Annotated in this window: 211 protein-coding genes, 6 tRNA genes, 1 rRNA gene, 1 other RNA gene and 1 riboswitch (2 of these 220 cut by a window edge); of the genes, 84 read left to right on the plus strand and 135 right to left on the minus strand. The window is 63.4% G+C overall.

The window, feature by feature from the left end; genetic code table 11:
* The 3 genes from JST30_02915 to JST30_02925 all read right to left on the minus strand — a co-directional run.
* Positions 1 to 762 (minus strand): 16S ribosomal RNA (locus tag JST30_02915) (it extends 733 nt beyond the left edge of the window).
* 357 nt (positions 763 to 1,119) lie between these two features.
* A complete protein-coding gene (locus tag JST30_02920; GenBank protein MBS1713271.1) occupies positions 1,120 to 2,142 on the minus strand; it encodes a quinone-dependent dihydroorotate dehydrogenase in 1,023 nt (340 codons plus the stop codon).
* Entirely contained in the window at positions 2,143 to 3,003 is an 861-nt protein-coding gene (locus JST30_02925; protein ID MBS1713272.1) for a ChaN family lipoprotein, read from the minus strand.
* Between the two features lie 53 nt (positions 3,004 to 3,056).
* Between JST30_02925 and JST30_02930 the strand changes: the two genes are divergently transcribed.
* Positions 3,057 to 3,650 carry a hypothetical protein gene (locus JST30_02930; GenBank protein ID MBS1713273.1) on the plus strand — a complete coding sequence of 198 codons (594 nt, stop codon included), beginning with the start codon at positions 3,057 to 3,059 and terminating at the stop codon, positions 3,648 to 3,650.
* Between the two features lie 12 nt (positions 3,651 to 3,662).
* Here the strand turns inward: JST30_02930 and JST30_02935 are convergent, their stop codons facing one another.
* Positions 3,663 to 4,598, minus strand: a complete 936-nt coding sequence (locus tag JST30_02935) for a LytR C-terminal domain-containing protein (protein ID MBS1713274.1) — start codon at positions 4,596 to 4,598, stop codon at positions 3,663 to 3,665.
* 209 nt (positions 4,599 to 4,807) lie between these two features.
* Between JST30_02935 and rpsF the strand changes: the two genes are divergently transcribed.
* Genes rpsF through JST30_02950 form a run of 3 tightly spaced genes read left to right on the plus strand, consistent with a single transcriptional unit; the run spans position 4,808 to position 6,572 of the window.
* Complete coding sequence (gene rpsF / locus JST30_02940) at positions 4,808 to 5,101, plus strand: 30S ribosomal protein S6 (GenBank protein ID MBS1713275.1); 294 nt, start codon at positions 4,808 to 4,810, stop codon at positions 5,099 to 5,101.
* Positions 5,098 to 5,511, plus strand: coding sequence for a single-stranded DNA-binding protein (locus JST30_02945; protein ID MBS1713276.1), 414 nt, complete (start codon positions 5,098 to 5,100; stop codon positions 5,509 to 5,511). The genes rpsF and JST30_02945 overlap by 4 nt, the downstream gene beginning before the upstream one ends.
* The gene (locus JST30_02950; protein ID MBS1713277.1) at positions 5,508 to 6,572 is read left to right on the plus strand and encodes a bifunctional phosphoglucose/phosphomannose isomerase; all 1,065 of its coding nucleotides are present in this window, start codon (positions 5,508 to 5,510) and stop codon (positions 6,570 to 6,572) included. The genes JST30_02945 and JST30_02950 overlap by 4 nt, the downstream gene beginning before the upstream one ends.
* A gap of 47 nt (positions 6,573 to 6,619) precedes the next feature.
* Here the strand turns inward: JST30_02950 and JST30_02955 are convergent, their stop codons facing one another.
* Positions 6,620 to 8,311 (minus strand): GAF domain-containing protein, encoded by a 1,692-nt coding sequence (locus tag JST30_02955; GenBank protein MBS1713278.1) that lies wholly within the window; start codon positions 8,309 to 8,311, stop codon positions 6,620 to 6,622.
* Positions 8,312 to 8,407: 96 nt separating this feature from the next.
* Between JST30_02955 and JST30_02960 the strand changes: the two genes are divergently transcribed.
* Positions 8,408 to 9,079: an LON peptidase substrate-binding domain-containing protein gene (locus JST30_02960; GenBank protein MBS1713279.1), complete on the plus strand. Its 672-nt coding sequence runs from the start codon at positions 8,408 to 8,410 to the stop codon at positions 9,077 to 9,079.
* Positions 9,080 to 9,091: 12 nt separating this feature from the next.
* On the opposite strand, the gene JST30_02965 is transcribed toward JST30_02960, so the two are convergent.
* Both JST30_02965 and JST30_02970 read right to left on the minus strand, forming a co-directional pair.
* A complete protein-coding gene (locus tag JST30_02965; GenBank protein MBS1713280.1) occupies positions 9,092 to 10,573 on the minus strand; it encodes a DUF1800 domain-containing protein in 1,482 nt (493 codons plus the stop codon).
* Between the two features lie 74 nt (positions 10,574 to 10,647).
* The gene (locus JST30_02970; GenBank protein MBS1713281.1) at positions 10,648 to 10,842 is read right to left on the minus strand and encodes a hypothetical protein; all 195 of its coding nucleotides are present in this window, start codon (positions 10,840 to 10,842) and stop codon (positions 10,648 to 10,650) included.
* 155 nt (positions 10,843 to 10,997) lie between these two features.
* On the opposite strand from JST30_02970, the gene JST30_02975 reads away from it, so the two are divergent.
* Complete coding sequence (locus JST30_02975; GenBank protein ID MBS1713282.1) at positions 10,998 to 11,474, plus strand: transcriptional repressor; 477 nt, start codon at positions 10,998 to 11,000, stop codon at positions 11,472 to 11,474.
* Positions 11,475 to 11,531: 57 nt separating this feature from the next.
* Here JST30_02975 and JST30_02980 read toward each other — a convergent pair whose 3' ends face one another.
* The 8 genes from JST30_02980 to JST30_03015 all read right to left on the minus strand — a co-directional run bounded on the left by JST30_02980 (position 11,532) and on the right by JST30_03015 (position 17,600).
* Entirely contained in the window at positions 11,532 to 13,064 is a 1,533-nt protein-coding gene (locus tag JST30_02980; GenBank protein MBS1713283.1) for a PDZ domain-containing protein, read from the minus strand.
* Between the two features lie 101 nt (positions 13,065 to 13,165).
* Entirely contained in the window at positions 13,166 to 14,200 is a 1,035-nt protein-coding gene (locus JST30_02985; protein MBS1713284.1) for a hypothetical protein, read from the minus strand.
* The gene (locus tag JST30_02990; protein MBS1713285.1) at positions 14,184 to 14,630 is read right to left on the minus strand and encodes a zf-HC2 domain-containing protein; all 447 of its coding nucleotides are present in this window, start codon (positions 14,628 to 14,630) and stop codon (positions 14,184 to 14,186) included. Before JST30_02990 ends, JST30_02985 begins: the two co-directional genes overlap by 17 nt.
* Complete coding sequence (locus JST30_02995; protein MBS1713286.1) at positions 14,627 to 15,199, minus strand: sigma-70 family RNA polymerase sigma factor; 573 nt, start codon at positions 15,197 to 15,199, stop codon at positions 14,627 to 14,629. The genes JST30_02990 and JST30_02995 overlap by 4 nt, the downstream gene beginning before the upstream one ends.
* 83 nt (positions 15,200 to 15,282) lie before the next feature.
* Positions 15,283 to 15,624: a tRNA-binding protein gene (locus JST30_03000; GenBank protein ID MBS1713287.1), complete on the minus strand. Its 342-nt coding sequence runs from the start codon at positions 15,622 to 15,624 to the stop codon at positions 15,283 to 15,285.
* The gene (locus tag JST30_03005) at positions 15,621 to 16,664 is read right to left on the minus strand and encodes a lytic transglycosylase domain-containing protein (protein ID MBS1713288.1); all 1,044 of its coding nucleotides are present in this window, start codon (positions 16,662 to 16,664) and stop codon (positions 15,621 to 15,623) included. The genes JST30_03000 and JST30_03005 overlap by 4 nt, the downstream gene beginning before the upstream one ends.
* Positions 16,665 to 16,677: 13 nt before the next feature.
* Positions 16,678 to 16,767 (minus strand) — tRNA-Ser (locus tag JST30_03010).
* Between the two features lie 464 nt (positions 16,768 to 17,231).
* Entirely contained in the window at positions 17,232 to 17,600 is a 369-nt protein-coding gene (locus JST30_03015) for a hypothetical protein (GenBank protein ID MBS1713289.1), read from the minus strand.
* 102 nt (positions 17,601 to 17,702) lie between these two features.
* Here JST30_03015 and rnpB point away from each other — a divergent pair.
* Positions 17,703 to 18,017, plus strand: an RNA gene (gene rnpB, locus JST30_03020) — RNase P RNA component class A.
* Positions 18,018 to 18,019: 2 nt separating this feature from the next.
* Here the strand turns inward: rnpB and JST30_03025 are convergent.
* From JST30_03025 to JST30_03060, 8 genes are all read right to left on the minus strand, one after another.
* Positions 18,020 to 19,672, minus strand: coding sequence for an aromatic amino acid lyase (locus JST30_03025; GenBank protein ID MBS1713290.1), 1,653 nt, complete (start codon positions 19,670 to 19,672; stop codon positions 18,020 to 18,022).
* Positions 19,673 to 19,676: 4 nt separating this feature from the next.
* Positions 19,677 to 21,056, minus strand: coding sequence for a histidine--tRNA ligase family protein (locus JST30_03030; GenBank protein MBS1713291.1), 1,380 nt, complete (start codon positions 21,054 to 21,056; stop codon positions 19,677 to 19,679).
* A 16-nt stretch (positions 21,057 to 21,072) separates the two neighbouring features.
* Positions 21,073 to 21,147: transfer RNA gene (locus JST30_03035), tRNA-His, on the minus strand.
* 65 nt (positions 21,148 to 21,212) lie between these two features.
* A complete protein-coding gene (tadA, locus tag JST30_03040) occupies positions 21,213 to 22,967 on the minus strand; it encodes a Flp pilus assembly complex ATPase component TadA (protein MBS1713292.1) in 1,755 nt (584 codons plus the stop codon).
* 137 nt (positions 22,968 to 23,104) lie between these two features.
* A complete protein-coding gene (locus JST30_03045; GenBank protein ID MBS1713293.1) occupies positions 23,105 to 24,025 on the minus strand; it encodes a tetratricopeptide repeat protein in 921 nt (306 codons plus the stop codon).
* 54 nt (positions 24,026 to 24,079) lie between these two features.
* On the minus strand, positions 24,080 to 24,619 hold the full coding sequence (locus tag JST30_03050) for a tRNA methyltransferase (GenBank protein ID MBS1713294.1): 540 nt from the start codon (positions 24,617 to 24,619) through the stop codon (positions 24,080 to 24,082).
* Between the two features lie 122 nt (positions 24,620 to 24,741).
* Complete coding sequence (locus JST30_03055; protein ID MBS1713295.1) at positions 24,742 to 25,551, minus strand: hypothetical protein; 810 nt, start codon at positions 25,549 to 25,551, stop codon at positions 24,742 to 24,744.
* Between the two features lie 9 nt (positions 25,552 to 25,560).
* Positions 25,561 to 26,841: a DUF1015 domain-containing protein gene (locus tag JST30_03060; GenBank protein MBS1713296.1), complete on the minus strand. Its 1,281-nt coding sequence runs from the start codon at positions 26,839 to 26,841 to the stop codon at positions 25,561 to 25,563.
* Positions 26,842 to 26,882: 41 nt separating this feature from the next.
* On the opposite strand from JST30_03060, the gene JST30_03065 reads away from it, so the two are divergent.
* Genes JST30_03065 through JST30_03075 form a run of 3 tightly spaced genes read left to right on the plus strand, consistent with a single transcriptional unit; the run spans position 26,883 to position 30,758 of the window.
* Positions 26,883 to 27,761 carry a polyprenyl synthetase family protein gene (locus tag JST30_03065; protein MBS1713297.1) on the plus strand — a complete coding sequence of 293 codons (879 nt, stop codon included), beginning with the start codon at positions 26,883 to 26,885 and terminating at the stop codon, positions 27,759 to 27,761.
* Positions 27,746 to 28,498, plus strand: coding sequence for a methyltransferase domain-containing protein (locus tag JST30_03070; protein ID MBS1713298.1), 753 nt, complete (start codon positions 27,746 to 27,748; stop codon positions 28,496 to 28,498). Before JST30_03065 ends, JST30_03070 begins: the two co-directional genes overlap by 16 nt.
* Before the next feature lie 34 nt (positions 28,499 to 28,532).
* The gene (locus tag JST30_03075; GenBank protein ID MBS1713299.1) at positions 28,533 to 30,758 is read left to right on the plus strand and encodes a hypothetical protein; all 2,226 of its coding nucleotides are present in this window, start codon (positions 28,533 to 28,535) and stop codon (positions 30,756 to 30,758) included.
* Here JST30_03075 and JST30_03080 read toward each other — a convergent pair.
* Both JST30_03080 and queF read right to left on the minus strand, forming a co-directional pair.
* The gene (locus JST30_03080) at positions 30,755 to 31,879 is read right to left on the minus strand and encodes an ATP-grasp domain-containing protein (protein ID MBS1713300.1); all 1,125 of its coding nucleotides are present in this window, start codon (positions 31,877 to 31,879) and stop codon (positions 30,755 to 30,757) included. The genes JST30_03075 and JST30_03080 overlap by 4 nt on opposite strands.
* Positions 31,880 to 31,937: 58 nt before the next feature.
* Complete coding sequence (gene queF, locus JST30_03085) at positions 31,938 to 32,282, minus strand: NADPH-dependent 7-cyano-7-deazaguanine reductase QueF (GenBank protein ID MBS1713301.1); 345 nt, start codon at positions 32,280 to 32,282, stop codon at positions 31,938 to 31,940.
* A gap of 71 nt (positions 32,283 to 32,353) precedes the next feature.
* On the opposite strand from queF, the gene fabD reads away from it, so the two are divergent.
* Both fabD and fabG read left to right on the plus strand, forming a co-directional pair.
* Positions 32,354 to 33,301, plus strand: a complete 948-nt coding sequence (gene fabD / locus JST30_03090; protein MBS1713302.1) for an ACP S-malonyltransferase — start codon at positions 32,354 to 32,356, stop codon at positions 33,299 to 33,301.
* Positions 33,298 to 34,047: a 3-oxoacyl-[acyl-carrier-protein] reductase gene (gene fabG, locus JST30_03095; GenBank protein ID MBS1713303.1), complete on the plus strand. Its 750-nt coding sequence runs from the start codon at positions 33,298 to 33,300 to the stop codon at positions 34,045 to 34,047. Before fabD ends, fabG begins: the two co-directional genes overlap by 4 nt.
* A gap of 3 nt (positions 34,048 to 34,050) precedes the next feature.
* Here fabG and JST30_03100 read toward each other — a convergent pair whose 3' ends face one another.
* Entirely contained in the window at positions 34,051 to 34,488 is a 438-nt protein-coding gene (locus JST30_03100) for a hypothetical protein (protein MBS1713304.1), read from the minus strand.
* A gap of 20 nt (positions 34,489 to 34,508) precedes the next feature.
* Positions 34,509 to 34,922: a hypothetical protein gene (locus JST30_03105; GenBank protein ID MBS1713305.1), complete on the minus strand. Its 414-nt coding sequence runs from the start codon at positions 34,920 to 34,922 to the stop codon at positions 34,509 to 34,511.
* An 81-nt stretch (positions 34,923 to 35,003) separates the two neighbouring features.
* Here JST30_03105 and JST30_03110 point away from each other — a divergent pair, with 81 nt between their 5' ends.
* The 3 genes from JST30_03110 to JST30_03120 all read left to right on the plus strand — a co-directional run bounded on the left by JST30_03110 (position 35,004) and on the right by JST30_03120 (position 38,047).
* Positions 35,004 to 36,227: a DUF1501 domain-containing protein gene (locus JST30_03110; GenBank protein ID MBS1713306.1), complete on the plus strand. Its 1,224-nt coding sequence runs from the start codon at positions 35,004 to 35,006 to the stop codon at positions 36,225 to 36,227.
* Between the two features lie 109 nt (positions 36,228 to 36,336).
* Positions 36,337 to 37,872, plus strand: coding sequence for a choice-of-anchor B family protein (locus JST30_03115; GenBank protein MBS1713307.1), 1,536 nt, complete (start codon positions 36,337 to 36,339; stop codon positions 37,870 to 37,872).
* A gap of 98 nt (positions 37,873 to 37,970) precedes the next feature.
* Positions 37,971 to 38,047, plus strand: a tRNA-Pro gene (locus tag JST30_03120).
* 9 nt (positions 38,048 to 38,056) lie between these two features.
* Here the strand turns inward: JST30_03120 and JST30_03125 are convergent.
* The 16 genes from JST30_03125 to JST30_03200 form a co-directional block, all read right to left on the minus strand.
* A complete protein-coding gene (locus JST30_03125; GenBank protein MBS1713308.1) occupies positions 38,057 to 38,764 on the minus strand; it encodes an AAA family ATPase in 708 nt (235 codons plus the stop codon).
* A complete protein-coding gene (locus JST30_03130) occupies positions 38,761 to 40,131 on the minus strand; it encodes a hypothetical protein (GenBank protein ID MBS1713309.1) in 1,371 nt (456 codons plus the stop codon). The genes JST30_03125 and JST30_03130 overlap by 4 nt, the downstream gene beginning before the upstream one ends.
* A gap of 38 nt (positions 40,132 to 40,169) precedes the next feature.
* On the minus strand, positions 40,170 to 40,640 hold the full coding sequence (locus JST30_03135) for a lactate utilization protein (GenBank protein MBS1713310.1): 471 nt from the start codon (positions 40,638 to 40,640) through the stop codon (positions 40,170 to 40,172).
* Positions 40,641 to 40,680: 40 nt separating this feature from the next.
* The gene (locus JST30_03140; protein MBS1713311.1) at positions 40,681 to 42,024 is read right to left on the minus strand and encodes an iron-sulfur cluster-binding protein; all 1,344 of its coding nucleotides are present in this window, start codon (positions 42,022 to 42,024) and stop codon (positions 40,681 to 40,683) included.
* Positions 42,015 to 42,704 (minus strand): (Fe-S)-binding protein, encoded by a 690-nt coding sequence (locus tag JST30_03145; GenBank protein ID MBS1713312.1) that lies wholly within the window; start codon positions 42,702 to 42,704, stop codon positions 42,015 to 42,017. The genes JST30_03140 and JST30_03145 overlap by 10 nt, the downstream gene beginning before the upstream one ends.
* Entirely contained in the window at positions 42,689 to 44,071 is a 1,383-nt protein-coding gene (locus tag JST30_03150) for a hypothetical protein (GenBank protein ID MBS1713313.1), read from the minus strand. The genes JST30_03145 and JST30_03150 overlap by 16 nt, the downstream gene beginning before the upstream one ends.
* Complete coding sequence (locus tag JST30_03155; protein ID MBS1713314.1) at positions 44,023 to 46,095, minus strand: bifunctional rhamnulose-1-phosphate aldolase/short-chain dehydrogenase; 2,073 nt, start codon at positions 46,093 to 46,095, stop codon at positions 44,023 to 44,025. The genes JST30_03150 and JST30_03155 overlap by 49 nt, the downstream gene beginning before the upstream one ends.
* A 7-nt stretch (positions 46,096 to 46,102) precedes the next feature.
* The gene (locus tag JST30_03160; protein ID MBS1713315.1) at positions 46,103 to 48,919 is read right to left on the minus strand and encodes a VWA domain-containing protein; all 2,817 of its coding nucleotides are present in this window, start codon (positions 48,917 to 48,919) and stop codon (positions 46,103 to 46,105) included.
* A complete protein-coding gene (locus JST30_03165) occupies positions 48,920 to 50,710 on the minus strand; it encodes a BatA and WFA domain-containing protein (GenBank protein ID MBS1713316.1) in 1,791 nt (596 codons plus the stop codon).
* A gap of 20 nt (positions 50,711 to 50,730) precedes the next feature.
* Positions 50,731 to 51,603, minus strand: coding sequence for a DUF58 domain-containing protein (locus tag JST30_03170; protein MBS1713317.1), 873 nt, complete (start codon positions 51,601 to 51,603; stop codon positions 50,731 to 50,733).
* 19 nt (positions 51,604 to 51,622) lie between these two features.
* Positions 51,623 to 52,813, minus strand: a complete 1,191-nt coding sequence (locus tag JST30_03175; GenBank protein ID MBS1713318.1) for a MoxR family ATPase — start codon at positions 52,811 to 52,813, stop codon at positions 51,623 to 51,625.
* 1,581 nt (positions 52,814 to 54,394) lie between these two features.
* Positions 54,395 to 55,951, minus strand: coding sequence for a hypothetical protein (locus JST30_03180; protein MBS1713319.1), 1,557 nt, complete (start codon positions 55,949 to 55,951; stop codon positions 54,395 to 54,397).
* A 13-nt stretch (positions 55,952 to 55,964) separates the two neighbouring features.
* Positions 55,965 to 56,894, minus strand: coding sequence for an ABC transporter ATP-binding protein (locus tag JST30_03185; GenBank protein ID MBS1713320.1), 930 nt, complete (start codon positions 56,892 to 56,894; stop codon positions 55,965 to 55,967).
* Entirely contained in the window at positions 56,887 to 57,732 is an 846-nt protein-coding gene (locus JST30_03190; protein MBS1713321.1) for an ABC transporter permease subunit, read from the minus strand. Before JST30_03190 ends, JST30_03185 begins: the two co-directional genes overlap by 8 nt.
* A complete protein-coding gene (locus JST30_03195; GenBank protein ID MBS1713322.1) occupies positions 57,729 to 59,558 on the minus strand; it encodes a hypothetical protein in 1,830 nt (609 codons plus the stop codon). The genes JST30_03190 and JST30_03195 overlap by 4 nt, the downstream gene beginning before the upstream one ends.
* An 85-nt stretch (positions 59,559 to 59,643) precedes the next feature.
* Positions 59,644 to 60,462 (minus strand): metallophosphoesterase, encoded by an 819-nt coding sequence (locus JST30_03200; GenBank protein ID MBS1713323.1) that lies wholly within the window; start codon positions 60,460 to 60,462, stop codon positions 59,644 to 59,646.
* Positions 60,463 to 60,705: 243 nt separating this feature from the next.
* Between JST30_03200 and JST30_03205 the strand changes: the two genes are divergently transcribed.
* From JST30_03205 to JST30_03220, 4 genes are all read left to right on the plus strand, one after another.
* Positions 60,706 to 60,843, plus strand: coding sequence for a hypothetical protein (locus tag JST30_03205; protein MBS1713324.1), 138 nt, complete (start codon positions 60,706 to 60,708; stop codon positions 60,841 to 60,843).
* Between the two features lie 87 nt (positions 60,844 to 60,930).
* Entirely contained in the window at positions 60,931 to 62,013 is a 1,083-nt protein-coding gene (locus JST30_03210; protein MBS1713325.1) for a Gfo/Idh/MocA family oxidoreductase, read from the plus strand.
* Positions 62,010 to 62,546 (plus strand): hypothetical protein, encoded by a 537-nt coding sequence (locus tag JST30_03215; protein ID MBS1713326.1) that lies wholly within the window; start codon positions 62,010 to 62,012, stop codon positions 62,544 to 62,546. The genes JST30_03210 and JST30_03215 overlap by 4 nt, the downstream gene beginning before the upstream one ends.
* Before the next feature lie 25 nt (positions 62,547 to 62,571).
* Complete coding sequence (locus JST30_03220) at positions 62,572 to 63,012, plus strand: hypothetical protein (protein ID MBS1713327.1); 441 nt, start codon at positions 62,572 to 62,574, stop codon at positions 63,010 to 63,012.
* Positions 63,013 to 63,015: 3 nt separating this feature from the next.
* Here JST30_03220 and JST30_03225 read toward each other — a convergent pair whose 3' ends face one another.
* From JST30_03225 to JST30_03235, 3 genes are all read right to left on the minus strand, one after another.
* A complete protein-coding gene (locus JST30_03225; GenBank protein ID MBS1713328.1) occupies positions 63,016 to 64,506 on the minus strand; it encodes a family 20 glycosylhydrolase in 1,491 nt (496 codons plus the stop codon).
* Positions 64,507 to 64,890: 384 nt separating this feature from the next.
* Positions 64,891 to 66,015: a radical SAM family heme chaperone HemW gene (gene hemW, locus JST30_03230; protein ID MBS1713329.1), complete on the minus strand. Its 1,125-nt coding sequence runs from the start codon at positions 66,013 to 66,015 to the stop codon at positions 64,891 to 64,893.
* 192 nt (positions 66,016 to 66,207) lie between these two features.
* Positions 66,208 to 68,196 carry an arginine--tRNA ligase gene (locus JST30_03235; GenBank protein ID MBS1713330.1) on the minus strand — a complete coding sequence of 663 codons (1,989 nt, stop codon included), beginning with the start codon at positions 68,194 to 68,196 and terminating at the stop codon, positions 66,208 to 66,210.
* 97 nt (positions 68,197 to 68,293) lie between these two features.
* Here JST30_03235 and JST30_03240 point away from each other — a divergent pair, with 97 nt between their 5' ends.
* Positions 68,294 to 68,980, plus strand: a complete 687-nt coding sequence (locus tag JST30_03240; protein MBS1713331.1) for a hypothetical protein — start codon at positions 68,294 to 68,296, stop codon at positions 68,978 to 68,980.
* Here the strand turns inward: JST30_03240 and JST30_03245 are convergent.
* The 3 genes from JST30_03245 to JST30_03255 are packed head-to-tail and all read right to left on the minus strand — an operon-like array spanning position 68,966 to position 74,644.
* On the minus strand, positions 68,966 to 70,774 hold the full coding sequence (locus JST30_03245) for a tetratricopeptide repeat protein (GenBank protein MBS1713332.1): 1,809 nt from the start codon (positions 70,772 to 70,774) through the stop codon (positions 68,966 to 68,968). The genes JST30_03240 and JST30_03245 overlap by 15 nt on opposite strands.
* Entirely contained in the window at positions 70,771 to 72,879 is a 2,109-nt protein-coding gene (locus JST30_03250) for a tetratricopeptide repeat protein (GenBank protein MBS1713333.1), read from the minus strand. The genes JST30_03245 and JST30_03250 overlap by 4 nt, the downstream gene beginning before the upstream one ends.
* A gap of 10 nt (positions 72,880 to 72,889) precedes the next feature.
* A complete protein-coding gene (locus tag JST30_03255) occupies positions 72,890 to 74,644 on the minus strand; it encodes a tetratricopeptide repeat protein (GenBank protein MBS1713334.1) in 1,755 nt (584 codons plus the stop codon).
* Positions 74,645 to 74,728: 84 nt separating this feature from the next.
* Here JST30_03255 and JST30_03260 point away from each other — a divergent pair, with 84 nt between their 5' ends.
* Entirely contained in the window at positions 74,729 to 75,472 is a 744-nt protein-coding gene (locus JST30_03260) for a DUF1698 domain-containing protein (protein MBS1713335.1), read from the plus strand.
* A gap of 1 nt (position 75,473) precedes the next feature.
* On the opposite strand, the gene JST30_03265 is transcribed toward JST30_03260, so the two are convergent.
* Positions 75,474 to 76,070: a hypothetical protein gene (locus tag JST30_03265; protein ID MBS1713336.1), complete on the minus strand. Its 597-nt coding sequence runs from the start codon at positions 76,068 to 76,070 to the stop codon at positions 75,474 to 75,476.
* A gap of 15 nt (positions 76,071 to 76,085) precedes the next feature.
* On the opposite strand from JST30_03265, the gene JST30_03270 reads away from it, so the two are divergent.
* From JST30_03270 to JST30_03280, 3 genes are read left to right on the plus strand one after another with little or no spacing between them, the layout of a single operon-like run.
* Complete coding sequence (locus tag JST30_03270) at positions 76,086 to 78,968, plus strand: hypothetical protein (GenBank protein MBS1713337.1); 2,883 nt, start codon at positions 76,086 to 76,088, stop codon at positions 78,966 to 78,968.
* Positions 78,965 to 81,256, plus strand: coding sequence for a UvrD-helicase domain-containing protein (locus JST30_03275; protein ID MBS1713338.1), 2,292 nt, complete (start codon positions 78,965 to 78,967; stop codon positions 81,254 to 81,256). The genes JST30_03270 and JST30_03275 overlap by 4 nt, the downstream gene beginning before the upstream one ends.
* A 9-nt stretch (positions 81,257 to 81,265) precedes the next feature.
* Entirely contained in the window at positions 81,266 to 82,123 is an 858-nt protein-coding gene (locus tag JST30_03280) for a beta-ureidopropionase (protein ID MBS1713339.1), read from the plus strand.
* A gap of 28 nt (positions 82,124 to 82,151) precedes the next feature.
* On the opposite strand, the gene JST30_03285 is transcribed toward JST30_03280, so the two are convergent.
* Genes JST30_03285 through JST30_03295 form a run of 3 tightly spaced genes read right to left on the minus strand, consistent with a single transcriptional unit; the run spans position 82,152 to position 85,803 of the window.
* On the minus strand, positions 82,152 to 83,456 hold the full coding sequence (locus JST30_03285; protein MBS1713340.1) for an oligosaccharide flippase family protein: 1,305 nt from the start codon (positions 83,454 to 83,456) through the stop codon (positions 82,152 to 82,154).
* A 2-nt stretch (positions 83,457 to 83,458) separates the two neighbouring features.
* Positions 83,459 to 84,739 (minus strand): hypothetical protein, encoded by a 1,281-nt coding sequence (locus JST30_03290; GenBank protein ID MBS1713341.1) that lies wholly within the window; start codon positions 84,737 to 84,739, stop codon positions 83,459 to 83,461.
* Positions 84,688 to 85,803, minus strand: coding sequence for a DegT/DnrJ/EryC1/StrS family aminotransferase (locus JST30_03295; GenBank protein ID MBS1713342.1), 1,116 nt, complete (start codon positions 85,801 to 85,803; stop codon positions 84,688 to 84,690). Before JST30_03295 ends, JST30_03290 begins: the two co-directional genes overlap by 52 nt.
* A gap of 91 nt (positions 85,804 to 85,894) precedes the next feature.
* Between JST30_03295 and JST30_03300 the strand changes: the two genes are divergently transcribed.
* Positions 85,895 to 87,016: a hypothetical protein gene (locus JST30_03300; GenBank protein MBS1713343.1), complete on the plus strand. Its 1,122-nt coding sequence runs from the start codon at positions 85,895 to 85,897 to the stop codon at positions 87,014 to 87,016.
* Between the two features lie 79 nt (positions 87,017 to 87,095).
* On the opposite strand, the gene JST30_03305 is transcribed toward JST30_03300, so the two are convergent.
* Both JST30_03305 and JST30_03310 read right to left on the minus strand, forming a co-directional pair.
* The gene (locus JST30_03305; protein ID MBS1713344.1) at positions 87,096 to 88,514 is read right to left on the minus strand and encodes a hypothetical protein; all 1,419 of its coding nucleotides are present in this window, start codon (positions 88,512 to 88,514) and stop codon (positions 87,096 to 87,098) included.
* Between the two features lie 45 nt (positions 88,515 to 88,559).
* Positions 88,560 to 89,021, minus strand: a complete 462-nt coding sequence (locus JST30_03310; GenBank protein MBS1713345.1) for a DinB family protein — start codon at positions 89,019 to 89,021, stop codon at positions 88,560 to 88,562.
* 40 nt (positions 89,022 to 89,061) lie between these two features.
* On the opposite strand from JST30_03310, the gene JST30_03315 reads away from it, so the two are divergent.
* Positions 89,062 to 90,954 carry a 9-O-acetylesterase gene (locus JST30_03315; protein MBS1713346.1) on the plus strand — a complete coding sequence of 631 codons (1,893 nt, stop codon included), beginning with the start codon at positions 89,062 to 89,064 and terminating at the stop codon, positions 90,952 to 90,954.
* Between the two features lie 112 nt (positions 90,955 to 91,066).
* Here the strand turns inward: JST30_03315 and JST30_03320 are convergent.
* Positions 91,067 to 91,141 (minus strand) — tRNA-Thr (locus tag JST30_03320).
* A gap of 11 nt (positions 91,142 to 91,152) precedes the next feature.
* Positions 91,153 to 91,238: transfer RNA gene (locus JST30_03325), tRNA-Tyr, on the minus strand.
* 118 nt (positions 91,239 to 91,356) lie between these two features.
* On the opposite strand from JST30_03325, the gene JST30_03330 reads away from it, so the two are divergent.
* Entirely contained in the window at positions 91,357 to 92,178 is an 822-nt protein-coding gene (locus JST30_03330) for a hypothetical protein (GenBank protein MBS1713347.1), read from the plus strand.
* Positions 92,179 to 92,184: 6 nt separating this feature from the next.
* Positions 92,185 to 93,570 (plus strand): 3-isopropylmalate dehydratase large subunit, encoded by a 1,386-nt coding sequence (leuC, locus tag JST30_03335; protein MBS1713348.1) that lies wholly within the window; start codon positions 92,185 to 92,187, stop codon positions 93,568 to 93,570.
* A 76-nt stretch (positions 93,571 to 93,646) separates the two neighbouring features.
* On the opposite strand, the gene JST30_03340 is transcribed toward leuC, so the two are convergent.
* A complete protein-coding gene (locus tag JST30_03340; GenBank protein MBS1713349.1) occupies positions 93,647 to 94,351 on the minus strand; it encodes a DUF3298 and DUF4163 domain-containing protein in 705 nt (234 codons plus the stop codon).
* Between the two features lie 79 nt (positions 94,352 to 94,430).
* Between JST30_03340 and JST30_03345 the strand changes: the two genes are divergently transcribed.
* The 3 genes from JST30_03345 to JST30_03355 all read left to right on the plus strand — a co-directional run bounded on the left by JST30_03345 (position 94,431) and on the right by JST30_03355 (position 95,747).
* Entirely contained in the window at positions 94,431 to 94,919 is a 489-nt protein-coding gene (locus tag JST30_03345; GenBank protein ID MBS1713350.1) for a hypothetical protein, read from the plus strand.
* A gap of 68 nt (positions 94,920 to 94,987) precedes the next feature.
* Positions 94,988 to 95,062, plus strand: a tRNA-Gly gene (locus tag JST30_03350).
* A gap of 46 nt (positions 95,063 to 95,108) precedes the next feature.
* Positions 95,109 to 95,747, plus strand: a complete 639-nt coding sequence (locus tag JST30_03355; GenBank protein ID MBS1713351.1) for a caspase family protein — start codon at positions 95,109 to 95,111, stop codon at positions 95,745 to 95,747.
* Positions 95,748 to 95,750: 3 nt separating this feature from the next.
* Here the strand turns inward: JST30_03355 and JST30_03360 are convergent, their stop codons facing one another.
* Positions 95,751 to 96,593 carry a M55 family metallopeptidase gene (locus tag JST30_03360; GenBank protein MBS1713352.1) on the minus strand — a complete coding sequence of 281 codons (843 nt, stop codon included), beginning with the start codon at positions 96,591 to 96,593 and terminating at the stop codon, positions 95,751 to 95,753.
* A gap of 66 nt (positions 96,594 to 96,659) precedes the next feature.
* On the opposite strand from JST30_03360, the gene JST30_03365 reads away from it, so the two are divergent.
* Both JST30_03365 and JST30_03370 read left to right on the plus strand, forming a co-directional pair.
* Positions 96,660 to 98,981: an MFS transporter gene (locus tag JST30_03365; GenBank protein ID MBS1713353.1), complete on the plus strand. Its 2,322-nt coding sequence runs from the start codon at positions 96,660 to 96,662 to the stop codon at positions 98,979 to 98,981.
* A 28-nt stretch (positions 98,982 to 99,009) separates the two neighbouring features.
* The gene (locus JST30_03370; GenBank protein ID MBS1713354.1) at positions 99,010 to 101,142 is read left to right on the plus strand and encodes an adenylate/guanylate cyclase domain-containing protein; all 2,133 of its coding nucleotides are present in this window, start codon (positions 99,010 to 99,012) and stop codon (positions 101,140 to 101,142) included.
* Positions 101,143 to 101,145: 3 nt separating this feature from the next.
* Here the strand turns inward: JST30_03370 and JST30_03375 are convergent, their stop codons facing one another.
* From JST30_03375 to JST30_03385, 3 genes are all read right to left on the minus strand, one after another.
* Positions 101,146 to 102,207, minus strand: coding sequence for a hypothetical protein (locus JST30_03375; protein MBS1713355.1), 1,062 nt, complete (start codon positions 102,205 to 102,207; stop codon positions 101,146 to 101,148).
* A 31-nt stretch (positions 102,208 to 102,238) separates the two neighbouring features.
* Positions 102,239 to 103,327: a hypothetical protein gene (locus JST30_03380; protein ID MBS1713356.1), complete on the minus strand. Its 1,089-nt coding sequence runs from the start codon at positions 103,325 to 103,327 to the stop codon at positions 102,239 to 102,241.
* A gap of 131 nt (positions 103,328 to 103,458) precedes the next feature.
* Positions 103,459 to 104,154, minus strand: a complete 696-nt coding sequence (locus tag JST30_03385; GenBank protein MBS1713357.1) for a hypothetical protein — start codon at positions 104,152 to 104,154, stop codon at positions 103,459 to 103,461.
* A gap of 132 nt (positions 104,155 to 104,286) precedes the next feature.
* On the opposite strand from JST30_03385, the gene JST30_03390 reads away from it, so the two are divergent.
* The 6 genes from JST30_03390 to JST30_03415 all read left to right on the plus strand — a co-directional run bounded on the left by JST30_03390 (position 104,287) and on the right by JST30_03415 (position 108,973).
* Positions 104,287 to 104,517 (plus strand): DUF2905 domain-containing protein, encoded by a 231-nt coding sequence (locus JST30_03390; protein ID MBS1713358.1) that lies wholly within the window; start codon positions 104,287 to 104,289, stop codon positions 104,515 to 104,517.
* Positions 104,514 to 105,215, plus strand: a complete 702-nt coding sequence (locus tag JST30_03395; protein ID MBS1713359.1) for an HAD-IA family hydrolase — start codon at positions 104,514 to 104,516, stop codon at positions 105,213 to 105,215. The genes JST30_03390 and JST30_03395 overlap by 4 nt, the downstream gene beginning before the upstream one ends.
* Positions 105,212 to 106,213, plus strand: coding sequence for a tRNA preQ1(34) S-adenosylmethionine ribosyltransferase-isomerase QueA (gene queA / locus JST30_03400; protein MBS1713360.1), 1,002 nt, complete (start codon positions 105,212 to 105,214; stop codon positions 106,211 to 106,213). The genes JST30_03395 and queA overlap by 4 nt, the downstream gene beginning before the upstream one ends.
* A gap of 382 nt (positions 106,214 to 106,595) precedes the next feature.
* The gene (locus JST30_03405) at positions 106,596 to 106,793 is read left to right on the plus strand and encodes a helix-turn-helix domain-containing protein (GenBank protein MBS1713361.1); all 198 of its coding nucleotides are present in this window, start codon (positions 106,596 to 106,598) and stop codon (positions 106,791 to 106,793) included.
* 9 nt (positions 106,794 to 106,802) lie between these two features.
* Positions 106,803 to 107,975 (plus strand): glycosyltransferase, encoded by a 1,173-nt coding sequence (locus tag JST30_03410; protein MBS1713362.1) that lies wholly within the window; start codon positions 106,803 to 106,805, stop codon positions 107,973 to 107,975.
* Positions 107,972 to 108,973, plus strand: coding sequence for a hypothetical protein (locus JST30_03415; GenBank protein MBS1713363.1), 1,002 nt, complete (start codon positions 107,972 to 107,974; stop codon positions 108,971 to 108,973). Before JST30_03410 ends, JST30_03415 begins: the two co-directional genes overlap by 4 nt.
* On the opposite strand, the gene JST30_03420 is transcribed toward JST30_03415, so the two are convergent.
* From JST30_03420 to JST30_03445, 6 genes are all read right to left on the minus strand, one after another.
* Entirely contained in the window at positions 108,876 to 109,760 is an 885-nt protein-coding gene (locus JST30_03420) for a hydroxymethylglutaryl-CoA lyase (GenBank protein ID MBS1713364.1), read from the minus strand. The genes JST30_03415 and JST30_03420 overlap by 98 nt on opposite strands.
* 301 nt (positions 109,761 to 110,061) lie before the next feature.
* A complete protein-coding gene (locus JST30_03425) occupies positions 110,062 to 110,451 on the minus strand; it encodes a hypothetical protein (protein MBS1713365.1) in 390 nt (129 codons plus the stop codon).
* Complete coding sequence (locus JST30_03430) at positions 110,441 to 110,980, minus strand: biotin/lipoyl-binding protein (protein MBS1713366.1); 540 nt, start codon at positions 110,978 to 110,980, stop codon at positions 110,441 to 110,443. Before JST30_03430 ends, JST30_03425 begins: the two co-directional genes overlap by 11 nt.
* Entirely contained in the window at positions 110,869 to 111,591 is a 723-nt protein-coding gene (locus JST30_03435) for a gamma-glutamyl-gamma-aminobutyrate hydrolase family protein (protein ID MBS1713367.1), read from the minus strand. Before JST30_03435 ends, JST30_03430 begins: the two co-directional genes overlap by 112 nt.
* Positions 111,588 to 113,096, minus strand: a complete 1,509-nt coding sequence (locus tag JST30_03440) for a 2-oxo acid dehydrogenase subunit E2 (GenBank protein ID MBS1713368.1) — start codon at positions 113,094 to 113,096, stop codon at positions 111,588 to 111,590. The genes JST30_03435 and JST30_03440 overlap by 4 nt, the downstream gene beginning before the upstream one ends.
* Before the next feature lie 42 nt (positions 113,097 to 113,138).
* Complete coding sequence (locus JST30_03445) at positions 113,139 to 113,597, minus strand: hypothetical protein (GenBank protein MBS1713369.1); 459 nt, start codon at positions 113,595 to 113,597, stop codon at positions 113,139 to 113,141.
* Between the two features lie 286 nt (positions 113,598 to 113,883).
* Here JST30_03445 and rplK point away from each other — a divergent pair, with 286 nt between their 5' ends.
* On the plus strand, positions 113,884 to 114,309 hold the full coding sequence (gene rplK, locus JST30_03450) for a 50S ribosomal protein L11 (protein ID MBS1713370.1): 426 nt from the start codon (positions 113,884 to 113,886) through the stop codon (positions 114,307 to 114,309).
* A gap of 75 nt (positions 114,310 to 114,384) precedes the next feature.
* Here rplK and JST30_03455 read toward each other — a convergent pair whose 3' ends face one another.
* From JST30_03455 to JST30_03500, 10 genes are all read right to left on the minus strand, one after another.
* Positions 114,385 to 115,257, minus strand: a complete 873-nt coding sequence (locus tag JST30_03455) for a KH domain-containing protein (protein ID MBS1713371.1) — start codon at positions 115,255 to 115,257, stop codon at positions 114,385 to 114,387.
* A gap of 17 nt (positions 115,258 to 115,274) precedes the next feature.
* Positions 115,275 to 116,729 (minus strand): membrane protein insertase YidC, encoded by a 1,455-nt coding sequence (locus JST30_03460; GenBank protein MBS1713372.1) that lies wholly within the window; start codon positions 116,727 to 116,729, stop codon positions 115,275 to 115,277.
* Between the two features lie 2 nt (positions 116,730 to 116,731).
* Positions 116,732 to 116,941, minus strand: coding sequence for a membrane protein insertion efficiency factor YidD (gene yidD / locus JST30_03465; GenBank protein ID MBS1713373.1), 210 nt, complete (start codon positions 116,939 to 116,941; stop codon positions 116,732 to 116,734).
* A complete protein-coding gene (locus tag JST30_03470; protein MBS1713374.1) occupies positions 116,917 to 117,246 on the minus strand; it encodes a ribonuclease P protein component in 330 nt (109 codons plus the stop codon). The genes yidD and JST30_03470 overlap by 25 nt, the downstream gene beginning before the upstream one ends.
* A complete protein-coding gene (gene rpmH / locus JST30_03475; protein MBS1713375.1) occupies positions 117,243 to 117,377 on the minus strand; it encodes a 50S ribosomal protein L34 in 135 nt (44 codons plus the stop codon). Before rpmH ends, JST30_03470 begins: the two co-directional genes overlap by 4 nt.
* A gap of 140 nt (positions 117,378 to 117,517) precedes the next feature.
* Positions 117,518 to 118,090, minus strand: coding sequence for a PEP-CTERM sorting domain-containing protein (locus JST30_03480; protein MBS1713376.1), 573 nt, complete (start codon positions 118,088 to 118,090; stop codon positions 117,518 to 117,520).
* Positions 118,091 to 118,227: 137 nt separating this feature from the next.
* Complete coding sequence (locus tag JST30_03485; protein ID MBS1713377.1) at positions 118,228 to 119,400, minus strand: saccharopine dehydrogenase NADP-binding domain-containing protein; 1,173 nt, start codon at positions 119,398 to 119,400, stop codon at positions 118,228 to 118,230.
* A 113-nt stretch (positions 119,401 to 119,513) separates the two neighbouring features.
* On the minus strand, positions 119,514 to 123,575 hold the full coding sequence (locus JST30_03490) for a hypothetical protein (GenBank protein ID MBS1713378.1): 4,062 nt from the start codon (positions 123,573 to 123,575) through the stop codon (positions 119,514 to 119,516).
* A 79-nt stretch (positions 123,576 to 123,654) separates the two neighbouring features.
* Positions 123,655 to 126,525, minus strand: a complete 2,871-nt coding sequence (locus JST30_03495) for a hypothetical protein (GenBank protein MBS1713379.1) — start codon at positions 126,523 to 126,525, stop codon at positions 123,655 to 123,657.
* 42 nt (positions 126,526 to 126,567) lie between these two features.
* A complete protein-coding gene (locus tag JST30_03500) occupies positions 126,568 to 127,728 on the minus strand; it encodes a PDZ domain-containing protein (GenBank protein MBS1713380.1) in 1,161 nt (386 codons plus the stop codon).
* A 127-nt stretch (positions 127,729 to 127,855) separates the two neighbouring features.
* On the opposite strand from JST30_03500, the gene JST30_03505 reads away from it, so the two are divergent.
* Complete coding sequence (locus tag JST30_03505; protein ID MBS1713381.1) at positions 127,856 to 128,578, plus strand: 50S ribosomal protein L1; 723 nt, start codon at positions 127,856 to 127,858, stop codon at positions 128,576 to 128,578.
* Here the strand turns inward: JST30_03505 and lipB are convergent.
* The 4 genes from lipB to acnA form a co-directional block, all read right to left on the minus strand.
* Entirely contained in the window at positions 128,575 to 129,213 is a 639-nt protein-coding gene (lipB, locus tag JST30_03510; protein MBS1713382.1) for a lipoyl(octanoyl) transferase LipB, read from the minus strand. The two genes, JST30_03505 and lipB, sit on opposite strands and share 4 nt — an antisense overlap.
* Entirely contained in the window at positions 129,210 to 130,934 is a 1,725-nt protein-coding gene (locus JST30_03515) for an adenylate/guanylate cyclase domain-containing protein (GenBank protein ID MBS1713383.1), read from the minus strand. Before JST30_03515 ends, lipB begins: the two co-directional genes overlap by 4 nt.
* A gap of 143 nt (positions 130,935 to 131,077) precedes the next feature.
* Positions 131,078 to 132,199 (minus strand): polysaccharide deacetylase family protein, encoded by a 1,122-nt coding sequence (locus JST30_03520; protein MBS1713384.1) that lies wholly within the window; start codon positions 132,197 to 132,199, stop codon positions 131,078 to 131,080.
* Positions 132,200 to 132,218: 19 nt separating this feature from the next.
* Positions 132,219 to 134,897 carry an aconitate hydratase AcnA gene (acnA, locus tag JST30_03525; protein MBS1713385.1) on the minus strand — a complete coding sequence of 893 codons (2,679 nt, stop codon included), beginning with the start codon at positions 134,895 to 134,897 and terminating at the stop codon, positions 132,219 to 132,221.
* 214 nt (positions 134,898 to 135,111) lie between these two features.
* On the opposite strand from acnA, the gene JST30_03530 reads away from it, so the two are divergent.
* The 7 genes from JST30_03530 (at position 135,112) to JST30_03560 (ending at position 143,367) form a co-directional block, all read left to right on the plus strand.
* On the plus strand, positions 135,112 to 135,882 hold the full coding sequence (locus tag JST30_03530; GenBank protein ID MBS1713386.1) for a PspA/IM30 family protein: 771 nt from the start codon (positions 135,112 to 135,114) through the stop codon (positions 135,880 to 135,882).
* 121 nt (positions 135,883 to 136,003) lie between these two features.
* Positions 136,004 to 137,296, plus strand: coding sequence for a TolC family protein (locus JST30_03535; protein MBS1713387.1), 1,293 nt, complete (start codon positions 136,004 to 136,006; stop codon positions 137,294 to 137,296).
* The gene (locus JST30_03540; GenBank protein MBS1713388.1) at positions 137,289 to 139,091 is read left to right on the plus strand and encodes an HlyD family efflux transporter periplasmic adaptor subunit; all 1,803 of its coding nucleotides are present in this window, start codon (positions 137,289 to 137,291) and stop codon (positions 139,089 to 139,091) included. The genes JST30_03535 and JST30_03540 overlap by 8 nt, the downstream gene beginning before the upstream one ends.
* A gap of 75 nt (positions 139,092 to 139,166) precedes the next feature.
* Entirely contained in the window at positions 139,167 to 140,390 is a 1,224-nt protein-coding gene (locus JST30_03545) for an ABC transporter permease (protein ID MBS1713389.1), read from the plus strand.
* A gap of 79 nt (positions 140,391 to 140,469) precedes the next feature.
* Positions 140,470 to 141,198 carry an ABC transporter ATP-binding protein gene (locus JST30_03550; GenBank protein ID MBS1713390.1) on the plus strand — a complete coding sequence of 243 codons (729 nt, stop codon included), beginning with the start codon at positions 140,470 to 140,472 and terminating at the stop codon, positions 141,196 to 141,198.
* 489 nt (positions 141,199 to 141,687) lie between these two features.
* Positions 141,688 to 142,905, plus strand: a complete 1,218-nt coding sequence (locus JST30_03555; protein ID MBS1713391.1) for a hypothetical protein — start codon at positions 141,688 to 141,690, stop codon at positions 142,903 to 142,905.
* Positions 142,906 to 142,944: 39 nt separating this feature from the next.
* Positions 142,945 to 143,367, plus strand: a complete 423-nt coding sequence (locus JST30_03560; protein ID MBS1713392.1) for a YbaN family protein — start codon at positions 142,945 to 142,947, stop codon at positions 143,365 to 143,367.
* 8 nt (positions 143,368 to 143,375) lie between these two features.
* Here JST30_03560 and JST30_03565 read toward each other — a convergent pair whose 3' ends face one another.
* The 15 genes from JST30_03565 to JST30_03635 form a co-directional block, all read right to left on the minus strand.
* The gene (locus JST30_03565; GenBank protein ID MBS1713393.1) at positions 143,376 to 144,290 is read right to left on the minus strand and encodes a bifunctional riboflavin kinase/FAD synthetase; all 915 of its coding nucleotides are present in this window, start codon (positions 144,288 to 144,290) and stop codon (positions 143,376 to 143,378) included.
* Positions 144,287 to 144,730: a hypothetical protein gene (locus tag JST30_03570; GenBank protein ID MBS1713394.1), complete on the minus strand. Its 444-nt coding sequence runs from the start codon at positions 144,728 to 144,730 to the stop codon at positions 144,287 to 144,289. The genes JST30_03565 and JST30_03570 overlap by 4 nt, the downstream gene beginning before the upstream one ends.
* Positions 144,731 to 144,774: 44 nt before the next feature.
* Complete coding sequence (gene csrA / locus JST30_03575; GenBank protein MBS1713395.1) at positions 144,775 to 144,981, minus strand: carbon storage regulator CsrA; 207 nt, start codon at positions 144,979 to 144,981, stop codon at positions 144,775 to 144,777.
* A 34-nt stretch (positions 144,982 to 145,015) separates the two neighbouring features.
* Positions 145,016 to 145,474, minus strand: a complete 459-nt coding sequence (locus JST30_03580) for a flagellar assembly protein FliW (protein MBS1713396.1) — start codon at positions 145,472 to 145,474, stop codon at positions 145,016 to 145,018.
* A complete protein-coding gene (locus JST30_03585; protein MBS1713397.1) occupies positions 145,471 to 146,355 on the minus strand; it encodes a hypothetical protein in 885 nt (294 codons plus the stop codon). The genes JST30_03580 and JST30_03585 overlap by 4 nt, the downstream gene beginning before the upstream one ends.
* Before the next feature lie 10 nt (positions 146,356 to 146,365).
* Positions 146,366 to 147,751: a flagellar hook-associated protein FlgK gene (flgK, locus tag JST30_03590; GenBank protein MBS1713398.1), complete on the minus strand. Its 1,386-nt coding sequence runs from the start codon at positions 147,749 to 147,751 to the stop codon at positions 146,366 to 146,368.
* Positions 147,752 to 147,767: 16 nt separating this feature from the next.
* Positions 147,768 to 148,247 (minus strand): flagellar export chaperone FlgN, encoded by a 480-nt coding sequence (gene flgN / locus JST30_03595; GenBank protein ID MBS1713399.1) that lies wholly within the window; start codon positions 148,245 to 148,247, stop codon positions 147,768 to 147,770.
* Positions 148,248 to 148,802 (minus strand): hypothetical protein, encoded by a 555-nt coding sequence (locus JST30_03600; protein ID MBS1713400.1) that lies wholly within the window; start codon positions 148,800 to 148,802, stop codon positions 148,248 to 148,250.
* An 8-nt stretch (positions 148,803 to 148,810) separates the two neighbouring features.
* The gene (gene flgI / locus JST30_03605; GenBank protein MBS1713401.1) at positions 148,811 to 150,052 is read right to left on the minus strand and encodes a flagellar basal body P-ring protein FlgI; all 1,242 of its coding nucleotides are present in this window, start codon (positions 150,050 to 150,052) and stop codon (positions 148,811 to 148,813) included.
* Positions 150,053 to 150,065: 13 nt separating this feature from the next.
* Entirely contained in the window at positions 150,066 to 150,665 is a 600-nt protein-coding gene (locus JST30_03610) for a flagellar basal body L-ring protein FlgH (GenBank protein ID MBS1713402.1), read from the minus strand.
* Positions 150,662 to 151,858: a hypothetical protein gene (locus JST30_03615; protein MBS1713403.1), complete on the minus strand. Its 1,197-nt coding sequence runs from the start codon at positions 151,856 to 151,858 to the stop codon at positions 150,662 to 150,664. The genes JST30_03610 and JST30_03615 overlap by 4 nt, the downstream gene beginning before the upstream one ends.
* The gene (flgG, locus tag JST30_03620) at positions 151,858 to 152,646 is read right to left on the minus strand and encodes a flagellar basal-body rod protein FlgG (GenBank protein ID MBS1713404.1); all 789 of its coding nucleotides are present in this window, start codon (positions 152,644 to 152,646) and stop codon (positions 151,858 to 151,860) included. Before flgG ends, JST30_03615 begins: the two co-directional genes overlap by 1 nt.
* A 110-nt stretch (positions 152,647 to 152,756) precedes the next feature.
* Positions 152,757 to 153,482 (minus strand): flagellar hook-basal body protein, encoded by a 726-nt coding sequence (locus JST30_03625; protein MBS1713405.1) that lies wholly within the window; start codon positions 153,480 to 153,482, stop codon positions 152,757 to 152,759.
* A gap of 93 nt (positions 153,483 to 153,575) precedes the next feature.
* The gene (locus JST30_03630) at positions 153,576 to 154,709 is read right to left on the minus strand and encodes a DnaJ domain-containing protein (protein ID MBS1713406.1); all 1,134 of its coding nucleotides are present in this window, start codon (positions 154,707 to 154,709) and stop codon (positions 153,576 to 153,578) included.
* 118 nt (positions 154,710 to 154,827) lie between these two features.
* Positions 154,828 to 155,820 (minus strand): NAD(P)/FAD-dependent oxidoreductase, encoded by a 993-nt coding sequence (locus JST30_03635; protein ID MBS1713407.1) that lies wholly within the window; start codon positions 155,818 to 155,820, stop codon positions 154,828 to 154,830.
* 62 nt (positions 155,821 to 155,882) lie between these two features.
* Between JST30_03635 and mnmG the strand changes: the two genes are divergently transcribed.
* Positions 155,883 to 157,835 (plus strand): tRNA uridine-5-carboxymethylaminomethyl(34) synthesis enzyme MnmG, encoded by a 1,953-nt coding sequence (gene mnmG / locus JST30_03640; GenBank protein MBS1713408.1) that lies wholly within the window; start codon positions 155,883 to 155,885, stop codon positions 157,833 to 157,835.
* Here the strand turns inward: mnmG and JST30_03645 are convergent.
* Entirely contained in the window at positions 157,797 to 158,477 is a 681-nt protein-coding gene (locus tag JST30_03645) for a hypothetical protein (protein ID MBS1713409.1), read from the minus strand. The genes mnmG and JST30_03645 overlap by 39 nt on opposite strands.
* A 22-nt stretch (positions 158,478 to 158,499) precedes the next feature.
* The gene (locus JST30_03650) at positions 158,500 to 159,069 is read right to left on the minus strand and encodes a 5'-nucleotidase C-terminal domain-containing protein (GenBank protein MBS1713410.1); all 570 of its coding nucleotides are present in this window, start codon (positions 159,067 to 159,069) and stop codon (positions 158,500 to 158,502) included.
* 164 nt (positions 159,070 to 159,233) lie between these two features.
* On the opposite strand from JST30_03650, the gene JST30_03655 reads away from it, so the two are divergent.
* The 3 genes from JST30_03655 (at position 159,234) to JST30_03665 (ending at position 164,880) form a co-directional block, all read left to right on the plus strand.
* Positions 159,234 to 160,418 carry a hypothetical protein gene (locus tag JST30_03655; GenBank protein ID MBS1713411.1) on the plus strand — a complete coding sequence of 395 codons (1,185 nt, stop codon included), beginning with the start codon at positions 159,234 to 159,236 and terminating at the stop codon, positions 160,416 to 160,418.
* Entirely contained in the window at positions 160,399 to 163,929 is a 3,531-nt protein-coding gene (locus tag JST30_03660; protein MBS1713412.1) for a DNA polymerase III subunit alpha, read from the plus strand. Before JST30_03655 ends, JST30_03660 begins: the two co-directional genes overlap by 20 nt.
* 66 nt (positions 163,930 to 163,995) lie before the next feature.
* Positions 163,996 to 164,880 (plus strand): CAP domain-containing protein, encoded by an 885-nt coding sequence (locus tag JST30_03665; GenBank protein MBS1713413.1) that lies wholly within the window; start codon positions 163,996 to 163,998, stop codon positions 164,878 to 164,880.
* Here the strand turns inward: JST30_03665 and JST30_03670 are convergent.
* Positions 164,877 to 166,034 carry a M48 family metalloprotease gene (locus JST30_03670; protein ID MBS1713414.1) on the minus strand — a complete coding sequence of 386 codons (1,158 nt, stop codon included), beginning with the start codon at positions 166,032 to 166,034 and terminating at the stop codon, positions 164,877 to 164,879. The two genes, JST30_03665 and JST30_03670, sit on opposite strands and share 4 nt — an antisense overlap.
* Positions 166,035 to 166,178: 144 nt before the next feature.
* Here JST30_03670 and JST30_03675 point away from each other — a divergent pair, with 144 nt between their 5' ends.
* The gene (locus tag JST30_03675) at positions 166,179 to 166,625 is read left to right on the plus strand and encodes an SRPBCC family protein (GenBank protein ID MBS1713415.1); all 447 of its coding nucleotides are present in this window, start codon (positions 166,179 to 166,181) and stop codon (positions 166,623 to 166,625) included.
* 60 nt (positions 166,626 to 166,685) lie between these two features.
* Here JST30_03675 and JST30_03680 read toward each other — a convergent pair whose 3' ends face one another.
* From JST30_03680 to JST30_03690, 3 genes are all read right to left on the minus strand, one after another.
* Positions 166,686 to 167,066, minus strand: a complete 381-nt coding sequence (locus JST30_03680; GenBank protein ID MBS1713416.1) for a hypothetical protein — start codon at positions 167,064 to 167,066, stop codon at positions 166,686 to 166,688.
* 87 nt (positions 167,067 to 167,153) lie between these two features.
* Entirely contained in the window at positions 167,154 to 167,636 is a 483-nt protein-coding gene (locus JST30_03685) for a hypothetical protein (protein MBS1713417.1), read from the minus strand.
* Between the two features lie 57 nt (positions 167,637 to 167,693).
* Positions 167,694 to 168,536, minus strand: a complete 843-nt coding sequence (locus JST30_03690; protein MBS1713418.1) for a dienelactone hydrolase family protein — start codon at positions 168,534 to 168,536, stop codon at positions 167,694 to 167,696.
* 24 nt (positions 168,537 to 168,560) lie between these two features.
* Here JST30_03690 and aroF point away from each other — a divergent pair, with 24 nt between their 5' ends.
* The 3 genes from aroF to JST30_03705 all read left to right on the plus strand — a co-directional run bounded on the left by aroF (position 168,561) and on the right by JST30_03705 (position 171,930).
* A complete protein-coding gene (aroF, locus tag JST30_03695; GenBank protein ID MBS1713419.1) occupies positions 168,561 to 169,592 on the plus strand; it encodes a 3-deoxy-7-phosphoheptulonate synthase in 1,032 nt (343 codons plus the stop codon).
* 1,502 nt (positions 169,593 to 171,094) lie between these two features.
* Complete coding sequence (locus tag JST30_03700) at positions 171,095 to 171,682, plus strand: sigma-70 family RNA polymerase sigma factor (GenBank protein ID MBS1713420.1); 588 nt, start codon at positions 171,095 to 171,097, stop codon at positions 171,680 to 171,682.
* Entirely contained in the window at positions 171,679 to 171,930 is a 252-nt protein-coding gene (locus JST30_03705; GenBank protein MBS1713421.1) for a zf-HC2 domain-containing protein, read from the plus strand. The genes JST30_03700 and JST30_03705 overlap by 4 nt, the downstream gene beginning before the upstream one ends.
* On the opposite strand, the gene JST30_03710 is transcribed toward JST30_03705, so the two are convergent.
* The 3 genes from JST30_03710 to hutU are packed head-to-tail and all read right to left on the minus strand — an operon-like array spanning position 171,882 to position 175,359.
* Positions 171,882 to 172,943, minus strand: coding sequence for a M20/M25/M40 family metallo-hydrolase (locus JST30_03710; protein MBS1713422.1), 1,062 nt, complete (start codon positions 172,941 to 172,943; stop codon positions 171,882 to 171,884). The two genes, JST30_03705 and JST30_03710, sit on opposite strands and share 49 nt — an antisense overlap.
* Before the next feature lie 41 nt (positions 172,944 to 172,984).
* Complete coding sequence (locus JST30_03715; protein MBS1713423.1) at positions 172,985 to 173,566, minus strand: hypothetical protein; 582 nt, start codon at positions 173,564 to 173,566, stop codon at positions 172,985 to 172,987.
* A gap of 44 nt (positions 173,567 to 173,610) precedes the next feature.
* Positions 173,611 to 175,359: a urocanate hydratase gene (hutU, locus tag JST30_03720; protein MBS1713424.1), complete on the minus strand. Its 1,749-nt coding sequence runs from the start codon at positions 175,357 to 175,359 to the stop codon at positions 173,611 to 173,613.
* Positions 175,360 to 175,368: 9 nt separating this feature from the next.
* Here hutU and JST30_03725 point away from each other — a divergent pair, with 9 nt between their 5' ends.
* Both JST30_03725 and JST30_03730 read left to right on the plus strand, forming a co-directional pair.
* Entirely contained in the window at positions 175,369 to 176,133 is a 765-nt protein-coding gene (locus tag JST30_03725) for an enoyl-ACP reductase (protein MBS1713425.1), read from the plus strand.
* 37 nt (positions 176,134 to 176,170) lie between these two features.
* Entirely contained in the window at positions 176,171 to 177,070 is a 900-nt protein-coding gene (locus JST30_03730) for a WD40 repeat domain-containing protein (GenBank protein ID MBS1713426.1), read from the plus strand.
* A 7-nt stretch (positions 177,071 to 177,077) separates the two neighbouring features.
* Here JST30_03730 and JST30_03735 read toward each other — a convergent pair whose 3' ends face one another.
* Entirely contained in the window at positions 177,078 to 178,925 is a 1,848-nt protein-coding gene (locus JST30_03735; GenBank protein MBS1713427.1) for an ABC transporter ATP-binding protein, read from the minus strand.
* A 75-nt stretch (positions 178,926 to 179,000) separates the two neighbouring features.
* Here JST30_03735 and tsaE point away from each other — a divergent pair, with 75 nt between their 5' ends.
* Both tsaE and JST30_03745 read left to right on the plus strand, forming a co-directional pair.
* On the plus strand, positions 179,001 to 179,450 hold the full coding sequence (tsaE, locus tag JST30_03740; protein ID MBS1713428.1) for a tRNA (adenosine(37)-N6)-threonylcarbamoyltransferase complex ATPase subunit type 1 TsaE: 450 nt from the start codon (positions 179,001 to 179,003) through the stop codon (positions 179,448 to 179,450).
* Positions 179,451 to 179,598: 148 nt separating this feature from the next.
* The gene (locus tag JST30_03745) at positions 179,599 to 180,369 is read left to right on the plus strand and encodes a helix-turn-helix transcriptional regulator (protein ID MBS1713429.1); all 771 of its coding nucleotides are present in this window, start codon (positions 179,599 to 179,601) and stop codon (positions 180,367 to 180,369) included.
* Here JST30_03745 and JST30_03750 read toward each other — a convergent pair.
* Entirely contained in the window at positions 180,344 to 181,867 is a 1,524-nt protein-coding gene (locus JST30_03750) for a cysteine--tRNA ligase (GenBank protein MBS1713430.1), read from the minus strand. The genes JST30_03745 and JST30_03750 overlap by 26 nt on opposite strands.
* A gap of 77 nt (positions 181,868 to 181,944) precedes the next feature.
* On the opposite strand from JST30_03750, the gene JST30_03755 reads away from it, so the two are divergent.
* Complete coding sequence (locus JST30_03755; GenBank protein ID MBS1713431.1) at positions 181,945 to 182,361, plus strand: GNAT family N-acetyltransferase; 417 nt, start codon at positions 181,945 to 181,947, stop codon at positions 182,359 to 182,361.
* A 72-nt stretch (positions 182,362 to 182,433) separates the two neighbouring features.
* Complete coding sequence (locus JST30_03760) at positions 182,434 to 182,985, plus strand: hypothetical protein (protein MBS1713432.1); 552 nt, start codon at positions 182,434 to 182,436, stop codon at positions 182,983 to 182,985.
* Here JST30_03760 and JST30_03765 read toward each other — a convergent pair.
* Complete coding sequence (locus JST30_03765) at positions 182,952 to 183,233, minus strand: hypothetical protein (GenBank protein MBS1713433.1); 282 nt, start codon at positions 183,231 to 183,233, stop codon at positions 182,952 to 182,954. The genes JST30_03760 and JST30_03765 overlap by 34 nt on opposite strands.
* Here JST30_03765 and JST30_03770 point away from each other — a divergent pair.
* Positions 183,232 to 184,860 carry an Rne/Rng family ribonuclease gene (locus tag JST30_03770; GenBank protein MBS1713434.1) on the plus strand — a complete coding sequence of 543 codons (1,629 nt, stop codon included), beginning with the start codon at positions 183,232 to 183,234 and terminating at the stop codon, positions 184,858 to 184,860. The two genes, JST30_03765 and JST30_03770, sit on opposite strands and share 2 nt — an antisense overlap.
* A 1-nt stretch (position 184,861) precedes the next feature.
* Here JST30_03770 and JST30_03775 read toward each other — a convergent pair whose 3' ends face one another.
* Positions 184,862 to 185,638: a hypothetical protein gene (locus JST30_03775; protein ID MBS1713435.1), complete on the minus strand. Its 777-nt coding sequence runs from the start codon at positions 185,636 to 185,638 to the stop codon at positions 184,862 to 184,864.
* A gap of 128 nt (positions 185,639 to 185,766) precedes the next feature.
* Positions 185,767 to 185,842, plus strand: a riboswitch (cyclic di-GMP riboswitch).
* A 25-nt stretch (positions 185,843 to 185,867) separates the two neighbouring features.
* On the opposite strand from JST30_03775, the gene JST30_03780 reads away from it, so the two are divergent.
* Entirely contained in the window at positions 185,868 to 186,134 is a 267-nt protein-coding gene (locus tag JST30_03780) for a flagellar biosynthesis anti-sigma factor FlgM (protein ID MBS1713436.1), read from the plus strand.
* Between the two features lie 69 nt (positions 186,135 to 186,203).
* Here the strand turns inward: JST30_03780 and JST30_03785 are convergent, their stop codons facing one another.
* The 3 genes from JST30_03785 to JST30_03795 form a co-directional block, all read right to left on the minus strand.
* On the minus strand, positions 186,204 to 186,617 hold the full coding sequence (locus JST30_03785; GenBank protein ID MBS1713437.1) for a DUF2314 domain-containing protein: 414 nt from the start codon (positions 186,615 to 186,617) through the stop codon (positions 186,204 to 186,206).
* Positions 186,618 to 186,682: 65 nt separating this feature from the next.
* The gene (locus JST30_03790) at positions 186,683 to 187,423 is read right to left on the minus strand and encodes an SDR family oxidoreductase (GenBank protein ID MBS1713438.1); all 741 of its coding nucleotides are present in this window, start codon (positions 187,421 to 187,423) and stop codon (positions 186,683 to 186,685) included.
* Complete coding sequence (locus JST30_03795) at positions 187,423 to 188,778, minus strand: FAD-binding oxidoreductase (GenBank protein ID MBS1713439.1); 1,356 nt, start codon at positions 188,776 to 188,778, stop codon at positions 187,423 to 187,425. The genes JST30_03790 and JST30_03795 overlap by 1 nt, the downstream gene beginning before the upstream one ends.
* Before the next feature lie 129 nt (positions 188,779 to 188,907).
* Here JST30_03795 and JST30_03800 point away from each other — a divergent pair, with 129 nt between their 5' ends.
* The gene (locus JST30_03800; GenBank protein MBS1713440.1) at positions 188,908 to 189,936 is read left to right on the plus strand and encodes a hypothetical protein; all 1,029 of its coding nucleotides are present in this window, start codon (positions 188,908 to 188,910) and stop codon (positions 189,934 to 189,936) included.
* A gap of 58 nt (positions 189,937 to 189,994) precedes the next feature.
* Here JST30_03800 and serS read toward each other — a convergent pair whose 3' ends face one another.
* Positions 189,995 to 191,275 carry a serine--tRNA ligase gene (serS, locus tag JST30_03805; protein MBS1713441.1) on the minus strand — a complete coding sequence of 427 codons (1,281 nt, stop codon included), beginning with the start codon at positions 191,273 to 191,275 and terminating at the stop codon, positions 189,995 to 189,997.
* Positions 191,276 to 191,387: 112 nt separating this feature from the next.
* Here serS and JST30_03810 point away from each other — a divergent pair, with 112 nt between their 5' ends.
* The 5 genes from JST30_03810 (at position 191,388) to JST30_03830 (ending at position 196,013) form a co-directional block, all read left to right on the plus strand.
* Positions 191,388 to 192,284, plus strand: a complete 897-nt coding sequence (locus tag JST30_03810) for a polysaccharide deacetylase family protein (GenBank protein ID MBS1713442.1) — start codon at positions 191,388 to 191,390, stop codon at positions 192,282 to 192,284.
* Between the two features lie 28 nt (positions 192,285 to 192,312).
* Positions 192,313 to 193,002: an HD domain-containing protein gene (locus tag JST30_03815; GenBank protein MBS1713443.1), complete on the plus strand. Its 690-nt coding sequence runs from the start codon at positions 192,313 to 192,315 to the stop codon at positions 193,000 to 193,002.
* A gap of 33 nt (positions 193,003 to 193,035) precedes the next feature.
* Positions 193,036 to 193,953 (plus strand): phytanoyl-CoA dioxygenase family protein, encoded by a 918-nt coding sequence (locus JST30_03820; GenBank protein ID MBS1713444.1) that lies wholly within the window; start codon positions 193,036 to 193,038, stop codon positions 193,951 to 193,953.
* Positions 193,954 to 194,013: 60 nt separating this feature from the next.
* The gene (gene icd, locus JST30_03825; GenBank protein MBS1713445.1) at positions 194,014 to 195,237 is read left to right on the plus strand and encodes an NADP-dependent isocitrate dehydrogenase; all 1,224 of its coding nucleotides are present in this window, start codon (positions 194,014 to 194,016) and stop codon (positions 195,235 to 195,237) included.
* A 170-nt stretch (positions 195,238 to 195,407) separates the two neighbouring features.
* Complete coding sequence (locus tag JST30_03830; protein ID MBS1713446.1) at positions 195,408 to 196,013, plus strand: PEP-CTERM sorting domain-containing protein; 606 nt, start codon at positions 195,408 to 195,410, stop codon at positions 196,011 to 196,013.
* A gap of 70 nt (positions 196,014 to 196,083) precedes the next feature.
* Here the strand turns inward: JST30_03830 and JST30_03835 are convergent, their stop codons facing one another.
* The 5 genes from JST30_03835 to JST30_03855 all read right to left on the minus strand — a co-directional run bounded on the left by JST30_03835 (position 196,084) and on the right by JST30_03855 (position 199,190).
* Complete coding sequence (locus tag JST30_03835; protein MBS1713447.1) at positions 196,084 to 196,449, minus strand: DUF423 domain-containing protein; 366 nt, start codon at positions 196,447 to 196,449, stop codon at positions 196,084 to 196,086.
* Positions 196,446 to 197,531 carry an aromatic ring-hydroxylating dioxygenase subunit alpha gene (locus tag JST30_03840; GenBank protein ID MBS1713448.1) on the minus strand — a complete coding sequence of 362 codons (1,086 nt, stop codon included), beginning with the start codon at positions 197,529 to 197,531 and terminating at the stop codon, positions 196,446 to 196,448. Before JST30_03840 ends, JST30_03835 begins: the two co-directional genes overlap by 4 nt.
* Before the next feature lie 82 nt (positions 197,532 to 197,613).
* Positions 197,614 to 197,856, minus strand: coding sequence for a hypothetical protein (locus JST30_03845; GenBank protein MBS1713449.1), 243 nt, complete (start codon positions 197,854 to 197,856; stop codon positions 197,614 to 197,616).
* Entirely contained in the window at positions 197,856 to 198,260 is a 405-nt protein-coding gene (locus tag JST30_03850; protein ID MBS1713450.1) for a DUF4332 domain-containing protein, read from the minus strand. Before JST30_03850 ends, JST30_03845 begins: the two co-directional genes overlap by 1 nt.
* A gap of 102 nt (positions 198,261 to 198,362) precedes the next feature.
* Entirely contained in the window at positions 198,363 to 199,190 is an 828-nt protein-coding gene (locus JST30_03855; GenBank protein ID MBS1713451.1) for a prepilin-type N-terminal cleavage/methylation domain-containing protein, read from the minus strand.
* A gap of 53 nt (positions 199,191 to 199,243) precedes the next feature.
* On the opposite strand from JST30_03855, the gene JST30_03860 reads away from it, so the two are divergent.
* Entirely contained in the window at positions 199,244 to 199,576 is a 333-nt protein-coding gene (locus tag JST30_03860) for a hypothetical protein (protein ID MBS1713452.1), read from the plus strand.
* On the opposite strand, the gene JST30_03865 is transcribed toward JST30_03860, so the two are convergent.
* Positions 199,549 to 200,484: a DUF4434 domain-containing protein gene (locus JST30_03865; protein ID MBS1713453.1), complete on the minus strand. Its 936-nt coding sequence runs from the start codon at positions 200,482 to 200,484 to the stop codon at positions 199,549 to 199,551. The genes JST30_03860 and JST30_03865 overlap by 28 nt on opposite strands.
* A gap of 13 nt (positions 200,485 to 200,497) precedes the next feature.
* Positions 200,498 to 202,009, minus strand: a complete 1,512-nt coding sequence (locus tag JST30_03870; GenBank protein ID MBS1713454.1) for a trypsin-like peptidase domain-containing protein — start codon at positions 202,007 to 202,009, stop codon at positions 200,498 to 200,500.
* A gap of 230 nt (positions 202,010 to 202,239) precedes the next feature.
* On the opposite strand from JST30_03870, the gene JST30_03875 reads away from it, so the two are divergent.
* Both JST30_03875 and JST30_03880 read left to right on the plus strand, forming a co-directional pair.
* Positions 202,240 to 202,920, plus strand: coding sequence for a response regulator transcription factor (locus tag JST30_03875; protein MBS1713455.1), 681 nt, complete (start codon positions 202,240 to 202,242; stop codon positions 202,918 to 202,920).
* On the plus strand, positions 202,907 to 204,226 hold the full coding sequence (locus tag JST30_03880; GenBank protein MBS1713456.1) for a HAMP domain-containing protein: 1,320 nt from the start codon (positions 202,907 to 202,909) through the stop codon (positions 204,224 to 204,226). The genes JST30_03875 and JST30_03880 overlap by 14 nt, the downstream gene beginning before the upstream one ends.
* On the opposite strand, the gene ruvB is transcribed toward JST30_03880, so the two are convergent.
* The 6 genes from ruvB to JST30_03910 are packed head-to-tail and all read right to left on the minus strand — an operon-like array spanning position 204,202 to position 209,930.
* Positions 204,202 to 205,227 (minus strand): Holliday junction branch migration DNA helicase RuvB, encoded by a 1,026-nt coding sequence (gene ruvB / locus JST30_03885; GenBank protein ID MBS1713457.1) that lies wholly within the window; start codon positions 205,225 to 205,227, stop codon positions 204,202 to 204,204. The two genes, JST30_03880 and ruvB, sit on opposite strands and share 25 nt — an antisense overlap.
* Positions 205,224 to 205,814: a Holliday junction branch migration protein RuvA gene (gene ruvA, locus JST30_03890; protein MBS1713458.1), complete on the minus strand. Its 591-nt coding sequence runs from the start codon at positions 205,812 to 205,814 to the stop codon at positions 205,224 to 205,226. The genes ruvB and ruvA overlap by 4 nt, the downstream gene beginning before the upstream one ends.
* Positions 205,815 to 205,835: 21 nt before the next feature.
* Positions 205,836 to 207,512 carry a DUF4127 family protein gene (locus tag JST30_03895; protein ID MBS1713459.1) on the minus strand — a complete coding sequence of 559 codons (1,677 nt, stop codon included), beginning with the start codon at positions 207,510 to 207,512 and terminating at the stop codon, positions 205,836 to 205,838.
* 22 nt (positions 207,513 to 207,534) lie between these two features.
* On the minus strand, positions 207,535 to 208,407 hold the full coding sequence (gene rfbA / locus JST30_03900) for a glucose-1-phosphate thymidylyltransferase RfbA (GenBank protein MBS1713460.1): 873 nt from the start codon (positions 208,405 to 208,407) through the stop codon (positions 207,535 to 207,537).
* Positions 208,404 to 209,426: a dTDP-glucose 4,6-dehydratase gene (locus JST30_03905; protein MBS1713461.1), complete on the minus strand. Its 1,023-nt coding sequence runs from the start codon at positions 209,424 to 209,426 to the stop codon at positions 208,404 to 208,406. The genes rfbA and JST30_03905 overlap by 4 nt, the downstream gene beginning before the upstream one ends.
* Before the next feature lie 45 nt (positions 209,427 to 209,471).
* Entirely contained in the window at positions 209,472 to 209,930 is a 459-nt protein-coding gene (locus JST30_03910; protein ID MBS1713462.1) for a dTDP-4-dehydrorhamnose 3,5-epimerase family protein, read from the minus strand.
* Between the two features lie 111 nt (positions 209,931 to 210,041).
* Here JST30_03910 and JST30_03915 point away from each other — a divergent pair, with 111 nt between their 5' ends.
* Complete coding sequence (locus JST30_03915; protein ID MBS1713463.1) at positions 210,042 to 210,584, plus strand: RNA polymerase sigma factor; 543 nt, start codon at positions 210,042 to 210,044, stop codon at positions 210,582 to 210,584.
* Positions 210,571 to 211,623, plus strand: coding sequence for a hypothetical protein (locus JST30_03920; protein MBS1713464.1), 1,053 nt, complete (start codon positions 210,571 to 210,573; stop codon positions 211,621 to 211,623). Before JST30_03915 ends, JST30_03920 begins: the two co-directional genes overlap by 14 nt.
* 100 nt (positions 211,624 to 211,723) lie before the next feature.
* Here JST30_03920 and JST30_03925 read toward each other — a convergent pair whose 3' ends face one another.
* The 5 genes from JST30_03925 to JST30_03945 form a co-directional block, all read right to left on the minus strand.
* Positions 211,724 to 211,960 (minus strand): hypothetical protein, encoded by a 237-nt coding sequence (locus JST30_03925; GenBank protein ID MBS1713465.1) that lies wholly within the window; start codon positions 211,958 to 211,960, stop codon positions 211,724 to 211,726.
* A gap of 138 nt (positions 211,961 to 212,098) precedes the next feature.
* Positions 212,099 to 212,335 (minus strand): hypothetical protein, encoded by a 237-nt coding sequence (locus tag JST30_03930; GenBank protein ID MBS1713466.1) that lies wholly within the window; start codon positions 212,333 to 212,335, stop codon positions 212,099 to 212,101.
* Positions 212,336 to 212,466: 131 nt separating this feature from the next.
* Positions 212,467 to 213,573 carry a hypothetical protein gene (locus JST30_03935; protein ID MBS1713467.1) on the minus strand — a complete coding sequence of 369 codons (1,107 nt, stop codon included), beginning with the start codon at positions 213,571 to 213,573 and terminating at the stop codon, positions 212,467 to 212,469.
* An 86-nt stretch (positions 213,574 to 213,659) separates the two neighbouring features.
* Entirely contained in the window at positions 213,660 to 214,844 is a 1,185-nt protein-coding gene (locus JST30_03940) for a hypothetical protein (GenBank protein MBS1713468.1), read from the minus strand.
* A gap of 56 nt (positions 214,845 to 214,900) precedes the next feature.
* Positions 214,901 to 215,170 carry a hypothetical protein gene (locus JST30_03945; protein MBS1713469.1) on the minus strand — a complete coding sequence of 90 codons (270 nt, stop codon included), beginning with the start codon at positions 215,168 to 215,170 and terminating at the stop codon, positions 214,901 to 214,903.
* A gap of 186 nt (positions 215,171 to 215,356) precedes the next feature.
* On the opposite strand from JST30_03945, the gene JST30_03950 reads away from it, so the two are divergent.
* A complete protein-coding gene (locus tag JST30_03950) occupies positions 215,357 to 217,453 on the plus strand; it encodes a hypothetical protein (protein MBS1713470.1) in 2,097 nt (698 codons plus the stop codon).
* A 94-nt stretch (positions 217,454 to 217,547) separates the two neighbouring features.
* Here the strand turns inward: JST30_03950 and JST30_03955 are convergent, their stop codons facing one another.
* On the minus strand, positions 217,548 to 218,528 hold the full coding sequence (locus JST30_03955) for a hypothetical protein (protein MBS1713471.1): 981 nt from the start codon (positions 218,526 to 218,528) through the stop codon (positions 217,548 to 217,550).
* 152 nt (positions 218,529 to 218,680) lie between these two features.
* Here JST30_03955 and JST30_03960 point away from each other — a divergent pair, with 152 nt between their 5' ends.
* Positions 218,681 to 219,424 carry a type I restriction enzyme HsdR N-terminal domain-containing protein gene (locus JST30_03960; GenBank protein ID MBS1713472.1) on the plus strand — a complete coding sequence of 248 codons (744 nt, stop codon included), beginning with the start codon at positions 218,681 to 218,683 and terminating at the stop codon, positions 219,422 to 219,424.
* Positions 219,425 to 219,523: 99 nt separating this feature from the next.
* On the opposite strand, the gene JST30_03965 is transcribed toward JST30_03960, so the two are convergent.
* Positions 219,524 to 219,874, minus strand: coding sequence for a hypothetical protein (locus tag JST30_03965; protein MBS1713473.1), 351 nt, complete (start codon positions 219,872 to 219,874; stop codon positions 219,524 to 219,526).
* A 315-nt stretch (positions 219,875 to 220,189) separates the two neighbouring features.
* Here JST30_03965 and JST30_03970 point away from each other — a divergent pair, with 315 nt between their 5' ends.
* Together JST30_03970 and JST30_03975 are read left to right on the plus strand one after the other, a co-directional pair.
* Positions 220,190 to 220,567 carry a hypothetical protein gene (locus tag JST30_03970; protein MBS1713474.1) on the plus strand — a complete coding sequence of 126 codons (378 nt, stop codon included), beginning with the start codon at positions 220,190 to 220,192 and terminating at the stop codon, positions 220,565 to 220,567.
* Between the two features lie 1,511 nt (positions 220,568 to 222,078).
* Positions 222,079 to 222,759, plus strand: a complete 681-nt coding sequence (locus JST30_03975) for a hypothetical protein (GenBank protein MBS1713475.1) — start codon at positions 222,079 to 222,081, stop codon at positions 222,757 to 222,759.
* A 99-nt stretch (positions 222,760 to 222,858) separates the two neighbouring features.
* Here JST30_03975 and JST30_03980 read toward each other — a convergent pair whose 3' ends face one another.
* The gene (locus JST30_03980; GenBank protein MBS1713476.1) at positions 222,859 to 224,820 is read right to left on the minus strand and encodes a 2-oxoisovalerate dehydrogenase; all 1,962 of its coding nucleotides are present in this window, start codon (positions 224,818 to 224,820) and stop codon (positions 222,859 to 222,861) included.
* Positions 224,821 to 224,929: 109 nt separating this feature from the next.
* Here JST30_03980 and JST30_03985 point away from each other — a divergent pair, with 109 nt between their 5' ends.
* The 5 genes in view from JST30_03985 to JST30_04005 are tightly spaced (at most 58 nt apart) and all read left to right on the plus strand, a layout consistent with a single transcriptional unit that may run on beyond the window.
* Entirely contained in the window at positions 224,930 to 227,584 is a 2,655-nt protein-coding gene (locus JST30_03985) for a DUF5110 domain-containing protein (GenBank protein MBS1713477.1), read from the plus strand.
* A gap of 12 nt (positions 227,585 to 227,596) precedes the next feature.
* Positions 227,597 to 229,009, plus strand: coding sequence for a CPBP family intramembrane metalloprotease (locus tag JST30_03990; GenBank protein MBS1713478.1), 1,413 nt, complete (start codon positions 227,597 to 227,599; stop codon positions 229,007 to 229,009).
* Positions 229,006 to 230,145: a cysteine desulfurase gene (locus JST30_03995; GenBank protein ID MBS1713479.1), complete on the plus strand. Its 1,140-nt coding sequence runs from the start codon at positions 229,006 to 229,008 to the stop codon at positions 230,143 to 230,145. Before JST30_03990 ends, JST30_03995 begins: the two co-directional genes overlap by 4 nt.
* Entirely contained in the window at positions 230,142 to 230,528 is a 387-nt protein-coding gene (locus JST30_04000) for a VOC family protein (GenBank protein MBS1713480.1), read from the plus strand. The genes JST30_03995 and JST30_04000 overlap by 4 nt, the downstream gene beginning before the upstream one ends.
* 58 nt (positions 230,529 to 230,586) lie before the next feature.
* Positions 230,587 to 230,686, plus strand: the 5' portion of a protein-coding gene (locus tag JST30_04005) for a hypothetical protein (protein ID MBS1713481.1). The gene runs 305 nt beyond the window's last position; 100 of the gene's 405 nt are visible here — the first part of the coding sequence; it begins with the start codon at positions 230,587 to 230,589; the stop codon falls past the right edge of the window.

The following is a 230,686-nucleotide window of genomic DNA, read 5'->3' on the forward strand; positions in this document are numbered from 1 at the left end:
CAGGGTATCTAATCCTGTTTGCTACCCACGCTTTCGCGCCTCAGCGTCAGGAAAGGCCCAGTGAGCTGCCTTCGCCATGGGTGTTCCTCCCGATATCAATGCATGTCACCGCTACACCGGGAATTCCACTCACCTCTGCCTTCCTCCAGTCCGCCAGTTCGCAAAGCAATTTCCGGGTTGAGCCCTGGAGATTTCACTTCACGCTTAACGGACCGCCTACGCGCCCTTTACGCCCAGTAAATCCGGACAACGCTCGCCCCCTACGTATTACCGCGGCTGCTGGCACGTAGTTAGCCGGGGCTTATTCACCAGGTACCGTCCTAAGTCTTTCCTGGTAAAAGGAGTTTACAGACCTAAATCCTTCGTCCTCCACGCGGCGTCGCTGCATCAGGGTTTCCCCCATTGTGCAAGATTCCCAACTGCTGCCACCCGTAGGTGTGTGGGCCGTGTCTCAGTCCCACTCGGGGGGATCATCCTCTCAGACCCCCTACCCGTCGTAGCCTTGGTAGGCCGTTACCCCACCAACTAGCTGATAGGCCGTAAGCCGCTCCCGAAGCGAAAAACCGTTTAATCACCAAGAGATGCCTCTCGGTGGCCGTATCCGGTATTGCCCGGTCTTTCGACCGTATATCCCAGACTCCGGGGCACGTTGCTTACGTCTTACTCCGCCGTTCGCCACTAGACATTGCTGCCTCGTTCGACTTGCATGTTTTAGGCACGCCGCCAGCGTTCGTCCTGAGCCATGATCAAACTCTCCGAAAAAAACGTTCTTGATTCCGCCGAAGCGGGTCAGGCCGTTCTTAGAGAGCTCTTCCGCAAATCCGTCCGGGCTGTGAGGGCCCTTCTACCGGTTCTGCGGGGCTGGTTGAAACCTCTTCGCGATCTCTCGCGACGAGGCTGTTGCGCTGTGTGTCACCACTCTATGGAGCTTTCAATCTGCGGCACCCTTCTTCAGGGGCAAGGGCTATTATAGGCACGCCTTTCCGGAGGAATCAAGGGTCCCGGGAGATATCCCTGGAAAGTCGGGACTTCGGGTCCCTTTTTGTGCCTCACGGCGGTTGCAGACCGACTTCGACCGATGGGCCGCGGCCCGTCCCGGGCCTGCTAGACCACCACAGGTCAAGCCGTCCCCGTCTGCTCCGGGTCCCGTTCCCGGACGCTCATCGGCGGTCGAGTCAGCCCTTCGACCAGGTCTGCGACGAACGACGGCCCGCCATAGATCCAACCCGTATAGATTTGGACGAGGTCCGCGCCCAAGTCCAGTTTGTCCTGGGCGTCCGCGGCCGACATCACGCCTCCCACGCCGATGAAGACCGTACCTTCGGGACAAGACGACTTCAATCGGGACAGCGCCCGGTCGGCCATCGGCTTCAGGGGCGCGCCGGACAGACCGCCGTCTTGACCGGGATCACGGGCCAGTCCGTCCCGTGACACGGTCGTGTTGGTGGCGACGACGCCCGTGAGCCGGGTCGTAGACACGACCTCCGCGATATCGTCCAGCGAGTCGCCGTCTAGGTCCGGAGCGACTTTGACGAACAGCGGTTTGTCTGGATCGATGGCCCGGAGCCTCAGTAAGATCTCGTGAAGCGGCCCCTTCTCTTGAAGCCCGCGCAGCCCCGGAGTGTTGGGAGAGGAGACGTTGACGACCACATAGTCGGCCAGCGGAGCCAACAAACGGAACGAGAACTCGTAGTCCCTTGGCGCCTCGTCCATTGGCGTGACCTTCGACTTTCCGATGTTGACGCCGACCGGAATCCCCGGACGAGCCGTTTCGAGACGTCTGGCCAGGGCCTCGGAACCCTCGTTGTTGAACCCCATGCGATTGATCACGGCGCGGTCTTCGGGCAACCGGAACAGCCTCGGTCTCGCGTTTCCGGGCTGCGGATGCCGCGTGACCGTTCCCAGTTCTACGAACGCGAAACCGAGGTCTTCCCAGCGGTCGATCGCGGTGCCGTCCTTATCGAAACCGGCTGCAAGCCCGACCGGATGTCTGAAATCCACGCCGAACCGTGATAAGGGAAGGTCGCTAGGTCGCGGGGCTTGGACCAGTCCGTGGGACACGGCCCAAAGACCGAGTCGGTGGGCCCTTTCAGCGTCGAGCGAGAAGAGGGCCGGGCGGATCAGGGACTCGTAGAGCCCCATCTACTCCTTGACGGGGGCGGCGACGTACACGAAGTCGCCCAGACCCTTGCTCACCTGGCGCGGGCCCTCGGAGTCGATGCACGTCACGTTCAGCGTCCGCTCGCCCGTCCGTTTGGAGATCCGCCAGTTGATGCCTTGTCCGTACATCATGTGCCCGGATCCGACGACGATCACCATCACCCGGTCCGGCGCGCCCTTCTCGCCCAAGAACTCGAGAGCCGTGTTCGCCATCGCGGTGTCCCAAGTCACTTGGCCGGCGTACATGCCGTCGGCGCCGCTGCCGGCATGTCCGCCGACCAACGCGTCGAAGACGGACCGGTGCTCCTGGTTCCCGAGGTCAAGGTCGGGCACCCACTTCTTCTGAACGTCGGTCAACGACGATGGCCCTTGGCGCGACACTTGGCGCACCCAGTCGCGAGGCACGTTCAGCGCGACAAGCGGCAAGCGGTGCTTCTTGACCGCGTCGAAAACCGGCTTATAGATACGGTAGGGGAAACCCCATTGCTTCTTCCAATCGGACCGGGCCTGGAACTCCTCGTCCGACCACCATCCCAGCGGAAAGGCGCCGAGGTTGCCTTGGTTGTCCCTCGTGAACATCTCCATCCCGACGCAGACCTTGCGGCCGTCTTTGACAAGGGCCTCGATCACTTGTGCCTGCACAGTGTGATGTTCCGGATTGTTGTGGGACTCGCCGACGAAGACGAACCGGACGCCTTTCGCGGCATTGACGACGTCCTTGACGGACGCGCGCTTGCCCGTCGCCGTGTCCGTGAAGCCCGGTTTGACTTCGACCTGGCCCTTGGTACCGATGTCGAGCAGGTACGGATCGCTTTGGACGATCGCTACGGGAAAGAGAGGCATGGCCCATTGTCGTGCAACGGCGTCGGCGAAGTCAACTGGTACCATTGAAGCCCGTGAGGAACGTCCTGCCTGTCGTCGTTTTCGCGGGACTGGCCCTGGTCGCCGGGTGCGGCCCCAAAGACAAAGGCGTCGTTTACCGTGCGCCCGACGACGCGAGTTACAGCGCCGCGCCCGACGATCCTGACACTGAACTCGCAGACCAGTTGCGGCGCGGCGCCGTCCAGATGACGGGAGCCAGCGAGTCCATCGAGGCCGCTCTCGTCGCAGCGCGGGAATACTTGAAGCAGGCCGACGGTGACCTGGCGTCCGCCGCACAGGACCTGGTCGATTTCCTCGACAGCGCCGGCGAATCCGTGTCCGAAGCGGCCGGAGACCCTCCGACCGTCGACGACGTCAAGAAGGACTTCGTCAAGACGGACGATGAACGCAAGAAGCGGATCGAGACCGGGAACGACGCGTTCCGCGACCTGGAACAGGCGCTCGGCGTCGTGACCGCGTTGCAGGACCAAGTCGCCGGCCTGGAAAAGCTCCACGACCTTGTGACTCTGGCCATGGACGATACGGGAGACGCGGTCGAGGCTTTCGGCGGGACGGTTGAGTCCGAGGCCGATCAGGAAAAAGACGGCGGCCCATCGTCGGAACGATAGGGCCGCCCAGCCTTACTTTCGTTTGATGGTCACGGACTTGCCGTCCTTGTCGAACCGTACGGTGAAGTCGCCGTCACCGTCGAAACTTCCCAGGAGCTTCCGTTGCTCGGACGTCAGGTCGTCGACCGTCAAATAGCCCTTCGACTTGTTCTTCTTCAACTGCTCGGGCGTGAGGCTCTCGATCAGTTTGCCGATGTCGCCGAACTTCATGGCATTGGCCGGAAAGTCCTTGAATCCCTTCCAGTCCTTGAATTCCCGGAGCCCCTTCAGGTCGTTCCACTCTTTGCCGTCGAAACCCTTGAAGTCCCAAGTCATCGGTGGAAGGTCCTTGGGCTCCTTGAAGTCGAACGAACCTCCGTCCGGAAGGCCTTTCCACTTCGGAACGTCCTTCAAGGAGTCCTTGAGACCCTTGGAGAACGTCTCCCAGTCCTTCTCGTTCCACTCGGTCTTGGGAAGGTCCTTGAAGGAGTCCTTCAACTCGTCCGACCACTTCTCCCAGTCCTTGGACATGTCCGGCGCGTAGAGGCGCCAGGCCTTCATCGCATCTTTGTCGAACTGTGGCGCCATAAAGGCCTTGCCGTCGGAGCGCGAAAGTCCCCATGGGGCCTCCGGGCGGAGGACGAACGTCCGGCCCTTCTTCGTCACACCCATACCAAGGGCTTCGGCGACGGCCTCGACGGCCTCGTCCGCCGATCGCCCCTTGATGCTGACCGTCAGCCTTTTGTCCTTCGGGATCGAACCGGTCTCGACGACGAAGTCGACTCCGGACTTCTTCAGCCACTCGAACACGTCCTGGGCGGCGGCGTTCCTGAAGTCCATCGTCAAGGTCTTGTCTTGACCGGTCTCGAGCGGATCGAACACGCGCGGTGGGACGAGGTTCGCGGTCGCGATGGTCGCGGCCAAGGCGGCGGCGGCGAATCCGGTGATGGTCAGGACTTTTCCTTTCATGGCAGCTTCCTCAGGAACGGCTCCATCCGCACCTACGGAAGCCGAAGTCCGCAAGGTTCCCGGCTTGGCGACAAAGTCCCATCGTGGGAAGTCCTGTCAGGCGAATCCCTGACTGGGCCGAAGGTCAAGGCCGGGTGGTATCATTGACCTTCGACTCTCTGCGCCTTGGACCGTGTCCAAGACGCCAGAACCCAGACCAGAGGGAGCCCATGAAGAAATACGAAGCGTTTTATATCGTTCCGGCCGCGATGACCGACGACGAAGTCCAAAAGGTCGCCGACAACTTCAAGTCCGTCGTCGAGAAGAACGGAGGCACCGTTGAAACGGCCGGCAAGTGGGAGAAGCGCAAGCTTGCCTACGAGATCAAAGGCCACCGTGACGGCAACTACGTGATCATGCACTTCGACGCTCCGCCGCAGGTCCCTGCCGAGTTGAGCCGTCTCATGAGGATCAACGACAGCGTCATCCGCCACACTATCCTTCTGAGAGAGGAAGCCTCGTGAGCATCAACCGCGTCGTGCTCGTCGGGCGCCTGACCCGAGATCCGGAACTTCGGACGACGACGACGGGCAAGCAGGTGACCGACTTTTCGATCGCCGTGTCCAAGCGCATCAAGCCTTCCGACGGCTCTCCGGACGCCGATTTCTTCCGCGTCTCCGCATGGGGACAGACGGCCGAGTTCGTCGCCAACTATCTCAACAAGGGCCGGCTCGTCGCCGTCGACGGTCGGCTCCAGAGCCGGAAATACACGGACCGGGACGGGAACAACCGCGAGGTCGTGGAAATCGTCGCCGACAACGTCCAAGGCCTCGACAAGCCGAGAGAGGACGCGATGGCGGGCAGCGCCGTCGTCAGCGGGTCCTCTGGGTCCGTCCCGTCGGAAGACGAATTCGATCCGTTTGCAGACGAATGAAGCACTTGCTCGACGACGAAGCGTACGTCCTTCGGAACGATCCGAAAGGGATGTACGCCCTGACGTGCGCGTTTCCTGACCAAGTCTCCGAAGCCGTCGACATCGGCTACAAGGCAGACCTGTCCACAGTTCAAGGACGGCCCGGCCAGGTGCTCCTGACCGGACTGGGCGGTTCCGCCGCCGGCGGAGACTTGACCCGCGCCCTGTTCGAGACGGAAGGGAGCGTCCCTTTCCAGGTGAACCGGGACTACTTTCTACCCTCGTGGGCCGGACCCGAGACGCTCGTGTTCGCGACGAGCTACTCGGGCAATACCGAGGAGACGCTCAGCGCCTATGCCGACGCCAAAGCGAAGGGATGCCGGATCGTCTGCGTCACGAGCGGCGGCCGACTGGCCGAGCTCGCAAGGCTTGAAGGACGGCCCTTGATCGTCATTCCGGCAGGCCAGCCGCCTCGGACGGCCCTGGGCTACCTGTTCGCTCCGGTCGTCACAAGCTGTGAGACCCTAGGACTGCTGCCCAAGCAAGATTGGGGCTCGGCCGTCGCCTTGCTGCGGCGTTGCGTGACGGAGTGGGGCGTAGGATCGCCGTCCGCCACGAACCCCACGAAAGGCCTTGCCGAAGACCTTCACGGCAAGATCAGCGTCATTTATGGTCTCGGCTCTTGGCAAGGACTGGTCGCGGGCAGGTGGAAGGGCCAGATCTGTGAAAACGCGAAAAACCTGACCTTTGCCCATACCTATCCCGAGTTGTGCCACAACGAAGTCTTGGGCTGGGTCAAGGCCGATGGTCAAGGCGTGGCCGCGTGGCTCTCCATCGTGCTCGAGGACGGCACCGAGAGCGCGAAGATGAAGAAGAGGGCCGAAGTGACCGCGAGGCTGATCGGCAACGTCGCCAAAACGGTCCACGTACGGGCACCTGGCGCGTCGTTGATGGAAAAGATGCTCGCCCTGACACTGTACGGCGACTTCGTCTCGCTCTATCTGGCAGCCCTGAACGATGTCGATCCTGAAAACATCGACTCGATCAACATCCTGAAGTCGGAACTCGCCAACGTCCCATAGCCCATCGGGCGGAGGAAGCGCGTTACGAGCCCGGAACCTCTCCGGGCTTACTGGTTGTGCTCTTTCGCCTGTTCGATGTCGAGCGAGATCGGCACCGTCATCATGAAGGTCGATCCCTTCCCGACCTCTGATTCGACCCAGACTTTGCCCAAGTGGACGTCTTCGACGAGGTGCCTCACCAGGTAGAGGCCCAAGCCCGTTCCATAAATCTTCCGGTTGTCTTCGTTGTTCACCCGGTGAAACCGCTCGAACACTTTGTTCAGATGGTCGGCCGGAATGCCGATGCCTTGGTCTTGGACTCCGAGGGTGATCTCGTTGCCACCGTCGTACCAGGCATGAACGAGGACGTCTCCACCCTCCGGCGAGTACTTGATCGCATTGTTCAGGAGGTTCGTCAAAATCTGATCGAACTTGTCCTCGTCTCCGATGATGGTCTCGGGCAGGTCGTTGTGGACCCGCTTGTAAACCGTGTGCTTGGTCGACGCTTGGTTCTGGACGACCACGACCTTGTCCAAGAGGTTTTCGATGTTGAACCTGGTGTAGTTCGGTTTGAGGCTCTCGCCCGCCTCGATCCTGGCCGTGTTGAGGAGGTCGTCGATGAGGCGCCGGAGCCGGTCGCACTCGTGTTCGATGATCTGCAAGAACTCCTTCTGCTCGTCCCTCGTGAACGTATCGTCCATCAAGAGGGTACTGGTGAATCCCTTGATCGCCGTCAGCGGGGTGCGGAGCTCGTGCGACGCCATCGCGACGAAGCTCGACTTCATCTTGTCCAGGTTCTTCTGCTCGGTGACGTCGTTGAGGATGCTGACGAATCCCAGGTTCTTCCCTTCTTCGTTCCTCACCGCAGCACCCTGGACCGTGAACACGCGTTCGGCGTGTCCGACGTCCGTCGTGATCTCGATCGCGGGCATGTCGGTGCCTTGGATGCCCTTGTCGAAGAAGTCCGAGATGGCCTCGTTCTTCAACACCTCCCGGTAGAGCTTCCCGACGACGTCGATCGGGACTTCGAAGATCGCCCGGGCCGTCGCGTTCATCTGGCTCAGTCGGCCCTCAGGAGAAACGAGCACAAGTCCGCTCGTGAGCGACTCGAACGTCTGCAAGAGCTCTTCGCGTTCCTCGACGACTTCACGATAGAGCTGGAGGTTGGCGATGATCGACCCGACGTTCCGGGCCATTCGCTCGAGTAGGCGGACGTCTTCGTCGTTAAAATCTTCGCCGTGGCGCTTGTTGAAGGCGTGCAGGACGCCGATCGTCGTCCGCTCCACGATCCGGTTCTCCTCGTCCCGCTTCTCGATGATGAGCGGGACGGAAATGCCGTTCTGGACGTGCATGATCGCGACCATGTCCTTCTTCGTCCGAGCGTCAGTGGTCGCGTCGTGAAAGATCTGGGGCTCGCCCGAGCGGAAGACCTCGCCGCTCACGCCTTGCGTGGCCCGAACTTTGAACAACTCGAGCTTGCTGTCCTCGACGCCGTAAGCGGGCGGGATCGCGATGAGTTCGCCGGACTCCCGGTCGTAGAACATGATCACGATCTTTTCGGCCTGAAGGATCATGGCGACCCGCTGGACGAGGCGCCGGAGCGTGATGTCTCCTTCCTGGATCGGGGCGACCTCGACTCCAGACTCGACCGACCCGGTCCTGACCGAATCCGTCCGAGAGACGTCTGAAGTCCTGAGATGTTGGAGTTCCGCCTCTAGGTCGGCTATCCGTTTGAGGAGTTCGTCGTTTGTAGAGGTCATCTCAAAAGTACTCGCAACAGGCTAGGTCAGAAGGATGATGATACCAGCCGGAAGCCTCCAAGGCCGGGGCCCCGGGCGGGGGATATAATGCCCTCAATGGGTCACCGGCTTGAGGAAATGCCCCTCTTCCCCTTGGACACGGTGCTCTTCCCCTACGCCCAACTTCAGCTTCATGTCTTTGAAGACCGGTACCGCGAGATGGTCCGCCATTGCACGCAACACGATCAGCCGTTCGGCGTCGTCCTGATACGGTCCGGGGAAGAAGTGGGGGGCCAAGCCGAGCCTTATCTCGTCGGCACCGCCGTCCGTATCGTTTCGGTCCACACGTTCGATGACGGCAAAATGGACGTCCGAGTTCATGGAGAACGGCGATTTCGGGTCCGAAAGCTGGACGAGACGAAGCCGTACCTCGTCGGCTACGTCGAGCCCCTGATCGAACTGGAGGTCGAGGACACACCCCGCGCCGAAGAGCTCGTACTCCGATCACGGGAGTACGTCCAAGCCTATATTGAGAACTACTTCTCTCGCTTCGACGTCAAAGTCGCCAAAATCAAGCTTCCCACCGACCCGACCGCCCTCTCGTTCGTCGTCGCGAACTTCCTTCAGATCGAGAACCTCGACAAACAGCGGCTCCTCGAGACGACGGACACCCTTGATCGGCTGTCCGAGATGATCCCGATCCTGGAACGGCACATGGTCGAGGCCAAAGTCGCGGACGACCATAAGGTCTCGCCCTCCCACTTCCGGGAGTGGATTTTCCCCAACTGACCGGACGCGGTCTCAGCAGAACTGGAACTCAGGCGAACTGAAGACCAGACGACAGACGGCGGACGCCACGTTGTTCGCGTTCGAAGGCGACACGGCCCCTTCAGAGGCGTCGTCCGCCGCCTTCCTCAACTGGGCCCGCTTCTGCTCGGGCAACGTCACGTCGAAAACGGACAGGAGGCGGTCGACCGTCCCCGCAGGGGTCGGATCGTCTGCGAACAGCCCCATCGCCGGATAACGGAGGCTCTGCCCTCCCAACTTGGCCGGACCCTTTGCCGCTCCTCGGGCGACGGTCGCTTCCCCGAACAGGCGTTCGGACCACTTGAGCCGCTCGACCATCGTCGCCGAGGAGATCCAAGCCTCCCCGCTTTTCCAACCGGAAACGTCCGGTGGGTACAGGAGCTCCATGCCCATGGACTTGGTCGCCAGCATCGCGATCGCCGCCGGGCCTGCAGCCCGAAGCCCTTTGAGGGCTTCGTCTTCGGCCAGACGCTTGGCGTGGACGGCACCGACCCCCAACTGGCGGAGAGACGAGAGGCAGTAGACCACGGGGTTCTTGACGAGGTGCCGGACGCACTTCTCGGAAAGGAACTCGGGGGATTCGGCGATCGCCCTGACGAGGGCCTTGACGTCCATTCCCGAGTCACGGAACGCCTTCGCGACGCGCTCGACGACCGCTCTTTCCGGATTGGGATACGCGAACCACGACCACGCCTTCTCGGCGAGGAACACGGCGGTTCGCGGATTGCCCGTCAGGATGCCGAGCACGTCGTCCCCATCGAAGGCCCCTCGATTCCCGAGGATCGACTTTTCACCCGAATCGTGCTGCTCCGACCGGAACAGGAACTGGATCCGGGGGCCCGGCTGTTCGACCTTCAGTTTGGGGCGTTGGGCCGGCTTGGGTGTTTCGACCGTCCTTTGCCCGCGCTTGACGCCATAAGTCCAGCCTGTCAGGGCTCGCGCCGCTTCCTGGACGTCGGTCTCCGTGTAATGGCCGATGCCCAGGGTAAAGAGCTCCATGACCTCTCGGGCGAAGTTTTCGTTCGGCTTGCCTTTCTTGTTCTCGTGGTTGTCCAGCCAATAAAGCATCGCCGGGTCTTTGGAGACGCCCGTCAAAAGGTCTTGGAACTTGCCCGCACAGTGGGTGTAGAGGCATTCCACGTGATCGTGGAGGGCGCCGACGGCGTCGACCTTATCGGCGCTCGTCGCGAAATGGTTGTGCCAGAACACGACGAGTGCGGCCTCGAGCGGGCGGTTCGTCACGAGCAACCGGGTGTAGAACCAGGCTTGGACGCCTTTGACGTTGACGAGGCCCTTGTCGTTGGCAAAGCGGTCCAGTTCGACGACGGGATCCGCCACGGACGCGTACGACAAGAGCCTGTCCAAGGCACCCTTGTAACCGTCTTGGCCGTAAAAGTCCAACTCGGCCTCACTGGCGCCAAGCCCGAACCGTCGCAATAGGTGGGCGACCTTCTCCCGCTCCCCGAATCCGGTCATGGACGTAAAGACGAAGGGCGCACGCTGGAGTTCAGCGCACGCCCTTGGGGCAGTCCGGGCCGAAGCCCGGCGGTTCAGACTTCCTTAACGTCGGTGGACTTGTAGGTCGCCTCGTTGACGAACTTGAAGAGCTTGCTGCCACCGAACTCGGCCGTGAGGGCGTAGCGGACCTGCTCGCCGTTTTTGGTCTTCCGGACCATCTTGGTCTTTCGGACATCGCTATCGGGCACATCGACGTGCGACCGTGTTTTGAGGTTATAAAACTTCATGGTTCTTTCTTACGCCTCTCGTGTTAGTTGGCAACTCTCTGGCATCCAGGCCCGAGCGTTGTCCAAGCTGCCGTGAGTTTGTCCGGTTCAACCACGCTCGCGCAAGCCTAGCGGGCAGTTTTTCCCTGGATTAGCCCCAGGTACGATCCGACTTGGTGAAAGTCCGGCGCAAGAAGGGGGCGATCGTCCTGCCCCAAACGGGCTTCGCGGGCCAGGCCGTCGCCTTGCTGCAGCGGCACAGACTCCGTATCACGGCGCCGAGGCTCCAGGTCGTGCGCGTGTTGGCCAAAGCCGAAACCCCCTTGACGCCCTACGGCGTGCACCAGGAGATCGTAGCGTCGGGCGGGAAGACGGACGTCGTTTCGGTCTATCGGGCCCTCGACACGTTGACCGGGCTGGGGCTCGTCCACCACGTCGGCGTCGTCAACGGCTACGTCGCTTGCCGCCTTGAGGAGACCCACGGCGACCAGGCAGAGCACGTGGTCTGCTCCAAATGCGGCAAAGTCAGGGAGCTCACGATTCCGGACGAGGTGCTTGAAGCCACCCGACGTCAATTGGCCGAGCTAGGGCTCGAAGCGATCGAGACCCGGCTGGAAATCCTCGCGGACTGCGGAGACTGCGGTCAGGCCTGAACGAAAGCGGCCCCGTCCTGAGGGACTGGGCCGCTTCGGCGTGCAACGGACGTGTCGTTAGCGGAACGGGACGGTGACGGTGAACTCCTGCCTCGATCCACCTTTGTAGCGGACGAACTTGACCGCGACCTGGTCGCCCCAGTCGACACCGCCCATCGCGTCGGTCAGGTCCGACACGAGGTTCACGGCGCGGCCGTTGATCGAGACGATGACGTCTCCGGGCTGCAGGTCGACTTTCGAAGCGAACGAACCCGGAGCCACGGTCTCGACGACCACGCCTTTGGCGTCGCCCGGCAACGTGAACTGAGAACGGACGTTCGCGTCGATCTGCTTCACACCGACACCGAGCCTGGGCTTGGCCGTGCGGGCCTGCGGCTCTTCTTGGCCCCTCGGATCCGGCGAACCCTGGCCGAACGGCTGGATCCCGTCGGGGAACGTACCGGAACCGTTGTTCTGCACCGGAGGCGTGTTCGCCTTGACGTCTTCCAATTTGACCTGGACCGACTTCGACTGCTGGCCCCTCAAGTAGGTGACCCCGACGGTCTCGTTCGGAGAGTGGCGATAGAGCGCGATACGCAGATCGATCTCCCGGGCGACGGATTGACCGTCGATCGCTGTGATGACGTCGCCTTCCCGGATGCCTTGCTTGTAGGCGGGAGACTCCGGCTCGAGCTTCGAGACCACCGCTCCGCCCTGAAGGTTCTTCTCCTTCATCTCATAGGGCTTCAGGTCGCGAGGGACGACGCCAAGCATCCCGCGGTCGAACTTGCCCTTGGAGATCAGTTCGTCGGCGACGACCTTGACCACGTTGCTCGGAATGGCGAAGCCGATGCCGGCGCTCGATCCGGTGGTCGTGTTGATCGCCGAATTCACGCCGATGACGTCGCCGTCGACGTTGACGAGCGGACCGCCGCTGTTCCCGGGGTTGATCGAAGCGTCGGTCTGGATCAGCCCCGAATAGACGCGCCAACCGATGCCGTCTGCGACTTGACCGGGGCGGCCGATCGCGCTGACGTGGCCGACCGTGACCGAATCGGCAAGCCCGAACGGGGCGCCGATCGCCAACGTGAGTTGGCCGACCTTGACCTGACCGCTATCGGCCAGGCTCAGGAACGGCAGGTCCTTGGCGTCGAGCTTGACGACGGCCAAGTCGAGTTGCGGATCGTTGGCATGGATGACCTTGCCGACCATCTCTCGTCCGTCGGCCAAGACGATCTTGACCTTGTCCAGGCCAGAGACCACGTGGTCGTTGGTCACGATCCATCCGTCCGAGCGGTAGACGAAGCCGCTTCCGGACCGCACACCCTGGAGTTGCGACATGACGTCGTTCTCCGAATCAGAGCGCGTGTCCGACGTGACGAGGACGACACCCTGGGAGGCGGCTTCGCTCAGCGCTGAAAAGGACGCGTCAAGGGCCTTCAGGTTGGAGATGTCGACCCCGGTGTTCAGAGCGGCCATCTTGAGGTTGACGGGAGACTGGCTGGCGAACAGCGTCGATCCCGGTTTGAAGTTCTGAGCCGCGACGACGCCGAGCACGACGACGGCTCCGGCACCAAAGACAGCCCAAGGACGGTTCAGAAAGTTGCTCATGGTCGGTTCAAATTGAGTCTCTTAAGGAGGATTGTGGCACCGGATCCGGTGCGGCTCACACAGTTCTGAAACGGACCGGGGCCGGAATGGAGTTCCCAGTCCTATCCGGACACCTTGAGAAAGGCCTGGAGAACGCTCTCCAAGACCTCGTCCGGTAAATGGTCGGTCGTACCCTCGGTCACCGCGAAGTACACGCCGTAACGGTCCTGGTCTTGGGGCGCGCTCCGGGGCGCCATCGGCCGCCGGCCCCCGTCCGTCGGCTTCCATTGCCGGACGGTCAGGCTCGCCATACCGTCGGAGAGCTTGATATCGACGAACGCCGATCGGTCGGCCCCGAACAGGTAGGAACCCGTCGCCTTGAACCCGTATGGGAGCTGCTTGGGGACCCGGGGCGTAAACCCGACGTCGTCACGGGCGTCCGCCGCTTTGACCAACTTCTTCGGCGTAGGCTCCTTGACGATCCGGGCCTCCTCCGAAGATGCGGGAAGGGAAAAGCCGCGCTCGGCCGCCTCGCGCCCGAAGGTGACCGATTTCGTCTCGAAAACGACGAACTCGTCGTCGTCCGGCTGGCTCACGACGTACCGCAGGACGGTGTCGTGTTCGGGTTCAAAGTAGAATGTCCGGGCCGGAACCGGCGCGTGCACCGGCACCATTTCGATCGCTTGCACGGCCCGTCCCCCGATATTGTCGCCGTCGCCGAAGCGGACTTTGTAGTTCTGGTCGATCAGCTTCATGCGCCACTCGACCGAGGGCTGCATCTGGACGGGAGAGGCCTGGACGCGCAAGAGGTCTTCGTCACGGGAATAGATCTGGAAGAGTTTTCCGTCATCGATCGACACGACGCCAGAACGTGAGATCGGGTTGATGACGGTCACCATGACGCCCTTTCTCTTGGCGACTTGGACTTTAAGCAACCATTCGGCCCCCGACGGGTCGACGCGGTGCTCAAAGCGCACCGCGTCGACCGCCCTTTGGTTCGACAGGAGCCGCTTCAACCGGGCCTTAGCGCTGACCTGGCCGTTCTGACCCAGGGCCTGCCCGGCGGGCCAGGACGCGGCAAGCGCCGCCAGGGCGACCGGCCACCAGGACCGTCGAGATCGGGACCGAGGGACCACCGGTTCAGCGGTCGCCCGCAAATCCGACGCTCACCACCGGAGCGCCAAGGTCGATCGGGTCAGTGCTCGTCACGTAAGCTTGATCCGAAGCACGGTTGACAGCAGGTTTCACAGGGTTAGGGCGGGACGGCTGCTCCCAAGGGCCGACGACCCGGACGGCGAGCCAGGCGGCGGCGACCGACGATGCGGCGAGCAAGCCCACCACGGCCCAACGTCCGACGTCGGCTTTAGGCTTGCCGAAGACCGCCTCGTTCAACCGGGATTCGAGCCCGGCCGGTGGCGTCGCCGGATCGAAACCGTGGAATTGGCCCTTCAGGCCCTCGAGGACTTGGATCTCGTAGGCGCAGACCGTGCAAGTCTCCGCATGGGCCCTGACGCTCGAAGTCTCGGTCGCGTCGAGTTCACCGTCGACGAGCGCCGAAAGGAGACGCGACGCTTGTTCGCAGGTCATACGAGGCTCACCTCCCCGTGGCGCTCCAGGTAATGGCGCAGCTGCTTGCGGCCGCGATGGATCCTGGACCGGACGGTGCCGATCGACGTGGACATGACGTCGGCGATCTCTTCGTAGGACATTCCTTCGACATCGGCCAAAAGGACGGCCGTACGGAACTCCGGCGTCATCGACTTCAAGCCGAGCTGAATGGGCTCTTCCAGTTCCTCTTGGAGAAGGCCCTGGTCGGCCCCTGACGTCTCGTCCGCGAACTCCCATGTCCGGTTGTCATGCCCGGATTCGAGGCTGACCGTCTTCAACCGTGCCCGCTTCCGGGCCGTGTCGATGTGGACGTTCGTCATGATCCGGAACAGCCACGAAGCGAACGGAAGGGACTCGTCGTACCTGTGGAAGAAGCGGTAGGCCCTGACAAAAGTCTCTTGCAAGAGGTCTTCGGCGTCACTGCCGTTCCCCGTCAAGCGGTAGGCCATGTTATAGGCTTGGCGATAGGTCTGCCCCATCAGGCGCTCGAACAGCGGTCTTCGCTCGTCGCGGACCCCCGTCCATTTTTTGACCCAAGTCGCCAACATCGTACAGCCTCTACCGGAGCATTCTAGCGCAGTGTTCCCGTCCGGCCGCGGTCCTGGGCCAGTACCGGTGCAAATGCCGGCGGTCAGAACAAGCGGGACCCGTTCGGGACGTCGTCGTCGGGGACGCAGAGCACGACCGCCCCGCTTTCGTCGCAAAACCCCGTCACCAGACACTCGCTGACGAACGGCCCGATCTGCTTCGCAGGAAAGTTCAAGACCCCTACGACACGGCGCCCGATCAAAGATTCGGGCGAGTAGCGGGCCGTCAACTGCGCGCTGGAGCGGCGGATCCCGGCCGGGCCGAAGTCGACCCACAGCTTGATCGCGGGCTTTTTCGCCTCAGGAAAGGGCTCGGCCTGGGTGACCGTACCGACGCGGATCTCGACTTTCTCGAAATCCTCCCAAGTGATCGTCTCGGAACTCAGTTCCCGCACAACTGGCGATAATAGCCGATGACTTTGCGGACGTAGTTCTGCGTCTCACGGTAAGGAGGGACGCCGTTGTACTTCTTGACGGCACCGTCTCCGGCGTTGTAACCCGCGAGGGCCAGAACCAGCGCCTCGAACGAGTCCTCGGTCTGTTTCGAATACTTGTCGATGTGCCCACGGACGAGTTTCACCGTCCCCCAAAGGTTCTGCTCGATGTCGTAGGCGTCGGTCAGGCCGAGTTCCTTCTTGTTGACCGGCATCAACTGGCCGAGCCCCATGGCTCCGGCATGGCTGCGTTCCTGAGGATCGAAGTCGCTTTCGGTGATGACGATGGCCACGATGAGCCGGGCGTCGACCCCGAAGTGGGCACTGTACGCCAGGATGCTCTCGGCGATCTTCTCGGCCTGGGCGTCGCTCAGCTTAGGATTGCGCTTCTTGGCGAACGCGGCATACGTCGGGACGACTTTGGCCAACTCGGCGGAAACGCCGGGCGCCGGGCTCGAGACCGGATTGGTCACCACGTTGGGAATGTCCCCGGCCAGCGGCGCAGGACGGCCCTTGGTCCGCGACGACTTGCTCCCGCCTGTCCGAACGGTCCGCGGCGCGACCGTAGCCGTGATCTTGGCGGGCTTGTTCTTCGCTTCGTAATCGGCGACTTCCGACTCACCGGCCGCGGCCAAGAGGGTGGCCCGCAACAGACCGTTCTCGGAAGCCCGTTCGGCTTCGACGATCAAGCGCGCCGCGACATTGCCCGATTTCAACCAGGCGGGCGCGCCGTTCGAGCGTACGAAATGTTGTTCTCCGCCTGGCCCTTCGACCATGAGGAGTTCGCTTTCGCCCGATCCCACGACACCTTTGACCGTCCCCTTGATCTCGACGACTCTCTTACCCACGATCGAGTCGATCGAAGCGACGTCCGCCGTAGAGACGATGCCGTACTGCCGACGGGCTTTGACGTACTCGTCAAGGCTCTGCGCCCAGACCGTCGGGAACAGGCAGACAAGCGACAGGATCAGGATGGCTTTCAGGGGTTTCACGGCGTCTAAGGACTGGCGGACAGGTCGGGATTCGAACCCGAGAGAGGATTTCTCCCCTACCCACTTAGCAGGCGGGCGCTTTCGACCACTCAGCCACCTGTCCGTTGCGGGCTATTCTACATCTTCGGTCGAAAGACGTGCTGGGTGCAGTATGAAGTTCGGGCCGCGACCGACCGACAATCATACTGGGCCGACACAGAGCGGCCGTAAAGACTTGCCGAGGGCAAGACGCAAGCGAGATAGGGTAATCGGCGCCGCCAAATGGGACTGCGGCGCCTTTTTTTGTGCCCGGAAGGCCCCGTGACATTCCCTGAACGCGTCCGTACCTCGTGATCCCGCCGGTCGATCAAGTCCGCTCGCTGCCGAACATAGAAAAGCATGGTTCCGCCCGTTCACCGTCCGAGCCTCGAAGGACGCTCTCCACAGGCCTCCCCGTCAGGAGCGGCCGAGGCGCCCCGTGCGACCCTGGAGGACGATCCTAGGAAACACGTTAAGGCGGAGCCGCCCGAGGGCCCTGACCCGTTCGTCTCCGTAGACGTCTTTGTCTGACCCATACCTACCCGATACCTAACCGGGGGCCTGTCCGGCCCCCCTTAAGCTTCCCAGAGTCATCGGCAGGTCGAGGACGTGGAGCACGCGGTCCGCGGTCCGTGAGTCCACACCGGCCCCGGCCCGAACAATGTTGCGGCGCTCTCGAAGGGTCGCAGCGTCCAACGAAGCCCGAACGTCGTCGCTCACGAAGACCTTGACCCCTCGCCATCGGGCTTTGATCCAGGCCCGGTGCCCCCAGTCGGACAAGACGCCGGATCCTGCCAGAAAGAGGACCGTCCTCCAATAGGTCGCCGCATCGGTCCCGAACGCAGGAGCGAACGTCATCAAGACCTTGGTCCAGAACATCGGACCGAGAAGACCTGTCAAGAGCCGGTCGGCCAACATCGAAGGTGACTCGCTTTCGACTCGATCCAGTTCGATCCACACGCGTCCGGCTCCGTGAGGAGTGTAACACCGTTCGGCCCGTTCCGGGATACACTGTCAAGCGGAGTCGGCCGGGCGACGGCCTCTGGTCATCCAGGGGAGGAAAGTCCGGACTTCACAGGGCACGGTGCCCGGCGCAAGCCGGGGCGGGGCGACCCGACGGAAAGTGCAACAGAAAGCAGACAGCCCGCAAGGGTGATGGTGAAACGGTGCGGTAAGAGCGCACCAGCGTCCCGGGTGACCGGGGCGGCTCGGCAAACCCCACCGGAAGCAAGGCCAAATAGGAAGGCGGCGACCCTGCCCGGCGAGCCTTCGGGTTGGCCGCAGAGACAAATCGTCGCACAAAGACAGAATCCGGCTTACAGGCCGACTCCACCCTTTCAGCCGATCTTCGAACGCAAGACCCGGTCTCCGAGCATGGATGCCACTTGCCCGATGATCGGTTCGACCGGACGGTCGTCCGCATGGCCGATCGGGATCCCCAGACCCCGGAATTCTGACGCCACCCGCTCCGCCACGGGCGACACGCCGGTGCCTGACAAGTCGGTCGTGGCCGCGCGCCCGTGTCGGACCAGCAGGGCCCGGACCGCGACGGCGAGTTCGATCGCGATCACGCCCCGCGCCACGGCCACCCCTTCATAAGCGGCCCGGCACGCGTTCGCACCCATGCTCACGAAGTCCTCGGCCTCGTTGCCTGTCGTCACGTTGCCCACGCAATACGGCATCGAACGGGTCTTGAGTTCGCTGACCATGGAAGCGGCGGTGTATTGCGCGATCATCCAACCGGACTTAACGCCCGATGGATCGTCGACGACCAGGTGACGGGGAAGGCCATAGTTCCGGCGGTCGTTAAGGAGTTTCGTCACGCGACGCTCCGAAATGCCGGCCACCAGTGCCATCGCGGTCCGAAGCTGGTCGGCGGCGAAGCTGAGGGGCATCCCGTGAAAGTGGGCCCCGGACAGGACACGCCCGTCGACGACGACAGGATTGTCGGTCACGGAGTTGATCTCGGTCTCCACCACGCGCCGGGCTGCCTCGAGGGCGTCCCAAGCCGTTCCGTGGACGACGGGGCCGCACCTCAGGCAGTAGTCGTCTTGGACACCGTCGAAGACGCCACCGGCGACCGTACGGGCGCCGATGACGGCGTCCGAGGCCCGGCCGGCGGAGACCGTCGACTTCGAACCCGAAAGGAACCCGCGGACCCGGTCTGCGCTGGCCACGACGCCCTGGTGGGGCCGCAACGATTGGAGACCGGGGTCGAAAGCGTCCACGACGCCGCACATCGCTTCGACCGACAAGGCCAAGGCAAGGTCGGCGTGCCACAAAAGGTCGTCGAACGCGGCGACCGTCAACGCGCTCCAGGCCGACATGAAGGACGTACCGTTGTTCAGGGCCAGACCCTCTTTCGGGCCGAACGTCGACTCGGGCCCCTCGACGCCCGGAAACTCTTCGGACGGGCGATAACTCAGAGGCTCGACGCCGTGTCGGTCCAACAGTCCTTGGTCGACAGCCCGCACCTTTCCTTCGACCCACACCGCCCCTCGGCCCATCAACACGAGCGCAAGGTGCGAAAGAGGAGCCAGATCGCCGCTCGCTCCGACGCTTCCGAAGGTGGGGACGACCGGGACAAGGCCGCTGTTGTACAAGGAGCAGAGGGCGGAGACGACGCTCGATCGGACGGCCGACGGCCCAAGGGACAGCGTCCTTGCCCGGACGGCCATCGCCGCTCTCACGATGTCCTCTCCGAGAGGCGTGCCGTGGCCAGAACTGTGGCTGAGGATCAAGTTGTCCTGGACCGTTCCCCGCTGGTCCGATGGGACGGTCGGCCGGTTTCGGTTATCTCCGAACCCCGTGTTGAAACCGTACAGTCGGCTGTCGTCGCTCCGAAGCCTTTCAACGACCTGGCGCCGGACGGCGTCGATCCGGGCCCGGTCTTGGGGTTTGACGTCCAACCGGACTTCAAAGCGCGACGCACGGACGACGTCGTCGACCGTCAGTTTTCGCGAGACGTCGAGATGGGCAGGCTCCGCCATGGGCTCAACTCAACGATCGGACGGTCTCGACGAGGTCGGAAAGAGGCACGGTCGTGTTCTTCGACTGCCGGGCGGCTTCGGGGTCGGCGACATCGGTCTCCGGCGTCACGGACCGCAAGGTGACGTTGCCTTGTTCTTGCTCGTCCGGACCGAAGAAGACCGCGACCGGAATCGCGTTCCGGGCTGCGAACCGGGTCTGGAGCTTCAAAGTCTCCGCGGGATCGGGATAGACCAGCGTCCGGAACCCAGCCTCGCGGAGTTGGCGCGCGACCCTCATCGCACCCGGAAGCCAGTCCGGTTTCGTGATGACCAAGGCGTCGGCGATCCGCTCCGAGCACTCGGCGGGGACCCGTCCGAGATCCTTCAGGGCCTGCTCGATCCGGTCGAGTCCGAACGACGCTCCGACACAAGGCTGAGCTTCCCCTTCGATGAACACCATGTTGTCGTACCGACCGCCACCCGCAAGGCTCCCGTACGTCCACAAAGGACAGTGCGCTTCGAACACAGGCCCAGTGTAGTAGTCCATCCCACGGGCGAGGCAAGGGTCGAACCGGACGCGGTCGAGGGGCGCACCGGCCTCGACGGCGCATTCCAAGACCGACCGCAGCGCGGCGCAGTCGGCTTCGACGGTCGGAAACGCTTTGGCGAACGCCTCCAGGGCCTCGAAAGCGTCCTTCTGACGGTACGGCGTCAGATCGGACAGGAGGGACAAGATCTTGTCCGAAGCTTTGGCGCCCGCACCTGAAGGATCGACTTTGTCCCCGCCCTCCCGCTCTTTCACGAGCCCCTCCAGGTAGGCCTTGACCGGCGTCGGATCCTGGCTGGACGGCATCTTGTCGATCGTCCGCACGAACGTGAGTTCGTCGAAATAGGCGTCCGCCAAGAGCGCGTAGACGCCCTTCAGGACACCCCGTGTGTTCACGTAGACCACGGTTTCGGGCAACCCGACCGACTCGAAGCCCTTCAGCAACCAGTACACGGTCTCGGCGTCGGCGGTGCCGAGAGGCGCCCCGACAAAGTCAGCGTCGCACTGGAGGAACTCCCTCCAACGGCCGCGCTCGGGCTTGTCCTGACGGTAAGCGTAGCCGACCTGGTGCCGCGGGAACGGGAGACGGAGCCTGTGCTGCTCGACGACGCGTCTCAGAGAGACCGTCTGGTCAGGTTTGAGGCAGACGTCGTCGCCGTGCTTGTCCGTGAAGCGGAAGGTCGGCTGGTCGCCGACTCCTCCCTGTTTGGCGAGGACGTCGACCGGCTCAAGGCCGGGGGTCTCGGACAGGTTGAAGCCGAGTTGGCGGTAGACGGCTTGGAACCGTGCGAGGATCCACTGTCGAAGAAGGATGTCGTCGGTGAACCTGTCTTGGGTTCCGGGATAGTTCGTCAGCAAGGGATCCTCTTGAAATTGGTCCCCAGGATGAGAGTCGAACTCATGACGTCCGGTTCCACAGACCGGTGTTCTACCACTGAACTACCTGGGGCCGAGCCTCCGCCACGTGCGGGCGGTGAGAGAATTTACCCGCTTCGTTGACCTTGAGCGGGGTCCCTAAGCCGCAGCCCTGAGCAACCTCTCGGCCTCGTCCCGCCGCACGATCGTGTCGAACGACAGGAGCCGTCGCGCCTCTGCGAAACTCGTTTCGCCCTGGACGATGAGCTTGACCGCGGACGATTGCATCGCAGAATAGCCGTACTGGGGCGCCACTTCCCGGATCGACTCGATCGGCCGGTGGTCCGAGATCATTTTGGCGACTTCGCCCGTGACGGGCATGAGTTCGTGGACGGCCATCCGACCGCGGAACCCAGATCCCGCGCATTGGTCGCAACCGATGGAACGCCACACCGGGGTCGAGGCGTCCCCGGCGCCGAACGAGTCCAGAATGTTCGCCTCCTCCAAGGTCGGCAGGGACTCCTCCTTGCAATGGTTGCAGAGGACGCGCAGCAACCGCTGCGACATGATCCCGACGAGCGACGAGCCCAACAACAGCGGGTCGACTCCCATGTCGATGAGCCTCGGGATCGCCGATGGTGCGTCGTTCGTGTGCAACGTGCTGAGCACCATATGGCCCGTGATCGAGGCCCGGACCGCCGTTTCCGCCGTCTCTTGGTCCCGGATCTCGCCGACCAGCACGATGTCCGGATCCTGTCTGAGGATCGCCCTGAGCTGCGAAGCGAACGTGAGCCCCACCTTGTCGTTGACCTGCGACTGGCTGACGCCGTCGATCAGGTACTCGATCGGGTCTTCGCAGGTCATGACGTTGTTCCGGCCCGTCTTGATCTCGTTCAGGGCCGCGTACAGCGTCGTGGTCTTACCGCTGCCCGTCGGGCCTGTGACCAGGAAGAGGCCGTAAGGCCGTTCGATCAGTTGCTTGAAATTGACGAAGTTGACGTGGTCGAACCCGAGTTCGTCCAATCGCTTCAGGCCCACGGCTTTGTCCAAGATCCTGAGGACGATGCGCGAACCGAAGTATCCCGGAAGGACGGAAACGCGAAGATCGACGACCCTGTTGCCGAGTTCGGCCGTGATGCGGCCGTCCTGCGGGACGCGGCTTTCGACGATATCGAGGCCCGCCAGGATCTTGATACGGGTCGTCAGCATCGGCCCGAGCTTGGAAGGGATTTCACGGAGCTGGATGAGTTGTCCGTCGATCCTCAAGCGTATCTCGATGCGCTCGTCTTGCGGCTCGATGTGGATGTCGCTGGCCCGCCGGTTGATCGCATCGGTGATCAACTGGTTCACGAGGCTGACGACGGGCCGGGTGTCCTCTTCCCCGAGGACGGCCTTTTCGGCCCGGCTGACGTCTTCGACCTCCCGCACGTTGAGCATCGCCTGTCGAACGATGTTGTCGACGGCCACGGAGCCGACCGCTTGCTCCTTCGTGTTGAGGCCCATGTCCTCGATGCAGCGCTTCAGCTTGGTCTCGTCGGCCAAGAACGGTTCGATCCGCATGCCCGTGACGTTCCGGACGAGGTCGATCGTCTCGATGTCGTCGGGGTTCCTCATCGCAAGGAGCAACAAGTCGCCTGTGATCCGGACCGGAATGACGGCGTTGTCCCGGCAGACGTCTTGGCTGAGGCGCGCCATCGCTTCGGGATGCGGCGGGTCTTGGTCCAGGTGCCAGCACGACACCCCTTTCTGGGCCGAAAGCGCCTGCAAGAGCAGTTTTTCCGAGACGAAGCCCATTTGGACGAGGATCCGTCCCAGCGGACGCGGAGCGCGGCGTTGATCTTCCAACGCTTCGTCCAGTTGGACCTGCGTCACGACTTTCCGCGAAACGAGAATCTCACCCAGTTGCTTGCGCATCAAGCTCATTGCGACACACGGCCTCTCCGCCCTGATTACATTTTCGGGAGAGCCTGGCCCGATGGCGGACGGCAAGAATGCGGGGATTGGCCGCCGGCCGCCCGACGTCGGGGAACCCCTGCCAGGCGCTTGTGGCGTCAGTGCGGCCTGCGGTGGAACAACTCGGTCGAAGCGATCATCTGGTTCGGGTCGAGTTCGAGGGCCTTGCGGAACGCCTCCAAGGCCGCCTCTTCTTGTCCCAGCCTGCGGTAACAGACGCCGAGGAGCGCAAAGGCCTCCGCGTACGACGGGTTCAAAGAAGTCGCCTCGCGGAACTCCTCCATGGCTCGTTGGATCTGGTCCGTCTCGAACAGGGCCTGTCCGTACCGGACATGGAGGTCAGCGTAGCCAGGACTTAGTTCAAGAGCGTTCCTGAAGCACTCGGCCGCGTCTTCGTAACGGTGCTGCCCCATCATCCGGTCGCCCCGGATCGAAAGGAAGTCAGGGTCGTCCTGGCCGGTCGGGCGGACCTCCCTCAGCTTTTTCGCGGCTTCTTCCCAGCGGCCCGAGTCTGCCAGTTCGATCGCACACTTGAAGACGGGCGTCTCCAGTCGGCGGTCCAATGACACGCCTTGGACGGCGCGGGCCAGACCGTTCGTGTGGTCCCCGCTCATGATCATCATCGAAGCCTGAAAGAGGACGGCCATACCGTAGTTCGGATTGATCCGGAGGGCGGCCTCGACCTCTTCGTTCCGTTTGGAGAACTCCCCGAGCGCCTCGTGGGCGAGGGCCAAGGACATGTGAAGGTCGGCATAGCGCGGCCTAAGGACGACCGCTTCGCCCAAGAGGTCGATCGCAGACGTATAGTCGCCGTCGGCGATCGCCGCCTTTCCGAGACGTCCGAGCGCCCCCGCAAGGTACGACTTCGCCCGCTGGCGCAAGGTCAAGTCGGGTTCGACCGAAGCCACCTGTCGGAGCCCGTCGACAGCGACGGCGTACTCGCCCGCTTCGTACGACCGGAGCGCCGCATCGAACGACTCGTTGCGTCCAAAACCGAACCACTTGCCAACAAACGCCATAAAGGTCTTCCTACGTTTCTCGGGCCCGTTCCGCCTCCTGAGCCGCCGGAGGACTCAGTAAGCGGCCCGATACGCCACGATCGCTGCCGCGACATGGACGTTGAGGGAACGGCCCTTTCCTAACATCGGGACATAGACCGCTCCTGCGCAGTGCCGAAGGACGCTTCCGTAAACCCCGTTGACCTCGTTTCCCAAGACGAAGCACACCCGGTCCGGATACTCGAAGTCCGTATAGCACTGCGCACCATCTGCGATTTCGACGGCCACCGGCGTCCATCCTTCTGCGATCAAAGACAAAACCGCCTCTTCGTGACCTCGGTAGGAGCGGGTTGCGATCCGACGATGATGACCGAGGCTCGTGACGCCGATCATCGGGTCCGGAGGGACGGGGGTATGACCCGACGTCACGACCAGTTTCGCTCCGACGGCGTCCGCGACGCGGTAGAGGCCCCCGACGTTGTACGCGTCGTCCCAGTCCTGTAGAAAAAAGGCGATCTCGACCTTGGGCGGCCGATCCTGTCGGAACGATCGGTGAAGGCGCCGGACTTCGGTCTTGCCCTTGAGGGTCTTGCCTTTCGTTCGAACGGGCTCCACGGGCCGTGTACCTTAGAAAACTGACCTCAGCGTCCCTGAGCTTAGTTGGCCGTCCCTAGCCGTCGCCCGCCACTCCATTGGCCACAGTTCCAGACGGGCGTTTAGAAGAAAAAGGAGCGGTCCTAGACGGTGATCTTCAGGCCGTCGAAACCGACGACCACGCCGAGCGGCCCGAGTTCCCGTTCCAGTTCCTCGTGCGTAGCGTCGCCCATGTGGCTGTGGTGGGTCGTCACGATCTGCGTCGAACCCGTGGCCGTGCCTTGTTTCCTCAGCCTTTCGACGACGTGACGGAACTCCTCGATGTCCAAGTGTCCGTTGTAGGGGGTCAACACGAAGCCCTCGCTACACTCCAAGACGAGGGCGTCCAATCGGAACTCGGTCAAGAACGCCCAAGTGGGTTCGTCCCAAACGCCGGTGTCGGTGGCGTAGAGGACGGTCTTCCCTTCGGATTGGACGATCAGGTTGTGGGTGTCTTCGTCGGGCGAGCCGTGCCTCGCCTTGATCGGGACGACCGTATAACCGCCCGTTTCGACCGGGCAAAAGCTCTTCGTCGTGACCACTTCGATCGGCCACTCGGGATAACGCTCGCGGATTTTGGCCGAGACGACGTTGTTACCGTAGACGGTGAAGCCCGCCATCTCGAAGTCGTTGAACGGGTACAGCGCGTACTGGAGCTCTTCGACCGCGAAATGGTCCGCGTCGGCGTGCGTGAAGAACACCGACCACCAGTCCCGTGCGTCCAGGCCCTCACGCGCGACCTGGGCCCAGGTGTCCGGCCCAAAGTCGATTTTCAGTCCGTCGTCGATGAGCGCGGCCGCCCGGCTGCGGACGTCCTTGCCCCGGTTGGCGCGGGCATGACGGCTCACCCGGGAGTCCGAGTACAACGCCGGGACTCCGTCCGCGCCGCCCGTGCCCAACAGATGGATGACCATGCCAGACCCTTAGAAGTCTTTCAACGACCAAACGACGAGGCCACTGAGCAACTTGGGGTAGTAATAGGTCGATTTTTGCGGCATCTTCTCTCCCCCTAGGGCAATTAGCCTCATGTCATCGACCGTCGGGGGGTTCATCAGGAAGCTTGCAGGCGATCCGTTTTCGACCGCTTCGACGGCTTCCGACTCGATCCGCGTGTATCCGAAAAAGTCCAAGCCCTTGAGCCCCAATACCTTTTCGAAAATGTATCCGTGGAGCACAGAAACGTCCAGACCGTTCAGGAACGGGGTCCCCCCGCCCTCGATCTTCGACGCCGTCCTGTCGAGGTCTTTCACCTTGGCGACGAACCCTTGACCACCTGGCAAGGCCACTCCGAACGCCCGGCCACCTTGGGCTGAAACCGCTTCGATCTCGGACATCAGCGACGCGTTCGCGCATTCCGTGAGTTCAAAGTCCGCCGACATGAGGCTCTTCAAATCGTCCGCGGACATCGGCATCGACTTGAGGATCCGGTGGGTCGGAAGCAGCACCAGTCCAGGATCCGTCATGCTGTCGACCGCCATCATCATATAGTCCTCCGCGACCAGGCCGTCGACGTCGCCCTTCGCTTCCCGGAACGCGAGCGCGGTCTCGTAGCGGTGATGGCCGTCGGCGATCCAAAGCCGCTTGTCCTCCAAGGCCCGCACGAGGCCTTCGACGGCGGTCGGTTCGTCGATGACGTCGAGCGTGTGGCGGATACCGTCTTCGCGGGTGAGCAGGTCTCCGACCTGCCGGCCCGGTGACGACGCGACCAGGGAGTGGACGGCGTTATCGTCGTCCTCGTAGAGTCCAAAAATGCATTCGAGATGGCTGTGGGTCGCCTCGAGAATCCGCAACCGGTCCTCTTTGTGCTTGGGAAACGTCTGCTCGTGGGGCAAGACGACGCCCTTGGCGTAAGGCTCGACTTTGAGCAAGACGATCAACGACGTCCGGGTGAAAGACCTGTCCGACCCGGGAACCTGGAACGTCTGGGAGTAACGGTAGAACGACGGGCGCTCTTCGAGGGCGAGCGTACCGTCCCGGCGCCACTCCTCCAATTGAGCGGCGCTCCGGGCGTACTTGACGAACTTGGACCGGTCGTCCTCCCGTTGCTCGGGAAGGGTCAGTCGGACGACGTTGTGCGGGCTCTTTTCGGCCAAGGTCTCCCGCTCGGCCGGCGAGATCACGTCATAGGGCGGAGCGACAAGGTCTTCGAGCCTGCCGGCGTTCGGCCGGAATCGAAGCCCTTGGAAAGGCCTGACGGTCGCCATGGTTCGGGCAAGATACCCAAGCCCCTGGTAGACTCAACCGAGTGCCCGGCGAAGCCCAACTAAGGGCCTATCGAACTCTCATCGACGCCAGACTCCCGTCCCTCCTGCCGCCCGAGGACGAACCGCCGACCGTCTTGCACCGTGCGATGAGGTACGCCGTCCTCGGTGACGGCAAGAGGATCCGGCCCGCATTCGCCATGGCGTCGGCTTTGGCCGCCGGTGGCACCGCCGACGACGGGATCGAGGCCGGATGCGCCGTGGAACTCGTCCACTGCTTTTCGCTGATCCATGACGACTTGCCCGCGATCGACGACGACGACCTCCGGCGCGGACGGCCGACCGTGCACCGGGCATTCAAAGAGTCCGTCGCGATCCTGGCGGGCGACGCGCTGTTCGCGCTCGCGTTCGACGTCCTCGCCCGGCTCGACCTGTCTCCGGAACGCGTCGTGCGGGCGATCCGGATCCTTGCGGGTTCCGTAGGAAGCCAAGGCCTGGTCGGAGGCGAAATGATGGACGTCGAAGCGGAAGGGAGCCGTCCCGACCTGCCGACGGTGACGACGATCCATACCTTGAAGACCGCGAGCCTGGTCGCGGCGTCGTGCCGACTCGGGGCGATCGCAGCGGGTGCGTCGGACGAGGCGATCGAAGCCCTAGGACGGTTCGGCGGCCATATCGGCGTCGCGTTCCAGATCGTGGACGACCTGCTCAACGAAACGTCGACCGCCGAGACCCTTGGCAAATCCGCGGGATCGGACCGGGAAAGGGATAAAGCGACCTATCCCGCGGTCGTCGGGATCAATGCGAGCGAAGCCGCCGCACAAGCGGAGTCGGCGCGGGCCTACGCCTGTGTGGAGGGACTGCCAGGAGACCGACGCCCTCTCGTCTCGCTTGCGGAGTACTGCCTATGCAGGGACCGCTAGACCCGGCCCAGAGCTTCGGCCCCGTCGCCGAGCATTACGACGTCTTGATGACCCATGTTCCGTACGACACGTGGGTGTCTTACTATCAGCTTCTGCTCGCCCAGATCGGCGTCGATCCGGTCACGGTGCTTGACGTCTGCTGCGGGACAGGCAACGTGACCGAACTGTTGGCGAAGGAGGGCTATCGCATGTCGGGGTTCGACCTCTCGGCACCCATGATCGACGTCGCCCGGCGGAAAGCGAAGGAACGAAAGCTCGACATCCGCTACTACGTCGCCGATGCCGCCGACTTCCAGATCCGAGAGACGTTCGACGGTGCCGTGTCCTTCTTCGACAGCCTCAACTACATCACCGATCCGGACCATGCGGCCAGGGCCATACGTCAGGTGGCCCGGCACTTGAACCGGGAAGGGACCTTCGTTTTCGACGTCAACACGGCCTATGCCTTCGAGCAGAAAATGTTCGACCAAAAGGAAAGCCGGGCCAAAGCCCCGATCCGGTACGACTGGGTCGGCGATTACGACCCTTCGACCAGGATCATCGTCGTCAACATGAAGTTCGAACGGGACGGCCGAACGTTCGAGGAGCGCCACGTCCAGCGCGCGCACAGCCTGGACGAGATCGCCGATTGGCTGGACGACGCCGGGTTCGAGGAGATCGCGGCGTTCGACAGTTACACGCTCAACCCTCCTCGGAAGAAGAGCGACCGGCTCCACTTCACGGCGAAACTGGGCTGACGCCCGTCTTTCTGACAGCGCTAAACTCCGGCGTATGACGCCGGCCCTCGCCGCCCTCGGCCTCGCCGTCCCCCTGTTCGCGAACGGGCCGGTCGAAGACACGACCATCGACTCTGAGAAGCCGGACACGAACTACGGCCGCGACACGTTCCTGGTGTCCGGCCCTGGCAAAGCGGTCTTGATCCGGTTCCCGTCGCTGGCCTGGTCCGATCCTCGGCTGGTTCCGGAGACGGCGACGGTCAGCCTCACCGTCCTCGACCAGGCCCAACCGAAGCTGAAGTCCGTCAAGAGGATCCTCCTTCCGTGGGGCGAAGGCGGTTCGCTCGGCGCGTCGATGCTCCAGCCCAAACTGACGGCCATGCAAGGCGGCGGGGCGACGTGGAACTCGAGCCGTGCAGGCGAGACCAAGTGGGGTTCGGCCGGTGCACAAAGTCCGAACGACGTCCGTGAGGTGACGGGGGTCACGGCGACGACGGAAAACGGGATCGTCAAGATTTCGGGCCTAGGTCCCGTCCTTGCCGAGTTGGCCCGCGACCCGTCCCACAACTTCGGGTTCCGGCTCGAATTCGAGACCAAGACCGCCTTCTTCAGTTCCGAGTCGCCTGAAAAGGGCCCCAAGCTCGAGGTCACGTCCAAGCCTGTGGCGCTGCCCTCCGGCCCTAGATTGACGCTACTGGCGCTTGAACCAGGTTCGGAAGGGAACTGGGAGGCCGTGGTCACGAACGCGGGTGACGCGGTTTCGGCCGGTTGGAGCCTGTCCCTTGACGCCCCGAACGGAGCCAAGGTCGAAGCCACGTCCCAAGTCGCATTAGCGCCGGGAGACACGGGCCGTGTCACGGCCAAGTTTCCGGAACGCACGGCCGGTGCCGTTTCAGCCGTCGTCCGGAACGGAGGCACCGCCGCGACCGAGTTGATCCCTGACGCCACCCTGATGGTCGCTGCCGACGCCTGGCCCGTTCGGTTCGAACTCGGCCCCGAGGCCACGTCGGTCATCGAGAAGTCCCTTGGAAACGAACCCGTCGGACGGTTCCTTCAACGGGTCGTCGCCTGCGTCAACGAAGGCGTGTTCCCACAAAGCCGGACGGCGTCCCACCCCGATGGCTGCCCCTTGCGGCTCAGGCTCGCGGTCACGGACGGTCCCGCGGTGACGGTGAAGGTCGACTCCATCGGGCCCGACCCGTTAGCGGACCTCGTCCGGGCCACGGTCCACGAACTGTCCCCCTTCTCCGGCCTGTGGACGAGTCCACCGGACAGCCCACGATGGCCCGAGACGGGCCTCGGCCGCCTGTCCGACACGAGGGACGACACGGCTTGGCCCTCGGCGTTCCGGATGCCCGCGTTCCCCTATGGCGAACCGACGTCCGACCAAGCCCCGGCCAAGCCCACCGGACTCCTCGATCGGGCCGAAGTCGAGGCGTTCGCCGACATGAAACCGTTAGGGCCGGACGCGCGCAAATCGTTCGTCCCGACCATGCCGAATTCGATGATCCTGGTGATCCAGAACCTCGTCGGAAGCCCGGTCCCGAACGCCCAGGTCGACGTTTACCGGACGAAAGACGGAAAACTGACGACCGATCCCCTCGTTTCGGGACGGACGTCGAAGAGCGGTTACCTGTACGTCGCCCCTCAGGGAGGCAAAGGCCCGTTCGCAGACCTCTCTCCGGACGGGTCGAACGCCTGGCTGCTGGTCCGTGTCACGTCCGAATTCAACACCGAGACCGCGTGGCTCTCGGCCGCGACGGTCTATGCCGAAACGAAGCGGTGTGGCGGAGAAGCCCCCCTCGTCGAGTTGCGCTTGATGCTGCCGTCGGGCAAGGTGAACACGGACACGGACTTCGTCCAAGGTAAGTCCGTCACCGACGACAAAGGCCGCTTCCCCGCCGTCCTGAACGCCCTTGTCGACGGAGACCCTAAGTCCGGGGTCACGTTCGACGGCTCCGCGGGCCCGGCGTGGATCGAGTTCGACCTTGGGCGCGACCGCTTCGTGTCCAGCATCGAGATCGAAACCGACGGGCCGCTGTGGGACAGGTTCACGGTCCAGACCGCGATCACAGGGCAACCCGCGACGAGCCGTACGGACTGGTTCACGGAACCCAACGGCCGCTTCCGGACGGTAGAAAAGGGACAAAAAGTCGGAGAACGGACCGTCGTCGCGTATTCGGCCGCCCCCGTTTTGTGCCGCTACCTTCGGATCGTCGTCAAGTCCGGGCCGGCCGTGAACCTCACCGGCGTCCGCGCCAGGCCCCCGGTGATGAACTAAAGGGCCGTCCAACCACGATAGAACCGCTCACGGGCGGCTATCGCCCGGGCCACAGCGTCGGCTCCGACGACGTTGAGATGGCCCATTTTGCGCCCCGGGCGGCTTTCGGCCTTGCCATACCAGTGGACACGGACGTCCGGGTCGCCCTCAAGAGCGGCCGCAAGACCCTTCCGATAGTCGCCGGCGCCGGGTTGCCCGAGCAGGTTCGCCATGCACGTCGGCGCTCCCTCCGGTTTCGCACAAGGCCAACCCATGACGAGCCGGACGTGTTGCTCGAACTGGCTGACCCCGCCCCAGTCCAGCGTGTAGTGCCCTGTGTTGTGCGGCCGCGGGGCGATCTCGTTCACTTGAAAGCTTCCGTCCTCGAGTTCGAACAGCTCGACCCCGAACAGGCCGTACCCTTCCACAGCCTCGACCGCCTTGATCGCGATGTCGCTGGCATCGACCCCTGCCGGGAAGACGAGGTCGCAGACATGGTCGGTCTGCACGGTCTCCATCGTCGGGAAGGTTCCGACCTCCGCCTCTGAGCGGTAGACCATGACGGCCAGCTCGCGTTTGAAAGGGACGAACTGCTCGGCGAGCCATCCGCCTTCCGACCACAACGGACGGAACGTCTCCAGGACTTCACGACTCCTGACCGTTCTCGTTCCCTTGCCGTCATATCCGCCGAACCGCGACTTGATCACCATGGGAAAGCCGATATCGTCGACGTTGGAGCCATGGTCGTCCGTACCGATCGGGCGCGCCCGTGGCGAAGGAACTCCCGCCTCAGCCATCCGGCCGCGTTGGACGAGCTTGTCGTTGATCTGAGACAAAGTCCACCAAGAGGGTACGACGTCGTCCCGGCGCCCGAGCGAGTCCTGCGCCGACCGGATTTCGGCACCTGGGATGAATTCGTTCTCCAACGTGGCCCGGAAGCACCGCTCCAACACTTTGCGGATCGCTTGTCCGTCCGAAACCGCACCTGGGACGAGGGCAGCGATCTGCGAGGCCGGACAGCCGGTGTCGGGGTCCAAGACAAGACACCTTAGCCCCATCCGCTGCGCTGCCTGGATCGACATCCGCGCCAACTGGCCGCCGCCGAGAAAGCCGATGTCGTATTCGAACTCACTCCCGTTCAAGCGTCAGAGTTTATCAGCACGCCCACGACCGGCCCTTAGTACCTTGGCACGTCGTCGCTTACCCTGCCTTTCGTGTTCCGGTCTCGACCGTGACGACGCTCGAGATGCCGCCCCTGACATTGAACCGTCCGATGACCCTCATCCATCGCGGTGAACAGGCTGCGGAGAGCTCGTCGAGGATCCGGTTCATGACGGCTTCGAAATAGATCCCCTCGTTGCGGAAGCCGTAGTAATAGAGCTTGAGAGACTTGAGCTCGATGCAGAGCGCGTCCGGGACATATTCCAGTTCGATCGTGGCGAAGTCAGGCTGACCTGTCTTCGGGCAGACGCTCGTGAACTCGGGGCAGACGTGGAGGATCGTGTAGTCCCGCTCCGGCGCGGGGTTCGGAAAGGTCTCGATCATGGGCGGGATCGTACCGGGATTGTCGCCCGCACAGCGGCCCAAAGGGGCGGCCCCTACGGTAACCTCCCGGCATGATCGCCGTGGTGTTCCCTGGACAAGGCTCGCAGCGGCCCGGAATGGGCAAGGACCTTTACGGCACCTATGGCCCGGCCAAGGACGTGTTCCACCAAGTTTCCGAGGCGACCGGAGTCGATGCCGCGGCCCTGTGCTTCGAATCGGACGAAGAGACACTGCGCAAGACGGAGAACGCCCAACTGGCGCTGTACACCTGCGGCTTGGCAGCTTGGTTTTCGTTGAAGGAAGGTCTGAGCGCCGAAGTCGACGTGTTCGCGGGTCACAGTGTCGGCGAATACGCCGCCGTCGTCGCGGCGGGCGCGCTTGGAGTCGGTACGGGCGCCATGCTGGTGCGGCGTCGAGGCGAGATCATGGCCGCTGCAGGCCAAAGCAGGCCGGGAACGATGGCGGCCGTGCTGGGGATGGACAGGGCCGACCTCGCGAAAGTCTGCGAGGAGGTCTCTGACAAGGGCGTGTGCGTCATCGCCAACGATAACGCGCCGGGCCAACTCGTCATCAGCGGTGACGTCGACGCCGTCCAGGCAGCGTGCGCCTTGGCCGGCGAGCGGGGGGCGAAACGGACGCTTCCGCTCAATGTCAGCGGGGCGTTCCACAGTCCCTTGATGGACGTGCCCGCACAGGAAATGGGCCAGGCCCTTGCCGAGGCCGGGTTCGGCAGTGTCGCCCAGCGGCACGTGGTCTTCGCGAACGTGACCGCAGCCCGGGTCGAACACGCTTATGAGTGGCCCGACCTTCTGGAACGTCAGCTAAAGTCCCCGGTCAGGTGGACGGAAAGCGTCCACGCCATGGCGAAATCCGGGGTGAGAGTGTTCGTCGAGTGCGGCGTGGGAGAGGTGCTCTGCGGGCTGCTCCGCCGGATCGAACCGGAGGCCAAGGGCCTGAAGGTGGTCGATCCGGCGACTTTGGAACAGGCGAGGTCGGAACTCTCGGCGGTGAACGTATGAGCCGATTCGGAGGCAAGGTCGTGGCGGTGACGGGCGCCAGCCGAGGGATCGGGCGCGAGATCGCGGCCCGGTTCGCGGCCGAAGGCGCGTCGGTCGCGGTGATCGCGACGACCGCGGCGAACGCCGACCGGGCCGTCCAGGAGATCCTGGCTTCGTACCCCGGCGCGACCGTGAAAGGCTTCGGCTGCGACGTTTCCGACTCAGCGCAGGTCGATGCCACCTTTTCGGAGATCGAATCTGCGCTAGGGGCACCTTCCGTCCTGGTCAACAACGCCGGAGTCACGCGCGACACCCTTCTCATGCGAATGTCCGAAGATGACTGGGACACGGTGCTCGCGGTGAACCTGAAGGGCGCCTGGCTGTGCACGAAAGCCGTACTCCGAAGCATGATGAAGGCCCGCTGGGGCCGGATCGTCAACGTCACGTCCATCGTCGGTCTCGGCGGGGCGGCGGGTCAGGCGAACTATGCGGCGAGCAAGGCCGGACTGGTCGGACTGACGAAGTCGACGGCCAAGGAACTGGGCTCCCGCAACATCACCTGCAACGCCGTCGCTCCGGGCTTCATCGAAACCGATATGACGGCCGAACTGAGCCAAGAGATGAAAGACGGGGTCGTGAAAACGGCGCCGCTAGGACGGTTGGGAACATCGTCTGACATTGCCGGGGCCGTCCTGTTCTTGGCTTCGGAAGACGCTTCTTACGTGACCGGACAGACCATGGTCGTCGACGGCGGATTGACGCTCTGACGGTCACCTTGGGAGCGCGGGATACATGTCCCGGCTCATCGCCCGGACGTCCACCAGCCATTTTCCGCCGACCTTGAACATCGACAGAGAGAAATTCTCCTCATAGGAGGACTCTGCCGAAACGTCTTTCGTGACCGCGATCCGGACCAGGGACCGGTCGGGAGCCGGGCGGGTGTCACCGACGATCCGCCAAGCGAAGACGTAGTGCTTTCCGAGCTTGACCGTCTTGCTCCACTCGGCTTCGGTCTGCGACCGGTCTTGTTCCGGCGAATAGTAACTCAGGTCGGCCAGCGTCTTGACGTCGCCTTGGCCGAGCGCTTTCATGAACTTGCCTGCCACCGAGTTCGGCGAGTCCCCTGAGAACGCGAGCAGCCCCAGGATCGCAACGGCGATCGCCGAAAGGACGACGATCATCCAGTTCACCCGACCCGAGGCCCGCATCGCGGTGATTTTAGCCCGAACTAGATGCCTGCCGTGCGGGATCGGATCTTGGTCGCCCCAGGGTCGATCAACCAGACCCCGGAGTCCTTGTGGAGCGAGAAGCTCACCGTGGTATAGCCTCGGCGCCTCGATGCGTACTTGACCCAGACTTCGGCTTCGATCGCCCTCTTGCCGACCCGGCTGATCGAAACGCTTGAACCGGCATCGATGAGACCGGAGACGAAAGCCGACATCTGGCGGGCCTCTTCTGTCGCGTAGTGGGAGCCGAGCGTCGACCGGAGCAGCCGGTCGTCCTTCGTGACCAGGGCCTCGTGGAACCTTGTGACCGTGCTGACCGGCCCCTTGTTGCGGGACAGATAGAACACGCTGAGCGTCAGGACCGACAAAACGAACGCGGCCAGGACGGACGATGCTTGGCGCGACGTCAAGTTCACAGGTAGATTCTACCAACGCGCTGTGAACCCCTGGTTCCACGGCACGTCTGAACCGACAGTAAGTGCAAGGGTAGGCGCAACATGAGTGATTCGTTCAGCCGAAGAGACCTGTTAGGACGGAGCGGCGTGATCGCCGTCGGGCTTATGGCCCCGCCATGGCTCTCGGCGATCGCGAAGGCCGACGTCGTCCGAACGTCCCGTGGAGGCAAGGTCGACCCGGACAACGTCCTCGTCGTCTGCCAACTCTCGGGCGGGAACGACGGGCTCAACACGATCGTGCCCTATGCCGATGCGAGATACCGGGAACTCCGTCCGACCTTGGCGTTGCCGGAAGACCAGATCGTCAAGCTGAACGACGAGTTCGGCCTTCACCCGTCCCTCGCCGCGCTCGGACAGTTGTTCAAGCAAGGCAAGGTCGCCGTCGTCAATAGCGTGGGCTACCCGAACCCGAACCGCTCGCATTTCAAGAGCATGGATATCTGGCAGTCGGCGGATCCGGGCGGAAAGCTCAAGTACGGGTGGATCGGCCGTGCGTTCGACGTCCGCACGGCCTCGGGGGCCCAGTCGCCTGTCGCCGGCATCGGGCTCTCTGTCGAAAAACCGCTGGCCCTTCAGGCGGACCACGCCAGCATCCCATGCTTCGCCAGTCTCGGCGACATCCAAGCGATGGTCGGAGACCCGGACACCGAGCGCATGCTCCGTGCGATCCAAGGAAACGACGCTCAAGGGACGACCAAGGTCATCCAGCAAGCCAACCGGAGCGCACTTGACGCGATGTCCGAACTGAAGAGCAAGCTCGCGAACTTCACGCCGAAACAGAGCTACGGGAACGACGCCTTCGGCCAAGGGTTCAAACAGATCGCCCAGATCGTCGCAGCGTCCCCAGCGACGAGGGTCGTGTACTTCAGTGCCGGAGGGTTCGACACCCACAGCCGCCAAGCGGAGACGCACGCCCGTCTCCTCAAAGGTTTCAGCGACGCCGTCGGTGCCTTCCAACAAGAGATCGAAGCGATCGGAAAGGCGGACAAGGTCATGGTGCTCGTCTTCAGCGAGTTCGGGCGTCGGTCGTACGAGAACGGCTCTTCGGGGACCGACCACGGCAAGGCCGCACCGATGCTGTTGATCGGTAAGAACGTGAAGGGCGGGTTCCACGGCCACAAGCCGGATCTGCAGAACCTCGACGATGGCGACGTCCGGTTCCAGACGGACTTCCGCGAAGTCTATGCGACGGCGCTCGACAATTGGATGGGCGTCGACAGCGGGTCCGTCCTCGGCGAGAAGTTTTCCCACATCGCCGCGATTTGACCGGTCTTCTCAGTCCGGCCCGACGCACGCTCGGGTAACGTTCGCAGACTCGAGCGTGCCTATTCTTAGAAACTCTAAGGCTTGCACGCCAGGTACACCTGGTACGACCATGCGAACGCCCGCCCTCGTCGCCGCCCTCTTCGCCCTACCCTTCGCTTTTGCCGACGGTGAGTTCACGTCGAGCAAGGTCAAACTGCTGGCCCACTTCGACCTGACCCAACTGCAGGCCCGGTCCGGCAACACGTGCTGGGGCTACGTCAGTCCGAGCGGACGCGAATATGCCCTCATGGGTTGCAGCAACAAGACGGCGGTCATCGAGGTCACCGACCCGACCAAGGCCAAGCTGATCGGCAGCGTCCCCCACAAAGACGGCCTTTGGTCCGACATCAAGGTCTACAGGTCGGCCATGTACGTGTCGACGGAGGAAAGCGGCAGCGGGCTCCAAGTCATCGACCTGAGCAAGGTGGACGAGGGCAAGGTGACCTTGGTCAAGACGATCACCTCACCGGGCCGTTCCCACACGATCGCGGTCGACGCCGACGGCGGCTACCTGTACACGTGCGGCTCGCGTGAATCGAGCGGGACGACGACGTGCTTCGACCTCAAGGATCCGCTTGATCCGAAGCAGGTCGGCGCCCAGACCATCACGCCTGTGTACCAGCACGAGGCCCAGGTCGTGACCTACAAGACGGGCAAGTACAAAGGACGGACGATCTTCTTCGGCGGTGGCGAAGGCCGGGGCCTCGAGATTTGGGACGTTACCGACAAGGACAAACCGTCCCTCGTGCGCCGCGTCGCCTATCCGTTCGTAGGATATTGCCACCAAGGTTGGCTCAGTGCCGACAAGAAGTACTTCTACGTCAACGACGAGTTCGACGAGAGCACGAACGGGATCGCGACGAGGACCCTCGTGTTCGACGTGAGCGACATCGACAAAGCCGACCTCGTCTCCACGTACTCGACCGGAAAGCCGTCGATCGACCACAACCTTTACACGCGGAACGACTTCATCTTCCACGCCAACTACACGACCGGGCTCTGGATCTTTGACGGTAGCGAAAGCCCCCTCACGCCGAAGCTCTGCGGCTTTTTCGACACCCACCCCGAAAACGACAATGCACAGTTCGAAGGGGCTTGGAGCAACTACCCTCTGTTGCCGAGCGGCACGGTCCTGATCAGCGACATCAACCGAGGCTTGTTCATCGTCGACGCCTCGGAAGCGACCAAGGTCGCAGTCAAGGTCCTGGACGTCAAGGCCCAGGGGGCGACCGGAGCGGTCGCGGGCGACGCCCTCTCCGAAGCCGACGGATCGGGGCAAGAGGTCTCGGGTAAGGGCGAGGCCACGCTGACGTTCGAAGGCAAGTGTCGCTGGCAGGTTCCGAGCAAACTGTCCTTCGCCGTCCACTCGGCCTCCAAAGGACGGCTCGACCAAACGATCGAACTGTACGACTGGTCGTCCGGCAAGTGGGAACAGGCCGCGACCGGTTCGACCGCCGAAGGAGCCGCGGACTTGACGGCGACGGGCAAGTCCGCCGGGCGGTTCGTCGAGGCGGGGACAAAGGCCGTCCGAGCCCGCTTGAAGGTCAAAGGTGCCGGCGCATGGACGATGAAGCTGGACCAAGCCGGTTGGACGGCCAATCCCTGACCACACCTTCAGGGCTCCGGTCGAGTCAGGACGGACGGGCCGTTCGCGTCCGTCCGCCCCGACGCTGGCGAAGCAAAGGGGTATTCTGATCCTCGCGTCGGGGCATGGCGCAGTTTGGTAGCGCGCTTCTCTGGGGGGGAAGAGGCCGTGGGTTCGAATCCCGCTGCCCCGACCATTTTCGTTTTTAGGCGGCCTTTTGTGGGGCTTGCCCTGATCGGATCAACGTCAGTTCCGCCCGCTCGACGGGTTTAGGCTCCCAAACGGCGAGCTTTTCGGCTAGGGCTTTCAAGGACTTCGGCACCGCTTCCGTAGAAGCCAAGGAACGTGCGAGCGACCGGCGGTGGAGCCGCGGGTGTTCGCCGACCGTCAGACTCCACTCCAAACCCGTGCTCAAGAAGCGTCCCAACGCCGCGTCGAACCGAGACGCTACGTGGGCGCCCAACCGGTCTCCGTCGCAACGGTTCACGACAAGGGCGAGCGGGATTCCCGACCGGACGTTGACGGCTTCGCGCGCCGCCCGAAGGGCCCCCAAGAGAGCGACCGGCTCCGGCACCGTGACCAAGACCACCTTGTCGGCCATCGACAAGGCACGCCGGGTCTCCGAGCAGAGGCCCGGTGCGCAATCGATCAGTCGAAACCCTTCGGTAAGAGCGGGCCATTCGGATCCGTGGTCCGCAGGTGGAACCGTCCACAAGTCCAGGCCTTCCGCCACCGACACCATCGATCCGGACGGCCCTTCGACGCCGAAGGCCAGAGCCAAGGCCGGAGCAAAGGGATCGGCGTCGACGACGGTCACCTTTTGCCCCGAGGAGGCCAAAGATTTTCCCGCTAGAGCGCACAACAAGCTCTTCCCTGTGCCGCCTTTGCAGTTCGCGAAGACGACGGTCTTCATGCCGACCTCCTCAGGACCCGGTCAAGAAGCGATTTGGCACGAGGCGCTTCACCGTCGCGACCGGACGCCGCCCTCGCGACGTCCGAGTCCAGTTCTCCGTACCGTGCCCTGAGTTCGTGGACGACTTGGGACACAGGCGCGGTCCTGACCTCGATCTCCAGCCCTGTATGCAGGGCGATCGCATCGATGCCTGATTGGTCGACAGGCTCCGCACAAAGGCAGTACAGCTTCCCGCCAGAGCAGCATACGGGGAGGGCCAGCGCCGCGACGGCGAGTCCGGCCGGCACTTTTCGGACAGTCTCGGGATCGATCGCGTCCCAATCGGGTTCGGTCAAGGGTCCGGACGGCCCCGTGTCCGACTCAATGCCGACGTCGCCCATCGTATCTTCGAGCACCACGTCATCGAATTCGGCCGACGGCTCCGGAGCATCCGGAACGGTTTGTCCGACCGATTCAAGCGAAAGGTCGGGGCCACCGTCTTCAGAGAGGCCGAGCATAGCTTGGATCTCGGCGGCGGAAAGGACTTCGTCCGACGATTCGACAGCGCCGATCGATGCCTTCGGTGGGTCCGGTACGACAGGTTCCGGCTCTGGCACCGGATTCCCGAGTCCGGCCGTCGCCGCGAACAAAGCCTCGATCTCGTCTTCTGAGAGGGCGACGTCCTCGTCGGCGCTTGAACGAGGAGCGTCCGCTTTTGCTTCGGCTGCCGGACCGCCTGCCACCGAACTTCCGGCGAGCGGCTCTTCGGGTCGGGGCTCATCGGCGTTCAACAGCGACTCGAACCCGTCCTCGGGTCGGGACTCATTGTCCGAGGATTCAAGGAAAGCGGTTTGGTCGTCGTGTTGCTCGAAAGCCCGGATCAGGTCGTCAAGCTCGCCAGACTCGAAGTTTCCGAATTCCTCGAGTTCAGCTTCGTCCGTCTGTCCGACATCGCCGTCATCGCCGGACTCGTCGGATTCGACTTCGGTCAAATCGGGGTTTGCGATCGCGAACTCCATTTCGGCTAAGAAGGCCGACTCGTCCTCGTTGCTTTGACCGCCGATCTGTTCGACCATGTCGGCCAAGACCGCTTCCGCCGCTTCCTCCACGTGCTCGGTCGGCACCTCGTCCAAAGCATCAAGAGGGCCGGTGTCCGTTTCGATCGCGGGTCCCTCGTTCGAAGGGTCGATGGCGGTCGAACGTGTGACCGGTCCGCACCTATCAGAGGATTCCCGGATCAGGGCGACTTCGGCCCGAAGCGAAGCCAATTCGCCGACGAGCCTCTCGACGAGCGATTCGAGTTCGCCGCCGGACTTCCCCTTCGATGCCGCCGCACGGCGCGGCCCATCAGGTCTTTCCGCCTTTTTCGCCTTCGCCGCTCCCGGCATGATCCTAGGAAGATTGTCGGTCTCTCAAGCCGTGTTTTTCAGTCCGTGACCAGGACGAAGACTTCTCGTGGACCATGGACCCCTCGGACGAGGACACCCTCGATATCGGCCGTCCGAGAGGGGCCCGTCACCAGGACCGACGTTTGGTGGCCCGTCCTTTCAATGGCTTCGTCGAGGGTTCCGACGATCGCGGCCCTCGGTACGGTGGCGACGTGCACAGGCGGAGCGAGGCTGCCTAGACGCCGTCCTCCGGTCACCAAGAGGCTCCCGGACTCGGCGACGGCGACCAAGGCCGCCGTGATTCCTAAGTCGGCTTCCCATGGTCCGGCGGGCTCGAACGGGCCCGCTTCAGCGGGCACGTCCACACCAGGATCGACGCTCCACCTCCGGCCTGGGAACGCTGCGAGACCGGCCCGATCGATAGACCGTCCGCCAAGTTCCTCAAATCGCTCCCAGAACAAACCCCAAAGTTCGCCCGCGATCGACGGTGCCCGCCACGATTCGGGCAAAGGCGTATTAAGAGGACCGGGCAGCCTTCCGAGAATGGCGTCACGATCGCCCACGCCACCACCCCCTGAACGTCCGTCCGACCCGCTTCAACCGCTCTCGGTGCACGTTCCAGCCGTTCGGGAAACGCGTGGCCAGCGGCAACAAGGTCAGCGAGCCTCTCCAGGCCGCGTCACGTTCCGCGGTCCAAGCGAAGGCCCGCCAAGGGACGGGGTCGCCTTGGCCGGCCCGGCGCGCTTCCTCCCGAAGCTGGAGCAACATCCGAGGAATCGGGATCGCCACGGGGCAGACCTCCTCACAGGCCCCGCACAGTGTCGAAGCCTTAGCCAAGGCCCCGAGGGCCTCGACACCCTCCAAAGCAGGCGCCAAGACCGCTCCGACAGGGCCGGAATACACATGGCCATAGGCGTGCCCCGATCCTTGGCGGTAGACGGGACAGGTATTCAGGCAGGCTCCGCACCGGATGCACTTCAAGATGTCGCGGTACGGGCCGGACGCGATCCGGCTCCGGCCGTTGTCGAGCAGGACGAGGTGCACGGACTCCGGCCCGTCCAAATCCTCCGATGCCCGTGGGCCTGAGATCAAGTGCGTGTAGACGGTCAACCGTTGACCCGTGGCAGAACCGGCCAGGAGCCGCAAGAACAGGGGCAGATCGGCGTCTCTTGGAAGGAGCTTCTCGATGCCCATTACGGCGATGTGCCTCTTCGGGGCGGTCGTACTGAGCCGGTTGTTCCCTTCGTTTTCGACCAGCACGATCCTTCCGGATTCGGCGATCGCGAAGTTCACGCCGCTGATGCCGACGTCAGCGCGTCGAAACTTGCCACGGAGGTGGTCTCGGGCCTGCATCGCGAGCCCTTCGGGCGACTCCGTGTAGTCCCCCAGCCCGTGTTCGACGAACGACCGGGCGACTTGACGACGGTCCTTGTGGATGATGGGAGTCACGATGTGGCTCGGAGTGTCCCCATCGATCTGGACAACGAACTCTCCGAGGTCGGTTTCGACCACCTCGAATCCCGCGCCCTCGAGCGCGGCGTTCAAGTGAATCTCCTCGGTCGCCATCGATTTGGCCTTGACGACGAGCCGCCCAGGAGCCTTCCGACAAAGGTCGAGAACGGTCTGGCGCGCTGACTCCGCGTCGGCGGCCCAATGAACTGTGATTCCGTTCGCGGTGCACGTTTCCTCCAGTTGGAGCAGCAGCTCCTTCCAATGGTCGAGAACGTACGCCTTGACTTCGGAAGCGTGCTTTCGGGCCGCTTCGGGATCGTCAAAGGCCGCCGAAAGCGCTTTGACCCGGGCGTCGGTCTTGGACACGGACGCCGAGCGGACGCTCTGCACTGTGCCTTCGTCCAAACGCTGGACGAACTCGTCGAAGCCCTTCAGAGACACGAAGCCAAGACCTCCGCAAAATGGGCGACCTCCAACTTTGGTCCCTCCCGGTCGGCGAGACCCTTCAGGTGCGCGAGGCACCCCATGTCGCCCCCGATCAGATCCGTCACGCCGGTCGCTCGGAGGCGTTCGAGTTTTTCAAGTCCGATACCACGGCTCGTCGCGCCGTGGGTGACGCAGAACGCCCCACCGAAGCCGCAACACTGGTCCGCCTGTTCAGGCTGGACGAGTTCGAGTCCAGGGACCAGACCGAGCAGCCGCTCTTGCGACGGCCCAAGTCCCAGCATCCGCCCATGACAGGAGCGATGGAAAACGGCCTTCCGTGGCGATGGCAGGGCCGGCCACGAGGTGACCGAGAGCGGCCCCAGCAGGAACTGAGACAGTTCGTAGCACGGGGCAGGGCCGAGACCGAGCATGTCGTAGCCTTCGTGCATCATCGCCGCGCAGGACGCACTGGGCGTGACGATCGGGACATCGTATCGGAACACGGCTTTCGCCCGCAACGCGATCCGGCGGGCGCTGTCCCAGTCTCCGGCATTGAACGGTGGTTGTCCGCAACAGGTCTGCCCTTCGGCAAACTCTACTTGGGCCCCAGCCTGTTCTAAGACCTTGACCGTCGCGATTCCGACCTCGCCATAGAACGCGTCGCACAGGCACGTCAGCATCAGCTGGACGCGCATGTCCCACCTTGTGGTTGAAAATCGCGCGTTTCGACGCTCTGGGTGATAAGCGGGCCGATCCCGTCGAACGGGACATGACCCATGGCGGCGAACTGCAGCGCCAGGTTCCCCAACACGGTCGCCTCGTCCGGTCCGGAGACCACGCCCAGCCCGGTCGCGTCGGCCAGAGCCTGACAGAACGCTTCGCTCCGTGACCCCCCTCCGACGACACGGAGCCTACGAACGGTCCTTCCGGAAGCCCGCGCAAGCCTGGGCACGTCAGAAGCGATGCAGTCGACCAAGCTTCCCAATGCGGCTTGAGCCCATTCGGCCTCCGTCTGCGGAACCTTGTCGAGCAGAGCCGCACACGCCTCAGGCATCGATTCCGGACTGTAAAGCGTGGGATGTTGAGGATCGAACCTTCCGGTGAACGAGCGGTCCCTGGAATCCAGCCAGTCGCCGATGCTCTCCCGGACTCCCAGTTCGTCGTGGACGCGGTTCAGGACATAAAAGCCGGGGATGTTCTTCAAGAACCGGATGCGGCCGTCGTGCGCCCATTCATTGGTCCAACCTCCAGATTCGGCGCCGTGCCCGGTCTCAGGACGGTCGAGGACGACGCCGAGGAGCGCCCATGTCCCGACGTTAAGGTAGGCGTCTCCTTCGGCCAGTTCACCGACGCCCAATACGGCGGAGGCCGTGTCGTGGCTCGCGACCGAGACCAGCGGCGCGCCCTCGGCCTGCCCGACGATGTCCCCGCACGCGACAGGTTGAAGCGAGGGCGGAGCCGCTCCCAGCAGCTCGAACGCCTCGGTGCTCCACTGACCGTCGAGCCCCATAAGTTGAGTGGTCGATGCTTGCGTCCGTTCGTAGCGACGGACCCCCGTCAGTAAGAATCCGATCAGGTCAGGCATGACGAACCAGTCGCAGCGTCGCAGCAATCCGGGATCTTCTTCGAGCCGTGCCGCCAATTGGTAGAACGTGTTGAACGGTTGGTGGGCGATCCCGGTCAGTTCGAACAACCGGTGGCGGACCGGAACGAGTTCGTCTGCCTTTCGGCTGTGGGTCGGATCTCGGTAAAGGACCGGCCCGAACTCGACGCGGCCGTCCTTGGTCACGAACGCGTGGTCCACCCCCCACGAGTCGATGCCGACTGAAGCACCGTGCGTCGCGGCATAGGCGGCCGCACGCCGGCAGAAACCCAGGATCAGGTCCAGGTCCCAGAACCGGCCCTTCGGAACGTTCGGGACTTGATCGATCGTCGAGAAGACGATTTTGCCGCCGTCGATCTGGCCGTGCGCGTACCGCACGGACGTCGCACCCAGATCGATGGCGACGGCGTTCAGCGCAGGAACCCCTCTCGGTTTCCACCGTCCACAGTGATCACGCAACCGGTCGTCCGTGACGAGGCCTTGTCGTTGGCCAACCAAGCCACCGCGCCTGCGACGTCGTCCGGCGTCACGTCCACTTTCAGCATCGTCCTGTTCCGATAATAGGCTTCGATCTCGTCCGGACGGATGCCGAGGTTGGCAGCGGTCTGCGCCCGCCATTCGTCGTTCCAGATCCCGCTCCCGATCACGACCGCGTCCGGATTGACCGCGTTGCACCTGATCCCGTCCTTAGCGTGGTCGACGGCGACCGAACGCATGAGATGGAGTTCGAACGCCTTGGCCGCTGAATACAGCGCGGCGTTCGAGCCGACGGCGACGCCGTTCTTGGACCCCACTACGACGATCGAACCGCCCGTCCCTTGGTGTTTCATCATTCGGACGGCCCGGGACATCGTCTCGAAATAGGCGGTCATGAGCAGGTCGGACAGCAGCTTGTAATCGCCGGGATCGGTGTCGGCGACCGTACCTCGTCGGGCGTTGCCCGCGTTCACGATGACGATGTCGACACCACCGAAGGCAAGGACGCTTTCGGTGAAAGCCCTGTCGAGCGCGGCTTCGTCGGTCACGTCGCAAACGACCCCTTTCACCGATCCTTTCGCCTTCGTCCCAAGGTCGTTGACGGCTTGTTCAAGCTTCGCTTCGTCCCGGTCGACCAGCACCACGCACGCTCCCAGCGCCGTCAGCGACCGCGCCACGGACTTTCCGATCCCTTGTGCGGCGCCCGTCACGACCGCGACCTGGCGCGAGAGGTCGCTCTCCGGAGGCTGCCGTTTCAACTTCGCCTCTTCAAGAAGCCAATATTCGATGTCGAAGGCTTCCTGTTCTGGCAGCGAGACGTATTCCGAGACCGTCTCCGCACCCTTCATGACCCGGATGGCGTTCCGATAGAACTCGCCCGTGACCTGGGCCTCCTGGGGGTTCTTACCGAGCGCGACCATCCCGACGCCTGGCACCAAGACGATACTCGGGTTCGGGTTCCGCATCGCGGGCGAGCCGGGGCGCCGGCACCGCTCGTAATACGCGGCATAGTCCTTCCGGAACTCGGCGAGAGCTGCTTCCAGGTCGTCTCCCTGACGGTAAACGAGCGGGCGGATCTTGGTCCTGAGGAAGTGGTCCGGACAACTCGTACCCAACTTTGAAAGCGCCCCAGACTTTTCTGAGGAGAGGAAATCCAGGACTTCTTCGCTCTGGTCGACGTTCGTGACGAGTCGCTTGCCCTCGAACATGACCAACCCGCGCAGGCGTGGCAGGAAGCCCGCGAGGAAGCTCCGGGGGTCCGTGGCGGTTTCGACCTCGACCCGCGCACCGAACGGTTCGGCTCCGACCGATTTCGAATCGATGTACTCCTGGGCCCGGTTGATCAACCTAATGGTGAGTTCGTAACACTCTTGCCAGTCGTCGGCCCAGCAGATGAACCCGTGGCTCTGCATCAAGGCACCCTTGATCCCTGGGTTGTCGCGGATCAGGTCCCGGAGCATCAGGCCCAAGTCGAAGCCCGGGCGCTTCCAGGAAAGGAACCCCATTTCTCCTTGCCAGATCTCTTGGTTCAGCCGCTCCGCGTCTTGACTCGCCGCGATCGCGATCACGGCGTCGGAGTGCATGTGCGAGACCGCCCGGAACGGGACATAAGCGTGAAGCGGCGTGTCGATCGAGCAGGCGGTAGGGTTGAGGCCGAAGACGCAGTGGCGGTACAGGTCGATGACGTCGTCCTCGTGAAGACCCCTTTCCTGGGTGACCCGCTCAAGGTCCAGCACTTTGTCCAGATAGAGCGAGGCGAAATTCGCCCGGCTCGCGGAACCGAGGTCGCCCCCCGAACCTTTGACCCAAAGGACTTCGGTGTCCTCGCCCGTCAACGGGTCCGGCATCGTGATCTTGGACGACGTGTTGCCGCCGCCGAAGTTCGTGACGCGCTTATCGGACCCGAGGAGGTTCGAAGCGTAGACGAGCTCCTCGACCGGATCCGTCCTTTGCGATGTTCCAGAGTCCCAAAGGGACGTCAACAAGCTCTCGGACTGTCCGGTCATACAACGATTATGGCCCTTGGCCCTTACGCTTCTTTCTGGACTCTAGGAGCTTTGTCGCCGCGGAAACATGCGTGGTTTCGACAGGATTCTCGGGTACCGGGACTTCGGCCCTTTCCGGAGCCGGTGCCGGCCGGGCCGGCTCTGAGGCTTCGCGGACCGTCCGGATCGTCTCCTTGGCGCGCTTCAGACGCGTCATGGGGACCGTGGCGGCTTGACGCTCCGTCTTCCGGCCCGTGACCCGGCTCCAGCCTGCCGCCAGGATCTGGGCCAGTGGCAAGGCCAACCGGCGGACGGCGATATCGAAGGGTAGCAGGACCGCTGCCGCCAAGAGGAACCAGCCCCAGAGGTCGGTGGCGGTCCGCCCCGTATAGGGCAACGGCCGTAACGCTTCGGACGGATCCTTGAGCCCTTGACCGTTTCCGAGTTGGGCGACCGTGCCAAGGAGCGACGTGTTCGTCCGATAGCTGCGATATTCCGGCGGATAGGCGACCGAAAACCCGCTGGAGGTCACGCGGCGCTGGTCGCCCGTTTCGCCTTCGGCGACGGAGACGATGTAGCTACCCAGTTCGTCGGCTTTGAATTCGGCCGAGAACTCGCCGGGGGCCTCCTGGGTCAAGGTGAGGTCTTGCGAACGCCCCGACGGCGAACTGACGCGGACCGTCGTCTCCGCGCCGCTGACGGGGTTTCCGAGACGGTCGGTCCCTTTGAGCGTGACCTTTCCGACCCCGCCCGCTTGCACGACGTCCACGTCGTAGTCGTTCTGCGTCGCCTTCCGGCTGACGGAGCGGGCGATCTGCCCCCAAAACCGTCCGAACCCGTCCCATCCCATCCAGCGCGACGCCCACCTGGATTGAGCGTCGGACAAGAACGCGTACGACGTCCCCAAGCCGTACTGCCATGACGCGAGGATCGGATCGCGCTTGGGCGAGACGAGTCCGACCCTCGAGAGCGGACGCGGATCGGCCAGGCAGTAGGCGAACAGGGCCGGAAACTCGTTCGAAGCAAAACCTCTCAGAGCCTCCTCGCCCGCCTTAAGCTCTGGCACGAACACCATCTCTTCGATCGCGGAGCGCGACATGACGGCGACGTCTTGCGTGAAGATCGCGGGCAATTTGGCCGCCTTGTTCGCCAAATAAAACCGACCGCCGCCGGCGGTGGCAAGAGCACGGAGGAACGGGACGTCCTTACCGTCACCGATCGCGACGACGGACGTCGTGATCTTGTCCTGCTTCATCTTCGAAACGACGTCGATCGAGTCTTCGTACGAGTCGACGTCGTTCCCATCGGCCAAGAGGAGGAAGTGCCGGACTTTCGAGTCGGAGGCCCTGAGGCGACTGTCGGCGAACCGTACGGACGGACCGGAGTAGATGCCTCCGCCTCCGACCCGGAGCTTCTTGATCTGGGCCACCACCGAGTCCTTGTCCTTCAGTTCTTGGATCGGGGCGACCAGTTCGATGCCGTCCGTGCTACCCGCGACGCCGACACGGTCGAGGGGTGACAACAGCTTCACGGTCTCCTCCGCCGCCTTTCCCGCAAGTTGGAGCTTTTCGACGCCGTCTTCGATCATGCCCATCGACCCCGACGCGTCGATCACGATGAGGACGGTCGTGGACGGATAAGTCTTCCGTTGTCGGATGTTCAGGTCGACGGGCAGCGCCTCAGCGACAGGAGTGCCGTACCAACCTCCGGGAAGGAACGAGTTTTCACCGCCGACCATGACGAGTCCGACGCCCGTGTCCCTCACGGCCGACTGCAAAGTCCGCATCTGCCCCGGCGTCACCAGCGCCGCGTTCAAGTCGTTCAGGACGACCGCGTCGTACGGCTGCACGTCTTCAGGCCGGACCGGGATGCCCTCGGCTCCGAACAACGCGACGTCGATCCCCTGGGCGCGGAACGCGTCGGCCAGTTCGTGCTTCGACGCATCGCCCTGGAGGAGAAGGACGCGTGGCTTCCCACGGACGGTCGTGAAGCTTGCGCCGACGTTGTTCCGGCTGTCCCCGTCCTCCCGGGCCAACACCGTCGCCCGGTACCGATAAAAGCCTGGCTTCAGGAGCTTCTGGTCCAGGACGAACGTCGTTCGTCCCACGTCCAATTGGACCGGTTGCCGGGCGATGACCGTGCCGTCACGGTCGATGACCACGGTCGCGACCTGGCGCACCGTCGAGTCGATCACGACCCTGGACTCGAACGGCTCTTCCGCCCTTCGTTCGCTCGGAGTCCGCATCTCGACGACGGCGACTTCGCTGGGCCTTGGCTTCGTCCCTAGGCCCACAAAGTCGACTTGGACCCCTTCGGTCCCGGCCACTTCGGCCGCTTGTGTGGCGTCTCCGCGGTTCTCGTTCCCGTCGGAAAGAACGACGATCCTCCGCCCCTTCCCTTGCGGCATCGTCGCCATGGCCAGACGCATGGCCGCAGCCATGTCGGAAACCGATCCGTCGACCTTCGACTGGATGCCGCCGAAGGAGCGACGTCCGGCCGGAGCCGAATCCAAGACCGGAAGCGCCCCGAACGCGACCACGCCTGCCAGGTCGTCGTCTCCTAGCCTTTGGAGCGCACCGTTCACGAACGCGTTCGCCGCCTTCTTGTCCTGGTCGGAGACGCTGTCCGAACAGTCGACGACGAACATCGTGGCGGTTCCCCGGTTCGGTTGGCGGGATTGAGGGCCGCACAAGGCGGCGACGCACAAGGCCGCCAGAACGGCCCGGACGACGAAGGCGAAGCGCTTCCGACCCTTCGCCATACCGTGGACGTGGCGCCAACTGAACACGAGCCCCGCGACGACCGGGATCAGGAGCAGGGCGTAAACGGGCGATGTGAAGACCACCTACGACCTCCTCGCGAAGTACCACCACTCGAAGCCGAGTACGGCCATGGCTGCGAGCACGATCCAGCGCCAGAAGTCTTCGAACCGGACTGCGCTCGACGTTCCCTTGACCGAAACCGTCCCCACTTCAAGATCGGTCTTGGGCGCGATGTTCGATTCGACCGGACTCCTGAGCGACGCATAGACGGCCTTCGCCTTTCCGCCGAGGTCGAGCGAGTACTTTCCGACCCTGTCCAGCCCGCGCACGGCGAGCCGGTCGTCCCGAGCCTCGATCGTGTCCCTTCGACCGTCGGGACGGGTCAACCCTGCGTCTTTCCGTCCCATGGCCGGAGCGACGAAAGAGGTGCCTGTCTTGACGGAAAGGGTGTCGGCCGCCTGTCGACCGATCAAGAAATCCAGGGCGTTACCGATCAGGATCGGAAATCCGACGTTCAGCGGGAAGTCCGACTGCATCGGCTCGAACGCCACATAGACTTGGCGAGACTTGCCTTCGGACACGACGACCACGGGGCCGTCCTTTGAATCCACCACGACCCGACCCATCGCTTTGGGCTCGACGCGTTGCATCCGCTCGACGAACACGCCGTCCCAGGACACGCCTTTACCGAGCGGATCGTTCGTACCCTGGATATCGCGCGGCGTCTGGACCGAGCCGGTCGTTTTGACGGCCGAAGTGGGGCCGGCCGCACCGAACGTCAGGACGCCCCTGGCCCGGACCGGTTGCTCGGGCACCCCGTCGAACACGACGATGTCGTAGGCCGCGTTCGAACGGACGGACTCCGGCAAGCGGTCCGCCTTGTCCAAAGTGACCCTCGGGTCGAGCGACAGCGCCTTCTCCAGGAACAGGTCGCCCTTCGTGACGAGCAGCACGTTGACCGAGGCTGCCGGATCGCACAACGTCACCGCCCAATCGTCCGCGGTCAAGGCGCCGCCACGGTCCAGCTTGGCTTCGAGCACCCTGGCCCCGGCGGGCACGGCGACCGTCCGGCCCCAGGTCTGGCCTGGTCCGATCGTCGCCTCGACGCTATCGATCGCCCTTCCGTCGGCGTAGACCGTCACGCCCGTCGCGGCCGGTTCCGAGCCGTAGTTCCGCACGCCGCAATAGACGGACCGTCCCTTCGGGCCTTCGTTGCTCCCGAACGCCTGGACGGCCAGGTTGGCCGAGGACTTCCCATACGGCGTGTAAACGACGTTCGCCTTTCCGGCCGCAAAGTCGTCGACGCGGTTGAACACGCCGTCGCTGAGGACGACGATCTTGGCCGCCTCGTTAGCGGAGGCGATCGCCGAAGCCAACCGGAGGGCTTCTCCCATGTCGGACTCGGCGTCGTACCGTCGGACGTCGGCGAGAAGGGAACGCTGCTTGTCGCCGTCGGATCCGAGCGGGAAGACGACCCGCGGTACCGGGCCGGCCTCGATCAGGGCGATGCGGTCGCCGACCGCGGCCGAACCGATCATTCGGTGCACTTCGGCCTTCGCCTGTTCGAAGCGACTGGGTTTGACGTCCGTCGCACCCATGCTGGCGCTCGAGTCCAGCACGACGACCGTGAGTTTGCCGACAAGACCGCGTTGCTTGATCTGCGGCCGGGAAAGCGCGAAGACGGCCAGGGACAGCGCCGCGAGTTGGAGGACGAGGAGCCAACTGAAGCGGAGCCTCTGAACGAGGGCGTTGGCCCGCACTTCTTCGGTCCGCTCCGGCCAAAGAAAAGTCGCGGGGACTTGGACGTCCCGACGCCGCATCCGGAGCAGGTAGAGGGCTACGATGGCCGCGCCCAACGGGAGGAGCCACAGCAAAGCCGAAGGACTTTGGACGTTCATTCCATCCAGCCCTCCCGCTTTAACACGTCCTTCACCAGACGGTCGATCCGCTCTCCCGCCACGACCTGTGCGTAACGTCCGCCGCTTCGACGGCACTCCTCGGCGAGAGCGTCGGTATGGGCCTTCAACCGCTCGCGGTATTCGCGGAGCGTGAACGAATTGACCGTCAGTTCGGCTTTCGCCCCCGTCTCGACGTCGATCAGCCGGAGGTCTCCTTCGAGGTCCGGTTCGAGCTCGACGTCGCTGAGGACCTGGAGGAGCCAAACTTCGTGCCCCCGACCCGCTAGGCTCCGCAGAGCCCCGACCGCCTGGGGGTGCAAGGCGTCAGAGACGACGACGGCGACGCCTGGACGCGACCGACCCGCGGCGAACTGTTTGAGCTCCGCGTCGAACGCGCGTTGCCCTTCGGGGCCCGTCGACGTCGCCCAGTTCGCTAGTCGGGGATAGGCGACCCGGCCCCTCATCGACCCCGACGGTCGCGATCGGGTCGAGAACATCCAGGGAAGCACGCTGTCCCCTCCGCTCAAGGCCACGTATCCGACGGCGCACGCAAGGGCCTTGGCCGTTTCGAACTTGGACGGTTCGCCGAACCCCATGGACGCGCTCCCATCGAGCAGGACGTAGACCGCAAGATCTTCCTCGTCGCGGTACGTCTTCGTCACAGCATGGCCGAGGCGCGCCAGGACGTTCCAGTCCAAGTGCCGAAGGTCGTCGCCTTCCGCATACTCGCGATAGTCGGCGAACTCGATGCTGATTCCCCGGCTCTGGGTCGTCCGCTCGCCACGGACCGAACCCGCGAACTTCCTCCGAGGCGCCAGGCGCAGACCCTCGAGGATCCGAAGCTCTCTCGGCTGAAGGACGAGGTCCATATCGATGAAGGGGCGCGGGTCAGACCCCGACCGGGTCCTTCTTGGCGCCATCGGCGGCGCGGACCGCTTCGTCGACCACTTGGTCGGTCGTCACCCCGTCGGCCTCGGCTTCAAAGTTCAACAGCACGCGATGGCGCAACGACGCCCTGGCCGCCTGCTTCACGTCCTCTTTCGAAACGTTGAACCGACCGTCCAGCAACGCGGCCACCTTGCCAGCCGTGACGATCGATTGCGCTCCCCGTGGCGACGCTCCGTACCGGGAGTACTTCTTGACGAACGGGCACGATTCCGGGCTCTCCGGATGTGTCCCGACGACGACCGAAAGCGCGAAATCGAGGACGTCTTGGGAGACGGGCACGTCCCGCACCGTCTTGCGCATACGCAGGACGTCGTCACCGTGAGCGACGCTCGAGACGGCGACGTCGTCTCCGCCCGTCGTCCGGTTCACCACTTCCGCGAGCTCGTGCTTGGTCGGATAGGGGACCAGGAGCTTGAAGAAGAACCGGTCGAGCTGGGCTTCGGGCAACGGGTACGTGCCCTCTTGTTCGATCGGGTTCTGGGTCGCCATCACGAGGAAGGGCTCGTCAAGGACGTGCCGGACACCGCCGACCGTGACCGACCGCTCTTGCATGGCTTCGAGCAGGGCAGACTGCGTCTTCGGCGTCGCGCGGTTGATCTCGTCGGCCAGGACGAGGTTAGCGAACACGGGCCCCTTGCGGAACTCGAACCCCCTGTCACCGGACTCTGACGTCGCCAAGACGTTCGTCCCCGTCACGTCGGCCGGCATCATGTCCGGGGTGAACTGGATCCGGCTGAACGACAAATCGACGGCCTGGGCCAGCGTCCGGACCAGGAGGGTCTTGCCTAAGCCAGGCATGCCCTCCAGCAAGACGTGGCCGTTCGCGGCCATACAGGTCAAGACGCCTTCGACCGTCTTGTCCTGGCCCACGAACACTTTTCCGATTTCGTTGCGCAACGACTCGAAGGTCGTCCGGAACCACTTTGCCGCGTCCTGGCCGTCAAAAATGTTCACCGGCCCCCTCCGCTGAGCGATTCGAAGTACTCCTTCACCCGTTTCTCCTGGTCTTTCGGGATCTTCCCGGACGCGACGGCCTTTTCCGCGGCGCTCTTGAACTTGGGCAGCACCTTCTGATACGGCACCGAAGACCGGTTGCCGACCTGGGTCGGAGCTTTGATCGTGACCGACCATTGGTCTCCTTTGTCGCGCCAGTCCCCCTTGACCGACGTCGTCGTGGTCTTCCCTTTGTTCTCCCGCTCGTGCTCGCTCTTCACGACCTTGCCTGTGTCGCTGAACATGTCGTCTTTGCCTGTCCCAGGGTTACCGTTCGGGTCTTGCATGCCGAATGCCTCCATCAGGCCCTGCATCTGTTGAGCGCTCATCCCAGCCTGCTCGAGCTGTTTCATGGCCTCTTCCATCTGGCGTTTGATCTCCTCCCGCTTAGCCGGGTCTTTCCAGTCCTTAGCGAACTGTTCCATCTGTTGCTTGAACTGCTCCATTTGCTTCTTGAGCTGTTCGAGCTGTTCCTTCGACATCGGCTGCCCCTGCTGCATCTGCTGGGCGTTCTGCTGCATCTTCTCCATCATTTCCCGGAGTTTCTGGCCTTCCTCGCTCTCCATCAGTTCTTTCATCGCTTGCAAGGCGTCTTCCGACAGTTTCAGCTTCTCGCTCAGTTGTTGAAGCTCCTGCATCTGGCGCTGCATCTCCTGGCGCTGGGCTTCCAACTTCTTGCGCTCGGACTCAGGGAGACGATCGATCCGGTCCATTTCCTTCTGAAGGGCTTCTTGTTGCTTTGAGAGGGCGTTCCGCAGTTGCTCGCGCTGCTCCTTCGAAAGGCCCGCGAGTTTCTCGGCCGTCCGGTCGACGCCCAGGTCTTTCAACTCCTTGTCGCTGAACTTCGACTTAGGGTTTTCAAAACCCTGGTCCTTCATGGCTTTGTCCAAAGCCGATTGCTGCTCCGGACTGAGTTTGAGCCTCTCAAGGTCTTCGGCCTTCACGCCGGCCTCGTCGAGTTTCATGCGCTCGTACTTGCCGAGCGCCGTCTGGGCTTGCTCGACGCTCTGTTCAGCGGACTTTGCCGACTCCTTTGCGTCCTCTTCGGCTTTTTTAGCCAAGTCGTTGGCCTTTCGAAGGGCTTGCTCCTTATTGATCTTGCCGTCCTGGAGCTCCTTCGCGAAGCGGTCGATCTGTTGCGCGGTTTTCTGAGCGTTGGGCGGGACTTCCACCCCCTTCACGGGTTTCTCGACGGGTTTGGCGACCCGTTCGACCTTCTGACCGATCTCCTTCAGTTCCTGCCTCTCGGCTGCGGTCTTCGGGCCGCGGACGATCGGTGAGTTCCCGAGTAGGAAGGTACTGGCGGCGAGCACGGCGCACGCCAAGGCTGCCGCATGCCAGCGACCGAAACGGACGGGATAAAGGCGCTTCGGCTCGACCGACGCGACGGCACGGTTCGCGTCCTCGGCCTGGAGTTCGTCGAACGGGGTCGCGGCGCGCGGTTCAAGGGCCGTGCCTAAGCGGTCCTTCAGGCTCCCACGACGGTCGATGCTGCGGGCCAGGTCCAGTTCTGAAGTCCGTGCCAGGAGTCCGGCGACCAAGCCGGCAAGGGTCCCGGCTCCGGCCACGGCCGCAAGGCCCCGCCAGTCCGCATAGGCGACGCCCGCCCAATCCAGGGCGCTCCAAACAAGGGCCGCTAGACTCCCAGCGGCCAGGCCCATCGCGGCACCGTGCCACCCTTTGAGCAGGCGCACGCGGCGGGCGAACGGTCGGATCTCTTCATGCAGTCCGGGCATACGGTTCCATCTCCGACAGGATCTTTCGACGTTTCCATTCTCCGAAGCCGCCGGCGGCAAGGGCGATCAGACCCATCACCGCGGCTTTGGCCGCAGCCGCCGGAGGGGCGTCGAAGGCGAACGTCGTCATGTTGTACGTCTCTGTCCAACCTTGGGGTAGTCCCCAAGTCCCGATCGCGGACGCCGACTCCAAGATCCCAAGGACGACGATCGGCGCCACCGTGACCATGAACAGGAACAACAAGGTGAGGCGGCGGGCAGCCTCAGGCCCTTGTCGCCACATCAGGGCCGACGACAACCATCCGAACGACCATGCCATCGTGCTCGCCGCGAAGAGGCCGACGATGCCGGCCGCGTTCTCCGGCCCCACCTGCTGGCCCGTTGCAAGGGTTCCGAGCACTTGTCCCACGACCATCGACAGCGTGAGGAGCAACAGGTAAGGGAGGCCCGACGACGGCGTGCCCCTTAAGATCCACTTGACGCTGAACAAGCCGTTCGGCCAAGTCTTCGCGCCGCCGGCAGACGACCACACCGACACGAACGGCAGAAAGACGACGAAACACCACATCAAGGGCCAGACCGCCGTTGGGACTGCTCCCCCCGAACCCGGCAAAGCGATCGTTCGGGAGCCGCCGGTCCCATAAGCCATCAAGAAGGGCACCGTTAAGCAAAGAACGAGGCCGTGGATCCGAAGGCTGAAGGTCTCCTTCGATCCCGCTCCGGTCAGAACAGATCCGGCGCTCAGCAACATGATCTTGGCGACGAGGAGCGTGAACACGCCTGCAGGGATCCACACCGGAACCTTGGTACCGAGCAGTTCGGTCGTTCCCGAAGCCACGAAAGAAGTCGCGAACGGCGTCATTCCGGCGAGCAACGGGAGCGAACCGCCGGGCCGCGCCGCGCCGACAAGGGTGAACGCGGACAGGGCGACAGAGAACAAAAAGGCTGCCAGGTACGACCAGACGACGGTGCTCACGGCCTTCCCCGTCATCACGGCGATCGGGACGGAGATCGCCATATAGAGAAGCCCGTGGAACGAGACCAGGGCATAGGCCGCGACGACGTCGGCCCAAGTCGCGCCCCCAAGGACGACCGAAACGGCCGCGATCGGCAACGAGACGACGAGCAGGATCAGGACGTAGCGATAAGACGCGACGAGTTTGCCGACCAGGAAGTACTTCGGCGACATCGGCGACGAAAAGACAAGGTCGATCATCCGCGTCGTGTACTCCGACACGATCCCGCTCGCGGCGATGACGGGAGCGGACAAAGCGACCATGAACTCCATCATCCCGACCACGACGCCGAAGAACGTCCTCAGCGAGTCTTGGATCTCGGCCACCGAACGGACCCCCGACGTCTGAATCCCGATGTAGAACAGAGACGCGGTAACGATCAGCAGCATCAGGTACCCGGACAAAAACCACGGTGCCTTGTTGCTCCTCAGCTGCGTCCGGTACTCCTTCGTCATGGCCGCGTTGTCGAGGTAGACCCTCCACTGTTCGCGGACCCATCCGGGCAGTCCGGCTACGACGGTCACGGAAGCGCCTCCGTCAATTGAGGGCCCCCGTCGTCACGCGCAAGAAGACGTCCTCCAGGTTTGCCGCTTCCTCCGTGAAGCCGACGACCTTGTATCCGGCCTGGACGACTTTGGCCAGGAGTTCGGCCTGGTCCGTCAATTCGCCGTCGAACTCGATCCGGACCGACGTCGACCCCATGAGTTGTGTCGACGTGACGTGTTCGAGACCGTGCAAGAACATGCTGGCTTCAGGCGCGTTCTCGAGCACACGGATCTGGATCGTCCGAGCTTGCTGGATGCTGCGAACGACGTCTTCGACCGAACCGTGCGTCACCATCCTGCCCTTTTCGATGATGCCGACGGTGTTGCAGAAATCGGCCAGCTCGGGAAGGATGTGGGACGACACGATCACCATCTTGCCCATGCGGCCCATTTCAGCGATCAGTTCCTTGAGTTCCGCCCGGGCCCTCGGGTCTAGACCGCTCGCGGGCTCGTCGAGCAACAGGAGTGAAGGGTCGTGGACGAGGCAACGTGCCAGCGACAACCGCTGTTGCATGCCCCTTGAGAGAGAAGAGGCGTGAGCGTCCTTCTTGATCGTCAGGTCGACCAGTTCGAGCACGTTGTCGATGACCCCGGCCCGCTCTTCCTTCGGCACCCGGTAGACAGTGGCGAAGAAGTCAAGATACTCCCAGACACGGACGTCCTCATAGATGCCGAACGTGTCGGGCATGAACCCGATCTGCCGCCGGACCTGCATCGGGTCCCGGCGGACGTCGACCCCGTTAAGGACGGCCGTTCCCGCATCGGGCTCGAGCAGCGTCGCGATCATGCGGATCGTGGTCGTTTTTCCGGCTCCGTTGGAGCCGATGAAACCGAAGATGTCTCCTGGTTGAAGGTTGAACGACACGTTCTGCACGGCCGTCAACGGACCGAACGCCTTGTAAAGGCCCTGGACTTCAAGCATGAGGTTTGCTCCCCTTCTTCCTTTCCCGCTCGACGTTCCCGACGGTCAAGGCCAACAGGACGGCGCCTCCGACAGCATGGACGACGAGGCACGTGATGACGCCCGCGCCTGCCGGAAGCGTCGCGTCGCCGGCTCGGGGCCAGAGCATCCGGGTCGCAGCGTCGAGAGGATGGTATGCGATGATGAACTCCGATAAGTTTCGGCTCAGGGGGCTAAGGGCCGCTGCGAAGACCGGGAGAACGCCGTAGACGACGAACAGTCCGCCGATCACGGCCGTCAACGCTCCCGATGTCGTCCGGTTGACCGACGAGAGGAACAACGCCATGGCGGCGACGAACCACGCGACGACCAAGCTCAGGACGAAAATGACGGCCATTCCTCCGAAGAAGTTCGCGTCCGGGTTGCCGGGTGCAAGGCCTCGACTTATCCGGACGAGACCGAAGACCAACGCTGGGACGAGCAACGTGATCTCGAGTCCGACCAAGGGCCAGAGGGCGCGCGCCAGCTTCGCCGTCACGATCTGAGGAGCCGTGACGGGGGCGACCAAGAGCAGGTCCATCGTCTTCTTCTCCCGTTCAGCCGCCAACGACGGATAAAGGACGGTCGCGACGAACAGAGGGGTCAAGACGACCAACAGGATCAAAAAGACGCCGGCTTCCAGATAGTCGACGATCTGCATCCCTCCCGCCAAGAGGGCGCCGTAAACGGCCGCGACCAAGAGGCCCGTCACGATCGAATTCGCCTTCCAGTTCTTACCCCTCCGTGCCCGGGCAAAGGGGCGCCACGTCTCGGCCAAGACCGGATTGTCCGCGAAGACCTCTCGGAACGTGGCCCTCACCGGCGCTTCCCCCAGACATAGAGCAGTCTTGTGAAATCGTGCTGCGGATCCACCTTGCCGAGCGTCGATCCAACAGGCAAAGTCGGCACCCGGGCTTCGAGGGCGACCTGACCGGCAAGGGGGGGCGCCGTTCCCGAGTTCCAGTTCGGACGCGCGCTTCGCGACACCGTGCCTTTGACAGGCTTCGAGGCCCCGGCCGCGACGTCTCCGACCTCCAGGCTCGCGTCCCCGAGCCAGATCATGGCCGCTTTGAGCTCGTGACCCGTGTTGTTGTGGAGGACGCCGTCGACCGTGACGGACTTATCGCTGACCGTGGTCTTGTGCGGGAAGCCGATCCCTCCGCCGAGAGTGACCGTTTGGACGATGTCGTACTCTCGGAACGCGAGGTTCGGCACTTCGACCATCGGCGCGACGACCTGGCCGATGTCCAGGAGCCCGGCGTCCTTGGTCGGATCGACGGGCGAATCTCCGAACATGCCCCTGGATTGCGGGGACGTCGCCGTTTCGACCCCTTGAAAGCCCATGTCGTACCGCCCGCCCTTGGGGACGAAGAGCTTTTGGCGGCCGACGAACACGCTTTCGGACGATCCGTCCTGAACGATCAGCACGCCTTGCGTCGAGCGGGCCATGTTCGACGAATACAGTCCCGATGCGGTACCGAAGATCATGCCTGAGAACACCAGGCTCGTGACCGGGAGGGTGATCCAGGCCAGTTCTTTCTTCTTCATGCGCGACAGGACTAGGAAATTGACGGGCACCGCCATCGCCAGGAACGTGAACAAAAGGCCGACGATCTTCCACCAAGCGGGCAACTCCGCCTGGAACGGGTCGCTCGATCCGCCTCGGGGTGCGGGCCCGAAGCGACCGATGTCGCGTTCGTCGGGTCGCCCCAGATAGGCGTCGACCGAAGGAGTCGTCAAGGCGAGGGTCTCGACGAGCCGCCGTTTGCCTTTCCAGGTCGAGAACGGAGCCGAATAGGGGTCGAAGGCCAAGAACACGGACCGGCCAAGACCGTAACTGCATTGGTCGACGAGTTCGACGCCGTCCTCAGAGACCCAAGAAGAAGCGTTCGGCTTCGGCCTGGCCTCGGTGACGGAGAAACCTGAAGCCATCGGGATTCCTGCCAAGGCCGTGATCGATCGCGACGGCCCGACGTTCTTGACGGCGCCCGGAACGATCGGTAGGACGTCGGCCCACCGCGCGTCCCGGAGCCATGGCGCAGAGGCGCCTCCTGGAAACACCACCGTCCCTCCGGACAAGACCCACCGCTTGATCGCGGCGACGGCGTCGTCGCTGAGCCTCTCTGCACCGTCGCCAAGGAACAAGACGTCGAGCCTTTCATAGCCGATCGACCGGGTCGGAGCGCTTTCGGGCTTCGTCGTAGAGTCGATCAGTTCGGTCTTCCCTCCCGATTTGGCCCTGACGACTGACAGGAGACCCTCGGTCGACGACACGACGCCGATGACCCTCCGGTTCTGCTGCATCCCCGACGGCGGGTTCAGATTGATGCTGACGTTCCCGGCACCGGTCTCCAGGACGATCGAGTCTTGACCGTATCCGCGCTGGCCGCTCGAATAAAGGTCGACGACTTTGTTCGCGCCTTTCGGCAGTTCGATCGGATAGAGGGCGCTCCTAGAAGCTCCCTCGATCTTCAGAGTGCCGACCGTGTCCTTTCCTTCATTGGTGACGAAGACCCGGATGACCGAATAGCGGCTGCCGAACGAATCCGTGTCAGGCCAGACCGGCGCGTAGGACAACGAAAGGTCGGCCGCTGACGCCATGCCCGACGCGATGCCGGTAATGCACAGTATCAGCCTCGTTCTCATCGGTTCCCGGCCCTTCGCGCATTCTAGCGCTTGTGAGCGGTCTTTCGTTCCAAACGAAAGGGCCGTTGCAGACGTACCAGGACTTCTAAGCTCCCATAAGCGTCAAGATCGTGACTTCGGGCGGACAGAACACCCGGATTCCAGGACCGACCGTACCGACTCCGCGCGCCACGTAAAGCGGAACCGGGGCCTGACGATAGTAGCCGCGGATGAAGGTCTTGGCGCCGCGAGGCGTGTGCACGGGGACCCCGAACGGGAGGCAGACTTGCCCGCCGTGGCTGTGACCCGCCAGCATGAGCGAGGCCCGACGGTCGATCCGCTCGACGAAATCAGGTTCGTGGAACAGGCAAAGGACGTTCTTGTCCATTCCGGTCTTCAGGAACGTGTGGTCGTCCCGGTTGGCGATGCCGTCGTCGACCCCCGCGACCGTCACGCCACCGATCTCGACCGTCTCGTTCCGCAAGAGCCTGGACCGGGGCCCCTGGAGCCTGGCCTGAAGCCCGCTGATGAGACCTTTCGCATCGCGGACGTCGTATTCGTGGTTGCCAAGGACCGCAAAGGTCGGGATTCCCAGGTCTAGGATCTCCTGAAGTCCTCGGTGGCACTCCCTTACGGAGTCCGGTCGGGACGTCGACGCCAGGTCGCCTCCCAACAGCAAAACGTCAGGACGCTCGTCCGACGCCATACGGGCCGCACGGACCGCACGGTCGGCTTTGGACTTGGAGTCCATGTGAAGGTCGGTGAGAAGCGCGACTTTGAAGCCGTCGGCCGTCCATCGGGGCAGCCCGAGACGGTGCCGTTCGACCGTAAGTTCGTTGCGGTTGTCGACCTGTGACAGGCCCGCGAAAGCCGCGCCTGCTCCGAGCCACTTCAACGCCGCACGGCGGGTGAGCTTTCTCGACACCGTGACTTCAACAGGCCCGTGAGGGTCCCCGTTCCCAAGTCCGGAGGACGGTCCAAGTCCCGATGGCACGTCAGCGACGTTGGTCCCGGACAATTCGAAGAAGTTCGGCGCAACCCTTGCGCTTTCCCATTCGTCGCTTTATAATGATCCGAACGTGAGGCGGCCGGCACAAGAACCGGTTGTCGAACGGGACGAAGCGGAAAAGGCTTCGGCCGGATCCGCTCCGATGAACGGAGGAGGTTCATGATGAAGAAACTGACATTGATCGTGATGGCGCTCAGCGTGCTGGGCATTCTGATGGCTGGCTGCTCCGGCGGCGAAGCGGGCGGCGACGCTGCCAAGCCGGATGTCGCCAAGCCGGCTGAAGGCGAAAAGAAGTAAGCCGAAACGGCTGACGACCACGGGCCCGAAGGCGTTCGCCTCGGGCCCGTTCTGCGTCCGGGCGACCCTCTCCGCCACAATACGGACGTGACCAGAGTCGGCATCGTGGGCTGCGGCAACATCTGCCCGATCTACATTCAAAACCTCACGTCGTTTTCCGGTACCGAAGTCACCGCCGTCTCCGATTTGGACACGTCAAGGGCCGATCGGCGGGCCCGCGAGTTCGGTGTGCCCTGGTCGGGAAACCCCCAGGAACTCATGTCCCGCGACGACGTCGACGTCGTCCTCGACCTTACCGTGCCGAAAGCCCATTTCCAGGTCGCGTCTGCGGCCCTCGAAGCCGGCAAACACGTCTACAACGAGAAACCGCTGGCGGTCGCTTGGGACGAGGGCCGCAAGCTGGTCGGTCAAGCGAAAGCCGCCGGCCTCCGGATCGGTTGCGCGCCCGACACCGTCCTCGGAGCGGGCGTTCAAACGTGCCGGGCCCTGATCGATGCGGGCGAGATCGGGACCCCCGTCGCCGTCCAGGCCTTCATGATGTGTCCAGGACATGAATCCTGGCATCCCGATCCCGCCTTCTATTACGAAGTCGGCGGAGGGCCCCTCTTCGACATGGGGCCGTACTATCTCTCGGCCTTAGTGACCCTCCTTGGGCCGGTCCGCAGGGTGACGGGTTCGACAAGGACATCGTTTCCCACACGGACGGTCACCAGTGAGCCTAAGCGCGGCCTAAAGGTCCGAGTCGAGACGCCGACCCACCTGACCACTGTCCTGGACTTCGTCCAAGGAGCCGTCGGACACCTGACGACGAGCTTCGACGTCGTCGCCCATTCGATGCCCCACATCGAGGTCTACGGTTCCGAGGGAACGCTACAAGTCCCCGATCCGAACGGCTTCGGCGGGCCCGTCCGGATCCGGAAACGAGGGGACGCCGATTGGACCGAAGTCCCTCTGGATCGCGCGTACTCCGAGAATTCTCGCGGGCTCGGAGTCCTCGACATGGGACTTGCCGTCGTCGAAGGTCGTCCCCATAGGTGCGACGGGGAGACCGCGCTCCATGTGCTCGAGATCATGCACGCGGCCCATTGGGCCAGCGAACAGGGGTCACACGTCACGTTGGAAACGCGGCCCGACCGACCAGAACCCATGCCGGCAGGCGTGTTCGGATGACCCCGGCACTGCCTAAACTGGGCTTAGGTTGGAGGGAGGTCGCCCTCTCGCTGGCGTCGTCGTTCCTCCTGGCAACGGGGGCCCTGATCGGGCGCACTTCGGACCTGGCCCAAACGGCGGAGGCGTACTATTCGCTCGTTCCCGCCGTCCGATGGTTCCGGACGGGCGCGGCTGCCCTCGACGTCGCCGTCCTGGTCACGACCTTGACCGGCATCCTCCTCCCTCGTGTCGCACGAGGGACCGTGAGCATCCTCCTCTTCCTATGCCTCACCGGGATCGTCGCGTGTTGGAGCGAACTCCTGTGGGCGCGGCAGTTCGCGCACAGCCATGTCTTCCTGCTTCGAGAGCTTCCGTTCAAGCCCCTTGCGAACTTCGGCTTGGGCGGTGCGGTCGTGTTCGCCACATACGTCGCGTTAAAGATCCCAAGCGGAAAGCTGCCTCCGTGGCAGACCTTCCTCGTCCAGACGTGCATCGCCGTGTCCAGCGCCGCGTTCCAGTTCCTCGTCTGGGCCGCGGTCGGACCCCGTCCGTAGTAGGACCCCATAATCCGGACAGGCGATGAGCAAGCGGATCTTGGTGCCTCTGGCGTTCCTCTTTTTCCTTGGATTTCCCGCCGTAGGGTTGGTCTGGGTCTGGAACGACGCCCACGCCCGCTTGCGCCGTTCGGCCGAACCCGAGGCCCGGATCCTTGTGGAGAAGGCCCTGCAGGCCACGAAGGTCGAAGACTTCGACGTCCTCTCGACGAACGTCTACATCAAGTCCGGGGGCCCGGCGGCCGTCCTCAAGGCCCGGGCCGAGCACGGCGGCCTGAAGTCGGTGGGGACCTTGAGCTACGTTCGGAGCTATGCCGGATCGCGGAGCGACATGGTCTGGCAGTTCGTGGAGTTCAAAGGCCCGGTCACGTTCGATAAGGGCGGCGAAGTCCAAGTCCGCGCGACATTGGGCAGGCACTCGATCAACGTCGTCTGGCTGCTCGACAAACTCGAGATCGACCGCTGACGCCTAGTCCCTGCCCCATTTGTTGACCGCCCACCAGCACGCCTGGTCGTGGGGGACGAACATCGGGTCGGTCAGGACGTCGAACGCAGGGAGGTAACCCAGTTCGCCCCGCCCGTACGACTGGATGCGGCGGATGACCCGCTCGACGTGTTCCCGGGCGACCTTCGTCCGCTCGACGTCGGCAAGGCTCCCTCCGATCCGGTCGAAGGACCGTCGGGCGACCCGCTCCAAGTTGTCGAACACGTGCCTTGCCGGAGCGAGCGCTTTCACCGCCCTCTCGGGTTCGCCTTTGGCATACCACTCGTGGGCCTCCTCGGCGATCTGAACGAACTCGACGGCCGAACGGACGAACGTGGAAACACCCTTGCACCCTTCGTCCCGCACCGACCGGGCCGCCCTCTCGCAGACCTCGATGGCTTGAGGGCCCGCCTCGCCGGCGAACTCTTCGCGGTGGTGGCGCCATGCCAGGAACGGGTTCCCATAAAGGAGGAGCCGGCACTTCAGTCGGTTGCGGTGCCCGTCATGGCCAAAGACGCCCCCGAGTCCGGCTAGACCGTAAGACATCTCTCGGGCCCACTCCTCAGCCTCACCGTAGCCTTCGACGAGTCCCGGCGCCCCGTCGGGGTCGTCCATGATCCTCCTCGCGGCCCGGACTGCAGGCAAGACGGTGTCATAGGCGCCGAAAAGCCCGCATTCCCAAGTCGTCAGGCACGTGCCTTCGAGGTGCATCTCCTTGGCGTCACGGCTGACCTGGCGGACGTTGGCGTCGCTCGGGCCGAGGTGCATCCACGCTGCGTCGTAGACGTGGACGGTCGGGCATCCGACGACCCCGTGACCCGCTTGCGCGAGTTTCGGCGAGCTCTCTTCAAGGCCCCCGAAATATTGCCAGTCGAAGATCAGGCACTCGCGCGGCAGAGCGTCCAAGACGTCAGTGTGCTGGAGGAGCATGTCGCCCCAAAGGCCCGGCCGCCGTCCCTTCGCGACGCACGATTCGGCCATAGCGGAAAAATGCTCGGCATAGATCTCGGATTTCGTCGATCTCGAACACCGCGCGCATTGGGCCAACTCCCATGTCTCGTCACCGCCGATATGGACCAACTCGGAGTCAAAAACGGAAACGACGTCGTCCAAGAGCCGGGTGCAGAACGCCACGAACTCATCGTTCTTGGCACAGCCCTGCATGCCTCCGAAGGGCGTTTCACGGAACTGCGACCCGTACTCCGTGTTCAAGAAGCCCTCCATATGGCCCAGGAGGTTGACGAACGGGACGAGGGTCAGGCTAGGAAACTCGTCTCTCAGTCTCGACACGGTTTCCGGAGTCAGGGACCAGACGCCGTGCGCCCACGGGGCGGACGGGAAGGCGAACCGGTGTTCCAGGTAGAGGCCGAGCGTGTCGTACCCGGCGTCGAGGCTGAAAGCGGCGAACTGGAACATCGCGTCGACGGTCGCGCACTGCTCCCGTGCGAGGTCGAGCGTCCACATTCTCAGGGCCATGGCCCCAGTATCTCCACAGCGACGACGCAAAAAGGGGCCCGTCCTTCGAAGATTCTGCCCCGAACAGGCCCTATTGCTGGGGTGTTGCTTGCTTTTTCTTATCCGCTAATGGCTGTCATCGACTCATCTTGTGCTATGATTTAAGAAATGGGGCCTTTGCAGGCCCCTGAGAAGGACAGACTCATGCTGGGTTCTCTTTACTCTTGCGAGTGCGATCGGCCCGATAACTTTGACGAACGGCCCTAACCATTGTTCCAAGACTCATGGGACTAAACCACGAAGGTCTTCAAAATGAGACGTTGGCCCCGATTCGCTGCGGCCATCGGGAACAAGACACGATCGGGCCCAGTCAGAAGCTAGTTTCGCCTCGACGTCCTGTCGGCGCTATGCCAGTTCGACGGAGACGTCCGTGCAGAACAACCGCCCTTGAGGCGTCAAACGGACCGTGCTTCCCGACGTCTCGAGCCACCCCTTCTGCACCAGCCTTTGGCAGGCCGCCTCGTCGAGGTCTGCCATCCGGGCGTCGATCCCCTCGTTCAACCGGATCCCGAGCATGATGCGTTCAAGGCGCTGGGCGTCGGAGTCCAACGTCTCCACGTCCGTGTAGCCGGGCGACCCCGATTCCACGGCGGCGGAATACCGCTCGGGATGCTTCACGTTCGTCCTCCTGCGCTTGGCCCCGTCCTCCTCGATCGCGCAGCCGACGGCTCCGGGCCCGTATCCCAGGTACTCCTCTCCTCGCCAGTAGCACAGGTTGTGTCGGCATTCTTCACCAGGTTTGGCGAAGTTCGAGACCTCGTATTGTGCGAGACCCGCCTCGGCACAGGCGTCGATCGCGTCCTGGTACATCCGGACCTGGGCGTCGTCGTCCGGAAGGTCGAGCATGCCCTTCAGGTGCAGCCGGTAAAACCGCGTGTTCGGCTCGATCGTCAGGCCGTAGAGACTGAGGTGTCCGGGGACAAGACGGATCGCGGTCTGCAGGTTGTGCCGCCACGCCGACAGCCGCTGTCCTGGGAGTCCGAACATCAGGTCCAGGTTGATCCGGTCGAACCCCGCGCAACGGGCCATGTCGACCGCCGCACCCGTCTCGGTCGGGCCGTGGACACGGCCGAGGCGGATCAGGTCGCCCGTATCGAAGCTTTGGGCTCCAAGGCTCAACCGGTTGAAGCCGGCAGCTTTCATCGATCGGAGCTTGGCCCGATCGACCGTCCCCGGGTTCGCTTCACTCGTTACTTCGCACCCATCGGAAGGCGGATGGGTCTCAAGGACGGCATCTAAGAGCGCGGTCAACGTTCCGCTGTCCAAGAAAGTGGGCGTTCCACCTCCGAAGAACACGGTTTTGGCCGGACGGCCCTTCCAGGGCGACGTCCGGATCTGGTTCAACATCGCCTGGACCGTTCTCGGCACGATGTCGCCGTGCATCGCGTACGAATTGAAGTCGCAATAGCCACACTTGGACGGGCAGAACGGGACGTGGACATAAACGGCGACCGGCCCGGAGCCGGTCACGGTTTCCGGCCCGTCAGAGCGAACCCCAGGCCCGCCAGCATGCCTCCGATCACCGGCACCGCCGGTTGTCGGCACGACAGTCACCCGGACCTCATGGCACGCATCGCTCCGGCATAAGCGCCACCAAGGGCGCCTCCGAGAACGATCGCGAGCACCGCTTTCCCGATCATGGCCCTAGAGTGTATCGGAGCCTCAAGCTTCGACGCGGGCCATCCGTTCCGGTGCCGAAATCCCGAGAAGGTCGAAGGTCGCCTTCAGCGCACTCCGGGTCGCCGCGCAAAGGGCGAGCCTCCATTCCGAGGTTTCCCGGTCTTCCAGATCGACGACCAGACAGGCCTCATAAAAGTGGTGGTACGTCCGGGCGAGCTCGACGGCGTAAGTCGTCAGCCGGCTCACGGCATAGTCTTCGGCGCAACGGCCTGTCTCGTACGGCAGGTCCGCGATCTTCAGGATCAAGGCGCGTTCCTTCCCGTGCAGCCCTTTGTCTGCGGGCAAGACCGGGTCGTCCGGTACTTCGATCCCCGCTTCGCGTCCCCTGTCCATCACGCTACAGATCCGGGCATGGGCGTACTGGACGTAGAAGACCGGGTTCTCGTCGCTTTGTCGTTCGGCCAGGTCCAGGTCGAAGTCGAACGTGGTGTCGTGGTGACGCATCAGGTAGAAGAAACGGGCGACGTCGCACCCCGCGCGCAACTGCTCCGTAGGCACGGCGCCGGGTTTCACTTTCTGCCCGATTTCGGTCATCAGGTCGATCAGGGCGTAAACGTTCCCGTCGCGCTTCCGCATGGGTGCGGGGCGACCGTCTTTCATGAACCGGACGAGTTGGAAGATCAGGACCTCCAACCGTCTCCGGCTCTCCGAGAGCGCCGACCGACAGGCGTCCCGCTCGCCCTCGGACGCGTAGACGACCTGCTCCCAGTCCGAAAGCGGGGTCCCGACGGAGACGTCCCCTCGGGGCCGCTCTTCGGACAAGACGGCCGCGACGACGGCGTGGAGCCGGCCGATGTAGCCATGGTGGTCGGGCCCAAGGACCGTGATCAAGCGGTCGGCGTCCACCGGACGGTTGAACTTGTCGGCGTGATATGCGACGTCACTGGCAATGTAAGTGAGCCTTCCGTCCCGGCGGCGAAGGACGCGGTCCATATCGTCGCCGAACTTCGTGCTCCTTAACCAAAGGGTCGAACACTGGGCGTCTTCGGGACTTCCCGGCTGTCCTTCCCCCTCGTCTTCGTCTTCGACGCCCGTGCCCTGGGGTTCCCGGACGGCCTCCTCGACCACTCCGCCTTTGGCCGTCTTAAGCTTGGTCCGAAAGGCGCCTTCATCGGCCACGCCGACCTCGGTCAAAGCCGCCAAGTGCTCTTGGACCTTTCCGGAGTCGTGGAGCGACTGCTCCGAGAACCACGTGTCGAACGTGACCCCGAACGCCTCCAGGTCGCTCCTCTGTTTCTGGAGCATGAAGTCCTGGCTCCTGTCTTGGAACCATACGACCGATCCGTCGCCTTGAGCGAGCAAGTCCGCGACCTGCTTCGCGACGTCCGCTACGTAGTCGCCTTTGTAGCCCTTCTCGGGAACGGGACGACCTTCGCAGATCGCCTTGACCGATTCGGCGAACTGGCGCATCTGCTCACTGTTGACGCCGTCGTTGATGTAGTACTCGCGGTGGACCGTGTGGCCGGCCGCGGCGAGGACGTTGGCCAGGGTCGATCCGAAGGCCGCGCCGCGGCCCGAGCCGATCGTGATCGGACCGTTCGGATTGACCGAAACGAACTCGACGTTGATCCGTTCGGGACGCGTCCCATTCGGGCGGCCGAAGTGACCGGGGTCGTCCAGGACGCTCCCAGTCGACCGTTCTAACACGTCGGTCAGGACGCGGGCGCAAGCGTCGGGAGCAAGCCTCAAGTTCACAAACCCGGGCCCGGCCACGTCGACGCTCTCAAAACGCGGGTCGGAGCGGAGGCTTGCGGCCAGGAGCTCTCCTAGGGCCCGCGGGTTTTGAGGACCGCCCGCCGCGGCGATCGGTTTCGCCGCCGCCATGGCCCAGTTCGTCGCAAAGTCGCCGTGATCCGGATTCTTGGGATCGTCGACGGCGACGGGCGGCCCATCGACGGACGGAAGGGCGCCCGAAGCCACTAAAGCCTCGATCGCGGTCTGGATCCAACTCGTTACGTCCGCCCGGAGCACGCGCCTAGCGTACCGGCAGGCTCCCGCCACGATCCTCCCAGCGGCGGGACCGGAACGGCCGCCCGATCCGCTCCGCCCTTCGTCAACGTCCTATTGGATGATGCGGTCCCTCCTCGTCGCCCTTCTCGTCATGGCCGTGCCGTTCGCGACGGCTCAGGAGTTTTCCGACAGCGACCGCTACGGGAAGACGTGCCCAGACGTCCTCGCTATGGGGCACGAAGCCTGGGTGGAGTGGTTCACCGATGCGTCCCGGGGGACGCAGAGCACGGCGGGCATGGCAGCAGCGGAGCGGATCTACTCGGAGTGCATGAAGGAGCGCACCAAGGTGCGACTGGCAGGAATGCCCGAGGCCGAAACGGAGGCGTTCCGGAGCCTGGAAGCCAGCCTGGAGACGATGCTCAAGGAATGCGTGACCGCCGGATACGGCTTGACGGGAGGAGGAACGATGTGGATTCCGATGACCGACGCCGCAGGGGTCGGCGTCCAAGAAGCGCTGTGGGACGTGCTCAACCCGGATCTGATCGTGAAAAAGGTCGCGGAACAAGACGCCGTCTGGAACGAATGGAAGCGTGCCGCGAAATCGGTCAAAAAGAACGCGTCCGACATCGACGGCATGGCCGACATCAGCGGTACCGATTCCAAGAAAGCGCTGGCCAGCCTGGACACGGTCTCCAAGGAGTTCGCTAAGGTCGTCCAGAGCGTCCTTTCTAAACCCGCGAAGGTCAAGAAGCGCGTGTTCTACCAGTGCCGGCGGATGTTGGAGATGGTCTCACTGAGCGGCTAAGACCGACTTGCCTCTGACGAACTCATTGACGGCGTTCATCCAGCCTGAGGCGAACCCGTCAGGGTCGCACAAGGGAGAACCGACGAACGCCTGGATCCTCGCAGCCCTCTCATCGACAAGGGCTCCGGCCCGGTCCGATAACGACCGCGCCGTCGCGACATAGTCGTCCCCGTCGCGGCACACGAGGTCGTCGAACCCGCACGCGTGAAGAAGGCTGGCCGACATGCGCGACGAATACGAACGTCCGGTCAAGGTCACCACGGGGACACCCACCGACAGGCAGTCGATCGTCGTCGTCGCTCCACTGTACGGGTAGGTGTCGAGAGCGACGTGGACGCTTGCGACGACCTCACGGTGCATCTTCGCTTCGACGTACGGCAGGAAACGGACGCGTTCCGGAGCGACTCCCCGGTCCTCGAGCCGCCCTCGGATCTGAGACTGCACCCAGGTGTCGCCGGAATAGTGGTACTTGAAGAGGACGTTCGAATCCGGCACGGCCTTCAGGACTTCGGCCCACAGACGGTAGCACTCCTCCGAAAACTTCGAAGGGTTGTTGAACACGCCGAAAACGACGCCTTCGGCCTTCGGGACGGTCGCCGGATACGGAGCTTCATCGAGGCAGAGGAAGCTATGGGGCAGCCGGATCAGGGATTCAGAGTATTGGGTCTCCGTTCCGGTAGGCGCCAGGACGTCGTCGACGATGATCCCGTCCATTTGAGGCAGCCCGGTGGTGCCGGGGTACCCGAGCCAAGTCAGTTGGACCGGAGCTGGCGCCAAAGCGAACACGTCGAGGCGATTGTCCCCCGTATGGCCGCTGAGGTCGACGAGCACGTCGATCCTGTCCATTAAGATCCTCTCTGCGATGTCTTCGGCGCGCCAACGTGCGACGCCCCTCCAACCCTGGAACGACGGCTTCAGACACTCGGAGAAGGCGTCCTCTCGGCCCGAGGTCATATAGGCGAAGCACTCGACGGGAAGACGATCGACCAGAGCGATCAAGAACCGTCCGACAGGATGGTTCCGCAAATCTCCGGACACGAATCCGATCCTCCGGATCTCTTGGAGCCGGCACGGCAAGGGAGGCGCGTCCGACACGGCATAGCGCTCGGCCCATCTTTCGGCGAGTTGGCGGGCTTCGTCGGGTCCGGCGGACAAGGCCGAATGACACCGCATGAGGACGTTGCTCCAGCAACGGTCGCTTCCGGGCCTCAGTTCCATCGCCCTCTTGCTGGACCGGTATGCGGCCTCCGGGTCCCCACCTGCCGACTGGACGAAGCCCATGCGGTCGTGGCCCGACCAGGACTCCGGATCAAGTGCCAGGGCCGTCCGGACGGCTTGGCGCGACTCGGAGATCCGTCCCAGTTCGTAAACGGCTTGGCTCAGGTTGCACAGGGCGTCCACATACGTCGGTTCGATCCGAAGGGCTTCGGAGAAGGCATCTTCCGCCTTTCGGAACTCACCCTTATCCATCCAAGCGGCTCCCAAGTTGTTGTGCGCCTTGGCGTTCGTCGGATCGAGCCGGACCGCCTCTTCTGCCGAACCCAGGGCCATTCCGACCTGCCCCGAACTCCTGAGCGCCGCCGCAAAGTTGCTCCAAGCTTCGGAGTTGTCGGGTTGGGATTTCAAGACCTGTTCTAAGGCGAACGCGGCCTCGTCGGCGCGGCCCAAGGCGATGTACGACAATCCGAGAAGGTGGCGCGCTTCAGGGTCGGCCCCGGCTAGCGGAGCCAGAATCTCGACGGCTCGGACGTAATCTCCGGACCGGTACGCTTTCAGTCCGTCGTCAAAGGTCAAGCCGCCTCAGCCACCCTGTCCTCCCAGACTTTCATCACGATCTTTTCGAACGAGGACGCGAACAGCTTCGCGTCACCAAGCGGAGATGCCGAGAGAGCGGCGCGGGCTCCAGCCCTGAATTCGCCCAGAGCCGAAGGGTCGGAAGCGAGCCTGACGGCCGTGTCGACGAAGCCATCGACGCTGTCGGCGACGAGGTGGCCGAAACCCGCCGTGCGCAAGAAACTGGCGGACATGTTCGACACATAGCGGTCGCCTGTTTTCGTCACGACCGGGACACCCATCGAGAGACAGTCCAGGGTCGTCGTCGCACCGGAATACGGGAACGTGTCCAAGGCGACGTCGACCCCTGACACCGTGGCCAGATGCGCGGTACGGTCGGTGTGACCGATCATCTCCAACCGGTCCATGGAGACCCCGTTCGCGTCGAACTGGGCCGCGAAGTGGCTTCGTGCAGCCGTGTCGCCCAGATAAAAGTTCTTGATGACCATGCGAGAGCCATCGACCGACCGCAGAACCCGGCACCAGGCCTCGACCACCGCCGGGTTGATCTTGGTCGTGACATTGAAGCTGGCGAACGTGACGTAGGCGTTCCGCGCCAACGGTAGCGGGCCGACAGGCGGTAGGTCGTCCCAGCAAGACAGGCACGTGAAGCTGTGCGGCAACCTGTAGACCTGTTCGCTGTACTCGTCCTCCGCCGAACGCGGCGTCACCGTCGGGTCGCCGATGAGGCCGTCGAACTGCGACAGCCCTGTGGTCCCGGAATATCCCAACCACGTGAGCTGGACCGGTGCGGGTCGAAGAGCAAAGGCGTCCAGCCGGTTGTCGGACGTGTGTCCCGCAAGGTCGATCAGGACGTCGATCCCGTCATTCCGGACCTGTTCGGCAAGTGACGCCCCAGAGAGCCCTTTGCAGGGGACGAAGTGGTCGGCCAACGCTGCGAGCTTCTTGGTCTGGCTGTCCTGGACGTCGCTGGAGGAATACAAGTGGACCTCGAACCCCGAGAGGTTGGCCAATAAGGGTTCGAGGAAGAAGCCAACGGGGTGGATCCGGAAGTCCGGAGACACGAAGCCGATCTTTTTGGGAACCTTGTTCCGGATCGCAGGCCGGCTGCACCGAGGGGCATGTCGCACGGCATACCGCAGGGCTTCGTCCCGGATTTCGCTCCCGCTGACGGACGCGTCTCCCAGCATCGACAAGAGAAGGTTGCTATGGACGGCGGACGCGCCCGGAGATTGGGAAAGGGCGTCGCGATAGGCTTGGCACGCTTCGCCAGGGTGCCCCAACACTCGGTAGCACGCGCCGATCGCCGCGAACGACTCAGGGAGCACGGGTTCCATCGTCAGAGCCGCGTTCGCTTCTCGGACCGCACCACTGACGTTGCCCTCTGCAAGCAGCAGGTTCGAAAGGTTGACCCTCGCCTTGGCATGTCCAGGATCGATCGAGACGGCCCGCTCCAGGCTCGCTACGGCCTGTTTACGGTCGCCGGCCTGAGAGTGAGCGTTGGCGAGGTTCACGTAGGCACGGACGTGCGTCGGATCGTCCTGGACGGTCTTGTTCAAGCACACGAGGGCGTCTTCTGTGCGGCCGAGATCGACGAGCTCGGCACCCATGTTGTTCCGGGCCTCTATGAAGTCCGGTCGGATCTCGAGAGCTTTCGCGAAGCGTACGACGGCGTCGTCGGGACGTCCGAGACGGCTGAGAGCGTTTCCGGCATTGAACCAAGCGACCGCGTTCGCCGGTGCATAACGCAAGGCCGTGTCGCAAGCCGAGAGGGCGTCTTCGAACCGGCCCAGTTCCATCAGGGCGGAACTCTTGTTACTGTAAGCGTCGGCGAAGTCCGGCTTGAGGACGAGCGCCCGGTCGATCAGGCTTACCGCGCCTTCGGCGTCGCCGGACTGCATCGCAGCGACGCCGAGGAGGTGAAGGGCGTCCACGTGGTCGGGATCGTCGGCCAAGATCTGACCGTAGACTTGCGCCGCTTCGGGTAGCCGTCCGGCGCGATGGAACTCCAAGGCCTGGGACAGCCTTTCCTCCGGCGACCGCCCCTTCTGTGGGGGTCGGAGGCCGGACGCGTTCTTCATCGCTCGACGGAGCATCGTACTCATGCTGGTGGAATTATCGGGTCGTTGCGTCCGACTCCCACAGTGCGTCCAGCGCGTCCTGCAGGCCCTTGGCCGCTACATGGCCCTGACAGAGGCTCGAACCGGCGACCTGGGCGCGCAACCCGGACCGGATCCGCGCCAGCTCGGCGGTATCTCCGGCCAGGCGGGCGGCCTCGGCCACATAGGCTTCGACCGAACCGGTGATCCACTCGTCCTTCCCGACAGCGGACAGGATCGAAGACGACATTCTCGAGGCATAGCGGTCGCCCCGAAGGGTGACGACCGGCACTCCCATGTGGAGGGCTTCGACGGTCGTCGTCGCGCCGGTGTACGGGAACGTGTCGAGCGCCACGTCGATCTCGCCGTAATCGGCGAAGGGGTCGGGGCCGGAAGACCAACCTCGGACTTCGACCCGGTCTTTGCCGATCCCGGCCGACCGGAACCTCTGGACGATCCGGTCGGCGAACCGCGCTTCGCCCAAGTGGACCGATTTCACGACGAACCGGGAGTCGGGAACTTGGGCAAGGATGTCGGCCCATGCCGCAAGGTTCGGGTCGCTGACCTTCGACATGTTATTGAAAGACCCGAACGTGACGAACCCGTTCTTCAACGCCGGAGACGGCGTGACAGGCGACGGGATCCGATCCGGATCGAAACAGAACAACGAGCCAGGGACAAGGGCGATCGTTTCGGTGTAGCACCCTTCCTCTCCGGGCCGGACGGTCTCAGCATCGGCCAAGACCGCGTCCATCGACGGAATGCCGGTCGTTCCCGAGTAGCCCAGATAGGAGACTTGGAGGGGGGCGAGCCGAGCTGCGAACGCGGCGGCCGACGAGCCGGCCGTGTGGCCCGCAAGGTCGACGGCGACGTCGGCTCCGGCGGCCTCGAAGACGGAGCGGAGGCCCTCGGCGTCAAGGTCGGGTGCGGACACGTAGTCGTCGGCCAGGTCCGCCATTCGCTCGGTCCAACCGTCGCGGACCTTGGACGTGCTCACGAGGACCAAGCGGTGCCTTTCCTTGTCCCAGTTCCTAAGGACGGGCTCTAAGAAATAGGCGACCGGGTGGGCCCTGAAGTCGGGCGAGACGAACGCGACCGTCCGGACGGCACGGGCCGGCCGAACGGGCTTCACGACAGGGTAGAGCGATCGGAACCCTTCGGCCGCGTCCTTGATCGACCCGGCGGTCGCTCGTGACGAGTAGTGCATGGCGAAGACGAGGCCCTGGAGCGCTTCAGCGAACCGAGGAGCGACATAGAGCGCTTGCCGGAAGGCACTGACCGCCCCTTCGGAGTCCCCGCCCTCTAAGAGAGAGTAGCCCAGGTTACTGTGGGCCTGGGGCATCGAAGGCTGCAGTTGCGCCGCCATCCGGGCCGAGTCGATCGACGTTCCGAGCGTGCCCGGACGTCGGAGGCAGGTGCACAACGTGCAGTACGCCGGGGCGAAGACGGGATCGAGCTTGATCGCTTGTTGCAAGGCTTCGACGGCCTCGTCGATACGGTCGACCGACCGATAAGCGTTGCCCAGATTGCTCCAGGCTTCCGCGTCGTTCGGTGCGAGCCGTACGGCCCTTTCGAGCAAGCGCAGCCCTTCCTCCCGGCGGTCGCTCTGGAACACGAGGACGCCGAGAAACTGCACCGCTTTCGGGTGGTCGGGAGAGGCCTTTAGAAACTCGCGGTAGAGGTGCTCGGCCTCTTCGCTCAGTCCTTGGACATGGAACCGTATGGCCGCATCGAGCGTCTCTCGGGCCGTGTAAGCAGGTGCCAACGACATTGTGTTCTGAATTCTTGGCAACTCGCTCTAGGTTTTTGAGGCCAGGGACTGAAGTTGCGTGTCAAGTGGGCCGAGAATCCCGATATGCAGACGCTCGACCTCCAATCGTCGGTCGGTTCGTTCCCGTTCTGGTACCACCGCATCGAACTCCCGGGAGGGGTCACGACGCCGGGCTGGGCGCCCATTTGCCCGCCCGCCTATATGATCCCGGCCGACATGACGGGCATGCGGGTGCTCGACGTGGGAGCGTGGGACGGTTACTGGACGTTCGAAGCCCTGAAGCGAGGCGCGAAGGAAGTCGTCGCTATCGACGATTTCAGCGACTACTTAGGCTCCTTGGAAGAGGACGATCGGAAGGCTTGGGGAACGTTCGACCTCTGCCGTGAAGCCCTGGGCTACGGCGAAGACGTCTGTAAACGGATCGAAATGTCGGTCTACGAAGTCACCGAGGACCGTCTGGGCCGGTTCGACGTCGTGTTCTTCTTCGGCACCCTCTACCATTTGCGCCACCCGCTGCTGGCGCTCGACTTCTTGTCGGCGGTCTGCGACCGCGAGATCTTCATCGAGACGGCGGTGCTCGACGACTTCAGCCCGTATCAAGGCGGATTGGGGAAGGGCTATCCGGGAGGACAGCCGCTCATGGAGTTCTATCCGAACAACGAGTACGGCGACAACACGACCAACTGGTGGGCGCCGAGCTTGGCGTGCCTGGGGCTCATGACGATGTCGGCCGGGTTCCCCGACGTCAAAGTCTGGAAACTGAGCGACCAGCCGACCGAACTGCCCCACTGTCGCGGTTTCTGCCACGGAGTCCGGGAAGCGGCGTGAGTCAGCCCTTCAGCCAAGTCCGTAACCGGTCCCTCAGTCGTTTGCCTTCGAACCGGTTGCCGAGCAGCGTCGCCCGGTTCCTCGGTTCGAGGAGCAACCTGACGGGCTTGCCGTCGATCTTCCCGTCCACGCACACCCAGCGTCCGAGGCCGGCCCATGTGTGAGGGTTCGGCCGGAACGAGACAGACTCCACGTGGCTTCGGGCGAGTTCCGTACGCACGTCCCCTCCGAAAAACTCGAGCGAGTCAGGGTGGACGATCAGGAAGCCGACGTCTTCGTGCGGGTCGAGCAGGCTACTGTAACTGGGCCGTGCGAACCCCACGAACGTCCTCTCTGTGCGGTCGAACGGACGCTCGAGGTGCAACCTCCTTTCGACTTCCTTTCTGAGCCCCGCTCCACCGATCGGGCCGAGGAGGTTGGTCGCCAGCCAGAGGACGACCGGAAACCCGATGATGCATAGCGCGGTCGTGCCTTGAAACCCCTCTGAAGGGAACCTCATCACGCCCAGGACGAGGAGCGGGGCACCGACCACGAGCGGCAAGACGTTCCCGATCAGCTTCCGCCCCGTCCCCCAGAGCCGTTTTGTCCCGCCAGGCATAGGTACATTCCCAATATGGCAGAAGCCGGGGTCCGCGTGGTCGTCGTACCGCCAGGAACGCTCGGTCTCCTCGAAGGCCTCCGCTTCGCCGTCCGACCGGACAGTTGGGTGGCCGCCTACCATGATCCGACCCTGAAGCCGGTGTCAGAGTTCCTCCAGGAAAGCGAACCGGACGCCGAAGCTCTGTCGTTCGCCGACCTCATCGGCAAGGTCATACGCGTTCTCGGAATGACGACGGAACGCGTCGCGACGCGAGGTCAGCGCGAAGCCATGGCCGCTTTGGCGTGCGACAGCCTCGAGGGTACGACCACGATCGAGCGGGCCGCGACGCTGCCGGGTATGGCCGCTTTGATCGAGTCAAGGCTCGAAGAGCTTCGCCACTACGGGATCGAGCCTGACGACCTGAAAGGGATCGCCGCTACGGGCGCGCCCGCCCTTCGCGAAAAGCTCGAGGCGATGGTGCGCGTCAGCGAACTCGTGCGGGACTCCATGGAGGTCTCGCACCGCGTCTACGTCACGGACCGGATCAGGGCCTGCTTCGACGCGGACGCCCCTGACCTTTCCGCGGTCCGTCACGTCGTCGCCGTCGCCGCTTCCGAAGACCGTCCCATGTACGACGGTTTCCTGTCCTGGCTGGCACGGCACGGGGTGCCCGTCGACCTGATCGTCTGTCTCGTTCCGGAAAGGACCGACCTTTTCCGGCCGGCCCAGCGGACGGCCTCGAGAAGCGGTGCAAAGTCGACCAAAGTCCTCGGGGAGAGACCCTGGTACTCCGAATTGTTCCGTGGCGTGGCCTCCGACGAACGTCCCACCGTCTCGATCGACCTGGCCCCGGATCCTCTGGCCGAGTGCGAGTGGATCCTTAGGGAATGCCACAGGCTCCATGCCGACGGTCTGCTATATCCGGAGATCGGCGTGTTCGTGCGTGACCCGGGACATTACGTACCCTTCCTCTTGTCTTCCGCCCGGAGGCTCGGCGTCCCCGTCCATTGTTCGAGAACCGTCCCACTGCTCTCGTGCGGCATCGCTTCGACCGTGCTCCGTGCCCTCAAAGGGATCGCGGGCCGCGACGTCCGAGAGATCGCAAGGCTTGCCTTCGGAACTTATTGTCCGACACCCCATGGATCGGCGGACGAACTCCTCGGGCACACGAAAGCGACATGGAGGCACGGGGCCTCGTCCTGGACGCGCCTGAAGGCCTGGTCCGATGTCCGGACAGAGCGGTTGCCGTGGCTCGACGCCCTACTCGCTTGGCGCGACGCCCACCTCGGTGCGACGCTCCCACTCTCGACGTGGCTCGAGGACTTCCGTACGCTCGTCGGAGAGACAGGGTTATGGGAAGCAGCTTCGGAAGGACACCCGGACGTTACGGCGCGGGACGAACGCGCCCAGACGGTTCTCCAGCGCTCGCTCGCCGACCGGGCCTTCGTGTACGACCAGGCCGGGCTCAAAGAGCTGAGCCTGCAAGGATTCGCCTCGCTCGCCGAACGGATCTGGCGGGAAGAGACGGTGACGTTCGAAACGGGCGTCGGCGGCGTTTCGGTGTCGTCCGACATCGACGCGCTGCCGCTCCTCTCGACCTTGTTCGTACCGGGGATGCTCGAGGGAACGATCCCTCGCAGACGTAAGGAAGACCCGTTGTTTCACGATGGCGAAAGGGCGACGGTCTCGGAGAGCACCGGGTCGTTCCTCCCCCTTTCTGCGGACACCGCGCGCACCGAGCGCGACCTGTTCGTCCGCATTTGCGCGGCGGCCCAAGCCGCGCTCGTCTTCAGTTACCCGCTCACGGACGACGACCGGGAGAACGTCCCGGCGTTCTTTCTCGACGAACTGGAGCGGTGCGTCGGGGGCCGTGTGACAAGGCGCACGTTCCCACGGTCCCTGTCCGTGCCCGACGCCGAAGACGCCGTCCTGGACGCCGACCGCCGGATCCGGGAGGCGTTGGACGGACAGCGGGACTATGCCGGGCCAGAGATGGTCAAAGCCGATCGGGCACGGAACGCCCTGCGACCGGACTGGGACGTCGGCGTCCGGGTCGAGGAGCTCGAGACCGCGGGTCGGTGCGCGTTCCAGGCGGCGTTCCGGCACAGGCTGAAAGTCCGGCCACCGGACCGTGCCGTCGGTACGGCCGTCCTCGCCGACCTGCCTCGACGGGCCGGGCTGGTCTTAGCGGCGGACGCGAAGGACGCCGGCCAACGACTTCGGGCCGAACTCGACGCTTTACTGGACGACCTGTCGACGGACATGGCGGACTGGGAACTGGGTCTTCTCCGAGCGACCGGACTCCGGTGGATCGAAGGATGGGTCGACCGCGAGTTCAGGGCGCGCGAACTATGGCCCCGGACCCCAGGAAGCGTCCGCCACGACGTCGGACTGGACGCCGAAGGGTTGCGGTCCGATCCGAAAGTCGGGGACCGGCGTATCAAAATCCTCGCCAAAGTCTCGGCGGTCTACGATATCGGTGGGGTCAGCGTGGTCCAAGACTATTCTCCAGGGGGCCCCGACCTGAGGAACTTCGTCGAGGACCTGGACCAGTCGGGAGAGTCGCTCAAAGAAGGGCTCCTCCTGTTGGCCCAGACCCATCGGAGCGAGCGGGGCGTCGCCATCGAGATCGACGGCGGGTTCGACCGGAGGTTGTTCGGACTGACCCCTTCCGACGCGATGTTCCTTCGGGGCGACGCGACGGCGGGGCTCGCGGTGTACGGCCTGGGATCCAAAGCGACCCTTGTCAACCGTGTCTTTGACCGGTTGAAACACACGGTCTCGGTCCTCGACCGTGCCGATGCCCGCGCGGTTCCAGGTCGGCCCTGCGAGACGTGCCTTTACGGTGACCTGTGCCGCCGCTCGGCCGTTTTCGGGATCGAGACGTCGCCGTTCGGGGAGGACGTCGAAACGTGAGACTGACGGACGAACAGCGGGCCGTCGTCGGCTCGGACGATCCACGTTTCACCGTCCGTGCTGGGGCAGGGTCCGGCAAGACCAAGGTCCTCGTCGACCGTTACGTGCGCCACGTCGTCGAACTCGGACACGGCCCTGACCACATCGTCGCGGTGACGTTCACGAGAAAGGCCGCCGCTGAAATGAAGAAGCGGATCGTGACGAGGCTTCGAGAAGAGGGGCTGACCGAGCAGGCCCAAGCCGCCGAGACGGGCCCGATCCAAACGTTACACGGTTTCTGCGAGCGTATCCTGAGGGAGAACTGCGTCGAAGCCCTGGTCAGCCCCGACTTCGAGGTCCTCGACAGTTCCGATGTCCGGCTCAGGACGGAGGCGGCCGTACGCTCGGCGCTTCTCCAAGTCATGGACGAGGGGTCTTCTCCCGTACGGTTGATCCGGCGGCTTTCGGGACAGGGCGGTAACCAGCGGCCCGGATGGACGCACGCCCAACTGCGGAACATGGTGGACGCGACGATGACGCAGTTGCGCGGGGCCGGGATCGAGCGCCCTGACCTTGCGGCCGGATATGCCGACGTCGAGACGGCTCGGGCGCTCTGGGACAGAGCGCTCCGCTCAGCCCTTGGACTCGGCGAGCGGACGGGCGGACCCTCAGACACGTCCTCGAAGGCCTTGATCGAGGAAGTCAAGGCCTCAGGCGGAAAGCCGCCTTCTTGGCTCAAGCCCTTGCCTGTCGAATCGGAGTCGGCGTCTGCCGAAGACACGTGCGCCTTGGTTCAATTGGCCGTCCGGGCGTGGGAGGCGCTCGAATCGTCGATGGAAGACGACCAGGTCTTCGACTTCCCTCTTCTCGAACGGAAGGCCGTCCACCTTGTCGAACGGTCGGACGTGACGCGGGAGCGTCTGCAGTCGTCGATCAAGGCCCTCCTCGTCGACGAGGCCCAAGACCTCAACCCCGTCCAGTACCGGCTGATCGACAGTCTAGGTGCTCCCAGCGAGATGCTGGTGGGCGACCCACAGCAGTCCATTTACGGGTTCCGGTTCGCCGAAAGGCGTCTGTTCGTCGAACGCTCCGAAGAGCTTCGGAACTATGTCCTGTCCCGGAACCACCGTTCTGGGCCGGGGATCCTGCGCTTTGTCGACGAGGTGTTCGCTCCGACCTGGGGCGAAGGCCACATGCCGATGCGGGCCTTCGTCCCCGAGGGTGACGACCCCTTCGACACGGGCGCCAAAGACTGCGACGGGGTCGAACTCTGGCCGATGGCGGCTAAGGACAATGCGACCGTCGCGGCGCTGATCCACCAGATGGTCGAAGAAGGGACACCGTTACGGAACGTCACGGTCCTGACACGGCGCAATTCCGCCATCTCCGACATTGCGGAACGGCTGGAGTCGGCAGGGGTCCGTTGCCGCAAGGTCGGAGGTTCCGAACGGTTCTTGACGCGTCTCGAAGTGCGCGACCTTGCCAACGCCCTGGAGGCCCTGTGCGACCCGTATAACGACTTCTCCTTCTTGGCCTTGCTTCACGGCCCCATGGTCGGGCTTTCCCTCGAATCGACGGTTCTGGCGGCGGTCCAGTCACCGTCGTACGAGTCCGTCAGGACCCTGTCGGACCTCCCGCCCGAGGACCAGGTCCGCCTCGAAGGGTTCTGGCCCTGGTTCGAGCGGCTCCGCGAGACGGTCGACCGGGTTCCGGCCTGGGAGACGATCGCAGCCCTCTTCAGCGAAACGCCCTTCCTTGATCGTTGCGCGGCCCTGCCTCACGCGGAACAGGCCTTGGCTAACGTCCGCAAGATGCTCTCCATGGCCGTCGCCAGGCCCCAGACCGGAGCGCGCGAGTTCGCAGACCAGATCCACGACATTACGTTCTTGCGGCACAAGGAGGGCGAGGCCCCGGTCACGGACGAGAACGAGGAAGCGGTGACGCTCATGACCGTCCACAAAGCGAAAGGCCTCGAATTCGATACGGTCGTGGTCACGGAGACCCACGAACGCCTCTCTCCCAAGCGGAAGCCGCTCGTGATCGAAGCGCACCGCGGGCTCGTGGCCCTCGGGCTCTCCGGCCGCCACTCGACCGCATACCTCTGGTTGAGCCACCTCGCGACCGAGCGGGAGCGAGAAGAGCAACTCCGTGTCCTCTACGTCGCGATGACCCGGGCCGAACGACGACTGTGCCTCGTCACGTCGGAGCAAGGCAACAACGAGAGTTCGGCCGGAATCCTGGCGGCCCGCGGGGGACTTCCATCGAAGCCCCTTCCCGGCATCAAGGTGCGGAGGATCGGCGATAGGTAGACTCCGCTTATGACCTTCCGGATGGCCGTGGTCCAGTTCGCCCCGGTCAAAGGTGACGTCCCCGCTAATCTCGACCTGATCGCCGCCCACACGAAGACGGCTGTCTCCGAAGGCGCCGAACTGTGCCTGTTCCCCGAAAGCGCGGCCTGTGGTTATGTCCTCGAAGGGGCTGCGCCCGAATCGGCCCTCGCTCCGGAGACCCTCCTCGCGGGCCTGTCGACCCGGCTCCGCGGTCTCACGAAACAGGTCGACCTTTTGGTGGGGTTTTACGAAAAGGCAGACGGGCAGCCCTATAATTCCGCCGCCTACATGAGCCTCGGGCCGGACGGCGACCGGGTCGTCCACGTATACAGGAAGTTCTTCTTACCGACTTATGGCGTGTTCGACGAAGAGCGGTTCCACCAGCGGGGACTGTCGCTCGGGGTCTATGACACGCGTTTCGGTCGGTTTGGAACGCTGATCTGCGAAGACGTTTGGCACTCCGTCCTGGCCACCTTGTGCGCCGTCAGCGGCGCCCAGGTCATGCTCGTCCCCTCGGCGTCGCCCGTTCGCGGCCTCCGGACCGACAAGCCCGGCAACGTGCTCCGGTACGAGCGCATGCTCCGGGCCGTCAGCGAGGAGCACGGCATGTACACGGCTGCGGCGATGCTCGTAGGCGTCGAAGGCGGGAAGGCTTTTAGCGGGGGCTCCATGGTCTTCGATCCGGACGGCGAGAGTATCGTCCAAGCGCCGATGGGAGACGAAGCGATGGTGATCGCCGACATCGATCTCGACCGCGTGACCGTCGCGCGCACCCGGACACCGTTGATCGGAGACCTGCGCGCTTCCTGGGACGCCATCGTCAGGCTCGCGACTTCTGTACCGTGACAAGGCAGGTCTTCGACGCCCAGACCGATCAAGGTGTCCGAGCAGCGTCGGCCGGAAGCACGATCGACCTTCGGGAAGCCCAATAGAGGGCGCCGTACATCGCCAGCATGACGACAGAGTACGACACGACGGTCGTCTCGAGCGACAAGCCGTAACGCCAGGCAGCCCAGAAGCAAGCCCCCATGAGCGCCAGCCCGACCGCGTCGATGACCAGTTGGAGACGTTGTTTCTTCAAGACCGTCAGCGTGTTCAAGACCGGGCCGACGACGAACATCGCCCACCATGTGACCGATTGGATCTGGACGAGGAACCCGGCGTGCTGCCACTTGGACCCGAACACGGCTCCGACGAGCGGTCCCCCCGCCAATGCCAGAAGTCCGAACGGTACCGCCCCGACGACCGCCAACCGCCGCGTGATCCCGTCGAAGGACTGAAGCATCCTTGCCCGGTCGCCCCTAGCCCAGCGGCTTGCCTCGGCCAAATAGACCTGGGCCATAGCCTGGCCCAAGAGGGCGACCGGCGCCCACACGAACCTGATACCGAAGAAGTAGTCGCCCCAGGGCAGGGGCCCGTACAGGGGCGCGATGAGGAAGGCAATGCTCGTGGTGGCGGTGTGCAGGATCATCGCGGGGCCGCCGTAGAGCGGGAACTCGCGGTACGCTTTGGCAGTCTCGAGAACGTCGGCCGTCCTGGGACGGCCAACGGAGCGCAGGCTCCGGACGGCGAGGCTGGCGCCCCCTGCGACCCGGCCAAGAACGTCGCCGACGATCAACCCGGCGGCTCCGACTTTGAGCAGTCCGAGGCCGACCTGCGTTCCGGACTGGGCGATGCCCTGCACAAGGCGCGTCCTCGCGACGTCGACGAAACCCCGGCCCCGGATCGCCCAGTAACTGAAGGTCTGGTACAGCCCAAGGCCGGCCAAGCTCACGGGTACGAGCCATAGGAACGGGACGAGTTCGGGATCGTGGCAGAGGTCTGCAAGCCAACGGCCGCCGAACGCCACGGCGACCGCCGTGGCCAGCGAGACGGCCACGGTCGACAAGAGGCAGGACCATAACAGTCTCTCGGCCGTTTCGTCGTCCTCTGGCATCGATAGTGCCGCTTCATATCGAAGGCACACGACCGGGGCGATGCTCGAAACGATGATCGCGAACGTGCCGAGAGTCGCCGTCTGCTCTTGACCGTAGAGCCGGGCAACGATCGGGCTGACCAAGACCGTCAACGCCTGGCCCGCGGCCGAACCGGCCAGGAGCGCCGCCGTCGCCCTCAAGAACGATCCGCCCCGTGTCTCCGGGTCGAGCCTCTTCCTTATCCGGTCGGCCAGGCCCGCCACGATCAACGCCCCTGTTCGAGGAGGCAGACTTCCGCGAGACCGTGGCAGAGGAGCGCCTGGGCCCAACGGAGGGAGTCGATCCGCATCTTGAACGGGCCGTACTGGCGGAACAGGAAGCCGCCGTCCGGAAACGCCATACGGTTCACGACGAAGTCCGTCAGTTTGTCGACCGTGGCGCGCACCTCCGACTTGACCTCGTCTTCCACGTGCGGACACGTCAAGACGTGGCACAGGACGACGAGGCTCTCACCTGCGCTCGTGGCGTCCAACGGATCGGCCTTGTCCGGCCGCATTTTCGGAAAGCCGTCCGGAAGGAACAGCCGTTCGAGATGGAACATCAAGCCGGCGTGAAGGGCGGCGGCACAGCCGCGGTCGGCCGAAAGGCCGATCAGGCCGTTGAGGACCATTCCGGTGTGATAGTGGTCGATCGGGTTTTCGCCCGTGACGGACCCAGGTGCGGAGTACGTGAACCCCCCGTCGCCCTGCTGGTTTTCGCAGACGAACTGCCCGAGCTTCCAGACGAGCGGCTGGTCTCCGGGGCGTCCACAACGCAACAAAAAGCCCGCCGACTCGGCGCTGATGTTCAGCACTTGACTCTGATCGGAGGGCGTGTAGCTGAGCGCGACCGAGCCGCTCTTGGTGACCGTCCGGTTGAGCGCTTTGGTCAAGAAGTCGCAGCATCCGTGGGCCGCTTCGAGAGCCCAGGATTGTCCGGTCTCATCGTGATAGTCCAGGAAGGCGCTGCCGCAAGAGTGCGTCGTATGGCTGACCGCGGTATGGGCGGGAACGTTCCCGAAGGAAGCCGACCAGTCGAACGGCACGCCCCATCCGATTCCGGCGGGAGCGGTTCCCGGGTGGTCGAGAAGCCACCTGAGGCACGTCTCGGCCTTCCCAAGGCACGCTGGGTCGCCCGTCAACCTGTGAGTCGCGATCCAGGCTTGGGCAAGTCGCGCGGTTCCTCCGGCCGTGGCGGCCTTTCTCACGCCCATCGCCTTGCGCACGCCCATGGGGAAGAGCAGCTCCGTCGCGTAAACGGCCTGGCGCAAAGGCCTCCTCCATGCGTTCTTGTTGGTCCAAAGGACGAACCGGGTCCCCTTGGTGTCGTAAGGGTCGTAAGTTTCGAGCCCGAGCCTTTCTGCAAAGGACAAGGCGCGTTCCAGCGTGGCCTTGGGGGCGGAGACCCTGGCCGTTGCCGGATCAGGAAGCGTCGACCCAGGCTGCACGACGACCGTCAGCGGACGGCGGCCTTCAGCGCCTCGACGACCCTTTCCTGCACGTCCCATGTGATCTTCGGCCAGATCGGCAAGGAGAGGACTTCGCCCGCGACCTGCTCGCTGACCGGCATCGAAACGACCATGTCCTTGTATACGGGCAACTTATGAAGCGGCTTTTCGTAATAGACCATCGTTCCGATCCCGGCCTCGTCGAGCGACTTCTGGACCTCGTCGCGCCGACCGTTCGTCAACCGGATGGTGTACTGGTGGTAGACGTGAGTCCCGTACGGGACTTCCAAGGGGGTCACCACACCGTCGACACCCTGGAGCGCTTCCGTATAGCGCCTTCCCGCAGCCTGCCGGCCCTTGTTCCATTCGTCGATGTGCGGCAGCTTGCACCGTAGGATCGCGGCCTGGAGGGCGTCCAACCGCGAGTTCACGCCGACCATCTCGTTGTTGTACTTCTTGCGCGCGCCGTGCACCCTGAGGACGCGGACGAGATCCGCGGCAGCGTCGTCGTTCGTGGTGAAGAGACCGCCGTCGCCGAAAGCACCAAGGTTCTTCGTCGGGAAGAAACTGAACGCTCCCGCGTGGCCGATCGAACCCGTCTTACGCTCTTTGTACTCCGAGCCGAAAGCCTGGGCCACGTCCTCCAGCACCCAGAGGCCCTTGTCTTTGGCCAGGGCCATCAAGGGGTCCATGTCGACGGGCTGACCGAACAGGTGGACAGGGATGATGCCGCGCGTTTTGGGGGTGATCGCCTTCGCGACGTCCTCGACCCGGAAGTTGAAGGTCTCGGGGTCGATGTCGACGAAGACCGGGGTCGCATGGAAGTGGCTCACGCACTCGCTGGTCGCAAAGAACGTAAAGGGTGTCGTGATGACCTCGTCGCCAGGCTTGAGGCCGAGCGCGTGGCAACCGAGGATCAAAGCGTCGGTGCCGCTGTTCACGCCCACGGCGTGCTTGACTCCCAAATAGTCCGCGACCTCCTTCTCGAACCCGGTGACGTTCGGGCCCATGATGAACTGTCCGGACTTGAACACGTCTTCGACGGCGGCGTTCAGTTCCGTCCAGATCGATTCCGTCTCAGGGCGCGTGTCAAGGATCGGGATCTTCGCGAGCGTGGCACTCATGCCCCCGATTCTACTGGCACGCGGACCATCTTGAACGGGCCGGGAACCGAACGTCCGACTTCCGTGTCACTCTCGACAAAGGCGGTGATCGATGAGAAAGCTCTTGATCGGCATGTTCGTCGTGGTCGCACCGGTCGTGCAGGCCTGCATGTGGGACGACGACACCCTCTCTGCCGAGGCCAAAGGCCTTCCTGACGTCGTCGACGCCATCGTCGGCCGGACCGACGTCAATCCGCCGGAGTACTACGCGCTACGGCTGAAAATCTCCCTGGACCGGGTCGCAATGGACGCCCGAGACTGGGAAGCCTACGACAACATCGCCGTCTCGCTCGACAAACTTGGCCGTGGGGGAGAGGGGCTCGTTTGGCTTGAGACGAAGCGTCAAGCCCTGACCGCTGCGAACGTCCAGCCTACCAAGGATCCGATGAACGACCCTTGGTACCGCTTTCGAGCGAACAAGGGCACCCTCCTGATCCACCAGTGGTTCGCTCAGGGACGACCGGTGGACAAATCCTTGATCCAGAAAGGTCTCGACGAACTCGGGCTCGCGCTCAAGATCAATCCCGATGCTCACTTCGGACGGGAGCGGGTGCAGATCGAGGTCGTCAAAATCTTATCGTTGGAGAAGCCCGATGCCCTTCAGACCCGGTCCGGCGACCTCTGGTACAAGCTCGTCAAGAAGGAGGGTCGGGACAAGGTGCAACAGGGCTTGATCGGCATCATGGCCCTGGGTTCGGGATGGGACAGCCCTGATCTGATCGCGCTCCTTGCCTCTTCGACGGACATGCGAGACAGCCATGTCCGCGACCTCGCCATGAGACGCATCAAGGATCTTGCGTCTGCAGGCCGGACACAGGTCATTGGCAAGGGCGCGGTGGACCATCTTCTCGCCGGATACGGACCACGCGATGAAGACGTACTGGCAAAGCAGTACAGGGCGCTTACGGACAGTGCCCGTCGCTACAGGGACGAGCGCACAATGTACATCCACGCAAGGGTCGCAGAGGGCCGACATCCGGACAACGACCCGAACTTTTGGTCAGGCTACAAGGCCGTCGAAAGACCGAACATCAAGGGTCTAGAGCCGCTCGTGCCGACGGTCTGGCTACAGTCCCACGCCATCGAGCTCGTTCTTGGCGTCGCGGGCCTCTCGATCGTCACCGCCATTGGGCTGTCTATCGGTAAAGCCGTCACCCGATGGAAACGGCTATGAGCCGTGAATCCAGGCTGGAAAGGGGCTTATGAATGAAACAGGCGGCAGACCAAACGGTCTGCCGCCTAGCGAACGGGACCTAGTCTTCGACCTTGCAGCGCACGGCCGCCAGCGTCTGACCGGTCAACCGGCCTTTGACTTCGGCCTTGCCTGTCAACGCGATCTGTGCGAAGAACACGGCCTTGTCCACGACGTCGCCTGACTTGTTCAGGAACTCGGTCTGGGCGTTCGTGGTCACGTCCACTTTCATTCCGGCCGAGCCGTTGAACCCTTCCCATTCGCTCAGTGAGAGGCTGAACGTTCCCGCATTCGGGTCCGCGACGGAGACGCTTCCTTTTGCTTCGGCTTCGTGGCCACCGCCACCGCCGCCACCGCCGTTGCCGTCATCGTCGTCCAGTTTCGCCTTGGCCGCCGCGAACACGTTGGTGTCGCCGTTGTACGTCCCTTCGAGTTCGACGTCAGCCGCCGTCGGCAAGGCCGCGAAGAACTCCTCGGCCGTCATCCGGACGCCATGACGGGAGCGGAACACGGTGTTCGCGCTCGTCGTGACGAGGACGACTGCTTCCTTCGGGACGAAACCGGATGCTTGGCGCACCTTGATCTTGAACGTTCCGGCCGGCTTGTTCACGTCCTGCGGAGCGCCTTTCGCCTCAGACGGGTGGTTCCCGGTCTGGCCTTCGATCTTGACCGCAGTCGCCTTCAGGGCCCGGACTCCGATCGAGAAAGTCCCACGCACTTCGACGCGCTTGCCATTGGCCAGGACAGGGTTCGGATCACCGTTACCGTTGAAAACGGCCGTATTGGCGTCCATGTACACCTGGAAAGAGCGGCCGCCTTGGGTCAATGTGAACCGAAGGTCGGGTGCCGTGCCGGTCAGGCCGCTCACGGTGCCGTGATAGTCCTCGTTGACGTGCCTGCGGTCGTCGCTCAGGCCGTTGCCGTTCGATTCGCGCAACACCGGCGTGATCTTTCCTGCGGATTCGACCCAGTTCGCGAGGTCGAAGTCGACGATCAAACGGTCGTCGACCGAGCCGAGGTTCTTCGGCGAACTGAACGCGAGGGTCAGCTTCGATCTGCCCGCGCCGGCGTCGAGACTGTCGGCGAACTGGAGGGCCGTACCGCTCGAGGCTCCCTGACGGAACACCGTGACGTCCTTTCCAAGCGTGACGCTTACGGACGTGAACGGTCCGCCCGTCACGTTCGCCATGGAGAAGAACTGGAACTTCTGTCCACCGCCGTCGCGCAGCGACCGAAGATCGGTGACGATTCCGGCCGCGTCTTCGAACGAAGTCTGGGAACCTGCGGCCGAGTTGACTTCGACCTTATAGACCGTCACCCAGACGTGGTCGTTCCCGTCCATGCTGTCCGTGGCGAACAGGGCAAAGGAGCCGCCTCCGCCGCCTCCCCCACCGCCGGAAGAGGATCCGCCCCCACAGCCGAGGGCTCCCAAAAGAGTCGCCGTCAGAACGGCCGAAAACAACAACAGCGATCGTTTCATCGTCACACCACCAGACTAGAGGCAGTCACCTTCGGCGCTGATACCTCAGTCCGTTGACTCTTGATACGCCGTGAGCTGCTCGATGTGATACACATCGTGCCCGACCATGGAGTTCGCCGTGTCCATGACACTCATCGGACCCCGCTCTTCATGGACGGCCGTCGCCTTCCATTGCTCGTCGGAGAGCGTCATGAGCCACTCGACGGTTTTCTTCCTCGCTTCCTCGAATTCCGCCAATTTGGCCATCAGGTCGCACGACGCATAGCCGTTGTCCAGCGCCATCTGCTCTTCGTCATAGGCTTTGATCGCTGATCCCGGAGCCTCCACGCACTGCTTCATCCGACCGAGCAAGATCGGCTCCCAGTCGGCCATATGGGCGACGACTTCCCGTGGCGTGAACCGACCAGGGTGGGTGGGGACGTCCTTCAGGTTCGACGGCATGGCCTGGACGGCACGGCGCAAGATGTGGGGCGAGAGCGTCAGTCCAGGGAAGAGGTAAGGCTTCACACGTGCATTCTTAGCCCGACGAAGGAGCATACTGGGTCTGATGACACCGATCCTGCTCGCGGCGATCCTCGCTCCCGCCCAAGACCAGGCGCTGCGGCTTCCGGCCCTGTTCTCCGACCACATGGTCTTCCAGCGCCGTTCGAAAGCGCACTTCTGGGGCTGGGGGAAACCGGGCGAAAAGGTCACGGTGAAGGTCGGCTGGACACCGAAAGCCTGGTCGACCGAAGTCGGCCCGAAAGGCCAATGGGAGGTCAGCGTTCCCACGGCGCTCGCAGGCGGCCCTTACGACGTCCAGGTCAAGGGCTCGAAGACGATCGACCTGAAGGATGTCATGATCGGCGAGGTCTGGGTGTGCTCGGGCCAGTCGAACATGGAGTGGCCGATGGCCGCGACAGACCACGCCCAAGAGGACATCGCCGGCGCGACCAACGGACGCATCCGTCTGTTCATGGTCGAGAACAAGATGACCGCCACGCCGCAGGACGACTGCAAGGGCACATGGCAACGAAGCACTCCCGAAACGGTCAAGGATTTTTCCGCCGTTGCCTATTTCTTCGCCAAGGAACTGAGCTCGAAGCTCGGCTGCACCGTGGGCGTTATCGATACGACCTGGGGCGGTACGGAAGCCGAACTTTGGACGAGCACGCCCGGGCTCAGAAAGCTGCCCGACTTCGCGGCGCGGATCGACCAAGCAGGCCAGGCCGAAGAGGGTTACCGCACAGCCTTGGCGAAGTGGAAGAAGGACGGTCAGGCGAAGGACTCTGGCTACGTCCGTTGGTCGGAACCGTCGTTCGACGACTCGGGCTGGACGAAGCTGTCCCCTTCAGGCCCCTGGGGACAGACCGAGCTCAAGGACTTTGACGGCGTCGTCTGGTTGCGCACGACCGTCGATCTCGGTCAAGAAGACCTGATCTCGGGAAGCAGTCTCGATTTCGGCCCGATCGACGATTACGACGAGACTTGGGTCAACGGCACGAAGGTGGGATCGACCGACGGCTACGACATCGAACGCCGTTATCCGGTTCCGGACAGGCTGTTCAAGCCCGGAAAGAACGTGATCGCCGTCCGCGTGACGGACTTCGTCGCCGAGGGTGGTTGGTCGCGTCCGCCCCAGATCGTGAAGCCCGGGTTCAAGCCGATCGTGCTTGACGACTGGAAAATGAACCGCGGGCCGTCGATCAAAGACATCGGTCAGCCGCCCGCGTACAACGCGCCGCGAGCGTCCTTGCTGTACAACGCGATGATCCACCCGCTGACGCCGTTCTCGGTCAAAGGCGCCGTTTGGTACCAAGGCGAAGCCAATGTAGGACGCGCGTTCCAATACCGCACCCTCTTTCCGGCGATGATCGAGGACTGGCGGCGGGCCTGGCGGTCTGACCTTCCCTTCGCGTTCGCCCAGATCGCTCCGTTCGACGGCTACGGTTCGGCGGCCGCCGCGGAGTTGCGCGACGCGCAGACGTCGACCCTCAAGCTGCCGGGGACCGGCATGGTCGTGACCACCGACGTCACCGAGAACGTCAAGGACATCCATCCGCGTGACAAGCGCAGCATCGGGCACCGGTTCTCCTTATGGGCCCTGGCCAAGGTCTACGGCCAGACCGGGTTCGAATATTCCGGCCCGATGTTCCAGTCGGCCAAGGCCGAGGGCGGCAAGATGCGCGTCACGTTCAGCCACAGCAAGGGACTGACGGCCAAGGGCGGCGCCCTCAAAGAATTCGAAGTCGCCGGCTCCGACCACAAGTTCTATCCGGCGACGGCCGAGATCGTCGGCAACGAGGTTCTCGCCTGGTCTCCCCAGGTCGCGTCGCCGGTCGCGGTTCGGATGGGCTGGTCGACGGCCCCGCTTCCGAACCTCTTCAACGCGGCGGGCTTGCCTGCCTCACCGTTCCGCTCGGACGATTGGCCGGGTTTGACCGACAAGGCGAAGTGGTGAGGAAGTGCTGCGGTTCATCTCCGCTTTCTGCGCGGCTTTCCGTCTTGAGCGGCCCGGCTGAAGCCGGGGGTCCAGCGGACTGAAGTCCGCGCTCCATAGTTCCGTTCAAATCTGGAGCCTTTGACGAGAATCGAACTCGTGACCTTCCCCTTACCAAGGGGATGCTCTACCGCTGAGCTACAAAGGCCGTTATGGGTCTGGTGGGGAGTGCAGGATTCGAACCTGCGAAGGCATTCGCCGACAGATTTACAGTCTGTTCCCATTGGCCACTCGGGCAACTCCCCAGACTCAGGCGGCCATTATACCGCCGGACCCGCCGCGACGGAACCCGCCGCATGAGTCCTCCATCTATATTCGGCTCGTGAGTTCGGCTCCCTGTAGGGAAGTCGTCAAAATAGCCTTGTGGACGACGACCCACCTCCGAAACCTCCGACATTAGAGCGCGTAACGAAACGCCTTTGCGTTCTCTGGGCCAACACGTTCCGTTCTTACATCGAATCTGAAAGGAACAGCGATCCGAAGTTCTGGGACGGCGAAGTCGAGTGCTTGCGCGACTGGCTTTTCAAACATTGCGCATCAGAGCTGACCGGACGAGAGCGGGCCCGCCACCACCTGGGAGCCGGATCCTGGGAGCGGCGGGACATCATCGCAGACTCGTGGGATCGTCAGGCCGCCGTTCCCTTGTTGTGGGCTACGCGCGCCTTGGACCCCCTTCCAGCTTGGGACTTTCCCTTGGGATGGGAGGAGGTCGGGATCGACACGAGCGAATTCCCTGATTTCACGTCCTTCTGTAAAGGCCCGATCCTTCCGATCGAGGAACTTGAGGAGGCGGGCAGGGTCATGGAGACCGTGTATTGGAGGCTCAGGACTCCGATCGAGGACTCGCGGGACGGCGATTATCGCCGCATGCTTATGGGAAGGGCGGCGGCCCTCGGTCACGTCCTATTGGCCAATGACGGTGATCTCGCCCTTTCCGACGGCAGGTCCGTCGCCACGCTGGACGATGAAGAAGTCGAAACCGTTTGGGGCGTAGCCATGGAACGTCTTTACGGCCTCAATTGGCTTTGTGGTCAGGAGGAGGACTGGGACTTGGTCACGGCAGATACGGTCGTCGATTGGCTTTGGGACGAGAACTGGGGCGAACCCAAGCGGCCTTCTTCCCTTGTCTCAAAGATTAGCGCAGTCATTCGGACTGTGATCCGTCGCCCCGGTGGTCCACAATGAGGCCAGATGCCGAAGACCCTGTTCGAGAAAGTCTGGGACGCCCACAAAGTGGCCGACCTGGAAGGGGGAGGGGCCCTGCTCTACATCGACCGCCACCTGGTCCACGAAGTGACGAGCCCGCAGGCGTTCGACGGACTCCGGGAGGCCGGGCGCCCGGTCAGACGGCCCGACCTCACCTTCGCGACGGTCGACCACAACGTCCCGACCGACGGTCGGCCGATCGACCCTCTCACCCTGTCCGGCAAGCAGCTCACCGCCCTCGACCGCAACTGCCAGGAGTTCGGCGTCCCTCTCTTCGGCTATGACGACCCCCGCCAAGGCATCGTCCACATCATCGGCCCCCAACTCGGCCTGACCCTGCCTGGGCTCACCATCGTCTGCGGTGACAGCCATACCTCGACTCATGGCGCGTTCGGTGCCCTGGCTTTCGGTATCGGGACGACCGAGGTCGAACACGTTCTCGCGACCCAGACGTTGCGCCAAGCCGGCAAGCCGAAGACGTTGGCCATCGAGACGACCGGGCGGCTTGGTGAGCGGGTCACGCCCAAGGACGTGATCCTCGCCATCATCCGTAAGCTCGGGGCAGGCGGAGGCACGGGCTATGTGGTCGAATACCGGGGCGACGCCGTTCGCGCGATGCCGATGTCAGGCCGCATGACCGTGTGCAACATGAGCATCGAAATGGGCGCCCGGGCGGGCATGATCGCGCCCGACGAGACGACCCTGGACTATGTCGCGTCCGACGACCGCCCCTATGCGCCGCGCGGCGAGGACTTTGAGCGCTTGGCCTCCTATGCGCGTTCGCTCCCGACCGACGAGGGGGCCGCGTTCGACCGGGTGGAGCACCTGGACACGGGCAACCTCAAGCCCCAAGTGAGCTGGGGCACGACTCCCGCCATGACGGTCGACGTCGACGGCGCCATCCCCGAGCCGAGGGACGCAGGCGAAGAACGCGCCCAAGGCTACATGGGTCTCAAACCTGGCGTGGCGATGTCCGAACTCGTCGTCAATACCGTGTTCATCGGTTCGTGTACGAACGCTCGGCTCGAAGACCTTCGCGAAGCCGCCGCACTCGCCAAAGGCCGCAAGGTTTCGGGCGGGGTCCGGGCGCTGGTCGTCCCAGGATCGGCTTCGGTCCGGCTCCAGGCGGAACGGGAAGGCCTTGACCAAGTGTTCAAGGACGCTGGCTTCGAATGGCACCGTGCCGGCTGCTCGATGTGCCTCGGGATGAACGGCGACATTGTCCGGCCGGGCGACCGCTCAGCGTCGACCTCGAACCGACCTTACGAAGGCCGACAAGGGCCCGGCGCACGAACGCACCTCGTGTCGCCCTTGACCGCCGTCGCGACCGCCGTCAAGGGCCACTTCGCCGACCCGCGGGATCTGAACTGAGAGCTCGATCACTGCAAAACGTGCAACGTTAAGCTCTCGGGCCTTGGCCGGCGTCAGGGGTTGAACTGCGTTAAACTCACCGAGGCAAGGCGGGCGTGAGCGGCCCGTTCTTTCGCAAGATCGTCTGGAGGTCCTTCCAAGACAGTTTCAACGTGAACGGTCCCGAGGCGTAGGAACCCAGTTCATAGGGAGCGAACTCCCAACTCAGGCCGTCCTTCCCCACCCAGAAGTTGTCAAGCTGGTGCCGGTTGAAATCCGAGACCATGCCGTTCTCGATCCAGTCCGTCCCCTCCTTCCGCATCGCTTCGCCGAGCAGGAGCCGTTGGAGAAGAGCCCGGCCGCTCGTATCGAGGACGAAGGCTTCCTTCGCACCGAAGCGCCGCGGCTTACCGCCGACATAGCCGTAGTTGAACGTCCAAACGAACCCGAGACCGTGCGCTCCGGCCGTGTAGGTGTAGCGACTGGTCTGGAAACTCACGAGACGGGGCCGCTGGAAGACGCAGCGGACGTCGGACTCGTAGTCGTACTGCGCCGACGGCATGTCCTTCTTCATGTCCGGCACTTCGTTCTTCGCCGAAGCCAGAAACTCGCTGAAGTCCTTTCGCTCGCGGGCGAAGACGTCGTTCCGGGCGAGCCGGGTCAAAGCGTCGACGGGTCTGGGAACGGCGGCCGTGGCCACGACCGACCAGTAGCCCTTCCGCTCGTCGGAAAGCTTGAGGTTCTCGTCGGCCGTGAGAGCCGACCCAGGCGGCAGGAGGACGAAGGTCAGCGCAGCAATCACGTGACGAGTATGCGCGAAGGCGGTTCGGCCCGTCCGAGCCAATTGACTTTGCGCGGGACATGGCGTAACACTCTCCAACGTGAGACCGTTCTTGATCCTCATCGTGCTGGCGGTGTTGACACGGCCTGCAGCCGCCCAACGTCAAGACCCCTTCAGCGATGGACCGACCTTATGGTCGGGCCAGAAGGACACTGACGCGCTTCTGAAGTTCCTGGCTCAAAAGCGAAAGATCGAGGTCCCGTCAGACTGGCAGGGTCAGACCCGACTTCTCTCCGACCACTATTGGACCCTCGTTTCAGTCCACGCGACGATCGCGGAAGACATCCGACGGCTGAAAGACTTGGTCCGAGACGATCCTGATGAGAACGCACCGCTCGTCAAGTCGCAGCTCGCTCGGCTTCAAACGCGCATCGATGAGATCAAGAAGTCCGGATGGAACCGGGTCGTAGACGCACTCCTCGTCCTCGTCCCACGTTATGCCGACGAACTACGGACGATGTCGATGGACCCAAAGGGCATGGTCCAAAACCTCCTCGACCTCGGAGACCGAACGAGCGCCTGTCGGTAGGCAGCGTCCTCGACCGCCAAAGGCCTTGACACGCCGCCACGGACCACGCACAATGCAACCGTTACCGAGCGGGCGTAGTTCAACGGTAGAGCGTCAGCTTCCCAAGCTGAATGTTGCGAGTTCGAGTCTCGTCGCCCGCTCCAGTCCTACTCGACGAACTCGACAGCCCCGCCGTCCGTCTGAACATCCGTGCTGACCGCCTTCTTGGCCTGCACCCTGAAACCCGAGGTCCCCACCCCCCGGACCTGGTTGTTCGGAGTGGCGTGCACGACGTTCAAGGACCGGCGCTTCCACAACCTACCGGCCGAGGGACGGGCGATGGCCCTTCCAGAGTCCCTAGAACGGACGGGCGTCCCAAGGTCGAGGATCGTGTGGCTCCGTGACCGCGACGCGGAAACGAGGCGCGTCGATTTCGAGTTCAAGGAGATGTTGGGACGGGTCAAACCCGGCGACACCTTGGTGGTGTTCTATTCGGGCCACGGTTACTTCCAGGACGGAAAACCTCAGTTGGCGACGTACAACGCCGAAGTCGCCTCATCGGGATGGAGGATCGAAAGGGTCTCGTCCTGGCTGTCCAAGGCGTTCAAAGGAAGCTGTCTGGTCGTCGCGATCGATTGCTGCGCATCGGGTTCCATGTTGCCCTGGTTCCAAAACCAACGGTTCCCGGTGACGTTCCTCGCTTCGGCCAAGGGAGACGCGCAAGCCCCGGAAGGATGGTCGTTCCAAGAACTTCTGGGAGCCTCCGTCGCAAGGCACGGTCAGGACTGGGCCGCTGTCCGTCGGGACATGGACGACGGATGGAACGGCCAGACGTGGTCCGGCGGATAGAGTTCAGCGGTTCCCGAACACGCCCTGCCCGGACAGCGACATCGAGCGCCTGACCATCCGGTGGAACTCGTCCCAGTCCGGCGACTGTAGTTCGATGGTGTAGGCGTCTGTCCGTTTCGAACCGGCCATGAGGCACGCTGCGTCCGCCTCCTCCGTCTGGTTGTACTCGATCCTGGCACGGAAGGGAGCCTCGATCCGGTAGGGTGCGACCTGGGCCGCGTGCTCGACGGCCTCGCGGGCCGTCCGCTCGATGAGCGGCCCTGTCACGGACGGGTGCAAAAGCCGTGCGCAGTATCGCCCGACCCCGTGCTTGACGGTCGTAGTCCGGACACCGGGGAACAGCGAACTTGCTTCGGCGCAGCCCTTGTCGTCCGAACTGACGTACACCAACGGCACTCCGAGTGATCCGGCCGTCAGTGCCGAAAGCGTCATCTCGCCCGCGGGGACGTCGTTGATCCAAAACCGGTGGATCGTCCCCATGATCGTGTGTTCCATCGTCCCGGCTTCGGTCCCTGCCATCGCGTGATAGCCCACCAACATCGCACATCCGAACCCGGCCTCCAGACCGGACATCATGCCGAGCGGGTGGGGCAGGAGCCCGGACAGCAGCTCGACGCCGGGTTCGAGTTCGTCCACCAAAAGGTTACGTGACGTCCCGTGAGCGTCCATGACAAGGATCCGGCGCGCTCCCGCCGCCCGAGCCCCCCGGACGGCGGCGTTCACATCGTGGGTCATCATCCGCCGTGCGAACGCCCAATCGTAGTGTTCTGGAGCGGGCCGCCCGCACTGCGCCCAGGCGACCGTGCCGGTGATCCCTTCCATGTCCGCCGAGATGTAAACGTCCATGGGGCCAGGTTACCGCCGCGACCCGGCCCGGGCCTTTTTTTCCAAGGGGCTTAGAATCCTCAAGAGTTGCCCACGACCACGAGCCGGCTCGACGTCTTGCGGAACCTGCAGACGGCCAACGCGGACGGTGCCCTTGCCGCCGCGTTCAGTACTCTGGTGGGCGGCACGTTCCTCATCGGCTTCGTGCAGTACCTGGGCGGCTCCGACCTTTGGATCCAAGCCCTGGTCGCTTTGCCGAGTTTCGTCGGACTGCTTCAGATCCCGGGCGCCATCTGGGGTCGGAGGTCCGCGTCGTACAAGCGGTTCGTCGCTCCGGGCGGCTGGCTGTGGCGCGTCCTCTACGGCCCGCTCATCGTCCTGCCCCTCGCACCGTGGCCCAACGACGTGAAACTCTGGGTCCTTGCAGCCTGTATCGCGTTGGCCACGGCCGCCACCCAACTCGTGACCCCGATCTATAACGACTGGATCGCCGAGCTCGTGCCGGCGGACAGCCGGGGCTGGTACTTCAGCCGCAGGACGGCGGTGACCACGGCCGTAGCGATGGGGATCTCGTTTATCGGCGGCGTCCTCCTCGACCAGTTCCAGAAGGGGGACAGGTCTGGGCCGGGGTTTTCCATCCTGTTCGGAATGGGGCTCGTGTGCGCGCTGGCGAGCATGGCGTTCTTCCTGCGCATGCGCGACACCGTCCGGACGAACACGGTCCAAGCGGGGGTCCGCGAAAGCCTCGTCCTCATGGCGAAACCGGCGAAGGACCGCGAGTTCCAGAAGGTGTTGGTCTTCACCGTCGTCTTCATCGCCGGAGCGACGATCGCGGGCGGCCTCTACGTCGCGTTCGCAAGGGAGAGCCTCGGGCTGAGTTGGACGGCGATCCAGTTGACCCAGGTCGCCCACGCAGTCGGAACCGTCGCCTTTTCGAACATGTGGGGCTACCTCGCCGACAAGTACGGCAGCAAGCCCGTCTTCGTGATCCTCATGGTCGGGGCGTTCCTGACCCCGTTCGTTTGGCTCGTCTGCACGCCAGGGCACCCGGTCGAAGCGACGGTCTATCTCGTCATCGGGCACGTCTTCAACGGCCTCGTCTGGTCGGGCATCGCCGTCTGCCAGATGAACCTGTACATCGCGACGTCGCCGCCTGAAGACCGGGCCAACTACCTCGGTATGGTGTTCGCGGTCCAAGCCGCGGTCGGTGGCATCGCCCCGTTGATCGGTGGGCTCATGATGGGCGCCTTCCGGTCGTCGATGCCGCTAGAGCACGCGTACAAGGCGATTTTCCTCGTGGTCATGCTCATTCGGATCGTGGCCTTCCTGGTCCTCCTCCCTGTCCGTGAAGAAGGGTCGTCGGCCCTTGGACAGACTTTGGGACAACTGGGACGGGTGAACCCGCGCGGGATCCGGGCGCTTCGGCGTCTCACGCGGACCGGGAACCCGGCGGCAAAAGCCGAGGCGATCCGCGAAGTCGGCTCGGCCCAGATGCCGTTGGCCTCGGCCGAGCTTCTTCGGGCGCTCCAGGACCCTTCGCCGACCGTCCGCAGGCACGCGGCCCGGGCCCTGGGACGTCTCGACGACCCGAGCGCGGCCATGGCCCTGGCCCGGTTCGTCGAAACGAACCGCGAACTCGTCGAAGAAGAGACGCTCGACGCCCTAGGGGACATGGGCTCTCCCGAGACGGCGCCGATCGTCGCTACGTTCCTGAGCGATCCGCGTTCGCCCCTCCGTCGCCAAGCCGCCAAGACCTTGGGCCGTCTGGGTTCCGACGCGTTTCTCGATCCGCTCCAGTCGGCGGCCAACGACACGTCCGATCCCGACTTACGGCGCGCCTCGATCCAAGCCCTGCGCCTCATCGGTGCGGACGGCGCCCAAGACGTCTTCTCACGGGCGTTGCTCGATCCGCACCCGTCCGTCCGGTCGGCGGCGGCGGAAGCGGTCAGCGAACTGAAACTCACGGCCCTGGCCCAACCCCTTCGCGACGCGATCCAAGTCTACGGCGACGCGTATTCCGGCGAACTCGCCTACGCGTTAGGGACCGTCGGATCCGAGGTCGACCTGCCGACTTTGATCGAATGCGCCGAAAGGGCCGAAAGCCCGACCACCCGCAGAAGGTGCCTCCTGGGAATGGCCGTCCACTTTGGAGTCGAACACGACCTCTATCGCTTGATGAACCTGCGCGGGTTCAGCCGCGACCAGGAACTCGTAAGCCTCCTCAGGCCCGTGTACGTCAAGAGCAAGCGGTTACGGGAAGCCGTCCAATCGTTCTCGTTGGGCCAGGAGACCGCCGCTCTCGACATGTTGTGCGGGACACCGAGGACGAAGGTGCTCTTACCGTTCAAAGGTCTCGACGTTCCCGAGCTGTTCTTGGTCGCCGCGCTTGTCTATGTCAAGCGGGCATAAGGTAGCCTCACGGCTTCCAAGCGACCCGATGAAGCTGCCGTTGCGAGCGACCCTGACCCTGCGGATGACCGCGCTCTTGGTGGGTACGCTCGTCGTGCTGGGCGCGGTGGCCTTCTTCAGCGCCCAACGGACCGTCAACGACCTTGCCGACCGTATCATCCGTCAGACGTCCCGGTTGATCGACGGACGCGTCGAAAACCTTTTGTCCAGGGCCGAGAGTAACGGAAGGCTCATGGCCGGCTTCGTCTCGCCCACGACCGCGACCCAACCCGTCATTTCCAGCGCGAGCCAGTTCGACGCCCTGGCGGCCCGACAGTTCGAAGTCGTGTCGTCGAACCCTCACTTTAGTTCGATCCGCTTCGTCTTGGACCGGACGGGAGAGCACGTCATGGTGATCCGCCAACCGAACGGGTCGCTGGTGCTGCAATCGACGATGCTCGTCGAGGGCGGCAAGAAGCTCGAACGGAACCGGGTGCCCTTCGGTGAGTCGTTCCGGAACCTCGTCGCCGACGCTTACACGACCACGGACTTCCGCTCGACGCCGTGGTACCTCCAGGCGAAGAAGGAAGCGAGCCAAGTCTGGACGGGCACCTATGTCATCCGGAACATCGCCGGGCCGGACACGCCCGGGATCACGTACGCCCTTCCCGTCTACGACCGAAAGAACGTCCTTTTGGGCGTCGTCGCGATCGACTTCACGATTTCCGATCTCAGCCGGTATCTCGAGACGATCACAGTGGGATCGACGGGGTACGCCGCGCTGATCGAGTTCAGCCCGCTGACCGAGCCCCGGATCGTGGCCCATCCTCAAGCGAACCGGCTCGTCGTCCCTGAAGGTTTGACCCAACGGCTCGCGACCGTCCACGAACTCGGGGACCGGGCCCTCGAGACCCTGATCGGGTCGATCCAGGACGACTACCGGACCATCCGCCAAGACGACGTCCGAAGGAAGCTCGTCCGCGTCCACGGCCGGGCCTTCCAGACCGGCATCCAAAGGGTGTCGGGCGACAGGTCCCCGGATTGGTTCCTCGCCATCGTCATCCCCGACGGCGACTTCATGAGCGGCGTTTGGCAAGCCGGCGTTTCGTTCGTCTTGCTCAGCGTCGTCGCCGTTTCGATCGCATCGGTCGCGAGCCATGTCATGGCCGGACGCTTGGCCCGGCCCCTCCAAGCCCTGGCCGCGGAGACCGAGCGGGTACGAGCCCTCGACCTCGAGCCGCGCCGGCTGCCCGAATCGAAGGTCAAGGAGATTTCCGACCTGTCCGGAGCCATGGAACAGATGAAGACCGGCCTGCGCTCGTTCGGCAAACTCGTGCCGGCGGACTACGCCAAGTGGTTGATCGCATCCGGTCAAGAAGCCAAGCTCGGCGGCGAACGACGGCGCATCACGACCTATTTCGCCGACATCATCGGGTTCACCGCCCTTTCCGAGAAGAAGGAGCCGGAGGAACTCGTGGAGATCCTGGCCGAGTACCTGGACGTCCTCAGTTCGGAGGTCCTTCGCAACGGCGGTACGGTCGATAAGTTCAACGGTGACGACGTCATGGCGTTTTGGGGCGCACCGTCGGCGCGGTCCGACCACGCGTTCCTGGCCTGCAAGACTGCGGTCGAAAGTCAGAACACGTTGGCCGAACTCCACAAAGTCTGGGCCCAAGACGGTAAGCCTTTGCTCCGGGCGTCGTTCGGCATTTCGACTGGCGACGTCATCGTCGGAAACGTCGGCAGCCGGCAACGGATGAACTACACCGTCATCGGAGACGCCGTCAACCTCGCTTCGCGCCTCCAGGGGTTGAACAAGTACTACAGCACCGAAATGCTCGTCAGCTCCGAGACCGTCCGGGAGGCGGGGGACGCAGTCGTGACGCGTACTGTCGACTACGTATCGGTGGCCGGTCGAGGCGAGCCGATCCCCGTCTACGAGCTTCTCGCCCTGACCGAAGGAGCCGAGAGCGACGTCATCGCCCTTGCCGAGATCCACGACCGCGCCCTTCGTCTCTACCGCGACCAGCACTTCGCCGCCGCGATCGACGAGTTCGCCAAGGTGTTGGCCCTCCGCCGCCATGACGGCCCGGCCAGGATCCTCCGCGAGCGTTGCGAACGGTTCATCGAGTCGCCTCCCGGCGACCAGTGGGACGGCGCCGTCCACATGCATCTTAAGTGACGGTCACCGCTCGACGGTGACGGTGCCAGGGTAGCCCTCTTCACCTTTGACCGTGATATGGACGGGCATGAACTGCTTGATGACCCAAGCCATCGTCACCAGGCGGCGGGTCACGACCGGCGTCGTGTACACCGTCTTACCTTCCGAGAGTGCGGCGATCGGAAGGATCTGGTCGGCCAAAAAAGAGTCGACGGTGGCAGGGGACTTGAACCACTCGTCGAAGTTCCGGACGGCTTGGTCGACCACGAGCTCCATGCGGAGCCCTCGCTGACCGAGCGCCGTGCCCGATCCCCGGCCCCGCTCGAACTCCGCCCAAAGCGTCACGGAGACTCCCGGAGTCCGAGACCGGACCTCCGACACGGTCACGTCGATTTCGTGCCCCCTTTCACTAAAGATCTGGGAAAGCCGCTTGGCCCCTCGGGTTCCGACGTCGGGTGAGACGTCGGCCAGAGTCAAGACGGCGCGCAAGGACCTCAACTCTCCTCGTTCGGGCCATTCGAGGGCGCTCGGCACACTGGGTTCGAACTCCACCGTCACCTGGCCTCGGGACCCGTAACCGAAACCCGCCCGGTCCAACGAAGGGAAGACCGCCACGCCTTGTTCCCGGTGCACGGCCAACGTGGCGCGCTCCCATGCGTCGTACCCGAGCGTCCCCGATCCGTGGCTCTCTCCGGATAAGGTCAGGCGGCTGTAAGCTCCGCTCCGGCTCAAGACGGGAAGCAGAGATTCGGCGATGACGATCGCACTACCCGGAACCGTGCCTTCTACGTGCGAGGAAACGTCGAAGGACGCATCGACCTTACGCGGCGCGTGACGCGGCTCGAACACCAAGGTCGTGACGTCCAGTTCGTGACCCGTCGCGTCCGCCCCACACGAGGCGGACAAGACTTGCAGAAAGGTCAGGTCCTCAGGGTTCAGCCCTTTCCGGCGCATCGCGCCCCGTACGTTGTTCACCCGGAGCGACTGCTGGGTGAGAGCGGACATCGCAAGGGCCGTCCTCAAGAGCGCACCGCCGCCCTCTCCGTGGGCGCCGTTGATGACGACGGGCAACATGTCGACGCGCATCGGCCTAGATGAGTGTGCCCGAATCCCGGCCTCAGAGCTTGGCCCGGAAGAACATGTATTCGACGAGCCGGATCACATAGGCCAGGGCGACGATCAGTAGAGCGACGAGGATGAGCTCGTGGAAGGCGATCTCACCCGTCCCAAGGCCCGACTTGGACAGGTCGCCTGTGTCGTCCTTCCGGTTGATGGCCTTACCGTAAAACTTGTCGATCCCCGTCAAAGCGCCCTTGATTCCGTTCGACATCGGATCGTGGAAGGCGATGTAGACGACGGCCATGCCGCCGATCGCAGCGGGCATCGCCAACTTGTACTTGTGCTTCTGGTGCTCGTTGTAAATGGTGCACTGGCGGCACCGTTCTTTCTTCTGGTCCAGCGTCAGTTTGTGGTTCAGAGGAATGAGCTTGGCCGCCGAAGCCGGATCCTCGGGCACCAGTTTGCCCGACATCGCGTTCCGGATCACCGACTCTTCGCACATGCACCCGACGCGCTCTTTCCAGCAGGTCCGACGGGCGTGATAGATCGGGCACCGTTCACGGACGAACTTCCGGCAATACGGCAGTTGCCAGCACTTTCCGAGGAAGACGTTGCGGACGTCCTTTTCCTCTTTCAACCCCTTGCCGTACTTCATCTGATCGGCTTTGGCGCCTTCACGTGCCCTGATCCGCACCCGCGTGAAGACGTCGAAAACGAGGGCCAACAAGCCGACGATCCCGACGGGAAGTCCCGACCTCTGGACGGCCGCCAAGACGGCTGCAGACGACGCGGTCGGAGTGTTGTTGCCGAAGATCGAAGGCAGGTACGACGGACTGAAGAACAGGGCCGCCCACACGATGATCAACAACGGGCCTAGGATCTCCTCGCCCCATTGCAGGTAGGCGATCGCGATCGAAGAAAGGGCCATCCCCGCGATCGCGACCGTTCCGAAAGTCTGGGCGTTTTGGAGGATCTGCGCTTCGTTGCCGGTGCCTCGGCCCGTCGCAAAGTTCGCGATCAGGAACCCGATGCCGATGAGTCCCGCCGCTCCGCCGATCGTCAGCGCGAATCGGGAGATCCCATCGAACACCACCGACAGCTTGTCTGCGGCTGTATCGACGCCGGGGTTCCTGTCACGCTGAGACATAGGTCAATTCTATCTTGATCGATCACGCACCATTGGTGCGCGACGACCCGATGCCGATACGACGGACGGTGGACACCCTTCGGTTCGCGCAAAGGGACGCCGAACGCTAAGAGACCGGACTTTCGGTCGGGTCACTCGGCGACTTCGAGGAACACCTTGCCCGAAATGATCTGGCCGGCGATGGGCATGTTCGTCCAGACCGCTTCGGTCTTCAACGTCGCGCCCGACTTGGCGTCCACCCAGACGGTGCCCTTCGAGGTCGCCGGATCCGACCCGCTCGTTTCCTTTGACTCGAAGTTCAGTTTCACCGCGTCGCGGGTCCCGAGCTTCTCAAATGCGGCGATTTCGTACGAGAAGTGGACGGGGACTTCGCTCTTGCCCTTCTCCCCCTTCACGTCGGCCTCCCACTTCGTCCCGACCTTAACGGGATCCTTCGGCCAAAGGACAAGCTGCATGTTGGCCGCACGGTAGACGTCGGCGTTCACGTCGTCACTCCCCTCGACCGACGAGATCGACCCGTCGGCTTTGTACGTCGTCGTCATCGGCGCCCCGACGCCACCCGGAGCAGGCTGTTCTTGACCGTTGACGTCCAAGACCTGGTCGGACTGCTCGCTACTGACCGTGAACGTCCCGTCGGCGTTGACCTTCGTGACCTTCTCGGTGACCTTGGCCGCAAACTTGATCTGCATGCCTGATATCTCAGTCTCGACCCGAAGTTTGTACTTGGTCGTTTCGCCTTCGGTCGGCGTGCGCTTCAACGCGACGGGGTCTTGGGCGAAAGCCGGGACGACGGCGAGGACGAGGACGGAAGCGAGCAGGGCTCTCATGGCGGGATTCTACTTCCTGCCGGCCAGGCTGGACGCCAGGCCCAACAAGGTTCCGGTGGCCGACGCAAGACGTGCCACCATTGCATCAGACGGCCGGAACGGACGGCCGGCATCCCGACCGGGCCCTTGGACATGGAACAGGCCGGAAAGACCTTGATGATCGTCGGCGCGGCGGCCGCCGTCGTGGGCGCCGTGCTGTGGGTGGCCGGACGCGCTTTTCCCGGCCTTCGCTTGGGCCGCTTGCCCGGTGATTTCGTCATCGAGAAGCCGGGATGGACGTTCGCCTTCCCGGTCGCTACGATGGTGCTCCTGTCGGTCGTCCTGACGGTCGTGCTCTGGATCATCGGGGCGGGGCGGAAATGACCGTCCGGGCCGTCACGTTCGACTGTGCCCAGACGTTGATCGACGTCGATTGGCGTCCTGCCGTCCTCGCCGTCGAGTGCGCGCAGCATCTCGGGTTCGACGTCGACGAAACAGGCCACGCGGCCGTCTACGACAGGCTCTTGAGGTCCCGATGGGGCGAATTCCGTGAACTCAACCTGACGAGGGACGCGAACCTGACGGACGCATTCTGGGACAAGCTGACGTCGGACTGGTGCCAAGAATGCGGCTACCCACAGGGGTCGACCGTCAAGGTGCTCCACGAAGCGAGAGAACGGCTCTTTGGGCCGGCGTCGACGGTTTTCCGACTTTACGACGACGTCGTTCCGTGTCTCGAAGCCTTGGCCCGCTCGGGAGTCGTTTTGGCCGTGGTGAGCAATTGGGACATCTCCCTGCACCGGGTCATCGACGCGTTCGGATTGCGTCCGTTCTTCGCCACCGTCGTCGCTTCGATGGAGGAGGGCGTCGAAAAGCCGGACCCCAGGATCTTCGAGACGGCGTTGCAGAGGATCGGAATGGACGCAGCAGCGGCTTGGCACGTCGGTGACAACCCGGTGGACGACTTCCAAGGCGCCCGCGGCGCCGGCATGAAGGCGGTGCTCGTCGACCGGTCGTCTTCGGACTCCTCCGGTGCCTACGTCTCGACATTGACCGACGTCCCGGAGAGGATCGGCCTCTGAACCTCGACGTCTTGGACTACGAACTGCCGGAGGACCTGATCGCGCAGGCCCCGTTGCCCGACCGGACGGCGTCGCGGCTACTGGTCCTGCACCGCGGTTCGGGACTGATCGAGCACTTGAGTTTCCGGGACGCGCTCGGTCTGCTCCAGGCCGGCGACCTTCTCGTGATGAACGATACAAGGGTCACGGCCCGTCGACTTCTCGGGCACCGGGAAACGGGCGGCAAGGTCGAAGCCTTGATCTTGGGACGACAAGGGGCCGACCACTTGGCGTTGACCCGGCCTGCCAAAAAGCTCCGTCCAGGCGAGACCATCGCGTTCGACCAAGGGTTGTCGGCACGGGTCGTCGCTGATCTCGGAAACGGCCGCAAGCTCCTGTCGTTCGACGGCGCTCCTGACGACGTGATCGCGTCCGCCGGATCCGTCCCTCTGCCACCGTACGTCCACGGAACCCTCGAAGACGAAGAGCGCTACCAGACCGTCTATGCGAGCGCGCCGGGGAGCGCCGCCGCACCGACCGCAGGCCTCCACTTCACCTCCGGCTTTTTGACCGAGCTCCGGGCGATCGGGGTCGAAACGGCCACCGTGACCTTGGACGTCGGACTCGACACGTTCCGGCCGATCGCGTCCGAAGACCCCCTTCGTCACGAAATGCACGGCGAGCGGTGCGTCGTCCCCCTGTTGACAGCGAGAAAGATCGCAGAGTGCCGGGGCCGGGTGGTCGCCGTCGGCACGACGACGGTCAGGACCCTCGAAAGTCTGTCGACCGGCCCCAGGCGTGTGGAGCCAAAGAGTACGGACACTAGGTTGTTCATTACGCCAGGTTATCGGTTTAAGACCGTCGACGCGATGTTCACGAACTTTCACCTACCGAAGACCACGATGTTGCTGATGGTTTCGGCCCTATCGTCCCCGGAGTCCGTCCGGACGGCCTATCGCGAAGCGGTCGAACGCCGATACAGGTTCCTGAGCTTCGGTGATTCGATGCTGATCCTCTGAGGGCGAACCGCGAAGTCCGATCGAAGAAAGTGTTGTATAGTGCAGGGGGGTAGGTATGCCTGGTACAAAACAGTTCGATCCGTTGGCGTACATCGAAAGCGCCTTTCTGGACACGAACCCTGAGGGTGCGGCGTCCGAGAAGTCCGACAAGGCCGCGGTGACCACACGAAACCGGGCCGAGCGGTCGGTCAAGTTCCGGAAGACCGCTTTGAGCGCCCCTCGCCCGCGACGCTCGAAGGCCGAGGTCCCGACAGGAATCGACCCGAATTTCAAAGATCTGCTCGAGCACCTGCCGAAGAACGTCGAGTTCTTAGGACGGTTCTTCAGCGACAGCGTGACGTCCCACTACTACAACCACGAGTTCAAGGAAAGCCGCGAGGAGATGATCCGACGGCTTCTCGACCCCGAGTTGTCGCTCGAAGAAGTGAGCCGCCTGTTAGGCGTCTGCCCGGCGACGGTCAGACGGTACACGAACAAGGGCTGGCTCGAACACCACCGGACGAAGGGCGGGCAGCGCCGCTTCCGGCTCAGCGGCCTCGTCCGCTTCGTGGACAAGCACGGCCGCATCCCCGAGGCATAATCTCGGTCTGTGGAGCCCTTGAGGATCGCGCTGTTCTCAGACAGTGCCTTGCCCGTCTTGAACGGAGTGAGCGTCAGCGTCGACGCCCTCGTGCGGTCGTTGCGCGACGAGGGGCACAGCGTCTTCCTCTACACGTCGCTGTACGCCCGGTTCCGGGATTCCGACCCGAACGTGACCCGGTTCTTGGCCGTCCGGACGCCTTGGACGAAGGACTACCCCCTCGCCGTCCCGCCGTTCTATCCCTGGTTCCACGACTTCAAGAAAGGGCGGTTCGACATCGTCCACACGCACACTCCGTTCACGGTCGGAATGGTCGGGCTCCGGTGGGCGCAATCGCTCGAGATACCTGTCGTCGCGACGTACCACACCCATTATGACAAATACGCCCACTACGTCCCGTTCTTCCCAAAGCGCTACCTCCGGTACAAGATCGCGAAGCACACGAACTTCTATTACGGGAGCGTCGACCAGGTCGTCACGCCAAGCGAGGCGTCAAAGCGGTGGCTCAAACGGCACTCCGTAAAGCGTCCGATTACGGTCGTTCCGACGGGCGTCCCCGAACCCAAGGCTCTCGACCGCCGGGCCGTCCGGGCCGGCTTCGAAGTCCATCCGATGCGAAAGGTCGTCCTCTATGTCGGTCGGTTGGCCCTCGAAAAAAACCTCTCGACCTTGCTCGAAGCCGCGCCATTGATGATCGAACGGGACAAGGAGGTCGAGATATGGATCGTCGGAGACGGCCCGGCACGGGACGAGTACCTGAACCAAGCTAGAGCATTGGGCATCGGAGACCGTGTGAGGTTCTGGGGTTTCAAGCCCCGTTCCGAGCTCGACGCCTACTACGCGGCCGCCGACGTCTTCGCTTTCCCGTCGATGACCGAAACGCAAGGGCTGGTCGTCTTGGAGGCGATGTCACACGGGCTGCCGGCCGTCGTCGTCCAAGGAGGCGGCGCGTCCGGCGCCGTCGAATCCGGTCAGAACGGGTTCGTCGTCGCGAACGACCCCCATGACGTCGCCGAGGCGGTCGTCAAGCTCCTTTCCGACCCGTTGCTCCATTCGGCCGTATCGGAACGAGCCCGGGCCACGGGCCTTTCGTCGACCGTCGGCGCCATGACGCGTCGCGTCCTTGACGTCTATCAGGCGGCACTGTCCGGGCCGCCGTCCGTCGTGGAGGCCTTGCGGTGAAGTCCAACGGTCTCCGTGATTTCTTCCTGTTGACCGGAGCCCTCTTGGTCCTCAGACTGCTTCTCGGATTCCTCACGGTGCCGCCGGGACCGGCCGCGTTCCTCAGCGTCGTGTCCAGCATCGTCTTCGTAGGGATCCCGATCGTGGCCCTCTACCGCGCCGCCGATTACGGATGGGGCCGATCCGGAGGCCCCTCGGAAGACGTGGGGACGAGCCCGACACGGTCCGGTGCCAAGGTTCTGGCGTGGCTTCTGGTCTCTGGTGCGGTCTTACACGCCGCCGCGGCCCTAGCCTTGCGCACAGTGCTCCCGGCCACCGGTCCCGCTACGGTTCTCGGACAGGCCGTCGTTCAATGCGGTATCGCGCTCTGGACCCTTGGCCTGGGCGGGCTCGTCGGGCTCTTGATCAAGGACCGGAACATCATCTTGCCCGTCGCGCTGTTCCTTGCGGCCCTCGATATGTTCCTCGTGTTCCACCCGCAGGCCCCGACCGCCCGACTCGTCCGGCAGAACCCCCAGTTCTTTCAGTCGATGGCGGTTTCGGTGCCGGCGGTCCGAGAGACCTCCTCCGAGGCGGCTCCGGTCGGAGCGAGCGTCGAACCACAGGCCTTCGTCGGGCCGGCCGACCTGCTGTTCATCGCGATGTTCTTCGTCGGGATGTCCCGGTTCGGTATGCCATTGTCGCGGACGGCAAAATGGGTCGCTCCCGTCATGGTCGTCTACCTGCTGATCGTGCTTTCAAAACTGAACCTGAACATGCTTCCCGCCTTGGTCCCGATCGGCGGAACCGTCCTTCTCGTGAACCGCCGGGAGTTCAATCTCGATCGGTCGGAGAAAGCCATGGTCTGGGGGATCGCGGTCTTTTCCGTCCTCCTCGCAGGCTTCGGCCTGTACGGCCACTTCACCGACAGGCGGCCAACAGTGCAGACTGCGCCTTCGATGCCGGGGAACGTCCAAGCACCTCCAGAACAGGCAAAGACGCCTTTGCCAGGGCGATAGAGTCCACCCCGCACTCGAACCCGCTGCGCTCCAAGAGGTAGACCAAATCGTCGGTGGCCAGATTGCCGCCTGCTCCGGGAGCGTACGGACATCCGCCGAGTCCGCCGGCACTGGCGTCGAAAGACGTGAATCCCGTGTCCAAAGCGACTTGGACGTTCGCGACGGCCGTACCCCGTGTGTCGTGAAAGTGCCAAGCGACGCGGGACCGTTCGACGCCGAGCGATCGGATGACGGCCCGTACCTCTTTCGGGACGGCCACACCGGTCGTGTCACCGATGCTCACCTCGTCCACACCGATGTCGAGCAGCCGTAGCGCCAATCTTCCGGGCAACTTGGGATCGACCTTCCCCGAGTAAGGGCATTCGAACGCCGTGCTGAGATAGGCCCGCACCCACCCGTCGGAGACCGCGCCACGGAACTCGCGGACGACGTCAGCGAACGTCAGGATCGACTCGTCCACGGACATGTTGATGTTCTTCTGGGTGAACGCTTCGCTCGCGGCCGTGAAGACGGCGATCCGTTTCGTCCCTTGTTCCAAGGCCCGTTCCAGCCCCTTCGCGTTCGGGACGAGCGCCGACCACAAGACCCCTTCCGGAACCTGTGCACAGAGCTCGGCCGCGTCGGCTAACTGCGGCACCCACTTGGGAGAGACGAAGCTCGTGACCTCGATCTCTTGGAGACCGGCCGCCGCCAGATCGGCCACGAACCGGGCTTTCGTTCCGGTCGGCACGAACACGGCCTCGTTCTGAAGGCCGTCGCGCGGCGCGACCTCCACGATCCTGATCATGGGTCCATTGTGACTCCGGTCGGTCGCTCGGGGAGGGCAAGGTCCGCACAAAAAAAAGACCCCGCCTTGCGGGGCCTAGCACTTTCATCTCTTTCAGGGAAGATCCCTCGCTTCACGGCCTCTTTATCGTGCCGCCGCGGGGACCGCTCTTGCTGTCGCCAAGCCTGGCTGGCTTGCCCTCGCGAACGGAGCTGGTGCTTCGTCGTTCGTGCCAACGTGTGCTTGCGAGACAATGATATCACAGGGATAGCCTCTTATATGCGACTATCTAGGAAATTTCATAAAAATTCTTTAATGGAGTCTAGTGGGTCCCCACGACATGGAGGCAGCAGGTGACGACCGTGGCCCCGAAAACGGCCAGAAGCAGCATGTCGAACCCTTCCGCCGTCTTCGCGAACGCGTGGACCGAGCGGCACGCGTCGGAGGTCGAATCGGCCCAGATGTTGGAGAGATCGACCTGGACGAGATCAGGTAGCCGTTTCGCCAAGGAGAACTGGCCGCGGACTTCGAGCATCGGGTGGTTCTTCGTGGTCACCTCGCTCCGGGTGATGCTGAAATAGCCCATCCGCGACAGCGAGGCCAAGATTTTCCGAAGCGCGTCGCCCCGTTGCCACGAGTCGGCCAGGCTGAACGCGGCTAAATGGTGTTCGAACTGTCTTTGGAACTCGGTCGGAGTGCAACTATGACTCATCTCGGGCCTCGACGTGGGCTAAGAGCTGCCCCTCGCCGACTTGATCGCCCTTTTGGACCGGTAACGCGGCGACCGTGCCCGCGAAGGGCGCGGTGACCGCGTGCTGCATCTTCATGGCCTCGAGGATCAGCAGTTTCTCCCCAGCCTGCACCTGTTGACCTTGTTCCACAAAAACCTCGACGACCTGTCCCGGCATTGGTGCCCGACTATCGCCCGACGTCGACCCGGAGTGGGCCTTTGCCGTCGCGCTCGGCCTCTCGATCTCGTACGTCCGGCCCAGATAGGACACGAGGACCTTGTCCCCTCGCCGGACGGCCAGGGCGCTCGCTCGGCCCGAGGGGGTCGACACGACCGACCTGTCGCCGTCCTGAATGACCGTGACCGCCCCTTGAGCCTCAAGGTCGGTCTCGAGGCCGTTCACCAGGTACCGCACGACGTCTTCGACTCCTTGTACCGCCTGGCCTCGTCGACGAACCCTTGGAACAGCGAACGCGAGGCCGCGACGTCCAGGCTCCGCTCCGGGTGCCATTGGACACCGACGATCCAAGCCCCGCACCCGTCCTCCACCGCTTCGACCGTCCCGTCTTCGCCCCGCGCGACGACGTTCAATCCATCACCAGGATGGTTGACGGCCTGATGATGGTAGCTTTTGCCTTCGACCGTCGTCGAACCGACCAGCGAGGCCAGGCGGCTCCCTTCCTCGATCTTATAATTTTGGACCGTTCCTCCGGAATGGCCCCGGTGGCCCGTCACGTCGGGCAAGTGCTGGATCAGGTCGCCGCCCCGCAAAACGCTGATCAGTTGGCAGCCGTAGCAGATCCCCAGGACGGGCATGCCCACGGGCACAGACCCGTACAAGGCTTTCTCTTGAGCGAACCGGGTGTCGGGCTCCACTTTCGTCTCGGGATGCCGGACTTGACCGTAGAGGGCCGGATCCAGGTCGTTTCCGCCGATGATGAGCCAACCGTCGATCAGAGTAGCGCAGGCGGCACCGTCGATGCCGTGGGCCAAGATGACGGGCAAACCGCCGGCAGCCAGTACGGCGTCCACGTAGGGTTTCCCTACGAAGTACACCTCACGCTCGTCCGACGATGGATCAGGACCTATGGTCGCGACGATCCCGATGACCGGCGGGTTCATGGCCGGACCAAATCCCGGATGTTCTCGACGTTGGCCTTGACCGCGTTCTGGTAGTGGGCCGCACCGACGCCGTTGATCAGCCGATGGTCGAAGGTGATCCCCAAATTGGCGTATCGGGCAAGCCGGACATCGGTCGCGTGCGGGTCGAGGCCGTTGTAAGGTTCGCCAAGGAACACCGTCGCGACTCCGGGAGGTACGACGACGGCGACCGCGTCCCGGATCCCGAACGCCTGCATGTTCGTCAAGCTCAAGGTGACGCTTTCGTTGGCTTGGTCCTTCCCGCCCCGGGCCAGATCGATCTGAGCCCGGCAAGCTTCCGCGAACGTGCGCCAGTCCATGCCGTCCGCATCGTCGATCCGGGCGATGACGAGTTCGTCCCCGGGCAACGCCACCGCGATGCCCAGGTGGATGTGATCGTACGTCCGGACAGTCCCGTCCCCGACGATCGTCGAACGGAACATGGGATGGTCCTTGGTCGCAAGGGCCGCAGCATAGGCGAACATCGTGAACGCGCTCGGTTGGAAGTCGCCTCCGGCGTCTTTGAACTCGCGACGGAGTTGCTCGATCGGCCCCCAAGACACGGCGACCGTCATCGTACCGGGCACGACGAGCTGGTTCCCGCGTGTCAACCTGGACATCAGCACGCGCTGCTTTTGACCCATCGGTTGCTCGGAGTAACCCTCTTTGCGCACCGTGCCCGCAGGCCCTGCCGACGCTGCTGAAGCGCCTCCGTTGAGGTGCGCGTCGACGTCATCCGGCATCAGTTTCGATCCTGAAGCGGCGATCTGTTCGATGTCGGCGTCGGTCAGACCTTTGCTCTTCGCGTAGGCGCGCGTCCGGGGCGGGACGTCCGTCCGTCGGCCGGTCCGGGGCGCGGACGCCGTGGGAGCCGCGGTCACGGCTGCGCGTCCCTCGGTCACGGAGGTCGTCGGAGCGGACTGGGCCATGACAGGAGCGGCCGTCTCGATCAGGGCCACGTCCGCACCGATCGGCAGGACGGTGTCCGGCTCCGCCAGCCACGCCACCAGCGTCCCCGCGAACGGCGATTCGACGTCCATGACCGCCTTGTCGGTCTCCATCTGATAGATCGCTTCATCGCGGGCGATCGTCTCGCCCGGCTGCTTCAAGACGGCGACGAGCCTCGCCTCTTGGAGCCCTTCACCGATCTGGGGGATCTTCAAGGTCGTCTGGTTGGACGTCGCCGAAGCCGTGGCGGCCACAGGGGACGACGCCGGCTCCGGCGCCGGCGCAGCTTCAGAAGCCTCTGCAACGTCCATGACGAGCACTTCGGCTCCGATGGCAAGGACGGTGTCAGGGTCTGCGAGCCAGCGGACGATCCGGCCCGCGTGAGGCGATTCGACGTCCATGACCGCCTTGTCCGTCTCCATCTGATAGATCGGCTCGTCGCGTTTGACGGTGTCGCCCGGCTGCTTGAGGACGGCGACCAAACGGGCTTCCTGAAGGCCTTCTCCGATCTGGGGAATGCGCAGTGAGACTTCGGCCATGTATGGATTCAGTTTGGCACAGGGTCCGATCCGGCCTCCCGGTCACCAATGGATCTTGTCGAGCGCCACGCCGCGCCCTCGCACCCGGCCATCGGTGAGTCCGATCGTCGGACGGCCCAAGTGCCGACCGTTCGCAAGGGCTTCCTTGCCCGCGACGGCGTCGGCTCCGTCCGCATCGAAGATAAGGACCGTTTCGGCCGGGTCGTCGATTTCGCTGACAGCCCGCTCTTTCAGTCCTTCGTTGAAGGCATAGCTGAGAGCGCCCGTCGCACCGCGGCAACGCGCAGGGTACGCCCCGTTCTCCAAGCGCGTTTGCCAGTCTTGCGAAGCCGAATACCGGCCGTCATGTTCTTGAGCGTAAAGTTCCTGTGCCCTCAAAAGGTCTTCGACGCTCGACGCACAATCGAGACTGATGTTCGTGAGTCGGGCGCAGGGCCAATGGACTTGCGTCAAGAGAGAGCCGGCGACGGCCGACACCGACGCGGCCTGAACTGCCAACAAGATTCTTCGTCTCTGCCTTCCGCCGGCGACCCGAGAAGCCCTAGCGGTCAAGACGGCGGCCAAGACCAGTCCGACCGTCCCCAGTAACACCCACAAGGCCCATTCGTGGCTGAACCGTGCCCAAAACAATAACTGCTGCTCTTCCACAGGACATCACCCGCCCGCGGCCCGGTCCTTGAACCGGTCTGGCCCCCGTTTCGACGGGGACGAGTATAATCCGGACTCGGACTCCGGGTGACGCTTCCCCCTCCCCGTCAGAGGCCATCACACAGGTAGAGGACACGCCATGGCGAAGAAGATTTCCAGCGTCATCAAACTCAACATTGCCGCAGGCAAAGGCACTCCCGCGCCGCCCGTCGGGCCTGCGCTCGGCCAAGCCGGCATCAACATGATGGAGTTCCTGAAGAAGTTCAACGAGCAGACCGCTCCGCAAATGGGCTTCACCCTTCCGGTCGAGATCACGGTCTTCGAGGACCGGTCATACGCGTACAAGGTCAAGCAGCCGCTTATGACGGACCTGATCAAGCGCGCCATGGGCATTGACAAGGGATCGAGCAACCCATCGAAAGAGTCGGCGGGCAAGTTGACCCGGGAACAAGCCCTCACGGTCGTCAAAGCGAAGATCGCCGACCTGAACACGGACGACGAGGAACAGGCCCTCAAGATCGTCGCGGGCTCGGCCCGGTCGATGGGCATCGAATCCGAATTCTGATTTCGGTCCGTCAGTCAAGACGAAGCGGGCTGTGGTCGAACGACCACAGCCCGCTGTTCTTTTGCCGAAAGACCGTCAAGACACGGCTTCAGCCGGGGCGATGACGACCCGGCGGTCGGGCTCTTCGCCCTCGCTATAGGTCACCACGCCTTCGAATTCGGCCAGGGCCTGGTGGATGAGCCGGCGCTCGAAAGCGGGCAAAGCGTCGAGAACGGCTTCCTCCCCGCGCTTCTTGACCTCTTCTGCGACGCCCATCGCGAACTTTTCGAGTTCGTCGGCCCGCTTGCGGCGGTAATCGTTCCCGTCGACGGCGACGCGGACGCCGTTGTCGAGCTGTCGCGAAACGGCCACGTTCATCAGGTACTGGAGCGCGTTGAGGACCTCGCCGCGCCTCCCGACCAAGTGGCTGACGTCCTTGCCGCCGAGCTTGATGTTGACGTACTTGCCGCTGACGTCGGAAACCGTCGCGGTGACGTCGAGTCCTGAAGCGTCGAGGACGGCCTCGAACATCTCGCCGATGCGGTCGGCGTCCTTTTGGGTCGCGACGACCTCGGCACCGTCGGCGCCGTTGTTCTCGCTCCTCTTGGGCCGAACCTCGGACCGTTCTGCCTTTGTCGCGGCTTCGGGCTTTTCGGTCTTGCCGCGCTTCGGTCGAGCAGGCTTCGCCGCCGGGGCCTCTTCGACCGCCTCCTCGGCGGGCACTTCCACGACGGCCGCGGCGACGGCCTCGACCTTAGGGGCACGGGCCTTCTTTTCTTTCGGCTTCGCTGAGCCAGAGGCCTCGACGCGGACGCGGACTTGCCCTTTGCCGAAGAGTCCTTTGCTTTCGTCGACCACGGTGTACTTGAGGGACGACGTGTCGGTACCCAGTTGGGCCGCGGCTTGTGCCAAGGCTTCGTCTATCGTCGATGCCGAGATTTCGATCGGTTCCATTTCCTGCTCACTCATGCCCGTAGGCAAACTTGTCACGGCTTCTTCCTCTTCCGAGGAGACCCGGTCTTGCCGAAGTAGTTGGGATCGGCGTGGATGTCGGACTTGCCGTTGCTTTCCGGCTTGGGGCCGCCCGCTCCGCCCTTAGCGGCGGCACGGCTCTGCTCTTCCATCAGCGTCATGAACTTGTCCATGAACCCGGTCTTCGCGGGGACTCCGCCCTTGACCGTCTGCACCTTCTGCAGAGGCGGCATGGCGACGACCTTGTAGACGTAGAGCGCCTGGGCCGTGGCCAGGACGTTGGCGAAGACCCAGTAAAGGGTGAAGGCCGACGGCAGGCCGTATCCGAACATGAAGAACGTCACCATCACGGACATCACGATGCCCATGATCCTCTGCGTCCGGACCTGGGTCGGGTCACTGACGGGCGTCAAGAGTTGGCTCACGATCATCGAGATGCCGTAGACGATGATCAAGAGGTGGTCGTTCTGACCGAGGTTCGGGGCCAGTTTGAGTCCGAGCGCCTCGGTCGCGCCGGGATGGATCCACAGGAACGAGCCTTTCACGAACTCGAACTTGTAGAGCTGCATGCACTGGAAGACGGCATAGAAGAACGGGAGCTGGACAAGGGCCGAGCCGCAGCCTGCGAACGGGTTCAGGCCGTACTCCTTGTAGAGGGCCATGGTCTCGGCAGAAAGCTGAGCCTGCTTGTCCTGTGGGACGTGACCCTTCTTGTCCTTGTACTTCTCCTTCAGCTCGTTGACCATCGGCTGGATCTGCATCATCTGCTTGCCGAAGCGGAACTGCTTTCGGGTCCAAGGCAGGATCGCGATGCGGACGACGGCGGCGAGGAGGAGGGCGGCGAACCAATAGCTGAATCCGGCGTTGGCGCCCGTCAGCTTGACGAGGAAATCGATGAGATAGTAGCCGGGGAAAAGCCCCCAGACCAGTTCAGACTTGTTGCGGTGGCTCAGTTCGCTGACGAACTTGTTGTAAAGTTCGTCGGTCGTGACCTTGGTCTTGACCGGCTTGCCGTCAGCTCCATCCGTGGTGACATCGACCTGCTCCTTGTTCCAGAGGGCGGTGTCGTGGAGCCGCTCGAACCGCATGTAGAGCATCATGTGGCCGTCGTTGAGCTTCTTGTGGACGAGGGCGTTCTTTCCCGGATCCGAGGCAAAGGCCATCGCAGCCCGGAACTTCGTCTGGGCGACGAGGACGTTGGCGGCCTGTTCGAGCTTGTCGAACTCCTCTTGGCTCAACTTTTTGGAGCCGCGTTCTTCGCCCAACTTCTGCGTATAGGCCGAATAAAGCGTGGTCGCGTCGACGTCGCGCCGTTCGTCGTTGGCCGTTCTGATCTCGGCCAGAATCTGCTCGGAAGTCCGGGAATCGGTGCTCTTCTTGGGCGAGAACACCTGCCAGCCCATGTAGAGCGTGACGAAGAGCAGCAGCATCGTCATCAACTGGCTGCGCGGGTTTTGTGGCTGGCTCATGGCTAAGGGACCGGGTCGTGGCCTCCGGGGTTCCACGGGTTACAGCGGGCGATGCGCCAAGCGCCCATGAGGCAGCCTTTGACGAGCCCGTACTTCTGGATCGCTTCCAAGGTGTATTGCGAGCACGTCGGACTGAACCGGCACGTGCCCGGCATCCAGCGCGTCGAGCGCTGATAGGCCCTGATCATCATGATCCCGAATCGGCGGCCCATCGCCGTTGTGTCTCCTCGCAGAGGCGTCCCAGTTCTTCCACTAATTCGTTCCACTCGGCCTTCGCCGCTTCTTCGCGCACCAGTACCGCCATGTCGGCTCTTACGCTCAGGGGCGGCAACGCGTTGAAGGCTGCCCGAGCCCTTCGCTTGGCCCGGTTCCTCCTCGCGTGACATCCGATGGCCCGAGCCGTCGCAAAGCCGACGAGGCCCTCACCGGGGAGCGAACAGACACGGAACAGCCGTCCGACGGCCCTCTGGCCTTGGCTGAAAAGCTCGTCGAACCTCTGGCGAGAGGGGCCGTTCAGGCCGCGAGACGTTTCCGACCCCGCGACCGGCGGCGCTTCAGCACGTTTTGACCGTCGGTCGTCCGCATGCGGATACGGAAACCGTGGGTCTTGCTGCGCTTCCGGTTGTTGGGCTGAAAGGTCCGTTTCATCTGCGTTGCCCCCTGCTTAGAGGTCTGACCCGGGATGATACCATCCGGGGTGGAGGAGTCTGGGGCCAGGAACGGTCCTCGGGAAACGGAACGGCGCCCCCCGTCGAGGGGACGCCGGCTCCTGAGTCCCGTTCCAAGCCTTAGCGCTTGCGGCGCTTGGCGATCAGGGCGGCAATTCCGGCGCCCATGGCGATCATCGCACCGGGTTCCGGCGCGGCCGACGACGTGAACGACGAGGTGTAAGAGGTCTTGTCACCCTTGTCGGTCTCGTTGGTCAACGAAAAGGAAAACTGCTCGTCCGTCAGTCCGTTCGGAACGTTCTGCCCCGCGAACTTGACGTCGTTCCCGATCAGCGTGCTGCCGCCAAGGGCGCTGTGAGTCTCGAACACGCCCCCGGAATAGGTGATCGTCATGAACGGGTTGTTCAGGTCGTCGGTATAGAACCGGACCCGGCCCGCGCCCATGATGTACAGCTCGCCGGCGATGATGGGCGTCAGGTCGACGACGTCGAACTGCATCTTCGCGTTGACGACTTCGCCGCCTCCGATCAGTCCGGGCGTCTTGACGACCATTCCGTCCTTGTTCCAGGATCCCGAAAGAGTACTGGCGACTTCGTCCCAGATGAACATCTCGTCGGCGTGGTCGATCGAAGGGTCGGCATACGTCGCGACGGTAAAACTGGCGTTGGCGGACATCGCCGCGAACGCGCACACACAGAAAAGTACAACCCTCTTCATTTGGCTCCTCTCGATTTCGCCGCACCAAACCCGGTGAGGCAAGTGTCGCCTAGACGCGCGACATATCAATTCTACACCAGAATTCTAGGGCTGTATCGTCGAGAAGGCCGGTCCTAGGAAAACTCTATGGTTTCCAGGACCTTGATGTCGAAGTCCCGTTTCCGGAGTTCCCTGACGAAGGCCTTTCCGCTCATCGCGTTCTCGTACCTGACGGCGCCTTTGGGCACCCTTCCGTTGACGACCTCTTGGGCGATGATCGACATGCTGAAGCCGGTCAGGCGCTCCATCGACGTGAAGCCCGTCGTCTCGCACTGACGGTCGAAGATGTCGATCTGGATCCGCGTCGGCTTGTCGTCCCGTAGGCCCCAGCCCAGACCGCGTACGGCGCACTGGTCCAGGTCTTCGAACTTGGCCAACTCGGGCTCGAAAACGGCGTTGAACACGTCTTTCGGCACGACGGTCTTGTCCTTGACCCGGATCTCCGACTCGTTCCAGAAGCCGAAGTCCTTGAAGATCTTCATCAAGTGGGCGTGCCCCGGCCACCGGATCGTCTTGTACTCGTAGTTCGGGACCTTTCCCTGGAACGTGTACGGCGCCGTGCTCGTGCCGCCGCTCGTGACGAACGCCTCCATCTTGCCGAGCTGGTCGATCCAGATCTCCTCGACCTCGGTCAGGGTCGGGACCTTGATGATCTGACCGTTGCGGAGAGCGACGGCCTCGTAGTCGTACTCGGTGACCAGCCCTTCACAGTTGAACGTGAGTTTGTAATTGAACGGCGGCTTCGGGTTCTGAGGAAGGACGCCGCAGTACAGCTTGACGGTGTCGCAGACGTCGAGCGACTCGACGATGTAGCACCCCAGGTTGTTGACGAGACCGGGAGCCAGGCCGGTGTCCGGGATCAAGGTGATGTCTGCGGCCAAGGCCTTGTCGTTCTTGTCCAAGGTCTGCAAGGTGACGTCCGTATTGCCGCCCAGGTCGACCATGTCGGTCATCGTCTGGATCGCGACGTCGGCGATGTGAGGGTGCATCCAGTACGGGACGCAGGACAAGACCATGTCCACCCTTTCGAGGAACGCGGTCAGACTGGCCGGATCCAGGGCGTTGACCTCGACAGGCTCGCAAATGAGGTCTCCGACGAGGCTGTTGACCCTGTCGGCGCACTTGTGGGCCTGCTTGACGTCGACGTCTCCCACGAAGATGCGGGCCGGCCCCGCGAATTTTGCCAGATCGTACGCCGCGGCCGTGCCTTGCATGCCGGCCCCAAGGATCCCGAAAGAGTTCTGCATAGTGACGCCTTTGTCCCCCGTCAAAAACCCCCTCTCCCGGCTGAGAGAGGGGGCTGAAGGATCTGTAGGTTACCTATCAAGATCGGTCGATGGCCGGACCGGCTTGAGGTCGTTTAGGGGGTCAAGTGCCAGACGGTCAGGTCGTTTTCATGGCACCAGAGCAAAGTCGAGCTCGGTCCCGTCTGTTTGACCCGGTACCGGCTTCTCAGGGCGCCGTCGGATGGCCTCAGCAGTCTGGAGAGGCTGCCGGTCGCCACGAGGTCCCTCGTCGTGTAGTTGGTCGTCATGGCGTCCGTCCGGACGTCGGTCGTGTCCCAGTTCGACGTGTTCCAGTTCCACAGTTCCAGAGTCTGCGTGTAGACGCCCGAGTTCGTCATCTTCGTGCGGGCCCGGAGCTTCAAGGCCGAACAACTCGTCAACGGCGCGGTCGCGTCGAGCGTCACCGTCACCGGGGAGGCGTTCTGGTTCGGGACCACGAACTTGCATACCTTGAGCGCTTGTCCGTCCTCCACCGCAAGGTTCGCGACCGAGCCGCTGCTGACCTTGCCCAGGTTCACCGTAGCCGTCGTCGGCGCGACGATGTACAGCGAGGGCAACAGGTCCAATGGCGTCGTCACCGTTTGACCGGAGTGGACGTCCTTACCCAGGAGGGCCGACACGTCCACCGACGTCTTGTTCGAGACCGGAGTCGTCGAAGCCCCGAAGACGCCTTTGTCACCGTTGTTGTCGATCGTGACCTCAGAGGCCGACAAGGTCACAAGGGCAGGATTACCGGACGCGAGCTTGATCGTCACAGGCTCGGCGCCGACCTTGCGGTCAAGGGTGACCGTGCCCGTCGACCCGCTCCCACCGATGACAGGATTGGGATTGAACGTCAAGGAGGCGATCCCAAGATGCTTGACCTCGACCGACCGCTCGTAGTAACCCTGATACGGGTCCCAGACCCGGATCCCGACCGTCGTGTCCGTAGCCACAGGCTTGGTCTCGCCGACGACAACGGTGTAAACGTAGCCTTCCGTCACCGACGCGGTCGCAGGTAGGACGACCACGTTCGGGTTGCCGGATTCGAACGCGAGGGGGAACCCGCCGTTCGACGCCGGGCGGTTCAGAGTGACCCAGACCGCGAAGTAGTTGGTGTTCCACACGCTGCCAGGCGAAACGACCACGTCCGTCACCGTGATGCCGTAGACCGTGTAGCTCTGCTGGATGCCGTTCCCCGGCCGGGAGGCCTGGATGCTGACGGTCCTGTTCGTAGGGACGCACGTCGTCTGGACCAAGAACACCGCGGTCGTGGACCCTTCAGGCACGGTGACCTGCGGCGTGACCGTCGTCGTCGGATCGTTGTCGGCAAAGTTGACCGTCGCACCGCCTTGAGGGGCGGCTCGGTCCAGATGGACGGTTCCGAGGTAGTTGCCGCCTGCGGTGACGTTCTGAAGGTCCATGGTCGCCACCTTCACTTCGCGGACCAGGATCGTGTCCGAATCCGACGTCCCGTTGACGGTGGCGGTAACGGTCGCATTGATGTCGGCCGTCGTCTGTAACGTGTCGATCGGCAGCGATGTCGTCGTCCGGCCCGCCGCAACGGTGAAAGCCTGCGTCGGGACCGCCGACGTGTTCGACGTGACGGTGACGGACAACCCTCCCGGAGGCGCTTCACGGTCCAAGGTCAAAGTTCCGGTGAACGTGTTCCCACCCGTCACTTCCGTCGAGGCGATCGTAAAACTGGCTACGACGGGCTTGGTCGAGAACAGTTGCATCCGCCAGATCCCGCGACCCCACGTCCCGGCATAGAGGTAGCCGTCGCTCACTACGAGTTGATTGACGGCCGTGTTCGGCAGTCCGAGGCTCTCGGTCGCGTTGTACCAGTGCGCCCCACGGTCTTCCGTGTAGAACACCCCCAAATCGGTGGCGGCGTACCAGACCGAAGTCGGGCCGTACGGGTCTCGGACGATCCAGTTGACCCCGGTGTCGGGCAGCGACGCCGATCCTGTCCCCGAACGGTCGACCCAGACCGGGTTCGAAGCGAACACGTTCGTGCACTCCCAGAGACCGGACTCGGTACCGGGAACGACGCCGTTCCCGATACAGACCAATGCGTCCTCGTCCACCGTCGGGTGCGTCGAGACGCACGTGATCGGCGCGGAGAAGTCCTTGAGCACCGCCAATCCCGAATCCGGTGCCGTGCTCCCGAAGAGTCGGCCTTTGTTCGTTCCGACGTAGCAACCCATGTTCGGGGATGCGAAGGCGTCGACAGCGGTCGCGGTCTCCTTCTCCTCGACGTTGAAGAAGGTGCCTCCGACCGCTTTCCACCAGTTCGTCACGATGCCGTTGTAAAGGAGCCTGTACAGTCGTTCGCCCGCAAAATACACGGCCCCTGCGACGCCCGGCACCGAATCGATCGGCGTGATGAACGGAAGGGACTCGCCCATGGACGCCGGCGACGTCCATAGGGACGCGCTGCCCGCCCAGCCGTTGGCGGTCGCCCGGAAGCCGATGTTCGGCGGATCGCCTTCGCGAAGGTTCTGGGCCGTCGTGAACTGGATGTTCGGGTTCGACTGATCGATCGCACAGTACATGCCGTCGCGGCTGTTCACGCCGTTCCAATCGTTGACGTTGTTCGGCGAAGTGGCCGAGCCGATATGCCACATGCCTGTCAGAAGGTAGTTCGGGTAGGTCGACGCGTCGGGATGGGGAGAGACGCCGATGTGCTCCGTCAAGCGGAGGGTCGAGTTTTTGTTGTCGAAGATCCAGCCGACGCCGTTCAAATAGGCCATGAGCCAGACCCCGCCGTCACATCCGACGAGCGCATAGTTCTGCAATGCGGGGTGACGGTCGAAGCCGTGTTGGTCGGCATGGACGAGCCGGCCGCTCCCACTATCGTTGATCAAAGACCAAGTGGAACCCGAGCCCGCGTTCTGAAGCGCGAACAGGTCGACCATTCCAAGGACGAGGATGTCGTTCCCGCTCCCGTCCGGCTGAGAGTTCAAGCATCCGAGAACGGAGTTGTAATCGGTCTGGCGGAAGTCGTTGTCGGTACCGCTCAGGCTGCCCAGGTTGCCCGAGATTTCGGACCATGTGTCCCCCTTGTCGGCGCTCCGATAAATGTGTCCTGACGAAACGTAGGCGTAGACGCGGTCCCGATGCGTCGTGGAGGCGGCGACGTTGGTCAGTCCGATCGCCGGAGGGCTCGCATCCGACCAGGTCGCACCGTGATCGTTACTCCGTCGGATGACGCCGCTGCTCGCGTGAGCGGCGTAGATCCAGCGGACGCCGCTGACTTTGATCGAAGCGGCGAACCGGTGGTAGCCCTCGCCCGTCGTGGACTGGACCCGAGTCCAAGTGTTCCCGTAGTCGGTCGAGCGCCAGATCCCTAAGCCGTCGCTGTCCCCCGTCCCTCGACCTGCCGCCACGAGGACGACCGAAGGATCGTCAGGGTCGACCATGACGTCGCCGATTTCGCAGCCGGCCAATTCGGCCTCCAACTCCTGAGTCCACGACGAGCCTCCGTTCACCGAACGCATGAGGCCCATGCCATAGCCCCATTTGCCTTGAAAATCGCCCGTCGCGACATAGACGCGGCTGCTGTTCGTCGGGTCGACCTCGATGTCGCTCGTGTAAGTGAAGTCCCAACCGTCGCTCAGTCCGTTCGCGAAGTTCGCGCCGCCGTCGGTGGACTTACACAGGCCGCCGGACGCCGAGCCGACCCAGACCGTGTTGGGATTGGACGGATCCCACTCGACACCGTTGACGCGGCCGGTGACAGGCCCGCTTGCGACCGACTGGCTTCCGTCCAAGTTCCGCGGGCCGATGAAAGTCCAAGTCGTTCCGGCATAAGCCGGCCCTTCGATCTTCGGCATCAAGGCCCGGTGACGGGCCGCGGCCTTGTACCGGCGCGGATCGATCCGGCCGTCCGGCAGGGCCTTCATTTGAAGGCGGTGCGACCAGACTCCATAGAACTCGAACTGTTCCTCGATCCACTCCTCTTCTTCTTCTGAATCGAGCCCGAGCCTTTCGAGGCATTCCTCGTACTCCTTGACCTGCTCCAGGTATTCGTCGATCTGCTTCCAAGACCGCCGGTCCTCTGGCACGGCGGGTCTTCCCCTTAAACCAGAGAACGGGCCGAGCGGGAGGGCGCCGGGTGCGAAAGCGGCGGCGGCGATCAGGGTCGTGAGCATGTCGAGGTTCCTGGAACGGCAGGGACGGCCGGACGAACCTATGTTCCACCATCGGACGCAATCCCTGCGCAAAGCAGGCTCAATCTCTGTCGTCAGGGGCGGCCAGATACTCGAGCAAGTCCGCCAGCGACCACCCGCGATAGCGTTCTTTCGCTTGAGCGAACGTCTCGGCCGAGAGCGCGTCTTTCAGCTCTTGAAGCCTTTCGCGGGGCAGCGGCGACGTGTCCGCGAGCGACCTTTGTCGTTGGGCCTTGCTCCGGACGATGACCGCGAGAAGTCCCACGGCCTCTTCCCTGTCCCCGGCGGCGAGGGCGACTTCGACAGCGGCTTCGGCGCATTCCACGAGCCGACCGACTCCCGAGGAGGCTAAGACCCCCAAGGCGCTACGGCGAAGCAGGGCACGGGCCTCGTCCACCTCCCCGAGCCGCGCTGCGACCATGACCGCGTCGCTGACCCAACTTCGCGGGGCCGGGTCGAGCCCTCGGGCTTCCACGATGCGACGGGCCTCGGACAAGCGATCCTTGGCATCGTGCAGGCGGCCGTCGGCAAGGGCGACGAGGCCGAAGTTGTGCAGGTTGTTCGCGAGCCAGTCGTCGTTGTCCCCCGACCGGAGCTCGGCGATCGTCTCGCTGTACACGCGCTCGGCTTCCTGGAGGTCGCCCTCCAGGTAGTGCGCGAAACCGTCGTTAAGCCGGACGGCCAATGCGAGCTGGACGTCTTCGGCCAGCTTGCAGTATTCGAGGGCCTCTCGGAACGCCTCCTTGGCCTCGTCGAATTTCATCGCCTGCATCAAGGCGTTCCCTTTTGAGTTCAAGAAGCGGCCCCGTTCGTAGGGCACCGTGTCTTCTGGCAAGTGACGGAAACCGATGGTCAACGATTCGACCGCTTCGTCATAGCGGGTCAACCCGACATAGAGCGTCGAAAGGGCGCGGTAGGCGTTCGCTATCGGTCCGGAGGGCCCGTCCGTGTTCGCTTCCAGGGCTTTCCGGATCCAGGCCTCGCCTTCGCGGTACATGTCCCGGCTGTACCAATAGTAGGCGAACGTGGTCACGAAATCGAGCGCCCACGTCGGCTCGTGATCCAGGCACCACTCCATGGCGGTGCGGAAATTGTCGTATTCGACGGAGCGGCTCTCCAGATACTGCTGGTTGAAGTCCAAGGACTTCGCCCGAAGTTCGACGGCCCATGTGTGCATCGCCGTCGCATGCCGCCGCCGGGCGTCCTCGAGTCCCTCGGTTCCGGCCTTGGCGCGGACGAACTCGCGGATCGATTCGAGCATGTCGAACCGGACCGTCGAACCGCGGGCGACGGCCTGGACCAGCGAGGCTCGAAGCGCGGTCTGGAGGTGCGAGGCCGTCCCTGGTTCTTGCCGGGCCCGTTCGGCGTTCTCCACCGTCCATCCGTCGCGGAAGACCGAAAGGCACCGGAGCGTGTCGTGGATCTCCGGATGCATCGAGTGGCTCCAGTCGATGCAGGCCCAGAGCCGCTTGTGCCGGTCCGGCCTTTCGTCCGAGTCTTCTTGAAGGACTTCGAAGCGCCGGTCGAGACGTGCCAACGTTTCGGAAGGCGAGAACAGGTCGGCATGGGCCGCGGCCAGACAGATCGCGAGGGGCAGCCCGTCCAACCTCCGGACCAACTCGGAGAGACTTGTCGGATCGTCGATCTGGTAGTCAGGGACGAGAAGCCGGGCCCTGTCCACGTAGAGACTGACGCTCGGACTGTCCTGCCACGAGCCGTCCTCGTCCGGGACCCCTAACGTCGCCACGCCGACCGACCGCTCCTCCGGAACCGCAAGGAGCGTCCGCGATGTGGCTACGACGCTCAGGCCCGGTTCGGCCGTAACGAGAGCCTGCACGACCGGCCCTGGGTCAGGAACGACCTGCTCGAGGTTGTCGAGGACGACCAAGCCGCGCACGCCCCCGAGGAAGCCGTCGAACCCCGATTCAGGGCGGTCCGTCTCTTCGCGGCCCAAGACGTCCCAGAGCCTCGCCGCTAAGCCCTCGGGTGCCTGGACGGACGAACAGTCGACGAACCAGACATGGCCGTCGAGGCCCGAGGACGACCGTTTGGCGACCTCTAAGGCCAGCCGGGTCTTGCCGACGCCGCCCGGACCGTAAAACGTCACGATCCGGCCCGCACCTTCGGCCCTTGTGACGTAGGCGACCACCTCATCGACCAGGTCTTCCCGGCCGAAGATCGGAGGGAGGGACGTCGGGACGTTCGACGCGGACCATCGACGCCTGTGACTGGACCGGCGCCGCGCTTCCCGGGCGAGCGCCACGGTCTCGTCGGACGGCCCGATCCCCAACCGGGACCTGAGCCCCGACTCGAACGTCCGATAGCGCCGGATCGCATCGGCTCCCCTCCCTGCTTGGGTCAAGGCTCGGAGGGCCAGCCTTAGCTTGCGCTCCGACTCTGGATCGGCGTCGGACGCTTGAACGGCGAGGTCAGCGGCACGGGACGACTCTCCGGTTTCAAGCAGCGACACGACGACGGATTCCAGTCGTTCTTCGAAGAGACCGGTCAGTGCGGCCCGTTGGGCCGATACCCAAGGTTCGCCGAACCCTTCGCAAAACCGCCAGGGCTCGAACGGCCCCTTCTCCGAGCCGCTCAAGAACGCCTGGACGTCCGAGGTTCCATAACCATCGTCGAGCCAGACGTCCGTCCGGTCGGAACGTAGGGCCGCGTCGGAGTCGTGGCCCAGAGCGGCGAGGTCCTTTTTCAAGAGCGACAGGGCGTTGCGCAGGCTTGCGAGCGCCGATTCGGGAGCGACGTCGGGCCAAACGTCTTTGGCGACGACCCGTCGGTCGCACCGTTCGCCTGCCTTGGTCGCAAGGTACGCGGCCAACAAGGCGACCTTGCGGTTGGAAAACGACGAGACGAGTCCGCCGCTAGTGGTCGCTGACGGGCTTCCGAACAGCCGGAGTCTGAGCCTTCCGCCGCCGTCCACAGGGGAAGTTTAGCCCTTCGCCGGCCCGTCGGACCTTGCCGGCTATCTCGTCCGTTCGACGGCGACTTCGACGGCCTTCTTCAGGAACAGGTCGGTACCGGCCCGATCGAACTCTTGGTCGACCTTGACGTCGGCCTGGACAGGGTTGTGCTCCAACCGGATCCCGTCGACTTTGACGTCGACCATCGGAATCTCGACGTAGGCCCAATCCCCGACCGGACTCGGCGTCGTTCCTAGGACGTCGCCCGCGGACCGGTTGCCGACGAGGACGCCACGGCCGGTCTTCTTCATGATATAGCTGAAGACGTCTTTCGCCGACCGCGAGCCCTCGTTGATGATCACGATCAGCGGCTTTTGATATCCGAACAGTTGCTTCATCGTGGCCCCGCCTGCCACCGTCCACTCAAGGTCGACCTTGGGCCGGAAGAAGGGGTCGCCGAATCCTTCGGGGCGACCCCCGAACCCGTCCCTGATGTCGAGGATGAAGGCGTCCGTGTTCGCAGCCCTGTTGTAGACGAAGTTCTCCAGCGCCTGTCGGAACTTGTCGTTCGCCATCGTCCAAAGGTGGAGGTAGCCGAACTTCTTGCCACCCTCTTCGATGATGCGTCCGCTACGGCGGGTCGCGTCCAAGAACATGTCTTGTCCAGGCGTTTCCGTGACCTTGACGGTCACCGTGGAGGCTTGCCCGCCGTCCGACGGTCGACGAAGTTCCAACCGGACGTCCTGACCGACCTTTCCGGCGAACGCGTCGACAGGACTGAACGGTTGCCCGTCGACGGCGAGGAGCCGATCGCCCTTCCGGACTCCCGCGGCTTCGGCAGCGCCCCCGTTCAAGACCATTTGGACCGTGTACCCGTCCTTGTCCTTGCGGAACCAGGCACCGATGTTGGCCATCTTCGCGGCTTTATCCCCCTTCGCGAAGCCGTCGAAGAGATAGAAACCTTGCTCTCTGCGTGTCAGAAAATCGAAATGAGAATCGCCGAACTTGGCGATCATGGCGTCCATGGCCCGGTCGAACTCGTCTTCGGACTTGGCGGCCTTGGCTGCAGGCTCCGCCTCCTTCAAGAGGCGATCGAGCTTCTCGGACTGGCTCGACTTGGCCCAGTACATCGTCTTGATCCTCGAAGAGACCGTCGACCATGCTGCGTCGGCGTCGAAAGCGGCGACCGGGTGGCTGAGAGCGAAGACGATGACTGGGATCACGGCATCAAGTTACGTCTGAGACTAGGGCCGAGGTTCCGGCTTCGGGACGGCCGGACTGCCGTGGAGGTATCCTGCCGGGCCTGTGGAAGGCCTTGCGCGGCCACGAACACCACAGGGGTGAACCCGATTGCGCACACAGAAGAAGAAGCAAAAGCACTCGAACCGGTTTTCCGACGCCCTCAAGCAGGTCGACCAGGATAAGCTCCTTGAGCCCGGAGAAGCGATCTCGACCGTCAAGAAACTGGCTTCGGCCAAATTCGTCGAAGGAGTCGACCTGAGCGTCCGTCTCGGCGTCGACCCTCGCAAGGGCGATCAGAACGTCCGCGGCATCACGAACCTTCCCCACGGTACGGGCCGGACGAAACGTGTCGCCGTCCTGGCCAAGGGCGACTTGGCCAAAGAAGCCGAGTCGGCAGGCGCCGATCACGTCGGTGACGACGATCTGATCACGAAGATCCAGGGCGGCTGGAAAGACTTCGACGTCGTCCTGGCCACCAGCGACATGGCGCCCCAGATCGGCAAGATCGGCAAAATCCTTGGCACCCGGACGCCGAACAAGAAGAACGGCACGGTGACGGACGCGATCGGTCAGGCAGTCAAAGAGATCAAAGGAGCCACCCGTGTCGAATACCGCGTCGACAAGGCAGGCATCGTCCACGTACCGATCGGCAAGGTCAGCTTTTCGGAGGACCAACTGTTCGACAACTTTAAAGCGGCGGTCGACGCCATCGTCCGTGCGAAGCCGGCGAGCGCCAAAGGTCGGTACCTGGTCTCGATGACGTTGAGCTCGACGATGGGCCCCGGAGTCCGACTGGACACCTCACTGGCCAGCAAGGCTAGCGGACACTAGCCCGCCGCGAACACGTCACGATAGCCCTGGACGACCGCATCTTTCGCGTCGTCCGGGGCTGTCCGTTTTCCCGTCTCGAGACTGAGGCTCGTGACGCCGTATCCGTGTATCCCGCAAGGGACGATCAGTTCGAACGACGCGAGGTCGTTGTCGCAGTTCAACGCCACGCCGTGGACACTGACCCACTTCCGCACTTTGACCCCGATCGCAGCGATCTTCCTCAAAGCAGGTTCGGCGCCGGTCCAAACCCCGGTATGGGGAGGAAAGCGGACTCCGTTCAGTCCGAAGCGTGCGAGCGCACGGATGTGGACGTCCTCCAGTTCGCGCAACCATCGATGGAGGTCCTGGCCGTGCCGCCTCAGGTCGAAAACCGGATAGCTGACGAGTTGACCTGGCCCGTGGTACGTGACGTCGCCACCACGGTCGGTCCGGACGACGTCGATCCCCCTGGCGACGATTTCGTCTTCGGGAAGCAAAAGATGCTGAGGATCGAACGAGGCCCCGAGGGTGAAGACCGGCGGGTGCTCGACCAGGACCAGCGTGTCCTCACCGCCGTCCAAGACCGATTGGGCGACTTCGGACTGTAGGCGCCACGCCTCGCGATAATCCATCTTCCCCGCGTCGACGACTTTCATGCGCCTAGGGTCGGGTTGACGACCAAGAACGCCTTCAGACCGTCCACCGGGTCTTTGAGTTCGGTCAACGGCTCTTCGGACACGAGCCTTGCGAACGTCTCGCTCACGAGGATCCCACCGACCGGGGCGTGCTCCTGGAAATGGGCGGCGATGTCGATGACGTCGTTGTACTGGACTTCCCCCAAGGCACCTTGTGCTTCACCGGTGTGCAAGCCCGCACGGACACGAAACGGTGCTTCCAGTCGGTTGACGCGCATGTTGAACCACCCGAGCCTGGTCTGGGCGTCCTTGGCTGCCCTCAAAGCGTCGTACGCGTCCGAGAACGTCAGGATGGCGCCGTCACCAGCAGTCGACAGAACGGACCCGCCGTTGGCTTCGGCACTTTCGCTCCAAAGCCGCTGGAGTTCGCGAAAACTCCATTCGACCTCGAGGGGGTCTTGACCCGCCTTCATGGCCGTGCTCCGGGCGACGTCAAGACAAAGGACGAAGTTGGCGCTGGCGTCCCGGTTCAGGTGCTTCTCGATCAGGACGAGTTCGGCGACAAGGGTGGCGGGATCGTCGCTGTCCCGACGGCGCTGGAGCCTGGCTGACTCCTCGATGTGGGACCCGATGCCGGTCAAGATGCCGGACATGGCCAAGAGCATGCCGTAAGACGGCAGTTGTTCGGGTGCGAACTGTCGCACCCCGAACTGGAAGCCGAAAATGCCGAGAGGGAAGAATCCGGCCGCCGCGAAGCCGAGGAACGCGAGGACCTGACTGGCCAAGGACCGTCGCACGCCACCTGCGATGAACCCGACGAACAGAAAGGCCAGGACCGTCGCTCCCGCCGCGATGATCCGGAGAAGGGCGTAGACGGGGTCCCGCGTGAGGTCGGAGCCCGGAAACGCCACCTGGTACCCGCCAAGGACCAAGACGCGGAACAGGCCTGCCAAAGCCCCCCCGCAGAGGGCCAAAAGGATCCAGCGGCTACCGGACTTCAGCGCGTCGAACCTACGGCGGTCGCTCTGGTGCGCGCGCAACGGGCCGAGTTTCTTAAGCCGTTCCTTGATGGCGAACCGACGGTCAAGGGCCTCTTGGCGCGAAAGGCCGCTGAGGTTCCGGGCTTGACGCCCGGCGGCGATGTAACCGCCCATCAGGGTCATCAACGCGCCGAAGACGAAATACAGCAATCCGGACGAAACGGCGAACCCGACGTCGAAAACCGAGATCCGCCCCGTCCGCAGGAGCGCGCCGGCGAGGAGCGCACCGGCCATGATGCCGGACGACATCGCGGGGAACCGCATCCGCCCGTGACGTGCGAAGCAGGCCAAATGAAGTCCAAGGACGGCCCAAACGATCGCCGACGGGCCGTCCGCCTGATCGTGCGCGCCCGTCATCGCTTGGAACAGGTTGACGGCCGTTTGGAGCAGATAGCCGGCCAATCCTGTCGCCACGACGAACCCGATCGGGTTCGCCGTACTGTTGAGCCAGAGGTTCTTGGCCGCGTCGAAGAACTGCTGCCCGCCCTTGAGCAACGCTTTCCAGACGAGGTCGGAATGCCGTGCCGAGCGTTGTGGCCCGCTCATGGCATCGATGACTTGGATTACGAAGTCTTCTTCGAGACCATACGTCTCGGCGAGTTCGGCCACGTTCAACGCCCGTAACGAACGCCGACCCTTCAAGTGCTCGACGAACTCGTCAAGCCCTTGGGGTCGGACTACGCGCGAAGGTTCTTGGGCCAAAGTCAAAGCGACACCGGAACGTCTTTACGGCCCCGGCCGTTCCGGAATGCCCGGACCGGGACTATTCGGCCGACTCTTCGGCCTTTTTGGGCTTGGCCGCCTTTTTGGGTTTGTCCGCAGCCGGTTTCTTCGCAGCTTTTGGTTCAGCGGGCTTTGGTGTCGACGACTTGGCCTTCCCGCCCTTGGCTTCGGCTTTGGCCGCTGACACGAGTTCTTTGATCCTCTGCTCCTTTCGATGCCGTCTCGCTCGGAGCTCCTTGTTCCGGACTCTCATATTTATCCTCAGGATTGCGCGGGAGAGGATACCTCTTGCCGCTGATCAACTCCTGTGTCAGGTCCGGTCGGGGCGCGACCTTGCGTCCGCCCCAGGTCTGTGACTTCGGATCCTTGAGGAAGTCGCTGATCTTCACGAACTCGAATCCCTTGGCCCTGAGGTCGGCGACGATCTTAGGAAGGGCCTCGAGCGTCCCGGGCATGGGGTCGTGCATGATGACGATCCCTCCGTTGGTCGCACTCTTCATGACGTGGCGGTAGACGTCCGCCGCGGTCGGGTTCCCTTTGACGGTCGTATAGTCGGCCGCGTCCGAAGTCCAGAGGATCATGCTGAGCCCGGCTTGGCGGGCGACGTCGCAGACTTGGTCGTCGTAGTCGCCTCCCGGTGGGCGGAACAGCGACGGTCGCACGCCTGTCGCCCTCTCGATCGCCTCGAAGCCTTTCGCCACTTGGTATTCGACTTCTGGCCGGGTCTGGCCACGAAGGCGGCTGTGGCTGTACGTGTGGTTCCCGAGCTCGATACCGTTGTCGGCGGCGAGCTTGGCGAGGTCCGGGTACGAGTCGACGTTCTGTCCGATGAAGAAAAACGTGGCCGAGACTTTCAGGCCGACGAGGGTCTTGATGAGCCGCTCGGTGTACCCGCGGTGAGGACCGTCGTCAAAGGTCAGCGCGATCCGTTTCTTCTCGGTGTCGCCCCGGACCAGGCGCGCCGGATATCCGGTCGAAAGGAGCGGCTCGACCGTCGCGGCCGTCAGATCGAAGTCTTCTGCCGGCACGACGATCCGTGCCGGGGCCTTGTCCAGTTGGCTCTTCGGAACGAGCGTGCCGTGGACGACCGCTTCGTCACGAGGGGCCTCAGCGGGCGGCGTCCTTTTCGCGACCGTCGGAGCCGGCCTTACGGGCGGGATGTACGACACCGCGCCGCCTGTCGGCTCACAGCCGACGAGGAGGAACACCGGCAGGACAAAGCCGGCAAACCGGGTGAAGGACATTCGCATCGGGATAACGTCTTTAGCTCTTCAACAAGTTTCGCAGCACGTATTGAAGCACACCACCGTGGCGGTAATAGTCCGCTTCCGTCGGAGTATCGATCCGGACGGTGACCGAAAAGGAGACCGTGTTCCCGGACGGGTCGGTGGCGCGGACGGTCAGGTCTTTGCCTCCAGCAAAATTGTCGGCGAAAGCGTCGCTCAACCCCACGACGGAGTATTCCTCGAGGCCCGTGAGCCCCAATTTCGCCGCACCTTCCCCAGGTTTGAACTGGAGCGGCAGTACGCCCATGCCAACGAGGTTGGAGCGGTGGATCCTTTCGAAACTTTCGGCGAGGACCGCCCGGACCCCAAGCAAGAGGGTCCCTTTCGCCGCCCAGTCCCGGCTCGATCCGGTCCCGTACTCCTTCCCTGCGACGACGATCAGATTGTCGCCCGCATGGGCATAGACCCGGGAGGCGTCGAAGATCGTGGTCGTCTCGCCGCCTGGCGGACAAGTCGTGAAGCCGCCCTCGGTCTCCGGAGCCAGACGGTTGCGGAGCCGGACGTTCGCAAAGGTGCCTCGGATCATGACTTCATGGTTGCCCCGGCGGCTGCCGTAGCTGTTGAACATCGCCGGCGTCACGCTGTGGGACGTCAGGTATGTCCCAGCGGGCGAGTTCAGCTTGATGGAGCCGGCGGGCGAAATGTGGTCGGTCGTGACACTGTCACCGAGCAGCGCGAGCACTTTGAGCCCGTTCAGGTCATCGACGGTCTCTCTGGGTTCGGGATCCATGCCGTCGAAGTAGGGCGCCTGTCGCACATAGGTGCTGGAGTCGTCCCAAGCGTACTTCTGACCTCCGGCGACCGCGATGGCCCGCCACTGGTCGTCCCCTTCGAAGACGGTCGCATAGGACGACGTGAACATTTCCCGGGTGATGTGCGCTTCGACGGCCTCGGCGATTTCGCGCTGGCTGGGCCAGACGTCGCGCAGCGTCACGTCGCGGCCCTCGGAGTCTTGTCCGATCGGATCCTTGCTGAGATCGATGTCGATGGTGCCCGCAAGCGCATAGGCGACGACGAGCGGCGGTGACATCAGGTAGTTCGCCTTGACCGCCTGCTGGACGCGGCCCTCGAAGTTCCGGTTCCCGCTCAGGACGCTGGCGACGGTCAGGTCGCCGTCTTCGACCGCTTTCGCGACGTCGTCGGGCAACGGGCCGGAGTTTCCGATGCACGTCGTGCACCCGTAGCCGACCACGTTGAAGCCAAGGGCTTCGAGGTCGTCGAGGAGGCCGGCCGACTTGAGGTACTCCGTGACGACTTTGGAACCGGGAGCCAGGCTTGTCTTGACCCAAGGCTTCGGCCGCAGCCCGAGGGCCGCGGCCTTGCGGGCCACCAGCCCGGCAGCCATCATGACGCTCGGGTTGCTCGTGTTCGTGCAGCTCGTGATGGCGGCGATGACCACCGAACCGTGCGTCAGGCGGCTCGTCGCCGCTCGATCGAGGACGGCCGTCCCGCCGGACGAGAGGGCGTCGCTGCCCGGTTTCGACGTCGGAAAGGCGGCAAAGAACGAGTCGCGGGCTTTCGAAAGGACGGTCCGGTCTTGTGGCCTTTTCGGGCCTGCCACGCTCGGCTCAACGGTCGAAAGGTCGAGTTCCAGGACGCTCGTGTATTCGGCTTCGGGCGAGTCGGCCGTGTGGAACAGGCCTTGATGACGCATGTACGCTTCGACCAAGGCGACTTGGTCTTCGCTCCTGCCGCTGACCCTCAGATAGCGCACGGTCTCGTCGTCCACCGGGAAGATCCCGCACGTGGCCCCGTATTCGGGAGCCATGTTCGCGATCGTGGCCCGGTCGGCCAGAGGAAGGCTGCCGATGCCAGGCCCGAAGAACTCGACGAACTTGCCGACGACGCCGTGCTTTCGGAGCATCTCGGTCACGGTCAGGACGAGGTCGGTCGCCGTCGAACCTTCCCGAAGTTTCCCGCTCAGTCGGAATCCGACCACCTGAGGGATCAACATCGGGATCGGCTGACCGAGCATGGCCGCCTCTGCCTCGATACCGCCGACGCCCCAGCCAAGGACGCCTAGACCGTTGATCATCGTCGTGTGCGAATCGGTCCCGACCAGGGTGTCCGGGTAGCAAGTGCCGGACGCATCGAAGACGACACGTGCGAGATATTCGAGGTTGACCTGGTGGCAGATGCCCGTGTTCGGCGGCACGACGCGGAAATTGTCGAACGCCGCCTGGCCCCACTTGAGAAAGGCATAACGCTCGGCGTTCCGGTCGAATTCGAGGTCGAGATTGATCTGCAAGGCCGCGTCGCTTCCGTACGAGTCGACCTGAACGGAGTGGTCGATGACGAGTTCCACGGGTTGGAGCGGGTTGACCTTGGCCGGGTCACCGCCGAGCCGGGCCATCGCGTCTCGCATGGAGGCAAGGTCGACGACGCACGGAACTCCCGTAAAGTCCTGCATCAGGACCCGTGCGGGCATGAACTGGATCTCATAGGACGGTTCCGCTTTCGGGTCCCATGCCAGGAGGGCTTCGACGTCCGCCTTGGTGACCCGGACGCCGTCTTCCGCCCTGAGGAGCGCTTCGAGCAGGACGCGCAACGAATAAGGCAACCGGGAGAGCCGGTGTCCGGCAAAGGCCTGAAAACTGTGAAGGGTCCTGCTCTTGCCTGCAAGATCAAGGGTTTTAAGGGTGCCAAAGCTGTTCATGGTCGTCGGCCGGGCCCGTCCGGTTCCGGGAGGGGATCTTGAACCTGATCTTACCTTTGCAAGGTCGTAAGCCCACGGTATCGTCCGGATCCTGGAGCGCGGGTCAGAAGCGCCTGGCGGGACGGTCTAAAGACTAAGTCTCGTGCAACCGGAACCAGGGTCAGAACGGTATAATCCGAGGTCGCGGCAGACCCCTCTGCCGGCCAAGGACGAAATGAAGCGGTTTTTTGCGTGGCTCCGAGCGATCTTCAACCGGGGGATGGACAAGCTCGAAGACCCCGAAATCATGTTGGACCAGGCCCGTCGTGACATGACGCAAGCGCTCGTCGCGAACCGTGAGAAAGCGGTCCAGGCCATCACGCAGAAGAACCGGCTCCAGGGCATGTTGGACGAGTCCGTCCGCAAGGCCGGACAACTCGAGCAGCAGGCGACGGCCGCCCTCAAGGCCGGGAACCGCGAGCTCGCCAAGCAGTTCCTGCGCGAGAAAGCGACGACCGACGCGACGATCGAGACCCTAAGAGGCACGCTCGCCACGGCGGTCGAGACCGTCGAACAGGTCAAGGTCGCGATCAAACGGCAAGAAGAGGAAGTCCGGAAGAAGACCGCCGAGGCCCTTGCGCTCAAGGCCCAATGGAAGCAGTCCCAGATCCAGTCGTCGATCACGAAGGCCCTCGAAGGCCTGACGTTCGAGAACGAATACGAGGGTTCGTTCGCCGCGGCAAGGGACAGGATCGCGGACAAACAGGCCGAGGCCGCCGCTCGTCAAGAAATGTTCTCGGGCAGCATCCAGGGCAAGATCATGACGATGGAGGACCAAGCCATGGACATGGCCGCCGACGAGGAACTCCGGAAGCTCGAGGAAAAGCTCGGCATGTCGACGGCGGCGCCTGCGACTTCGACCGAAACGACCGTGCAAAGCGACGTCGACAGTCAACTGGACGAGCTTGAAAAGCGCCTCCAGCAGGGTCAGAACGGGAACACCTGAGACGCCGAACGCGTAAGGGAGTCCGTCCCGCGCATGACGTCGTAGTCCCAAACGGTGTATCGCCCGCTCCGCCAAAGGGGTATGTAGTCATGGGCCCCGACCGCGGGGCAGAGTTTTGTTTATGACCAGGACGTCCCTGCTTGTACTGTCGGCCCTTTTCGCATGCGCGGCGTCCGCTCAAGACGACGCGAAGCTCACGCTAAGGGAGGCCCTCCGCTCCGCCCGTCAGAACAACGGGACCGTCCTGGCCGCCCGGCTCGGATACGAGTCTGCGAAGGCGTCCACCAAGTCCGCCTTCTCGGCCTTTCTGCCGACGGTCACGCCGACCTACAGCCGGGAAGACGGGTTCATCGACACGCTGACCGGCCCAGGACGCGGGCGTTCCGACCTGGACAGCGGGACCTCCGCGGTCACCGCCTCCTGGTTGCTCTTCGACAACGGAGAACGTTCGACCAACTACTCCCGGGCACGTACTTCCGAGCAACAGACCGAGTACCAGACCTTAGAAACGTACCGGTCGGTGCTGTTCAGCGTCCATTCGGTCTTCTACGACGCCCTCCGGTCGCAGCAGCTTCTCAAAGTCGCGAACTCGGCCCTCGAGCGGGCCACGACCCTGCAGGACTACGCCGAAAAACGCGCCGAAGTGGGATCCGGCCCGCGCAAGGACATCCTCCAGGCCAAAGCCGATGCGTTGAACGCGAAAGTCGACGTCCTGACCTCCACGAACCAAGTCTCGACCTCTCTCGCGACGCTCAAAGCCGTCCTCGGGTGGCCACAAGCCGAACTTCCTCCGCTCGACGACAGCGAGTCGGAGCAACCGACGATCGTCGACTACACGCTTGACCAGGCTCTTGCAGAGGGGTTGGCGAACCGACCGAGCCTGCTTGCCTCCCGAAAACTGGTCGACCTAGCCAAACTCAACGTCAGGAGCGCGAAGCTCGACACGTCGGTCGCGTTCGCCGGAAGGGCGAACTACCTCAAATCGTTCAGCGAGTCGCAGTTCGACAAACCGACGTTCACGCTGACGGCGAGCTTCCCGCTGTTCGACGGGTACCTGTCGCGGGAAAACCTCAGGGCCGCAGAACTCGACCTCAAGGCGCGGCAGGCCTCGGTGGTGCAAGACGAACGAGACGTGCGGGCCGAAATCGAGTCTGCGTACAAGGAATTCCGGCAGAACTTCGACAGACGCGAAGCGGCAAAACTCGCATTAGACGCCGCAAGACTGAACTTTGAGTCGGCAAAAGGGTCTTACACGGAAGGGGCGGGCACGATCCTTGACCAATTGACCGCACAAGTGAGCCTCTCCACCGCTGAATCGAACGCTATCGCCGCCTACTATGACCTTCTCATCTCGGAAGTCCGCTTGAAGTTGGTAACGGGACGACCGTTGCCGGGTGAGACGGACGGTGAATAAGTGGGCGATCGGGATCGGGGCCGCCGTTCTGATCGGCGTCGCGACGTGGGTCGTCGTGAACGGCAGCCAGTCGACGTCCGAAATCGAATACCGCTATTCCACCGTCGGTAAGGGCGAGCTCGTCCGGTCGACGTCGGCGACGGGAACGCTCGTCCCGTTGACGAAGGTCGACGTGAAGTCCAAAGCGGGCGGAAAGGTCGTCAAGCTCTTGGTCGAAGAGGGGTCGCCGGTCCGCCAGGGCGACGTCATCGCCATCATCGACCCGGAAGACACGAAGACCGCCTTTGAGCAGGCTGCTGCCGACGTCACGACGGCCGGCGCCAGGGTCAGCCAGGCCCAGGTCAACGCCAGGATGGAGGAGAAGAACGCGTCGGACCGGGTCCGTGACGCCGAGGTCGCCTTAGCGTTGGCAAGGTCGCAGTATGCGAAGGCCCAGCAGACGGCTACCGCACAGCCGACCCTGACCCAAGCCGACATCAAGACGGCGGAAGCCAACCTGACCTCGGCGGAGGAGAACCTGAAGCTCGTGCAGGACGTCCAGGTCCTCCAGACGCGGCGCGACGTCCAAGGGACGTACGACCGCTCGAAAGCCGACCTTGAAGCCGCGCAGGCCGAAATGACGCGCCAGGAGCGACTGCTGGAGTTGGGCTACGTCAGCCAAAGCGCGGTCGAAAAACAGAGGACGGTGGTCGAGAGCGCACGGGCCGCGTTCCGGTTGGCCGAGCAGCGCCGCGCGACCGTTCAAGCCGAGATCGAAACGCAACTCCGGACGGCAAGGGCGAGAGTCCAACAGGCCGAACAGTCTCTACGACAGTCGCGGACGAACGCGAACCGGAACGTCTTGACCCAACGGGACTTGGACATCGCCCGTCAAAACGTCCGCGGAGCGGAAATCGCCCTCAGCCAGGCCCGGACCGCGAAGATGAACATCTCTCTTCGTCGGTCGGACGTCGCGAGCGCCCGTGCGAGCGCCGTCCGGAGCGAAGTCGCGTTGCGGAACGCACGGGTGCAACTCGACAGCACGACGGTCCTTGCACCCAGAGACGGCATCGTGACCACGAAGTACCTCGAAGAAGGGACGATCATCCCGCCGGGGACGTCGACCTTCGCCCAAGGGACGAGCCTTGTCCAGATCGCCGATACGACGCAGATGGAGGTCGAATGCCTGGTCGATGAGGCCGACATCGCCTCGGTCCGGGTCGGTCAGCCCGTCCGGATCATCGTGGAGGCCTATCCGGGCCAGACGTTCGACGGTTCGGTCAAGCGTATCTTCCCCGCCGCGGACACGGCCCAATCGGTGACGACCGTCAAAGTCCGCGTTACCGTCAAAGGCCCGTCCAAGTCCTCTGGCGACGTCCGGAACGGCGGCGGCCCCGAAGGTCGAGGCGAAGGCGGCGGCAAGCCCTCGGGCAAGAGCGAAAGCGTCTTACGCCCGGGCATGAACGCAACGTGCGAGTTCATACAATTGGACAAGCAAGCGGTCCTGACCGTGCCCCAGCCGGCGATCCTCCGGGAGGGCGGCGAAACGTACGTCCGGGTCAAGACGGGCGACCCGAAGAAACCGGAGAAGCGGCCCGTGAAACTCGGCGCGGTCGGTAACGAGTCGATCGAGGTCGTCGACGGCCTCAAAGAAGGCGAAGAGGTCGTCGTGGCCGAAGTCGACCTGAGAGCGATGCGCGACCGCCAGACGAAGATGCAACAGCAGCAACAAGGCGGCGGCGGCCTCGGCTCGCTCAACAAAGGTGGGCCAAGTTCGTCCCGTGCCTCCGGCGCCTCGAAAGGCGGTGGCAAATGACGCACCGGCCTAGGGGATCCCGCCCGGCCGTGAACATTCCGACACCTTTGGGCGGATAACTCTGTAGGAGCAACTATGACGTTCGGTGACAGCTTCGATGCCGCAGTCCGGTCGATCAGTTCGAACAAACTCCGTTCGATCCTGACGATGCTCGGGGTCGTCATCGGCGTCGGCTCCGTCATCGCGATGATCGGGATCGGCGAAGGGACGAAGAAGAAGTCGCTGAGCGAGCTCGAGGTCATGGGTTCGAACCGCATCACGATCATGCCGAACTGGGGGCGGGGCGGCGGTCGCGACGCGAACGCGGCAAGCACCCTCCGGCCGGAAGACGTCGACCGGATCCGCAGGTTCGTCCCCGCCGCCAAGTACGTCACGGGCGTCGTGTCCAGTCGGTTCTCCGGCCAGTCGACCGTCAAGTTCGGAAGCAAGTCCAAGAGGACGGGCGTGACGGGCGCCGAGCCTGTGATCCGGTTCATCGACAACTCCACGAAAATGCATTCGGGCGTCTGGTGGGACGAAGCCGACAACGAGTTGATGGAGCGCAAGGCCGTCTTGGGCTACGCGGTCTACGACGAGCTTTTCGGCGGAGAGAACGCCATCGGATCGACCATCAAGATCGCGAACCAGAACTTTGAAGTCGCTGGCGTCGTGGACTACAAAGGCGGTTCGGGTTGGAACAACCCCGACGACCAGGTCTACATCCCGTTGAAGACGGCGCAGTACCGCTTGCTCGGATCCAAAGACAGACTGAACTTCATCACCCTCCAATCGGTCGACAGCACGATCATGATGGCCCTCCAGCAGCAGGTCGAAGACGTGCTGTCGCAGACTCGGAAGAACGCGACGGGCGAAGACCTGTTCCGGGTCATGAACCAGGCGGACACGCTTCAGGCGATCCAGACGCAGTCGCAGATCCTGAGCCTGCTTTTGGCCGGGATCGCGAGCGTATCGTTGTTGGTCGGCGGTATCGGCATCATGAACATCATGCTCGTCAGCGTGACCGAAAGGACCCGTGAGATCGGCCTCCGCAAGGCTCTGGGCGCCCAGCGACAGACGATCCTGACCCAGTTCCTGCTCGAAAGCGTCGTCATGTGCGTCCTCGGCGGCCTGATCGGCATCATCCTCGGCAGCGCGGCCGTCCAGGTCGTCGCCGTGCCCCTGCAGGTTCCGGCCGTGGTCAATATGACGGCGGTGGCTTGGGCCTTTGGTTTTTCGTCGCTGGTCGGCGTCGTGTTCGGCCTCTATCCCGCCATTCGGGCCAGTAACCTGCTCCCCATCGAGGCTTTGAGGTACGAATGACCGTGGCCTGGGCCATCGGCACGCCTCCCCGAAACCTCTGTCGGGAAACGGGCGTAAGCCGACTTCAGGCGTCGAACCCATGAGCATCGTCATCGAAGTCAAAGGCCTCTCGAAGGACTACGTCATGGGCGAGACCGTCGTCCATGCGCTCCGCGGTGTCGACCTCGCGATCGAAGAAGGCGAATCGGTCGCGATCATGGGCCCGAGCGGAAGCGGCAAGTCGACGTTCATGAACATGGTCGGGTGCCTCGACCGCCCCTCGGCCGGCCAATACTGGCTCGGCGGTCAGGAAGTGTCCCTGCTCAGCGATTCCGATCTCGCCGCAGTGCGGAACAAGCGGATCGGCTTCGTTTTCCAGACCTTTAACCTCTTACCCCGGACGTCGGCCTTGAAAAACGTCGAACTTCCTCTGATGTACGCCGGAGTCAAAGACCGCACGTCCCTTGCGCGGCGGGCGTTGGAACGGGTCGGCCTCGGACAAAGGATCGACCACCGACCGAACGAGCTGTCGGGCGGTCAGCAGCAGCGCGTGGCCATCGCCCGGGCGATCGTCAACGATCCCGTCATGATCCTCGGGGACGAGCCCACTGGGAACCTCGACTCCCGCACCAGCGAGGAGATCATGGCCTTGTTCCAAGAGCTCAACGAAGCGGGCAAGACCGTCGTCATCGTCACCCATGAAGAGGAGATCGCCCACCATTTCAAGCGGATCATCCGGTTCCGCGACGGGAAGATCCAGAGTGACGAGAAAGTCGAGTCGCCCGTCCGTGCGAGTTCCATGCTCGCCGATATGCCTCCCGTCGCATAAGCCTGACGAACTTGACTAAAAATTCACAGTTCGTTACCGATCATTGACTGAGTTACCGGCATCGGCCGTCCAATCATTTCAAATGCGGCCGCGAGCGGTCGCACACGGGTGGGTGAGACAGTGCTGTGTGAGAAGTTCGGATTGAACGCTGAGAAGTGCCGTCAGCGGCTTGAGAGTTCGCGGATCCAGGTGGCCGACCTGGACGCCCTGAAAGAGCTCGGGCCCTTGTTCCAAAAACACATGGACGTGATCGTCGACGCGTTCTACGACCATGTCGGGACGATGCCGGGGGCGCTCAAGGTCGTCGAGTCGGCCGGGAGTTCGATCCCTAAACTCAAGAAGACGAACCCCAACTACTTCGCCGAAATGTTCCGGGGCGCCTGCGACCAGGCGTACTTCGAGAGCCGGCTGGTGATCGGGAAGATCCATGCGGCCATCGGCCTGGAGCCGGACTACTTCTTCTCGGCGATGTCGACGTACTACGACGTCATGACGCCGATCCTGTTCGACCATTACCGGTGGAACCCGAGGAAGCTCAAACAGGCCATCGTCTCCCTTCAGAAGATTTTCAACCTCGACCAGGCCCTCATCCTCGAAGCCTATATCGAGTTCGGCTTCGTCGCCGAGCTCCGCGACGTCGTCGGCAAGACGAAGGAGGTCGCGGACGCACTGGCCAAGAGCAGCACCATCCTCGCCGGAGCGGGCGAGGAGTCGGGCAAGGCGTTGGGCGAACTGGCCCACGTGAGCGAGCAGATCGCGATGTCGGCCACCTCCCAAGCCGAGTCGAGCCAGCAGGCGGCGATGGGCACCTCGGACCTCAGCGATTCGAGCAAGAGGATCTCGTCGGGCGCCCGGGAACAGACGCTTGCGATCGAGACGGCCCGGAACGCGATCATGACGGTCCAGCAGATCATCGACGAGATCCACGACCAGGCCTCCGTTTGGTCGGAGATCCGCGAGCGGATGACGGCCATGGAACGCGTCCAAGGCGCCGTTCAGGAGACCGCCGAACGTGTCCGGGAGATGAACTCCAGCTCCGACCAGATCGGCCGGATCGTACAGACGATCGAGGACATCGCCGCCCAGACGAACTTGTTGGCCCTGAACGCCGCCATCGAAGCGGCCCGGGCGGGCGAAGCGGGCCGAGGGTTCGCGGTCGTCGCCGACGAAGTCCGAAAGCTCGCCGAGCACTCGTCGTCGGCCACGAAGGAGATCGCCAATCTGATTTCCGCGGTTCAGACGGGCAGCAAACTCGCGTCGGAGTCCATGCACCAGACGCTTGAGGACGTCAAGGACGCCTCGGAGGTCACCCTTCAGGCTGCGGGCTGCCTCGAGACCATTTCTGAGTCGGCACGGACGGCCGTCGGCGCGAGCAAGAACGTGACGTCGGCGATGGACGTCGTCGACCGCGAACTGGAGACGAACAACGAACTGATCGCCTCGATCGAAAAGTCGACGGACTCACTGAACAGCATGATCGAACATATGGCGGCGATCGCAGAGGAGAACTCGGCGTCTTCGGAAGAGATGAGCGCTTCGACGCAGGAGATGAACGCCCAGGTCGAGGAACTCCTCGCCGGCGTCCACGAGCTCGACGGCCGGGTCGAAGGCCTGCGCACGATGATCCGGACGGTCGAAGAGGCGCTCGCAAAGAGCTCCAAATCGGGCAACCCGGGAAGTGAAGGCACGTTGAGGGTCGCGGCCTAAAGCCTCAGATCGTTCGGGACTGTCGTCAGAATCTATGACATGTCGGTCGGCAGGCGGGTTTGGGCCTCCGTCGGTCTCGTCTTCGTAGGACTAGGCTTCGTGGGGGCCTTCGTGCCCGGCATGCCGACCACGGTCTTTCTGATCGTCGCCCTGTACTGTTTCAAGCGGGGCAGCGCCAAGTTCGAAAAGTGGCTCCTCGAACACCGCGTGTTCGGCCCTACCTTGAGGGACTGGGAACAGTATCGCGGGATGCGCGCCAAATCGAAAAGGGCCGCGCTCTTGGTCATGTGGCCGTGCTTGGCCGTGTCGTGCTTGGTCTTGCTACAGCGCCCCCCGATCCTGGCGATCGTGTTCGCCTCAGGTGTGATCGCGACCTGGGTCATCCTTACGAGGCCGACCGTTCCGGACGATACCGAAAGCCGGCCGGACGCTGAAAACGATACGTCGACCGCCGCCGCCTGACGCCCGTATCAAGCGGAGACGAGGCCCCTGGTCTTTCGGACGTCGTCCTCCATTTGGGCCGCGAGCGACTCCATTGAATCGAACTTGATCTCCTCGCGGATACGTTGAACGACGGCGAGATCGACGGACCGTCCGTACACCGAATCCCCGGGATAGTCGATCAGATACGCCTCGATGCTCCGCTCTTGGCCTCCGACGGTCGGTCTCGTCCCGATGCCGATGGCGGCGGCGAACCGCGCGCTTCCGATCCGACAGGTGCCTGCGTAGACTCCGTCTCCCGGGACCGCCTGGGCGACCGGTAACGAGAGGTTGATGGTCGGAAACCCGAGCCGGCGGCCAAGCTTCTGCCCTGATACGACGACGCCTTGGAGCGTCAACGGGCGTCCCAGCAATCCGGCTGCCTCCGCGACCTTTCCTTCCAGCACGAGGCTTCGCACTGCACTGCTGCTGACCCTAAGGCCCTCGACCTCGTAGGGCGGGACGATATCGGTCGCGATCCTCTCGGCCAGCCATGCGGCGGTGCCTTTCCGGTCGTGGCCCAATGCAAAGTCGTGCCCGACGACGATCCGCTCGGCCAAGAGTCTTTTAACGAGCACCTCGTCCAGGAACGCGTCCGCCTCGGTTTCGGCGGTCTTCCGATCGAACGGATAGACCACGGCGACGTCCACTCCGAGCTCACGGAAGACGTCGAGGTTTTGAGACAGGGTCGCAAGGGCGGGAGGGACCTTGTCCGGCGCCAGGACGGCGGCCGGATGGCGGTCGAACGTAAGGAGGACGCACGGTTCGTCATGGAGGCGCGCGTCGCGGACGGCGGTAGCGACGACCTGTCTGTGGCCGAGGTGGACGCCGTCGAACGTACCGATACAAACGGTCGACCTTCCCCAGTGAGCCCTGAGGCTGTCCGTGCCGAAATGGACCGTCACGACGACTCCTCCGGTTTCGAAAGCACGGCGACGGAAGTCAGGACGACGGCATGGTAAAGGGCCATCCCTCCGGCCACGGGGAACGAGCCCCAGACTTGGTCGAACCGGGCGACGTCCCCGAGCAGTCCGAGCGGCGGGTAAGCCATGACGAGCACCACCGATCCGCACAAAGAGCAGGCGGCGAACAGGACAGGATAGGTGAGATTGAGCGGGAACGCGATCCGGCGGGGGCCCGCCACGCTCGGCACGACGAACGCGACGAGTGCGAACAGGACGCAACCGATCCCCAGTGGGAGCACACCGATCCGGACGGCGTCCCAGTCCTTGACACCCTTTCCCGCCATCCAGAGGGCCATCGGCACGGCGGCCAGGACCGCGAGCAGCACGGAAAGCGACATCGTGAACATCGCCGACTCGAGCGAGGCCTTAAGGCCTTTCATGGTGCGTGGCCCTGAAGGTCGACCATGGCGAAGGACACGGGCGGTCAATCGGGAACGTCGGTCGGGTCGGTGCTGGACGCCGCTTCGTTCTCAGCGTGGATCTGCTCGAAAATCTCTTTACGGTGGACTTCGACATTGCGGGGCGCTTTGATGCCCAGGCGGACTTGTTCGCCACGGACTTCGAGCACGACGACCTCGATTCCGTCACCGATGATGATGCTCTGGTTGACTTTTCTGGTCAGGACCAGCATAGCGGCGCCCTCCGTGGCACCCGAACGAACGCCCTTAGGCGGCCTCTTGCTCCTGTCGCCCGAACACGGTGAAGCGTACGGGATAGGTCTCGTCGTCCAGCACCACCTGACGCGCTTCGCGCGTCTCGGCGTTGAGGACGATCGGTCCGGCCAGGTTCAAAGTCATGCCTTGGGGGTTTCCGTTAGGGATCGAACAAATAGTATAGACGAGGATCGGAGTCTCCGCATTCAGGTCCAACGCGGAAGTCGCACTTTCCGGCATCGCAGGAGCGTAATCGGACACGTAATGACACGGGTCGATGACGAGCAGCGCGAACGATCCGTCGTCCAAGCTCTGCAACCACCGGAACGGACTGCCTTCCTTGTGCTGGACCAGGACGAACCTCCGGAACCCCGTCAGGCCGACGAGGCCCTCGGGGAACACGATCGTGTCTTCGGTTTCGACGGCGATCTCTCCGAATCGCGCGGTGTGGATCAAGGTCTGCGTCGTCATGTGAGGAAGTCCATGAGGCTCAAGGCGTTACCTCGCGCCGTCACCTGAAGGGCGGCGGTGTAAGCGGTTTCGGCCGCTTGCATCTTCGTCACCGCTTCGGTCAAATCGATGTCTTGGACGTCGGAGATCTGTGTCGACAGTTCGTCGATACGTCGTGCGTTCTGGGCGGCCAGCGTCGTCACGGTCTGAAGTTTCGAACCGACGTCGCCTCGGACCGATCCGATCGCCCTGAGTTGGCCCTGGACGGCGGCGATGTCCGCGTTTCCGATCTGGGAGAGGTTTCCGGACGACAGGTCGTTCTTGAGCGTCTCCAAAGTCGCGTAGAGGCCCGTGAGCATCGTCCCCGCCCCTTGCAGGTTCACGCGCATGGTCTCGTTCGGTCGGACTTCGACGTTGATCGGATTGTCGTCTCCCGAAAAGGTCAAGGTCGGCGGCGTCTCTGCGAACGGTTTGGCGTCGGACTTTTGCCCGCCGAAGACGAACTGGCCGTTCCCGCCTTGGGTGTTGGCCAGATACGCCACGCGGCGCTGGACCTCGGCGATCTGCTTCGCCATGCTGTCCCTTGCGGCCTGGTCGTAAGTGCTGTTCGCACCGTTGACGGCGATCGTATAAGCGTTGTTGACGAGACTGTTGAGTTCAGAGAACACCTGTTCGGTGTTCCCGAGGTAGTCCTTGGCGCTGCGCAGGTTCTTGTCGAGTTGTGCGGTCCGCGACCGTATCGACGAGGCGCTGACGACGAAGTGGGCGTCACCCGTGTTCTCGCTCGCGATCTCGAACTTCTTCCCCGTCAAGACCTGTTTCTGAGCCGACACGTACCGCTCGTGAGCGGAGTGGATGTGCGTCGTGTACAGGTCGAACTGGTACTGCGTGCTGACTCTCATCCTATCGGCCTCACCTGTTCACCATGTTGATCACGTCTTGCGTGACCTGGTCGAAGATCGTCAACGTTTTGGCCGCGGCCTGATAGCTCCGTTGGAACTTGACCATGTCCGCCATTTCGTCGTCGATCGATACGCCGCTGACGGCTTGGATCTGGGCTTGCACCTGGTCGTTGACGACGACCTCCGTGTCCTGCGCCTGGATGTAATAGGCGCGGACGCTGGCAAGGGTGTCGACCGTCTGCTGGAAATAGCCCGAGAACGACTTCGTCCCTAGTGCGGCGAACCCAGAGTCCCGGATGCCGGACAAGGTCTGCGCCAGACCCCCGTCGCCTGCGTTCCCGCTGACGCCGGACATGACGTTGTTCACGTCGGCCTTCACAGGGTCGTCCAGGTCGAAATCGATGGCACCGGTCTGAGGAGGGACGGCGACGTCGTTGAAGAACTTCACGTTGGTCGTTCCGGCCGCGTTGGTTCCGGTCGTGTGGACGGCGTTGATCTCGGTCCGCAACGTATTGGCGAGCGTATCGAGACGGGATTTCTGGTTCAAGGCTTCGGAGGCTTGGACGAAGAGTCCCGCAAGTTGCCCGTTCCGGACGGGGTTGGTCGTCGTTCCGTCCGTGACAGTGCCCGTCGCGACGTCATAGGTCGACGGATAAGGCATCGTTCCTGCCGCGTCGACGACCGTGAACCCGGAGGCATAGACCGCCAAAGTCCCGTCAGTGAAGCGTTCTGTCTGCACGTCGACGAGCCCGCTCAGGTCGCGGACGGCCTGGTCCCGTTGGTCAAGGAGGTCGCTCGGCTCGTTCCCGCCCACCGTCGCCTGCTTGATGGCCTTGTTGAGCCTGTCGATCTGTCCCGCAAGGTCGTTGATCTGGCCGATCACGGTCTGGATCCGGCCCGTCGCGTCGGTCTGGACCCGGTCGAACTGTCCCCACGAGCCACGGATCCGGTCGGCCAGCGTCTGGCCCGCGTTCCGGACTTCGAACTTCGCTCCTGCGTCGCCAGGGTTCGCGGCGAGACCGGACCAGGAGTCGAAGAACTTGTCCAGCGCGGCCGAAATCCCGGAGTCGCTCGGTTCCCCGTATACCTGTTCGATCACCCCGAGCCCCGAGGCGGACATCCCGAACTTTCCAAGATTGCCCGCGCTCTGGTTCGCGCTCCGCTCTAAGAACAGGTCCCGCGCACGGCTCACCGCCGCGACGTGGGCGCCCTGCCCCATCGACCGCCAGCCGGACTCATAGTAGAGCTTCGGCTGGTTCGTCGCGAATTCGACGCGCTGACGCGAATAGCCCCTCGTGTCGACGTTCGACACGTTATGGCCCGACGTCTGTAGCGCTTGTTGGAAGTTCCTCAGCGCGTACGACATCATATTGATGCCGCTGAACGGGTTGGCCATACCGGTAATTGTCGGGTCAAGCGACCTGGTTCATCACCACGCTCGGAGCCACCACGGCCTGTTGATAGGGCCCTTGTTGCTCGGTGGCCGTGCGTGCGACCAGTGCCATCGTCCCGTTGACGTACTCCAGTTCGTTTTCGATCAGGGCGCGGTTCTTCGCGATCACCGTCTGGACGTTGCGTCCGACGACGATCACGCGGTTCGCAACCGACTGGATCTGCTGTGCTTCGGCTTTCTCAAGCGCCTGCGCGATGCTTCGAAGGCTAGGTTCCGTACCCAGCTCTTCGGCCAGCTCTTTCACGCAAGCCACGGCCTTCAAGTCGGTCTCCTCCATCTTGGTCATGAGGCTGTCCAGTTCGGGCTGGATCTTCTCGACCCGCTCCGGTTGGCGCAAGGTCAGGGCGGCCGTCTGCTCGTGCAGGCTCCGCAGCAGCCTCTCGGCCGTGCTCAGCCAGTCCCACCACAGTTGTTCGAGTTGCTTGGTCTTCTTTGCCATTTAGCGTTTGGTCTCCGATCGAGCCTGCGAGGCGGCCGCGACGGCCGACTTCACGAGGTTCTGTGCGTTGTCGAGGAAAACGATCTGTGCGATGCCGATCGAGGAGCGGCCTTTGGACGTCTGGTCGGCCACGGCCTGGTCCATCGTGTCGGTCGCGAACTGCGACATGCCGTTCTTCGGCTTGCCGTCGTAACTGATGCGGCGCATCTGTGCCAGCAACTGCCGGACGAAGATCGCTTCGATCCCCTCCGACGCCTTTTCAAGCTTAGCGAGCTCTCGCTTCGTCCCTTCCGGCAGGGTTTCAAGGTCGAAGCCGCCTCTCTCGTCGAGATAGGGACCGGCCTGTTTCGCGACGGTCCGCCTCCGCTCGGAACCGGCTTCGCCGACCCAACCGTTCAGCCGCTGTTCGAGGAGCCTTCGGAACTCGGGGCGCAACGAGGCCTCCTTCGATCCGGACTCCGTATTGACCGGGGCGGCCAGTCCCGTGCCCACGGACGAAGAGCCGGGTAGGACCGCCGACGACCCCTGAGGCACGGTACCGGGCAGTGGAGGCATCCGCACCGCTACTGCACCTTGATCCTTGCCTTGAGGGCGCCCTGAGCCTGGAGGGCCTGAAGGATGGCGATCATGTCGCGTGCGCTCACTTTGAGCGTCTGCAGGATCTTCGCGAGGTCGTCCAACGTCGCGTTCGGGGCGACGATCGCGACCTGTGCGGGCGGGTCTTCGGCCTGGACGGTCGGTACGGCGACGACGACCGTCTCCCCGTTGCCGAACGGTTGCGGCTGGCTCACGACGACGTCGGTCGAAATCGTCACTTGGAGAGATCCATGGGCGATCACTGCGGGGCCGAGCTTGACGTTTCCGCCGACGACGATCGTGCCTGTCCGCTCGTTGACGACCACGCTGGCGGGCGTATTGGCCATGACTTGCACGGCCTCCACCTTTTGGGCGGCCAAAGTGGGAGCGGTCCCTGTCGGGAACGCGATCTTGATCGTCGCTCCGTCCATCGCTTCGGCGCCCCAACCCGGGTTGGCCGACTTCAGGGCTTCAGCGGCACGCTGGGCTGTCGTGAAATCAGGTTCGTCCAAGTCGAAGAAGAGGACGTTGCCGTCGAAGACGAACTGTGTCGGGACCGACTTCTCGACGATCCCGCCCCCCGAGACGATGCCGACGTTGGTGTGGTTCTTGCGGACGGCGCTACCGCCCGCGCTGGCGTTGAAACCGCCGATGCTTACGGAACCAAAAGCCGTGCAGACCGGGGTCTGAGGATCGGCCATGCTGGTCAGAACGGTCGGAAGGAGCACACCGCCTTCCAGGCTTTTGGCGTCGCCCGACGAGCTGACGGTGACATCGAGCTTCGTCCCCGGAGCGACGAACGGCGGTAGTTCGGCCGTGATCATGACGGCGGCGATGTTCTTCGAACGCACCTGCTTCTCGTCGACCATCGAACCCCAGCGGGCCATCATGTTCGAGATCAAGGTCTTGGTCCACGGTGTCGACTGCGTATCGCCCGTGCCTCCAAGTCCGACGATGAGCCCGACGCCCTGCAAGATGTTCGACCTGGCGCCACGGAACCGGCCGATGTCGCCGAGCCGCACGGAGACGCCTTGCGTCTCGCCGTTGTGGACGGCCTCGGACTCTCTCGTCCGCTTCTCGTCGAGGAGTTTCTGGATTTCGGCCAATTGCTCCTTGGTCAATTGGGGAGGAGCCTGCGTCTGGCCGTTTCCGGGCTTGGCCCCTTGTTGGGCACAAGCTGCGAGGGACAGCGCGAGCGTGGCGGCGGTCAGAAGAGTACGGGCGAACACGTTCATAGTCTCCTTAGAACAGCCAGTCCAAGACGGTCGTGATCAAGCCCTTCTTCTGCTTGTCCTGGATCTGGCCCTTTCCGGCCAAAGACAGCTTCAGTTCGGCGACTTGAGAACTCAAAACGGTGTTGTCCGACTTGATGTCGAAGGGACGGACGACGCCGGAGAACACGATGGTCTCGGTGTCCCGGTTCGTCGTCAGGCTCCGGTGGCCCTCCACCATAAGGTTGCCGTTCGGAAGCACCTGCGTCACGACGACGCTCAGTTTCGAGTCCACCTTGTTCGTGTGCGTCGTCTTGCCGTCGCCTTTCGACGAGCGGCTCGAGCTGGCCGTGAACCCTCGGAAGAGCCTCTCTACGATGTCGAACACGAACCCCGGGGAGAAACTTCCGGTCTCGTTCTTCGACGTTTCGGTGTTGGCGGAATAGGTCGCGACCGTGTTCTCCGAGACGATGACGGTCAGGAGGTCGCCCGTCCGGCGCGCGACCCTGTCGGTCAAGGGGTTCACGTACGACCCGTTGAACAGGCTTCCCGGATTCTCCTTCTCCGGCGTTTGTTGGGCGTAGCCGACCACGACGGTCAGCACGGCGAGTGCAAGTAGGACGTTTTTCAAGATCGGACCTCCACAGATCCGTCCGGACGGGCGGTACCCGTGAGGACGGCTCCGGTATCGGGAATCTGGACGGTCACGGCGCCTCCGGCGAGGTCGACTTTCGTGACCTTGCCCTTGGTCTCGACGGTCAGCCGACCGTGCGTGACATGGACGGGAACGATCGACCCGACCTTCAGCCTGGTGGCGGGTGCGTTCGACTTCAACTTGACCGTTCTGCAGTTGAACCGGCGACCGTCGACATAGACGCCGACCGTGACCATGGTCTCGGCCGTTCCCGCTCCGACGGATTCGCAGACGAGCTCGAGATCACCCATGGGCACCGTCATGACGGGGCCAGGCGCCCCGCTTTCCATGCCCGCGAGGCCTTTCAGCTCGGAGCCCCGGACGGCAGCTTCGACGAACTGCTCGTGCGTGACCTGTTGGCCCTTTCTCACGACCCGGGCCTTTTCCGGACCGCCAAGGTCGACGGTCGTCGGATCGATCCCGAAAGATTTGACACGGCTCAAGATCCGGTTGCGGTCGACGATCCGTTCGACGCCGATCGGAGGGGTTTCCCCGATCTCGGACGAGCCGAGCCTTCCGGCCAGGGCCGGATCGGCATGGATTTCGGCGATCTCGCCCAACGTGAACGTCTTGGCCTCGACCTCGGACTTGTCGCGGAGAAGGATGAGGATCCGTCCGTCCGCGTTCTTGACCGGCTTGTTCGGGCTGGTCGTCCTCGCGGCCCCCGCCATAATGTCCGGCTTGACGGTCGGGACCGGCCCGGGCGAAGCGATAGGAGCGACCTTGGGGCCGTTCCCGCTCCGGACGACGCCTGTGTCCCCTTCGCCGGGATCGGCCAATGTCGGGCGGACCGCAGAGCTGAACAGTCCGTCCTCGGCCGTCGGCACAGCTGAAAAGACCGCCAGGACGAGCCTTCCGACGGTCCGTCCATCCGTAGTCACCGTTCCGTCGAGCGCGACGTCGATCCGTCGGACCCCGGCCGCGATCTCGAGGGCCGGGACGGTTTTGGCGCCGCCCTTCTCTCCCAGGCGCCCTTCGACGACGGTGAGGTCCGCTGCTTTGGCGTAGAGCGTCCGTCCGTCCCGCGTGAACCGCAGATAGCCTGGACCGTCGACCCGCACGGACACGGTCGGTGCCGACCATGCCACGACAGAGGCTAGGACGAGTGTCAGAAGGGCGAGAAACCGCATTATCGTTTGAGTCCGTTCAAAGTGCCGAGCATGTCGTCGGCGGTCTGGATCGCCTTGGAGTTGATCTCATAAGCGCGCTGGGCCGTGATCATGCGGACCATCTCTTCGACGACTTGCACGTTCGAGCCTTCGAGGAAGCGCTGTTGGAGCGTGCCCGCGCCCTGTTCGCCAGGGTTGGTCTCGATCGGGTCGCCCGATCCGCCGCCGGCTTTGAAGAGGTTCTGCCCCATCCTGGTCAAGCCGGCCGGGTTCGGGAAGATCGCCATACTGATCGAGCCGATCGGCGTCGGATCGTTGGTGCCCGGCAGGATCGCCGCGATCGTCCCGTTGGGCGAGATCGTGACGGCGGTCGATCCGGACGGGATCGTCGTCTGCGGCTTCACCGCGTAACCGTCGCTCGTCACGAGGAGACCGTTGGCGTCCGTCTTGAAGGCGCCGTCTCGGGTGTACGCCGTCGATCCGTCCGGCAATTCGACTTCGAAGAACCCGTCGCCGTTGATCGCGACGTCGTAGGGGTTCCCGGTCGCTTGGATCGTGCCGTAGGTGAAGTTCGTGGTGCTCGCCGCGAAGCGCGAACCGAGGCCGATCTGGGCGGCGGCCGGAAGGGTGGCCTCACCCCCGTTCGCCGCGCCCGAAGCCCGGTACGTCTGGTACATCAGGTCTTGGAACTCCGCCCTTTGGACTTTAAAAGCGTTCGAATTGACGTTCGCCAAGTTGTTGGCGATGACGTCGAGGTTCATCTGTTGGGCGACCATTCCGGTGCCCGCGGTGGTTAAGGCTCGCATCATGTGGCGTTCGTTCGCGTTTCAAGCGTCTTCGCCGTCCTAGCCGATCCACGGGTCGTGTTCGACGTCCCGTGCGCCCCTCTCCGACGTCCTGTCAGAGTCCGGTCAGCGTCTTATCGGCCTTGAAGGCTGGAGACGAGTCGTTGGGTGCTCTCGTCCTGGCTCTGCACGCTGCGCTGGGCCAGTTCGAAGGCACGGTTGAGTCGGATCATCGCGACCATTTCTTCGATCGCGTTGACGTTGGACGATTCGAGGGCGCCGACGGCGATGTCGGGGCTGTCGACGGCTTGGGCGTCGGTACTGGAGAAGAGGTTTCCTCCGACTTTGCGGAACGCGCCGCCGAACACGGCGATCTGTCCCACAGGCTTACCGCCGACACTGACGGTGCCGTCAGAGTCGACGTCGATGGTGCCGCTGGGAAGCGAAATCGGTCGGGACTGACGGTCAAGGACGGGGTGCCCATCTTTGTCGACGATCTCGCGGTCGCCGTTCAGATGGAAGGCGCCGTCCCGCGTATAGCGGACGCCTTGGGGCGTCTGGACGGCGAAGGCGCCGCCTTCGGTCTTGACGGCCAGGTCGAGGGGGTTGCCCGTCGCCGTGACGGCCCCGTTGCTGAAGTCGACGTATTGGCCTTTGATGACGGTGCCGCTCCCCAGGCTACCGAGCACCTGACCCTGACCGGCGTTGGCGGCCAATGTCCTGAGGAGTCCGTCGTTGAACGAGAGGCCGTCTTTTTTGAAGCCCGTGGTACTGGCGTTGGCGAGGTTGTTGGTGACGACGTCCAGCCATTGCTGGGCCGTCCCCATCGCCGTCGCGGCCGAGTACACACCTCTGTTCATCCCCCTCTGTTATCGGTGGAATTGCCGGGCCCTTCAGGGGCAGAACTTGGCAATCGACTTGAGGTTTTCAGGGTCTTGAGGTTACTTTTGCCGTCACTTCGGCATTCCGAGCCGCCAGACCCGGAGGACCTTGTCCAATCCGCCCGTCGCCATTTCCGTCCCCGACGGACTGAAGGCCAGACATGACAAAGGTTGCAGCGAAGCCTCGATCCGTCCGTGACCGATGCCGTGGACGACGTTCCAAAGACCGAACGACCCGTCGCGTGACGTGCTGGCGAGAAGCCAGGACCGGGGATGGAAGGCCATGGCCTCGATCGGTCGCTGATGGCCGAAGAACGTTTTGCGGAGCTTCTTGGAGGCGACGTCGAAAACGCGGATCGAGAGGTCGACGGCGGCCACGGCCAGCCAACGGCCGTCCGGGCTCACGGCCATCGACGTCACCGCCGAACGCACTTGTTGTACGACTCCGCGTTCGTTGCCCGTCCGTGCGTCCCAGAGCCGGACGGTGGCGTCGGCGGAGCCCGTCGCCAGCAAGCGCGAGTCGGCCGACCAAGCGAGCGCGGTCACGGACTCGCTGTGCCCTTGACAGATGTAGCGTTGCTGCCCCGTCTTGGCGTCCAAGACCCTCGCCGACTTTTCGACCGAGCCGACCGCCAGGAGCCCACCGTCGGGCGAAACGGATACGCCGACCGCCCAGTCCTTGGGCGCCTGACGCCAGACGGACGTCTGGCCTCCGTTCACCCGCCAGCACGTCAACTGCTGTTCCGTACACCCGGCGACGACCATTTCAGTGTCGTTCAGCGCGACCATCGTACTGGCAACGCCGCCCTCCAGTTTCAATCTGCGCTCGGACTTCTCGAGCCCGGGCTCCCACCAGTAGAGGTCGTTGTCGAACGAACACGACACGAGCCTCCGGGTGTCGGACGTGTAGGCGAGGGCGTAGAACGGTGTCCGAGGAGCACGGAGGCGGTGGACGAGGGTCGCCCGGACCGCATCGGGCCTTTCGGCCGCTTCGCGCTCGTCGTTGATCGGCTCCCCATAGACCTGCTCGCCGATCGAAAGGTCGTACTCCATCCGCCGGACGGGGTCGCTGAGGACCTCGAACGCGGCGTTGATCTTGGCCATCTGTTCGTGGGCCTTGGGATCGGGGTTCAGGTCGGGATGGTACGTCCGGGCCAACTTGCGATAGGCGTGGCGGACTTCCGTGCCTTGCGCCTTCGTCGGCACTCCCAGAATTTCGTACAGCGTAGGCAAGAGTAGGCTCGATTATGAAATCTCGGAGCCTCTGCGACGGGCATTTTGGAGCGTCAAGGACGAGGATTCGAAGGACGGTCTGGCGTCGGCGTCAGTGCCCGCCGAACTGGTCCATGTCCGACGAGTGTCCTGGAAACAACTTGGCAGAAGGGTCGATAAGGGTCTTTGCGATGCAGACCGCCGTCACCGCTTCGCCGACCCCTGTCGCGATCAGTTTGAGCTTTCCTTCGTACGTGCACACGTCTCCGACCGCGAAGACGCCTGGAAGCCCTGTCCGGTACAGGCCGTCCACCACGATCTGGTTTTTTTCGATCGTTAAGCCCCAGTCTTTGATCGGGCCGAGCGAGGATTTGAACCCGATATTGACCACGACCGCGTCGCACGGAAAATGCTCTTCTTCCTTCGAGCGAGTATCGACCAGGGTCAATCCCGACAAACGGCCGTCCCCGTGCAGCGCGGCGACCGATCGCCATAGATGGAACCCGATCCCGAGCTTCTCGACCTCTTTGACCGTCTCTTCGTGCGCCTTGAACTGGTCCCGACGATGGATCAACGTGACCTTGCGGGCGACGGGATGGAGGTTCACCGCCCAATCGAAGGCACTGTCACCCCCGCCGATGATCGCCACGTCCTTGCCTTCGAAGTCCGACTTCGACTTCACGCCGTAGTGAAGCCCTTTCCCCTCGTAATCAGGCTCTTCGACAAGGCCGAGACGGGTCGGCGAGAACGCGCCGGCACCCGCCGAAATCAAGACCGTCCGGGTCGGATAAGCCGCCCCGCCGACCCCCGTGACCGTCCAGCCTTCGTTGTCCCGCGTCAAGCCCGTGGCGGTTTCGCCCAAACACAGGTCCGGCCCGAACTGCGTCCCTTGACGAGCCAGGCCCGCGGCGAGGTCTTTGGCCAAAACGGACGGAAACCCCGGCATGTCGAAAACGTGCTTTTCCGGGTAGAGCGCGGTCAATTGGCCGCCCAGTTCGTCAAGGCTGTCGATGATGCGCACGGACATACCGCGCATGCCGGCGTAGAACGCGGCGAACAGCCCTACGGGCCCGCCCCCGATGATCGTGAGATCGACCCTGGTCATGTACGAAGGGTACCGGTCGGAAGCGGGCCGACCCGGGAAACGTCGGCCGGTACACTCGGCCGGTGGAGCGGTTCGACGTCATCGTCGTCGGAGCCGGGCACGCCGGAATCGAGGCGGCCCTCGCTTCGGCGCGCCTCGGCCGCAAGACCTTGTGCGTCACGCTCCGGCTCGACCGCATCGGCCACTTGCCCTGCAACTGCTCGATCGGCGGACCGGCAAAGGGCCACATCGCGCGCGAAGTCGACGCCCTTGGAGGCCAAATGGGCGTGACGACCGACCACACGTTGACGCACCTCCGCAAAGTCGGAACAGGCAAAGGTCCGGCCGTCCAGACTACTCGGGCCCAGGTCTGCAAGTCGGACTACCCCGCCTTCATGCGCAAGGTCTTCGAGGCCCAGCCAGGCATGACGGTGTTGGAGGGATCGGTCGACGGGGTCGCGACCGGTCCGGAGGGCGTCTGCGGGATCGAAGTCACCGCGTCGGACGGTGCGCGCCTCTCCATAGCCTGTCGCGCCGTCGTCCTGACCACGGGCACGTTCCTGAACGGTCTGTGCCACGAAGGGCGCAACAAGACCGTGGCGGCACGGGAAGGCGACCGGGCGGTCGTGTCCCTCAGCGACTTTCTGCTCGATTTGGGAGTACGGATCCGAAGGTTCAAGACCGGCACGACACCAAGGATCCGGGCTGGAACCATCGACTTTTCGCAGACCGAGGTCATGCCGAGCGAGCCTGAAGCGGGCCCCTTGAGCGCGCTCCACGACAGGCCGCTCCCCCGACGCGGGCTTCTTCCCACGTGGCAGACCCGCACATCGGCGGCGACCCATGCCTTGTTGCGCGAGAGACTTGGCGAGAGCGCGATGTACTCGGGCGAAATCGAGGGCGTCGGCCCGCGGTATTGCCCGAGCATCGAGGACAAGGTCGTCCGGTTCGCCGAGAAGGACTCTCACCCGATCTTCCTGGAGGTCGAGGAGTGGGACTCGGACTCCGTCTACGTGCAGGGCTTTTCGAGTTCGATGCCCGCCGAAGTCCAGCTCGCCGCTCTTCGGACGGTGCCCGGACTGGCCGCGGTCGAAATGATCCGGCCCGGATATGCGGTCGAATACGACATGGCCGACCCCCTCCAACTCTGGCCGACGCTGATGTCGAAGCTCTTGGACGGGCTGTTCCTGGCGGGCCAGATCAACGGGACGAGCGGCTATGAGGAGGCCGCGGGGCAAGGGATCGTCGCGGGGATCAACGCCGCCCGCTATGCGACGGGCGAGCCCGAACTGACGTTCTCGCGCACGGAGAGCTTCATCGGCGTGATGACCGACGACCTCGTGACAAAAGGGGTCGAGGACCCGTACCGGATGCTCACGTCAAGGGCCGAGCACCGCCTTGTCCTCCGTCACGACAACGCCGATCTGAGGCTGACCCCTTTGGCCGCGCGGATCGGCCTGGCCTGTGAGACGCGCCGCCGCCGTCTTGAGCAGAAGCAGGAAGCGATCGCCCTTGGCAAGTCCTGGTTGGAGGGGACGTACGTTTTGGAGGCCCAGTCGACAGCGGTCGAATCGCGAGGTTCGTCACCCGTGCGCGGCCGGGCCTCGTTATGGGACCTACTGAAGCGGCCGGACCTCGACCTCGATACGGTCGAGCAGATCGCGGCCGAATGCGGCTTCGGGCCGTCCGACCGGCTTCCAGACGCAGCCAAGGACGGTGCGTTCGGGGCGGTCGGCCCGACCGCACGGGCCCAGATCGAGATCGAGGCCGTGTACTGCGGGTATCTCCAACGACAGGTCGACGAAGCCGCGCTGGCGAAGAAGATGGAGGCCTTGCGGATCCCGAAGGAGTTCCGGTTCGACGAACTCAAGGGGTTGAGCCACGAAAGTAAGGAGAAGCTCGGCCGGACGCGCCCGACCACGGTCGGCCAGGCAAGCCGGATCCCTGGTGTACGTCCGTCGGACGTCGCGCTCCTGATCGGCCACTTACGGCACGGGTCAGGCCGGACGGAGCAGACGGAAGCGCCGGTCACCTGAGCCGTCCCGCAGGAGAACGGCCGCCTCGAAGACGAGACCGGCCCCCTCGTTTTGGTCGGTGGCCTTCTCTTTGGAGACCGTGCGTTCAAGGACGCCTTGTAAGGCCGCGACCACATCGTCGAGACCTGCCTTCCGGTCGATCTTCTCGAGTTCCGTCTCGACGACGGACTCGTCCGCCTTTTCGGCCGCGAGGCAACAGCGCATGTGTTCCGTGCTGAAGTCGCCGTCATAGTCGAGGCAGTAGTAACGGTCGTCTTCACAGGCGGATCCGACTTCCATGAACATCGCGCGGGCGACCCACGGCGCAGAGCTGAAGTTGGCGAACGCTTCCTTGACAGGTTGGCTCAGGGCGTTGACCACGCGTTGGATGGAGACGTCGTTCTCGCTCCGTTGGAAGCCCTCACGATGGGAGAAGTCGACGGCGGCGACGCGGAGGGACTCGATGTCCGACTGCTGACCGATCCCGGCGTACATGAGACGGTCGTAGACCTCGTAAACCTTCTGCACCCGTTTACGGTAGGTCGCAGTGACGATCCCGGCATCGACCGACAGCGCTAGGACGGGGATGCCGGCTGCGATGCGCGATTCGATGAACTGGGCGCGGTGGGTGATCGCTTCTTGCCAGTCGAAGGGCGAGATCATCCCTTCATCCTAGCACGGGGCTTTAGCCTTGGACCCGCCACCGGGGATCGGCTTCTGTACCGGACTTGCCTTTGAGGACGGCCCCCATGTTCTGGTTCGGAAGGGTTTCGGCGATAGCGCCTTTGTCCCAGACCGTGAAATATCCGAGCCCTCCTCGGGCGAGGGATCCGGGCATCGCGACACGGTAGGTCTTGTCGTTCTCAAGGTTGGCCCCGGACAATGTCACGGACACGATCCGGTGGTTCGGATCGGCGGACTTGTTGAACGTGGCGACGATGCCGGAAAGCTGGAGGAAGCCAGGGTTGGGCGAGGGGTAGATGCCCACGGACTTTTCGAGCGCTTGCCGGACTTGGGCGCCGGTCAGTTTGACGACGCACACGTCGTCGGCCGGGAACAACAGCATGCCGGACAGTTCGCCGGCTTTGAACGTCGGCTTCAAGACGCCCGCAGGCAAAAACGCGAGGTCGGCACGGGTGGACGTTCGTAAGGCGTCGGCGGCGGCTTGAGCCGGGCCCGACGACTCGGTGTCAGGGCCCGCTAGAGCGGCTACGGCCAACAGTGCGGCGACAACGGTCAAAGCACACTTTCGCATGTGAACGCCACGGTCATCACTATAGACTCTCGGGATGTCGGAAGGTTTCTAGAGGGCCTAAGGTTCGGAGGCTTGCCGGAAGCCCTAGGCCGACGATATGAGGACCGGATCCGGGGTGCGCCCCTCGTGTCCCGGCCGTATTGCGTCTATAATAGTAGACACATATGCACTATATCCTCTACGTCGCACTGGAGGGGTTCTACGTGGCCGACCAGGACGACGGATCCGGTCGCGCGACCGTCGTCCATCAGGACTCCACGGTGCTGGACGCCTGCAGGCTCGCTCGGGAACGGGGGGTCGTCCCTGGGACCGCACTGTCCGAGGCCAAGTCCATCCTCCGCGAGGAGGGTCGCTTTCTTGCCTTCTCCCCAGACGTCTATGCCCGCGCCCGTGAGGAGTGGCTGGACACGTGCCTGCGGTTTTCAGACAGGATCGAGCCAGGACGACCGCACGAGGCTTACGTCGATCTGACGGGCCATGCCCGTCCGGCCCGTGCCGCCGACGAGCTACTCGCCGCGCTCGCACCTCGGCAGCCGGTGGCCGGGTTAGCCCCGGCGAAGTGGATCGCGCGGGTGGAAGCGAGGAGCGTGGACGTCGGCGCAGCGGCGTTCGGACTTCCGGTCATGGAGGCCTTGACCGATGTCGCCTCGTTCCTGGGCAGGATCCCGACGACCCTGCTCTTGCCCATCGCCGCTCCGTACCGGGAACGGTTGTGTTTTCTGGGATACCGCTGGACCCGGGACGTGGCCCGAGCAGGTCTTCACGAACTCAGGTCCCAGTTCGGATCTGACGCCATCGCGATACAGGAGGCTGCCCAAGGGAGGGTCTTAGACCAGGTCGCGCCCTCGTATCCCGAGCGGTCCCTGACCGTGTCGTTGGAATTCGGCGCGGCACTCGACGACAGGGTCGTCCTCGACCTGGGCCTCCGGCACCTGGCGCAACGGTGCGCGGCCCGATTGTGCGAGACCGACCAGACGGCGCAGGGCGTAGTGGCGCGGTTCGAGTCCGAGGATGGCGCGAGCGCGCTGGGGAAACGGGAGTTCGCCAAGCCAGCGCAGACGGCGACGGTGTTGGCCGCAGCGTTGCACGCGTTGTGGGACACGTCCCGTTGCCCGTTCCCGCCTGTATCGGCCACGGTGCACCTGACCAGGCTGAGACCGGCCCCGCGTAGCCAGCGATCGTTCACCGGAACGGAATCGTACGCAGAACGGTCGCAGACCTGCGACCGCGTCGTGCGGACGCTCACGGCAGCCTACGGCGACGGGACACTGGTGAAGGCGCGCGATCTGCGCGTCCCCCGCAGGGAACTCGTCCTGCGGGCGTGGAGACATGCGACAGGATGGCATTGAGGTCCTCGCCCGCTGGCGCGAGGCGGGCGAATGGTGGAGCGGCGAAGAGCCCCGTGAGATCGTCCAGTGGCGGGACCGCAAAGGCGTGCGCCGCGAACGGATCCGGACGATGCCGCACGTCGCCCCTACCCACCAAAAGGTGGATTGGCACGAAGACAACTCCGTCGAGATCACTTTAAGACCGCGCAAGACGCGGGACGAGAAGGTCATGACCGCGTGCGGCGCTTACCGTGAGCCCGCCCCGTCCTTGTCACGATCGCCCCAAACGACGTATGCCCCGCTCCACCTGCAGTCGGGTTACTCTTATGGGAGGAGCGTGCTGCTCGCCCGAGAGATCCCACGGAGGTGCGCGACGCTGGGGATCACGGCAGCGGCCCTGGTCGACAGGTTTTCATTGACCGGAGCGATGGAGTTCGCGAAGGAGTGCGCCGATTGCGGCGTGAAACCCTTGATCGGCGCGACCTTCGAACTCGACACCGGTGGCGAGGTCGTCCTGATCGCCAAAGACAAGTCCGGATACGCGTCGTTATCGCGGCTCGTCACGGACTGCCATCTGGAAGAGCCACGGCTCTTCCCTTTATGCGACCGTGAACGGCTCGAAAGGCACACACGGGGACTGCTATGTCTGACAGGAGGGGACTCGGGCAGGTTGGACAGGCTCGTGGTGGCAGGACGCTACAGAGAGGCGTCGGAGTGGCTCGCGTTCCTGTGCGGGCTCTACGGACATGGGGACGTCTTCGTGGAGATCGAGCGGACATCGTTACCCTGGGGACTGTCGACTGAAAAGGCGCTGACCGAACTGGCGTCGGTACACGGCGTGCTCTCCGTCGCAGGAGGCAGCGTGACCCACGCCCGTCCAGAGGACTTCGCGGTGCAAGACGTCGCGCTATGCGCAGAGTCGCTCTGCACCGTGGACGAGGTCGTGGGGAGGAAGTCTACGCGCCATCCTGACCAGCCCCCTCTCGACGAGCGACCGTTGCGCGCCTTGAACGGGGAACGCTACCTGCGCAGCCCGATGGAAGCACGGAACGCGTTCGCGGGACGCCACGACCTCTTGGAGAACACCCGGTGCGTCTCCGAGCGGTGCGACGAGGACGTGATGCCTGGCCGGACGAGGCTTCCCGAGATGTTCGGAGACGGTCCTAGCGTCCTCCGCGAGGCGACCATCGCCGGCGCGCACAGGTGGCACCGCAACGTGTCCCGCCCGTTGATGAGGCGGATCGAGCACGAGTTGGAACGCATCGCCCGACTCGGGTTCGCCGATCACTTCCTGGTCGCGTGGGAGATGTGCGAATGGGCCCAGAGCCGACAGATCCACTTTAGCGGGAGAGGGTCGGTCGTCGACTCGGCTGTCGCTTACTGCCTGGGGTTCAGCCGTATCGACGCCTTCAAGCACAACCTCCACTTCGACCGGTTCCTTCCTGAAGACGGGAGCAAACGGCCAGACATCGATATCGACTTCGAAGCCAAGAGGAGGGAGGACGTGCGGACCCACCTTACGGTGAAGTACGGCCGGGACCGTGTCGCCACCGTCGCCGCGGTCGGAGCCTACAACACCCGCGGGATCATCCGCGAGGTCGGAAAGGCGCTCGGACTGTCCCCAGAAGCGATCGGGTTCCTGGCAAAGCGCATCCACGGAGGCGTCGTCCCCGACCAGTTGGAGAACGCGCTCGACAAGCGTCCCGAACTCCGCGACAGCGCGATCGACCGAGGCCGGCTCCAGTGGTTGTTCCGTCTCGCCCGCAGCCTTGCGGACGTACCGCGCAACGTTCGTGCCCATTCCTCCGGCGTCGTCATCAGTGCGGACCCGCTCTGCGAGACGGTGCCCGTGCAGTGGTCAGGAGGAGCCTCCGGCGACGAAGAAGACTTCCTCCGGATCGTCCAGTGGGACAAACGCAGCGCCAAACACTGCTTTGACAAGTTCGACATCCTGTGCCTGCGCGGACAGGACGTGCTCTCGGGTACGGAAGCCAGGGTGAGGTTGCGCGACTCTGGCTTCGATGTCCGAGAGATCGGGACTTCGGACGAGGAAGCGTTCCGGGCGATGCGGGCCGGAGAATTGATCGGCGTCCCTCAATCGGCCTCTCCCGCCATGCGACAGGCCCACATGCGGCTCCGGACGCAAGACCTGCACGACGCGAGCCTCGTACAAGCCGGGATCCGCCCTGGAGTCGGCGGTGCGGTCAAGCTCAACGAGCTGATCGCGAGAAGGCGCGGGCTCAAGCCGTTCGGGTTCGACCATCCGGACTTCGAAGGCATCCTCGGACACACTTACGGCATCGTCGTGTTCCAAGAGCAGATCGACCAGCTCCTCCAAGTGTTCGCCGGTTACGGGAGCGGCGAGGCCGAAGACATCCGCGACGAGATCCATAAACGAAGGCGCGAGGACTATGGCCAGGTCATCCGTGACGAGGTCGTCAACCGTGTGGTGAAGAACGGGTACCCGCAGAAGACCGCCGAGCAGGTGTTCGAGTATGTCGCGGGATTCAAAGGCTACGGGTTCGCCCAGGGTCACGCCCTCGCGTTCGCTGAGATCTCCTTGAGGTCGATCCATTGCCAACAGAATTTTCCGGCCGAGTACTTCGCCTCCCTTCTCGACGCCCAGCCCGCAGGGTATTACGGCCCGTGTACCCTTGTCAACGAGGCCCGCGCCAGGGGCGTGACGCTCCTTCCGGTGGACATCGGCCGTAGCGGCCCCGGGTTTCTCGTCGAAGACGTCAGGAACGAAGCGACCGGAGGACTGCTCGTCCCCAATGCCGGGATCCGGGTCTCACTGGGTTCGGTCCACGGGCTTTCGAGAGCTACGGTCGACCGGACCGTGGCAGAGCGCGACGTGCGACCGTTCGCCGGGTTTCCCGACTATGCGGCCCGGGTGCGACCGTCGAGGGACGAGTTGGAGAACCTCGTCCTGTGCGGAGCGTTCGATTCGAGCTTCCCGAACCGTAGGGCCCTGCTATGGTCGGTGCCATCGATGCTCGATTGGGCGAAGAACTGCTCGGAAGGCCTGTTCGGCACCGACTCGTCTCCGTCCCCGTTCGTCGATCCCACGGTCCCGGACTTTACCGATGCGGAAAAGGCCGTTCGAGAACGGCAGATCCTTGGCCTGGACGTGGCCCGACACCTGATGGGCTACGAACGGGAGCGCGTGACCGCTCGCGGCGGTGTCACGTGCGAAGAGGCGAGGCGTCTGACGGACGGGAAGAAGGCGATCGTGGTCGGTAACGCGATCCGCCTGAGGTTCCCCCCGACGCCGAGCGGGAAACGCGTGGTGTTTTTCGACCTTGAGGACGAGAGCGGGCTCTTGAACGTCACGTGCTTCGACGCGGCTTACCGCCGCGACGGGCACGCGATCGTGACGAGCCCGTACGTCACGCTCGTCGGCCGGAGCCAATGGCGGGACGGTCATTCTGCGTTCATCGTTCAGCGCGTTTTCCCGTACAGCCCCGTCATCACCCGGCTCGTCGACATTGAAAAACTCCCGGTCGTCACCGCGGATTTCCTAGTCGGTTGAGCTGTCGGACACGGAACGTCCCCTTATCGGTCGGTTCGAGTACAATCGCCTTCCTGGCGGCCCGCCATGTTAAAATTGCTTGCCCTTGCCGTCCTCTTTCCAGGAGTCCAAGACCCCGACAAGTCTGAGACCGCATTCACTGTACCGGGCAACGCTCCACCGACCGAAGAGCAAGGGTTCGCGATCGAAGTCTTGAACGGCTTCCGGTCGCTCCACGGGCTCGACGCCGTCTCCCTAGATTCACGGCTCGTATCGTCCGCCGAGTCCCATAGCAGGGCTATGGCCAAATCCAAGTTCCTGACCCATAAGGAAGAGGACGGCGCCATGGCCGACGCGTCGCGCCGTTCGCGCTCCTTCGGGTTCGAAGGGCCTGTGGCCGAACTCGTCGCGTCAGGGATGCCCAACGTCCCCTACAGCATCGCTTCGTTTATGGACGCCCCCTATCACCGGCGGCTCTTGCTCCGCCCAGGGAAACTCTCCTTCGGGTGTGCGGAAACGGACGGGTTCGTTTGCCTGGTCCTCGGCGGGACCGCCGCGGCCGGTACGGTCGTCTCTCCTCCTGACGGGTCGCAAGGCGTCCCCACACTCTGGGACGGGATCGAAGAGCCGAACCCGGTCCGCGCGAAAGGAGCGCGACCGCCCTACGGCTATCCGATCGCCTTCTACGCGTTCGGTCGCACCCTCCGCGACGTTAAAGCGACGTTCACCGAAGGCAGCGGGGCCGCCGTACCGTTCCATCTGAGCGAACCGGGCAACGATCCTCACGCGACCGATTCCGTGATCCTCGTGCCTAAGGCGCCTCTCACGCCCTCCGGATCCTACACCGCTACGGTCCAAGCGTCGCTGGACGGAGTTCCGACCACGATGGTCTGCCACTTCAAGACAGGGGCAGCGGAGACCTCGCGAAAGGCGCCGGAACCGGGCAAAAAGAAAAAGTCGTCTCGCCGTTAGTGGTCGGGCCAGATCCTATAGTTCAAGTCGAAAAGCACCTTCTTCATCGACGCCATCGCCGACTGGACACCCTTCGACCTTTCTGGACCGTCGTCCGACCGGACGTCGAACAACACTCTGGACTGCCCGATGACTTGCCCCTCGTCCGTGGACGACAGCTCGTAAAGCGCCGGGACCGAATCAAAGAACTGATTGACTTCGTAGAGGGCTTCGTCAGCCCGGGTCAAGGCTTCCGCCCCACCGAAAACGTGGATCTTCGTTTTCCCGAACCAAAGTTCGACGGTCCCGTTCTCGCCCGGCAAGACCTGTCCCCGCAGGGACTTCGTGACCTGACTCCTCTTGATCGAAATCTGGTTCTCGCCAAGCCGTTTCATGAGCGCTTTCGCCCGTTCGTCCGAGGGCGGGTGGCTCTGGTAGATCCCGTAGTTCATCGAGACCGAACCGCGGTCGCGGAACGCCAGCCTCTCCATAAAGGTGAGCATGCCGACCGGGTTGTACTTGCTCGCCAGCAGGTACTGAAGACCGCCAAAGTCGGCCGCCTCTTCGGCCTTGACCGACCAGCCGCTCATCATCGCCTGGTTCATGAGTTGGGTTCCGGTCACGATGCCCGAGGACTCGGACCCTTTGCTGAAGATCGCGGCAAGGATCAAAGGAATGCTGACCAGGTCGAGCTTGCTTTGCTCCTTCGTCAACGTCGCGACGTGCCGGAACGCGGCATGGGCGATCTCGTGAGCGACGACGCCAGCGATCTCATCGTCCGATTCCGCGAACTTAAAGACCCCCTCGTAGATGTAGATGAAGCCGCCCGGTAGTGAGAACGCGTTGACGTCGTCGCCCTTGAGGACCGTGAATTCGTACGGGAAGGGGCTCAGTTGTTTGTCGCCCCAAGTGACCGTGACCTGCTTCTGCCTGGCGATGGCAGAAAGTTGGTCGCCGATCTCTAAGAGCTTCTCGATGTACGCCCGGTTCTCGGAAAGGGGGAGTTCCTTTCGGACTCTCTCGGAATATTCGCGCCCGAGCTTCAGATCGGCGTCGATGTCCCGCTGGTGGCGGTCTTCCTTCTTCTGCTGCTGTGCCTGAGCCACCGGGGCCGACGGTGTGACCGCCGCACCCTGCACAGGAGCTAAGACCGCAAGACAGGCGAGTAAGGCCATCCGAGTTCTTTGACGCCCCAAGCGGGCGAGTGGCTCCATCGGCCCGGCGGGGTCCCGGTCGGCCTCAGGGGCATACGTGACGATACCAGAGCCACGCCCGCCAGGTTCCCTTGATCGGAGCGGCTGGTAGAATCGGCGGCTCCCATGCCGATCGTCGAGACCTCCGTTTGGATCAAGGCTCCATTGGACAGGGTGGTCGCTGTCGCTCAGGACAACGAGTCTTTCCCACAGTTCATGAAGGACGTCCTCTCGATCCAGATCGTAGAACGGGACGCCGGCCGCGTGGTGAGCGACTGGGTCGGAGTGGTTTCGGCCTTCGGGGTCAAGGTCCGTTGGCGCCAGGAGGACGTCTGGGACGACGGGACCCACGAATGCCGCTTCCGGCAGCTCCAGGGCGACTACGAAAAACTGGAGGGCACCTGGACGTTCCGGGAGGAAGACGGCGGGACTCGCTTCGACTCGACCGTGGACTATGTGTACGACGTGCCGACCATCGGTGCGCTCGTGAAGAAGGTCGTCCACGGGCTGGTCGTCAAGAACCTTCAGGACACTCTCGACGCGATCAAGTCGCGTTGCGAAGCGTCCGGATAAAGTCCGACGGCCGGACCCTAGGGGCCCGGCCGTCCGGTTTCGTCTGATCGGTCGGGAGCCTTAGTGGCCCGCGCCGGCTTTGTCGGCGGCACCCTTCGCGGCGTCGCCCATCTTCTCGGCGCCTTCCTTAGCGGCGTCGCCGGTCTTGTCGGCAGCACCCTTGGCAGCGTCGCCCATCTTTTCGGCGCCGTCCTTAGCGGCGTCACCCATCTTCTCGGCGCCGTCCTTAGCGGCGTCGCCCATCTTCTCGGCGCCGTCCTTGGCAGCGTCGCCCATCTTCTCGGCGCCGTCCTTGGCCGCGTCGCCGGTCTTACCGGCGTCCGGTGCACCGGCGCTGGAGTTCGTGCCTTCGGCCGGCTTCTGCTCTTCGCTCGGAGCGCAACCGACGGCAAAAGCGCCGACGAGAGCGGTCACGATGATCACATTGATCCATTTCTTCATTTTTTTCACCACTGAATCACGGAGCCGGAAACGGCACCGTACGGCATTATAACGTTGGCCGCTAGGGAAACGATCCCGGGTCCTGTCCTAGAACGACAGTTCGGAAAGTCCAGAAAGGTCGAGCTTGTCTGTATGGACTTCCTTGATCCTCCAGATCGGGGCAGGGAGGAAGACGAACCTTGTCCCCGTTTCGCGACCGAGCGTGATCACGACCCGGTCGATGTGGAGGTTGACGGGCATCGGACCGACCGCGATACGGAGATCGGCCGGCGTCACGATCTGGGCGGAGTCGCCGCTGATGATCGCGGCGGTGTTCTCCAAATAGATCTCGGGCTTGCTGTTGCGGATGTAGCGGGCGACTTGGGCCCGGTATTCGACGGGGACGTCGTTGTACGTCAGAGACCGGCTCAAATACTCCATGACGCTGCCGGACCGGCCTTCCCGGCTCGCGTCGACCGACTCCTTCAAAGCCTGATTGATCAGGTCCTGGTCTTTCGGTTGGAACAGGAAGGGCGTCGCCAAGATCAAGAGGAAGGCGGCGCATCCGACGATGGTCAGTGTCCTCTTCATGTCCGTGGCAACAACGGACGCCCTCCTAAAGTTCGCCATCCTGTCAGAAACCTCTGTTCAACCAAGGTTCTTCTTGTAGAACGCGAGGGTCTTCTTCCACGCGTCCCGGGCCGCTTCGCTCTGATAGCTTTTCGACGATGGGTTCGCGAACGCGTGGTCCGCGTCGTACTCCTCGACCTCGAGCGGCTTTGCCGCAGAGTGCATGGCGGACCGGAAGCCGTCCAGCACGTCGGCGTTGATCCATTTGTCCTTCTTCGCGAAGACGAAAAGGACGGGCGCCGACATCCGCTCCAATTCGCCGGGCGAGACGGAGGGCATGCCGTAGTAGACGACGCAGGCCTGGACGTCTTTGCCGCCCATGATCGCTGCCTTGTGCGACCATCCGCCTCCGAAGCAGTATCCGACCGTTCCGATCTTAGTCGCAGGTTTCGTCCCGTCGATGCCCGCTTTGATGGCCCGTAAGGCCGCATTGACGGTCGCCGACGCTTGGGTCGCCTTCACGGCGGCCATGTACTTGCCCGCCTCGTCGGCGTTCTTCGCGACCTTGCCCTCATAGAGGTCCACGGCAAGGACCCCGTACCCGGTCTCGGCGTTCAACGCGTCGGCCGTTTCGCGGATGTTGTCGTTCAGCCCCCACCATTCGTGGACCATCAGCACCACTTGGCCGTGGCCCTCTTTCGGAGCGTCCCAATAACATTTGACCTTGTCCTCTCCGACGTTGAGCGTCACCTCCTTGCCTGCGAGCTTGGCCACGGTCGGCTCGCGAAGCGTGTGGGCGCTGTGGAACTCTTTGTCCTTAGCGAACTGCGCCATCCCCTTGTCTTGAGGGACCGGTACGGCCGACTGCGGCTGGCAGGCGACGGCAGCGAGTAAGGGCAAGAGACCAAGGGTTCGGGACATCACATTGGTATATTACGTCCTCCCATGATCATCGTGATGCAGTTCGGGGCGAGCGACGCCCAGATCCAAGCCGTCTGCACGGTGATCAAAGAACGAGGCTTCGATCCCCTGGTCATGCCGGGCGAGGACCGTTTGGCGATCGGCATCCCCGCATCCCTCTCGCCGGACGACCGGATCTTCCTAGAGTCTGCGATCGGTTCGATCGAAGGCGTCAGCAAGGTCACTCAGACGAGCAGCCCTTACAAGCTGGCATCGATCGAGTTCCATAAGGAGCGGACGGTCGTGGAGGTCGGCGCGGTCAGGATCGGCGCAGGTTCGTTCACGGTCATGGCAGGGCCGTGCTCGGTCGAATCTTACGAGCAGTTCCGGGCCGCGGCCGATAGGGTGAAAGCGTCCGGCGCGACCGTCTTGAGGGGCGGGGCCTTCAAGCCCCGGACGTCGCCGTACTCCTTCCAGGGCCTGCAAGAAGAAGGGCTCAAGATCATCCGGCAAGTCGGCAAGGAGACGGGCCTCGCGACCGTCAGCGAAGTGATGAGCGCGGACATGGTCGGGCTCGTCGGGGAGTATGTCGACATCTTGCAGATCGGGGCTCGGTCGATGCAGAACTTTCCTCTGCTCATCGAAGCCGGTAAGAGCGGCAAACCCGTGTTCCTCAAGCGCGGGCCGTCGGCAACGATCGACGAGTTCCTCCTCGCCGCAGAATATGTCCTCTCCCAAGGCAACCGACAGGTCATCCTGTGCGAACGCGGGGTCATGCCCATCGACCGGGCCTATACGCGCAACACGCTCGACCTTTCGGCGATCCCGGTCCTGAAAGAGCACTCCCACTTACCCGTCGTCGTCGACCCGTCCCATGGGACCGGCGTGGCGAGGTACGTCCTGCCGATGGCCAAAGCGGCCATGGTCGCCGGAGCGGACGGCGTCATGGTCGAAATGCACCCCGACCCCAAGCACGCCCTCAGCGACGGTTCGCAGGCGCTCGATCCCAAAGCCTACGACAACCTGATGAAGGAGCTCAAGGCACTGGGGAAGGCGCTCTCCATCGAACTCGAATAGTCTCTCTTTCGGGTCAGGGACGAACTTCACGTGCCCGTCGGCGAAGGCCACGCAACGGCCTCCGGAGATCGGCAAGTAGCCGATCTCGGTCCTCGCCGGATCGTCGATCCCGGTCGCGTTCTTGCCCGAGAACGTGTAGACGAAACCATCGAACGTCTGTAACGACTTGACGTACGGCCCGACGCAGTCCTTGATGTCGCCCGAAAGCGGGAACAAGTCGTCGTTATCGGCGCAGTACATCATGATCCCGGTCGCGACCTGCTTGACCTTATCGATCGCCTCCTTGCGGTCCGCGACTTTCAGAGCCTCGGCGAAAGCGGCGAGGTCGACTTTCGCCAGTTCGCGGGCGTAAAGACGACCCTCGACCGTGTAGGCGATCCTATGAAGGTCGGGCGATAGCCAATGTTTGTCGACATCGGCCGCCACGAACGCCATGCTCTGCTCTTCGGCTTGACTCCCCACCATCCAGAGGTTCCGAACGGGGATTTTCTTCGACCCCGCCCCGGTCTCGGAATCGGCAAGGAGGGCCCTGATTTCTGGCTCGGACTCGCCGTCGCCGTACATCGCGATGGGCTCGGTCGTCTCGCTGATCAAGCCTGTCGTGAAGTTTGCGACCAAGGTCTTGTACGTTGCCCGTTTCCCGACCGCCGCGACCCTTGACACGCTGCCAAGCATGTTCTCACCGTCCTTCGTCCAACCTGACAGCATCGCCCTGCCCTCTAAGGAAGCCTGCCCCTTCTTGACGACGTTGCCTTCGAAGTCGTACTTCGTAAACCCGACCGTCGACTTGTATCCTGTGGCGTCGACGGGCGTGTTCCTGGAGAACTCCTGGACGACGAAGAACGGCCGGGTCGGCGAGATCTCGACCGAGGCGAACCGTCCTGCCTGCCGCTCGAATTTGAGCAGACGCTTGAACGAACCGTCGATCAAGGACAATCGGTCGACCGTCGTCACCGGACTGACGGCGCCCTCCTTGGCGGTGGCCGGAAAGTCCATTGAGACGAGGAGCACGGTATTGGGCACGGAGGTGAACTCCATGCTCGCCCTCGAGGCCATCAGCCTCTCCAACACGATCCTCGGAACATCGCGCACGGAACCGGACTTCGTGTCCCAGGCCTTCATCCAAAGCTGTCCTTGTCCACCGTTCCCCTCGAGGGCCCGCTTCAGTTCGCCCTCCGCACTGACGACCGTATCGGTCCGACCGCCGATGTAAGCGAACCGGCCGTCCGGGGAGAACTGAAGGTCGTCGACGAGCCCTTCGCTGATCAACCGGGACGGGGCGATGAAATACGCGCTGGACGGCGTCGTGACGAACGACGCCGAGAGCGGGCGCTTTTGGTCTTGGCCCGTCAAGGCCAGCATAAGACCGACGGCCGACAACAGGATCGTTCTCATCACTCCATTGTGAGGCCGGTTTGCGGCGGAGAGTTCGAACTTGACAGATTTTTCGACTCGGCCCTGGCCCGGCAGCGGCCCTTGGCTATACTCCGGCGACCCGTTCCATGGAGGCGACCCTCGACCGGAGAAAGGAGTTCGAAGACCTCTTGGCCCCCGTGGCCGCGGTCGCATACCGCGTCGCGCACGGACTCACGCACAACGCCGAGGACGCGATGGACCTCGTCCAAGACGCCACCGTCCAGGCGTTCCGAGCCTTCGGGACCTTCGCTTCCGGATCCAATTTCAAGGCTTGGTTCCTGCGCATCCTGACGAACCGCTACCTCAAGTCCCGGTCGAAGAAGGCGTTGCCCGTGCAGTCGTTCGACGAGGTCGAGGACGTCTATCTTTTCCAGATGACCCGTCAGGCGGGGTTGCACGGGAACCCCGAAGACCCGGTCCGGCTTGTCTTAGACGGACTGGAACTGGAATCCGTCCAACAAGCGATGCAGACGTTGCCCGACGAATACCGTTCCGCAGCCGTCCTCTATTTCTTGGAAGATTCGAGCTACGAGGAGATCGCCCATGTGCTCGATGTACCGGTCGGGACGGTCCGGTCACGGCTCCATCGAGGGCGCAAGTTGTTGCAGAAGGCACTATGGGAGGTCGCGGTCGAACGGGGGATCGTGAGCGTCGAGGGACAGAGGGCACCATGAACGAGTTCGATTGCAAGGAAGCCTTCCGAAGGTTGAGCGACTATATCGATCGGGAACTGACGGCGGAAGAAATGGAAGCCGTCCGGCAACACTTGGAAAAGTGCACCGAATGTGCCGAAGAGTTCCACTTTGAAGGCAACGTGGTCCGGTGCGTCAAGGAGAAGCTGGCCAGGATCGACCTTCCGTGCGACCTTTTGGATCAATTGCGGGCGGCCCTGGATGCTGCCGGGACGAAAGACGCCGACTGATCACCCTGGAGTTTTTTCCAGGCTTCGACGTAACGCTTGGTCTTTTCGTTGGCTTCGTTCCACTTGATGGGCCGGGGATCGTTGGCGATGGACCATAAGCCGGCGCAGACCGAACGGACGATCTTCGTCGTGTTGTCGTAATCGATCTTCTGCCACTCGTCGCCCGGTTTGTGGTAGTCGGGAAAGCTGTAAGCCGTACTGACCGTGTTCGCAGGGACACCGACCCCGGCGAATGCGGCATTGTCGCTGGCGAAGAAGTAGGGCCCGCTCAGCTTCTCGTGCATCGTGACCTTGACTCCATGCGGCTCGGCTGCGGCCTTCAAGCGTTCGGCCAAGTCCGTATAGTCGTATCCGGTCACATTGAACTCGGACACGCGCGGGCCCTCATCGTCGTCGGTCCGTCCGATCTGCTCCAGATTAATGTCGACCACCGTGTCCCGTAAGGGGAACACCGGGTTCTCGACGTAGTGCCTGGAGCCCCGCAAACCCATCTCCTCGCCCCAAAAACACATGAAGACGATGGTCCGTTTGGGCTTCATTCCGGCCAAGGCCCGCGCACATTCGATGACGCCGACCGTCCCGCTGCCGTCGTCGTCCGCGCCGTTAAAGATCTGATCACCCTCTCCTTCGCGCATTCCCAGGTGGTCGTAGTGCGCCGTGACCAAGACGTAGGTGTCTTTGAGCTTATCGTCGGTCCCGCGCAGGACGCCGATCACGTTCCGGACAGGGGCTTTGACCTGCGTCCGACGGTTTTCGAACTCGGTGATTTGAAAGTAGCCCTCCTTTGTGCCCGGTTCAAGTCCGGCGAGTTGGAACTGGGCCGCGATGTACTCGGCCGCGATGTCCAATCCCCGGCTGGGCGTCCCCCTTCCTTCAAGCAGGTCGCTCGCCAAGAACTTCAAGTGGGCCTCGACCGACTTCGGCGTCACGGAGTCGAGCTTCGGGCCAGCCTTTTCTTGAAGGACTGCGGCGACGAAAAGGGCCGGGGCGAACGCGAACGGCATACGGGCCATTCTATCGCGGCCAGTGGCGGCGACGTTCCGGCTTACGCTCCTTAGGGGTCATTGGGAAATCCACGGAGGAAAGCGGCAAAGGCCATGACGAGACACCGACCGTCCGCCTCCAAATCGGTGGACACCTCCAGAAAGAGCTTGATCCGCCGAGCGTCGTCCGAATCTCGCCAGACGTTGTGGCACTTTACAAGAGCTTCGCCGCCCTTACTGACCTGAAAACTTGCGCCGGCGCGTTGGACGAGGAAGGGTGGGTCGCGCGGAACCCTGGGACCTTTCGTCGTCGAGGAATGGTCGACCGACGCCCACGTCGTGAGACCGGAATCGGTACCGTGTTCGATCACGATCGAGGAGAGCCATCTGACGTCGCCTAGGCTGTCGTGCTCGTACCCGACCTTCCAATCGCCGGCGATCTGACCATAGACGTTCCCCGCCGTGATACGCAAAGGCGTGTTAAAGGGGCTGCTATGGAGCCAAGCGACGTCCTGATCGGCCGAGACGAGGACGGGACGCGTCGAGACCACCAGACCTCCGAGCCCCTTCGAAGGCCTGTCCACGATCCTGAGCCATCCGGACTGATCGACGGGATTGCCTTCTTCACCGTAGAAGCTCTGAAACTGGGGCATACGGCCTTTCTTACGGATGCGTGCCGTCGCTAGGTGCTCACGTCCTAAGACCTTTCCATCGGCACTTTGACCCCGTGCGATCGGGCGAACGTGCGCGCGTCGTCATAGCCCGCGTCGGCGTGACGGATGACGCCCATCCCAGGGTCGGTGGTCAGCACGCGCTCCAGCCGCTTCGCTGCCTCCGGTGTGCCGTCCGCCACGACGACCATCCCAGCGTGCTGGGAATAGCCGATGCCGACTCCACCGCCGTTGTGCACGGACACCCACGTCGCTCCGGCCGAGCAGTTGACCATCGCGTTCAAGAACGCCCAGTCCGAAACCGCGTCGGTGCCGTCCTGCATGGACTCCGTCTCGCGGTTCGGCGACGCCACCGATCCACAGTCCAAATGGTCACGCCCGATGACGATCGGAGCGGACAGTTCCCCGCTCGCCACCATGTCGTTTAACTTGAGCCCGGCCTTGACCCTTTCCCCATAGCCTAGCCAACAGATCCGGGCCGGAAGACCTTGAAAATGAACCTTTTCCCTGGCTTTGGACATCCAACGACTCAGGGCACCGTTTTCGGGGAAGAGGTTTAGCACTGCTAGGTCGCTCTTATGGATGTCCTCTGGGTCGCCGCTAAGTGCCGCCCACCGGAACGGGCCCTTCCCTTCGCAGAACAGCGGCCGGATGTATTCCGGGACGAAACCCTTGATGTCGAACGCGTCCTGACATCCGGCATCTTGGGCGAAAGCACGGATGTTGTTCCCATAATCGAACGTCACGGCACCCAGCTCTTTGAGCTTGAGCATCGCCCCGACATGGACGGCCATGGCCTGCTTCGACTTTCGGACGTACGCGTCCGGGTCGCTCTGCCTCAGCTCGAACGCGCCGGACAGGGTCATGCCGTTCGGGACATATCCGTTCAAGGGATCGTGGGCGCTCGTTTGATCGGTCAAGACGTCGGGAACGATCTGTCTTCTGACGAGTTCGGGAAGAACGTCCGCACAGTTGCCGACGAGCCCGACGCTGATGTTCGGACGACCGTCCAACATCTTGAGAGCTTCGTCGAGCGACCAGGCGACCTTGTCGCAGTATCCGGTCTTGAGGCGCTTCTCGATCCGCGAGGGGTCGACGTCGATCCCCAAGTACGCCGCACCGTTCATCGTCGCTGCGAGAGGCTGGGCGCCGCCCATTCCCCCCATGCCGCCGCTGACCACAAGCTTGCCCTCCAGGGATCCTCCGAAGTGGCGGTCGGCGCAAGCCGCGAACGTTTCGAACGTGCCCTGGACGATGCCTTGCGAACCGATGTAGATCCAGGAACCGGCCGTCATCTGGCCGTACATCATCAGGCCTTTGCGCTCCAGTTCGTTGAAGTGCTCCCAGTCCGACCACTTACCGACCAGGTTGGAATTCGCGATCAACACCCGCGGCGCATCGGCATGGGTGCGGAAGACTCCGACGGGCTTACCGCTTTGCACGAGCAGCGTCTCGTCGTTCTCCAGGTCCCGGAGGCAACGGACAATGGCCTCGAAGCACTCCCAGTTCCGGGCGGCTTTGCCCGTCCCGCCGTAGACGACGAGATCGTCCGGCCTCTCGGCCACCTCCGGATCCAGGTTGTTCATCAGCATCCGAAGCGCGGCTTCCTGAAGCCAGCCCTTGCAGGACAGTTCCGGGCCTCTCGGTGCACGGATCACGGTCTTTGTAGCCACTTCCTCGATTGTATCCCTCGACCCGAGCCCGTCCCCGATCCCAGGTTCGTTCGCGCTCCGAAACGGAGGAAGGGTTGGGGCGGGGCGTCCAGGCTCCGCCATAATCTGCCCATGCTCCTGGAAGGCAAGAAGGGCCTCGTCCTCAACGTCACCAATAAGAACAGCATCGGCTGGGCCATCGCCGACGCTGCGAACGCGCACGGAGCGACCGTCGGCGTCGGCGCGCAGAACGACAAGCTGCTCGGTCGGGTGCAGGAGATGATCGACGGGCGGGAGCGGTTCGACACGTTCACGGTCGATTTCGGGTTCGACGACCAGCTCGAAGCTTTGCGCGACGCCGTCGCTGCGGCGTACGGCACGATCGACTTCCTCGTCCACAGCGCCGCCTTTGCCAAGAAGGAAGACCTCCAGGGACGATTCATCGACACGAGCCGCGACGGCTTTTCGGTCGCTATGGACGTCAGCGCCTACTCCCTGATCGCACTTTGCCGAGCCCTCGAACCCGTCCTTGCGGACGACGCGAGCGTCATGACGATGAGCTACCTCGGTAGCGTCCGTGCGGTCTTGGGCTACAACGTCATGGGGGTGGCGAAGGCCGCGCTGGAATCGGCGGTCCGATACCTGGCCATCGACCTTGGGGAGCGCGGCATCCGGGTCAATACGGTCAGCCCGGGCCCGATCAACACGGTTTCGGCACGCGGCGTCAAGGGCCTGATCGAGAAGATCGATCACGTCCACGAGCGGGCCCCTCTCAAACGCCCGTTCGCCCAAGAAGAAGTGGCCGGTACCTGCGTCTACCTGATGAGCGACCTTTCCAAGGGAGTCAGCGGACAGGTCGTCTACGTCGACGACGGTTACAACGTCGTCGGCATCTGACATCCTTGCCGGCTGACCCGTGTAGACTCCGGCGAGCATGACCACCTTACTTGTCGTCGCCGCCCTGATAGCGCCTGTCCAAGACTTCGTCGGCCACACGCGCGAGGTGAGCAGCCTCGCTGTCTCCCCTGACGGCAAGTGGCTCGCTTCCGGAAGCGTCGACCTCACCGTCAGGATCTGGGACGCGAAGACGCGGCAGTGCGTGAAGGTGCTCGAAGGGCACGACGGCGAGGTGAAATGCTTGGCGTTCAGCCCCGACGGCAAGACCCTCGCCAGCGGCGAGCAGTACAAAAAGGTCCGCTTCTGGGACGTCGCCAGCGGAGCGCTACAACGGACGGTGACGGGCTATGAAGGCGCGGTCAACGGTATCGTGTTCCTCCCGGGCGGCGGCCTCGCCGCCGCATGCCAGGACAACAACGTGTGGAAGGTCGGGCCTGACGGGACGGAAGCCAAGGTCGGCGCGAAGCACAAGTTTGGTGTCGCGGGCATCAGTGCTTCGAGCGACTCGAAGGCCGTCGTCTCCATCGACGAGAACGGGACGGCGATGCTCTGGGATTCGTCCAACCTTATGGTTAGGGCGATCTTTGAACAAGGGGGACGGGGCAAGTGCGTCGCGGTTTCGCCCGACGGAAAGTGGTTCGCCACCGGAGGCACCGAGAACCCCGTTCAACTTTGGTCCGCGTCGAGCACTCCCGCACCGCAGTTCGGCGGCCCTAAGGTCGAGGCCAACGCGCTGGCGTTCTCGCCTGACGGAAAGCGCCTGGTCGTCGGGACTCAGGACAACGAAGTCCTCGTCGTGGACACGGCGGGCGGAGCCGTCAAGTTCCGGAAGGAAGGGCACGAGCGTCCCGTCACGGCCGTGGCCGTGTCGCCGGACGGCAAGACGTTTTACACGGCGAGCATGGACATGAAAGTCAAGTCGTGGCCGATGCCCTGAAACCGACCTAAGCGAGAGACGGGTCTCGTGACGGTGCCGGACCGGCGGTCGCCTCAGGTCCGCTGAACTGCTCGTCGTAAAGGCGTTTGTAGACGCCGCCTTTGGCGAGCAGTTCGCCGTGCCGACCATGTTCTACGAGCCGGCCGTCGTCGATGACGAGGATCTGGTCCGCGGCGACGATCGTCGACAGCCGGTGGGCGATGGCGAACGTGGTGCGACCCTTCATCAAGGTGTTCAGCGAGGCCTGGATCTGTCGTTCTGTCTCGGTATCGAGGGCGGACGTCGCCTCGTCAAGGATGAGGATCCGCGGGTTTTTCAGGATCGCCCGGGCGATGGCGAGGCGCTGTTTTTCGCCGCCTGAAAGCTTATAGCCGCGCTCGCCCACGATCGTGTCATAGGCTTCAGGCAGCGACGCGATGTGGTCGTGTATCGCCGCGAGGCGGCACGCCTCCGTCAGTTCATCGTCCGTCGCGTCCGGCTTCGCGACCCTAAGGTTCTCGCGGACGGTGTCGTGGAGAAGATACGTTTCTTGGGTGACGGCCCCGACGCACTGCTGCAACGATGCCAACGTCACGCCCCGGACGTCATGGCCGTCGATGGTCACCGATCCCTCCGTGACGTCCCACAGTCGGGGGACGAGGTAGGTCAGCGTGGTCTTTCCCGCTCCCGAGGGACCGACAAGAGCGACCAACTGCCCTGGTTCGACCTCGAAACCGATCCCGCTGAGCGTCGGCTCCGGCTGGTCGGCGGAGTACTGGAACGTCACGTCGTCAAAGACCACCCTCCCCTCAAGGGTCGCAGGGTCGAGGGCGACCGCGTCCGGAGCGTCTTGGATGTCCTGCTTGAGGTCGACGTACTCGAAGATGCGGTCGAACATCGCGAACGAGCTCATCACCTGCACCTGGGCGCTCATCAATCCGGTCAACGGAAAGAAGAGGCGCGTCTGGAGAGCGGTGAACGCGATCAAGGTCCCGACGGTGATGTGAGTGTCGCCCCTTTGGAGAAGGAGCCATCCTGCGAACCAGTACACGATCGCAGGCGACAGTCCGGTGATCATCCGGAACAGTCCGAACATCGTGTACATGAACACTTGGGCCTTGATCTGCCAGTCTGCGAGCTTGCGGTTTTCGACGTCGAACTTCTTGGCGACGATGTCGTGGCGGCCCGTGGTCTTCGTCAGGAGGATCCCGCTGACCGAAAGCGTCTCCTGGATCATCGCGTTGACTTCGGCCGTCTGCTCCTGAGTGCCTTTCGTGACTTTGCGCGCGAACTCGCCGACCTTCTTCCCGACGATGCCGACGATCGGCACCATGGCGATACTGATCAAGGTCAGCCGCCAGTCCATCCACAGCATGTTGATCAACGTACTGACCACGATCGCCAGGTTCGAGATCACGTCCACGAACGTGCCGCTGACGACCTGCTGGACACCCCCGACGTCGCTGATCATCCGGCTTTGGATCTCGCCCGTTTTCGTGCCCGTGAAGAACGCGAGCGGCATGCCTTGAAGGTGTTCGAACAGACCGTGCCGCAGATCGCACATGATCTCTTGTCCGATCACGACGCTCAGATAGCCGTACAGGAGCGTCACGCCGGCCGCGACAAGGTTCGCCACGATCGATAGGACCGAGAACAAGGCCACGACGCCCATGTCCCGGGCGATGATCCCGTCGTCGAACAAGACCTTCAGGAATAACGGCGGCAACAGCCCGAGCAAGACGCCGACGAGGACCGTGAGGAGGGTCAGGACGACACGCCGCTTGTAGGGCCGGAACAACCCGACGACGCGCCGTAGCGTCGCCGGATCGACGTTCTTCGGCGCCTTTTCGTCCGCGTTGGCGGCTCCCCGCATCATCATCGACATCGGCCGATTGATTGTGCGGTTTCTTCAGCCCGGGGCATAGGGCGCGGTTCGGGTATCCCTCGTCGCGTGGAGTACTCCGTGCCGGACGCCGCTGCCATGGCCCGGCTCGCAGCCGAGGTCGGGCGCGCGTTCCGTCCGGGCGACACGGTGCTCCTTTTCGGCGGACTCGGGGCCGGCAAGACGACCTTCGTCCGAGGCTATCTCGCCTCGTTGGGGCTCAAGGACCCCGTCCGCTCGCCGACCTTCAACCTCGTCCAGATGTTCGAAACGGTCCCGCCTGTCGTCCACGTCGACCTCTACCGGGTCGCATCGGACTCGGGGCTCGGACTGGAAGACACCTTGGAAAGCCATGTGACCTTAGTGGAGTGGCCCGACCGTCTGGGGACATGGGTCGATCCTGCAGACTGTTGGACGGTGACCATCCGCCACGATGGCGACGGCCGGAACGTCGTCGTCGCCCCTCCGCCGGGCCGGTTGAAGAAGAAAAAAAACCCGGACATCGAGCCCGGGCGGTAAATGGCAATCGCGGTCTTGGACCCTTGCGCTTAGGTCTATGATTGACAGAGTCCTTGTCTCATCATAGTCGGACCCAAACTGACTTAATTGGTATTTGTTGGCCGTTACTGGTAAATTTCCGCCATTGAAACTGGTACAGTAGCGGGACATGCGGTTTGCGGTGGCATCGCTGGCCGCTTCGCCGACGAAGGCCGTCGTGAGCGAAGCAGCGTTCTCAGGAGATTCGAAGGAGTGGACACAGCCGTCCGATCTATGGTCGGCCCTTTATTACCACCACGGCAACGCCCTAACGGTTAATACCGTGACGTTCGCGGTCGAGTGCGGGGACGTGGCCCTCATACCCCCGGGAGCGCGCGTCGTCCATTCGATGGTCGGGGACGGAACGTTCCATACGGCCGTCCGGTTCAACCTTCCCGGCTCGGGTTTCCCTCGTCGTGCCGTGCCTTACCTGTCGAGCGGAATGGCTTCGACGTGGGGCGATTGGCGGGACGCGATCGACAAGAGCGACAAGAGCCCGCTGGCTGCGGTCGCGTTCGTCTGGCACCTTGTCTGGAAAGTGTCCTGCGATCTCGACGTGATCCCCGGCCACGAAGCGATTTCGGCCTCGGAGACGTGGATCCTGGACAACCTGCACAGGAAGTTCACGGTGCAGGAACTCTGTGAAGCGGTCGAAGTCTCCCAACGCCAATTGCTGAGGCTGTTCCAGGCCGAGCACGGCACGAGCGTCCAGGAGTACGTCCTCCAACGGAGGATCCAGGAGTCGACGCGGCTCCTCATGAACACGGCCCTTTCGGTCAAGCAGGTCGCGGCCAGGGTCGGGTTCAACGACCTTCAGCACTTCAACAAAGTGATGCGGGAGGCGACGGGCTCGTCACCGAGACGGTTCAAAGAGATCAGTCACCGCCCGAAGCACGGCTAAAGGGCCTCCGGATCCAGGTCGTCCCTTCCGGAGCGTCCCGCAACTCGATCCCTTCCGAACTCAGGACGTCACGGATCCGGTCCGACTCGATAAAGTCCTTGGACCTCTTCGCCGCGGTGCGGGCTTCGATCCACTCGCTCACGGTCCTTCCCTGGACCGTCGGTTCTGCTTCCTCCCGGGTTCCCTCATGGGCGCCGGCGTGCCGCTCCGGATACGCGATCCCGAGCAGACCGTTGACGGCCTTCAGGAACCACCCGGCGGCTAGGGCGTCGGCGTCTGAAAGTCCGGGCTGACGCAGGATCCACTTGGCACCCTCGACCGCTTTGGAGATCGCGACCGACGTGTTCAGATCGTCGCACATGGCGTCGAGGGCTTGACCGTACAGCGCATCGAGCGGATGTTCCGGCCCGGGCGCACCGAGCGTCGATTCGACGAACCTTGGAAGCCGCGCTTCGACGCGCCGGACGCATTCCCGGAACCGTTCGACGTTGCCTTGGGCGTCCTTCAAGACTTGGAGCGTGAAATTGAACGGCTTTCCATAAGGGACGCTGATCAAGGCGTACCGGAGGGCGAGCGGGTCGAACCCCCGCTCGACAAGGTCCCGGACCGTATAGAAGTTCCCGGTCCGCTTCGCCATCTTCTCGCCTTCTACTTGTAAGTAGCGGACGTGCATCCAATGGTTGGCGAACGGCCGCCCCGTCACGGCTTCGCTCTGGGCGATCTCGCACTCGTGGTGCGGGAACGCGTTGTCCTCGCCGCCGCTATGGAGGTCCAACGTGTCGCCCAGATAGACGCGCGCCATCGCCGAACACTCGATGTGCCACCCCGGGAAGCCCCAGCCCCAAGGCGAAAACCATTGCATGAGGTGCTTGTCGTCCTTCTTCCAGAGCGCGAAGTCGGCCTGCTTCCTCTTATTGTCGTCGACGACGACTTCCCGCACGGCCTCCATCAACTTGTCGCGCGTGTTACCGCTCAGTTTGCCGTAGCCCTGGAACGAATCGACGTCGAAATAGACGCCTGTCGGAGTTTCGTACGCGTGGCCGTCGGAAACAAGTTGTTCGGCCATGAGGATCTGCTCGCGCACGTGCTGGGTGGCCCTCGGACGGACGTGCGGTTCACTAAGGTTGAGCCGCTCCCAGTCTTCGATGTAGCACTGGGTGTAGTACTCGGCCAGGTCCCAAACGTTGGCGAAATGCTCGCCTTCCTTACTCCGCAACGCTCGCTCCATGCGGTCCTCCCCTCCGGCGTCGGCGACGTCGTCTTGAGTCAGGTGCCCGACGTCCGTGACGTTCGTGACCCATGTCACGCGCCAGTCCAACGAACGGGCCGTCCGGACGACAAGGTCGGCTCCGAGGAACGATCGGAAGTTGCCGATGTGCGCGTAGCTATAGACGGTCGGGCCGCACGTGTAAAAACGGAGGTGCCCCGGTTCCGACGTCTGGAGCTCCTTCACCTGTTTCGTCATCGTGTCGTAGAGCTTGAACACCCGCCTCGACATAGGTTCGAGAGGGTACCGGGTCAGGCGGCAACGGGCAAGGACGGAACCTCGCGCCCGTTCCGCGACATCATCAGGGCATGAGGGAGCCTCCCCTGACCGTCACGACCGACTCCGGTCGTATCGACGTCGAGACCGTCCACCGTTGGCTGAGCGGGTCTTACTGGGCCGCCAACAGGACTTTGGACGAACAGCGTCGGGCCATGGCGTCGTCGGTGAACTTCGGGGCGTTCGCAGGCGACCGCTTGATCGGGTTCGCCCGAGTCGTCACCGACGGCACGACCTTCGCTTGGCTTTGTGACGTCATCGTCGATCCCGAAGAACGGGGGAAAGGCGTCGGCCGCGCCCTTATGGACGGGGTCTTCGCTCATCCGGACCTGGTCGGCATCCGGATGACGGTCCTTGCGACACGCGACGCCCACGAGCTTTACAGGCCCTACGGGTTCGACGAGGTCGAGCACCGCAACGTCATGGCGCGGCGCATACCCGAAGGTTAAGACCGTCGACGGCCGCCGTGAGATCCGGTATTCCGGCCAGTTGAGATCCGTGCGGCACAGGGAACAAGGGCCGTGATGCTTGCCCGATTCTCGCGCGGCACGGCTGTCGCGGTCGTCAGACTGCTGGCGGTCATGGCCCACGGATCGCCTGTCGAAGCACCCGTCGACAACGTCACGGTGCTTTATGGCAAGCACACGTCCGGAACCGTCCAAAGCCTGGCCGTCGAAGACGGTGAAGCGATGCGGTTCTGCCGCTTCCTGGTCCCGAACGCGGAGGTGTATCCGATCACGGTCCGCTTCGAAGGACACCTGTCGTCGGCCCCTTCCGCGCTGCGCTTTTCGGTCGTGGGCCGGTCGGCTGCCATGGGCACCTATGTCCAGTCGCTCAACCTCTACGATTGGACCAAGAACCTCTATGAGCCCAATACGAACGCGACGGCGCCGTTGAGAAAGGACTACGGCCGCATGGACTGTTACCCTTGGGGCGACGCCTCGAAGTACGTCCGTCCGCTCGACCGTAAGGTCATGGGGCTCGTTCGGGTCCGCGTGATCGGGCTCGAGATCTCGCTCGGCTGGCCCGCCGAGTACGATCACGTTTGGTTCTCCTTCGAGCCTGCCGCGTAGACGAAGGCCTTGGCCGTGCCGGCCGGGACGGTAGAATCTCGAGCGTCCCTTAACTCCGCAGGTGTCGAAGAGCGTGCCGCTCCGCCGCGTTGAGACCGGACGAAGAGGTTTTCATTGAGAAGAAGGTCCAACCCTAGATCGTCGGATCGACCGTCCACCGGACTGTCCAGACCGCGCAACATCGAAATCATCGTCAATTGCGCCAGCCGCGAGACCCGCATCGCCGTCCTCGAAGACGCGAAGCTCATGGAATACCGCGTCGAGCGGGAAGAGCGCGTCGTCGGCTCGATCTTTAAGGGCATCGTCCAGAACGTCCTTCCGGGCATGGATGCTGCCTTTGTCGATATCGGGCTCGAGCGCAACGCGTTCCTCTACGTCGCGGACATCTTGCCCGAAGACTTGAGCGACGGCAGCCCTGCGAGCGTCCGCCGCTCCGAACTGCGGCGTCGCAAGATCAAAGAACTGATCAAGCCGGGCCAAGAATTGATGGTGCAGGTCACCAAGGGCCCGCGCGGCACCAAGGGAGCCCGCGTTACGACCCGGATCTCGCTTCCTGGCCGCTACGTCGTCCTCATGCCGGAAGGCAACCACCTCGGCGTCAGCCGCAAGATCGAAGACCGCAAAGAGCGAGAGCGGCTCCGTCGGGTCGGCGAGAAGATCGTGCCGAACGGCTTCGGACTGATCCTGAGGACGGAGTGCGAAGGGCGGACCGAAGCCGAACTCAAAGCCGACATCCTCTTCCTCCAGCAACTCTGGTCTCAAGTGCTCGAGAACGCCAAGCGCCTTCGGGCCCCGGTCGTGGTGCACCGCGACCAGACGTTGCTGTACCGGACGATCCGGGACGTCTTCGGCGACGAAATCGACCGGATGGTCATCGACGACCCTGAGGAGTACGAAAAGGTCGCGCTCGTCGCCGGGATCGTCGCGCCGAAGTTGAAAGGCCGGATCCACCTCTACGACCGAGAAGAACCCATTTTCGACCATTACGGGATCGAGAAGGACCTCGACCGTCTGCTCGAACACAAGGTGCAGCTTAAGAGTGGAGGAAGCCTCGTCGTGGACGAGACCGAGGCCCTCACCGCGATCGACATCAACACCGGTAAGCAGGTCGGGACGACTTCGCTTTCGGACACCATCCTCAAAGCCAACCTCGAAGCGGCCGAAGAGGTCTGCCGCCAGCTCCGCTTACGCGACATGGGCGGCATCATCGTCATCGACTTCATCGACATGGACGAGGCGGCCGACCGCAAACGCCTGATCGAACACTTCGAAAAGCTCCTGTCACGCGACCGGGCCCGCACCCGGGTCGGAAAGATCAGTTCCCTCGGCCTTGTCGAGATCACTCGCAAGAGGACGGGTGAAAGCGTCACCGAAGCGATCACGAGCCTCTGCCCCATGTGCGAAGGCCGCGGCCGGATCGCGAGCGCTGACACTGTCGGCCTCTGGGTCGAACGGGAGATGAAACGTAAGCTCTCGGAACCAGGAAACGCGTTCTTTATCGAATGCCATCCGGGAGTCGTCGAGAGCCTCATCGGGTTGGACGGCGAAGACATCGAAGACCTCGAGCACGACTTGAAACGCGGTCTTTACATCCGGGCGAACTTCGACTTCGACTTCGAGGACTTCGAAATCACGTCCGGCACGATCGACGAGTTCGACCGCTCCTTGATGGGCTTCCGCCGCGCACAGGTCCTCGAGTGCAACGTTCGCCGCTCCGCGTCGGAATCGTCGAACAAGGCGATCGGATGGACGGACTCGGGTTACTACGTGGAACTCCTGGACGGCATCGAACACGTCGGACACCGCGTAAAAGTCGTGCTCCAGGACATTCGGCGCTCGTTCGCCGTCGCCGACGTCATCCTGCCGGGGAAGTGACTTAGGAGAACCTAGGTCGGAATTTCAGGAAAATGTCCGTCCTCGGGACAAAGTCCTTGACCGAGAACGTGATCGTCCGACCGTCTTTCCGGACGGAGCCCGGTCCCCGATAGAGAACGGCGTCGCGGTTCTCCGTCCAGAAGGATCGGAGCCGGTCGACGTCGTCAAAGTCTCGCTCGATCAGGAACCGTGGCATTATCGGCAGGGCTTTTTTCGTGAACGTGAACGAGAACGTCGCAGACTTGATCGTCCCCTTCCACGTCCTGCCGGTCGAGACGATGTAAGACACGACGGACAGGACCGGAGTACCGGTGGCGGCGTCGGCTCCATGGCTCACGCCGTAAGTGTTCCGGATCTTCCTGGTCTGGCCCCGTGCAAACGGAACGTCTTTCACCTGCCATCGCGGATACTCAAGGCGCTTTTGAATCGCCCGATCGGAAACAAAGCGGGTCTTGACGGGCCGGCCGTCGACCGTGGATCGAAAATCGGTCATAACACCCGACTTGGTGTGCCGGGCCTCGTTCGCGTCGTCGTTCGCTCCACCGTCCGGAAACCCCATGCGCACCGTCGTCGCCGCCCCAGAGTTGTGGAACACGAAGTCGGTCACGACATCGCTCGATTCATCACCGACAATGACGGTGACGGCTTCACTGACCATTTGGATCGTCGGATGCTTTCCGTCGACCGCAGCGGGATTGCCGTGGTACGCATACCAGCCGTCGTTCAACGTTGTCGAAGCCACTGATCCCAGCAAGACGGCCGTCAACACGCTGCTCATGCTACCGGGCCTAGGCTCAATGGCAGCCATGGTCGGACTCAAAACGGAAATGTCACAAAAAACTTGAGGTCTCACCCTAAAGAAACCTCGAGAAACGACCGTTATTCCTACTAGCACGACCAGGCCCTAGCCAGAAAAGGCACGACGGAGGCGACTCCGCTCACGCAAAGCCACGGGTCCCACGCGGACAGCCGGGTTTCCTCGAAAGGGACCGGTCAGGAGGTCTGTCGTGAAAATCAGTACGCAACAATTGGACAAGGTCAAAGCTCTCGACGGTCGGTTGACCCCGCCGGAGAGCGTCGTCGATACAGCGGTGATCAGGCTCATGGACGCCGATCTCATCAAGTCCGTAACGTCCGAGGTCGAGGCGATGCCCGACCGTGAAGACTTCGTCTCGGAACTCAAGGCCCGGCTTGATGCCGGCGAATACGCGGTGACCGCCGAGGACATCGTGGACGCCATGGCCCGCCGGGCCCAGGCCGACAGGATCAGTTAAGTCCTTCAGACATGAACACCGACGGGGACGGGCACAAGCCCTTCCCCGTCCTTGTCGGTCGGTAAGGTTTCAGTCCCGTAGCGTCGCGCCGCCCTTGACGCGGCCGCCTTCGACGATCATCCAGTCGCAGACTTCGGATTCATCGATCTTGACGATGCGGCACGTCTGTCCGCCGCCCGGCACGAGGCGCCCCTCGATCGTGTTCCCCACGACCTTCAGCCCATCGACCCAGACTTCGGACCGCGGCGATCCGAACTTGGCGCCGTCGACCGCGACCGAAAAGTACTGCTGGCCGCTACGGGGAGCACGCAGGTCACGAAGGAACGAGGTCAGCCCGGCCCGCCTGTCCTTGGACCGCACGCCTTCTTGAAGGTCGGGGCCGGTGCGGGCCGTGCGGGTCAAGGTCAGGTCGGGGAGGCACCCGGTCGCCACGAACGCGACGACGCCCGCCGTCAGCGCACCGACCGTCCTCGTCAAGAGCATGAGCGGCATTATAGGGAAGCTCCGAAGGGTCGCCAAAGGAGGGCCCAGGCTAAGGTCCTGGAACTCTAGAGCTTGGTCTTCTTGAAAACGCTTTCCGGGACAGAGCGTAAGACGAACATGACCGCCCGCCACGGGCCCGGCAGATAGGCGACGTCCTTCCCGTTCTCAAGGGCACGCACGATCGCCCGACCGATCACCTTCGGCTGCGCCAAGAGAGGGAGCTTGTCCATCCCGAACGTCATGGCCGTATCGACAGGTCCAGGTTTGACCGTCAGGACATGGACTCCGGACTTCTGTAGCCTGGCCCTCAGGCCCTGCAGGAAGACGGTGAGGCCGCCTTTGGCGGATCCGTACACGTAGTTGCTCATGCGCCCTCGGTCGCCGGCCACCGACGAGATCGCGACGATCCAACCGGACTCGGCCTTTTCGAACGCCGCTGCGACGACGTGCAAGACCGAGACGGCCGCGACATAGTTACGGTGCAGGACGGCGTGGGCCTCCTGCCAATCGGTTTGGGACCGGATTTGGTCGCCGAGAGCGCCGACGGCGTAGACGACTCCCGAGAACCCACCCATGACTGACGAGGAGTCCTGGAAGAACGCCAGGTGTGTCGAGCAATCGTCGGCATCGAATCGGCCCGTCTCGACCCGGACGTTCGTCCGGATCTTGATGTCGCAAGCGACGCGCTCCAGTTCGTCGAGGTCTCTGCCTGCGAGGAACAGCGAGGCACCCTTTTCGGCCAGGGCGAGGGCGGTCTCGCGTGCGATCCCGGACGTTGCGCCGAGGACCAACACGGGCCCCTCGATCACCGGCACAGTCCGATCCTCCGAGCCAGGTCGGAATCGAACCGTCCGCCCGGATCGACGGCCGAACGCACGGCACAGAACTCATCGATCCTCGGATAGCCCGCACGGAAGACGTCCGGTTTCATCCTGGAATCCTTGGCCAGGTAGAGCCGGCCTCCGTGCTTCGACACGGTCTGGTCCATCCGCTCCAAGAAGTTCATCAGGCCGTCGGCCATCGGAATGTCGAGGGCCAGGGTCAAGCCTTCGGTCGGGAACGACAACATGCCCGGCCCCTGGGGCCCGAATCTCTTGAGAACGGCAAGGAACGACGCCCTTCCCGCGGCCGAGAGTTCTTCCAGGATCGTCCTTGTTCCTTCGAACGCGCCGGCCGTCGGCAATACGTATTGGTATTGGACGAACCCGCGCTTGCCGTACATTCTGTTCCAGCCCTCGATCCCGTCGAGCGGATAGAAGTACTTGTCGTAGTCGCAGACGAACTCGCCCTTTCGGCCTTGGAAGGCGTCGTAGACCCGATTGAACGTTTTGACCGTCAACGGGTTCAGCGCCCACCCCGGAAGGTCGAACGGGAACGGCTTGACCCTCTTTTCCGGCAGGACCAAGGGATCGTTCCGGAGCGAGACCTCGGACTTCTTCGCGTGCTCGCCCGCCATGAAGACGCCTCGTCCGAGCCTTGGTCCCTTCGCCAGGCAATCGATCCAGGCGACCGTGTACCGGGCGTCGTACTTCGGGTCGGTCAGGAGTTCGAAGGTCCGGTCCAGGTCGGGCGACCGGGTGTGCCTGACCATCATGTAGGCCGATTCGACGGGCGTCAACTGGAGCGTGAGTTCGGAAACGATCCCCGTGAGGCCCATGCCACCCGCCGTCGCCCAGAACAGGTCGGGGCGGTCGTCCGGCCCGCACCGGACGCGCTCTCCGTTGGCCAGCACGAGTTCGATTCCGTAGACATGGCGGCTGAACGTGCCGTCACGATGATGGTTCTTGCCGTGGACGTCCGCGGCGAAACACCCGCCCAACGTGCAGTTCTTCGTGCCGGGAGTGACCGGGAGGAACCAACCTTGCGGGACCAGGTAGCGGAGGACGTCGCGCAGCGAGACGCCCGCTTCAGCGCGCAACACGCCCGTCTGAGGGTCGAACTCGAGGAACCGGTTCAGCCGCTCGGTCATGACGACCGTGCCGCCTGTCAGTACGGCGGCGTCTCCATAGGCCCGCCCAAGACCGCGAGGGATGCACTGTCCGCCTACAGGGGACAGGTCCCGCGCCTTTTCGGGCCTGACCGCCTCGACGTCCGTGACCGGAAACCGGCCCCAACCTCCGAGGCCCGACAGGCTCTTCACCGCTGTCTTCTCCGGCAACATCCGGGCCGATTGTATCTGCTCCGGGCTAAGCCGCCCGGACAAAACTGGGGAAGTTCCGGGAACCTGGGCCTAGGGGTAGTGGCGTATCATGTGGGCGTATCCGATCGGATCGGTTCGAGGTCTGGAGACATGTCGCACTATTTGAAGCTCGCTTTGGGGGCGGTCGCCATCGCTTCCCTTTCGCTCACCGGGTGTACGCCCACGGACGGCCCTGCGGTCAAAGTCGGGGTTCCAGGCTCTTCGCGTCCGGCCTCCGGCGACGCCGGTCAAGCCGCGCCGCAGACACCGGGCGGCGGCGCCTCGATGGACCGGGCCGGTGAACAACCGCGGGGCGGCGGCCAGACGTCGCCTCCGGGAGGCCCGGCCGGAGCAGGCAACGACAAAGCGCCGAACAGCGCCCAACCCAGCCCACGGCCGCAGAACGGCCAGCCCGGCGCCCAGACCGGGGGCCGAGGTCAGTTCACGGGCCGCAGGGGCGGAGGCGGATCGTTGATGCTCCTGAGAATGGAGGCCGTCCAAAGCGAGATCAAACTGTCCGACGACCAGAAAAAGAAACTTGAGGCCGTCATGGCATCGGCACGGCCCGGCGGCGACGGCGGCGAGCGTCCGGATCCAGAGAAGATGCTCGAAGCCATGCGCAAAGCCCAGGACGAAGCCGAAAAGATCCTGAACGCCTCACAAAAGACCCGTCTGGAAGAGCTTCAGATGCAGAGGATGGGCGCGGACGCGCTCTCGATGCCCGAAGTCGCGGGCAAACTCGGTCTCAACGACGCTCAGAAGAAACAGATCGAAGACCTTCAAAAGGCGATGGGCGAGAAGATGCAGGCCATGTTCCCGCGGCCTAGCGGCGACGGGCAAGCCGGCGGTCAGCCCCGCGGAGGTCAAGGGGCGCCTGGCAGCCCTGGTGCGGGCAACGGCGGCAACGGCGGCCGGAACCCTGGCGGGAACGGGAACGGGCGCGCTCGTTTCGAAGAGATGCAAAAGCTGCGGGAAGAGACGCAGGCCAAGCTGATGAACGTGTTGACCGCGGACCAGAAGACGAAATTCAAGTCGTTGCAGGGCAAGCCGTTCGAATTCCCGCAGCGGGGGTTCGGCGGTAACCGGGGCGGTGGCGGCGGCGGACCGCGCGGCGGTGGTGCCGCGAACTCCGGAGCCTGAACTCACGAAGGGCCGTGACGTCGCGCCCGCTCGGACTCCGAGCGGGCGACGTCGATTGTCAGGGCCGGCCGATTACGTCGACGCCCATGTAGGGGCGCAGCGCCTCCGGGACGGTGACAGAGCCTGTCTCCGGATCCCGGTACGACTCGACGAGCGCGACGAACAACCGCGGGACGGCGAGCCCGCTCCCGTTCAGGATGTGCACGAACTCGGGCTTTTCACCTTGCGCCCGGCGGAACCTGATGTTGGCGCGGCGGGCCTGATAGGCCTCGAAGTTGGTACAGCTCGACACTTCCAGGTAACGGCCCTCGCCCGGTGACCACACCTCCAGGTCATAGCACTTGCACCCTTTCTCGCCCATGTCGCCGGCGCAAAGCAGCAGCACGCGATAGTGCAGGCCAAGGGCCTGCAGGACGGACTCGGCGTCGGTGACCAAGGCCTCCAACTCGTCGTAAGACGTTTCTGGCAGCACGAACTTGACGAGTTCGACCTTTTCGAACTGGTGGGTGCGAAGGATGCCCCTCGTGTCCCGCCCGGCCGCGCCCGCCTCGCGACGGAAGCACGGCGTGAACGCGCAGTGCCGGATCGGTAAATCGGTGCCCTCCAAAATCTCGTCCCGGTAGAGGTTCGTCACCGGGACCTCGGCGGTCGGGATGCAATAAAGTTCGTCCCGCGTGGCGTAGAGGTCCTCCTCGAACTTCGGCAGGTTGCCCGTCCCGACGAGCGAAGCGCGGGTCACGAGGGCAGGCGGGTAGACCTCGTCGTAACGGTTTTGGGAGATCTGGAAGTCGAGCATGAACTGGACGAGCGCCCGGTGGAGCTTGGCGCCGAGTCCGGTATAGACGGCGAACCCGCTCCCGCTGACCTTCGTCGCGCGTTCAAAGTCGATCAGACCAAGCTCGGACGCCACGTCCCAGTGCGGTACGGCGGGGTCGCCGACGTCCGGCTTTTCTCCCCATTCCCGCACGACCACGTTCTCCTCGACGGTCGACCCGTCGGGGACGGTCGCGTGGGGGAGGTTCGGAAAGCGCAGTTCGATCTCCCGAAGCTTCGCCTCCAGATCTCGCGCCGCTTCTTCAAGTTCGCCGACCCTGCCTTTCAGCGCCGCGGCTTCGGACTTGGCGGCTTCGGCCTGATCCTTTTGGCCTTGAGCCATCAATGCGCCGATGCTCTTGCTGACTTTGTTCATGTCGGCCTGGACGCGCTCCCACTCTGTCGTCGCAGCGCGCCATGCCGCGTCGGTCTTCAGGAATTCGTCGACCGGCGCCTCGACCCCTTTCCGGAGCGAACCGGCCTTGACGAGATCCGGGTTTTGTCGGATGTACTGGCGGTCGAGCATGGGTTCAATGTACCTTGGCACCGAAGCGGTGTCCGGCCGCTTTGGTGCGGGTCGGGACCGACGTGTATCCTGTCCGGTTCGATCCAGTAACATCCTTTTCGGTGAGCACCCTTTGACCGTCTTGTCGTCCCTGTCCCGGGTCGTTCCGGTCCTGTCCCTCTCCCTGCTGGCCGCTGCGACCGTGTCATGGGGCGTCCCGTCCTATGCCCCTGCCCGGCCGGACCGGGTGACCGACAGAAAGGCTAATCCGAACGGCCGTGTGATGATCGTGATGTACCACTCGATCGGACCGGTCGACAAGTACATGTTCCGCTCGAAGGAGGGTTTCCGGAACGACCTTAAGAGGCTCTACGACATGGGGTACCGCCCGGTGACGTTTTCGGACTATCTGGACGGCAAGTTCGACATTCCGTCCGGCGCCTCTCCCGTCGTCATCACGTTCGACGATTCGCGCGAATCCCAGTTCAGCTATCGCAAGGACGGTTCCGTCGATCCCGACTGCGCGGTCGGTGTCTGGCAGGAGTTTGCCAAGAGCCACCCGGACTTTCCGGTCAAAGGGACGTTCTTCATCCTCCCGAACGGGCCGTTCGGATCGAACAAGACGGGTAAGCAGAAAGTCAAGGCGCTCCTGTCCTGGGGATGCGAACTGGCCTCGCACACGATGTCGCACACGTTCCTCGACAGGTTGGACGACGCCGAAGTCAAGTCGGAACTGGCCCGTTCCATGGACTGGCTCAAGGGCCTCGGGGCCAAACCACGGGTGCTCGCCCTTCCCTATGGGGTCGCCCCGAAGAACCCGGCTCTCCTACGCGGGTTCAAATGGAAGGGCAAGACGTACCGGTATCAAGCCGTCGCGTTAGCAGGAAGCTCTCCAGCGAGGGCTTCTACCGATCCCAAAGCCAATCCCTATGCGGTCCCCCGTGTCGAGGGGTCACAGGCGGAAGGCGGCCTGCGCGGATGGTTGGACAAGGTCGCCAAAGGCAAAAGCGCGCCACTGGTCGTACCCTAGCGGCAGGCTGGGATAACCTAGCAGCGGAATGGCCATCGAGAACCGCACGACGGGAAGGCCCGTGACCCTCAAGGACGTCAAGTCCAATCCCAAGGTCAGGCATTTGATCGACGGGGCGAACGAGCTCATGAAGGCCATGGGGTACACGGAGCACGGCCATCGCCACGTCGAGGTCGTGGGCGGCATCACAAGGAGCATCCTTGAGAAGCTCGAGGCCGAACCGCGCTATGTCGAACTGGCGAAGATCGCAGCCCACCTTCACGACATCGGGAACGTGATCAACCGGATCGGACACCCGGTCTCCGGAGCCGGCATCGCGTACCGCCTCCTGGACGAAATGGGCATGGGGGCGGCCGAAATCGCGCCGGTCCTCGGGGCCATCGGTAACCATGAAGAGCTTGCCGGTTCACCGATCAGCCTCATGGGCGCCGCTTTGATCATCGCCGATAAGAGCGACGTCCACCGGTCAAGGGTCCAAAACCCCATCTTGGAATCGTTCGACATCCATGACCGCGTGAACTACGCCGTGACCCGAAGCCGGGTGGACATGGTGGCCGAAGACAAGACCGTCTCGCTCAAGTTGGAGATCGATACGTCCTTCGCGACGGTCATGGAGTACTTTGAAATCTTCCTGCAACGCATGGTCATGTGCCGGAACGCGGCCCAGTACTTCGGGTACCGGTTCACTCTGGAAGCGAACGGCGCCCATCTCGAATGACCGGCCTTTGCGCCTAAAATAGGAAGGGGAACGATGCAACCGTTCGGTTCGTGGCCAAAGGCCGGTCGTCCGGCAGGATTTTTCCGGTCGCCTCTCGCGCCCGAAGCGGGGGCCTTCTATCGCGAAAACGGCTACCTCGCCGTCGAAGACGCCTTCACGAAGGACGAACTCGACGCATTGAAACGCGAGACCGTCCGGATCTGCCGAGGTGAATTGGGCGACGTCGCGGGCCTGGTCCCCAGCCGCGAGGACGAACCCGACGACGACGTCCTCAAGAAGACGCTCTGCATCCACTTCCCGAACAAGATCAGCCCGCTGATGAAGGACCAGATGGCGCACCCGAGCCTCGTCGAGATCCTTCGGACGGTGATCGGCCCGGACGTCAAATGTATGCAGTCGATGCTGTTCGTCAAGGCGTCGGGAAAGCCCGGCCAGGCTTGGCACCAGGACGAAGACTACATTCCCACCCGTGACCGTTCCCTGACCGGCTGCTGGCTCGCGATGGACGACGCCACGGTCGAGAACGGGTGTCTCTGGGTCGTACCGGGTTCCCACGCTCCGGGGGTCTTGTGGCCGATGCGTTTCCACCACGACCGCAGGTTCGACTGCTCATGGGAGAGTTTCGACACCCCGTACGGCGACGATCCTGGGGTCCCTGTCGAGGTGAAGGCGGGAACGGTGGTGGTCTTCAACGGCTACCTGTTGCACAGGTCGTTGCCGAACACCGCCCTTGCGGGTTACCGCCGCGCCCTCGTGACGCACTACATGAGCGCGCAGTCGCTCCTGCCATGGCTCTGGCCGGAAAAGCCGACCGGGATGGCGCTCCACGACCATCGGGACATCGAACTCGTGTGCGGTACCGACCCTTATGCCTGGAAGGGTGTCGAGACCGTGATGCGGCCCCACGTCCGTCCGGACGGCGACGGCGGGTGCTTTACCGGCGACGACTGACCCCAGGTCCGGGCCCTCTTACCGGGATACCTGGTGACGGGACCGGTATCCTGCCCACCCATGGGCTCCCCGATCACGATGTCCGCCGAAGGGCTCCACGTCCCGAACGATCCGATTTTGCCGTTCATCGAAGGCGACGGTATCGGCCGGGACATCTGGAAGGCCGCCGTCCGTGTCCTGGACGCCGCGGTCGAAAAGGCGTACGGCGGATCGAAGAAGGTCGAGTGGCTCGAGGTCTTAGCGGGTGAGAAGGCGTTCGAGAAGACCGGCTCGTGGCTGCCTCAAGAGACGCTCGACGCGTTCAACACGTACCTGGTCGGGATCAAAGGCCCCTTGACGACGCCCGTCGGAGGAGGCATCCGTTCCTTGAACGTGGCCCTTCGTCAGCAGCTCGACCTGTACGTCTGCTTGCGACCCGTCCGGTGGTTCCCGGGCGTCCCGAGTCCGGTCAAGGCCCCCGAAAAAGTGGACATGGTCATTTTCCGGGAGAACACCGAAGACATCTATGCGGGCATCGAGTTCGAGCAAGGCACGCCCGAGTGCGACACGTTCCTCAGGCTCTTGAAGGAGAACTTCCCGGACCGCTTCGCCAAGGTCCGCTTCCCCGAGACGTCCGGGATCGGCATCAAACCCATTTCGCGCGAAGGGACGGAACGCTTGGTGCGGGCCGCGTTGAAATATGCGGCCCAGTACAAGCGGAAGTCGCTGACGTTAGTCCACAAAGGGAACATCATGAAGTTCACTTCTGGAGCGTTCTGCAAGTGGGGCTACGACCTCTGCAAGCGTGAGTTCGGAGGCGTCGAAATCGACGGCGGGCCGTGGCTGAACGTCGAGGTCGACGGCCACAAGATGCTGGTCAAAGACGTCATCGCCGACAACTTTCTTCAGCAGATCCTGCTCCGTCCGACCGAATACGACGTGATCGCCACTCCGAACCTGAACGGCGACTATATCAGCGACGCGTTGGCCGCCCAGGTCGGAGGCATCGGCATCGCTCCTGGCGGCAACATCAACTATCTGAAGGGCCACGCCGTGTTCGAAGCGACCCACGGGACGGCGCCGAAGTACGCCGACCTGGACAAAGTGAACCCGTCGAGCGTGGTCTTGAGCGGCGAGATGATGTTCCGCTACCTCGGTTGGCACGAAGCCGCGGACCTGGTCGTGAAAGGCGTCGAAGGCGCGATCGCTTCCAAAAACGTGACCTATGACTTTGCGCGCGCGATGGACGGTGCGACCGAGGTCTCGTGCAGCGGTTTCGGCGACGCCGTCATCGCGAGAATGTGACCGTTCAGAATGTGACGGATTTCGGCCGGTATTTACGCTGGAAATCAGTCTTCGGTCCCCGGCTGTGCCTGCAGATGCTGTATCATCGGTAGTGATTCCTATTGGGATCAGTGTGCGCGTCGGAAGCCGGTGGGCCCCGCGCCGCGCTTGCAAGTGAAGAGGTAATTAAAATGCGTAAGTTTTTGCTCACGGCCCTTTTCGTTTCGGCCGCTGCTGCTAGCCAAGCCAGTGTGACGATCGCGGCGTTTTCCGACCCGGCCCAGTTCGCCGACAGCCCGCTCTTCACGTGGGACAAGGTCAACAACACGCTTTCCGGTTCTTGGACGGCCTCCGGCCTCACGCTTCAGACCCCGGGCTTCACCGGCGGCGGAGCGACGGCGAACACGCACTTCGACATGAAGCCCGTGTTGCTGACCCCGGTCATCAACGGCACCCTCTACACGATGGGCCGCGGCGTCATCGATTTCTACACCACCGACCCGAACAACCCGTTCTTCTCGATCACGTTCTCGGGCGGCTCCTTCCTCACTCCGGTCAACGCCGGGTCGAGCAGCCTGGCCAACGCCGTCGTCGACTTCTCCGGTTCGGACGTTCCGGTGGCGCTCGCGAACGAGCAGTACAGCTTCAGCTTCGCCAACTACTCCGACTTCGGTACGTTCGCGACCTTCACGGCGGCCTTTACGAGCTCGGCCGACGTCGTTCCGGAACCGGCGACCATGCTGGTCCTTGGTACGGGCGTCGCGGCGCTGATCGCCCGCCGACGAAAGTCCTCGTAATCGACCCAACGGCCACGTTTGAACGAACGTGAGCGTTGCCCCGGACGGAAAATCGCCCGTCCGGGGCTTTTTAATCTGTCCTGCGGGCGAGGACCGTAGCCGCCCACGCCGTTCCCACGAGCAGGAACACGCCGCCTAGAGGCGTCACCGCACCCCAGACGCGCACCCCGCTCAAGGCCAGAACATAGAGGCTTCCCGAAAACACCAGGCCCCCGGCACAGACGAGCCGGACCGGCCATCGCAGGTTTCCGCCCGTACGGTCCGCGGCCAAGCCGATGCCGACCAACGCCAAACTGACATAGACCTGGTAGACCTGGCCTGTCCGGAAGACCTCCAACAGGTCGGGCGTCAATCTGTCCTTGAGACTGTGCGTTCCGAAAGCGCCTAATGCGAACGCAACGGCCAAGCTCCACAGCCCGACCGCAACCGTCTTCATGAGAGCCTCTCGGCCAAGAACCGGTGGAACTGATGGACGCCGTTCTCTCGTGCAGGTGAGAACCGGCCCCGGTCGTAGAACCGGGACCGGACGCCCTTTTGGACCAGTTCGACGATCGCTTCATCCTCGCGCTCGACCCTGTCCAAAGCGCCTCCGGCGCCCGAACCCAACTTTGATTCGTCCCAGACGAACGGTATGAAGCTCACCTTGGTCCGGTTCGGGGCCAGCGGCTTGACGACGTTGACGGAAAGGCCCCACGGATAGAAATTGAGCATGAGGTTCGGGAACAGCCAGAAATAGAACGCGCCGATGCGACCGCCCGAGTCCGGATGGCCTTCCGGAAGGACGAACGCTTCCTCGCCGTCGGCCGCTGCTCCCAGTTGCAGGTTCCCATGCTTCAAGAGGACCGTCCGATATTGACCGTAGTCCAATGTCTGGTTCAGGGCCGCATGGATGTACGGAATGTGGAAGCCTTCGAGATAGTTGTCGACGTACAACGCCCAGTGGGCGTTGACAAGGTAGTCGCGGCCCCTCTCCGGCGCGGACCGAAAGGTTTCGACAGGTATCCAACCGACCCTTTCCTCGACCTCGGCAAGATAGTCGTCCAGGGACGTTTCGGGCTCGACCGAAGCGAACGCGTGCCTCCTCCATTGCCCGAACGAGACCGGGGGAAGATCGTCGGCAGCACAAGGAAAACCCTCGACACCTTCGAACTCCGGCATGAACTGGCATTTGCCGTCGAGGCCGAACCTGCGACCGTGGTACCGGCACCTCAGGCTGTTCAGGTTCGCGTCGCCTTCGACGACCAGGTTGCCCCGGTGCGTGCACACGTTGCTCAGACAATGCAGACCGTCGTCACGGTCGCGGGTCAGGACCAGCGGCTCGTCGAGACACCCCTCCAACAGGGTGAACGGATGGACTTGCCCTGGAACCTTGACGGTATCCAGGTCTCCGACCCATTGCCAGCTTCTGGCGAACACCTGGTCTTTCGACCGTTCGAAGACGTCGGGGTCACAGTAGAAACGGGAAGGGATCGTACTGGCCCGACCGACCTCCGTCTGCATGTCGAACATCCGGCCCATGGATCCAGGCTACCTTGGGGCGGGGGGCATTCGGGGCGCCCGTCCTGAAGGAACAGGGCGCCCCGTCCCGGGTGGTCAAAGTCTAATCCGTCGACCCGGTCTCTTGAGGGGCGAACTGCCCGAGAAGGTCGCCGACTCCTGGAATGTTGCCGAGCATGCCTTGGAGGTCGCCTCCGAACAGGCCCTGGACCTTCTCGGCCAAGTCCCCGTTCTGAAGCATCGCAGGCACATCGTGGCCACCGGACTGAAGCTTGGCCAGGACGTCAGAAGCCTGGGCCGGGTCGATCCCGAGCTTCGCGGCCACTTGTGCGACGAGGTCTTCCATCAGTGTGTGACGATCTTCGGCAGCGCCTTGGCCTGCTCGACCCAATCCGAGACGACGGACTCGCTCGGCATCGACCGGACAAGGTTCTTCGCCGCGTTGATCTCGGCCATTTTGGCGTGAAGGTTGGCACCGTTCCGCTGGGCGAGCTCCGGCACGCTGTCGACGCCCGAGGCTTCGAGCAAATCGGCGTACTCCGAACCGACGCCCTTGATGCGGGCCAAATCGGCTCGGTTGACCCACTCGAGGATCTTCGACTCGGGAATGCCCGACTTTCCGGACAGTTCTTCACGGCCCTTTTGAGTGGCGCCTGCCTGCAAGAGTTGGTCCTCGGTCTTCACGCCGGCAGCTTCGAGCTTTTCGGCGAACGCACCGCCGATTCCTTCAATATCCTTCACGTTTCCCATTTGAATCTCCATCAGGCAAAGCCTGATCTGGGTTCATTTTACTCCCGTTCCTCAGTTTCGAGGTTCTAAGGTTCGAAGGATAGGCTTAAAGAATTGAGAGGCTTACGGATCGAAGGACAGTGACGGTTTGACCACCTTGAACACGAAGAAATCGTTACGACGGACGGCTTCCCAAGTCTTGATCCCCGCATGTCCGTCGCTAAAGACGTAGTTGCCCTTCGACCTGTGGCCCGGGGTCGTCTTCTGGTTGTACGCCGACCCGCAGCCAGGAGGCGGCAAATCGATCGGGCCCCTGGCAGGCTTGACCCGGCCGGCAAGTTTCGACGTGTCGCAGTCGATGAAGCCGGAGCCCCAGACCGATCCGACGTACTGGTCGTCGACCGAAGGCGAGTACTGCTCCACGTAGGCGATCGTGGCTGAAGGTTCGCTCAATTCGGACGTCGACCGCCCGGTCGTGTCCCAACTGCTCTTCTTCAGGAACCTGTACACGCCGGTGTTGTCGTCCGATCCGTTCGCTTGCTTGGTATAGATCGGACCCACATAGGAATAGGAGCGTTTGAGCCGGAGCGTCTTGTAACGGCCGTCCCACCACGGCATACCGTTCGGATCCCGGCGCGGGTTGGTGTCGCTCGGGCACGACCAGACGGCGTCGCTCTTGATGTACGGCATCAATTGCAGATCGGGCGGAAAGTAGTCGCTGTTGCCGCCGTTCACGGACGGCACCCTGGTCGCCCAGGCAGGCATCCGGTCGTCCTCGTCGGCCGCGTAAAGGTGCGAGCCCATGCCGATCTGCTTCGCGTTACTGAGGCACACCGTTTGTTTGGCCGTCGCTTTCGCTTCGACAAAGACGGGGAACAGGATCGCGGCCAAGATCGCGATGATCGCGATGACGACCAAGAGCTCGATCAGCGTGAACGCCCTGGCTCGCATGGATGCGCAGTGTATCCGGGTCGGACCCGTCACCGCGCCGGTATCCTCCCTTCATGTTCCGCCGGAGCAACCATATTTCGGTCCAAGTGCGCGCCGACGAACTGGAACAGGCGGTCCGGCACTATAAGGGCCTCTTCAAGCTCGAGGAGACCGCACGGGAAGAAGGCTCGGTCGAACTCAAGGGTTCGAACTTCACGATCTGGGTCGACGTCGCCGAGAAGCCCGTCGTGCTTCAAGAGTTCGTGACAGGCGAGGCGGCCGAGGCCCGGAGCGCCGTAGAACGCTCCGGAGGGACAGTGACGGGCGAATCGCCGTTCGGGTTCTACGTCACCGACCCCTACGGAATGAGCTACCACGTCTACATCGAAGACGAAGCCGAAACCTGAGCCTGATCCGCGTCGATTCCGTGCGCCTCGCAATACCTGCGGAACAGGTTATGAGCGGACGGGTAGCAAGAGTGCGGTGACAGGAAGTGGGCGAACTCGAACGTCACGATCTTCTCCGCCACCTGGGACGCCTGCTCCATTTTGAGCCTGAGATAACGCCAGTCGGCGGGAGGGAACTTGATCGGCATGTCGCGGTCGAACGACTCGACGTTCGACCAACACGTGATCCCGTACCTGTCGCACAGGCCCTTCACCCCTTGATGGAAGGCGGGCAGTTCCGCGTACTGGATCTGGCCGTCCTGGAACGCGCAGACGTCCACGGCGCCCTGGGTCGCGTCGAAGACCCGGTCCCAGTGCTCGAACGTCTCGTCCAAGGTGAACGTATCTCCGGGACCGAACTGCTTCGATCCCATCGGATACGGTGAGATCAAAACCGGCCGGTCGAGGGTTTGTTTACAGTATCGGCCTAGAGAGTTAAAGATATCGATGATATGGAGGTCGTTGCGGGCTGCCTCGTGGCACATGTACCAGCCCGCGAAAGCCTGAGACGAGCCGTAGCGCTCGACGACCTCGTCCACAAAGGCCCGGTTCCACTCGACTTCCCGCCACCAAGTCCGTCTCGTCCAGAAACGGCCCGTATCGAAGAGGCCCCAATACAGCGAGAGACCGAATTCCTCGGCCAGGTCAAGAAAGAGCCTGCCGAGGTCTTCGCGGACAGGGAGAAGGCCGGGCACCGACCGTGCGGGAAACACACACTTGTCCTGGTAGCCGGATCGGATCAAAACGACCGTATCGATCCCGATCGCGCGGTACAGGGCGAACTCGCGCCTCCATTCGCGCGGGCCCCAGTTCTGGCTCGGGATGTCGTGCGTGATTTCGTCGAGGAACGTCCCCGTCAGCCGCAACATCGGCCGATTGTATCTAGTCCTTGTCCGAGAGCTTCTTGAGGAACCACGGCACGGTGTCCAAGTACGAGCGGACGAACTCTTGAACCGCCGTTGGCGCGACCCCGCCTGCCAAGTCCAGGTCCGCGACCAGGAACGGGTCGCCTTCCGAGTCCGTGAAGACCTTGAAGAAGCGGGCCGAAGCGTTCAGGCCGTTGATCTTGGTCAACGGGACCGAGCGGTCCATGGCGACGCCGACCGTCAAAGCCAAGCTTGTTGCGGGGCCCGTCTGACCACGGTCCGAAAACTGGTGCAGACGGACTTTGACGCCCGAGTGCAGAAACTCGTAGCTCGAAGCTCCGGAGCCGTCTTCGACCTTGGTCCATTTCACCTTGACACTGTCCAGCACCTTCTCCAACTCGCCGTCGCCGATCTGGACGCAGAGGGCGTCGTGGCCGGTGCCCGGCTGAGGTGCCGTCTGCGTCGTCCTTACGGTCTTGCCGCCGAAGACCGACCGCTCGAACTCGGAGACGGTCTGGCCGAACGTCTCGATGAAGCGGACCAGGCGTGCCGTTCCGATCCCTGGTTCCAGGTCGACGTCGTCTTCGACGAAGACCGTCCCGGCCTCGTCGCGATAGCAGCGGGCAAAACGGTGTTCACGGTTGAAAGCGTTGAGTTTCTCAAGGTCGAGATCCGCCGCGCCCGAGTAGCCCGCTCCAAGACTAAGGTTGACGGTCGGCCCCGAGGGAGCGTCTTTCGCGTATTGGAAAAGCGTGATCTTCGTGCCTTCGGCGTCGTAGACGAACGCCGTCTTGCCCGTCCCGTCGTCCTTGGTCTTGACTCCTAGTTCGAGCGTATGGAACAGGTCGGTCAGCGCCTTGTCGTCCACGGATTTCAGCAAGGGCCCGGAAGGAACGGCCACCGTCGCCGAGAACGGGACGGAAGCGTGCGCGTTGTCGAGTCCCCCCAACTCCTTGGTCGGAACGGCGAAATTCAGGTTCTGGGCGTCCCGCCATTGCCACGAGACGATGCCGAGCACTTGGCCGGCCGTGTTGAACAGTGGCCCTCCACTGTTCCCCGGTGAGACCGGACACGTGAACTGGTAGAGGCGGTTCGTCCCCACGATGGGCGTCTGGCTGATGAGGCCGTCGCTGATCGAGAACTCCATGCCCTTTGGCGACCCGATGACGAACGCCCTCGAGCCCACCTTCGGGTCGAGACCGGCCAATGGGAGCGGTTTACGCGAACCGGTCTCAAGGGAAATGAGGGCGATGTCTTTAGCGGGGTCCTTGTCGATCAGGCCCTGGACGGTGACGCTCGTCCCGTCGGAGAACTTGGCCGTGACCCTGCGCGCACCCTTGACCACGTGCCAAGCCGTGACGGCGACGTTGGGCCGGAACGCAAGGAACGCCGTGCCGATCGAGACGGTGCCTCCCGGCCTGTCCACCGTGAGGGTCAGCACCGACGGCGAGGCGTTCTCGTACAGTTCTTCGGGCGAAACCTGTTGGGAAGCTCCGGCGACGCCAATGAGGGCGATGAGCGCATGCATACCGCTGACCTAACCGGGTTATCGGTTCGAATCTGGCCCTGGCACAGGCGCACGGGACGCCCCAGCCTTCACATTCCCTCAAATTCGAGCAAGGAATCCCTCACATTCAGATTTTCCAACCTGATTCTAATGTACGGTCAAGAGTCCCCGTCTAACATAGGTCGTGAAGAAGGCGGAAACGGATGACTTTAGAGAGCAGTAAACTCATGGCGGTCGACGACACTGCGGGAATGAAGATTCTGGTCGTAGAGGACGAGCCCCGGGTCGCTGAGTTCGTCACAGCGGCCCTCAAGGAATTCGGATATTCGGTCACGTGGTCGAAGACGGGCCGAGAAGGCGCCGCCCGGCTTAAGTCTTCGGAGTTCGATGTCGCCATTCTGGACCTGCTCTTGCCCGACATGGACGGGTTCGCCGTCCTTGAGGAAGCGAGGAGGGCCGGGATCGCGACGCCGGTGCTCGTCTTGACCGCGCGCGCCGCGGTCGAGGACCGCGTCAAAGGCCTTGACCTGGGAGCGGACGATTACCTCCCCAAACCGTTCGAGCTCAACGAGTTGTTAGCCCGCGTCCGGGCCCTGTTGAGGCGTCGGCCGTCCGACTACAGTTGGCTCACCCTCGGCGACCTGACCCTTGAACCCGTCAGCCGGAAGGTCGTCCGTGGAAACCGTAGGATCGACCTCACAGCTCGCGAGTTTTCTTTGCTCGAACACCTGCTCAGGAACCGAGGGCGGGTCATCAGCCGGACGCAGATCATGGACGCGGTCTGGGGAGACCCTAACGGGGATTCGACGGTCGTGCCTGTCTACATCAACTACCTGCGCTCGAAGATCGAGAGCGCGGGCGAACCGAAGCTGATCCATACCGTCCGTGGAGTAGGATACGTGATGGAACTGCGCGACATTGCGTCCCCGTAGCCTTAGGCTCAGACTGACACTCACCGTCGCCGCGTTTTTCGGCGCCTTCCTGGCGTGCCTTTTCTGGGTCGCCGCCCGTACGTACGCGCTCGAACAGTCCCATGCCGCCGACGACGAACTTCTGACCGTCCTCAATGCGTTCACCGTCGAGTATCGGGCGTCGGCCAACGTCAAGTCATTGACCGACATCGTCCGGAGCCCCAGGTCGCCCAGTGCGGCCGTCTTCGACGCGGCCGGGTCCGCTCTCTTCTCGCACGGATCGGTGACGCTCGACAACGTAGAAGGCAAAGGCATCAGCAACATGGGCGGCTACCCGGTCCGCTTCGTGTCGAGGACGATCGACGGCCGGACGTTCGTCGTCGGCGACAACTGGCAAGACGTCTTGGACGCCCAACAGAAGCTCAACGTCATGCTGGCCCTGATCTGGATCCCGCTCGTGGCCCTCGCTGCCTTGATCACATGGTTCAGCGTGACGCGCACCTTCCGACCCTTGCTCGCCATGGCGGACGAGGCGGACAGGCTCGCTTTGGCGGGACGCTCGAGCCGGCTCGCCGTACCGTCCAGCACCGAGTTCGGCCCACTCGCCGTCCGTTTGAACGCGTTCTTGGACCGGCTCGAAAGCGGGATCAGGAGGCAGGAACGCTTCGTCGAAGACGCGGCCCATGAACTGCGCACTCCGCTGACGATCCTCAGGGGGCAGGCGGAAACGGCGCTGCTCCGCTCCAGAACGCCGGAAGAGTACGAACGCGTCCTCGGAGTCATCGTGGAAGAAGCGGCACGGTTGTCCCAATTGACCGACACCCTTCTCGTCAGCTCGGGCGGAGACGACCGTCCCGTCGAACCGCAACAACTGGCGATCACGGTCCAAGAGACCGTGGACCGATGGCGCCCCCGTTTCGAGGAACTTGGCGTCGGGCTGAGGTCGCGGATCTCTTCCGCCATGGCCGCCATCGAACTCCGCGAGATCGAGACCGTGCTCAACAACCTGTTGGCCAACGCGCTCCGCCATTCACCGCAAGGATCGGAGTGCTGGATCACGCTGGCGGGAGACGTTTCGGGGGCCGTCCTGACCGTGTCCGATCAAGGCCCGGGGATCGAAGACGAAGCCAAAACCCAAGTGTTCGAACGGTTCTTCCGGACCGACGCCTCGCGGAACCGGAGCGAAGGAGGGTTCGGAATCGGACTCGCGATCTGCCGCCGTATGGTCGAAGACCGGGCGGGAGAGCTAACGGTCGAAGACAATCAGCCCCATGGGGCGAAGTTCATCGTCAGTTTCGGCCGCTATTCGAAGAGCCCGCGGTCCTGAGCTGCCGGCGGCGCGATCCCCAAGTGCCGGTAAGCGGCTTCGGCCGCCCCTCGACCCCTCGGCGTGCGCTGGATGAATCCCTGTTGGAGCAAGAACGGCTCGTAGACGTCTTCGATCGTTCCCGCGTCTTCGCCTGTCGCGGCGGCGAGCGTGTCGAGACCGACCGGTCCGCCTGCGAACTTTGTGACGATCGTGCTTAAGATCGCCCGGTCCACGCGGTCAAGCCCGAGGGGATCGATACCGAGCGCAGCCAACGCTTTGTCGGCGATCGCGCGGTCGATCACGTCCCGTCCGTCCACCTGGGCAAAGTCGCGCACCCGACGCAGGATCCGGTTCGCGATACGGGGCGTCCCACGTGACCGGCCGGCGATCTCGCGGCCGCCCGATTCGTCGATCGGGAATCCCAAGACGTCAGCCGACCGCCGCACGATCTGATAGAGCGCCTCGGAGTCGTAGAATGCGAAGTGCATGACGATGCCGAACCGGTCACGGAGCGGCCCGGTCAGGAGTCCTTGTCGCGTCGTCGCACCGATCACGGTGAACGGCGGGACCTCGAGCCGGACCGAGCGTGCGGCGGGCCCTTTCCCGATCATGAGGTCGACCTTGCGGTCCTCCATGGCCGGGTAGAGCATTTCTTCGACCGTCCGCGGAAGGCGGTGGATCTCGTCGATGAACAGCACGGCACCAGGCTCGAGGTTGGTCAAGATGCCGACGAGGTCGCCTGGGATCTGCAACGCCGGGCCGCTCGTGACTTGAATCGGGCAATCCATTTCGTTCGCCACGATGTGGGCCAGCGTGGTCTTGCCGAGTCCCGGAGGCCCGTAGAGAAGCAAGTGGTCGAGCGGTTCGTCTCGAAGCTTGGCCGCAGATAGGAACACGGTCAGATTGGAGCACAGTCCGTCCTGACCGATGAATTCGGCCAGGCGCCGCGGCCGAAGGGCCAGTTCGAAACCCTGGTCTTCGACCAAGGCGGTCGGTTCCAACTCGCCGGGACGGCTCATCGCACAAGGCCTCTGAGAGCGATCTTGATCTGGTCAGACACGTCGTCGGCCTGGTCCCGGGCTTCGGCCGCAGCCGCCTCGGCCTCTTGCCGGCGGTATCCGAGAGCCAGCAGGGCCTCGAGAAGTTCGTCCTGCTTCGCCGTCCTGGGGCGGGCGACCACCGCTGCGAGTTTCTGCTCGAACTCGACTTGGGGCACCTTGTCCTTCAGCTCGACGATGATCCGTTCGGCCAGTCGGGGCCCGACTCCCGGCACCCGCGTGAGCGCTTTGACGTCTTGGGCGAGGATCGCTTGCATCGCTCCACTTTCGCCGATCGACCCGAGGATCGCGAGCGCCGTCTTTGGGCCGCACCCCTTCACGTCCCGGAACAGGTCGAACGCCCGCCGCTGGTCGGCGGCGACGAAACCGTAGAGAGACTGGTCGTCTTCGCGAAAGACGTGCCGCACGTAGAGGTCGGCGGTGCCACCGACGACGAGTTCGAACGCGACGGTCGCGGGAACGAGGACGTGGTATCCGACACCGTGACAGTCCACGACGACCGAGGCGCCGTCGTTCTCGAGGACCTCACCGCGGAGCCGGGCGATCATTCCCTACAGGTTACCCTGTGTCTAGTACTTTTCGCCGCCCGGGCCGAGGGGCAGGATCGGGAACTGACTGAAATCGACGTTCTGAGCGGCGGCGGACAAGGGCTCGACCTCGATGGAAAAATCGAGCTTGACTTCGTAAGCGCGCGGCCAAGGCAGCCTGATCTCGACGTCACGGATGCTCGTCACCTCGTATTGCTTCGCACCTGCGAAAAACCTCGTCCCTTGGAGCTGCTCTTTGAAGCGGTTCTGCAACCTGTTGCCGAGATCGGTCTTGACGAGGGCGTCGACCTTGGCGAGGGCGGGGCCGTACGTCTCCTCCCGCGAGGCGTTCGGAAGCTTATCGATCATTGCGTACGCTTCGGGCCGGACGAACTTGTGGTATTCAAAGTCGTTGACCAGCCGATGGAGGATGAAGGCGCGCAACGCGACTTCCCGCTGGAGAGGATCGGCACCGGCGCGTCGGGCCAACATGTACACGTTCGCCGCCGGGATCGTCGTGCCCATCGTGTTCCCAGCCGTGTTCCATCCGGCATAGGCGAGGACGCGCGACGATCGGCCCTCCGCGGTCAAGGCGTCGTAAAGCCTTGGGTCCGCCGTACCGGAAGACCCCAGGTTGACGTCGGCGATCGCGACGGGCATCCCCTGATCGACTTCCGTCTTCATCGACCGCAGGAACGCGTCCAAGGCGAACGCCTTAGGGTCCGGAGTGTTGACGTAAAGAGAGTAGTCGAAGCTCTCACCAGGCTTGGCAAAGTCCGCACCAGACCCGATGATCTGGTCGCGCAAGCTGTTGTCGAGCGTCTCCGACTCGTAAAAGGCGATCTTTTGTCGACCGGCCTCGTCCGCATAGACGACCCGGATCTTCGGCGTCCATGTCTCCGACCGCATCAGCGCACGGCTCAACAAGACATTGGACAACTGGTCGATACCCGCCGCATGGATGATCCGGTCCGCGATCTCCAGGCTCTTCGAAAGTTCGATGAGCTTTTTCGACTCCGGCACGTGGGGGCCGACCGGCTTGGCATCGTCTTGACCTAGGGCGAAAAAGTCGAACGCTCCCAGTCTCGTCATCCGCATCAGCTCTTGCTGGACGCGATGGTCGCGGTCACGGACGGCGTAGTACCGATCGATCTCGCCGACGGGGATCTGCTTTTTGAGGTTCGCGGCCGTCGAGCGAAGCGGGGCCGTGTCCGTGGACTTGAGACGCTCTTTGACGTCCACAAAGCGCGCCAGTTGGTTCCGCCACGCCGCGTTCTGGCGGGTCGCGGTCGGGGCGAGCCGCATCATCGCCGAAAACCCGTAGACCTTGATCCCCGGATTCTGCTTGCGCACTTGCCAAAAATCGCGGAGGCGCTTGATCGCCAGCGTGTACGACGTCCTGTCGGTCCGTGATGCGATCAGTCCGCCGTACGCGATCATGTCGGTATTGACGACCAAGGCGTCGCAGGACGGCAACGTTTCCGCAAGCCACTTCGTGATGGCTTCAGGCTTACCGGGTTGGACAAAGTGGCCGAGAAGCTCGTCCGGCGGCGTCACGACTTCGACCCCGGCCAGGTGCCCGATCATTTGGGCGAACTGGGTCGTGGCCGGCCTGTCGTCGACCGGGATCAGCAGCACGCGCTTGATCGACAGCCCCGCGTGGGCGGAACAGACCGCCGCGCACAAGGACAGGACCGCCGAACGGCGCACCCACCACATGGACCCGAGGATACCAGCCTGGTCACTCGGCTTCATCGGCGATCCGTCGAAGGTAGCGGCCATAAGCCGTAGACGGCATCGAATCGGACGTCTCTTTCAGGGAATCGGCACCGATCCAACCGTTCCGGAAGGCGATCTCCTCCAGGCACGCGATCATCAGGCCCTGTCGCTGTTCCACGGCCTCCACGAAGTTCGAAGCCTGCAAGAGCGAGCCGTACGTGCCCGTGTCCAACCAGGCATAGCCCCGGTTCAAACGCGTCACTTGTAGCGACCCTTCGTCCAAGTACAGCCTGTTCAAGTCGGTGATCTCCAATTCACCTCGCGCCGATGGCCGTAGCCGATGAGCCTTGTCGCACACGGAACGGTCATAAAAGTACAGGCCGGTGACCGCGAAATTGGACTTTGGCGCTTGTGGCTTCTCTTCAAGGTCGACCGCCTTTCCTGTCGCGTCGAACGCGACGACGCCGTAGTCGCTTGGATTCTCGACCTGATAGGCGAACACCGTGGCCCCCGCCTCCCGCGAGGCCGCCTCTCTGACGAGGTGCGTGAGGTCGCCGCCGTAGAACACGTTGTCGCCCAAGACCAGCGCGGCCCCCTCTCCCGCCAAGAAGCTTTCGCCGATCAGGAACGCCTGGGCGAGACCCCCCGGGTCGGGCTGGGCGGCGTACGACAGCCTGACTCCGAAGCGCGACCCGTCACCCAGGAGCTTTCGGAACGCCTCCTGGTCGCCAGGTGTCGTGATCACCAGAATGTCCCTCAAGCCGGCCAGCATCAGGACGCTGAGCGGATAGTAGACCATCGGCTTGCTGTAAACCGGAAGGAGTTGCTTGCTCGTCGCGGTCGTCAGGGGGAACAGCCGGCTTCCGGTCCCGCCCGCTAGGACGATCCCCTTCACAGGTCCTCACCGAGGCTCGGCCCGTAGAACGCCTTCACGAACGCGCGGTAACCGTCGTCGGCCACGATCGGCTCCCACCAAGCCCGGTTGTCGCGGAACCAGTCGATCGTGTCGTTCAGGCCTTGGTCGAACGGCACCTCTGGTCTCCAACCGAGCGCCTGGACCTTGCGCGTCGTCATCGAGTACCGGGCGTCATGGGCGCCCTTGCGCGGGTCCGGTATGTTCTTGACGAGACGGCCGTCTAACTGCAGCCGGTCCAGGATCTTCTCGACGACGATCCGGTTCGGGCGCTCGTTCACATCGCCGATGTTATAAACCTCGCCTGGCTCGCCCTTGGTCAAAACCGTCCAAATGCCCGCCGCATGGTCGCGGACGTGGATCCACTCGCGCACTTGGTTCCCTTCGCCGTAGAGCGGCACCTTCTTGCCCTGCAACAGGCGCGTCAAGAAGAACGGGACGAGCTTCTCGGGAAAGTGGTTCGGCCCGTACGTGTTGCCGCCCCGTGTCAGGACCACCGGCGTGCGGTACGACGTCCAATGGGCCCGGCACAGCAAGTCGCCGCCCGCCTTGCTCGCGCTATAGGGCGTGTTCGGCTGTAACGGGCTTTGCTCGGTGAACTCGCCCTCCGCGATCGAACCGTAGACCTCGTCGGTGCTGACGTGGAGCATTCGCTCCAGGCCGTGCTTCCGGGTCTGTTCTAACAGGACCTGCACGCCGAAAGTGTTCGTTTGGACGAAGTCGCTATTGTCCAAGAGCGAACGATCGTTATGGCTTTCAGCCGCAAAGTTGACCAAATGGGTGATCTGATGTTCGTCAAGGAGCCGACCGACCGTTTCCGCGTCCTGCACTTCCCCGCATTCGAAGACGACCTCGTCAGCGACCGGGTCGAGGTTGGCCAGGATGCCGGAATAGCGGAGAGCGTCATAGGCGACGATCGGCACGTCGGGGGCCAAGCCGCGCACGAGGCGCACGAAGTTGGATCCGATGAACCCGGCCGCACCGGTGACGAAAAGCCTCATCCCGGCGGTATTGTGCCCCAGCCGGGCGTATCGCCGGGTGACTCGTCAGTCCGGCAGCCGGAAGCGGGAGTCCGGATCGCTTTCGTGCCGGATCTCGTCCACAGGCCCGGCCTTGTCCCGTCCTGCATAAAGCCTATCGGGAAAGTTGATCACGAAGGCGTCTCGGTCGCCGACGTTGCGATAGGCGTGCACGACTCCTGGCGGGACGTAGACCGCGAGGGGGTTTTCGGACCCCGCTTCGAAACGCTCGAACGCTTCCTCCTGCCCAGGCCGGTTCTCCCACAGATAGACCTCGTAACGTCCGTCCACGAACGCGAACCCGTCCGTTTGGCCGGCGTGCTCGTGCGGGCCGCGCGCCACACCCGGCCCCGTCATGCTGATATAGGCCATTGCGGGCTCGAAGCCGTCCGGCAGCTCGTCGTCACGGAACAGCTCGAGGAGCCAACCCCTGGAGTCGGTGTGGCGGGCGAGCGGGCGGACGATGACGCCCGGAATGCGGTCCATCCCGACATTTTGGCCCGTCCAGGCTACGGACGCTCCGTGGCACCCAAGTCCCAAGATCGGAAATTCTTTCAACCGTTCGTGCGGTAACGCTCTCAGTTGGGTCGGAGAACGATGATTCTCGAAAAGCACCTTCCCCTGGCAAGGCCGGCGACGTACGACAGCGAGGCGCTCCGTGAGTGGGTCCACGCCCACCACGACGACATCTTCAGGTTTTTGAACCATCTGACTCGGCACCGGGAGGCCGCCGAGGATCTCGCCCAGCAGACGTTCGTCAACGCTTACCAGGCCCTGGACTCCTTCAGGGGCGAGTCAGGCATGAGGACCTGGCTTCACCGGATCGCTTTCCGCGAATACGTCGCATGGCGCAGAAAGCGCAGGCTGACCCTCCCCCTCGACGTGCTCGGCGGCCGCCACGACCGCCGTATCGCCGACGTGGAGAACGAAGTCGCGCTGCTCGGCGCCCTCCACAAGATCCCCGCAGCCCACCGCGAGGCGTTCCTGTTGTTCGAAGTGCAACAGCTCAGCGTGGACGAAGTGGCCGACGTCATGGCGCTCAAGCCCGGCACGGTCAAGTCCCACCTGCACTTTGCCCGGAAGAACCTGAGGACGCTGATCGGTGACGAGGCTCAGGAGGCGAACCATGAAGCTGAATGAAGACATCCTACGACTGAGGGCCGAAGGCTCCAGCCCGGAGGCGAAAGGGCGGGTGGTCGAAAGACTCCAGGAGAAACGCAGAAGAACGACCATGACCATTATCGGAAAACTCAGCATCCCCGCCGCGCTCGTCGCGGCCGTCGCCATCGGCGGCATGCTCAGCGTCCCCCGCACCGCCCTCGCGTCACCTGCGACCGTGGCGAAGGCCATCCGCGACGTGAAGAACTACGTGATCGACTCGTTCACAATGGTCGGCGGCAAACGTACGCTGACCTCCAAGACGACGGTCACCAACGGCAAGCTCTCGCGACAGTTCTATGACGCGCTAGGCGCCCCGATCGCCGAAGGCAAGGTCAACGCCCTCGACGGCAAGCTGTTCGAACTGACCATCGGCCACGACGCGAACGGCACCCAACGGATTCGGAAGTCCGAAGGCGGCCCCGGTGCGGACGTCCATATCGTCACGGGCGAAAGGCTCGACGGGCCGGTAAAGGAGATCGAAGTCCAAGGCAGCCCGATCGGCGACGCCCAAGGGCGGTCGGTCGAGATCAAAGCCGAGAAGGGACCCGACGGCAAGGTGACGAAGAAGGTCATCGTGGACGGAAAGGAGGTCAAAGACCTTCCGGCCGATCTCAAGGACAAAGTCGGCGTCAAAGTCGGAAAAGGCCACGACGTCCAGGGCCTGCACCTCGAGATCGGCTCCGCGATCAAGTCCGGCGAAGTCGTCCGTGGCGGCATGCTCGTGATCGAAGGAAACCACAACGGCGACGTGACGTCGTTCGCCTCCGGCCAGACGTCGGTCGATTACCTCCTCAAGCTGCTCGACGACCAAACCCGCTGGAACATCGACCGCGGCGTGACCGTGAACGGCCAGAAGCTCGACAAGTTCACCTTGAAAGGCCCGGCCAGCCCGATCGAGCTTTTCGTCGACCCGATGACGAGCCTACCGAGGCTGCTCCGGTTCGTCGGCCCGGGCGTCGGCGACCATCCTCAGGTCGAAGACGAGTACGTCTACGGCGCCGTCCCGCCCGTAAAGTAAACGCACCGTGGCCCTCTCTTTTCCGACCGTGCGAACGGAGAGGAGAGGGCCACGGTTCGCTCGGTTGCCATAGAGCCAGTGCCCCGTCGATGCCGACGCACTAATCAGGATTGTTTGGCACGTCGGGCTTCGGACCTACGGGACAATTCGCTCCCAAAGCGGAACCGGCCTTTGGCTGTCCAAAGAAAAGCCAAATCTGGACGGCGCAGATCAACCCTCCGAACACGCCGCCCCAGCCTTTGAAGGCCTGCATGGTCACTGCCAGCCAGAGCGCCCACTGCCATAAGACCAGCACCGCGAACTCAAAGCCTAACAAGCCTCCGAGCATCGCGATCAAGGCACGTTGGGGCTTCGACGGGCCGGCTAAGAGGACCTCCAAACGTTGACGGGTTTCAGCGTCCAAATCTTGTTGCCAATCGTGAAGCCCACCCGATTCGACTTCGGCCTGCGGACCGCGGGCCCTTGGGGACGGAGTTCAACCCCCTTCAAGCCTGTCCCGTGTGAGAAGGAAGGCCATGATGACGGCCGTGGAGGGTACGAGCCACGGCAAGGACCAGTTCAGACCCCAGGCCCACGCCATGGCTAACGGTGCGGCCATCCAGACGAAGAGCGTCAATGCTCCGAAAAAGAGCATGGCCACCTCGCCCCAGAAGAACCATTTGCCCTTACCGATCAGCATCGGCGCGGCCATCAGCGCGAACAGCCACCGCATGGCTGTATTCTGACATCGGGGCGGAAGCGCTCGTGATCGACGTGCTTTTCGTGAAGTCACTCTGCCGGAATTCCGAGACCAGGGATTTCAACGGCGCCGACCACGAACCCTTCCACATGCCCGCTTCGTGATCAATGAAGCCTTTTTTGCGCCCGGTTCTTTCGTTTCGCGCCAAGACCGAGCAGCAACGGCAGCGCCGCCAAGAACCCCGAAGGCTCCGGTACGGGCGTCGCAAGGAACGTCCGTTGTACGCCTTGGTAAACCGCCGTTCCCGTGAACTGACCCGCGTTGTTGAAGGCGTGCACCTGCCGAAGGCTCCAGCCCGACCAGGAATCGTCCATCAGGTCGGTCAGTAGCATCGGGTTCTGTCCCTCCCGCCATAAATATTGCGACCGAGCCAAACCCTGGACGGCCTCTCCGAAGAAGAGCCCGTCGTTCGTCACGAACCGCAGGCCGCCTTCCGTGAACCCGGTCGGTAAGGCACCAAGCTCAGGGCCGCTTCCGCGCCTCCAGAGTGTCGGTCGCGCGTGCACACCGACGCTGGAATGGCCGACGATGACGCCCTCATCGTTGATCGAATTGACGCCCGCCTCCTCTCCCAGACTCAATGCAGAAAGCGTGGAGAGGCCGTCCGTGGGAGACCAGCGCCAAGAACCGTGAAGCCCGTTGTTGTCCGAGCTCGTACCGATCACCTCGTTCGAATTGTTCAAAGTCACGGCCTCGGAGTACTGGTCGTAGATCGTCCCGAGGTCTCGGGGCGCTTTGCCGGGCTCCCAGAGGGTCGCCCGTCCCGTGCCGTTCGTAAGGCTCAGAGAAACTCCGCACACGCTACCGCTGTCGGCGACGCTCCCCGCCCACGTGATGCCACGTCCTGGCAGCCCGTTCAGCGACTTGTAGCCTCCGGAACTGCTCCACGTCAGCGCCTTGTAAAGGCCCGCTGAAAGGCCGGTCACGCCGACGCACGTGCCCGCGCTGTTCACGTCGTTGAAGACTGTCCCGTGGTTGTTCGGATACTGGCCGGGGAGGATCGTGCCCTCGGACCGGCTCCAATAGAACGGCGCGTCTTCCGATGTCGAAACGTAGCCCGCGACACGGCCGTCGTCCGAAAGGCCCCGTGGCGTTCCCGGAGGGTTCGCGACAGGCAAGGCTTCGATCTTGTACTTGGCGTAAGGCTGGGCCAGCGCCATTGCCGACACGACCGCCATCACAAACGTCGCGGATCCCTTCATCCCGTTCATCGTGAAGCATTTTGCCGACCGCGAGTCACCGCAGTCTTACTTGAGTTCAGTCCGTTGTCGATAGCCCGTGACCTGCCTGCACGAGTTCAAGGCCCCTTGGACGTGCCCCGGAGAGCGCGGTCTTCGGCCATCATCTGCAGCCTGGTCGCATACGCCTTGGCGCGGTCGTCGGAAGGGGACATCCGCTCGTCCCACTTGCGATAGACCTGATAGTCGGCGAAACCCTTCCTGACCGCCTTGACCTCCCAGTCGAACTCGAACGACCCGCGGCCGTGGCCCAGTTCGCCGACGTCGAATCCGCTCGCGCTCTTGTTCTTCACGCCCAAGCCTTGCGAGTCGAAGGTACATGGGGTCAAGGTCACCGTGATCCCCCGTGCCTCCGCCAAAGCGGAAAAGTGGTGGGGCAACGAGACGTGGGCGCGACCATCGACCAACCTCCCCGTGCCGCGCAGGTACATCGCCGCCTCCGGCCCTTCGATACACGCGTAGACGATGTCGCGCTGCGGGTCGTCGGGATCCGGTTCGACGAAGTTCTTCACGGTCGCGCTCAAGGTCGTCTTGCGCTGGGAATCGATGACCCACGACCCGCCGATAAAGCTGTCCCGCTCCAAGACCATACGGTCCTCCCGCATGCCCGTGAAGTGGCCCAAATTCGGCCGTCCCATCCTGAGGAGGAAATAGAAGAGATCAGAGGAAGGCGACCCGTTCGAATCGTAGAACTGGATCTTGTTCCCGCCCTTCATCTGAACGTTTCCGAAGAACCACGCGGCGTCTCCGCCCGGAACCGTGTTCTCCGCGATGACGCCCGGAGTCCCGAACACGGTGCTCCGCCCCTGCACCCCGACTCCCGACGAGGAATTGGACTGGCCGAACACTCCCGTGTTGCCTAAACCGCGGACTCCGAAGCCACCGGCGGCCCGAGACTCGCCGTAGACGCCGCTGCCGCCGCCGCTCATGGCCGTGGCCGTTCCGCGGACCCCGAGCCCGTCCGGCCCCGCCGAACTGAAACTGCCTCCCAAATTGCCCGGAGAAGCCGTCGTGCTGTTACCGACCACCGGGATCGTGCCGTTCGAGGCCTGTTGGACGAAGACCTGCCCCGCACGGAAGGTGCCCTTGATGTTCGCGTGTCCCGCCTGCGCCGCTCCAGGTGTGACGTCTTGCAAGAACACGTTGCCGACGACCGCTGGGGCCCCGCCGGCAAGAGCGATGCCCGCTAACGCCAAAGCGGCGGTCGAGACGAAGACAATGGGGACGCCAGGTTTTCTGCTCATGTGCGCTTCCTGCTTTCAGGATGACGCCCGTCGTGGCGGTTTGCGACCGACCTTCGTCAGATATCGCGCTCCAAAGTCCTGAGCTTCCCTGGGCGCAGGGTGAACCACACGACCAGGAACGCACCGACGAGCACGCCCGCCCCAAGGCCTTGCGTCACGCCCAGGCCGATCCCGGTCGGGACAGGATCGACCGGGCCGTCGAAGACGGCGACGTAGTAACCCGGAACGGCAAGGCCGAGCAACAGGCCGACGAGGCCGCCGCCGGTTCCGAAAGCGACGGTCGCCACCGCGATCAGCGCCAACCCCTCCCACGGTCCTCTGATCATGCTCCCCGTCCTTCGCTTGTCATGACCTGCTCAACTTTGACAGGACGTCGACCGTTCCCCCGGCCACCTGACCGGACTCGGTGCGCAGACGGTCCCGCCCCATGTATCAGACCGGTCCTTTCCCGCTACTCTTGTGGTGTCCCGTCTGCTGAGACGGGCTTCTCCGCAAGGAGAAAGGGGAATCTTTTGAACGGAAAAGTCTTGTCGTCTCTGACCCTTTCGGCCCTCTTGACCGCGAACGTCTTCGCCGCAGGACAACCGAAGACCTCGTGGCGTTACTACCGCCCGGGCAACACAGGCATCCAGGGCGACACCAACGAAGCGCTCTGGATCGGCCCCGACGGCGACCCTTGGATCGGCGGGTACGACCCGTTGGCCGAGGAAGGCGGCGTCGCCAAGTTCGTCCAAGCCCAAGACCGCTGGTTCAACGTCTCGAACATCGACTACCAGGCCCTCGGCAGCGCCAACGACACTGGTCACTGCCGGGCGACCGACATCGAAGGCGACGGCCTCGGGAACATCTGGATCGGCACCTATCGCGGACTTCTCAGAATGAACCTGGCCCAAGGCCCACGCAGCCTCGTCCGCTACGGCAACGACAACTCCCCCCTTCCCGGCGGCGTCACGCAGGACGTCTCCCTCGCCCCCGACGGCACGGTGTGGGTCTCGGCGTCCAGCTCGGTCTGGGGCGGAGGGGGCCTGACGAGGTTCGACCCTGTCGCCAAGACCTGGAGGAACTTCCCCGGGCACGGCGGCGACAAGATCGCCGTCCAACCGAAACCGGGCGGCGGCTACTTCGTCTGGTGCTCGCCGGTCGGATACGAGGTCGGCAACGTCGACCGGTGGGACAGCACGTCCCAAACCTGGACGGTCTTCGCCCCGGTCGCGGGCAACCCGTCCCATATCCCCGCCAAGGACTCCGTCGATGCGGTCGGCAACCTGTGGATCAAGCGGTGGGTGAACAACCAGCTCGAAGAGCGGCTCCAGATCCTCAAGCCCGACGGCACCTGGACGACCCCGCCCCTGCCCCCGCCCAACGGCCCTGTGTCGGAAGCCGCCGTCAAGCCGTTCGGCACCCTGCAGTGCCTTATCGTCGACGGCTTCATGCACTTGCAAAGTTTCAATGGCAGCACTTGGACAGATCTCGGCCCGGTTCCCCACAGCGCGTTCATCGACGCCATCGACCGTGACGCCCAGGGCAACGTCTGGCTCTGCGGCACGGGCATGGGCGGCGCCCTGAAGCGCACGGCCTCCAACGGCGTCTGGCAACGGTATCGGATCACCAACACGAGCCAGTTCGACCTGTTCAACAAAGACCTGTCACTCGACCCCTTCAGCCAGAACGTCTACGTCTGCGCCAACGCGTCCTCCGGGGTCGGCGGAATGGCCCGGTTCGACGGGATCAGGTGGAAGACCTACGTCAACGACCTGGGTTACGGTCTCAGCGGCCCCTGGCCGTTCGGTTCGCCCCAGAGCGAAGCCCTCCTGGTACGCCCCTCGAACGGGAAGGTCGTCGTCAACCCCCTCAACGACTATTCGCACGAGTTCGACGGCACGGCTTGGACGGCGTTCTCCGGTGGGCCCGACCAGGTCCAGAACTACACCGAAGACTCGACCGGACGGGTCTGGGTCGCCAACCACTATGGCGGCATCGGCTACTTCGTTAATGGTGCTTACACCTTCGTCGAGGCCGGCGCTTGGTTCAACAAAGTCGTCAAGGACACTGTGCAACCTGGCGCCGTCTGGGGCGTGCTCGGCCCCGAACTCGTCCGGACGGACGGAGTCCACCGATTCTCCGCCCCGATCGATTCCGTCCCCGGCCTGACAGGACTTGGTGCGGAGTTCAACAGCCTGGTCGTCGACGCGGACGGCAAAGCCTGGGCCGGCACGTACAGCAGTGCGACGACCTCCGGCAACGCCCTTGTCAAAGTCGATCCGGCCACGGGCCAGAAGCAGGCCGTCTTCCGTTATGGCGTGAACTGGCCCTTCCCCGGCCAATACGTGCAGCCCCTCGCGCGGACCTCGGACGGGCGGCTCTGGATGGCCTACGGGCGCGAGTTCCCGTTCGACGACATGGGCCTGCTCTGGTGGGACGGCGCGAAGATCGGCACCTTCCCCGCGCCCCCGAACGGCGAATGGCGGTTCGGCGGCCTCCCGCACTACATCATCACCGACCTCGAAGTGCGGCCGGTCGCTGGCGGCTACGAGCTTTGGATGGCGTGCTTCAGCCGCGGCATCGCGGTGCTCAAAGTACAATATCCGACTCCCGGGAGCCCGAAGTAAGGCGGAAGCCGAGCCGGGGCGGCGCAAGCCGTGCCCGGCTCGGCGATCGCTTTGCGTCGCTTCACGATGGCGAGGGGAGGAGGTCTACGATCCCCTAGACCCCGACTACGCCTAACTCCGCCACGGGCGTGTCCTGTCCCGTGGTGACGTTGACGAACCGCACTCCGCAGGCGTACCAGCCCGGCTGTGCGGGGACGGTGGCCTCGAGCCCGCCCTGCGTGAACGCGACGAACTTCTGATGGCGGTACTTGTCGCGATAGGAGCGACAGTTCCGCCCCGGCAGGCGTTGGAGGAGGAGCTCGGTCACGACGCCCGAGGAGTTGGGGCGGTCGGCGGAGAAAAGGATTCCCAGCCCTGGAGAAGCTTGGCGTGGCTCGGCAGTGGCACTGCACGGCTTAGCGATGGCATTGCCTGGCTCTGCCGAGGCTTTGCGTGGCTTAGCGACGGCTTTGATTTGGCATGGAGTCTTGGATTCGTCAGCAGCCACTGCAGGGCCCGGCATCGCTGCTGTAGAGCCATGCATCGGTTCCCCAGAGCCATGCAAAGCCATTGCAGTGCTATGCAAAGCGCTATCTGCAGCCTGTACCGCCACCACCACGCTGTCCCCGAAGAACGGGTTGCCCGGCGGGAGGGGAGGGGCGGCGGAAGGGTCGAGCTGGAGGAGCTTGGCGTAGAGGCCGGTAAAGACGTTCATGGCCTTCGGCACTCGGGGCAGGCCGCTCTCGGGGTCGGTGACGGCGAGGCCGGCCGCATAGCGGCGCCAGGCTTCGGCGAGGACCGGGTCGAGCCCGCTCCAGACGGCGACGGCCTTCGTCATGCGGATGCGGTTCTGCTGTTGGACCCCGGTCTGCGGGTTGTTGCGGCGCGGACGGTTGCGCACGACGACCCCGCCCGAGGTACGGACGTAGACCACGTTCCCGTTCTTGCCGCTGAGGCTGCTCCCCAACCCGCCGAGGACGAACTTCGCCATTGCTGTTTTGATTCTCGGCTTCTGGACGCCCACCCTCCACCTCTCGATCTTCGGCTCTCCTCCTGCCTTCCTCCTGTCGCGACAGGAGGAGAACAGGAGGATCACAGGAGGATCACAGGAGGATGCAAGGTGTTGGCAGGCCCTTTAACCGATGTCAATGAAGAGCTGTCACGACCAGGAATGCACCGACGAGCACAGGACCAAAGGCAATTCTGGCGAACCGCTGAGTCAAAGGGCCGAACGTCTATACTCTCGCGATGGCCAAGTATGTGGACACAGCCAAGCAACGCATTAGCGACGGGCTGAAGAAGTACACGAAGATCATTGAGCAGGCCAAAAACCGGGGCGTCAATGAAGCGGATACACGGGACATCGTCAAGGCCGTCCTGGGCGACGTCCTAGGTTATGATCCATTCTTCGAAGTGACGGGCGAGTACAGCGTCAAAGGGCAGTACGCCGACTTTGGAGTAAAGCTCGGCGATGAGATCCGCTTCTTTGTCGAAGTCAAGTCTGTCGGAACAAAGCTTGAGGAAAAGCAGATGTTCCAGATCATTGGCTACGCCGCCAACCAAGGCCACGACTGGGGGCTACTGACCAATGGAGACGAGTGGCAAGTCTACCGGCTCTTCACGGGAGCAGACCGAGGCACAGAACGGGTCTTCAGCGTTCGGTTAACGGACGCCGAAACGCCGTTGAAGGACAAAGTCGAAACCTTGTTCCTGGTATCGAAGGAAGGCTTTCGCGCCAATGCGCTCCAAGACCATTGGTCGCGCGCGCAAGTGCTCAATCCGTTAAAGGTCGCTGAAAAGCTCTGTGAAGAAAAGGTGCTCTTGGCCATTCGCACTGAGCTACAACGCGGAATCGGCTTCACTCTTTCGGTCGACGCAGTGTGCGCCGTACTGTTGAATCAAGTCATCCGAGGTGATATTGCGGACAAGATCAAGTCAGGCGCGAACGCGACAACGAAAAAGCCTCCTGCGAAACAGGAGCCAGTCAAGTGAAGCCGGATGTTTGGTTTGTGCGCTGCCCCGAGACTGCGAAAGCCTCCTCAATCCGAACGCGACAGTGACGAGCCTGGAGGCATCGTCCTTCTGAAAGGATCAACTCGGGACACGGAACAGCTTGTAGACATCGGATTCCTTGAAGACGAGATACTGTCCGGACGCACTGGCTGCAAACATCTTTCCCTTTCGGATGTCGGTGAGGGTTCCACCTTTGGCGAGGCAAGTCCTGTCGGCGGGATGGGCCGAAACGGGATTCGGGCCTGTGAGGAGAAGGCCAAGTGGCGTGAATGCGGCCCGCACGAAAGCACCGCGATAAGACACCAACGCCCTTCCGCTTTGGGTGTACTCCGTCGCGCCTCCCGAACTGTGGGCGACGAAGTGCCCGGTATACGGGCTCCATCCGATGACGTTCAGGTCGCCGCCACTGAACGTGCCCAGAGGGCTCATGACCGCACCCTGGCCTTCCTTCACCGAAAATCGGACGAGGCTCCACCGCTCGGAGGCGTCCGAAGGCTTGCGAGCAAGAAAGAAGTCGGCGGAACCGTTTGAACGTCGCTTGGCGCCGAAGCAGACGACCCTTTCACCTTGGCGAGTCCAAAAGCCCGAGTCGACGTTCGGCGGAAACGTCCGTCGCGCGAGATGAACGATCGAACAGGCGTAGAACGGTCTACGTGGCGTAGCTGAAGTCAGGAACGGGCCTCCTGCTGCTAAGAGCGTGTCCTTATCTGGTACCGATTGAATCCTCAGGTGTGGTGTTCGACTGTGCTTCAGCGCGTTCTCCCAGGAATAGGAGAGGCCTTTCTTAGGGCCGTATGCCGACTGGCTGACCGTCATGGAGAACGGTCGGAGCCGGCCCTGTTCGACCCGCATCCCGCTGAAAAGGCTGTCTTCGCCCACAATCCTTTGGTTCTTGACATCATAAACGGCGAAGCGGGCGAAACCGGAGTAGATTCGATCCGCCTGATCTCCTACAAGGGGTCGGAGATTGTAGTTCTCAAAGATCGGCGCAGGCTCCTTGGCCTGCATATCAGCAACATGAACGAATTCAATGGGCTGTATGGAGTAGGAGATGGACGCGTAGAACATTACCGAGAGCATATTGACCTTCTACTGAGGATTGAAGACATCTTCGAAAGCTAATCCCGACAGTCCAATACTGAATGGGGTTGCAGATCCACCAGCGTTTGCTACGGAAACCCTCAAAATAGTCGGAACCTCGCTAGGTTCAAACGAGAGCAAATTGGCTGTACCATCTTCATCCGAGCAGTATTCGATCCAACTGTGCTCGGCCCCGGGATCATTCGGATCGTTGAACGTAATCGCAGGCACTCCACGAGGTTGCCATGCATTAGGCAATTCAATTCTTCCCGACCCAAAGTACGCCTCACCCGTGTTGCGGGCAATTGCGGCTACGTCCAATGGATATGATTGACCCCCCGAATTGATGATTTCGAAGTCATAGTAGAGGTTTGCTCCGTAGCATCCAACGTTTCCACCAGGAGACACCCACGTTGCGCCAGAGCTTTCCCCAAACGCATTTGATCCGTGTTCGGGCCCGGTTTTTTCGCAGACAGAAAGATACCTTGGGTTTGAGTGTAAGATTGGCTTAACATCGTATGTGCCCCCTGCAAACGATGCGCTGGAGTACTGCCAACATCCTCTGACATGATTATCCGTTGACGCCGCCGGATCCTCCTGCCAGGATCCGCCCAGGGACGCAGAATTAGAGACGGACGACCGTACTTGTAGGTTAGCGGCCGTAGCTACCACGACCGAAAACTCGGTAACGCAGGCAATCAGCTCGTTGTTCTGAACGGGAATGTTCCAGAGCATGTTCTCGGAAGTAGACAAGGTTTGAGATCCGATCACAAATGGATCCAATGTTCCGTACAGCTGGGCTTTGGAAAGGCATAATCCAGTTGCAACGTAACTACCCGCCGCAACACCGAGTTGGCGTTTCTGATTGTAGATTGTGCCAAATCCCGTTGATACGCTTAACGCGAGTTGAAAGTAGAGTGTAGATCCCGACGAGTTCAGATGCCAGGTGAACACTCGGACGTTCCGAACGGTGAACGTGGAAAGTGAACATTTGTGCAAGGTATGGGTTTGGACATTTCCCACTGTTCGGAGATTCGATAGCTCGGGCACCGTTTCGGGACTGTTGGAGACGACCAAGGCAGGCCCCCAAACAGAAGTCGGGCCCTCAGGAGACTCCGCAGGAATTGGATTTGCGGGATCGACATGACTAACATAATTGCTCTGCCCACATGACATTGACTTATTCTACATTGGTTCCCCGGGGTGAGCGGGCCCATTTGGGGCGGCACGTCCAATTCAGAATGACCTCCCGATGCGTGGCATCGCTCAAACGGGATGGCCCGTACCCGTTCGCACTCCCGTCCGTGACAAGAGCCGACAAAGAGCCAGGGAAAGGTCGCCTGAATGGGCGAACGTCGCCCGGGCAGGTCGCAGCGGCCAATGCTGACCTGCCCACACAACTACCAGGATTCTCTGATCACACCTCAAATCACACTCCAAAGTACGGAAGGAACTCCTCGTGAGTCCGGGCTCATGGCCGAAGGATCGTAGGCGAGAGCCGATCGAGACCGTCGGAACGAAGCGGGCGGGCTTGCGAGGATGCGTATAAGAACATGCCGATCTTCCACCCGGAAGGGTACTGCCAGGGCCTCAGCGGCCGCAACGGGAACCTGACCTACGAAACGACCGACAACGGGACGATCTTCTTCAACTTCAAGATGCCCGCCGACCCGAACACTCCCGCACAGCAGACCGTGCGGAACGACTTCCGCAAGGCGAGCCAGACCTTCGAATCTTTGCCGAAGGCGAAGGTCGACGCCTGGAACTACGAGGCGGCCAAGCGTAAAAAGCGCAACGCCAACGGCCAGATGCGCAAGCAGAGCGGGCTGGCGTACTTCGTCCAGCTCTCCACGAAGTTCCTGCTCGTCTCGCCGAGCGGCACGATCCCGCAAGACCCTCCGACCTCGGAGTTCCTTGGCGACGTCCCGGTCATCACGGTCACGGCAGGGTCAGGCAAGCTGACTTACAACGCCAATGTCCCGAATTCCGTCGGAGTCGTGACCGAGCTTGTTTACGAGCGCTTGGCGAACGGCAACCGCAAGCCGGGCAAAAAGTACAAGACGGGCGCTTACTTCGCTTTCGTGCTCGGCACATTGAGCAAGGACGTCACGGTGCCGCCGGGCTACTACGCGGCGGGCTACCGCTTCGTGAAGGTCGCGACCGGACAGGCGACGCCCGTCCAGCCGCTACCGGTCGGTCAGGTCACGATGGCCATCGCGAAGAAGGCGGCGTAAGAACGGGGTTGGGGATCGAGGTCGATCGCATTCCTTTGCTTTGCCTCGCTCTGCGATAGTTTAGCTTAGCTTTGGATCCCGATCCCCCAAACCCTCTCCTTACTCCATCGTCGTGCGGACGGCCTTCACCACGGCGTCCACCGACACGAGGGCGGCGAACTCGTACGCCGGGTGGAAGCCGATGTGCACGTCCGGGCGGCTGCAGAGCTGCGGCGCGGAGAGGAAGTGGGCGAACCACTCGGGCTTGCCCGTGATCTCCGCGATCAGCGCCTGGCCGAAGCCGCACGTGCGGGTGTCCTCTTGCACGACCACGAGGCGGCCCGTCTTTTCGACCGACCGGGCCACGGCCTCGTAGTCGCAGGGGACGATCGTGCGCAGGTCGATGACCTCCACACTGACCTCGCCCGCGAGCTTGTCCGCCACCTCTTCAGCGAGGTGGACCGTATTGCCCCACCCCACGACGGTGACGTCCGACCCTTCCCGGACCGTACGCGCTTTACCGAACGGCACGGGCTCGACCGCGGTCACGTCCATGCGCACGCGGAAGATGTGTTTCGGGATCAGGACGAAGCAAGGGTCGTCCGAATGGATCGCCGACCAGAAGAGGCCGGCCGCGTCCTGCGGGGTGGAGGGGATCGCGATCTTTAGGCCCGGCACGTGGGCGAGCCAGCCCTCGTTCGCCTGGCTGTGCCAGAGCGACCCGCCGCCGAAGTAGGCGCCGTAGGGGGCGTAGACGACCATCGGGGTCTTCCAGTCGCCGAAGCTGCGCCACCGGGTGGTGGAGAGGTTGGTGACGATCTGGTTCCACGCCGGGCAGATGAAGTCGATGAACTGGAGCTCGAAGACGGGGCGCATGCCCATCGACGCGAGCCCGACGCCGACGCCGATGACGGTGGCCTCGGCGAGCGGAGAGTTGTGGACCTGCTTGGGGAACTTGTCGGTGAGGCCCTTGGTCATACCGAAGACGCCGCCTTTGGGGTCTTCGATGTCCTCGCCGAAGAAGACGACGTTCGGGTCGTTCTCGAGCGCCTTCTCGAACGTTTTGTTAATGGCCTCGACCATTGTGAGTTGGCCGGTTTCGATGGGAGGTTTGGTCGCAGGGACGTCGTCGCCCCAGCAGTCTTTGAAGAGGTCTTCGCTGCGCGGGTCTTCGGCCTGCTCGGCCCGGTCGTAGTCGTCACGGATCTCGACCATGACCTCCTCCTGCATCTCTTCCCACCGCTCGCGGGTGAGCTGGCCGGATGCGATCAACTCTTCGGCCAAAAGCTTGATCGGATCGCGCTCCATCATCGCGTCGATTTCGGCTTGCGGGCGATAGACGCGGTGGTCGTCGGAGCTCGTGTGGGAGGACAGCCTGTCGAGGTCGGCCCACAGCAAGGTCGGGCCTTCGCCGCTGCGCGCTTTTTCAATGATCTGCGCGCCCGTGTCGTAAACGTTGTCGAAGTGCCGCGCGTCGACTTTGACGAGGTGCTCCTCTCCGACGACGCCGTGAAGGTTGAGCGGCATGAACTTCTCGGTGGGGGTGGAGATGCCGTACTTGTTGTCCTCGATGACGAGGATGAGCGGCAGTTTCTCCTGCACCGCGAACGCCCACGCTTCGTAGAACTCGCCTTGGCGGGCGGCGGCGTCCCCGATGGTGGCGACCACGACCCCGTCCGTGCCCTGCAGCTTCATGCCCCAGGCCGTGCCCGCGGCCGGAATGAGGCCGCCGCCCGTCGGGGTGCACACGCTCATGACGTTGAGCTTCCGGCTGCTGTAGTGGCCCGGCATCTGGCGTCCGCCGCTGCTCGACTCGCGCTTGGCGAAGTAAGCGAGGGCGAGAGAGTAGTTCGTCATCCCGCGCGCGAGCATGATCGAGCGGTCGCGGTAGTACGGATAGAGCCAGTCGTCTTCGCGAAGATGGAGGGCGAGTGCGCCGAGGGTCTCGTGCCCGGTACCGCCGACATGGAACCAGCCTTTGCTCTGGCGAAGGAGGATGGCTTCGCGCCTGTCCCCTTCGCGGCTCATCATCATGAGGCGAAGGTAATCGAGCTTGGTCATGGGGGTAGTGGTCACCGACATCTCGTTCCGCGCTCCTTTGCGCTGGCCGGATTATATCAAAGGGGTCTAAGGCGGCGTCCCGACCGGCTCGGCGAAGGTCTCGGGACCCCGCCACGATAGAATCTTGACGATGAAAGCCGGACTCCCCGCGCTGATCGGTGCCTTGTGCGTTTCCGCCCGGGGAGAAGGGCCGGCGCAGTACGTGTCGGGAAACGTGCGCGTGCAGGTGCTGTCCGACCGCCTCGTGCGGATCGAGGAACGAGGGCCGAAGGGGTTCGAAGACCGCCCGACTTTTCTCGTGCAGAACCGGGACTGGCCCGGGCCGAAGTCGTACCGGATCTTCAAAGCGACCAACCATGCTCGGTTGGAAATCGGCGGGCACAACATCACTGTCGCGAGCGCCGCTCAGAAAGCCGGCGACGTGACGATCAAGACCCGAAAGGGCGACCTCGCGTTTCGGGACGGCTATGCCGTGGTCGGGCCGGTCTCGTTCGCACCGATGACGGTCTCCTGGTTGAGCGAGGCCGTCGCCGATTCACCGCGCATCGTGCCGCCGACATGGGGCGCGACCCCCGTCCCGCCGAACGTCCGACTCGGCGACGCCTCGCAGAGCGGGTGGGACACGTCTGGCAGCACGACGAAAGACATCTACGTCTTCCTGGCCGACCGTCCTTCTCGCGAGGCGCTGGTCAAGGACTATCTGCGGTTGACGGGTCCTATCGAACTGCCCCCGCTCAGTGCCTTCGGGCTCATCGACAGCCGTTACCATCCCTATAGACAGCAAGAAGCTCTCGACGTGATCGACCGTTTCCGCACGTCAGGAATGCCGCTGAGCCTGTTCGTTCTGGACACGGACTGGCGAAAAGGAGGCTCGACCGGATATGAGGTCGAGACGCGCTTGTTCCCCGACATCGCGCGGTTCTTCCAGGACGCCCATGACCGGGGAGTCCGGGTCATGCTGAACGACCATCCAGCTCCGATCGGGCCGACGGCCCTGAGCGGCGAGGAGCTTCAGGCCCGCTGGAACGGACTGACCTCGCTCTTGGAGAAGGGGGCGGACGCCTGGTGGTACGACCGCAACTGGATCGTGAGGCTCCAGTCGCCCGTATCGGGACTCGCGCCCGAAGTCTGGGGCCAGCGACTGTTCCACGACGTGACCCAGCGCTTCCGTCCCACGAAAAGGCCGCTCGTCATGTCCAACGTCGACGGGATCGACAACGGCCGCATGCAAGCGTTGCCCCATCCCGGTTTCCACCGTTATCCGATCTTTTGGACGGGCGACACGCGGGCGGAGTGGAAGGCGCTTCAAGACGCGATCGCGAACGCGGTGAATTCCGGATCGACAAGCCTCCTCCCGTTCGTCAGCGACGACTTGGGCGGGCACCGGGGGCGACCGTCGACGGAGCTCTACGTCCGCTTCGTGCAGTTCGGGGCGCTTTCACCGATCATGCGGCTCCATTGCAGTTCCGGCGAAACCCGCCATCCGTGGGACTTTGGGAACGACGCGGAGGACATCGTCCGACGGTACGTCCGGCTCCGTTACGCCCTGATGCCGACGATCTATTCCGCTGCCCGCCGCGCGCACGACGACGGAACGCCCGTGTTGCGCTTGTGCGACCTCTCCGGAGTGTCCGACGAGGACTCCGGATTCAGCCACCAATATCTCTTTGGCGACGATATCCTTGTCGCGCCGGTGGACAAGCCCAAGGACGGCGACCCCCGGCCAGTGCCGCGAGAGGTCTTGACCGGACGCGACGGCAAGCCCGGACTGGAAGCGGCTTTCGTGTCCGGCGTCGACACCGACGCCGCACCCCAAGCGACCCGCCGCGACCCGGCCGTCGACTTCGAATGGGGACTGAAACCGCCTGCGCCCGGAGTGCAGGCGGACGGCTTTTCTGCCCGATGGGTCGGGCGGATCGGCCCCTTGCGAGAAGGGGGCGAGTACGTGATCGGGACGGTGGCCGACGACGGCTCGCGGCTCTATGTCGACGGGCGGCTCGTCGTGGCGACGGCCTCGGGACAAGACGGCAGCGCGCTGACCAAGACGCTCGCGCTGGAGAAGGGCAAGACGTACGACATCGAGATGACGGTGGTCCACCGTAAAGGTCCGGCCAAGGCCGCGTTCGTCTGGATCCCTCCCTCGCTCCGACGGAGCGTGGCGCGCAAGCGCGTCTGGATCCCGCCGGGAACGTGGACCGACTTGTGGACCGGTGTGCGGCAGACCGGGCCTCGGTCCCTGACGCAAGACGTGCCCTTGGCAGAGACGCCGATGTTCGTCCGGGACGGGGCGATCGTGTTCCTGACGGACACGGACCGCGGTTTCGAGAACGCGTTCTACCGAAAGATCACGGCCGACGTCACCGTCCCTGCCCAAGACGGAACGACGACCCGGACGCTTTACGAAGACGACGGGGACTCGGTCGGCTATAAGGACCGGGCGTACGCCAAGACCGTCGTGACCCTGACGCGAAAGGGCCGCACTCTTATCGTGACCGTCGCTCCGGCGAAGGGCGGGCTCGCCCGTTCGCTCCGCCCGAAGGACTGGCTCGTGAGGTTGCGTTTGCCGAGCGGCACGACCGTGCTGAAAGGGCTGGCGAACAGACGCCCTGTGACATGGAGCGTACGCTCGTCGTATCGGCGGGCCGGTCAAGTCGACGGCGTAACGCCCTTCCTCGCCACACCTGACATCCCCGGGACGACGGCTACGGTTTCCCTTCCTGCACGTGACCCGGCAAAAGCCGTGAGAATCGAAGCGACCCTCTCGGCGTCTTCACGGACTGGATAATGGAAACCGCACATGTCTGACGAGACGGGCCACGAGCCGATCACATTGCAGGGTGCCGGACCGCTCCTGGCGCCACCGGTCGTGCCAGAGAAACCTCGCGCCACGTGGGTCTGGGGGTTCCTCTTAGCGCTTTTCACGCTGTTGATCGGCATGCGTTTCCTCGTTTCGCCCGAACCTGCCGCCCACGGATTCGACGATGCCTCCGCCGACAGCACCTTCCGGATCGCCCTCGTCTCCCGCCAAGCCGGCTCGCTGCTCTCGACCCGAGCGTCGTCCGACGCGCTCAAGGCGCCTTCGTCCCGCGAATTGAAGGAAGTCAAGGACAAGGTCTCGCCCTTCGCCAAGACCGATACGTTGGCCGCCACTTATGATCTCGCGATCGGCCGCGAACTCGGCCTTGAACCGGATCCGGCCGCGCTCGAGCTTTTGGAGAAGGGAAAGCCCGAAGAGGCCGCGATCGCACGACTCTACCGCGACGTCCCTCTCGGAGAGGACGCCCTGGCCACCCTCGAAAAGAACCCACCCGAGGGTTTCGTCGGCAAGGTCGTCCTGTCCCATGCCAAGTCCGAAGCCACGGGCCGGACGGTACGGGCGGTCGACGACGTCGATGTCATGAAGGCAGGGCTCGGCGGCCTTCTCATGATCGGAGTGGCCTTCCTCGGACTGCTCGTCCTTGCCCTGTCGCCGGTGCTCATCAAAGCTTTCAAGAAAGCTGGGATGATCGGCCCGATCGAACGGCCGGACAAGAGCACGGGCGACCGTATGGCGGGTCGGACCGTCGTCTTCATCGTTTGCTTCTTGGCGGTCATGTCATTCGTTCCGATCGCTCTTCAAGGACGGCTTGTCACGGGAGTCTCGAGCGTCATCGCATATCTCGCCCTGATCGGCCTTGTCGGGTTCTTGAGTTCCCAGCCGTTCCTCGGCAAGGGCGACACGGTCCGCGAGGTCTTCGGGCGGTCGGACCGGAAGCCGGCCCTGGCATTGATGGGGGCCATGGCGTTCGCGGCGAACATTCCGATCGTGTTCCTGACGGCACTGATCGGGACCCGCCTGTTCCCGAACATGCCCGCACCCCACCATCCGGTTTCCGAGATGGTCGGGAAAGATTTGAACCCGGTCACGGTCGCTTGCCTCTTCGTCATGGTCGGCGTCATGGCCCCCATCGTCGAGGAGACGGCGTTCCGGGGATACCTCTTTAAGGGACTCCTCGCGTACTTGAAACCCGTGCCTTCGATCGCGTTGTGCGGGTTCTTGTTCGCGGCCATCCATCCCCAGGGCGTGTTGCTCTGGGTCCCGCTCGCTTTGGTCGGCGCGATGGCGGCGGTTTTGACAGGTTGGACGCGGTCGCTCCTGCCCGCGATGGTGATGCACGGGCTGCACAATTCGTTCCTCCTCATCGTCGGCTTTACGGTCCTCGGGTCATGAGGATCTACCTCGACCACGCGGCCACGACGCCGCTCGCTCCGGAAGCCCGAGCGGCGATGGAGCCGTGGCTGTCTCCCACAGCCAACCCGTCTTCGCTCCACGCCGAGGGACGGGCCGCGCGTCAAGCCATCGATCAAGCGCGAGAGGCGGTGGCCACAGCGTTCGGATGCCTGTTCGGCGAAGTCGTCTTCACGTCGTGCGGGACAGAAGCCGCCAACCTGGCCGTGATCGGCACGGCGCTCGCCTCGGAAGATCCGGGCAGAAAGCGCATCCTTATCGGTGCCGCAGAACACCATTGCGTGCTGCACGCGAGGCCCCTTCTCGCGCGGCTCGGCTTTCGGACGGAGTTGGTCCCGGTCGACCGCATCGGTCGCGTCCGGCCCGAGGCGCTCGCCCGACTTTTGGGCGACGACGTCCTGCTCGTCAGCGTGATGCACGCTAACAACGAGTTGGGCACCCTCAACGACGTTCCGTCCCTCAGCGCTCTCGCCCGGGCCCACGGGGCGCTCTTCCATTGCGACGCGGTGCAGACCTTCCCCACTCCGGCCACCGTGGACGATCTGGGCGTCGATATGGTGTCCGTCAGCGGTCACAAGGTCTATGGCCCGAAAGGGGCGGGCGCACTGTACGTGAAAGCAGGGACGGCGCTCAGCCCGGTCATGGTCGGCGGCGGACAGGAGAGGGACCTCCGTGCGGGCACGGAGGATGTGGCCGCGATCGTCGGTTTCGCCGCCGCGGTCGACGTGTGCCGTCGATCCTCGGATTCGGACGCCGTCAAGAGAAGGGCGAGGGACGCTTTCGCGCTCGACCTTATCGGGGCGGGGGCCGTCCCAACGGTCCGAACGTTCCAGGACGACGCCTTGCCCGGCCACTTCCACTGCCGCTTTCCCAGCGTGGGCGCCGAAACGCTTCTCATCAAACTCGACCGGGCCGGGATTTCCGCAAGCAGCGGCGCGGCGTGCAGCAGCGGAAGTCTCGAGGCGAGCCATGTTCTGCTCGCATGCGGTTACGACGAGCGGGAGGCCCGCGAAGGCCTGCGGTTCACATTCGGTCGCGGCTCGACGATCGATGAAGCGGGCTATGCCGCCCGGACGGTGGCGGCAGCCGCCCAAAGCGTCATGGAGATCCGACTGTGAGAGTCGTCGAAACCTGCCTTTATGCCGAGGATCTGGAGGCCGCCTACGCCTTCTATGTCGGCCTGCTCGGCTTGAGGCCGGCTTTCGAGGAACGGGAACGAGGGCTGTTCCTCAAGTGCGACGACGGCATGCTGATCGTTTTCAAGGCCAGCGTCACGGTCGTACCGGACGCGATCGTCCCGCCTCACGGCACCACGGGCCGGGGTCACATGGCCTTCGAGGCGACGGACGACGAGATCGATGAGTGGAAAGTCCGGTTGGCCGATGCGGGCGTCCCCGTCACGAAAGAGGTGCAGTGGGAGAACGGGGCCCGGTCGGTCTACTTCGACGATCCCGCTGGAAACGTCCTCGAGTTCGTCACTCCGCGCTTATGGGGGTTCTAAGGAAACCACGAACGGACACTCTTCGCTTCAAGCACTTGGTATAGTCGGTTGGAGACCCGTGGTCCGTTTCCTTCAGCGGTTGGTCTTGGCCGTTTTGGCCGTCGGCTTCGGCTCGTTCAGCGTCGAGGCCGCCCACCATGTCGGACAGCACGAACATT

This window comes from Armatimonadota bacterium (genome assembly GCA_018268395.1).
Lineage (GTDB): Bacteria > Armatimonadota > Fimbriimonadia > Fimbriimonadales > Fimbriimonadaceae > JAEURO01.

Bases quoted from the DNA above. Each gene is read 5' to 3' on its own strand.
- JST30_02920 (MBS1713271.1), bottom strand. From the start codon at position 2,142: ATGGGGCTCTACGAGTCCCTGATCCGCCCGGCCCTCTTCTCGCTCGAC.
- JST30_03270 (MBS1713337.1), top strand. From the start codon at position 76,086: ATGGCAGAAGCCGGGGTCCGCGTGGTCGTCGTACCGCCAGGAACGCTC.
- JST30_03405 (MBS1713361.1), top strand. From the start codon at position 106,596: ATGATCCGACGGCTTCTCGACCCCGAGTTGTCGCTCGAAGAAGTGAGC.
- JST30_03725 (MBS1713425.1), top strand. From the start codon at position 175,369: ATGCTCCTGGAAGGCAAGAAGGGCCTCGTCCTCAACGTCACCAATAAG.
- JST30_03895 (MBS1713459.1), bottom strand. From the start codon at position 207,512: ATGTGGTGGGTGCGCCGTTCGGCGGTCCTGTCCTTGTGCGCGGCGGTC.
- rpsF (MBS1713275.1), top strand. From the start codon at position 4,808: ATGAAGAAATACGAAGCGTTTTATATCGTTCCGGCCGCGATGACCGAC.
- JST30_03775 (MBS1713435.1), bottom strand. From the start codon at position 185,638: ATGAGCAGCGTGTTGACGGCCGTCTTGCTGGGATCAGTGGCTTCGACA.
- JST30_03985 (MBS1713477.1), top strand. From the start codon at position 224,930: ATGAAAGCCGGACTCCCCGCGCTGATCGGTGCCTTGTGCGTTTCCGCC.
- ruvA (MBS1713458.1), bottom strand. From the start codon at position 205,814: ATGATCGCCCGGCTCCGCGGTGAGGTCCTCGAGAACGACGGCGCCTCG.
- JST30_03705 (MBS1713421.1), top strand. From the start codon at position 171,679: ATGAACGAGTTCGATTGCAAGGAAGCCTTCCGAAGGTTGAGCGACTAT.
- JST30_03250 (MBS1713333.1), bottom strand. From the start codon at position 72,879: ATGAGTACGATGCTCCGTCGAGCGATGAAGAACGCGTCCGGCCTCCGA.
- JST30_03380 (MBS1713356.1), bottom strand. From the start codon at position 103,327: ATGTCTCAGCGTGACAGGAACCCCGGCGTCGATACAGCCGCAGACAAG.
- JST30_03855 (MBS1713451.1), bottom strand. From the start codon at position 199,190: ATGCGAGCCAGGGCGTTCACGCTGATCGAGCTCTTGGTCGTCATCGCG.
- JST30_03665 (MBS1713413.1), top strand. From the start codon at position 163,996: ATGTTAAAATTGCTTGCCCTTGCCGTCCTCTTTCCAGGAGTCCAAGAC.
- JST30_03290 (MBS1713341.1), bottom strand. From the start codon at position 84,739: ATGGGACGTGCAGGAAAGGGTCGTCGAGGCGCTGAAGGCCGCCGTCCG.
- flgK (MBS1713398.1), bottom strand. From the start codon at position 147,751: ATGGCCAACCCGTTCAGCGGCATCAATATGATGTCGTACGCGCTGAGG.
- JST30_03375 (MBS1713355.1), bottom strand. From the start codon at position 102,207: ATGCGCGTCGACATGTTGCCCGTCGTCATCAACGGCGCCCACGGAGAG.
- JST30_03045 (MBS1713293.1), bottom strand. From the start codon at position 24,025: ATGGCGTTTGTTGGCAAGTGGTTCGGTTTTGGACGCAACGAGTCGTTC.
- JST30_03305 (MBS1713344.1), bottom strand. From the start codon at position 88,514: ATGAAACGATCGCTGTTGTTGTTTTCGGCCGTTCTGACGGCGACTCTT.
- JST30_03990 (MBS1713478.1), top strand. From the start codon at position 227,597: ATGTCTGACGAGACGGGCCACGAGCCGATCACATTGCAGGGTGCCGGA.
- JST30_03915 (MBS1713463.1), top strand. From the start codon at position 210,042: ATGATTCTCGAAAAGCACCTTCCCCTGGCAAGGCCGGCGACGTACGAC.
- JST30_03130 (MBS1713309.1), bottom strand. From the start codon at position 40,131: ATGCCGGGAGCGGCGAAGGCGAAAAAGGCGGAAAGACCTGATGGGCCG.
- JST30_03075 (MBS1713299.1), top strand. From the start codon at position 28,533: ATGACGCCGGCCCTCGCCGCCCTCGGCCTCGCCGTCCCCCTGTTCGCG.
- JST30_02980 (MBS1713283.1), bottom strand. From the start codon at position 13,064: ATGAGCAACTTTCTGAACCGTCCTTGGGCTGTCTTTGGTGCCGGAGCC.
- JST30_03920 (MBS1713464.1), top strand. From the start codon at position 210,571: ATGAAGCTGAATGAAGACATCCTACGACTGAGGGCCGAAGGCTCCAGC.
- JST30_03800 (MBS1713440.1), top strand. From the start codon at position 188,908: ATGTCGCACTATTTGAAGCTCGCTTTGGGGGCGGTCGCCATCGCTTCC.
- JST30_03215 (MBS1713326.1), top strand. From the start codon at position 62,010: ATGACCCCGGCACTGCCTAAACTGGGCTTAGGTTGGAGGGAGGTCGCC.
- JST30_02935 (MBS1713274.1), bottom strand. From the start codon at position 4,598: ATGAAAGGAAAAGTCCTGACCATCACCGGATTCGCCGCCGCCGCCTTG.
- JST30_03975 (MBS1713475.1), top strand. From the start codon at position 222,079: ATGCCGATCTTCCACCCGGAAGGGTACTGCCAGGGCCTCAGCGGCCGC.
- JST30_03530 (MBS1713386.1), top strand. From the start codon at position 135,112: ATGAAGCGGTTTTTTGCGTGGCTCCGAGCGATCTTCAACCGGGGGATG.
- JST30_03685 (MBS1713417.1), bottom strand. From the start codon at position 167,636: ATGAAGAGGACACTGACCATCGTCGGATGCGCCGCCTTCCTCTTGATC.
- JST30_03520 (MBS1713384.1), bottom strand. From the start codon at position 132,199: ATGTCCTTCACCCGGTTTGCCGGCTTTGTCCTGCCGGTGTTCCTCCTC.
- JST30_03360 (MBS1713352.1), bottom strand. From the start codon at position 96,593: ATGGACGTTTACATCTCGGCGGACATGGAAGGGATCACCGGCACGGTC.
- lipB (MBS1713382.1), bottom strand. From the start codon at position 129,213: ATGAAAGTCGTCGACGCGGGGAAGATGGATTATCGCGAGGCGTGGCGC.
- JST30_03435 (MBS1713367.1), bottom strand. From the start codon at position 111,591: ATGAACCCGCCGGTCATCGGGATCGTCGCGACCATAGGTCCTGATCCA.
- JST30_03935 (MBS1713467.1), bottom strand. From the start codon at position 213,573: ATGAACGGGATGAAGGGATCCGCGACGTTTGTGATGGCGGTCGTGTCG.
- JST30_03980 (MBS1713476.1), bottom strand. From the start codon at position 224,820: ATGTCGGTGACCACTACCCCCATGACCAAGCTCGATTACCTTCGCCTC.
- JST30_03750 (MBS1713430.1), bottom strand. From the start codon at position 181,867: ATGTCGAGGCGGGTGTTCAAGCTCTACGACACGATGACGAAACAGGTG.
- JST30_03830 (MBS1713446.1), top strand. From the start codon at position 195,408: ATGCGTAAGTTTTTGCTCACGGCCCTTTTCGTTTCGGCCGCTGCTGCT.
- JST30_03945 (MBS1713469.1), bottom strand. From the start codon at position 215,170: ATGATCAGAGGACCGTGGGAGGGGTTGGCGCTGATCGCGGTGGCGACC.
- JST30_03570 (MBS1713394.1), bottom strand. From the start codon at position 144,730: ATGAAAGGCCTTAAGGCCTCGCTCGAGTCGGCGATGTTCACGATGTCG.
- JST30_03155 (MBS1713314.1), bottom strand. From the start codon at position 46,095: ATGACCGGACAGTCCGAGAGCTTGTTGACGTCCCTTTGGGACTCTGGA.
- JST30_02965 (MBS1713280.1), bottom strand. From the start codon at position 10,573: ATGACCGGATTCGGGGAGCGGGAGAAGGTCGCCCACCTATTGCGACGG.
- JST30_03795 (MBS1713439.1), bottom strand. From the start codon at position 188,778: ATGTTGCCGGAGAAGACAGCGGTGAAGAGCCTGTCGGGCCTCGGAGGT.
- JST30_03430 (MBS1713366.1), bottom strand. From the start codon at position 110,980: ATGGCACCCGGAGCGGAGCCTGGACGTCGCGGCCTCGCGTTCGCTGTT.
- flgN (MBS1713399.1), bottom strand. From the start codon at position 148,247: ATGGCAAAGAAGACCAAGCAACTCGAACAACTGTGGTGGGACTGGCTG.
- JST30_03490 (MBS1713378.1), bottom strand. From the start codon at position 123,575: ATGCTCACGACCCTGATCGCCGCCGCCGCTTTCGCACCCGGCGCCCTC.
- JST30_03370 (MBS1713354.1), top strand. From the start codon at position 99,010: ATGAAGCTGCCGTTGCGAGCGACCCTGACCCTGCGGATGACCGCGCTC.
- JST30_03940 (MBS1713468.1), bottom strand. From the start codon at position 214,844: ATGAGCAGAAAACCTGGCGTCCCCATTGTCTTCGTCTCGACCGCCGCT.
- JST30_03850 (MBS1713450.1), bottom strand. From the start codon at position 198,260: ATGGGAAACGTGAAGGATATTGAAGGAATCGGCGGTGCGTTCGCCGAA.
- JST30_03560 (MBS1713392.1), top strand. From the start codon at position 142,945: ATGTCGGTCGGCAGGCGGGTTTGGGCCTCCGTCGGTCTCGTCTTCGTA.
- JST30_03965 (MBS1713473.1), bottom strand. From the start codon at position 219,874: ATGAGCCCTCTGGGCACGTTCAGTGGCGGCGACCTGAACGTCATCGGA.
- JST30_03195 (MBS1713322.1), bottom strand. From the start codon at position 59,558: ATGAGAACGAGGCTGATACTGTGCATTACCGGCATCGCGTCGGGCATG.
- JST30_03745 (MBS1713429.1), top strand. From the start codon at position 179,599: ATGCGGTTTGCGGTGGCATCGCTGGCCGCTTCGCCGACGAAGGCCGTC.
- JST30_03255 (MBS1713334.1), bottom strand. From the start codon at position 74,644: ATGTCGTTGGCACCTGCTTACACGGCCCGAGAGACGCTCGATGCGGCC.
- JST30_02995 (MBS1713286.1), bottom strand. From the start codon at position 15,199: ATGTTGGCGACTTGGGTCAAAAAATGGACGGGGGTCCGCGACGAGCGA.
- JST30_03625 (MBS1713405.1), bottom strand. From the start codon at position 153,482: ATGAACAGAGGTGTGTACTCGGCCGCGACGGCGATGGGGACGGCCCAG.
- JST30_03145 (MBS1713312.1), bottom strand. From the start codon at position 42,704: ATGCGCGTCCAGCTGATGCTGACGTGCCTGTGCGACGCGTTCTATGGC.
- JST30_03315 (MBS1713346.1), top strand. From the start codon at position 89,062: ATGACACCGATCCTGCTCGCGGCGATCCTCGCTCCCGCCCAAGACCAG.
- JST30_03460 (MBS1713372.1), bottom strand. From the start codon at position 116,729: ATGAGCCAGCCACAAAACCCGCGCAGCCAGTTGATGACGATGCTGCTG.
- JST30_03220 (MBS1713327.1), top strand. From the start codon at position 62,572: ATGAGCAAGCGGATCTTGGTGCCTCTGGCGTTCCTCTTTTTCCTTGGA.
- JST30_03015 (MBS1713289.1), bottom strand. From the start codon at position 17,600: ATGTTGGCCGACCGGCTCTTGACAGGTCTTCTCGGTCCGATGTTCTGG.
- tadA (MBS1713292.1), bottom strand. From the start codon at position 22,967: ATGCGCAAGCAACTGGGTGAGATTCTCGTTTCGCGGAAAGTCGTGACG.
- JST30_03635 (MBS1713407.1), bottom strand. From the start codon at position 155,820: ATGACCAGGGTCGATCTCACGATCATCGGGGGCGGGCCCGTAGGGCTG.
- JST30_03260 (MBS1713335.1), top strand. From the start codon at position 74,729: ATGCAGACGCTCGACCTCCAATCGTCGGTCGGTTCGTTCCCGTTCTGG.
- JST30_02925 (MBS1713272.1), bottom strand. From the start codon at position 3,003: ATGCCTCTCTTTCCCGTAGCGATCGTCCAAAGCGATCCGTACCTGCTC.
- JST30_03930 (MBS1713466.1), bottom strand. From the start codon at position 212,335: ATGCGGTGGCTGTTCGCGCTGATGGCCGCGCCGATGCTGATCGGTAAG.
- fabD (MBS1713302.1), top strand. From the start codon at position 32,354: ATGATCGCCGTGGTGTTCCCTGGACAAGGCTCGCAGCGGCCCGGAATG.
- JST30_03835 (MBS1713447.1), bottom strand. From the start codon at position 196,449: ATGAAGACGGTTGCGGTCGGGCTGTGGAGCTTGGCCGTTGCGTTCGCA.
- JST30_03585 (MBS1713397.1), bottom strand. From the start codon at position 146,355: ATGAGAGTCAGCACGCAGTACCAGTTCGACCTGTACACGACGCACATC.
- rplK (MBS1713370.1), top strand. From the start codon at position 113,884: ATGGCGAAGAAGATTTCCAGCGTCATCAAACTCAACATTGCCGCAGGC.
- JST30_03440 (MBS1713368.1), bottom strand. From the start codon at position 113,096: ATGGCCGAAGTCTCACTGCGCATTCCCCAGATCGGAGAAGGCCTTCAG.
- acnA (MBS1713385.1), bottom strand. From the start codon at position 134,897: ATGAACAGCTTTGGCACCCTTAAAACCCTTGATCTTGCAGGCAAGAGC.
- JST30_03690 (MBS1713418.1), bottom strand. From the start codon at position 168,536: ATGTCCCGAACCCTTGGTCTCTTGCCCTTACTCGCTGCCGTCGCCTGC.
- JST30_03730 (MBS1713426.1), top strand. From the start codon at position 176,171: ATGACCACCTTACTTGTCGTCGCCGCCCTGATAGCGCCTGTCCAAGAC.
- JST30_03055 (MBS1713295.1), bottom strand. From the start codon at position 25,551: ATGGTCATCCATCTGTTGGGCACGGGCGGCGCGGACGGAGTCCCGGCG.
- JST30_03735 (MBS1713427.1), bottom strand. From the start codon at position 178,925: ATGATGCGGGGAGCCGCCAACGCGGACGAAAAGGCGCCGAAGAACGTC.
- JST30_03645 (MBS1713409.1), bottom strand. From the start codon at position 158,477: ATGATCTCGCCCTTCGACTGGCAAGAAGCGATCACCCACCGCGCCCAG.
- JST30_03240 (MBS1713331.1), top strand. From the start codon at position 68,294: ATGATGCGGTCCCTCCTCGTCGCCCTTCTCGTCATGGCCGTGCCGTTC.
- JST30_03580 (MBS1713396.1), bottom strand. From the start codon at position 145,474: ATGACGACGCAGACCTTGATCCACACCGCGCGATTCGGAGAGATCGCC.
- JST30_02970 (MBS1713281.1), bottom strand. From the start codon at position 10,842: ATGAAGTTTTATAACCTCAAAACACGGTCGCACGTCGATGTGCCCGAT.
- JST30_03710 (MBS1713422.1), bottom strand. From the start codon at position 172,943: ATGGCCCGTATGCCGTTCGCGTTCGCCCCGGCCCTTTTCGTCGCCGCA.
- JST30_03170 (MBS1713317.1), bottom strand. From the start codon at position 51,603: ATGGACCTCGTCCTTCAGCCGAGAGAGCTTCGGATCCTCGAGGGTCTG.
- JST30_03420 (MBS1713364.1), bottom strand. From the start codon at position 109,760: ATGATCAGGATCGTGGAGGTCGCGCCGCGCGACGGCCTTCAGAACGAG.
- JST30_03060 (MBS1713296.1), bottom strand. From the start codon at position 26,841: ATGGCGACCGTCAGGCCTTTCCAAGGGCTTCGATTCCGGCCGAACGCC.
- JST30_03125 (MBS1713308.1), bottom strand. From the start codon at position 38,764: ATGAAGACCGTCGTCTTCGCGAACTGCAAAGGCGGCACAGGGAAGAGC.
- flgG (MBS1713404.1), bottom strand. From the start codon at position 152,646: ATGATGCGAGCCTTAACCACCGCGGGCACCGGAATGGTCGCCCAACAG.
- JST30_03070 (MBS1713298.1), top strand. From the start codon at position 27,746: ATGCAGGGACCGCTAGACCCGGCCCAGAGCTTCGGCCCCGTCGCCGAG.
- JST30_03225 (MBS1713328.1), bottom strand. From the start codon at position 64,506: ATGGCCCTGAGAATGTGGACGCTCGACCTCGCACGGGAGCAGTGCGCG.
- JST30_03670 (MBS1713414.1), bottom strand. From the start codon at position 166,034: ATGGCCTTACTCGCCTGTCTTGCGGTCTTAGCTCCTGTGCAGGGTGCG.
- JST30_03660 (MBS1713412.1), top strand. From the start codon at position 160,399: ATGCGACAGGATGGCATTGAGGTCCTCGCCCGCTGGCGCGAGGCGGGC.
- rpmH (MBS1713375.1), bottom strand. From the start codon at position 117,377: ATGAAACGGACCTTTCAGCCCAACAACCGGAAGCGCAGCAAGACCCAC.
- JST30_03960 (MBS1713472.1), top strand. From the start codon at position 218,681: ATGGCCAAGTATGTGGACACAGCCAAGCAACGCATTAGCGACGGGCTG.
- JST30_03025 (MBS1713290.1), bottom strand. From the start codon at position 19,672: ATGGCGGAGCCTGCCCATCTCGACGTCTCGCGAAAACTGACGGTCGAC.
- JST30_03845 (MBS1713449.1), bottom strand. From the start codon at position 197,856: ATGGAAGACCTCGTCGCACAAGTGGCCGCGAAGCTCGGGATCGACCCG.
- yidD (MBS1713373.1), bottom strand. From the start codon at position 116,941: ATGGGCCGCCGATTCGGGATCATGATGATCAGGGCCTATCAGCGCTCG.
- JST30_03615 (MBS1713403.1), bottom strand. From the start codon at position 151,858: ATGCGGTTTCTCGCCCTTCTGACACTCGTCCTAGCCTCTGTCGTGGCA.
- JST30_03185 (MBS1713320.1), bottom strand. From the start codon at position 56,894: ATGCTTGAAGTCCAGGGCCTTTACAAGGCGTTCGGTCCGTTGACGGCC.
- ruvB (MBS1713457.1), bottom strand. From the start codon at position 205,227: ATGAGCCGTCCCGGCGAGTTGGAACCGACCGCCTTGGTCGAAGACCAG.
- aroF (MBS1713419.1), top strand. From the start codon at position 168,561: ATGATCATCGTGATGCAGTTCGGGGCGAGCGACGCCCAGATCCAAGCC.
- JST30_02960 (MBS1713279.1), top strand. From the start codon at position 8,408: ATGGGTCACCGGCTTGAGGAAATGCCCCTCTTCCCCTTGGACACGGTG.
- icd (MBS1713445.1), top strand. From the start codon at position 194,014: ATGGGCTCCCCGATCACGATGTCCGCCGAAGGGCTCCACGTCCCGAAC.
- JST30_03700 (MBS1713420.1), top strand. From the start codon at position 171,095: ATGGAGGCGACCCTCGACCGGAGAAAGGAGTTCGAAGACCTCTTGGCC.
- JST30_03650 (MBS1713410.1), bottom strand. From the start codon at position 159,069: ATGCGAAAGTGTGCTTTGACCGTTGTCGCCGCACTGTTGGCCGTAGCC.
- JST30_03785 (MBS1713437.1), bottom strand. From the start codon at position 186,617: ATGCTCTTGACGAGGACGGTCGGTGCGCTGACGGCGGGCGTCGTCGCG.
- leuC (MBS1713348.1), top strand. From the start codon at position 92,185: ATGCCGAAGACCCTGTTCGAGAAAGTCTGGGACGCCCACAAAGTGGCC.
- JST30_03765 (MBS1713433.1), bottom strand. From the start codon at position 183,233: ATGAGCTTCGCGTCTTCGAGGACGGCGATGCGGGTCTCGCGGCTGGCG.
- JST30_03910 (MBS1713462.1), bottom strand. From the start codon at position 209,930: ATGGACCGCATTCCGGGCGTCATCGTCCGCCCGCTCGCCCGCCACACC.
- JST30_03280 (MBS1713339.1), top strand. From the start codon at position 81,266: ATGACCTTCCGGATGGCCGTGGTCCAGTTCGCCCCGGTCAAAGGTGAC.
- JST30_03110 (MBS1713306.1), top strand. From the start codon at position 35,004: ATGAGTGATTCGTTCAGCCGAAGAGACCTGTTAGGACGGAGCGGCGTG.
- JST30_03755 (MBS1713431.1), top strand. From the start codon at position 181,945: ATGAGGGAGCCTCCCCTGACCGTCACGACCGACTCCGGTCGTATCGAC.
- queF (MBS1713301.1), bottom strand. From the start codon at position 32,282: ATGATCGAGACCTTTCCGAACCCCGCGCCGGAGCGGGACTACACGATC.
- JST30_02955 (MBS1713278.1), bottom strand. From the start codon at position 8,311: ATGACCTCTACAAACGACGAACTCCTCAAACGGATAGCCGACCTAGAG.
- csrA (MBS1713395.1), bottom strand. From the start codon at position 144,981: ATGCTGGTCCTGACCAGAAAAGTCAACCAGAGCATCATCATCGGTGAC.
- JST30_03870 (MBS1713454.1), bottom strand. From the start codon at position 202,009: ATGCATGCGCTCATCGCCCTCATTGGCGTCGCCGGAGCTTCCCAACAG.
- JST30_03300 (MBS1713343.1), top strand. From the start codon at position 85,895: ATGAGAAAGCTCTTGATCGGCATGTTCGTCGTGGTCGCACCGGTCGTG.
- JST30_03265 (MBS1713336.1), bottom strand. From the start codon at position 76,070: ATGCCTGGCGGGACAAAACGGCTCTGGGGGACGGGGCGGAAGCTGATC.
- JST30_03425 (MBS1713365.1), bottom strand. From the start codon at position 110,451: ATGAGTCATAGTTGCACTCCGACCGAGTTCCAAAGACAGTTCGAACAC.
- JST30_02990 (MBS1713285.1), bottom strand. From the start codon at position 14,630: ATGACCTGCGAACAAGCGTCGCGTCTCCTTTCGGCGCTCGTCGACGGT.
- JST30_03385 (MBS1713357.1), bottom strand. From the start codon at position 104,154: ATGAGAGCCCTGCTCGCTTCCGTCCTCGTCCTCGCCGTCGTCCCGGCT.
- JST30_03395 (MBS1713359.1), top strand. From the start codon at position 104,514: ATGACCGTCCGGGCCGTCACGTTCGACTGTGCCCAGACGTTGATCGAC.
- JST30_03860 (MBS1713452.1), top strand. From the start codon at position 199,244: ATGTTCCGCCGGAGCAACCATATTTCGGTCCAAGTGCGCGCCGACGAA.
- JST30_03675 (MBS1713415.1), top strand. From the start codon at position 166,179: ATGCCGATCGTCGAGACCTCCGTTTGGATCAAGGCTCCATTGGACAGG.
- serS (MBS1713441.1), bottom strand. From the start codon at position 191,275: ATGCTCGACCGCCAGTACATCCGACAAAACCCGGATCTCGTCAAGGCC.
- JST30_03680 (MBS1713416.1), bottom strand. From the start codon at position 167,066: ATGAAGAAATGGATCAATGTGATCATCGTGACCGCTCTCGTCGGCGCT.
- JST30_03875 (MBS1713455.1), top strand. From the start codon at position 202,240: ATGAAGATTCTGGTCGTAGAGGACGAGCCCCGGGTCGCTGAGTTCGTC.
- JST30_03455 (MBS1713371.1), bottom strand. From the start codon at position 115,257: ATGAGTGAGCAGGAAATGGAACCGATCGAAATCTCGGCATCGACGATA.
- JST30_02950 (MBS1713277.1), top strand. From the start codon at position 5,508: ATGAAGCACTTGCTCGACGACGAAGCGTACGTCCTTCGGAACGATCCG.
- hutU (MBS1713424.1), bottom strand. From the start codon at position 175,359: ATGGCGGAGCCTGGACGCCCCGCCCCAACCCTTCCTCCGTTTCGGAGC.
- JST30_03600 (MBS1713400.1), bottom strand. From the start codon at position 148,802: ATGCCTCCACTGCCCGGTACCGTGCCTCAGGGGTCGTCGGCGGTCCTA.
- JST30_03905 (MBS1713461.1), bottom strand. From the start codon at position 209,426: ATGAGGCTTTTCGTCACCGGTGCGGCCGGGTTCATCGGATCCAACTTC.
- JST30_03535 (MBS1713387.1), top strand. From the start codon at position 136,004: ATGACCAGGACGTCCCTGCTTGTACTGTCGGCCCTTTTCGCATGCGCG.
- JST30_03840 (MBS1713448.1), bottom strand. From the start codon at position 197,531: ATGGGCCGGATGTTCGACATGCAGACGGAGGTCGGTCGGGCCAGTACG.
- JST30_03820 (MBS1713444.1), top strand. From the start codon at position 193,036: ATGCAACCGTTCGGTTCGTGGCCAAAGGCCGGTCGTCCGGCAGGATTT.
- JST30_03555 (MBS1713391.1), top strand. From the start codon at position 141,688: ATGACGCCGATCCTGTTCGACCATTACCGGTGGAACCCGAGGAAGCTC.
- fabG (MBS1713303.1), top strand. From the start codon at position 33,298: ATGAGCCGATTCGGAGGCAAGGTCGTGGCGGTGACGGGCGCCAGCCGA.
- JST30_03100 (MBS1713304.1), bottom strand. From the start codon at position 34,488: ATGCGGGCCTCGGGTCGGGTGAACTGGATGATCGTCGTCCTTTCGGCG.
- JST30_03295 (MBS1713342.1), bottom strand. From the start codon at position 85,803: ATGAGTGCCACGCTCGCGAAGATCCCGATCCTTGACACGCGCCCTGAG.
- JST30_03715 (MBS1713423.1), bottom strand. From the start codon at position 173,566: ATGCCCCAGTTTCAGAGCTTCTACGGTGAAGAAGGCAATCCCGTCGAT.
- JST30_03545 (MBS1713389.1), top strand. From the start codon at position 139,167: ATGACGTTCGGTGACAGCTTCGATGCCGCAGTCCGGTCGATCAGTTCG.
- JST30_03205 (MBS1713324.1), top strand. From the start codon at position 60,706: ATGATGAAGAAACTGACATTGATCGTGATGGCGCTCAGCGTGCTGGGC.
- JST30_03115 (MBS1713307.1), top strand. From the start codon at position 36,337: ATGCGAACGCCCGCCCTCGTCGCCGCCCTCTTCGCCCTACCCTTCGCT.
- JST30_03865 (MBS1713453.1), bottom strand. From the start codon at position 200,484: ATGTTGCGGCTGACGGGGACGTTCCTCGACGAAATCACGCACGACATC.
- JST30_03390 (MBS1713358.1), top strand. From the start codon at position 104,287: ATGGAACAGGCCGGAAAGACCTTGATGATCGTCGGCGCGGCGGCCGCC.
- JST30_03770 (MBS1713434.1), top strand. From the start codon at position 183,232: ATGGAATACCGCGTCGAGCGGGAAGAGCGCGTCGTCGGCTCGATCTTT.
- JST30_03175 (MBS1713318.1), bottom strand. From the start codon at position 52,813: ATGGTCGGTCACGATCAAAGCTCCGACCCAGGTCGGCAACCGGTCTTC.
- JST30_03995 (MBS1713479.1), top strand. From the start codon at position 229,006: ATGAGGATCTACCTCGACCACGCGGCCACGACGCCGCTCGCTCCGGAA.
- JST30_03485 (MBS1713377.1), bottom strand. From the start codon at position 119,400: ATGCAGAACTCTTTCGGGATCCTTGGGGCCGGCATGCAAGGCACGGCC.
- JST30_03655 (MBS1713411.1), top strand. From the start codon at position 159,234: ATGCACTATATCCTCTACGTCGCACTGGAGGGGTTCTACGTGGCCGAC.
- JST30_03550 (MBS1713390.1), top strand. From the start codon at position 140,470: ATGAGCATCGTCATCGAAGTCAAAGGCCTCTCGAAGGACTACGTCATG.
- JST30_03815 (MBS1713443.1), top strand. From the start codon at position 192,313: ATGGCCATCGAGAACCGCACGACGGGAAGGCCCGTGACCCTCAAGGAC.